General features: G+C 45.5%; 214 protein-coding genes and 4 pseudogenes (2 of these 218 only partly in view). 131 read left to right on the forward strand and 87 right to left on the reverse strand.

Annotated elements, in window-relative coordinates:
- From F0265_RS03765 to F0265_RS03780, 4 genes are all read right to left on the reverse strand, one after another.
- Positions 1–149, reverse strand: the 5' end (the start) of a protein-coding gene (locus F0265_RS03765; RefSeq protein ID WP_171747851.1) for a glutathione S-transferase N-terminal domain-containing protein. It extends 469 nt beyond the left edge of the window; only the first 149 of its 618 coding nucleotides appear in the window; the start codon lies at positions 147–149; its stop codon lies off the left edge, out of view.
- 12 nt (positions 150–161) lie between these two features.
- Positions 162–1,193 carry an NADP-dependent oxidoreductase gene (locus tag F0265_RS03770; protein WP_171747852.1) on the reverse strand — a complete coding sequence of 344 codons (1,032 nt, stop codon included), beginning with the start codon at positions 1,191–1,193 and terminating at the stop codon, positions 162–164.
- 84 nt (positions 1,194–1,277) lie between these two features.
- Entirely contained in the window at positions 1,278–1,862 is a 585-nt protein-coding gene (locus F0265_RS03775) for a TetR/AcrR family transcriptional regulator (protein ID WP_171747853.1), read from the reverse strand.
- Positions 1,863–1,995: 133 nt separating this feature from the next.
- Positions 1,996–3,714: a sensor domain-containing diguanylate cyclase gene (locus F0265_RS03780; RefSeq protein ID WP_171747854.1), complete on the reverse strand. Its 1,719-nt coding sequence runs from the start codon at positions 3,712–3,714 to the stop codon at positions 1,996–1,998.
- A gap of 186 nt (positions 3,715–3,900) precedes the next feature.
- Between F0265_RS03780 and F0265_RS03785 the strand changes: the two genes are divergently transcribed.
- Positions 3,901–4,665 carry a transporter substrate-binding domain-containing protein gene (locus F0265_RS03785; RefSeq protein WP_065742764.1) on the forward strand — a complete coding sequence of 255 codons (765 nt, stop codon included), beginning with the start codon at positions 3,901–3,903 and terminating at the stop codon, positions 4,663–4,665.
- Here the strand turns inward: F0265_RS03785 and F0265_RS03790 are convergent.
- The 3 genes from F0265_RS03790 to F0265_RS03800 are packed head-to-tail and all read right to left on the reverse strand — an operon-like array spanning position 4,658 to position 6,614.
- Positions 4,658–5,098: a GNAT family N-acetyltransferase gene (locus F0265_RS03790; protein ID WP_171748179.1), complete on the reverse strand. Its 441-nt coding sequence runs from the start codon at positions 5,096–5,098 to the stop codon at positions 4,658–4,660. The genes F0265_RS03785 and F0265_RS03790 overlap by 8 nt on opposite strands.
- Positions 5,098–5,418: a N(4)-acetylcytidine aminohydrolase gene (gene yqfB / locus F0265_RS03795; RefSeq protein ID WP_171747855.1), complete on the reverse strand. Its 321-nt coding sequence runs from the start codon at positions 5,416–5,418 to the stop codon at positions 5,098–5,100. Before yqfB ends, F0265_RS03790 begins: the two co-directional genes overlap by 1 nt.
- The gene (locus F0265_RS03800) at positions 5,418–6,614 is read right to left on the reverse strand and encodes a DEAD/DEAH box helicase (RefSeq protein ID WP_065742767.1); all 1,197 of its coding nucleotides are present in this window, start codon (positions 6,612–6,614) and stop codon (positions 5,418–5,420) included. The genes yqfB and F0265_RS03800 overlap by 1 nt, the downstream gene beginning before the upstream one ends.
- 243 nt (positions 6,615–6,857) lie before the next feature.
- Between F0265_RS03800 and F0265_RS03805 the strand changes: the two genes are divergently transcribed.
- The 7 genes from F0265_RS03805 (at position 6,858) to F0265_RS03835 (ending at position 13,220) form a co-directional block, all read left to right on the forward strand.
- A complete protein-coding gene (locus tag F0265_RS03805; protein WP_171747856.1) occupies positions 6,858–7,583 on the forward strand; it encodes an IclR family transcriptional regulator in 726 nt (241 codons plus the stop codon).
- Between the two features lie 76 nt (positions 7,584–7,659).
- On the forward strand, positions 7,660–8,715 hold the full coding sequence (locus F0265_RS03810) for a TRAP transporter substrate-binding protein (protein ID WP_171747857.1): 1,056 nt from the start codon (positions 7,660–7,662) through the stop codon (positions 8,713–8,715).
- 46 nt (positions 8,716–8,761) lie between these two features.
- The gene (locus F0265_RS03815; RefSeq protein ID WP_171747858.1) at positions 8,762–9,235 is read left to right on the forward strand and encodes a TRAP transporter small permease; all 474 of its coding nucleotides are present in this window, start codon (positions 8,762–8,764) and stop codon (positions 9,233–9,235) included.
- Between the two features lie 9 nt (positions 9,236–9,244).
- Positions 9,245–10,513 (forward strand): TRAP transporter large permease, encoded by a 1,269-nt coding sequence (locus F0265_RS03820; RefSeq protein ID WP_171747859.1) that lies wholly within the window; start codon positions 9,245–9,247, stop codon positions 10,511–10,513.
- Between the two features lie 14 nt (positions 10,514–10,527).
- Complete coding sequence (locus F0265_RS03825; RefSeq protein ID WP_171747860.1) at positions 10,528–11,673, forward strand: mandelate racemase/muconate lactonizing enzyme family protein; 1,146 nt, start codon at positions 10,528–10,530, stop codon at positions 11,671–11,673.
- Between the two features lie 22 nt (positions 11,674–11,695).
- Positions 11,696–12,595, forward strand: coding sequence for a 2-dehydro-3-deoxygalactonokinase (locus tag F0265_RS03830; RefSeq protein ID WP_171747861.1), 900 nt, complete (start codon positions 11,696–11,698; stop codon positions 12,593–12,595).
- A complete protein-coding gene (locus F0265_RS03835) occupies positions 12,585–13,220 on the forward strand; it encodes a 2-dehydro-3-deoxy-6-phosphogalactonate aldolase (RefSeq protein ID WP_171747862.1) in 636 nt (211 codons plus the stop codon). The genes F0265_RS03830 and F0265_RS03835 overlap by 11 nt, the downstream gene beginning before the upstream one ends.
- A 37-nt stretch (positions 13,221–13,257) precedes the next feature.
- Here the strand turns inward: F0265_RS03835 and F0265_RS03840 are convergent, their stop codons facing one another.
- Positions 13,258–13,725, reverse strand: coding sequence for an OsmC family protein (locus F0265_RS03840; protein WP_171747863.1), 468 nt, complete (start codon positions 13,723–13,725; stop codon positions 13,258–13,260).
- A gap of 42 nt (positions 13,726–13,767) precedes the next feature.
- A complete protein-coding gene (locus tag F0265_RS03845; RefSeq protein ID WP_171747864.1) occupies positions 13,768–14,796 on the reverse strand; it encodes a LacI family DNA-binding transcriptional regulator in 1,029 nt (342 codons plus the stop codon).
- 249 nt (positions 14,797–15,045) lie between these two features.
- Between F0265_RS03845 and F0265_RS03850 the strand changes: the two genes are divergently transcribed.
- From F0265_RS03850 to F0265_RS03860, 3 genes are read left to right on the forward strand one after another with little or no spacing between them, the layout of a single operon-like run.
- Positions 15,046–15,489 carry a PTS sugar transporter subunit IIA gene (locus F0265_RS03850; protein WP_171747865.1) on the forward strand — a complete coding sequence of 148 codons (444 nt, stop codon included), beginning with the start codon at positions 15,046–15,048 and terminating at the stop codon, positions 15,487–15,489.
- A gap of 34 nt (positions 15,490–15,523) precedes the next feature.
- Positions 15,524–15,811: a PTS sugar transporter subunit IIB gene (locus tag F0265_RS03855; RefSeq protein ID WP_171748180.1), complete on the forward strand. Its 288-nt coding sequence runs from the start codon at positions 15,524–15,526 to the stop codon at positions 15,809–15,811.
- Between the two features lie 9 nt (positions 15,812–15,820).
- Positions 15,821–17,077, forward strand: coding sequence for a PTS ascorbate transporter subunit IIC (locus tag F0265_RS03860; RefSeq protein ID WP_171747866.1), 1,257 nt, complete (start codon positions 15,821–15,823; stop codon positions 17,075–17,077).
- Positions 17,078–17,142: 65 nt separating this feature from the next.
- Here F0265_RS03860 and F0265_RS03865 read toward each other — a convergent pair whose 3' ends face one another.
- A complete protein-coding gene (locus F0265_RS03865; RefSeq protein ID WP_171747867.1) occupies positions 17,143–18,612 on the reverse strand; it encodes a sensor domain-containing diguanylate cyclase in 1,470 nt (489 codons plus the stop codon).
- A gap of 234 nt (positions 18,613–18,846) precedes the next feature.
- Between F0265_RS03865 and F0265_RS03870 the strand changes: the two genes are divergently transcribed.
- Positions 18,847–20,520, forward strand: a complete 1,674-nt coding sequence (locus F0265_RS03870) for an amidohydrolase (protein ID WP_171747868.1) — start codon at positions 18,847–18,849, stop codon at positions 20,518–20,520.
- Between the two features lie 51 nt (positions 20,521–20,571).
- Positions 20,572–20,979: a hypothetical protein gene (locus F0265_RS03875; RefSeq protein WP_257001156.1), complete on the forward strand. Its 408-nt coding sequence runs from the start codon at positions 20,572–20,574 to the stop codon at positions 20,977–20,979.
- Here the strand turns inward: F0265_RS03875 and F0265_RS03880 are convergent.
- A complete protein-coding gene (locus F0265_RS03880) occupies positions 20,976–21,851 on the reverse strand; it encodes a LysR family transcriptional regulator (RefSeq protein WP_171747869.1) in 876 nt (291 codons plus the stop codon). The two genes, F0265_RS03875 and F0265_RS03880, sit on opposite strands and share 4 nt — an antisense overlap.
- A 306-nt stretch (positions 21,852–22,157) precedes the next feature.
- Between F0265_RS03880 and F0265_RS03885 the strand changes: the two genes are divergently transcribed.
- Complete coding sequence (locus tag F0265_RS03885) at positions 22,158–22,811, forward strand: ankyrin repeat domain-containing protein (protein WP_171747870.1); 654 nt, start codon at positions 22,158–22,160, stop codon at positions 22,809–22,811.
- A 45-nt stretch (positions 22,812–22,856) separates the two neighbouring features.
- On the opposite strand, the gene F0265_RS03890 is transcribed toward F0265_RS03885, so the two are convergent.
- The 4 genes from F0265_RS03890 to F0265_RS03905 form a co-directional block, all read right to left on the reverse strand.
- Positions 22,857–23,924, reverse strand: a complete 1,068-nt coding sequence (locus F0265_RS03890) for an endonuclease/exonuclease/phosphatase family protein (RefSeq protein WP_171747871.1) — start codon at positions 23,922–23,924, stop codon at positions 22,857–22,859.
- On the reverse strand, positions 23,921–24,793 hold the full coding sequence (locus tag F0265_RS03895) for a LamG domain-containing protein (protein ID WP_171747872.1): 873 nt from the start codon (positions 24,791–24,793) through the stop codon (positions 23,921–23,923). The genes F0265_RS03890 and F0265_RS03895 overlap by 4 nt, the downstream gene beginning before the upstream one ends.
- Positions 24,794–25,165: 372 nt before the next feature.
- Positions 25,166–25,798: a response regulator gene (locus F0265_RS03900; protein WP_171747873.1), complete on the reverse strand. Its 633-nt coding sequence runs from the start codon at positions 25,796–25,798 to the stop codon at positions 25,166–25,168.
- Positions 25,795–27,189 carry a HAMP domain-containing sensor histidine kinase gene (locus F0265_RS03905; protein ID WP_171747874.1) on the reverse strand — a complete coding sequence of 465 codons (1,395 nt, stop codon included), beginning with the start codon at positions 27,187–27,189 and terminating at the stop codon, positions 25,795–25,797. Before F0265_RS03905 ends, F0265_RS03900 begins: the two co-directional genes overlap by 4 nt.
- 359 nt (positions 27,190–27,548) lie before the next feature.
- Between F0265_RS03905 and pstS the strand changes: the two genes are divergently transcribed.
- The 14 genes from pstS (at position 27,549) to F0265_RS03975 (ending at position 40,241) form a co-directional block, all read left to right on the forward strand.
- The gene (gene pstS / locus F0265_RS03910; RefSeq protein ID WP_171747875.1) at positions 27,549–28,592 is read left to right on the forward strand and encodes a phosphate ABC transporter substrate-binding protein PstS; all 1,044 of its coding nucleotides are present in this window, start codon (positions 27,549–27,551) and stop codon (positions 28,590–28,592) included.
- Between the two features lie 47 nt (positions 28,593–28,639).
- On the forward strand, positions 28,640–29,566 hold the full coding sequence (pstC, locus tag F0265_RS03915; RefSeq protein WP_171747876.1) for a phosphate ABC transporter permease subunit PstC: 927 nt from the start codon (positions 28,640–28,642) through the stop codon (positions 29,564–29,566).
- Positions 29,566–30,402, forward strand: coding sequence for a phosphate ABC transporter permease PstA (pstA, locus tag F0265_RS03920; protein WP_171747877.1), 837 nt, complete (start codon positions 29,566–29,568; stop codon positions 30,400–30,402). The genes pstC and pstA overlap by 1 nt, the downstream gene beginning before the upstream one ends.
- Positions 30,399–31,244 carry a phosphate ABC transporter ATP-binding protein PstB gene (pstB, locus tag F0265_RS03925; protein WP_171747878.1) on the forward strand — a complete coding sequence of 282 codons (846 nt, stop codon included), beginning with the start codon at positions 30,399–30,401 and terminating at the stop codon, positions 31,242–31,244. The genes pstA and pstB overlap by 4 nt, the downstream gene beginning before the upstream one ends.
- A gap of 228 nt (positions 31,245–31,472) precedes the next feature.
- Entirely contained in the window at positions 31,473–32,033 is a 561-nt protein-coding gene (locus F0265_RS03930) for a sugar O-acetyltransferase (RefSeq protein WP_171747879.1), read from the forward strand.
- 305 nt (positions 32,034–32,338) lie between these two features.
- Positions 32,339–32,947: a hypothetical protein gene (locus tag F0265_RS03935; protein WP_171747880.1), complete on the forward strand. Its 609-nt coding sequence runs from the start codon at positions 32,339–32,341 to the stop codon at positions 32,945–32,947.
- Between the two features lie 5 nt (positions 32,948–32,952).
- Entirely contained in the window at positions 32,953–33,939 is a 987-nt protein-coding gene (locus tag F0265_RS03940; RefSeq protein WP_171747881.1) for a DUF262 domain-containing protein, read from the forward strand.
- A 148-nt stretch (positions 33,940–34,087) separates the two neighbouring features.
- Complete coding sequence (locus tag F0265_RS03945) at positions 34,088–34,489, forward strand: hypothetical protein (protein WP_171747882.1); 402 nt, start codon at positions 34,088–34,090, stop codon at positions 34,487–34,489.
- Positions 34,490–34,630: 141 nt separating this feature from the next.
- Positions 34,631–35,668 carry a DUF4917 family protein gene (locus tag F0265_RS03950; protein ID WP_171747883.1) on the forward strand — a complete coding sequence of 346 codons (1,038 nt, stop codon included), beginning with the start codon at positions 34,631–34,633 and terminating at the stop codon, positions 35,666–35,668.
- 71 nt (positions 35,669–35,739) lie between these two features.
- Positions 35,740–36,780, forward strand: a complete 1,041-nt coding sequence (locus F0265_RS03955; RefSeq protein WP_171747884.1) for a nitronate monooxygenase — start codon at positions 35,740–35,742, stop codon at positions 36,778–36,780.
- A gap of 26 nt (positions 36,781–36,806) precedes the next feature.
- Entirely contained in the window at positions 36,807–37,184 is a 378-nt protein-coding gene (locus F0265_RS03960; RefSeq protein WP_171747885.1) for a RidA family protein, read from the forward strand.
- 59 nt (positions 37,185–37,243) lie between these two features.
- Positions 37,244–37,666, forward strand: coding sequence for a hypothetical protein (locus F0265_RS03965; protein WP_171747886.1), 423 nt, complete (start codon positions 37,244–37,246; stop codon positions 37,664–37,666).
- A 26-nt stretch (positions 37,667–37,692) separates the two neighbouring features.
- Entirely contained in the window at positions 37,693–38,307 is a 615-nt protein-coding gene (locus F0265_RS03970) for a LysE family translocator (RefSeq protein ID WP_171747887.1), read from the forward strand.
- Positions 38,308–38,612: 305 nt separating this feature from the next.
- Positions 38,613–40,241 carry an endonuclease gene (locus F0265_RS03975; RefSeq protein ID WP_171747888.1) on the forward strand — a complete coding sequence of 543 codons (1,629 nt, stop codon included), beginning with the start codon at positions 38,613–38,615 and terminating at the stop codon, positions 40,239–40,241.
- 54 nt (positions 40,242–40,295) lie between these two features.
- Here the strand turns inward: F0265_RS03975 and F0265_RS03980 are convergent, their stop codons facing one another.
- From F0265_RS03980 to F0265_RS03990, 3 genes are all read right to left on the reverse strand, one after another.
- Positions 40,296–41,237 carry a hypothetical protein gene (locus F0265_RS03980; protein ID WP_171747889.1) on the reverse strand — a complete coding sequence of 314 codons (942 nt, stop codon included), beginning with the start codon at positions 41,235–41,237 and terminating at the stop codon, positions 40,296–40,298.
- A gap of 336 nt (positions 41,238–41,573) precedes the next feature.
- Positions 41,574–42,323: a transporter substrate-binding domain-containing protein gene (locus F0265_RS03985; protein ID WP_171747890.1), complete on the reverse strand. Its 750-nt coding sequence runs from the start codon at positions 42,321–42,323 to the stop codon at positions 41,574–41,576.
- Between the two features lie 154 nt (positions 42,324–42,477).
- Complete coding sequence (locus F0265_RS03990; protein ID WP_171747891.1) at positions 42,478–44,157, reverse strand: RluA family pseudouridine synthase; 1,680 nt, start codon at positions 44,155–44,157, stop codon at positions 42,478–42,480.
- On the opposite strand from F0265_RS03990, the gene F0265_RS03995 reads away from it, so the two are divergent.
- On the forward strand, positions 44,156–44,320 hold the full coding sequence (locus F0265_RS03995) for a hypothetical protein (protein WP_171747892.1): 165 nt from the start codon (positions 44,156–44,158) through the stop codon (positions 44,318–44,320). The genes F0265_RS03990 and F0265_RS03995 overlap by 2 nt on opposite strands.
- Here F0265_RS03995 and F0265_RS04000 read toward each other — a convergent pair.
- Positions 44,281–44,682, reverse strand: a complete 402-nt coding sequence (locus F0265_RS04000) for a hypothetical protein (RefSeq protein WP_171747893.1) — start codon at positions 44,680–44,682, stop codon at positions 44,281–44,283. The two genes, F0265_RS03995 and F0265_RS04000, sit on opposite strands and share 40 nt — an antisense overlap.
- A gap of 440 nt (positions 44,683–45,122) precedes the next feature.
- Between F0265_RS04000 and F0265_RS04005 the strand changes: the two genes are divergently transcribed.
- The gene (locus F0265_RS04005; RefSeq protein ID WP_171747894.1) at positions 45,123–47,195 is read left to right on the forward strand and encodes a PhoX family phosphatase; all 2,073 of its coding nucleotides are present in this window, start codon (positions 45,123–45,125) and stop codon (positions 47,193–47,195) included.
- 121 nt (positions 47,196–47,316) lie between these two features.
- On the opposite strand, the gene fghA is transcribed toward F0265_RS04005, so the two are convergent.
- Entirely contained in the window at positions 47,317–48,156 is an 840-nt protein-coding gene (fghA, locus tag F0265_RS04010) for an S-formylglutathione hydrolase (RefSeq protein WP_171747895.1), read from the reverse strand.
- Positions 48,157–48,223: 67 nt separating this feature from the next.
- A complete protein-coding gene (locus F0265_RS04015; protein ID WP_171747896.1) occupies positions 48,224–49,372 on the reverse strand; it encodes an S-(hydroxymethyl)glutathione dehydrogenase/class III alcohol dehydrogenase in 1,149 nt (382 codons plus the stop codon).
- 488 nt (positions 49,373–49,860) lie between these two features.
- Here F0265_RS04015 and F0265_RS04020 point away from each other — a divergent pair, with 488 nt between their 5' ends.
- A complete protein-coding gene (locus F0265_RS04020; protein WP_171747897.1) occupies positions 49,861–52,011 on the forward strand; it encodes a metallophosphoesterase in 2,151 nt (716 codons plus the stop codon).
- 157 nt (positions 52,012–52,168) lie between these two features.
- On the forward strand, positions 52,169–53,053 hold the full coding sequence (locus F0265_RS04025; protein ID WP_171747898.1) for a LysR family transcriptional regulator: 885 nt from the start codon (positions 52,169–52,171) through the stop codon (positions 53,051–53,053).
- Here the strand turns inward: F0265_RS04025 and F0265_RS04030 are convergent.
- From F0265_RS04030 to F0265_RS04045, 4 genes are all read right to left on the reverse strand, one after another.
- Positions 53,030–54,859 (reverse strand): MFS transporter, encoded by a 1,830-nt coding sequence (locus F0265_RS04030; RefSeq protein ID WP_171747899.1) that lies wholly within the window; start codon positions 54,857–54,859, stop codon positions 53,030–53,032. The genes F0265_RS04025 and F0265_RS04030 overlap by 24 nt on opposite strands.
- 71 nt (positions 54,860–54,930) lie before the next feature.
- Positions 54,931–56,544 (reverse strand): BCCT family transporter, encoded by a 1,614-nt coding sequence (locus tag F0265_RS04035; RefSeq protein WP_171747900.1) that lies wholly within the window; start codon positions 56,542–56,544, stop codon positions 54,931–54,933.
- An 84-nt stretch (positions 56,545–56,628) separates the two neighbouring features.
- Positions 56,629–57,753: a mandelate racemase/muconate lactonizing enzyme family protein gene (locus F0265_RS04040; protein WP_171747901.1), complete on the reverse strand. Its 1,125-nt coding sequence runs from the start codon at positions 57,751–57,753 to the stop codon at positions 56,629–56,631.
- A 10-nt stretch (positions 57,754–57,763) separates the two neighbouring features.
- Positions 57,764–59,119, reverse strand: a complete 1,356-nt coding sequence (locus F0265_RS04045; protein WP_171747902.1) for an FAD-dependent oxidoreductase — start codon at positions 59,117–59,119, stop codon at positions 57,764–57,766.
- Positions 59,120–59,268: 149 nt separating this feature from the next.
- Here F0265_RS04045 and F0265_RS04050 point away from each other — a divergent pair, with 149 nt between their 5' ends.
- Complete coding sequence (locus tag F0265_RS04050; protein WP_171747903.1) at positions 59,269–59,922, forward strand: GntR family transcriptional regulator; 654 nt, start codon at positions 59,269–59,271, stop codon at positions 59,920–59,922.
- A 168-nt stretch (positions 59,923–60,090) separates the two neighbouring features.
- On the forward strand, positions 60,091–61,203 hold the full coding sequence (locus F0265_RS04055; protein WP_171747904.1) for a DUF481 domain-containing protein: 1,113 nt from the start codon (positions 60,091–60,093) through the stop codon (positions 61,201–61,203).
- A 40-nt stretch (positions 61,204–61,243) separates the two neighbouring features.
- On the opposite strand, the gene F0265_RS04060 is transcribed toward F0265_RS04055, so the two are convergent.
- Positions 61,244–62,014: a siderophore-interacting protein gene (locus tag F0265_RS04060; protein ID WP_171747905.1), complete on the reverse strand. Its 771-nt coding sequence runs from the start codon at positions 62,012–62,014 to the stop codon at positions 61,244–61,246.
- Between the two features lie 96 nt (positions 62,015–62,110).
- The gene (locus F0265_RS04065; protein ID WP_006961294.1) at positions 62,111–62,695 is read right to left on the reverse strand and encodes a LysE family translocator; all 585 of its coding nucleotides are present in this window, start codon (positions 62,693–62,695) and stop codon (positions 62,111–62,113) included.
- A 146-nt stretch (positions 62,696–62,841) separates the two neighbouring features.
- Here F0265_RS04065 and F0265_RS04070 point away from each other — a divergent pair, with 146 nt between their 5' ends.
- The 8 genes from F0265_RS04070 to lhgO all read left to right on the forward strand — a co-directional run bounded on the left by F0265_RS04070 (position 62,842) and on the right by lhgO (position 71,358).
- Positions 62,842–63,282 carry an Lrp/AsnC family transcriptional regulator gene (locus F0265_RS04070; RefSeq protein WP_171747906.1) on the forward strand — a complete coding sequence of 147 codons (441 nt, stop codon included), beginning with the start codon at positions 62,842–62,844 and terminating at the stop codon, positions 63,280–63,282.
- 228 nt (positions 63,283–63,510) lie between these two features.
- The gene (locus tag F0265_RS04075; protein ID WP_171747907.1) at positions 63,511–64,533 is read left to right on the forward strand and encodes a porin; all 1,023 of its coding nucleotides are present in this window, start codon (positions 63,511–63,513) and stop codon (positions 64,531–64,533) included.
- A gap of 276 nt (positions 64,534–64,809) precedes the next feature.
- Positions 64,810–66,438, forward strand: coding sequence for a methyl-accepting chemotaxis protein (locus F0265_RS04080; RefSeq protein WP_171747908.1), 1,629 nt, complete (start codon positions 64,810–64,812; stop codon positions 66,436–66,438).
- Positions 66,439–66,690: 252 nt separating this feature from the next.
- Entirely contained in the window at positions 66,691–68,619 is a 1,929-nt protein-coding gene (gene thrS, locus F0265_RS04085; protein ID WP_152472586.1) for a threonine--tRNA ligase, read from the forward strand.
- Between the two features lie 3 nt (positions 68,620–68,622).
- The gene (infC, locus tag F0265_RS04090; protein WP_071881323.1) at positions 68,623–69,174 is read left to right on the forward strand and encodes a translation initiation factor IF-3; all 552 of its coding nucleotides are present in this window, start codon (positions 68,623–68,625) and stop codon (positions 69,172–69,174) included.
- A 103-nt stretch (positions 69,175–69,277) separates the two neighbouring features.
- A complete protein-coding gene (gene rpmI / locus F0265_RS04095) occupies positions 69,278–69,472 on the forward strand; it encodes a 50S ribosomal protein L35 (RefSeq protein ID WP_019275792.1) in 195 nt (64 codons plus the stop codon).
- 41 nt (positions 69,473–69,513) lie between these two features.
- Complete coding sequence (rplT, locus tag F0265_RS04100) at positions 69,514–69,867, forward strand: 50S ribosomal protein L20 (protein WP_004401084.1); 354 nt, start codon at positions 69,514–69,516, stop codon at positions 69,865–69,867.
- A gap of 285 nt (positions 69,868–70,152) precedes the next feature.
- Positions 70,153–71,358 carry an L-2-hydroxyglutarate oxidase gene (gene lhgO / locus F0265_RS04105; protein WP_171747909.1) on the forward strand — a complete coding sequence of 402 codons (1,206 nt, stop codon included), beginning with the start codon at positions 70,153–70,155 and terminating at the stop codon, positions 71,356–71,358.
- Positions 71,359–71,441: 83 nt separating this feature from the next.
- Here the strand turns inward: lhgO and F0265_RS04110 are convergent, their stop codons facing one another.
- Positions 71,442–71,810 carry a cystatin domain-containing protein gene (locus tag F0265_RS04110; RefSeq protein ID WP_171747910.1) on the reverse strand — a complete coding sequence of 123 codons (369 nt, stop codon included), beginning with the start codon at positions 71,808–71,810 and terminating at the stop codon, positions 71,442–71,444.
- Positions 71,811–72,154: 344 nt separating this feature from the next.
- On the opposite strand from F0265_RS04110, the gene F0265_RS04115 reads away from it, so the two are divergent.
- The 4 genes from F0265_RS04115 (at position 72,155) to F0265_RS04130 (ending at position 75,543) form a co-directional block, all read left to right on the forward strand.
- Complete coding sequence (locus F0265_RS04115) at positions 72,155–72,988, forward strand: DUF6279 family lipoprotein (RefSeq protein ID WP_253809320.1); 834 nt, start codon at positions 72,155–72,157, stop codon at positions 72,986–72,988.
- A gap of 121 nt (positions 72,989–73,109) precedes the next feature.
- Positions 73,110–73,877 (forward strand): sulfite exporter TauE/SafE family protein, encoded by a 768-nt coding sequence (locus F0265_RS04120; protein ID WP_171747911.1) that lies wholly within the window; start codon positions 73,110–73,112, stop codon positions 73,875–73,877.
- Positions 73,878–74,052: 175 nt separating this feature from the next.
- Positions 74,053–75,204, forward strand: coding sequence for an HD domain-containing phosphohydrolase (locus tag F0265_RS04125; protein ID WP_171747912.1), 1,152 nt, complete (start codon positions 74,053–74,055; stop codon positions 75,202–75,204).
- Positions 75,205–75,351: 147 nt separating this feature from the next.
- A complete protein-coding gene (locus tag F0265_RS04130; RefSeq protein ID WP_006961283.1) occupies positions 75,352–75,543 on the forward strand; it encodes a hypothetical protein in 192 nt (63 codons plus the stop codon).
- A 33-nt stretch (positions 75,544–75,576) separates the two neighbouring features.
- Here F0265_RS04130 and F0265_RS04135 read toward each other — a convergent pair whose 3' ends face one another.
- Entirely contained in the window at positions 75,577–77,097 is a 1,521-nt protein-coding gene (locus F0265_RS04135; RefSeq protein ID WP_040121768.1) for an aldehyde dehydrogenase family protein, read from the reverse strand.
- 256 nt (positions 77,098–77,353) lie between these two features.
- Here F0265_RS04135 and F0265_RS04140 point away from each other — a divergent pair, with 256 nt between their 5' ends.
- Positions 77,354–79,117: a sigma-54-dependent Fis family transcriptional regulator gene (locus F0265_RS04140; protein ID WP_171747913.1), complete on the forward strand. Its 1,764-nt coding sequence runs from the start codon at positions 77,354–77,356 to the stop codon at positions 79,115–79,117.
- Here F0265_RS04140 and F0265_RS04145 read toward each other — a convergent pair.
- Positions 79,110–79,514 carry a VOC family protein gene (locus F0265_RS04145; protein ID WP_171747914.1) on the reverse strand — a complete coding sequence of 135 codons (405 nt, stop codon included), beginning with the start codon at positions 79,512–79,514 and terminating at the stop codon, positions 79,110–79,112. The two genes, F0265_RS04140 and F0265_RS04145, sit on opposite strands and share 8 nt — an antisense overlap.
- A 97-nt stretch (positions 79,515–79,611) precedes the next feature.
- Between F0265_RS04145 and F0265_RS04150 the strand changes: the two genes are divergently transcribed.
- Together F0265_RS04150 and F0265_RS04155 are read left to right on the forward strand one after the other, a co-directional pair.
- Entirely contained in the window at positions 79,612–79,911 is a 300-nt protein-coding gene (locus F0265_RS04150) for a putative quinol monooxygenase (RefSeq protein WP_171747915.1), read from the forward strand.
- Between the two features lie 21 nt (positions 79,912–79,932).
- The gene (locus tag F0265_RS04155; RefSeq protein ID WP_171748182.1) at positions 79,933–80,376 is read left to right on the forward strand and encodes a YtoQ family protein; all 444 of its coding nucleotides are present in this window, start codon (positions 79,933–79,935) and stop codon (positions 80,374–80,376) included.
- A gap of 45 nt (positions 80,377–80,421) precedes the next feature.
- Here F0265_RS04155 and F0265_RS04160 read toward each other — a convergent pair whose 3' ends face one another.
- The 5 genes from F0265_RS04160 to F0265_RS04180 all read right to left on the reverse strand — a co-directional run bounded on the left by F0265_RS04160 (position 80,422) and on the right by F0265_RS04180 (position 87,681).
- Positions 80,422–80,559, reverse strand: coding sequence for a hypothetical protein (locus F0265_RS04160; protein ID WP_171747916.1), 138 nt, complete (start codon positions 80,557–80,559; stop codon positions 80,422–80,424).
- A gap of 200 nt (positions 80,560–80,759) precedes the next feature.
- Positions 80,760–82,208: a decarboxylating NADP(+)-dependent phosphogluconate dehydrogenase gene (gnd, locus tag F0265_RS04165; RefSeq protein WP_171747917.1), complete on the reverse strand. Its 1,449-nt coding sequence runs from the start codon at positions 82,206–82,208 to the stop codon at positions 80,760–80,762.
- A gap of 37 nt (positions 82,209–82,245) precedes the next feature.
- Positions 82,246–82,962, reverse strand: a complete 717-nt coding sequence (gene pgl / locus F0265_RS04170; RefSeq protein WP_171747918.1) for a 6-phosphogluconolactonase — start codon at positions 82,960–82,962, stop codon at positions 82,246–82,248.
- Positions 82,959–84,461, reverse strand: coding sequence for a glucose-6-phosphate dehydrogenase (gene zwf / locus F0265_RS04175; protein WP_045985074.1), 1,503 nt, complete (start codon positions 84,459–84,461; stop codon positions 82,959–82,961). The genes pgl and zwf overlap by 4 nt, the downstream gene beginning before the upstream one ends.
- A gap of 343 nt (positions 84,462–84,804) precedes the next feature.
- A complete protein-coding gene (locus tag F0265_RS04180; protein WP_171747919.1) occupies positions 84,805–87,681 on the reverse strand; it encodes an HD domain-containing phosphohydrolase in 2,877 nt (958 codons plus the stop codon).
- A gap of 166 nt (positions 87,682–87,847) precedes the next feature.
- Here F0265_RS04180 and F0265_RS04185 point away from each other — a divergent pair, with 166 nt between their 5' ends.
- From F0265_RS04185 to F0265_RS04195, 3 genes are all read left to right on the forward strand, one after another.
- The gene (locus tag F0265_RS04185) at positions 87,848–88,297 is read left to right on the forward strand and encodes an SRPBCC domain-containing protein (RefSeq protein WP_045985076.1); all 450 of its coding nucleotides are present in this window, start codon (positions 87,848–87,850) and stop codon (positions 88,295–88,297) included.
- Between the two features lie 49 nt (positions 88,298–88,346).
- The gene (locus F0265_RS04190) at positions 88,347–89,090 is read left to right on the forward strand and encodes a phosphatase (RefSeq protein ID WP_171747920.1); all 744 of its coding nucleotides are present in this window, start codon (positions 88,347–88,349) and stop codon (positions 89,088–89,090) included.
- Positions 89,091–89,169: 79 nt separating this feature from the next.
- Entirely contained in the window at positions 89,170–89,553 is a 384-nt protein-coding gene (locus F0265_RS04195) for a cytochrome b562 (RefSeq protein ID WP_043010096.1), read from the forward strand.
- Here the strand turns inward: F0265_RS04195 and F0265_RS04200 are convergent.
- The 4 genes from F0265_RS04200 to uhpT form a co-directional block, all read right to left on the reverse strand.
- Entirely contained in the window at positions 89,550–90,869 is a 1,320-nt protein-coding gene (locus tag F0265_RS04200; RefSeq protein WP_171747921.1) for an MFS transporter, read from the reverse strand. The two genes, F0265_RS04195 and F0265_RS04200, sit on opposite strands and share 4 nt — an antisense overlap.
- 10 nt (positions 90,870–90,879) lie before the next feature.
- A complete protein-coding gene (gene uhpB, locus F0265_RS04205; RefSeq protein ID WP_171747922.1) occupies positions 90,880–92,391 on the reverse strand; it encodes a signal transduction histidine-protein kinase/phosphatase UhpB in 1,512 nt (503 codons plus the stop codon).
- Complete coding sequence (gene uhpA, locus F0265_RS04210) at positions 92,391–93,002, reverse strand: transcriptional regulator UhpA (RefSeq protein WP_171747923.1); 612 nt, start codon at positions 93,000–93,002, stop codon at positions 92,391–92,393. Before uhpA ends, uhpB begins: the two co-directional genes overlap by 1 nt.
- A gap of 148 nt (positions 93,003–93,150) precedes the next feature.
- Complete coding sequence (gene uhpT / locus F0265_RS04215; protein ID WP_171747924.1) at positions 93,151–94,542, reverse strand: hexose-6-phosphate:phosphate antiporter; 1,392 nt, start codon at positions 94,540–94,542, stop codon at positions 93,151–93,153.
- 340 nt (positions 94,543–94,882) lie between these two features.
- On the opposite strand from uhpT, the gene F0265_RS04220 reads away from it, so the two are divergent.
- On the forward strand, positions 94,883–95,236 hold the full coding sequence (locus F0265_RS04220; RefSeq protein ID WP_171747925.1) for a hypothetical protein: 354 nt from the start codon (positions 94,883–94,885) through the stop codon (positions 95,234–95,236).
- A 129-nt stretch (positions 95,237–95,365) separates the two neighbouring features.
- Positions 95,366–96,820, forward strand: coding sequence for a PepSY domain-containing protein (locus F0265_RS04225; protein ID WP_171747926.1), 1,455 nt, complete (start codon positions 95,366–95,368; stop codon positions 96,818–96,820).
- Between the two features lie 52 nt (positions 96,821–96,872).
- On the opposite strand, the gene pyrC is transcribed toward F0265_RS04225, so the two are convergent.
- Entirely contained in the window at positions 96,873–97,901 is a 1,029-nt protein-coding gene (gene pyrC / locus F0265_RS04230; RefSeq protein ID WP_171747927.1) for a dihydroorotase, read from the reverse strand.
- A 495-nt stretch (positions 97,902–98,396) separates the two neighbouring features.
- Here pyrC and F0265_RS04235 point away from each other — a divergent pair, with 495 nt between their 5' ends.
- The gene (locus tag F0265_RS04235) at positions 98,397–100,214 is read left to right on the forward strand and encodes a hybrid-cluster NAD(P)-dependent oxidoreductase (protein WP_171747928.1); all 1,818 of its coding nucleotides are present in this window, start codon (positions 98,397–98,399) and stop codon (positions 100,212–100,214) included.
- A gap of 300 nt (positions 100,215–100,514) precedes the next feature.
- On the opposite strand, the gene F0265_RS04240 is transcribed toward F0265_RS04235, so the two are convergent.
- The 4 genes from F0265_RS04240 to F0265_RS04255 all read right to left on the reverse strand — a co-directional run bounded on the left by F0265_RS04240 (position 100,515) and on the right by F0265_RS04255 (position 104,186).
- Positions 100,515–101,237, reverse strand: coding sequence for a LuxR family transcriptional regulator (locus F0265_RS04240; RefSeq protein WP_171747929.1), 723 nt, complete (start codon positions 101,235–101,237; stop codon positions 100,515–100,517).
- 147 nt (positions 101,238–101,384) lie between these two features.
- Positions 101,385–102,149, reverse strand: a complete 765-nt coding sequence (locus F0265_RS04245) for a DeoR/GlpR family transcriptional regulator (protein WP_006961259.1) — start codon at positions 102,147–102,149, stop codon at positions 101,385–101,387.
- A 135-nt stretch (positions 102,150–102,284) separates the two neighbouring features.
- Positions 102,285–103,196: a GGDEF domain-containing protein gene (locus F0265_RS04250; protein WP_171747930.1), complete on the reverse strand. Its 912-nt coding sequence runs from the start codon at positions 103,194–103,196 to the stop codon at positions 102,285–102,287.
- Between the two features lie 90 nt (positions 103,197–103,286).
- Complete coding sequence (locus tag F0265_RS04255) at positions 103,287–104,186, reverse strand: DMT family transporter (RefSeq protein ID WP_171747931.1); 900 nt, start codon at positions 104,184–104,186, stop codon at positions 103,287–103,289.
- Between the two features lie 99 nt (positions 104,187–104,285).
- Between F0265_RS04255 and F0265_RS04260 the strand changes: the two genes are divergently transcribed.
- A complete protein-coding gene (locus tag F0265_RS04260) occupies positions 104,286–105,074 on the forward strand; it encodes a helix-turn-helix transcriptional regulator (protein ID WP_216607781.1) in 789 nt (262 codons plus the stop codon).
- Here F0265_RS04260 and F0265_RS04265 read toward each other — a convergent pair.
- A complete protein-coding gene (locus F0265_RS04265) occupies positions 105,069–105,989 on the reverse strand; it encodes a M14 family metallocarboxypeptidase (RefSeq protein WP_171747932.1) in 921 nt (306 codons plus the stop codon). The genes F0265_RS04260 and F0265_RS04265 overlap by 6 nt on opposite strands.
- Before the next feature lie 187 nt (positions 105,990–106,176).
- Between F0265_RS04265 and F0265_RS04270 the strand changes: the two genes are divergently transcribed.
- Entirely contained in the window at positions 106,177–107,079 is a 903-nt protein-coding gene (locus F0265_RS04270) for a DUF808 domain-containing protein (RefSeq protein WP_171747933.1), read from the forward strand.
- Between the two features lie 3 nt (positions 107,080–107,082).
- Here F0265_RS04270 and F0265_RS04275 read toward each other — a convergent pair whose 3' ends face one another.
- Positions 107,083–107,739 carry a DsbA family oxidoreductase gene (locus F0265_RS04275; protein ID WP_171747934.1) on the reverse strand — a complete coding sequence of 219 codons (657 nt, stop codon included), beginning with the start codon at positions 107,737–107,739 and terminating at the stop codon, positions 107,083–107,085.
- 208 nt (positions 107,740–107,947) lie between these two features.
- Between F0265_RS04275 and F0265_RS04280 the strand changes: the two genes are divergently transcribed.
- On the forward strand, positions 107,948–109,300 hold the full coding sequence (locus tag F0265_RS04280) for an alpha-amylase family protein (RefSeq protein WP_171747935.1): 1,353 nt from the start codon (positions 107,948–107,950) through the stop codon (positions 109,298–109,300).
- Between the two features lie 32 nt (positions 109,301–109,332).
- Here the strand turns inward: F0265_RS04280 and F0265_RS04285 are convergent, their stop codons facing one another.
- On the reverse strand, positions 109,333–111,201 hold the full coding sequence (locus F0265_RS04285) for a methyl-accepting chemotaxis protein (protein WP_171747936.1): 1,869 nt from the start codon (positions 111,199–111,201) through the stop codon (positions 109,333–109,335).
- A gap of 95 nt (positions 111,202–111,296) precedes the next feature.
- Complete coding sequence (locus tag F0265_RS04290; RefSeq protein ID WP_171747937.1) at positions 111,297–111,899, reverse strand: AraC family transcriptional regulator; 603 nt, start codon at positions 111,897–111,899, stop codon at positions 111,297–111,299.
- Between the two features lie 197 nt (positions 111,900–112,096).
- Between F0265_RS04290 and F0265_RS04295 the strand changes: the two genes are divergently transcribed.
- Positions 112,097–113,197 carry a 1-acyl-sn-glycerol-3-phosphate acyltransferase gene (locus F0265_RS04295; protein WP_006961248.1) on the forward strand — a complete coding sequence of 367 codons (1,101 nt, stop codon included), beginning with the start codon at positions 112,097–112,099 and terminating at the stop codon, positions 113,195–113,197.
- A gap of 41 nt (positions 113,198–113,238) precedes the next feature.
- Here the strand turns inward: F0265_RS04295 and F0265_RS04300 are convergent, their stop codons facing one another.
- Positions 113,239–113,838 (reverse strand): hypothetical protein, encoded by a 600-nt coding sequence (locus F0265_RS04300; RefSeq protein ID WP_171747938.1) that lies wholly within the window; start codon positions 113,836–113,838, stop codon positions 113,239–113,241.
- Positions 113,839–113,952: 114 nt separating this feature from the next.
- Complete coding sequence (locus tag F0265_RS04305) at positions 113,953–114,252, reverse strand: YfcZ/YiiS family protein (RefSeq protein ID WP_171747939.1); 300 nt, start codon at positions 114,250–114,252, stop codon at positions 113,953–113,955.
- 507 nt (positions 114,253–114,759) lie between these two features.
- Between F0265_RS04305 and F0265_RS04310 the strand changes: the two genes are divergently transcribed.
- On the forward strand, positions 114,760–115,221 hold the full coding sequence (locus F0265_RS04310) for a TetR/AcrR family transcriptional regulator (protein WP_171747940.1): 462 nt from the start codon (positions 114,760–114,762) through the stop codon (positions 115,219–115,221).
- 56 nt (positions 115,222–115,277) lie between these two features.
- Here the strand turns inward: F0265_RS04310 and F0265_RS04315 are convergent, their stop codons facing one another.
- Positions 115,278–116,834, reverse strand: a complete 1,557-nt coding sequence (locus tag F0265_RS04315) for a PAS domain-containing methyl-accepting chemotaxis protein (protein WP_171747941.1) — start codon at positions 116,832–116,834, stop codon at positions 115,278–115,280.
- Positions 116,835–117,076: 242 nt separating this feature from the next.
- On the opposite strand from F0265_RS04315, the gene F0265_RS04320 reads away from it, so the two are divergent.
- The 10 genes from F0265_RS04320 (at position 117,077) to F0265_RS04365 (ending at position 128,249) form a co-directional block, all read left to right on the forward strand.
- Positions 117,077–118,000: a protoglobin domain-containing protein gene (locus tag F0265_RS04320; RefSeq protein ID WP_171747942.1), complete on the forward strand. Its 924-nt coding sequence runs from the start codon at positions 117,077–117,079 to the stop codon at positions 117,998–118,000.
- A gap of 12 nt (positions 118,001–118,012) precedes the next feature.
- On the forward strand, positions 118,013–118,366 hold the full coding sequence (locus tag F0265_RS04325) for an STAS domain-containing protein (protein ID WP_019275306.1): 354 nt from the start codon (positions 118,013–118,015) through the stop codon (positions 118,364–118,366).
- Positions 118,367–118,369: 3 nt separating this feature from the next.
- Positions 118,370–118,792 carry an anti-sigma regulatory factor gene (locus tag F0265_RS04330; RefSeq protein ID WP_171747943.1) on the forward strand — a complete coding sequence of 141 codons (423 nt, stop codon included), beginning with the start codon at positions 118,370–118,372 and terminating at the stop codon, positions 118,790–118,792.
- Between the two features lies 1 nt (position 118,793).
- Positions 118,794–119,378, forward strand: coding sequence for a SpoIIE family protein phosphatase (locus F0265_RS04335; RefSeq protein WP_082315225.1), 585 nt, complete (start codon positions 118,794–118,796; stop codon positions 119,376–119,378).
- On the forward strand, positions 119,371–122,544 hold the full coding sequence (locus F0265_RS04340) for a response regulator (protein ID WP_171747944.1): 3,174 nt from the start codon (positions 119,371–119,373) through the stop codon (positions 122,542–122,544). Before F0265_RS04335 ends, F0265_RS04340 begins: the two co-directional genes overlap by 8 nt.
- On the forward strand, positions 122,537–123,667 hold the full coding sequence (locus F0265_RS04345; RefSeq protein WP_171747945.1) for a two-component system response regulator: 1,131 nt from the start codon (positions 122,537–122,539) through the stop codon (positions 123,665–123,667). The genes F0265_RS04340 and F0265_RS04345 overlap by 8 nt, the downstream gene beginning before the upstream one ends.
- A gap of 188 nt (positions 123,668–123,855) precedes the next feature.
- On the forward strand, positions 123,856–124,860 hold the full coding sequence (locus F0265_RS04350) for a response regulator (protein WP_171747946.1): 1,005 nt from the start codon (positions 123,856–123,858) through the stop codon (positions 124,858–124,860).
- The gene (locus tag F0265_RS04355) at positions 124,860–125,303 is read left to right on the forward strand and encodes a PAS domain-containing protein (RefSeq protein ID WP_171747947.1); all 444 of its coding nucleotides are present in this window, start codon (positions 124,860–124,862) and stop codon (positions 125,301–125,303) included. Before F0265_RS04350 ends, F0265_RS04355 begins: the two co-directional genes overlap by 1 nt.
- A gap of 65 nt (positions 125,304–125,368) precedes the next feature.
- Positions 125,369–126,850, forward strand: a complete 1,482-nt coding sequence (locus F0265_RS04360) for an NAD(P)H-hydrate dehydratase (RefSeq protein WP_171747948.1) — start codon at positions 125,369–125,371, stop codon at positions 126,848–126,850.
- Positions 126,851–127,202: 352 nt separating this feature from the next.
- A complete protein-coding gene (locus F0265_RS04365) occupies positions 127,203–128,249 on the forward strand; it encodes a GMP reductase (protein ID WP_171747949.1) in 1,047 nt (348 codons plus the stop codon).
- Between the two features lie 120 nt (positions 128,250–128,369).
- Here F0265_RS04365 and F0265_RS04370 read toward each other — a convergent pair whose 3' ends face one another.
- Complete coding sequence (locus F0265_RS04370; RefSeq protein ID WP_171747950.1) at positions 128,370–129,401, reverse strand: tyrosine-type recombinase/integrase; 1,032 nt, start codon at positions 129,399–129,401, stop codon at positions 128,370–128,372.
- Between the two features lie 199 nt (positions 129,402–129,600).
- Positions 129,601–129,843 (reverse strand): DUF4177 domain-containing protein, encoded by a 243-nt coding sequence (locus F0265_RS04375; RefSeq protein ID WP_171747951.1) that lies wholly within the window; start codon positions 129,841–129,843, stop codon positions 129,601–129,603.
- 632 nt (positions 129,844–130,475) lie between these two features.
- On the opposite strand from F0265_RS04375, the gene F0265_RS04380 reads away from it, so the two are divergent.
- The gene (locus F0265_RS04380) at positions 130,476–131,015 is read left to right on the forward strand and encodes a hypothetical protein (RefSeq protein WP_216607782.1); all 540 of its coding nucleotides are present in this window, start codon (positions 130,476–130,478) and stop codon (positions 131,013–131,015) included.
- Positions 131,016–131,159: 144 nt separating this feature from the next.
- Positions 131,160–131,708 carry a hypothetical protein gene (locus tag F0265_RS04385; RefSeq protein WP_171747952.1) on the forward strand — a complete coding sequence of 183 codons (549 nt, stop codon included), beginning with the start codon at positions 131,160–131,162 and terminating at the stop codon, positions 131,706–131,708.
- A 377-nt stretch (positions 131,709–132,085) separates the two neighbouring features.
- Here the strand turns inward: F0265_RS04385 and F0265_RS04390 are convergent, their stop codons facing one another.
- Positions 132,086–132,436, reverse strand: coding sequence for a hypothetical protein (locus F0265_RS04390; protein WP_171349065.1), 351 nt, complete (start codon positions 132,434–132,436; stop codon positions 132,086–132,088).
- Between the two features lie 236 nt (positions 132,437–132,672).
- On the opposite strand from F0265_RS04390, the gene F0265_RS04395 reads away from it, so the two are divergent.
- The 16 genes and pseudogenes from F0265_RS04395 (at position 132,673) to F0265_RS04470 (ending at position 143,552) form a co-directional block, all read left to right on the forward strand.
- Complete coding sequence (locus tag F0265_RS04395; RefSeq protein ID WP_171747953.1) at positions 132,673–132,891, forward strand: hypothetical protein; 219 nt, start codon at positions 132,673–132,675, stop codon at positions 132,889–132,891.
- 25 nt (positions 132,892–132,916) lie between these two features.
- On the forward strand, positions 132,917–133,168 hold the full coding sequence (locus F0265_RS04400; RefSeq protein WP_171747954.1) for an ogr/Delta-like zinc finger family protein: 252 nt from the start codon (positions 132,917–132,919) through the stop codon (positions 133,166–133,168).
- Between the two features lie 9 nt (positions 133,169–133,177).
- Positions 133,178–133,537 (forward strand): terminase family protein, encoded by a 360-nt coding sequence (locus F0265_RS04405; RefSeq protein ID WP_171747955.1) that lies wholly within the window; start codon positions 133,178–133,180, stop codon positions 133,535–133,537.
- A gap of 170 nt (positions 133,538–133,707) precedes the next feature.
- A complete protein-coding gene (locus tag F0265_RS04410; RefSeq protein WP_171747956.1) occupies positions 133,708–135,024 on the forward strand; it encodes a hypothetical protein in 1,317 nt (438 codons plus the stop codon).
- Positions 135,025–135,464: 440 nt separating this feature from the next.
- A complete protein-coding gene (locus tag F0265_RS04415; RefSeq protein WP_171747957.1) occupies positions 135,465–136,655 on the forward strand; it encodes a DNA circularization N-terminal domain-containing protein in 1,191 nt (396 codons plus the stop codon).
- A complete protein-coding gene (locus F0265_RS04420) occupies positions 136,652–137,590 on the forward strand; it encodes a phage tail protein (protein ID WP_171747958.1) in 939 nt (312 codons plus the stop codon). Before F0265_RS04415 ends, F0265_RS04420 begins: the two co-directional genes overlap by 4 nt.
- A pseudogene (locus F0265_RS04425) lies at positions 137,583–138,176 on the forward strand (phage baseplate assembly protein). Before F0265_RS04420 ends, F0265_RS04425 begins: the two are co-directional and overlap by 8 nt.
- Entirely contained in the window at positions 138,173–138,574 is a 402-nt protein-coding gene (locus tag F0265_RS04430) for a phage GP46 family protein (RefSeq protein ID WP_171747959.1), read from the forward strand. The pseudogene F0265_RS04425 and the gene F0265_RS04430 overlap by 4 nt, the downstream one beginning before the upstream one ends.
- On the forward strand, positions 138,571–139,614 hold the full coding sequence (locus F0265_RS04435; RefSeq protein ID WP_171747960.1) for a baseplate J/gp47 family protein: 1,044 nt from the start codon (positions 138,571–138,573) through the stop codon (positions 139,612–139,614). The genes F0265_RS04430 and F0265_RS04435 overlap by 4 nt, the downstream gene beginning before the upstream one ends.
- On the forward strand, positions 139,596–140,126 hold the full coding sequence (locus F0265_RS04440) for a hypothetical protein (RefSeq protein ID WP_171747961.1): 531 nt from the start codon (positions 139,596–139,598) through the stop codon (positions 140,124–140,126). The genes F0265_RS04435 and F0265_RS04440 overlap by 19 nt, the downstream gene beginning before the upstream one ends.
- Positions 140,123–141,148, forward strand: coding sequence for a hypothetical protein (locus F0265_RS24520; RefSeq protein ID WP_216607783.1), 1,026 nt, complete (start codon positions 140,123–140,125; stop codon positions 141,146–141,148). Before F0265_RS04440 ends, F0265_RS24520 begins: the two co-directional genes overlap by 4 nt.
- Positions 141,090–141,578, forward strand: coding sequence for a hypothetical protein (locus F0265_RS04450; RefSeq protein WP_171747962.1), 489 nt, complete (start codon positions 141,090–141,092; stop codon positions 141,576–141,578). The genes F0265_RS24520 and F0265_RS04450 overlap by 59 nt, the downstream gene beginning before the upstream one ends.
- On the forward strand, positions 141,568–142,092 hold the full coding sequence (locus F0265_RS04455) for a hypothetical protein (protein WP_171747963.1): 525 nt from the start codon (positions 141,568–141,570) through the stop codon (positions 142,090–142,092). The genes F0265_RS04450 and F0265_RS04455 overlap by 11 nt, the downstream gene beginning before the upstream one ends.
- Positions 142,093–142,243: 151 nt before the next feature.
- Positions 142,244–142,486: a hypothetical protein gene (locus tag F0265_RS04460; protein ID WP_171747964.1), complete on the forward strand. Its 243-nt coding sequence runs from the start codon at positions 142,244–142,246 to the stop codon at positions 142,484–142,486.
- Complete coding sequence (locus tag F0265_RS04465) at positions 142,483–143,028, forward strand: lysozyme (RefSeq protein WP_171747965.1); 546 nt, start codon at positions 142,483–142,485, stop codon at positions 143,026–143,028. Before F0265_RS04460 ends, F0265_RS04465 begins: the two co-directional genes overlap by 4 nt.
- 2 nt (positions 143,029–143,030) lie before the next feature.
- On the forward strand, positions 143,031–143,552 hold the full coding sequence (locus F0265_RS04470) for a hypothetical protein (protein ID WP_171747966.1): 522 nt from the start codon (positions 143,031–143,033) through the stop codon (positions 143,550–143,552).
- A gap of 264 nt (positions 143,553–143,816) precedes the next feature.
- On the opposite strand, the gene F0265_RS04475 is transcribed toward F0265_RS04470, so the two are convergent.
- From F0265_RS04475 to F0265_RS04485, 3 genes and pseudogenes are all read right to left on the reverse strand, one after another.
- A complete protein-coding gene (locus tag F0265_RS04475) occupies positions 143,817–144,389 on the reverse strand; it encodes a hypothetical protein (protein WP_171747967.1) in 573 nt (190 codons plus the stop codon).
- A 249-nt stretch (positions 144,390–144,638) separates the two neighbouring features.
- The gene (locus F0265_RS04480; protein WP_171747968.1) at positions 144,639–145,610 is read right to left on the reverse strand and encodes a phage portal protein; all 972 of its coding nucleotides are present in this window, start codon (positions 145,608–145,610) and stop codon (positions 144,639–144,641) included.
- A gap of 21 nt (positions 145,611–145,631) precedes the next feature.
- Positions 145,632–147,392 (reverse strand): annotated as a pseudogene (locus F0265_RS04485) (terminase family protein).
- A gap of 134 nt (positions 147,393–147,526) precedes the next feature.
- Between F0265_RS04485 and F0265_RS04490 the strand changes: the two are divergent.
- The 14 genes and pseudogenes from F0265_RS04490 (at position 147,527) to F0265_RS04555 (ending at position 157,798) form a co-directional block, all read left to right on the forward strand.
- On the forward strand, positions 147,527–148,342 hold the full coding sequence (locus F0265_RS04490) for a GPO family capsid scaffolding protein (protein ID WP_171747969.1): 816 nt from the start codon (positions 147,527–147,529) through the stop codon (positions 148,340–148,342).
- Positions 148,343–148,374: 32 nt separating this feature from the next.
- A complete protein-coding gene (locus F0265_RS04495) occupies positions 148,375–149,412 on the forward strand; it encodes a phage major capsid protein, P2 family (RefSeq protein ID WP_019274348.1) in 1,038 nt (345 codons plus the stop codon).
- Between the two features lie 108 nt (positions 149,413–149,520).
- A pseudogene (locus F0265_RS04500) lies at positions 149,521–149,969 on the forward strand (head completion/stabilization protein).
- Complete coding sequence (locus F0265_RS04505) at positions 149,969–150,433, forward strand: phage tail protein (protein WP_171747970.1); 465 nt, start codon at positions 149,969–149,971, stop codon at positions 150,431–150,433. Before F0265_RS04500 ends, F0265_RS04505 begins: the two are co-directional and overlap by 1 nt.
- Positions 150,430–150,939 (forward strand): phage virion morphogenesis protein, encoded by a 510-nt coding sequence (locus tag F0265_RS04510; protein WP_171747971.1) that lies wholly within the window; start codon positions 150,430–150,432, stop codon positions 150,937–150,939. The genes F0265_RS04505 and F0265_RS04510 overlap by 4 nt, the downstream gene beginning before the upstream one ends.
- Positions 150,939–151,121 (forward strand): DUF2635 domain-containing protein, encoded by a 183-nt coding sequence (locus F0265_RS04515; RefSeq protein WP_171352088.1) that lies wholly within the window; start codon positions 150,939–150,941, stop codon positions 151,119–151,121. The genes F0265_RS04510 and F0265_RS04515 overlap by 1 nt, the downstream gene beginning before the upstream one ends.
- On the forward strand, positions 151,118–152,251 hold the full coding sequence (locus tag F0265_RS04520; RefSeq protein WP_171747972.1) for a phage tail sheath subtilisin-like domain-containing protein: 1,134 nt from the start codon (positions 151,118–151,120) through the stop codon (positions 152,249–152,251). The genes F0265_RS04515 and F0265_RS04520 overlap by 4 nt, the downstream gene beginning before the upstream one ends.
- Before the next feature lie 3 nt (positions 152,252–152,254).
- Positions 152,255–152,620, forward strand: coding sequence for a phage tail tube protein (locus F0265_RS04525; protein ID WP_171747973.1), 366 nt, complete (start codon positions 152,255–152,257; stop codon positions 152,618–152,620).
- A 10-nt stretch (positions 152,621–152,630) separates the two neighbouring features.
- Positions 152,631–153,311: a phage terminase small subunit gene (gene gpM, locus F0265_RS04530; protein WP_171747974.1), complete on the forward strand. Its 681-nt coding sequence runs from the start codon at positions 152,631–152,633 to the stop codon at positions 153,309–153,311.
- Complete coding sequence (locus F0265_RS04535) at positions 153,295–153,582, forward strand: phage tail assembly protein (RefSeq protein WP_021455669.1); 288 nt, start codon at positions 153,295–153,297, stop codon at positions 153,580–153,582. Before gpM ends, F0265_RS04535 begins: the two co-directional genes overlap by 17 nt.
- Before the next feature lie 29 nt (positions 153,583–153,611).
- Entirely contained in the window at positions 153,612–153,725 is a 114-nt protein-coding gene (locus F0265_RS04540; RefSeq protein ID WP_257001224.1) for a GpE family phage tail protein, read from the forward strand.
- Positions 153,726–153,761: 36 nt separating this feature from the next.
- Positions 153,762–155,645 (forward strand): hypothetical protein, encoded by a 1,884-nt coding sequence (locus tag F0265_RS04545; RefSeq protein WP_171747975.1) that lies wholly within the window; start codon positions 153,762–153,764, stop codon positions 155,643–155,645.
- Between the two features lie 122 nt (positions 155,646–155,767).
- Positions 155,768–156,661, forward strand: a complete 894-nt coding sequence (locus F0265_RS04550) for a hypothetical protein (RefSeq protein WP_171747976.1) — start codon at positions 155,768–155,770, stop codon at positions 156,659–156,661.
- A gap of 390 nt (positions 156,662–157,051) precedes the next feature.
- On the forward strand, positions 157,052–157,798 hold the full coding sequence (locus F0265_RS04555; RefSeq protein ID WP_171748184.1) for a KilA-N domain-containing protein: 747 nt from the start codon (positions 157,052–157,054) through the stop codon (positions 157,796–157,798).
- 103 nt (positions 157,799–157,901) lie between these two features.
- Here the strand turns inward: F0265_RS04555 and F0265_RS04560 are convergent, their stop codons facing one another.
- From F0265_RS04560 to F0265_RS04570, 3 genes are all read right to left on the reverse strand, one after another.
- Positions 157,902–158,261, reverse strand: a complete 360-nt coding sequence (locus F0265_RS04560) for a hypothetical protein (protein ID WP_171747977.1) — start codon at positions 158,259–158,261, stop codon at positions 157,902–157,904.
- 134 nt (positions 158,262–158,395) lie between these two features.
- Positions 158,396–158,725: a hypothetical protein gene (locus F0265_RS04565; RefSeq protein WP_171747978.1), complete on the reverse strand. Its 330-nt coding sequence runs from the start codon at positions 158,723–158,725 to the stop codon at positions 158,396–158,398.
- Between the two features lie 55 nt (positions 158,726–158,780).
- Positions 158,781–159,149, reverse strand: coding sequence for a hypothetical protein (locus F0265_RS04570; RefSeq protein ID WP_171747979.1), 369 nt, complete (start codon positions 159,147–159,149; stop codon positions 158,781–158,783).
- A gap of 704 nt (positions 159,150–159,853) precedes the next feature.
- On the opposite strand from F0265_RS04570, the gene F0265_RS04575 reads away from it, so the two are divergent.
- Both F0265_RS04575 and F0265_RS04580 read left to right on the forward strand, forming a co-directional pair.
- The gene (locus F0265_RS04575) at positions 159,854–160,552 is read left to right on the forward strand and encodes a spondin domain-containing protein (RefSeq protein WP_171747980.1); all 699 of its coding nucleotides are present in this window, start codon (positions 159,854–159,856) and stop codon (positions 160,550–160,552) included.
- Between the two features lie 155 nt (positions 160,553–160,707).
- Positions 160,708–160,962, forward strand: a pseudogene (locus tag F0265_RS04580) (IMP dehydrogenase); the annotation flags it as partial.
- A 404-nt stretch (positions 160,963–161,366) separates the two neighbouring features.
- On the opposite strand, the gene F0265_RS04585 reads toward F0265_RS04580, so the two are convergent.
- The 3 genes from F0265_RS04585 to F0265_RS04595 all read right to left on the reverse strand — a co-directional run bounded on the left by F0265_RS04585 (position 161,367) and on the right by F0265_RS04595 (position 165,176).
- Positions 161,367–161,948: a hypothetical protein gene (locus F0265_RS04585; RefSeq protein ID WP_171747981.1), complete on the reverse strand. Its 582-nt coding sequence runs from the start codon at positions 161,946–161,948 to the stop codon at positions 161,367–161,369.
- Positions 161,949–162,539: 591 nt separating this feature from the next.
- Positions 162,540–162,737 carry a hypothetical protein gene (locus tag F0265_RS04590; RefSeq protein WP_171747982.1) on the reverse strand — a complete coding sequence of 66 codons (198 nt, stop codon included), beginning with the start codon at positions 162,735–162,737 and terminating at the stop codon, positions 162,540–162,542.
- A gap of 486 nt (positions 162,738–163,223) precedes the next feature.
- Positions 163,224–165,176 (reverse strand): S8 family serine peptidase, encoded by a 1,953-nt coding sequence (locus tag F0265_RS04595; RefSeq protein ID WP_171747983.1) that lies wholly within the window; start codon positions 165,174–165,176, stop codon positions 163,224–163,226.
- A 349-nt stretch (positions 165,177–165,525) separates the two neighbouring features.
- Here F0265_RS04595 and F0265_RS04600 point away from each other — a divergent pair, with 349 nt between their 5' ends.
- Positions 165,526–166,722: a hypothetical protein gene (locus F0265_RS04600; protein WP_171747984.1), complete on the forward strand. Its 1,197-nt coding sequence runs from the start codon at positions 165,526–165,528 to the stop codon at positions 166,720–166,722.
- Between the two features lie 15 nt (positions 166,723–166,737).
- Here F0265_RS04600 and F0265_RS04605 read toward each other — a convergent pair whose 3' ends face one another.
- The gene (locus tag F0265_RS04605; protein WP_171747985.1) at positions 166,738–167,442 is read right to left on the reverse strand and encodes a transporter substrate-binding domain-containing protein; all 705 of its coding nucleotides are present in this window, start codon (positions 167,440–167,442) and stop codon (positions 166,738–166,740) included.
- A gap of 469 nt (positions 167,443–167,911) precedes the next feature.
- Here F0265_RS04605 and betI point away from each other — a divergent pair, with 469 nt between their 5' ends.
- Genes betI through choV form a run of 6 tightly spaced genes read left to right on the forward strand, consistent with a single transcriptional unit; the run spans position 167,912 to position 174,757 of the window.
- Positions 167,912–168,508 (forward strand): transcriptional regulator BetI, encoded by a 597-nt coding sequence (gene betI, locus F0265_RS04610; RefSeq protein WP_171747986.1) that lies wholly within the window; start codon positions 167,912–167,914, stop codon positions 168,506–168,508.
- A 20-nt stretch (positions 168,509–168,528) separates the two neighbouring features.
- Positions 168,529–169,989 (forward strand): betaine-aldehyde dehydrogenase, encoded by a 1,461-nt coding sequence (betB, locus tag F0265_RS04615; protein WP_171747987.1) that lies wholly within the window; start codon positions 168,529–168,531, stop codon positions 169,987–169,989.
- 19 nt (positions 169,990–170,008) lie between these two features.
- Complete coding sequence (betA, locus tag F0265_RS04620; protein ID WP_171747988.1) at positions 170,009–171,709, forward strand: choline dehydrogenase; 1,701 nt, start codon at positions 170,009–170,011, stop codon at positions 171,707–171,709.
- Between the two features lie 28 nt (positions 171,710–171,737).
- Entirely contained in the window at positions 171,738–172,676 is a 939-nt protein-coding gene (locus tag F0265_RS04625; RefSeq protein ID WP_171747989.1) for a choline ABC transporter substrate-binding protein, read from the forward strand.
- Positions 172,677–172,724: 48 nt separating this feature from the next.
- Positions 172,725–173,567: a choline ABC transporter permease subunit gene (choW, locus tag F0265_RS04630; RefSeq protein ID WP_006961210.1), complete on the forward strand. Its 843-nt coding sequence runs from the start codon at positions 172,725–172,727 to the stop codon at positions 173,565–173,567.
- A 2-nt stretch (positions 173,568–173,569) separates the two neighbouring features.
- On the forward strand, positions 173,570–174,757 hold the full coding sequence (gene choV / locus F0265_RS04635) for a choline ABC transporter ATP-binding protein (protein ID WP_171747990.1): 1,188 nt from the start codon (positions 173,570–173,572) through the stop codon (positions 174,755–174,757).
- Between the two features lie 149 nt (positions 174,758–174,906).
- Here the strand turns inward: choV and F0265_RS04640 are convergent, their stop codons facing one another.
- The 5 genes from F0265_RS04640 to F0265_RS04660 form a co-directional block, all read right to left on the reverse strand.
- Positions 174,907–175,524, reverse strand: a complete 618-nt coding sequence (locus F0265_RS04640) for a triacylglycerol lipase (protein ID WP_171747991.1) — start codon at positions 175,522–175,524, stop codon at positions 174,907–174,909.
- 181 nt (positions 175,525–175,705) lie between these two features.
- Positions 175,706–176,467, reverse strand: a complete 762-nt coding sequence (locus F0265_RS04645) for a hypothetical protein (RefSeq protein WP_171747992.1) — start codon at positions 176,465–176,467, stop codon at positions 175,706–175,708.
- Positions 176,468–176,636: 169 nt separating this feature from the next.
- Complete coding sequence (locus F0265_RS04650) at positions 176,637–177,425, reverse strand: PhzF family phenazine biosynthesis protein (protein ID WP_171747993.1); 789 nt, start codon at positions 177,423–177,425, stop codon at positions 176,637–176,639.
- 207 nt (positions 177,426–177,632) lie between these two features.
- Positions 177,633–178,772, reverse strand: coding sequence for an FMN-dependent L-lactate dehydrogenase LldD (gene lldD, locus F0265_RS04655; RefSeq protein WP_064486423.1), 1,140 nt, complete (start codon positions 178,770–178,772; stop codon positions 177,633–177,635).
- A gap of 141 nt (positions 178,773–178,913) precedes the next feature.
- A complete protein-coding gene (locus F0265_RS04660; protein WP_171747994.1) occupies positions 178,914–180,605 on the reverse strand; it encodes an L-lactate permease in 1,692 nt (563 codons plus the stop codon).
- A 167-nt stretch (positions 180,606–180,772) separates the two neighbouring features.
- Between F0265_RS04660 and F0265_RS04665 the strand changes: the two genes are divergently transcribed.
- Positions 180,773–181,672 carry a LysR family transcriptional regulator gene (locus tag F0265_RS04665; protein WP_171747995.1) on the forward strand — a complete coding sequence of 300 codons (900 nt, stop codon included), beginning with the start codon at positions 180,773–180,775 and terminating at the stop codon, positions 181,670–181,672.
- 65 nt (positions 181,673–181,737) lie between these two features.
- On the opposite strand, the gene F0265_RS04670 is transcribed toward F0265_RS04665, so the two are convergent.
- Together F0265_RS04670 and F0265_RS04675 are read right to left on the reverse strand one after the other, a co-directional pair.
- Positions 181,738–183,360, reverse strand: coding sequence for an ABC transporter ATP-binding protein (locus F0265_RS04670; RefSeq protein ID WP_171747996.1), 1,623 nt, complete (start codon positions 183,358–183,360; stop codon positions 181,738–181,740).
- 14 nt (positions 183,361–183,374) lie between these two features.
- The gene (locus F0265_RS04675) at positions 183,375–183,869 is read right to left on the reverse strand and encodes a hypothetical protein (protein ID WP_019274700.1); all 495 of its coding nucleotides are present in this window, start codon (positions 183,867–183,869) and stop codon (positions 183,375–183,377) included.
- Positions 183,870–184,083: 214 nt separating this feature from the next.
- On the opposite strand from F0265_RS04675, the gene F0265_RS04680 reads away from it, so the two are divergent.
- On the forward strand, positions 184,084–186,444 hold the full coding sequence (locus F0265_RS04680; RefSeq protein WP_006961195.1) for an ATP-binding protein: 2,361 nt from the start codon (positions 184,084–184,086) through the stop codon (positions 186,442–186,444).
- A 37-nt stretch (positions 186,445–186,481) separates the two neighbouring features.
- On the opposite strand, the gene F0265_RS04685 is transcribed toward F0265_RS04680, so the two are convergent.
- Positions 186,482–187,480 carry a 2-hydroxyacid dehydrogenase gene (locus F0265_RS04685; RefSeq protein ID WP_171747997.1) on the reverse strand — a complete coding sequence of 333 codons (999 nt, stop codon included), beginning with the start codon at positions 187,478–187,480 and terminating at the stop codon, positions 186,482–186,484.
- Positions 187,481–187,789: 309 nt separating this feature from the next.
- Between F0265_RS04685 and F0265_RS04690 the strand changes: the two genes are divergently transcribed.
- Entirely contained in the window at positions 187,790–189,427 is a 1,638-nt protein-coding gene (locus tag F0265_RS04690; protein ID WP_171747998.1) for a methyl-accepting chemotaxis protein, read from the forward strand.
- Positions 189,428–189,486: 59 nt separating this feature from the next.
- The gene (locus tag F0265_RS04695) at positions 189,487–190,005 is read left to right on the forward strand and encodes an NUDIX hydrolase (protein WP_006961192.1); all 519 of its coding nucleotides are present in this window, start codon (positions 189,487–189,489) and stop codon (positions 190,003–190,005) included.
- Positions 190,006–190,029: 24 nt separating this feature from the next.
- Here the strand turns inward: F0265_RS04695 and F0265_RS04700 are convergent, their stop codons facing one another.
- Positions 190,030–191,064, reverse strand: coding sequence for a GGDEF domain-containing protein (locus F0265_RS04700; RefSeq protein ID WP_171747999.1), 1,035 nt, complete (start codon positions 191,062–191,064; stop codon positions 190,030–190,032).
- 131 nt (positions 191,065–191,195) lie between these two features.
- Between F0265_RS04700 and F0265_RS04705 the strand changes: the two genes are divergently transcribed.
- The 4 genes from F0265_RS04705 to F0265_RS04720 are packed head-to-tail and all read left to right on the forward strand — an operon-like array spanning position 191,196 to position 196,745.
- Positions 191,196–193,013, forward strand: a complete 1,818-nt coding sequence (locus F0265_RS04705) for an extracellular solute-binding protein (protein WP_171748000.1) — start codon at positions 191,196–191,198, stop codon at positions 193,011–193,013.
- A gap of 11 nt (positions 193,014–193,024) precedes the next feature.
- Positions 193,025–194,113 carry a microcin C ABC transporter permease YejB gene (locus tag F0265_RS04710; protein WP_043010177.1) on the forward strand — a complete coding sequence of 363 codons (1,089 nt, stop codon included), beginning with the start codon at positions 193,025–193,027 and terminating at the stop codon, positions 194,111–194,113.
- Positions 194,113–195,150, forward strand: a complete 1,038-nt coding sequence (locus tag F0265_RS04715) for an ABC transporter permease (RefSeq protein ID WP_039952125.1) — start codon at positions 194,113–194,115, stop codon at positions 195,148–195,150. The genes F0265_RS04710 and F0265_RS04715 overlap by 1 nt, the downstream gene beginning before the upstream one ends.
- 2 nt (positions 195,151–195,152) lie before the next feature.
- Positions 195,153–196,745, forward strand: coding sequence for an ABC transporter ATP-binding protein (locus tag F0265_RS04720; RefSeq protein ID WP_171748001.1), 1,593 nt, complete (start codon positions 195,153–195,155; stop codon positions 196,743–196,745).
- Between the two features lie 47 nt (positions 196,746–196,792).
- Here F0265_RS04720 and F0265_RS04725 read toward each other — a convergent pair whose 3' ends face one another.
- The 3 genes from F0265_RS04725 to F0265_RS04735 form a co-directional block, all read right to left on the reverse strand.
- The gene (locus F0265_RS04725) at positions 196,793–198,085 is read right to left on the reverse strand and encodes an insulinase family protein (protein WP_171748002.1); all 1,293 of its coding nucleotides are present in this window, start codon (positions 198,083–198,085) and stop codon (positions 196,793–196,795) included.
- A 252-nt stretch (positions 198,086–198,337) separates the two neighbouring features.
- Positions 198,338–199,666: a GGDEF domain-containing protein gene (locus F0265_RS04730; RefSeq protein ID WP_253809327.1), complete on the reverse strand. Its 1,329-nt coding sequence runs from the start codon at positions 199,664–199,666 to the stop codon at positions 198,338–198,340.
- A gap of 118 nt (positions 199,667–199,784) precedes the next feature.
- Positions 199,785–201,560: an EAL domain-containing protein gene (locus tag F0265_RS04735; RefSeq protein ID WP_171748003.1), complete on the reverse strand. Its 1,776-nt coding sequence runs from the start codon at positions 201,558–201,560 to the stop codon at positions 199,785–199,787.
- 501 nt (positions 201,561–202,061) lie between these two features.
- On the opposite strand from F0265_RS04735, the gene F0265_RS04740 reads away from it, so the two are divergent.
- Both F0265_RS04740 and F0265_RS04745 read left to right on the forward strand, forming a co-directional pair.
- Positions 202,062–203,705, forward strand: coding sequence for a response regulator (locus F0265_RS04740; RefSeq protein ID WP_171748004.1), 1,644 nt, complete (start codon positions 202,062–202,064; stop codon positions 203,703–203,705).
- A 9-nt stretch (positions 203,706–203,714) separates the two neighbouring features.
- Positions 203,715–204,605, forward strand: a complete 891-nt coding sequence (locus F0265_RS04745) for a LysR family transcriptional regulator (protein ID WP_171748005.1) — start codon at positions 203,715–203,717, stop codon at positions 204,603–204,605.
- Here F0265_RS04745 and F0265_RS04750 read toward each other — a convergent pair.
- Complete coding sequence (locus F0265_RS04750; protein WP_171748006.1) at positions 204,583–205,197, reverse strand: response regulator transcription factor; 615 nt, start codon at positions 205,195–205,197, stop codon at positions 204,583–204,585. The two genes, F0265_RS04745 and F0265_RS04750, sit on opposite strands and share 23 nt — an antisense overlap.
- Positions 205,198–205,344: 147 nt before the next feature.
- Positions 205,345–206,166, reverse strand: a complete 822-nt coding sequence (locus F0265_RS04755; protein WP_171748007.1) for an ABC transporter substrate-binding protein — start codon at positions 206,164–206,166, stop codon at positions 205,345–205,347.
- A gap of 78 nt (positions 206,167–206,244) precedes the next feature.
- Between F0265_RS04755 and F0265_RS04760 the strand changes: the two genes are divergently transcribed.
- From F0265_RS04760 to vctC, 5 genes are all read left to right on the forward strand, one after another.
- Positions 206,245–206,661 carry an RNA-binding S4 domain-containing protein gene (locus F0265_RS04760; RefSeq protein ID WP_171748186.1) on the forward strand — a complete coding sequence of 139 codons (417 nt, stop codon included), beginning with the start codon at positions 206,245–206,247 and terminating at the stop codon, positions 206,659–206,661.
- A gap of 169 nt (positions 206,662–206,830) precedes the next feature.
- On the forward strand, positions 206,831–207,742 hold the full coding sequence (locus F0265_RS04765; protein WP_171748008.1) for a siderophore ABC transporter substrate-binding protein: 912 nt from the start codon (positions 206,831–206,833) through the stop codon (positions 207,740–207,742).
- 70 nt (positions 207,743–207,812) lie between these two features.
- The gene (gene vctD / locus F0265_RS04770) at positions 207,813–208,751 is read left to right on the forward strand and encodes an iron chelate uptake ABC transporter permease subunit VctD (RefSeq protein ID WP_171748009.1); all 939 of its coding nucleotides are present in this window, start codon (positions 207,813–207,815) and stop codon (positions 208,749–208,751) included.
- Positions 208,741–209,691, forward strand: a complete 951-nt coding sequence (gene vctG / locus F0265_RS04775; protein WP_039952118.1) for an iron chelate uptake ABC transporter permease subunit VctG — start codon at positions 208,741–208,743, stop codon at positions 209,689–209,691. Before vctD ends, vctG begins: the two co-directional genes overlap by 11 nt.
- Before the next feature lie 7 nt (positions 209,692–209,698).
- Entirely contained in the window at positions 209,699–210,454 is a 756-nt protein-coding gene (gene vctC, locus F0265_RS04780; RefSeq protein ID WP_171748010.1) for an iron chelate ABC transporter ATP-binding protein VctC, read from the forward strand.
- A gap of 52 nt (positions 210,455–210,506) precedes the next feature.
- Here vctC and F0265_RS04785 read toward each other — a convergent pair whose 3' ends face one another.
- From F0265_RS04785 to F0265_RS04795, 3 genes are all read right to left on the reverse strand, one after another.
- A complete protein-coding gene (locus F0265_RS04785) occupies positions 210,507–212,255 on the reverse strand; it encodes a formate--tetrahydrofolate ligase (protein ID WP_171748011.1) in 1,749 nt (582 codons plus the stop codon).
- Positions 212,256–212,414: 159 nt separating this feature from the next.
- Positions 212,415–212,603, reverse strand: a complete 189-nt coding sequence (locus tag F0265_RS04790) for a hypothetical protein (protein ID WP_171748012.1) — start codon at positions 212,601–212,603, stop codon at positions 212,415–212,417.
- Positions 212,604–212,642: 39 nt separating this feature from the next.
- Positions 212,643–215,000, reverse strand: coding sequence for a fatty acid cis/trans isomerase (locus tag F0265_RS04795; RefSeq protein WP_171748013.1), 2,358 nt, complete (start codon positions 214,998–215,000; stop codon positions 212,643–212,645).
- 152 nt (positions 215,001–215,152) lie between these two features.
- On the opposite strand from F0265_RS04795, the gene amt reads away from it, so the two are divergent.
- On the forward strand, positions 215,153–217,069 hold the full coding sequence (gene amt / locus F0265_RS04800; protein ID WP_345775858.1) for an ammonium transporter: 1,917 nt from the start codon (positions 215,153–215,155) through the stop codon (positions 217,067–217,069).
- Positions 217,070–217,127: 58 nt separating this feature from the next.
- Here amt and F0265_RS04805 read toward each other — a convergent pair whose 3' ends face one another.
- From F0265_RS04805 to F0265_RS04830, 6 genes are all read right to left on the reverse strand, one after another.
- Complete coding sequence (locus tag F0265_RS04805) at positions 217,128–218,027, reverse strand: siderophore ABC transporter substrate-binding protein (RefSeq protein ID WP_171748015.1); 900 nt, start codon at positions 218,025–218,027, stop codon at positions 217,128–217,130.
- A gap of 13 nt (positions 218,028–218,040) precedes the next feature.
- On the reverse strand, positions 218,041–219,957 hold the full coding sequence (locus F0265_RS04810; protein ID WP_171748016.1) for a TonB-dependent receptor: 1,917 nt from the start codon (positions 219,955–219,957) through the stop codon (positions 218,041–218,043).
- Between the two features lie 157 nt (positions 219,958–220,114).
- Positions 220,115–221,449: a sensor histidine kinase gene (locus F0265_RS04815; RefSeq protein WP_171748017.1), complete on the reverse strand. Its 1,335-nt coding sequence runs from the start codon at positions 221,447–221,449 to the stop codon at positions 220,115–220,117.
- A complete protein-coding gene (locus F0265_RS04820; RefSeq protein WP_171748018.1) occupies positions 221,446–222,198 on the reverse strand; it encodes a response regulator transcription factor in 753 nt (250 codons plus the stop codon). The genes F0265_RS04815 and F0265_RS04820 overlap by 4 nt, the downstream gene beginning before the upstream one ends.
- Positions 222,199–222,310: 112 nt before the next feature.
- Positions 222,311–223,924, reverse strand: coding sequence for a VRR-NUC domain-containing protein (locus F0265_RS04825; RefSeq protein WP_171748187.1), 1,614 nt, complete (start codon positions 223,922–223,924; stop codon positions 222,311–222,313).
- A gap of 63 nt (positions 223,925–223,987) precedes the next feature.
- Complete coding sequence (locus F0265_RS04830; RefSeq protein WP_171748019.1) at positions 223,988–225,220, reverse strand: OFA family MFS transporter; 1,233 nt, start codon at positions 225,218–225,220, stop codon at positions 223,988–223,990.
- A gap of 422 nt (positions 225,221–225,642) precedes the next feature.
- Between F0265_RS04830 and F0265_RS04835 the strand changes: the two genes are divergently transcribed.
- From F0265_RS04835 to F0265_RS04850, 4 genes are all read left to right on the forward strand, one after another.
- Positions 225,643–226,182, forward strand: a complete 540-nt coding sequence (locus F0265_RS04835) for a DUF3332 domain-containing protein (RefSeq protein WP_171748020.1) — start codon at positions 225,643–225,645, stop codon at positions 226,180–226,182.
- Between the two features lie 152 nt (positions 226,183–226,334).
- Complete coding sequence (locus F0265_RS04840; RefSeq protein WP_171748021.1) at positions 226,335–228,335, forward strand: methyl-accepting chemotaxis protein; 2,001 nt, start codon at positions 226,335–226,337, stop codon at positions 228,333–228,335.
- Between the two features lie 212 nt (positions 228,336–228,547).
- Positions 228,548–229,909 carry a sensor domain-containing diguanylate cyclase gene (locus tag F0265_RS04845; RefSeq protein ID WP_171748022.1) on the forward strand — a complete coding sequence of 454 codons (1,362 nt, stop codon included), beginning with the start codon at positions 228,548–228,550 and terminating at the stop codon, positions 229,907–229,909.
- A gap of 353 nt (positions 229,910–230,262) precedes the next feature.
- Positions 230,263–230,686 carry the start of a sensor domain-containing diguanylate cyclase gene (locus tag F0265_RS04850; protein ID WP_345775859.1) on the forward strand. 854 nt of this gene lie beyond the right edge of the window, so only the first 424 of its 1,278 coding nucleotides appear in the window; it begins with the start codon at positions 230,263–230,265; the stop codon falls past the right edge of the window.

Raw genomic sequence — 230,686 nt, forward strand, 5'->3', positions numbered from 1 at the left:
AGAGGGTGGATAGATTTAAGCTCTGGTGGCGCGAGAAAGGTCACGCTGTCGCGGTGATAGGGCACGATGTCATAATCGATACCCAGCTCTTCTAACAACCAGATAATACGCTTGGAGCGAGACTGATTAAGATGATGCAGTTTAATCACGTTGACCTCCGATTACAGTGGGCTGTTGGTTTTTACAACCAGCTTGCCAAAGTTCTTACCTTCAAGCAGGCCGATAAATGCTTCTGGTGCCTTGTCAAAACCTTCCACCAAATGCTCGCGATAGTGAATTTTGCCTTCCGCAAGCCACTGGCTCATATCGGTTGCAAACTCTTCATAGCGGTGAGCGTAATCATCAAAGATGATAAAGCCCTGCATTTTGATTCGCTTGATCAGCAGTTGAGCCATCAGCATTGACATTCTGTCAGGGCCTTCAGGAAGAGACGTTGCATTGTATTGAGAAATCAGGCCACACAGTGGAACTCGTGCTCCAGTGTTCAGAAGCGGCATCACAGCGTCAAACACTTTACCGCCAACATTTTCAAAGTAGACGTCGATGCCTTGGTCACACGCTTTGGCTAACTGGTCTGCAAAATCTTCTGCTTTGTGATCGATACATTCATCAAAGCCCAGCTGTTCTTTAGCATAACGACACTTTTCCTCACCACCGGCAACACCAATCACGCGGCAACCTTTGAGTTTACCAATCTGTCCGACCATCGAGCCTACTGCACCTGTTGCGGCTGCAACCACCAAGGTGTCACCAGCTTTGGGTTGGCCGATATCCAGCAAGCCCATGTAAGCGGTGAAACCTGGCATACCCATCACGCCCAGTGCATAGGAAGGGTGAGTTGGGTTCATGCCCATTTTAATCAAGCCTTCACCATCTGAAATACCATAATCTTGCCAACCAGTGAAAGCCAATACCCATTCGCCCACTTGGTAATCTGGATGATTCGAAATTTCAACCTGACACACTGTGCCGCCGACCATGACCTCGTCAATCGCGACAGGGTCAGCATAGGACTTTGCATCGCTCATGCGGCCACGCATGTACGGATCGAGCGACAGATAGACGCTTCGTAGCAGCAATTCACCTTGAGCAGGCGTCGGTTTCTCCGCTTCTTCTAAGCGGAAGTTTTCGGTAACAGGAGCCCCTACAGGGCGTGAAGCAAGAACAATGCGGCGGTTTACGTTGTTAGTCATTGTGTTTCCCATTATTAGACCAGTCGTCTAGTTGTAATTTCAAAAAATTCCCGTTGGTTAATAAGCCAAACGGGAATGTGTAACTTAAGCGCTAAGTAGAGATTGAGTGGTCTCTAAGCTACGTTCAAGATGTGAGTGATCCTGAACCAGTTTGTTTAGAAGGCTTGCGCCAAGCCATTGTTGGTATAGCTGGGTAGCAACTTGCTGCGCATCCAATGCCTTGATTGAACCGTCTTTGATACCGGATTCGATGCACTGAGCAATAGAGTCAATGACTTGTCCCGCACCGCTTGCGAGCGTGATTCGCATCGGCTCAGACAAGTCAGAAACTTCGGCACTGAGCTTAACCACTAAGCAACGGTTGGCATTACAGACACCATTTTCTACTTCTAACCAGCGAGAGAAGTAGCCCATCAAACGTTGGTAGCCAGTGCCTTCATCAGCATTAAAAATCGCATTGATGCGAGCTAGGTAGCTTCTGAAATAATCTTCAATAAGCGCTTCACCAAATTGCTCTTTGGATTTGAAATAGTGGTAGAAAGAGCCTTTTGGCACATCGGCGGTTTTAAGCAGTTCAGATAAACCGACGGCGGTAAAACCCTTGTTCACAACTAGTTCGTAACCCACATTGAGAATATGTTGGCGAGTGTCGTTTGTTTTTTCGTTCATGGAGCGGACTATAGATTAAATTAGACCAGTCGTCTAGTGGTTATTGATCTTTATAAAACATGAACGATCGATGGAGTGGGGAAATAGCGCTTGCTCCTGTGAGAGGAGCAAGCAGAGTAAGTAAGATGAAGCCCTAGAGTTTCAGTGGTAACACATCTCGACTTTCTGAGTGGACGTCAGCGTTTAACTGTTTTAGGTATTCTTTTGATTGAGTATGTACTGCTTGGCTTCGTCCGTTGTCTTTGGCCTGATAAAGGGCAGTATCGGCCGCTTTAATCAGCTCTGTGGTGGAGGTGTTCAAATCTGGGAAAGTAGTGACGCCAATTGAGACACCAAGCTGGCCCAGAGACAAGCCTTTCATGTCTAGGTGCAAATCTCTGACAGAGTCGACAATCTGATTCGCCAGCTCCATTGATTCGCTGATGGAACAATTAGGGCTTATCACCGCCAATTCTTCACCACCAAGACGACAGGCAACATGTTCGTCGCCAATTTCACGTTTCAGCAAGTTTGCCACTTCCTTCAGGACATAATCCCCAGCATCGTGACCAAAGTTGTCGTTAAAGCGCTTAAAGTGGTCAAGGTCGAGCATCAGCAACGACATTGGGTTGCTATCTTGAGAAGCTTTGGCCCACTCTTTCTCGAATACCTCTTCAAAGTAACGACGATTGAAGAGACCTGTTAACGGATCGCGCATCGCTTGTGAGCGGAGTTTTTCTTGAAGGCTCAAGTTAGCTAATGCCAATCCGAGATGCTCTGCAATCGTGAAGGCGAGTTGTTTGGTGTCTTCAGATATTTCTTCAGAGTGCTCATCAAAATAGAGGTGGAACATGCCGACTGTATTACCATGAGCGGTAAGTGGAACACACAATGTAAGCCCTTCAATGGAAGAGGCGGTCATATGAGTGCAAGAGAGATTATGGTGTCTTTCTTTTGATAGATGATACTTACCTTTACGCAGTGCCCAGCAGTCATTGGGTGCGTAGAGTTTATTAGCGGGCCACTCGCCGCCCCAGTCGAGTTTGACTTCGAGTTGATTGCGGGAGTCACGCATGATGGAAACACAACCATTCACATTACCCAGCACTCTTGGAATGATGTCAGCAACGACGACTTGTGCCTCTTTGACGCTGTTACAAGCGGCGAGCATGTTGGCAAGCTGGTGGAGTAGTTCAATTTCCTGAGTACTTTTCTGAATACGGTATTCCTGCTGGTCCCGTTCTTCTTTCACCAATTTGTATATTTTTCGATGACTAACCCAAGTGGAGAGAATCAGTATTGCAAGCGAGGCGGCCATCAAAGCATGCTCAATATCTTTTAAGTCGGAGGACATGGCATACAGCGATGTCATCGGCATTGCTAACCTAAGAACGTAAGTGGAGTCATGGCCATGTTCGTCTTCCGGCAACTCGATTTTCTTAGCGACGTACAACAACTCTTGATCAATCGAGCTACTGTAACGCTTGGATAAGCCGGTTTTTCCAGCAAGCGCCGCTAGTACTTCTGGCCGGGTGCTGTGGTCTCCTAGGGTGGCGATTTCACGATTGGTTAGCTGAGAATCGCCGAGAACCAATCCGCTACTGTGGATGATGGTGAAACGTTGCCCAAAGCTGGACTGAGAGAGATTATCTAGGAAGTAGTCGATCTCCGGCTGGCTCATGTCATAGAGGTCGAGCTGCTTGTCCTTGATCTGATGAGATACGTCATCAATGAGACTAGACATGTAGCTACTGACGATATTGGTTACCCAATTGTCTAGGGTTTTGTCGTAAAAGTAACCGCCGACGACCAGAGAAATTGTCAGGGCTACAATGGGAAAATACTGAACGCGACTGAAAGATGATCGAAGCATAGACAAACCGTGTTAATTGTTATCAAAACCGAATAAATACGTAAAAAGTCAAACGATACTGGTGAGTGATATTAATATTAACGATATGTAAGTGTAGAAGGTCTTTGAGCATATGCAATTGCGTTATTGCTCTATCGTTTCATAAAACTTTTGCATTTAATCATTGGTTTAAGTGAAGGAGACAAGATGAATTGGTTGCGTTTTGGAACAATCATTCTTGCTCTAGTAGCACTAAAACCTTGTGCCGCAAGGCCAATTGACTTAGTGACACTCGAATATCCACCCTATATAGAAATGCACGGAGAGCAGGTCTCAGGGGTGGCGGTGGAACTGGTGAGATACGTGTTTCATCAACTGGAAACACCAGTCAACATCACCGTATTACCTTGGGCGAGAGCCCTAACACTGGTAAAGCGTGGTCGCGCGGATGGCATTTTCACCGCCTTTAAAAACCCTGAGCGGGAAAAATTTGCAGATTTTAGTCAAAATGTGCTCTTCGTCCAAAATATTAGTTTTATGGCACTTAAAGGCAGTAACTACAAACCTGAGGAAGTTTTAGCAGGTGATGTATCCAAAATCGCCTTGTGCGTCGTCAACGGCGTCAGTTACGGAAAACGTATGGACGCGAAAATAGAAGAGGGTGGTTTTCGGCTCATTTTCCAGAGAAACAGCACAGTAGAATGCGCGCATTTGGTGCGAACCAAACGCGCTGATATCTGGGTGAATAATGAATTTGGAGCCCGCAGTATTCTTGTCAGAGAAGGTTTAGATAATGACATTGATATTCTATCGCCCCCCATTGAAGCCACGCCCAGCTACATCGCGTTTTCCAAAGACCGCAGCCACGTTGAACTACTCAAGCGTTTTGACCAAGTGTTGTTCGATATGAAGCAAGACGGGCGTTACGAAGCACTCATCTATGATTACTTTGAGAACATGAGAGTTAAGTAAGAGGCTTTCTGTTCATATAGATAAAGTCATTATCTTCGGACGTGATTTGAAACCCGAAGCGTTGATAAAGCCCACCCACACGACTTCCCTGCAAATAACACAGTTGGATAGGCTTACGCTGCGCGTCGGCGTGTTCAATACAGTGTTGCAGGATTTTACTTCCCATCCCTTGGCCGTGGTAGCAGGCCAGAAGGAAAAAACGGCAAAAGTAAAAGTGTTCCCCTTTGTCCTGCAGCAAAAAGCTGTCAGCAGGTTTACCGTCAACCGTCACTATAGTGGGCTGCTCTTCCTGCCACTCTTCAAGGTGAAGGCGTTGCTGCACTTCTTCATTCCAACCAAACACGGCTTTTATCGCGTCGTATTCTGCGTTCTTTTTGAGGGAGAATAAGAAGTCGAAATCGCCCGGTGTAGCCGGGCGAAAATCAAAGTCGATCATGCATCAACCAGCTCATAAGTAATCAGGAATAGCTCGTCGGTGTTGGGGTAGATTTCACGAATCAGCTGCTTAAGCTTTGGTAGTTCAATCGCTTCTTGCTCAGCGTGAAACTCGTTGATGTCGTTAAAGTGAAGGGGCTCTACCGCTAGAATCTTCACCTCACACACTTTCTCATCTTTCTCCAACGTGAATACTTCAACCTGAGTACCCGGCACGTAATGAGATTCTGATTCATCGCGAATGGTAATGGTCTTTTTACCAGAAGTGATCAGTGGAGTAAGAAACTCAAAAAAGAGAATTTTGCTAGGTGCGCTCATTAGGAATCCTTATTTTGACGCTTGTGCTTAGGCACATAATTGAGAATGGAAATAGGCACAGGTTTGCGCGGCTCAAAACCTTCAACTTCACGGCGTTCAATCAGGTGGCCGAGGCGGCTTTCGATCATGCACAAATTCTTGAAGTTATCTTTTGAGACAAAGGAAATAGCCTCGCCTTGCGCATCCGCACGACCTGTTCGACCAATACGGTGCACGTATTCATCAGCAGGGAACGGCAGGTCATAGTTAATTACGCGGGTAAGGCCTTCAATATCAATACCACGAGCGCCGACACCAGTGGCGATCATGTATTGGATTTTGCCGGCTTTAAAATCTTCGAGCAGCTGAGAACGTACTGCTTGGCTGCGACCGCTGTGGAACGCTTCGGCTTCAATACCGCGCTTTTCCAACTGTTGAGCCAATTTCGCAGCGCCGTGTTTAGTCTCAATGAAGATCAGCGCCTGATCCCAGTTGTTTTCTTTGATCAAGTGGCTTAGCAGTGCTGACTTCTTGTCTTTGTCGACCGTAATTAGCCATTGTTCGATGTTCTTTTTCGACGCTTGATTGGCCGCGATTGAAATCTCGTAAGGGTCGTGTACCGCTGTTTTCGCTAGATCACGAACTTTATTCGACAGAGTGGCGGAGAACAGCAAATGCTGGATATCGGTTGGCAGTCGGTCAAGGATTTTGTTGATGTCGTCAATAAAGCCCATATCGAGCATACGGTCGGCTTCATCCAGCACCAGCATTTCAACTTCCTCAAAATGTACGGCGCGCTTGCCATACATATCGATCAGTCGACCGGGTGTCGCGACCAGAATATCAACACCTTCAATCAGCGCCTGTTTCTGAGCCTGTTCATCCACACCGCCATACATTGCAAGTGAAGTCAGAGCGAGGTGTTGGCTGTAATCTCGAATCTTTTCTTCAACCTGAACAGCCAGCTCACGAGTGGGCGTAAGAATCAAACCACGAATACGCTTCTTACGCTGAGTTTCGCCCTGACTTAATTTTTCGAGCATTGGCAGTACAAAGCTGGCGGTTTTACCCGTACCTGTTTGTGCTGCTGCAATTAAATCTTCGCCACGCAGAACCACGGGAATGGCTTTGGTCTGAATTGTCGTGGGTTTGTCATAACCCAGTTGCTGAATGGCGTCGGTAATTGGTTGGCTTAAGCCGAGCTTAGAGAATGGCATCTGTACACTCTGAATCTGAATAGTGAAGCGGGGTAAACCCTGTGTTTGGCGCAGAGTTTAGCATGAACTGACGTTAAAGGTGAGTGACAACATGGGGTAGCTCGCCTGTCAGGAAAAATCAACAAACCGAACCAAAGTTCCACAATGTGGGATTCGAGTTTCGTTATGTGGAATGTTGATAATAATCACATTATCACTAGTGGGTCGCAGGTATATTTTCCAACATCAACAAGAGGTCGATTTATGAGCAAAGTACAAGGTAACCAAGCATTGGCAAAAGCGTTCGCAGTGATCGATGCGATTGCGGAAGGTCACCGTCAATTGAAAGACATTTGTGATCATCTTGAGCTGCCAAAGTCGACGGTACACCGTATTTTGCAAGGGCTGATTGAGGCAAGGTATGTCCGTGAAGTCAAAGGGATTGGTCTAGTGCTCGGCACTAAGATGATTCAGTTGGGCATTCGGGCGCAGGCAGATATGCCATTGAAAGAAATTGCCAAACCGTATCTGAGAGAACTCGCGCAACTTACTCAGGATACAGTGCATCTCGGCATTAAAGACGAAGATGAGATTTTCTATCTCGATAAGATTCCAGGACAGCGTCACGTTCAAATGCGCTCACAAGTCGGGGATCGACTACCTCTTGCCGCAACGGGAGTGGGTAAAGCGTTGATGATAGATATGCCTAAGACAGAGTGGCAGAGGCTCATTACGACTCAGACGGACTTAGATGTGGATGCAATGATGAAGCGAATGGACGTTTATGCTCAAGGGGATTACAGCTTCGATCTCGAAGATAACGATGATCTGGTTCGCTGTGTCGCTGTCCCGATTCGCAACAAATACAACAATATTATTGCAGCGATATCTGTAACGAGCATCAAAGAATATATGTCAGATTCACGAATGAAGGAATTAATTCCTACTATTACGGAATACTGCAAGAAAATATCCGAACAATTAAATTAGTTATTAATTAAACCCTTACCCTATACGCACAAATAATGTGTGCGTTACAACAGTAGAAAATTAATTAGGTACGACTATGTCTGGAACAGGAAAAATTCTGGCCATTGGTGGGCTCTTTATCGCCTCAATCATTGGTGCCGCTATTGCGACTAACTCTCAAGGAAATCAAATTGCGAGTGGTCAATCATGTGAATCACAAGTGAAAACTCTACGCTTTAGTATGAGTTCTAATAATAAACACCCAATCTATGATGGTGCATCTAAATTCAAAGAAATCGTCGAAAAATATACCGATTTGACGGTCGATATATACCCGTCAGCCCAACTAGGGGATGACCGCGCGGCGATTGAAATGTTGCAATTGGGCACACTGGATGTGTCTATTCCGTCGACGGGACCATTGGCCAACTTCTATCCTGAATACAACGTTTTTGACTTGCCATTTATGATCACCAGTGAAGCGGTTGCCGACAAAGTACTACGCAGTTCATTTGGTGACGACATGCTAAAGAGACTGCAATCAAAAGGGCTTATTGGTCTCGACTTCTGGGAGAACGGGTTCCGTCATTTAACTAACTCTAATCGGGCTGTACACAGTATTGAAGATGTGAAAGGACTGAAAGTCAGAACGATGGAAAGCCCACTTCACCTAGACGCATGGAAAGCGATGGGAGCGACACCAACACCTATGGCCTTTAACGAGCTGTTTACGGCACTTCAGCAAGGTACGGTGGATGGCCAGGAGAACCCATACCCAAACATCGCGCTTAATAACCTGTACGAAGTGCAGAGCAGCATGACAGACACAGGGCACGTCTACACGCCGTTGGCACTTATCTTTAGTGAATCAACGTGGAATAAGCTCAGCAAGCATGATCAGAAAGTGATTCAGCAAGCGGCGATTGAAGCTGGAGACTATGAACGTCAGGTCAACCGCAAGGTCAATTTAGACAGCCTTGCGACCATTGAAGACAACATGGAAGTGATTGAGCTGACGCCGGAAGCACGCAAAGGTTTCCAAGATGCAACCAACTCTGTGGTTGATAAGTATGAGCCTATTATTGGTGCGGATGTCATTGATGCATTCAAGGCAGAAATTAATAAAGCAGAACAAGAGCTAGCGAGCAAATAATGAATTAAGCCCCTCTGAGAATATCCAGTGGGGCGAGGATAAACTCATGCTGAAATGGTTAGATAAATATTTTGAAAATACGGTGGCGTGTATTTTACTCGCCATCATGACCGCAGCAATCTTTTTGCAAGTGGTCACACGTACCCTCGACTTTTCTATTTCTTGGACGGAAGAGCTCGCTCGTTATTGTTTTATTTGGTTGGTTTATATCGGGATTAGCTTTGCTGTCGCTAAGAAAAGCCATATCAAAATCGAAGCGATCAATATGCTTCTAGACGAGAAAGAGAAGAAATACCTATCGTTATTTGCGGACTTGGTGTTCTTTCTGTTTGCTTGCGTCATTTTATTCAAATCCACGCAAATGGTCATCAACCTCTATTCCCTAGGGCAGACTTCTCCGGCGCTAGGGCTACCGATGTGGTTAGTGTATCTGGCGGGGCCAGTCGGTTTTGCGTTGACGGCTTTTCGTTTAATCCAGCAGATGGTTATTACCTCTGACGAACTGAAAGCTATTCGCTAGGGAGCGCATATGTCTATTTTTATTCTGTTTGCGACCTTCGCACTACTGGTCTTTTTCTCTGTGCCTATTGCTATTGCATTAGGTGTTGCCACCTTGCTGACCATCGTCTCTACCGGAACGCTGAGTGTGGACTTCTTAGTCAGTACTTTGATTACGTCGGTCGATTCATTCCCAATCATGGCCGTGCCATTTTTTATTCTGGCAGGCGACATCATGGGCAGTGGCGGAATCTCTCAACGTTTAGTGAACTTCGCGAATTCATTAGTAAAGAACATTACAGGTGGTTTTGCGATTGCTTCTATCATTACGTGTATGTTCTTTGCCGCGATTTCAGGTTCAGGGCCTGCAACCGTTGCCGCTGTCGGTGGAATTATGATCCCAGCGATGATCAAGTATGGCTACGATAAAGCGTTCGCTACGGCTGTAGTAACCGCCGCAGGGGCAATAGGCGTGATGATTCCACCAAGCATTCCTATGGTCATGTATGGTGTTTCAGCCAGTACGTCGATTGGCGATCTCTTTATCGCAGGTATTGTTCCGGGCGTTCTTGTTGCTCTGTGCCTAATGGTTTACGCCTACTACTATGCGAAGAAAAACGGTTATAAGGGCTCGGATGAACCTTTCTCACTAGGAGAAGTCTGGCAGCAGTTTAAGCACGCTCAGTTGGCTTTGCTTATCCCAGTAATCATTCTTGGTGGCATTTATGGCGGAATATTCACGCCAACTGAGGCGAGTGTTGTCGCAGTCGTTTATGGTTTGATTGTCAGCCTGTTTGTCTATAAAGAGATCGGGGTTAAAGATTTACCGCAGATCTTCACTAAATCAGTCATCACGTCGGTCATTGTCTTGATTATTGTCGGTACGGCCACTGCCTTCGGCAAATACCTCGCGCTGGAACAGATACCAAATCAGATTGCTGACGCGATGCTGGCATTCTCGGAAAGCAAAGTGGTGTTTGTGCTATTGATGGTTGCATTGCTACTGGTGGTGGGATGTTTCATGGAAACCGTTGCGGCCATCATTATCCTGACTCCAATTCTTGTTCCAGTGGCCACGCTGTTCGGTTTTGATGCTGTTCATATCGGTATCATCATGGTCGTCACCTTGGCGATTGGTTTCATTACGCCACCGCTCGGTCTTAACCTATTTGTAGGTTCTAGTGTGTCTGGGGTATCAGTCGAGAAGCTTTCGAAAGCCATTATTCCATTTTTCATTGCAATGCTGATCGCCTTGGCCTTTGTGGTATTCATTCCACAGCTGGCATTGGCATTGATTTAAGTAAGGTAAACATTATGAAAATTATTGATGTCGTTCCGCACGCGATTTCGGTTCCACTAGAAACGCCGTTTTATTTTTCTCAGGGCTGGGTACATAACCGCAGTGCGTTGATTGTCGAAGTCATCACCGATGAAGGTGTTTCAGGTTGGGGGGAGGCCTTGTGTCATGGGCTTCAGCCACCTCATATTGCGGCAGCTTTTATTGAGCATGTATTTAAACCGATCTTACTGGGGCGTAATCCGTTTGATGTCGAAGTGTTGTGGGAAGAAATGTACAACACGACACGACCATATGGTCAAGGCGGCTCTGCGGTGAACGCCATCAGTGGTGTTGATATTGCTTTGTGGGATGTCATAGGTAAGTCCCTCAATCAGCCAATACATGCTCTGATTGGCGGCGCGTTTCGAAAAGAAGTGACGCCTTACGCGACGGGCTTTTACCGAGTAGCGGAAGGCAACTACCCACAAGACGCCATTGCTGAAGCGCATCGTTATGTGGAGGCGGGATTCAAAGCGATGAAGCTCAAGATTGGCTTTGGTGTTGAAGAAGATATCGCGTATATGCGTGCGATTCGTCAAGCGGTAGGTGAAGATGTTCGCATCATGGCGGACGCAAATGGCGCATACAACTCAGCAGCTGCACGCAGAATTATCAAAGAGACTGAAGATCTCAACCTGTATTTCCTTGAAGAGCTACTTGCTCCAGAAGATCTTGAAGGCTATCAGCAGATCAAAAGCCTGTCTAAGACCTATATTGCAGCGGGTGAACAGCTATTTGGCAAAATGGGGTATCGACCATGGCTTGAAAGCCGCGCTCTCGACATTATTCAGCCTGATCTATGTTCCTCTGGTGGCATCACCGAATGTAAGAAGATTGCGGCGATGGCACAGGCCAGCCAGACCATGATGATCCCCCATGTTTGGGGCTCAGGAATTGGGATTGCAGCTTCACTGCAGTTTATTGCTTCATTGCCACCTTCGCCTTTATCGCTGAATCCAGCCGAACCCATGTTGGAGTTTGACCAATCTTCTCATCCGTTCCGCAAAGATTTGATTTGCGATGGCATCAAGATGGAAAACGGCAAAGTACAGATCTCGACTCAGCCTGGCATTGGTGTCGACGTCAACCGAGACATCATTAACCAATACAAAGTGAACTGAGCGACGGAGAGCGACAAAAGCAATGAACAATGTAGATTGGCTAATTATTGATTGGGGAACCACAAACTTCCGTGCATTTGCGATGCGGAACGATGGAACTTTGATTGAGAAAATCGAGAAGAATCTCGGACTACTGCAAGTTAAAGACAATCAGTTCGCTGACGAGCTTGCGAGCGTACTGCACGATTGGCTGGGGGAGTACCAGCATTTGCCTGTGATGATGGCGGGCATGGTGGGCTCGGCCCAAGGTTGGGTTGATGTGCCTTATGTCGCTGCTCCCGTGACATTGGAGCAGCTTGCTCAGCAGTGTCATCGGTTTGCTCTGCCATGGGGCGCTAGTGCGACCATTATTCCTGGCGTTTGTACGGAAAATGCTGACGGAGACGTCGATGTAATGCGTGGTGAAGAGGTTCAGCTCTTTGGCCTAAAGCAGATGGTAGATAAAGCGCAGTTCAACGCAGTGTTTCCGGGCACACACAGCAAGCACGTAACCGTCGACAGCGAGCAGGTTAAACAGTTCAAAACCTTTATGACGGGAGAACTGTTTTCAATCCTGTCACAGCACTCCATTTTGGGAAGGGGCCTTCCGGAACAAAATGAGTCTCAACGCGCATTTCTTAAAGGGGTAGTAGAAAGCGGAGGGAGTGATTTCACCGCCAAACTGTTTAAGACCAGAACCCATCGCTTATTCGACAAGTTAGACGCCTCTTCGGTTCTGGATTATTTGTCCGGTTTACTGATTGGGCAAGAGCTCAAAGAGTTGAACACATCTGAAGTCTACCTCGTTGGTGGTCAAGCATTGTGTGATCGTTATCAGCTCGCTTGTAAGACACTGAATATTAAAACGGAATACAAGCATGGCGACGAGGCTTTTCTGGCCGGCATGCTGCAGATAAAAAAGGCAATGAAAAATGAGAAATAATGAGTTTAAACTCGATGATCACCTTCCTTTAGTCGCTATTATTCGTGGTGTCATGCCCGATGATGTCGTACGGGTGACTCAAATCCTGATTGAAGAAGGCTTCTCAATGATTGAGGTGCCGCTCAACAGCCCAGATGCACTCGCGAGTATTCGCACGTTGGTCGAACACTTTGGTGATGGTTATCTGATCGGTGCAGGGACAGTGACGACACCGGAGCAGGCGAAAGCGGTCATTGAAACGGGGGCTAATCTGGTTGTGACGCCTAACTTTAACGAAGAAGTTGTCAGGTTGTCTGCTCAGGCTGGTTGTGTGACGTTTCCCGGTGTTGTGACACCAAGTGAGGCCTTCTCTGCTCTTGCAGCAGGCGCAACAGGGTTAAAGCTGTTCCCCGTTTCGATGTTAGGTTTGGACGGATTCAAAGCACTCAAATCAGTACTTCCATCAGAAACCATCTGCTTGCCAGTTGGGGGGATTAATCCAACGGAGCAGAGTATGAAACCTTACTTAGAGATTGGAGCGAAAGGTTTTGGCTTGGGGGCTTCGCTCTATAAGCCGGGGCTAACGGATGAGCAAATCCGTTCAAATGCGAAAGCATTCGCCGAAACATTCCGTGCGATAATCTGAGGAAAAGGTGAGGTGTGAAAGCCTCACCTTTTTTACGTTAGGTCAAAATCTCCGTCACGATTTCTGTTTTAACGGAGTTGGCGATAAAGCAGTGTTGATGCGCGAGGTGATGCATCTTCTCCAACTGAGCGTAGTCAGGTTGTTTGCTACCGGAAAACACGATGTGTGGCCTGAGGGTTACTTTTGTCACCGAGGTTCGACCTTTTTCATCTTCTTCCATAATGCCAACAGCCTCATCAACATAAGAGTCGATCACGTAGCGGCGCTTAGCGGCGATACCCAAAAACGTCAGCATGTGGCAGCTTGAAATGGCAGCGATAAACGCCTCTTCTGGGTCAACGTTTTCTTCGACTGAATAAGGTAATGGGACCACATGGGGGGAAGAGGAGGCCGGAATACTGACACCGCCGTCAAATTCCCACAGGTGTCCACGACTATATTGATTGTCACTGAACTCTTCATGCTCGGCTCTCTGCCAACGAACGGTTGCGCTGTAATCTGACATGTAATCCTCCCTGATTGTGATGCGATCTTCAGTCGATAGAATTTAGTTGATGGCGGTACTGGCTCGTCGAGTCAGCTTAAAGCCAATGTCGGTGACTTGATCGACAAGCTCGCCCTTGATTTGCTGAAGTAACTTCTCCGCGGCTTTGGCGCCCATGCGCTCATAATCAATTTCTGCACCTGTGAGGCTCGGGTAGGCATGTTCACTCATCGACGAGCCGTCTAAGCAGATAATGGCAATATCAGTGGGTACTTTAAGTACTCGGCGATGGCATTCGAATAGGGCGCCAATGGCAATCTCTTCGTGGCTGCAGACCAACGCATTCAATGTAGAGTCACGCAGCAACAGCTTCGCCAGCCCTTCAGCACCCAGTTGAGAAGAAGGGGCTTCATGAGTGGTCAAGAAGTGATCTGGCGTCAGGTAATGTTCAATCATGGCACTCTGCCAACCGTGCAGTTTGCGCTGTAGAGTCGAGTGCTCACCTCTTGCACCAATGAACCCCACATTCTTAAAACCTTGTTCAATCAGATGCTTGGTGCAGTTTTTACCGATGTCGAAATGGTCCACACCGATATTGTGATATTTAGGGGTCGAGGTCAGCTCGGCAATTTCGAGCACGGGTGTGTTTGCTGCTTCAAGCAGTTGATGCGTTTTTTGACTGTGTTCGGAGCCAAACAGAACGACGCCTGCTGGACGACTTTCAAGAAAGGTAGAAAGCAGTTTTTCTTCCTGATCAATGGAGTAGTCACTGTAGCCAAGTAGCAACTGATAGCCTGCCTTGTTCAATGCCTGTTGGAAACTGGGTAAGAACAGCGCACACGATTTTTCGATCAAAGAAGGCAATATAAGCGCAATTGAGTAGCTTTGCGCAGAAGCCAGTGCCCCAGCGGCTTTGTTAGGAATATAACCTAACTCGTCTACGACTTGTTGAATCTTATCTCTGAGCTTTTCTGAAACAAGTTCGGGTGTTCTCAGTGCACGCGAAACGGTCATCGTCCCTACACCAGCTTTTTTGGCTACATCGGCTATGGTGACTTTTCCAGTGCTTCTTCGTTTTCGCGGTTCGTTCATTGTTGTTTTTATTAACTGTCCATTTTATTCGCGGCGCCATCTTAACACAGCGATGTGATGGAATTGATATTAGCGCAATAGATGTTGATCACAAGCATATGAAACCATTGTGTGATAGTGAAATGGTAGCGCTATCACATTTTATGATAGCGCTATCAGGTAGCGCTATCATTTGAGATCTTGATCTGGTTTTTTTGACATATTCATCGATAGAGTAGCGCCATCAAAACAACAAACCGGAAAGATCCCATGCTAAGTGAATTGATTACCTCTGACGTCGTTCGAGTCCATGAAACCGCTTCAGACTGGAAAGAGGCGATAGAGCAATCATGTGCCGCTTTACTTGAAACAGGCGCGATTGAGCCGAGCTATGTCGAAGCGATTTTCCGCTCTCATCATGAACTTGGGCCTTACTACGTGGTAGGTCCGGGCATGGCGATGCCGCATGCTCGCCCAGAAGATGGTGTGAATCGTTTGTCACTGTCGATTACCGTGGTTCAAAGTGGTGTGAACTTTGACTCTGAAGGTAATGACCCAGTGAAAATGTTGGTGACGCTTGCTGCCACGGACAGCGATAGCCATGTGGGTGCAATCTCAAAATTGGCGGAGCTTTTCATGAACGAAGAACATGTAGAACAGATCTGTAACGCGAAAACACCTCAAGACGTGTTAGACGTCATTAAGAATTATTAACTCCTGAACCCCTCAGAACAAAAGGTAAAGAATGATGAAAATTATGGTTGTATGTGGTCACGGTCTGGGTACCAGTCTGATGATGGAAATGAGCATCAAAGGCATTGTGAAAGAACTTGAAGTAAACGCAACGGTTGACCACATTGATTTAGGCTCTGCAAAAGGCACAGATTGCGACATCTTTATTGGTACTAATGACATCACCGAACAACTGAAGTCTCTTGATGTTGAACAGAAGATTGTCAGCCTAGATAACATGGTCGACAAAGTTGCGATGAAAGGGCGTCTATCACTGGCACTTAACGAGTTGGGCGCACTGTAAGGGGGCGTAATGGAATTCTTCAGTTTCTTAATGAATGATGTCCTGTCAGAGCCTGCGGTTCTGGTTGGCCTCATTGCATTGATTGGCCTGATTGCACAAAAGAAACCTGTTACTGAGTGTATAAAAGGCACAGTTAAAACCATTTTAGGCTTCATTATTCTGGGTGCAGGTGCGGGCCTAGTGGTTACCTCTCTTGGTGACTTTGCCACCATCTTCCAGAAAGCATTTGGGATCACAGGTGTGGTGCCAAACAATGAAGCCATTGTCTCGATTGCGCAGGAAGCTTTTGGTAAAGAAATGGCGATGATCATGTTCTTCGCCATGCTAGTGAACATTCTGATTGCGCGCCTAACGCCTTGGAAGTTTATCTTTCTTACCGGTCATCATACCTTGTTTATGTCGATGATGGTCGCGGCAATTCTTTCCTCTAGCGGTATGAGCGGCGTACCACTTATTGCTCTAGGTTCGCTTGTCGTGGGCTCAGTGATGGTGTTCTTCCCAGCTATCGCTCATCGTTACATGAAGCAGGTGACGGGGTCAGATGATGTTGCTATCGGTCACTTCTCAACCATGTCTTATGTCCTAGCGGGATACATAGGCAGCAAATTTGGTAACAAAGAGCACTCAACCGAAGAAATGAATGTGCCTAAGAGCCTTTTGTTCCTGCGTGATACGCCTGTAGCGATTTCATTTACCATGGGCATCATCTTTATGGTGACCTGTATCTTCGCTGGCGGTGATTTTGTTCGAGAAGTCAGTGGTGGCAAACATTGGTTTATGTTTGCTCTGATGCAGTCGATTACGTTTGCTGGTGGCGTGTACGTGATTCTTCAAGGTGTACGCATGGTGATTGCGGAAATCGTCCCTGCTTTTAAGGGCATTTCAGACAAGCTCGTACCAAATGCGAAGCCTGCTCTGGATTGCCCTGTCGTATTCCCTTATGCACCTAACGCGGTTCTGGTTGGTTTCCTGTCGAGCTTTGCGGCGGGTTTAGTAGGAATGTTCTTGCTGTACGTAATGGGGCTGACGGTCATTATTCCTGGCGTGGTCCCGCACTTCTTCGTAGGTGCTGCTGCGGGTGTATTTGGTAATGCGACAGGTGGTCGTCGCGGCGCAATTCTTGGTGCTTTTGCACAAGGCTTGCTGATTACCTTCCTACCTGTCTTCTTGATGCCAGTGCTTGGCGATTTAGGCTTTGCTAATACCACGTTCAGTGATGCTGACTTCGGGGTAGTAGGTATTCTGCTTGGTCTGATTGTTCGCTAACAAAGCGTCTCTTTCTAGTGTTGAAGCCCGCAATGATCGCGGGCTTCATTTTGTTTGTGCATCGATCAGCTTTGTTCTCCGTTCACGTAGGAATATTGATTCCGCCCGCCACTTTTACTTTGATAAATTTGCTCATCGACGCGATTGATGAAGGTTTCCACATCTTCACTATTTCTTATCACCGCGCCGAGGCTTAACGTGATGGCAATCTGCTTATCTTCAAACAGTAACGGTGTTGAGCGGATAGCATGGGTGATGCTCGATAGTAAGGTTTCTACCTGATCGGCGTCTGTGTGCTCTACCATCATAAAGAATTCATCTCCGCCCAAGCGATAAAAGCGGTCTGCGTCACTGAGCAAAGGGTTGATGAGTGACACGACATGCTGGAGTGCTTTGTCTCCAGCGGAGTGTCCGAAGGTATCATTGATGCCTTTGAATCGGTCAACATCAAAGCCAATCAGCGTGAAAACTTCATTATTAATGACTCTGCGTTTAAGTGTTTCATTAAACGCTCGTCGATTCTCTACGCCAGTTAAACTGTCGTGGTATGCCATGTAGGCGAGCTTCTGGGTTTTTTTCGCGACTATGGCGTTAAGCCTGCGCCTGTCTCTTGTTTGCTTCAAGGCAAGAAAGCTGACTAAGAAAGCGGTGAGATGCCCGAGTATAAATGTCGCGGCCAGCGTAACCATTTGGTTGTAATCGAGTTGGTCTGCAATGGTGACACGAATATCCCAGCTGCGATTGGCCACACTAACGGAATCAACATAAACTTGGCCTTCCGATTCCGACCAGTATTCACTCTCATATACGATAGGTGCGTCGCTGGCGTCAAAGCCTTGATCGACGATTTGATATTCAAATCGTTTGACCGGAAGTCGCGATGCTAAGGTTTTGAAATAACCGTTTAAATCAATCGCGCCAATGACGATACCAGTTAAGTTGGTCGAATCGGATCGGCTGTATACCGGGAAATAGACCAAGGCGCTGTTCTTTTCATCTGCGGGGTCGATATCATTTTGTAGCAAGTGAATTCGGTCAGAAATAAACGCTTTTTGAGTGGTTGTGATGATGTCCAATGCGTGGGCAAAACGTGCATCTTGGGGCTGATAACCGATGAGTTTGGCATTGCTTTCATTATTGGGGAATACTTCGGTGACGACGAACTCTTCTGGCTTAGGTACCGCATTAGGATCGGAACCTTTCTGCGTTCGGGGCATCCACTGCAGCGCCGTGACGTTACCAATATCATCCTTAAGCGAGCTTTGCACGAACAGTGAAAAGTTGTGCCACTGCTCGGAATCCGTGGCGTAGAAGAAGTGAACACTGGCCCCTATGATGCGAATATCTTTGCTAATCAAGTTGATGAGCGCCGCATTCTGATCTCGGGCAAAACCGACGCCCAAGTCATAGATGTTGTCCTTTTGAACACGATAGAGGGAGTAGGTGACAAAATTGACGATCAGCAACACCAAAATCAGCGTGGCAACAGAGTAGCCATACAGGTCAAAAGCTGTGCGCCATTTTCCTTTTTCCATCGTGTTTTACTCTCCGTGTTAAAGCGCCTCATTAAGTGATCACGCTTCCAATAACTATAGATTAGGCCACTGGGCTTGTGTTCTATTAAAGCAACTAGGTTCTGTGCAACCTATGCTATCCCAAAACTCTGATAGTGACTATTTTTCACTAATTCCAATGACTTGTTAGGCTGTGCACAAAGACAGGCCCTATACTGTGAAACGTTAGGGATGAATAACAAGGAACCCAAGCCAATGAAACGCGCTTACACTCTGACACTACTCGCGAGTATAACCATGACAGCCAATACTTACGCGGCGGATTCCGCGGATATGGTGTTAACCAATGCCAGTATCTATGGCTATCAAACCGCTGATTCGATTGCCATTTCGAAAGGTAAAATTCTTTACGTAGGTACAGCCGAAGACATGCAGAGCTTCACTCGCTCATCGACGGAAACCATAGATTTAGACGGTGGCTTTATTGCGCCCGGCTTTATCGACAATCACAACCATGTCTTTGAAGCAGCATCAGAAGCTGGTGGTCAGTGTGAGCTGAGCATGGATGCAGGGCTAGAGGAGCAGATCCCTTATCTGAAAGCGTGTCGTAAAGACGCGCGCCGGGGTGAGTGGGTGATGGGTTACGGTTTCTCGATAGAAGCATTGCTGGCAGAAGACAACAGACGCACACCGTTGGAGGTCATTGATTCAGTCTTTCCTGATCAGCCCGTTATTATTATGGAGCAAACTTCTCACTCAATGTGGGTTAATTCCGCAGCGCTGGAAAAAGCAGGAATCCACAAGAACTCGCCAGAGCCGCAAGGCGGAAAGATTCTCAAAGACGAATACACAGGCGAGCTCAATGGTATCTTGATGGATAATGCCGGCGATATCGTGATGGAGATAGCGTGGAATAGCCTTGAAGAGCAATTCGATCAAAGCTACGAAGGCCTGATGGTTGGTTTGGATGAAGCTCGCTCACACGGTATTACTACCATCGGTGATGGCCGACTTTACTGGAAGCGTGGTTGGTATGAAGTGTGGAAGGAAGCGGAGAAACGGGGTGACCTGACGGCGCGTGTTTCCTTAAGACCTTGGATTTACCCGACGGATTCAATGCAGCCGCAGCTATCGTTTTTGTCTGAGGTGTTAGCAACGGACAAATCTCAGTTACTGCTGGTGGATCAGGTCAAAATGTACAGCGACGGTATTTTAGTTAATGGGACAGCAAAGACGCTTGCGCCTTATCTGGATACCTACATCCCTGATGAACCTTATGGCATCAACTACATTCCACCTGAGGCGATGGAAGAGTGGCTCAAAGCACTGGATAAGATTGGCTATGGCGCCCACATTCATGCGATAGGTGATGGCGCGATTCGTGAGTCACTCAATGCGATTGAAGCAATGCGTCAGCAAGGCGGTGGAAAGGACTACACGCTGACACACGTTGAGTTGGTGAACTCTAAAGACGTAGAACGTTTTGCTAAATTGAATGTGACCGCGGATTTTCAAGTCGGTTCAGATTACGTTGCTTATCATGAGCATCAATGGGCAGAAGCGTTTCTTGGAGCCAAGCGAACGCGTGCTTTGATGAACCTGAAAGCCATCTTCGACACAGGGGCTAACGTCTCCTTAAGCAGTGACTGGAATGTGCACGACATCAACCCGCTGGTGGGCATTGCCAATAGCCTCATCATGGGAAAAACAGGCCTGCCAAGTGTCGAAGATGCGATAGACGCCTATACCATTAATGCGGCAACGAGTTTAGGTCTTGATGATATTACAGGGTCAATAGAAGTGGGCAAGGCGGCGGATTTTGCCATCTTGTCGCGTGACATTACCCAATTGTCTGCCGAGAAAATCAAAAAGACAGATATCTGGATGACGATTTTTAACGGTCAAATCGTCTACGACATCGACGAATAAGTCACAACGCCGCACGTTAAAACGTGCGGCGTTGTATTTTGAGGGATTAGCGTGTTGAAATCACCGATATTTTTAGCCGAAGTTGCTGTCAAACAAGCATTCATTCTCATGTTAGCGGTACCGATGTTATTTGAGCTAACGTTTGATGCGATGCAGGAGATGGATAAAAGCAACCAGTCGTCCATTTTAGCGGTGGTCGGTCTGTTGATGGCGGCGGCGATTGTGGGGGTATTTGAGGCTACGTATCAGAAAACCAACATCCAGCAGCAATCCCATCGTTTGCTGGCACACCTTACTAAGGCGTTGCTTTTTATCGGTATTTCAGAGCTGATGATGTTAGCCGTTGCAACGATTGGCACGACAGAAAACGTCTATGATGACCCACTGCTTTGGGCGTTGGTGCCAATTTATCTTGCGTTATACCTGTACGACTGGTGGGACGCATTAGTCTCCGATTAAACCTGAAACTCGTGGCATTGTTTCAGTGATTCAATGATCTGATGGCCTGTTTTAGAGAGTGCTAATCCCGGTCTCCAGCTCAGTTCTACTCGGCGAGGGATCTCACTTTGTTCAAACTCAGATGTCAATCTAACCAACGTACCATCCTGAATTTGCTGAGTGATGTTAGCGAGCGGAAGAAAAGCAAACCCTTGTCCAGCTTCGAGTAGCTTGATTAACATGGTTAGGTCATAGATTACCGCGTAATCTGGACTGAATCCTTCACCGTCGTCTTCACCTAACTCTCCCCAGATTAGTTCCTTGTGTTCGCTTAATGCATCCACCGATATAGGCTGAGAGGAAGCGAGAGCGAGAGAATGGTGGCAAACCAGACCTTCAAGATAATGGCCCAATTTTATGTATTCCACATCGGCCTGATGCAGCTGATTCGATTCATGCTGGACAACAATATCGGTTTCGCCACTAAGTAAAGCATTTCGTAAACCTGCTTGTTCATCGCGATAGATTTCTACATGGAGGTTAGGTATCAAGAATAGTTGTTGAATGGCATTTAGCAATGGAGCCTCAGGCACGTAGTGCTCTATACCGATGCGAATTGTCGTCGGTTCTCCGGCGCTCAAAGCGGAAGCTTTTTCAGCCAGCTTTTCTAGCTGTGCCAGTGTATGAGTTAGGGATGGAAGCAGTTGTTCACCTTGCTGGCTAAGCGTGCTTTTGTTTCCCGTGCGGTCAAAGAAATTAACGCCAAGGTCAATCTCCAGATCGGAGATCCATTGGCTGACTTGTGACTGCTTTTTGCCGAGCTTTCGCGCTGCTGCGGAAATAGAGCCTGTTTCGATGGCTAGAAGGAGCGCTTTTAGGTGCGTGGTGTTCATCCGTGAATTCCAAGAGAGAAGAGCAACAGGGCTTATTGTAAAAGATACCAAATTTGTTGTGAATGGTTGATTGGGGCTTTGATTATCACCGTGAATATCCCTCTTAATGTCTAGTGTGCGCGATGAGATATTGCTCCCATACAGATGTTTCCCAGCGGCATGCAACATCGACTTTTCTGCTCATACCGCTCAATCTACAAAGCACCAGAATAGCATTCTGATCACTGTTCTATCGCGCTTGTCTAAACTTAGTTAAGGGATCAGCTTCATCAGAAATGAAGGAGCGACGTATCGTAAGGAGAAACGATGAAAACACCATTTGCGTTAGCCGCGTTACTGCTTAGCACGCCAGTGCTATCTGCCGACTGCAGTGACTTTTTTCAAAGCGTTTCCTTTGGCAACATCGCCCGCTTAAATGCTTCAGAGTACCCGCAGCAGTGCGTTAATACGTTGTCTAGCAACGGAAAAACGGCCGTCTATATTGCGACAGAAAATGATGATCCAGCCATGATTGCTTGGCTGGTCAAGCGAGGGGCTGACCTCAAACAACGTTCTCGCTATGACGACATTAACTACACGCCGTTTTTAATGGCAGGCGCTAAAGGCAAAAACAAAGCACTGGTTGAACTGCTAAAGTACGACATCGACTTTGCTTCGACTAACCATTACGGTGGCACAGCTTTGATTCCTGCTGCTGAGAAAGGTTACCTTGAAACCGTTAAAATTTTGCTCGAGGATGGCCGGACAAACATCAATCATGTTAATGACCTCGGCTGGACAGCATTAATGGAAGTGGCAGTACTGGGTAAAGATACGGAAAACTATCAGATGATCGTCAAAGAGCTTTTAAAACATGGTGCCGATGCCAATATCAGAGACAACCAAGGGGAAAGTGTTCTGCAACATGCTGAGAGTCGTGGATTAACTCAGATCGCTGAAATTCTTAAAAAGTCGGGTTAAGTATCCAATGGAAAGCTGGCTGTGAAGCCAGCTTTCTTGTGTCGATTAGTAAATTGAAAATCGAGTCACTACAGCGCCGTGATCGGACGGATGCATCTCACTATGGCCATCATCCAACAGGCAGTAGCTCTCTTCTGCACTCAGATTATCTCCTTTGTACAAGATAAAATCGATTCTCCCTGCGCCTGAATTGCCTTTGAAGAAGGGCGTCCAGGTAATGCATTTATTGTGTAGGATATCTGGGTTTACTTCGCGATAGCTATCAACGTAGTTGTGGTTATCTGCCACTCTCATGGTAGGTAAGTCGATATTACCGCGACCAAAGATATTGGTTTCCGCCGTTGTATCTACATAGGACAAGGTATTAAAGTCACCCCCAACAATGACGGGGATGTCTTGTTCAGAGTCTTTTTCGATTTGGGTCAGAATCTCTTCGAGTGGCTGCGCTCTCGCTAAATCGTCTGTGTCTACTAGCTCTTGATTTGAGTATGAAGGATCTGGGAGTAAATTGACGATGTCGTTGCTTGATGTCAGCCAGATAGAGTAAGTATCCACTTGTTTGCCATTGCCCATATCAACGCGAACGCCACAAATGTGGTTGTTACAGCTGCCTAAGGTTTCCTTAATCGGGTAGCGACTGAAAATCGCGAGGTTATCATTAGCACCGGAGGTTCTGTATTCAAACCCTAGGTGGTTAGCTAATGCCTCCTGATAACCATAAGCTTCCTGCATGAAGATAACATCGGCACCAGAGTGAATGATCTGTTCATAAACGTATTCTTGGCTACGCAGAGGATCCGGCGCTGACCCTGCATGCCAGATGTTGTATGCCATGGTTGTCAGCTCGTTCGGGTTCTGATTCGCCGCTTCTGTGGTGAATTGCCAAACGTCTCCGGTTACTTTATCTGAAGAGGACTCAACATCAACACGCCAGTAGTATTGGGTCTCTGGCAGCAAACTGCGGGTCTGAAGCGCTTTGTCTGTTGTTGTCCATTCATAAAGTACGTTCGAGAAGTCGGCACGGTCGGAAACCAACACTTTGTAAGTCACGTCCTGCTGAGCCTTAAACTCGTCAGGGTGCGACCACTGCAATAGCGTGTCTGTACTGCTCACACCTGTAATTCCTGTGGACGGAACGGGGTTTTGACTGGCAGCGTACGTCTGTCGCCTAAATCGTAGTGATAGAGCGCTTTGGAATATTGCGCTCCCATAGCCTGTGAATAGACACGTATATTATCCATTGCAACGTCAGCAGAAGGAATGTCTTCCAAGTGGCTGTCATAGCCCGGGCTTGCCCCGAACGCGAGGTGCATTGAAGCCAGTGCAATCGGTGCGCCTGTCACTACTCGCTCACCATTGAGGTAAACGCTGGTTGAGTGTTGGTTGCTCGCCATAGTGAGTTGTACCCACTCTCCACGAGGAACCTTAACTCCAGAAAACAACTGGCTTGGTAATTGAGTATCTGGAATTTGCGTACCTTCGTACTTCCGCCATAGCTCTAGCGTGTCGTCTTGTGTATTCAGTAACAAGACAGGCTCTCGACTTCTTGCTTCACCGTGTGAACCGTTCATCAGAGAGAGAACCTCCTGCTCCGGCTGGGTTTCTTCGAGCTTAAACCAAAAGCTAACGGTTCTGTGCTCTGACGCTCTTAGATCGGAAAATCGAAGCGCGTTAAGGCCAGTCAATGATTTCGCTATGGAGCCGTCAAAGGAGGGGACGTCCAGTAGAGAGCCTAGTTCTTCGATAGTAACAGAGTATTTATTACCCACATTCTGTGGGCTCACTTTTGAGCCTGTCGCATCGTTATCGAAATCCATACCAACCGTAAGATTGAAATTGGTTGCCCGTAGGGGAATTTCGAGATCACGAGTTTCTTGTTCAACGATGACTTCTTCATCACAACCGATGAGTACACCGATAAGTGATAGCGTCACAAAAGCGCGTTTAAACCGTAATGAAGCGAAAGGTTTGGGAAGCAGCATAGCCTTGTATCCTCAGGAAAATGTAAATCTGAGAATAGAAATGGAGTATTAACTTTTTGCTTAACGACTATTAACTGAAAATAACGACCGTCATTAGTTTTTATTTTGAGTGCTAACACGAATATCACGGCTATTATTTTACTTGAATAATATAAGGATTATTGATTGATTATAAGGTGAATTATATTAAATATATTCCCTGAGCATTTAGGTTGGTTATTTGTGATAAATAGGAGGGTTTAATATAAATCCTGTTTATTGATTTTATTTAGTAGCAATGAAATAGCGATGTTTTTGAAACAAAAAAATAATATTAGTGGAGAAGAGCATCCTTGCTGCAATCTGAGACTCTGTTCTAAAGCGTATTGTAATTTACTGCAACATCCCTGAGTGAACTTGTAACCCTAGTTGGGAGAGAGAATAAATTTTCCCTTCCTCTTTCACGACCAAACCACTGTTAACCAGTTGCTTGAGGTGGAAGTTAAACTTGGTGTGATCCTCAATACCTACCACACGACATAAATCCATGAATTTGAGTTTGCGATGCACTTTGAGTTGTTTGATGACACTGCGACGTATCGGGTTCGATAATGCACTGAAAATCAAATCGTTATTGCGCTCTTGCTTAGGTGTCTTCGGAGAGCGCTCGGCATGAACACGTTTTAATGTCACCGATAATGTCGGCAAATTAAATGGCTTGGTCAGAAACTCATCCGCACCTTTTTTCATGGCGTCTACCGCGACATCTACTGTGGCAAAAGCAGTGGTAATCACAATGCCGATATTAGGGTGAAGACGGCGCAATGCGGTTAGTGCTTCAACCCCAGTCATGCCGGGCATCACAACGTCAAATAGCGCCAAGTCAAAATGGCTTTCTGAGGCGGTGTCTAAAGCATCTTCTGCGTTATCGAAAGCCGTGACTTCAAAAGCCTCGAGAGTCAGTGCTTCGATTAACACTTCTCTTAGTTCTTGGTCATCTTCGGCGAGTAGGAGTTTCAAGGTCATTCGATATTCCTAGGTAAGCGAATTTCCACAGTGAGGCCGGTGATCTGGTCACTCTTTTTAGAGTTCCTGAGCAGTAGCTCTCCACCATGTTGTAGTATGATTTGGTTACTAATGGCAAGCCCCATCCCAGTCCCTTCTCCTCTCGGTTTCGTAGTAAAGAAAGGGGTTTTAGCTTGTTCTAGCTTTTCCTGAGGCATGCCAGTACCCCAGTCAGAGACGGAAAGTATGGCGACGAGCTTATCTTGATACGTTTCGATATAGAGCTGCTTGTGACTTTGGCTGGCGTCAATTGCGTTACTGATTATATTGGTAATCACTTCTTCCAGTTGCCCAGCATCGCCGGTGACACTCAGTGTTTCATCGAGGCTCAACCCTACTTGAAAGCCTTCCAGTCGATATTGATTCAGCGACAACGCTGACTGAATGACGTTTGCTACACACACACTTTCTCGTTCAATTGGCTTATGGTGAGCGTAGTTCAATACTTCGTGACTGATTTCCGCTGAACGTTCCAAACCTTGACGAATACGCGTGATGTGTCGTTTATAAGTGTCACCTTCAGGCAAACTATTCTCGAGTAAATCACAGCTCATCATTGCGCTACTAAGCGGGGTCTTTATTTCATGGGCAACCGCTGAGGTGAGCTCGCCCAGCTCTTTAAGCTTGGCATCTTGCTGGGTTTGCTGAATCGCGGCTTCGATTTGCTTGTTTTTCTCATCATCAAACACCCGCAAAGCGGACCAAAGTGTGACCAAAATGGCGAGTGCGCAAGCGGTACGCAATATCAGCACCCACAGACCATAATCGACAGTCAGTACTCCAGCACTGAAACCATACAAGATAAGAGCTAGGCCCGTAAGCTTGAAAGGCAGTGAGGCGCCATGGCCTTCTTTTTCCAGTACGTTGGCGTAGCTCATCATGGCAAAACCGGATAAGGCACCGGCGCCTAAGCCGAATACCCAACGTATCTGGTTCGCAGTGTTGTTTAGATAAGCAGCAAATTCATTTTGACCGTAGCGATAAAACAGGCTGAACACGAACAGAGTAACGACCGCAAGCGTGCCCCCTTTGAGTATGCGAGTATGACGCCAGCGGGTAAGGTCGAGCATCTTCCACGCAAAAGCGCCCAAGGCGATGTAAGAAACCCATAGTTTAAACACAATAAAGATGTGTAAATCGCGGGTGAGGGGAAAATCGTACTCATACAGGACTAGGTACAATTCCGACCATTCGTGAAAACCGTGGATTAGGCCGAATAGTGCCAGTGTAGGAAGCGCGGAGGCAATAGCAATACGGCTCTTTTTAAGATTGCGAAACAGGATCGCAAAGAAGATGGCAAAAAAAGCCAACCCGTACAGCAGGTAGATCTTGAAGATGAGCAACATGTCCATTGGTTAATCTTAATTGAGCATGAATCCTTCATCAATGCTTAATCTAAGTATTTTATAAATAGCATTAAGTATATATTTTATTATATTTGGAATTTACCTAAGAATATTCTGTGAAGTTTTCTTATCAGATTATATTTGATTTCTATAATTGTTATTCACGACTAGTCGGTTGACATCGTTTTTTAATAAATCTGTCATATTGTATTTCTAATCTCCGCTTTGTTGATTGGTCAGCATCGATCGACTGTTGAAATTATTTCAATATCTTTAGTTTTACTTGAACACTAAAACTAATACGGGCTAATTAGAATTCATTTTAATTAGCCCTACCTTTTGCTTATTTATATCGGAGATATATTGTGAAATTCATCAAATCAGCTCTAGTGACTTCAGTACTGGCGGCCGCATCCTTTGGCGTAGCTGCCAACACGACGATTAACGGCGCTGGTGCGACATTCCCTCACCCTATCTACGCTAAGTGGGCTGAGCAGTACCAAAAGGAAACGGGCGTTCAGATCAACTATCAGGCGATTGGTTCAGGCGGAGGTATCCGTCAGATCACAGCAAAAACCGTCGATTTTGGCGCGACGGATGCACCTCTGACTATCGAAGAGCTGAACAAAGAAGGAATGATTCAATTTCCAATGGTAATGGGGGCTATCGTTCCTGTTGTTAACATCCCTGGCATCGATGCCGGTGAAGTTAAGCTAACAGGTAAAGTGCTGGCAGACATCTACCTAGGTAACATCAAGAACTGGAATGACCCAGCGATTGCAGCCATCAATAAAGGCGTTGAGCTACCAAGCCAGCCTATCTATGTGGTTCACCGTTCAGACGGTTCAGGCACAACCTTCAACTTTACTGAGTACCTTGACCAAGTTAGCCCTGAGTGGCACGAGCAAATTGGTGTTGGTAAAGACATCACATGGCCAAGTAAAGCGACCACTATCGGCGGCAACGGTAATGCTGGGGTTGCGAACTTCGTAAACCGTACGCGTGGTGCAATTGGTTACGTTGAGTATGCGTTTGCCAAGCAAAACAATCTTGCTTACACCCAGATGCAAGCGCACGACGGTGATTTCCTGATGCCAACGATGGAAAACTTCCAGTCAGCGGCTGCAAACGCGGATTGGGATAATGCGCCGGGTTACCACTTGTTACTCAACAACCAGCCGGGTGCACACTCATGGCCAATGACTGCTGCGACTTTCATCCTAATGCACAAAGATCAGGCTGATGCAGGCAAAGCGAAAGAAATCGTTGAGTTCTTTGAATGGAGCTACACACAAGGTAAAGCTGCGGAAGAACTCGATTACATCCCGATGCCAACCAAGGTTGTGAACATGGTGAACGACACTTGGAAACAAGGTCTGAAATCTGACGGTCAAACGATCATTCGCTAATGAACCTATGCCTCACCAGCTTGGCTGGTGGGGCTGATAAATTTGTTATGACAGCATTAACGTTAAAAAATAAAGTCGATGGCGACTCAATTTTCAGCAAACTGAGCTTTGCCAGCGCTTTATTAATATTTATTACTCTGACGGGGATTGTGCTTTCTCTAATTGAAGGCGGTTGGCCTGCATTTAAAGAATTCGGTCCGGGATTTGTTTTCAGAGATATTTGGGACCCTATCGGGGGTCAATTCGGTGCAGCGTCGGCAATTTACGGCACGCTGGTCACTTCATTCATCGCTATTGTTATCGCAACGCCTATCGCATTAGGCACTGCAATCTTTCTTGCCGAGCTGGCGCCAAAATGGGTAAGCCAACCGGTCAGCAAAGCTGTTGAACTGCTCGCGGCTGTACCAAGTATTATCTACGGTATGTGGGGCTTGTTCGTGTTTGTTCCTTGGTTCTCTGAGGGTTTCCAACTTTGGGCGGGTACGCACCTAGTGGACATTCCGCTGATTGGTCAATGGTTTAATGGGCCTCCGATTGGTATTGGTCTTTTAGCAGCGGGGATCATTCTGTCGTTTATGATCTTACCTATCATGACCTCTTTGACGCGAGACGCATTGAGATCGATTCCGGATGTCCTCCGCGAAGCCGCCTACGGAACGGGTGCAACACCGTTCGAGGTGATTACTAAAGTGCTTATCCCGAAAGTGAAGAATGCCACGGTCAGTGCTGGCATCCTTGGATTGGGCCGAGCGCTGGGTGAGACCATGGCGGTCGCGTTTGTCATTGGTGGTGCGAGCCGTATTGAGTTCTCGTTCTTCATGCCAGCGAGTTCAATCTCATCAACGATTGCTCAGCAGTTTAATGAAGCAACAGACCCGATTCATATTGCCTCATTGATTGGCCTTGGTGTCGTTCTGTTCATCATTACCTTCTTTGTTATGGGCTTTGCTCGTCGTCTTCTGAGGAACTCATAATGAATTTCAGAAAATTCAAGAACCAACTGTTTCTGGCGTTTTGTGCGTTGTCGGCAGCGTTTGGCGTCTTCGTTTTAGCCAGCATTCTTTACACACTCGTTGGAGAAGGTGTTAAAGGCCTAAACATCATGACGTTTACGGAGCTGACTCCGGGGCCAGGTAGTGAGGGTGGGCTAAAAAACGCCATTATTGGTAGCTTGATGCTCACAGGATTAGGCATCCTGATCGCTGCGCCAATTGGCATTCTGGCAGGGACATGGCTGGCAGAAGCGCAACCTGACAACAAGATTGCCGAATCACTGCGCTTTCTCAACGGTATGTTGATGAGTGCACCGTCGATTCTGGTTGGCCTGTTTGTTTACGCGATTATCGTTGTACCGTCAGGTGGTTATTCCGGCTGGGCAGGTGCGATTGCGCTTGCTGTATTGGCATTGCCCGTGATTGTCGCTTCAACAGAAGAAATGCTGAGACTGGTTCCTCCAACGCTGAAAGAAGCGGGCAGTGGTGTCGGTGCACCGAAGTGGCGAGTGATCACTCAATTGAGTTACCGCGCCGCAGCTCCGGGCATTATTACCGCGATACTGCTTTCGGTGGCACGTATCTCTGGTGAAACAGCACCACTGTTGTTTACTGCGCTGAACAGCAGCTTCATGACGACAGACATGGGCAAACCGATGGCCAACCTCCCGGTTACCATCTATCAGTTCGCGATGAGCCCATTTGCCTCGTGGCAAGAACTGGCGTGGGCAGGCGCACTGATCATCACAACATTTATCTTGGTAGTTAATGTATTGGCGACGTCGTTGCCGCAGTTACTGAAAGCGAGAAAAGCATGAACACGGCAACACTCAACACGCTTAACGGATCGTCTATGAATACAATGGTTGATAACTCGGTATCTCTTGAAACAGTGTCGAATCCGACACACCGCATGGATATCCAAAACTTAAATTTCTACTACAACAAGGGCCTAGACGCAGCGTTGAAATCGGTTTCTATGCCGATTTTCAAAAACCGTGTGACGGCGCTGATTGGCCCGTCGGGTTGTGGTAAATCGACGCTACTGCGTACCATGAACCGTATCTACAACTTATACGGCAATCAGTACGTGGAAGGGGAAATCTTGCTCGATGGTAAGAGCATCTTCAAAGACACCGATGTGAATGAACTGCGCTCTAAAGTCGGTATGGTTTTCCAGAAGCCGACGCCATTCCCAATGTCTATTTATGAGAACATGGCGTTTGGCCTGAAGATTCAGGGCTGCTTTTCTAAAGATGAAATCAAACAGCGCGTAGAGAAAGCACTTAAGCGTGCCCACCTTTGGGAAGAAGTGAAGGACAAGCTGGACGCTGATGCGCATGGTTTGTCTGGCGGTCAGCAACAGCGCTTGTGTATCGCACGTACGATTGCGCTAGAACCAGAAGTGATTCTGATGGATGAACCCACCTCCGCTCTCGACCCAATCGCCACTGCTGCGATTGAAACACTCATCACTGAGCTACGTGAGAAGTACACCATTGTTATCGTAACGCACAATATGCAGCAAGCCATGCGTATCTCTGATTACACCGGCTTTATGTATCTGGGTAAGCTGGAGGAATTTGGTAAAACTGATAAGATTTTCCACGCTCCAGACAATGACCGGACGAAACGCTACATCTCAGGTGACTTCGGTTAATCTGTTCTGAAAACGTTGGCAAGATTCAAGCCCGCTTCTATTAAAGCGGGCTTTTTAATGCGTGGAATGAATCCCAAAAACGTTAAGTGAAATGAGCGATATACAACTTGATAACGGCAAAGTATTTCGCCTCACACACATTGTGATCGAACGCTAAAATACGCTTTTCTTCGGCTAGGATTTTACGACGATTTGCTTCATCGTATGGGGAAAATTGAGGGCTTTTACATGAAGACAGAAAAAGAAAAAATGCTCGCGGGCGAACCCTACGATGCATGGGACAAGCAGCTTTATAGTGAACGTATTGAATGCCGCAAAGTGCTGCAAAAGCTCAACAACAGCATTCCTGATACGGATGAGTGGCGCGAAGCGGTAGACACCCTAATTCCAGACTCCGAAGGCGCATACTTAGAGCCGCCATTTCGCTGTGATTATGGCTCCAACATTAAGCTGGGCAAAAACTTCTACGCCAACTTTAACTGCGTGGTGTTAGACGTTGCAGAAGTCTATATCGGTGACAACGTGTTGTTTGCACCTAATGTACAAATCTACACAGCGGGTCACCCATTAGATGTAAAAGGCCGAGTGGAAGAGGGCGTAGAGTTTGGTACACCAATCACGATTGGCGACAACGTATGGCTGGGCGGTGGTGTTATCGTCTGTCCGGGAGTATCCATTGGTGAAAACAGTGTGGTGGGCGCAGGCAGTGTCGTCACAAAAGATATTCCACCTAACGTGGTAGCAGCGGGGAATCCTTGTAAAGTAATAAAGCCAATTGAGCAAAAATAAGTCAGCCTCATGCTGTTTATCGGCGTTTAAATCGCAGATAACCTTCACTTGATGCAGTAGGTCGCGTAAGCGGCCTTTTTCTATTCTTTCGGCCATTCTCTTGCTTCTGTATCTCTCCTCTGAATCTGTTCTCCCTCACAATTTTTAAGTTCAACTTGGTGCGCATGTTATTAGTTGCTTATTTTTGAGATCTTTACACTCATTCACCGTGGTTATGTTTGTTATATTCCTTGTCTTTCATAGGGTTACTAAAGCACTAAATGACTGCGCAATATGTAAACAATAGATGGTAGGGGAGGGAGCTATTGGAACTTAGTGATTTTATAGATGAGTTAGTTAAGCTTGATACTGCAGAGAAGATCTTCGATTTCAGTAGGAAACATGTTCTTCATGGTACTCCATATGTTTTCAAAGATAGAGAAAATGATTTCTATGAGTTCAGAAAAAAAATATCTGACAAGTTTGGTATTTCCTTTCATGAAGTTTACATAACAGGTTCTGGGAAACTCGGGTTTAGCCCATTCAAACGAAAAGTATTTGACTATGACTCAGATATTGATGTGGCGATTATCTCACCAAGCCTATTCGAGAACATCATGTGGGACATATCAAAATACCAGATGCGTTATAGAAAGGCCCGGACGGCAGTGCAAGAACATGAACTTGAGATGTATCATGAATTTCTTGAATACGTCGCTTTAGGCTGGGTCCGGCCCGACAAATTGCCCGTCTCTTTTCAGATGTGGAGTGTCAAATCAGACTGGTTTGAATTTTTTAATACTTTGTCATACGGTCGTTCCGAGGTCGGAAACTACAAAGTTAGTGCTGGCGTATTTAAGAGTTATCAGCATCTTGAGAACTATATTGTGAATGGTCTTATTGACGTACAAAAAAGAGCAAAACTTAGGAAGTAATTATCATGGGACATCAGATTAAACCTTCAGTTACAAACCCGACCATTGCGGACTTGTATGAGAAAATCGAAGATAGCAAGTTAGATATATCTCCTGACTTCCAACGTAAGTTTGTATGGACTCAAGAGCACCAAGAGCAGTTTCTAGATACCATTATTAATGGTTACCCATTCCCTGAAATATATGTTTGTCAGGGGAAAATTGATACTAAGAAGCTTAGAACTTCCCAAAAAGTGATCGATGGGCAGCAGCGTCTTACCACTATTCGTAACTATATTGATGATACATTTGAAAAGCCCTTGACCTTAGTTAAGAGATTTGAAGATTTAACCGAAGACGAGAGAATTAACTTCTTGGAGTATCAAGTTGTCGTACGTGATATTGGTAAAGTCGAAGAAGCGTTAGTGAGAGAGATTTTCAGGCGCATTAATCTTACCAAATTCAAACTTGAAGATATAGAGATTCAGAACGCAATCTATGATGGTAAGTTTATTCAAGTTGCTAAGGAATTATCAAGTGAGATTGAGCTTGGAGAGTTTGGCGTATTTCATGATTCTGAATTTACTAGGATGGCTGATGTACATTTCTTCCTACAAGTAATGTCAACAATCGAGCGAGGTGGCTACTATCATAGGGATAATGAGTTAGAGAAATGTGTAGCGGAATTCAATGAAGAATATATTAACGCTCATAAAACAAAGTCTCTGATTCTCGAAGCTATTAGTGTGGTCAAATCATTGGGGCTTGAACTAGATTCAATTTGGTTTAGGAAATCAAACTTTTTCACTTTAGTTGCGGAGATCTGTTTGGTTGAAAACCTTCCAGCAGACTTTAAGTCTAAGTTGATAGAACTCGAAGGGTATGTAATGGCTAACCGTCATACCAAAGACAATGATTTTGGTGTTTATTATGGGTACATGTACGCAGGAACAAACAACAGGAAGTCTCGAGTTACTCGCTCAGAAATATTTAGAAAATTTGTCTTCGGCTAGAACCTGCTAACAAAGCATTAAGAGTGATTCTCAACGATTGGAATTTTTCATTCCATCGTTGGGTTTCGTGTTTACAGTGGCATGGTAGGCTTTCGTGGCAGCAGTGATCACACCTTAATGCGGCGTTATGCTATGTAATAGGAAAAATATGACTTTCGAGAAGTTTGCAGCAATTGCTGGTTTGATTGCAACGATACCTGTATACAAAGGTTGGGTTATTAGAATTTGGGTTTGGAGCAGAGCTAAGAAAGTTTCATCTTTGGAAAAACGGCTTGCACAAATAGAAAAACTTCACAGTGATGACAAGTATCTTATGATCTACATAGGCCAATCGATTCTTATTGTACTTGCGCTCATTGCTAGTGCCCAGATTTATCAGCTGGTGAATATTGCTTCAGAGGACGCTGATATATCGTCTATTTTCATTAGTTTGATGTCTTTAATAGCATACCTTGTGGCTGTGAGTTGTGGGGGCAAACTAACCAAGGTCAAGACCTACGATAAGTACCGTAAAGAAATAAAAGGCAAAATTGAGCGTTTGCAAGCCTAACAAAGTACTTTAGAGAAACTCTCAAATCGTGGTGTTTAGGATTCTATTTCAGATGTAGTATTTATAGCACAATGGTTTAGGTTAGGTGGTCGCATTGTTTCCCTTTTTAATGAGGCGCTATATTTTTATTGAGAGGTAAGGATGGGTAGTAAGCTAAAAACATATACTGAAGTTAAAGAGTACTTGAGGAAAAAAGAACGAACAGCTCATTTATTGCTGGGCAATGGTTTTAGTATGGCTTATAACCATAAGATTTTCTCTTACAATGCGCTACATCAATTTATTGAGAAACAAGAAGACCCATTAATAACTTCGCTTTTTGACATAGTAAAAACTAAGAACTTTGAGTTGGTGATGCAGCAACTCGATAATTTCTGTGAACTGATAGAAGCATTTGGTTCAGATAAGGACCTGTTAGACAAAGTTGAAACAGCTAGTGAGCGGCTGAAAGAAAGCTTAATTGATGCAGTAGAGTCGTTACATCCTGAGCATGTTTTTAAGTTGCAAGAATCCCAAATAGATAAATGTTCCGAGTTTCTATCATTTTTCACCAATAATGATGGGTCAGTATTCAGCACCAACTATGACTTGTTACTTTATTGGGTCCTAATGCGAAAAGGTGCCAAAAATGCAATAGATGGTTTTGGGCGAGACCGTGAGGATGATGGTGGTTATGACGATGAGCCTGAATACTCGGAGCTTAGATGGGGTAATAATAAAGGCAATCAAAATATTTATTACCTCCATGGAGCATTACCTATCTTTGATCAAGGTGTGCACATTATTAAAGAAGAATACACAGGTACAAAGTACTTGCTTGAGAACATCAAACGCAGGATAGATCATAGCCATTATCCTGTATTTGTAGCTTCGGGCAATGGTGAAGAAAAACTCGAGCATATCCTTCATAACCGTTATTTAACATTCTGCTATGAGTCATTGTGTGAAATTCAGGGATCATTAGTTACCTTCGGATTTAACTTTGGTAAGTATGATTACCATATAATTGATGCGATAAACATCGCAGCAAAACAAGGCAGACGAGCTGGTAACAAACTTTTTAGTGTTTATATTGGTGTATACAGCGATGATGACAGAAAACATATCGAAAGAATCAAGGACAGGTTCAACTGCAAAGTGACTTTATTTGATGCTACAACTGCGAACGTTTGGGCATAAAAATACAACAAAGCATTCAAGAGTAATTTCCAACGCCTGACGTTAAAACTCAAATTCAGCAAAGGATGACGATGAATAGAGATTTTAAAGAACTTTTAGGGACCGAGCTGCCGATCATTCAGGCACCAATGGCTGGGGTACAAGGGAGTGCGCTTGCTATTGCGGTTAGCGAGGCGGGTGGGCTAGGCTCCCTGCCTTGCGGCATGCTGACGACTGAAAATATTGTCAATGAAATCGAGTTTATCAAAGCATCCACGAGCAAACCTTTTAACCTCAACTTCTTCTGTCATGCCCCTAAACCTTACGATGAAGGTCGTCAGGCAATATGGCGAAATGCACTTCAGCCTTACTTTGACGAGCTGGAGTTACAAATAGAGCATTCCGCTGGTGGTAGCCGAGTGCCTTTTAGCCATGATATCGCTGATGCAATTGAACCTTTCTCGCCAGAGTTCATTAGCTTTCATTTTGGGCTCCCCGACAAAGACTTATTACAACGTGTGAAAAGCTGGGGAACCAAAGTTGTCTCATCTGCAACCACAGTAGAAGAAGCGATTTGGCTGGAGTCACATGGTGTGGATGGAATCATCGCTCAAGGGGTAGAAGCTGGAGGGCACAGAGGAATGTTCCTAGCCAGTGATGTCTCCACTCAAATGGGACTAGTGTCACTTGTATCGCAAGTGGTTAATCGTGTGAAGGTGCCCGTTATCGCCGCTGGTGGCATTAGTGACCGCAACGCAGTGCTAGCTTGCATGCAATTAGGTGCTTCGGCGGTACAAGTTGGTACTTCTTACATGCTATGCACAGAAGCTAACACGTCAAAGGTTCATAAACGGGCAATAAAGAGCGATAAGTCTTCGCATACAGCATTAACGAATCTATTTTCTGGTAAACCCGCTAGAGGGATTGTGAACCGCGTTATGGATGAGCTGGGCTGTATGACAGAGTTAGCACCAGAGTTTCCATACGCTTCAATAGAGATGTCTCAATTACGTAGCCGCGCAGAAAAGCAGGGACTTGATGACTTCTCGCCACTATGGTGTGGTCAAAATACTCAAGGATGCAAAGAGATTTCAGCAAAAGAGCTCACGTTGCAGCTGGCCGGAGAATGTTAAATTGACGTCTAACACTTGGTATTTTAATGACCCAAAAACTTAATTATGATTTTCTGCCGCCGATTTCTGGTCCCTATGTCCATGCGGCCAAACACAATAAGACTTTATACATATCAGGACTGACGGCATTTGGCACTGAGTCGCAATCTGGAAGCTTAATTGAGCAAGGCGCTGAAGTCTTAGACCAGATCTCGCGGATACTTGATCACGAGCGATGCACTAAAAGCGATTTAATTAAGCTGACTCTCTTCGTGACTGACATCAGCTTACTCCCTTCAATTCGTGAGCAGCTCTTTACCTTCTATGAAGGGCAGCTACCCGCTTGTTCGCTGGTTGAAGTCTCTAAATTGATTCACCCCGACTTGAAGATAGAGATAGAAGCAACCGTAGCATTGAGCGATTAAGGCTGTGTTTTTAATGCCTGCTTGATTAGCAATGATTACAGACTTAAAAAGGATTTGAAATGAGTAATAAGAGCAATAGAGAAAACTTAGAACTGTACGCACCAGAAAGCTACTGGGCGGCGACACCTGATGAGCTGGGGCAAGTTGTGAATGGATGTGGTACGTCCGGTTGGAAAGGGAAGCTAGTACCGGAAACTTTATATGGGTTGTCGGTATCAGAAAGCTGCAATATCCATGATTGGATGTACCATCATGGCAACGATATTAATGACAAAAATGCAGCAGATAGAGTTTTTCTGAATAATATGATTCGCACTATCGAAGATGAGGGCGGGTTCTGTCTTCTGCGAAAGCTTCGTTTACGTCGTGCAAGGTTGTATTATCGAGCAGTAGAAAACTTTGGTGGCCCGGCATTCTGGGCGAATAAGAATAAACCGGAAGAATTTAAGTTCTCTCGATATGCGCATGTTCCGAGCGTATAGAAGAGATAACTGGAAAGAGATACGACATGGAATTTTGGAAACTACTGCTGTTTATCCCTGCGTGCTTTGCACTCAATATGACACCGGGGCCGAATAACTTATTGTCGATGAACAATGCTCGCTGTTATGGGTTCAAAGCTGCGTTGGTTGCAGGGTTTGGGCGCATTGTCGCCTTCTCGTTTATGATTGCTCTGGCAGCGTCTGGGTTAGCCGTGGTTCTCTACACCTCTGAAGCGTTATTCTTCGTCATCAAGCTGGTGGGTGCGCTGTATCTTCTCTGGATTGCGTTTAACCTGTGGCGCTCTGAAGCCAGCCCAGTCGCAGAGTTGGACAAAACTCGTAGCCACTTTGGGCTCGCGAAGCAGGAGTTTGCACTGGCAGCAGGAAACCCGAAAGCCATTCTTATCTTTACTGCGTTTTTGCCTCAGTTTGTCGATGTAACGGCGAACGTGGATCAGCAATTCTTTACGTTAGGTATTACGTTCTTAGCTCTGGAGCTTGCGGCGATCAGCATCTACGCATTATTTGGTCTGTATCTGAGAAATTGGTTCTCACGACCAGCGATGGCGAAACGATTTAATCGCGCTTGTGCTGCGTTTCTTGCCTTTTCAGGAGCCAATTTACTGATTAGCAGACAATAGCTACTGCCATCTTTACTTTTTATAAACAATAAAACCACCGGCATCACGCTGGTGGTTTTTTATTTTCCTCTTGGGAATTTGAATATTTTAACTCAACTGTTTATATCGCTCGTTTTCCATTCCTATTATTTTTGGTATTAATCTCTCATTTCTCTTTATTGTTAAATCTGTTGAAAGTGGGCGGAATATTAAACTTTCTTGAATTCTTATTAGTGCTATTGCTTAAAATTGCGACACAGGTTTTAGTAATTCAATGGATAAAATTTAATCTATATTTCGGACTTATAAAATAAAAAGGAAACAAGATGAGTTCTCCGTTGAATAAAAGCGTCTTACTGGCGTCTCTATTTCTTACCCCTACGCTTGCTCTGGCTGAAATGACCAATGGTGATTTCGAACAATGGAGCAGTTCCTCTCCAACAGGGTGGAGCACAATCGACAGTGGCATTTCGGTGTCACAGGAAACCAGCATTGTAAAAAGTGGTAGCAATGCGGCAAAAGTGACGGTCAATACTGGTACGCAAAGCAACACGGACTTTCAGCAGTCTGTAAGTGTGGTATCAGGGCAGACGTATAACTTTTCTGTGTCTGTTTATCACACTGAAGGCAATGTTAAAGCACGCCTGTATGTGGATGGATACCAAAATTACAGCGTGCCTAGCCAAACTGGTCAATGGCAGGATATTGCTTATTCGTACACGGCCAGCAGCACCAAGAGCATAAACGTTGGGCTGCGCTTCTATGACGAGTCTGGATTTGATGGTTCCGAAGTCGTTTACATAGATAACTTCCAGCCATCTGATGGCACTGTAACACCGCCTCCGACAACTTGTAGCAATCATGAAGTCACACTCAACCTGACGACCGACAGTTATGGCTCTGAAACAAGCTGGACGCTGAAAAACAGCAGTAATCAGACTTTGTTCTCTGGCTCTGACTACGACAATAACACCAGCTATGACAAGGCGATGTGTGTTGAATCAGGTTCGTATGTGTTTGAAATCGTTGATTCCTATGGTGATGGTATCTGCTGTAGCTCTGGAAATGGGTCTTACGCGCTAACGTCTAACGGTCAAACTCTTGCGTCTGGTGGCGATTTTACCAACTCTTCCCAGCATTCCTTTACGCTTGGTGGTAGCAACCCTGATCCAGAACCACCAGTGCTCGGTGACTACTACAAATCAGCTGAAGGTAAGACAGGCTATACGCTGAAGACTGCGCTGTACAACATCATCAATAACCACAACTCACAAGGCTACTCTGCCGTTTGGGATTTGGTGAAAACCGCTGATATTGATAACTACTATGAGAAGGATGGGACGATTCTCGATATCTACTCAGAGAAGATATCTGGCAGTGATTCGATTAACTTTACTAAAGTGACAGACCAATGCGGACAGTACAGTAAAGAAGGCGATTGTTACAACCGCGAGCACTCTTTCCCTAAGAGTTGGTTTGGTGGAAAAGTGGAGCCAATGAACTCGGATGGGCACCACTTGTATGCGACAGACGGTTACGTGAATGCGAAACGCAGCAACTGGCCATTCGGTGAAGTTGGCAGTGCGACGTACACGTCTTCTAACGGCTCAAAAGTCGGTTCTGCAGCTTCTAGCCTAGGCTACTCCGGTACTGTGTTCGAACCTATTGATGAGTTCAAAGGTGATTTGGCCCGTGCGTACTTCTACATGGCGACACGCTACGAAAACGAGATCGCTAATTGGGAAGGGAACAGCGATAACTCCAACGCTGTGCTCAATGGTACTAATACAACAGTGTTCGAACCTTGGGTTCTGGCTATGTTAAAACGCTGGCATACCAATGACCCTGTCGACCAGAAGGAAATTGATCGCAACAACGCGGTGTACAATTTCCAAGGTAACCGCAACCCGTATGTTGACCACCCAGAGTTCGTCAACATGGTTTGGGGAGACTAACCGAAGTAATCAAAGGCCTAACGTTTGTTAGGCCTTTTGGTTTGTGTGAGAACGCTAGTCCATAAATGCCAACTCAAACATGGTACCGTCCTGAGTGACGTACTCAACTTTCACATTTTCCCCAGATAGATCGGCAGAGTAGAGTTGTGGTTTCCTGTTTTCAGTCCAGTAAAGTTTGCCTGCGTCGAAATCGACTTCAAGATCTTGAACACCGCCATTACTCTCTTCAATTGAAAGGAGTTTTTCGACCTGTCTTGACTCGCCTTTGATGTTTGCGCGATAGATAGCGTGTTCGTTAGCGAAATAAAGGTACTTATCTTTCGGATCCAAATGCATTGCGATGATCTTGTGCCAATCTTCGTAATGGTCGATGCCATCTTCGACGGACAACTCTTGGCGCCTATCGACAGTAGAATGTTCACCTAATGCGAAGCTGATGACTTCCGTTTCTTGGTCAACGCCCAGCGCCATGTACATCCGCTCGTTAGCATTATCGATAGCCAATGCCGTGTTGTTAGCGCAGTAGCCTACGCCACAGTCTTCCATCGTGTCTCCAAATATAAATCGGAAATCTTCGCCCTCAATTGGCGCTCCTGGCGAGTCGGTATAGTCAGGGTAAACTTCAACAACGGTGTCTTGAGTCATACTACTGGTGTAAACTTGACCGGTTTCTTTATCGACGATGACCGGAATATCTCCGGTCATCGGGATCTTGTTTACCATCCGATTTTTTTCTCCGTCCAGAGTGACACGCCACAAGGCTTGAGTACTTGGGGTGCTTGTTGCGAGATAGATAGAATTCTGTGTGACAGCCAAACGGCCACCACCATTAATATCCTCTATCTTAGAGCTCTCTTTGGTGTTCAGATCAAGAACTTGAAGTTCATTGTACGGCTTATCAGCATCATAAGTGACAAAATAAAGGTCTTTCGCTATCGCGCTGTAACTTAAAGTGAGAAGTACTAACGCAGATAAAGTGGGTAGAGTAGGTTTCATTGCAGCCTCCTTTAAAAGTAGTCATCCAAGTTTAGGTGTTAAGTTCTGTACGCGTCGAACATGAAAATAAAACTAGTTGCATATATGTTGTTTTCTAGGTGATTAATAATCATTAAGTGCGGTTGACATTGTTTTTGAAGATTTGAGGCTTGGCTGGTAGGAGTGCTGCTGTTTATCGTGTTTACAATAAGCTTGATACTGAAAGGGAATTGAAGATAGTGCTCGGTGAGCAAATATCTGGGAGTCGAGTTTTTGGGCGGAAAGTAAAGAAAACTAAAAGAGATGGCACTAGCCATCCCTTTTGTCGAAATATCGTTCTTATCTAGTCAATAAGCGCTATTTATATTCGCCTCGGATTGACGCTTCGCGGTAAGCATCCAGTTTGCCTTCGGCTTTGAGTTTCGCCAGCCCTCGGTTGAAGGCATCAACCAACTCTTGTGAACGAGGGGACTTTTTGGAAATGATCACGTAGTAATCCCTTGCAGACAACGTTTTCGCATTAGGCTCGATTTTATCGGTTAGATTGAGTTTGGTGATGGTTTCCATACCCACATCCATATCTTCCAACACGATGTCTAGGCGGCCTGCACTGAGTTTTTTGTAGTTGTTTTCAGCACTAGCGATACGCTGTATGTTGATTTCTCCGGCTTTTTCCATATCTTCGACCCCATAGGCATAACCTGTCACGCCCCCGATTTTGAAGTTCTTAAGGTCTTCTTTGCTGCTCCAGCTTACAGGTTTACTTTTTTGTTGGAACAAGCCCGTACTTAACGTGATGACGGAGTCGGTATAGTGGAAAAACTGCTCTCTGTCAGGGTTTTTACTCCATATCAGTGAGCCATCAAAGTTACCTGCTTTGGATTCTTCGAAGCCACGCTTCCATGGCATATAAGTAAACTCAACTTGATAGCCCTCAGCTTCAAAGGCCTCTCTGACAATTTGAGTGATGAAGCCACCGTTTTTAAGTGATTTGGATTGATACGGCGCCCACTCACCATTGGCGAGTTTAACGGTGTTAGCGTGAGCAAGGCTGGCAAAGAGCAGAGAAACGGTCAGACATAAAAAGGTTTTGATTAAGCTGCGCATTTTTTCTTCCTTAAACATGCAAATAGATTCAATAAAAGAATAGTTGCTGATAAAGATATCACCAAAAAGTTTAAGGGTGTCTGCACTGATAGATCTGAGGTTTATTGTTGCCAGAACAACAAAAAAGCGCCGTTCAATGGCGCTTTTGGAAGGATCAAAATTCGCATTCCGCTTCGAAAGTCATGGGCTGCTTACTGTAAGGATGTTCGATCTCTAATCGCTGTGCGTGTAAGTGCAATCTATCGGCACGTTGGCCATAGAGGCCGTCGCCAACCATAGGCAAATTGAGCCCAAGGTGGTGAGCGCAATGCACTCTGAGCTGATGTGTTCGGCCAGTTGTGGGGTAAAGGTAGAGCTTGGAGCGCCCATTGCGAGATTCAATCAGTTCCCAATAGGTTTCAGCTGGTTTCCCATGCTCGAAGCAGACGAGCTGTCGCGGGCGGTCATCAGGATCGCCACGCATTGGCAAATCTATCTGGCCGCTGGTTTGGTTGACTTCCCCCTCAAGCAGTGCGACGTAGCGCTTTTGCACTGAGCGGGAAATGAACTGCTTCTGAAGACTTTTGTTCGCACGCTTTGTCAGAGCGAAAACCAACAGCCCTGATGTCGCCATGTCCAGCCGATGAATCACGAAGGGGCCTTCTACATCTGGGTAGCGCTGTTGCAAGCGGGTGTACGCTGAGTCCTTGATGGTTTTGCCGGGCACTGACAGTAGCCCTGAAGGTTTGTTGACGACCACCATCGCTTCATCTTCAAATAGGATCTCAAGCTCTTTATCTTCTGCCCAGTTTTCTTCCAGCGGATTATCATCAACGGTCATTCCTTCAAGCATGTGGCCCAAAATAGGGAAGCACTTACTATGGCAGGAAGGGTAGAATTTTCCGTGCTGGCGAACTTCTGATTTCGGCGAAACGCCCCACCAGAACTCCGCTAATGCCAGCGGCTTAAAGCCATGTTTAAAGGCAAAGTGCAGCAGTTTTGGCGCGGCACATTCGCCAGCACCTGCTGGTGGTACAGGAGCACTGGTCGGCTTGAATATCGCATTGAGGGATTTCTCTTCTCCTCTGATATTCAGAAAGCGATAGTTATCAAACAGCTTGTTTTGCAACGTATTAGACAGGGTTTTGCGCTGTTCTTTCAGTGCATTCAAGCTGGTATTTAGCTCATCTAGCTCGTGCTGCAAGACGGCGATCTTTTCATCCCACTCAAGCTTGAGATATTTAAGTACATTTTTTTCAGCAACACTCTGCTTCGCCAGTTCGTCAAGCCTGATTTTTAGCGCTTCTCCTGCCAATGAGGATTCAGCCTGCTTACGTTGAGCTTTGCGTTCAGCACGGCCTGCAATCATTGCGTCGCGTTGTAACTGTTCCTGCTGCTGATACTCAGAGGTTAGCAAGCTTATCTTGTTGGCCAGCTCGGCAATGCGAGGGTTGCTTTTTAGTTGATTAAATTGTTGATTCGCCGCCATGATTTCAGCGGTTTCTGCACGAAAGAAGCTCTCTTCTGCCAGCATATCGAAAACAGGTGGGACAAAACCGGGTAGCAAGTTTTGGTCTGCTATCTTGCCTGAGAATGCTGAAAGGTAACCCACTTCACCCTGAGGGGATTCGACCAGCAATACGCCGAACATTTTGCCTGTACCACTTTGGTTGCTATCAATACCGAAGTCATGCTGCCAGTGCGTTTGTTCGACTAAGTGTTGCTGCAACTCTTGTGCAGCGATCTCGCACAGCGGATGCGGTTGATAGAAAAACGGAAAGGTGAACTTGTCAGGTAAGCTATATCCATCAATCGGGATGTTGAGCGGAGTAAACAAATTTTCAGGTTGATGCATGTCAGCTTGCCGTCGCGACGAAAAAACAGGAGGCGAGATTGTACCTGTTTGGACACCGATTTCCAGTATTGAAGAAGGGGGGAGCTTCAGCCCAACTGAGGCTGAAGCTAAAACACTGAAAGGCTATCGAATGTACTTAATGGTGGTGCTTATCAGCCAGTGATGTGCGGTACCGTCCGTTTTGGTGATCCATAAGTCGTTATCGAACGCTTTTACTCGGCCAACGATGGTGATGTCCAGTTTGTTGTCGACAACACTTTCCACACGGATAAATGGGTCTGAAGAGATGAGGAAAGGTTGCGCTTCTTTTACGGATTCACCCTGCGCGATGAGAAAGTAGTGGTTGAGTTTGCCATCTGCAGGCTCAGTGGAAATGGCTTTGTATCCGACTAATTGAAATCCGTCGCCAATGGGTTGATTGATGATCTCTTGCCCAAGACGAACGTGTGTAGGGATAAAAACGTAAGCAAGGAGCAAGCCCAGAGCAGCGATGAGGGTCAGCAGTGAAAGTTTGACTTTAGACATGGTGTTGTTCGTTATCCAGTTGAGGCGATAGCTTATCACAGGCAATTGCATGCGTGGATAGTAGCTTGAAACTCTGCTGTCTAAGTTGATATCGATTAATTAAAGCGGAGTTAGCATTTGAAATTGGTAAGAGAAGGTAAATTCAACTCTCTCTTCGACTTTACGCCTCTTATTATCAAAATAGCATATTAGTTTTCATGCGATGAATAAATTTTAAATATATTTTTCTGATTCATTTTGTTTGGTTAATTTGTTTTGTTTATGGCTTTTTTTGTCTAAAAAGTAATTAATAAATTAATTATTCATTTTGGTTCCAAAGCTTTCTTGGTTTTTATTTCTTTCTTTTAAATTAAACGAAACTTTAACAATTCAGGCCTATTAATAATTTCCACACAGGGAGCAAATGCTCGAGTAATAGATAGGAAATAAAAGGCAGTGTTATGAGTCGTTGTACAACTACCGATGAGATTTTTAATAAAAGTAAGCAGACACCACTTTCTGAAATTATGTCGAAAGCGTTATCAAGACGAACCATGCTTAAAGGGACTGGCGGGGTAGCAGCCTTTGGCGCTATGAGCTCGATAGGCTTGACTGGTTGTGGTACAGATGAAGCGACAGTAGATGTGTCGGACCGTGTTAACTCACTGGGTTTTGACTCCGTGAGTGCAGAAAGTAAGGATGCGTTTACTGTGCCGGAAGGCCATTTTGCACAGGTATTAGCTCCTTGGGGAACCCGACTGTTTTCTGTCTCTTCACATGGTGACATTATTCACCCCTTTAAACAGGATGGGACGAACAGTCATATTGACCAACTCCACTCCGTTGGCCAAATGCATGATGGTATGCATTATTTCCCGCTGGATGATACTCAAGGTATTTTATGTATGAATCACGAGTTCATAAATAATAAAAATCTTCATGAAGAAAATTATCCAGTCGATGATTTCCAAGGTCGCCGATTCCCTGATTATGTCCGTAAAGAATATTATGCTCATGGTGTTTCGGTTGTTCATATTAAACTTGAGCAAAGTATTTGGCAGGTGGTGATTGACAGCCCTTATAATCGCCGAATTCATTTATCAACCGAAATGGATGTGACAGGCGCCATGGCAGATAGTGGCTTATTAACGACTAAATTTACGGATGAAAATGGCAGACCTAATGTCACACACGGTACTTACAACAACTGTGGTAACGGTTTTACTCCGTGGGGAACCTATCTAACCTGCGAAGAGAACTGGCCGGCGCATTTTAAGATTACTACAGGGCCTGATGCAGTCCAAACTCGTTATGGCACGATTAATGATAAGGCTTTTAACGACTGGGATACGCCTGATGAGGGTGAAGAAGCCTTTACTGGTGAGTTTAAACGCTGGGATATTTCAGCAACTGGACCTACCCCTGAAGAGGACTTTCGCAACTACGATAATGGCTTTGGCTACATTATCGAAATCGACCCGTATTCACCAAATGCGAAACCTGTTAAGCGTTCTTCACTAGGGCGTTTCCGTCATGAAGATTGTACCTATGGAGCAATTGAACCAGGTAAACCAGTTGTATTCTACAGTGGGCATGATGGTAAGTTCGAATACGTTTATAAGTTTGTATCGGACGCGTTGTGGGATGAGAACGACGCGAGCGAAAACTTACCTGTCGACGCAGACCGCATGGCGATTGGGGCCAAATATATGGATCACGGCACACTTTACGTCGCGCGTTTCGATGAGCAGGGGAAAGGTGAGTGGTTGCCATTGACAGAAGACGCCATCGGTTTGGATGGAAATCGTCTTGGAGACACGATTGGTAATAGCGCTGACATCATTCGAAACACGCTTGGCGCAGCAGATGCCATGGGCGCAACGCCGATGGATCGCCCGGAATGGACCGCGGTAGATTACGCCACCGGACTGGTTTATCTCGCTCTGACCAATAATGACAATCGAACACCAGACGATGTAAATGCAGCTAATCCGCGACCTGAAAATGAATTTGGCCATATCATTCGCTGGAAAGAAGGCGCAGTTGTGACGGAGTTTGAGTGGAAGTTTTTTGTTTTCGGCTCGTCCGCCGAAGCGGATGCTTCTAGCATCAATATGTCAGGATTAACGGATGAAAATGAATTCTCGTCCGCTGACGGTATTTGCTTTGACCAGCGCGGTATCTTATGGCTGCAAACCGATTCCAGTAGCAAAGAGGATATTAGTGTGGACAACCAGATTCTTGCTGTTGTTCCTGATGGTCTTGGCCAATCGGTTGATGGGTCGCCAGTACTCAATGTGAGTAACCAAGATCAGCTCAAACGGTTTGCAGTGGTGCCTAAAGGGGCTGAGTCTACGGGTATCACCTTCACACCAGATCATCGCCATATGTTTACCAATGTTCAGCACCCTGAGAACTGGCCACATGAAGCAATGAACGCTTCGGTTGAGACGCCACAAGACGGTCGTACGTGGCGAGCGCGTTCGAGTACTGTGGTTATCTCTCGTTATGATGGTGGAAAGCTAGGTATTTAGACGCATCATCTAGATTCAGGTGCGCTATATCGACAAAGCTAAATTTGGCGATATAGCGATATGAATAGAAAAATCCCCTCAACTGAGAAGGTTGAGGGGATTCTTATTTGGTGACTCATGTTTATTTGAACATATGTTTCGCGTGGAACATCAGGTGTTCATCAATAAAACTAGAGATGAAATAGTAGCTGTGGTCATACCCGGTCTGCATGCGCAGTTCTAAATCTGAACCGTGGGTTTTCGCTGCGGCTATCAGAGTTTCAGGCTTTAGCTGCTCAACAAGAAAGTTATCCGCATCACCTTGATCGACAAGAATTGGTAAAGGTGACTTGGCAAGTTTGAGAAGCTCACTAGAGTCGTATTCTTTCCAGCTTTCAAAGTCGTACCCCAGATAAGCATTGAAGGCTTTCTGACCCCATGGGCATTGCATTGGATTACAGATTGGGCTGAAGGCAGAAATTGACGTGAATTGTTCAGCGTTTTTCAGACCAATGGTTAGCGCGCCATGTCCACCCATGCTGTGGCCAGAAATGGCCTTGACAGCTGAGACTGGAAAGTTAGCTTCGATTACCTTAGGCAGCTCTTGGATAATGTAGTCGTACATACGGTAGTGCGTAGACCACGGCGCCTGCGTCGCATTGAGGTAGAACCCCGCGCCTTTGCCCAGATCATAGCCTTCGTCGTCAGCAACGTCTTCACCACGTGGACTGGTGTCAGGCGCAACGATTGCCATTCCAAGTTCCGCGGCCTTTTTGAAAGCTCCCGCTTTTTGCATGAAGTTTTCGTCGCTACAAGTCAACCCAGATAACCAGTACAACACGGGAACCGGAGACTCTTTGCTTGCATTTGGTGGTAGGAAGATTGCAAAACGCATAGTGCAGTTTAGTGCGGCAGAGTCATGGGTGTACTGCTTGTGCCAACCGCCTGCGACTTTATTCTGACTGATGTTGGATAAACTCATTGATATTCTCTCAGATAAAGTCGCCACATCAGGTGATGTGGCGACTTATTAACGGCTTAATCTAGGATTACTTATCCATATGTAAAACAGTACGGATTGACTCACCTTTGTGCATCAGTTCGAACGCTTCGTTAACGTCAGCTAGGCCCATAGTATGAGTGATGAACTCTTGTAGACCGAATTCGCCAGCCATGTAGCGGTTTACGATCTCTGGAAGCTCAGAGCGGCCTTTAACACCACCGAATGCGCTACCACGCCATACACGACCTGTTACCAGTTGGAATGGACGAGTTGAGATCTCTTGACCTGCACCCGCAACACCGATGATTACCGATTCGCCCCAACCTTTGTGGCAACACTCAAGTGCTTGACGCATTACGTTGACGTTACCGATACATTCGAATGAGTAATCTACGCCACCGTCTGTCATCTCAACGATGACTTCTTGGATTGGTTTGTCGAATTTTTGCGGGTTGATACAGTCAGTTGCACCAAGCTGTTTCGCGAGTTCAAACTTGCTTTCGTTGATGTCGACGCCGATGATTTTGCTTGCACCAGCCATACGTGCACCAATGATTGCAGATAAGCCGATACCGCCTAGACCGAAGATAGCAACCGTGTCGCCTTTTTCTACTTTAGCAGTGTTCAGTACTGCGCCCATACCGGTTGTGACACCACAACCTAGAAGACATACTTCTTCAAGCGGCGCTTCTTTGTTTACTTTCGCCAATGAGATTTCTGGAAGAACCGTGTACTCAGAGAAAGTAGAACAACCCATGTAGTGGAAGATTGTCTCACCGTTGACAGAGAAGCGGCTTGTGCCATCAGGCATTAGGCCTTTACCTTGGGTTTCACGAACTGCCTGACACAGGTTAGTTTTGCCAGATTTACAGAACTTACACTCACCACATTCAGCTGTGTAAAGTGGGATAACGTGGTCGCCAACTTCAACACTTGTTATGCCTTCGCCAACCATTTCAACAATACCGCCACCTTCGTGACCAAGAATTGAAGGGAAGATACCTTCTGGATCGTCACCTGATAGTGTGAATGCGTCAGTGTGACAAACACCTGTGGCTACGATGCGCACTAGCACTTCGCCAGCTTTTGGAAGTTGTACATCAACTTCTTCCATTTTTAGTGGCTCGCCAGCAGCCCAAGCTACCATTGCTTTTGATTTGATAGATGTTTGACCTGGTTTGATATCAAGTGCCATTGGATGTTCCTTTATGTGTAATTGTTTTTGACGTTCTAAGCGTAGACGAGGAACTCTCTTCTCGCTGTTTCGCTTTGTTGGTGGCTATTCTAAATATTTCTTAAAATTTGATAATCCCTCTGATTTGAAAATAATTTTTACGTATATGTAATAATTGTGATGTTCAGGTGTCAGACTAAGCCTTCAAAGCGTTGAAGTGTATGAAGGTGTGTGTACACGTAGAAGAAATAAGCCAAACAGTTGGTTTGAATAGCGACTGCCAATCTTTATTTGGTGTGATGTATCGGGATTTGTATGCTTAATTTCGATGTTTTGTTTCATCGGGTTTGAGTGTTTTTATCTATTTAATTATTTAAAAATCAATATGTTGAACTATGGTCACGAAATGGCGTATTGAATATAAAAGTGTCATTTATCAGTAACTGAATTGTCATTTATTACTCCTACGCTCCTCGCCAATTTTTGTTAATATATTTTGGGAAGAGTAAATGAGAAGAGTGAAGCATGCATTGGTTGCAGGAACAGTGGCAACTGTGCTCACGGGGTGCCCTTTAGACTCATCAGATGATGAATCCAAAGGTCTGGACAATACAGTGGAAGTCGCTTTTATGCCCGATATCCACTTCCATGATGTATACAGTGATTTCCAAGACGGCTCATTCGAGGGGCTTTTCAATGCAAAGAGTGGCGATCATGCCACTATTCGAACCATGCAGTCTCAAATGGAATCGACCCGATTGTTCAACGAAAACTACTTCGCAATGATCGCTGCACTGGATGATATCGTAGATCGAGGTATTAAGTACGTCGCGCTTCCGGGCGATTTTAGTGACGATGGCCAGCCTGTGAATATGCGTGGTTTAGTTCAGATCTTTGACTATTATCGCAGCACTTATGGGTTGGAGTTTTTCGCAGCACCGGGAAACCATGACCCTAGTCGACCATTCACTATTCCAGCAGGAAAATCTGATTATTTGGGGGAAAGAGGGCAAGAGCAACCAATCTACAGTCGTGGTAAGGATGTGTGTGTGGACTACCCTGGAGATACAGCTGTCATTGATACTGGCGATGGCCTTCCTACTATCTGTACGGAAGAAGTTCGTTACTGGGGCTATCGAGAAATCATGGATATCCTAGGCACACACGGCTTTTATCCCCAAGAAAGCTATCACTACTTTGAAACACCTTATACTAGCGATGAGCTAAAAGCGGACTACTCCTATGAGCGTGCGGCTTTTGAATCGACATACGACAAGCGTTTGTTTGAGATTTGTCATCAGGGGACAGGCGGCGAATATAAGCAGGATAGTTACACCAACTGTTCGTACGTACCTGACACCAGTTACTTGGTTGAACCTGTTAAAGGGCTTTGGCTACTGGCTATCGATGCTAACGTTTATCAGCCGAAGCACAATTCGGCCTCAGGTTCCAATGACGGTGACGATTTTGAAGGGTCGAGCAGTGCAGGCTACAACATGATGCTGACCCATAAACAACAGGTCATTGAATGGATAAGTGAAGTAGTTAAAGCCGCGAAAGAGCAAAATAAGACATTGGTATCGTTCAGTCACTTCCCAATGACAGACTTTTACAATGGCGCCTCGGAAGAGATTGAGGACTTGTTTGGAGAAGGTAGCCATCAGCTAGCTCGTGAACCCGACAATGAAACCAGTAAAGCTTTAGCTGCGACAGGCCTGAATATTCATGTTGGCGGCCACATGCATTTCAACGATACGGGCAAGAAGACGTATAACATCAATGGCGTAGAGCATACTCTGTTTAACATTCAGGCTCCTTCATTAGCTGGCTATATCCCAGCATATAAACTCCTCAAGATCCGCCCAGACCAACAGATCGAAGTTGAAACAGTCGTGATTGATGACGTCGAACGCTTTGATGAGTTGTTCGAACACTATGCTATGGAGCATGAGTACTTAACCGATGCTGCTGGCAGTGATGAAGAAGCAAAAGCGAAAATATGGAACAAAGAAATCTTAGATTCTGACAGCTACTACCAACTGGTTGACTGGCATATTAAAGAGTTGACGCGTTTACGATTCTTACCAGATGACTGGCCGCTTGGAATGCGTAACATGATTATGCATATGGACGGTAAAGACATGATGATCATGTCTCAGCTAGAAACAAACTTTACCGTCTGTGCATTGGCGGACGAGTTGGACATTGACGTTGCTAAGTGCCAAATTTCACCTGCGGTAGATTTTGAGCAATTCGAAGAGGATTGGGAAGACGCAACAGCAAAAGCCGAAGTAATAGCTAGCGATGCAGGTCTAAGTCTTGATGATTTTGCTAGCTGGCAAGGTCAGGACTTGGCAATTGACTTCTACCGATTACGTAATGCTGATGAGCTGGCATTCCGTGATATTGAAACTTTGACACTTCAACAGTACGAATTGTTGAGTCGTGAGCTGTCTGAGTTTGCAGGGACGGTAGAGTCGGACATCGGTGATATTGGTGATTACACGGTGGGAGAGGTTTTTCGTTCACGCTTTGGTAGTTTGTTTGCGATCTTGGATAAGTTTGCGACCGGACAGGCGAGTGATCATTTCCTGATTGATATTGAACAGCAATCGCTAACCGATCTGAAGCAGGCGGTAGAAAGAGAAATCATGCAATAGTGCAGAGTTAGTCAGTGGCCAATAAAGTGCAGTGAACCTGCACTTTATCGGTTTACTGCGTTGTGTTAACTGCTGCAAATTCATAAACGTGCGTCTGTTACGGCTAAACTGAATGTGGGACAATGAGCGCGATTCAGTCAGCTAGGAAATCAACAGTATGGCCAATTGGGACGGAGTGAGTGAGTTTGTCGCAGTCGCAGAAACGCAGTCATTTACCGCAGCAGCAAAGAAACTTGATACCTCCGTTGCGCAGATCAGTAGGCGGGTTTCTGCGTTGGAAGAAAGGCTGGCCGTTAAACTGCTTAACCGCACGACGCGGAAAGTGTCGGTCACCGAAGCGGGGCAGGTTTACTACCAACAGTGTAAGCACTTGGTTGAAGGCATAGAGTTGGCGGAGCTGGCTGTGACTCAAATGCAATCTACACCCAAAGGGCTGCTTAAAGTGACGGCTCCGGTGACATATGGTGAAACGCATTTAGCCCCACTATTACTCGACTTTCTAGCGTCTTACCCTCAGGTCGATCTTGACCTTAACCTGACGAACCAAAAAATTGATCTGATTGAAATGGGCGTGGACGTGGCGATTCGATTGGGTCGTTTGCAAGATTCCAGCTTAGTCGCCAAGCGATTATCAAGCCGCCAATTGTACGTTTGCGGTAGCCCTGATTATTTAGCGCGCTATGGCGAACCGCATACTTTATCTGAACTGGAGAATCACCAGTGTTTGGTTGGCTCTATTGATTATTGGCGTTTCAAAGAGAGTAAACGTGAAAAGTCTCTGCGTGTTTCAGGGCGCATTCATTGTAATTCTGGGTACGCATTATTGGATGCCGCAAAGCGCGGATTGGGGCTAGTGCAGCTTCCCGATTATTACGTGAGGGAAGGGTTGGACTCTGGTGAACTGATTGAAGTGCTGTCTGATTATCGGGATGATCGAGAAGGGATTTGGGCTTTGTATCCTCAAAACAGAAACCTGTCACCCAAAGTTCGCCTTTTGATTGATTTTCTGGCTGAAAAGCTAGGTGGGAGTGCTGGAATCTAAGTCAGCATCTTGAATGGATTGCTCAACCATTTCGGCAATTTCCTCCGCCTGTTCTGGGGCGGTTTCAGATACCGCATTAACCCATTCTTCAACCGATTCGGTCAGGTTAGCATCGTCACGGTCAGCGGGTCTCAAATTGCTGCTGTTCTCAACCATATTGGCAACCAACTCCTGACTCACCTCGACTAGCTTGTCGGGGTCATGCTCTGCCAGTGTTTCGATGACCTTGGTTGGGTCTGCTTCCATTGATTCGGTAATGGCGGCGATGATCGACATGGCATTTTCCGGTTCTTTCTCTACTAGCCACTCGACCAGCTCTTCAATTTGGCCGTCGTCTGATTCCGCTAGGCGCTTGGCAATGTCTACAGATAACTCAGGGTTAGTCAGGGTGAGTGCTCTGAACAATACCACGGTATCAATGCTATCAATTTGCGCTGCACGTTCTGCGATCGATACTGTCCACTCAGGTTGCTTGCTGGCTAAGCTACGAATGAAGTTGATTGCGTTTGCTGGTCGCGTTGCGGCCAGCGCTTCAACTTGTTCAAGCGCTTCTTCTACATACAAAGAGGTTTCCTGATATTCGGTACGTGGGTCCAGATCGCCATGAATAGAGGCGGGCGTGTGCATGACAAAGCTTTCTTGCTCTTCTACTGGTAGAGCCTCGCGAACCGACATCCGATAAATGGTGAATACAATAAGACCTAAATCCACCATGATGAGGAAAGTAAACAGCGCACTGTTATCGAGTTGTTCCATCAATATGGAGGCAGTGTAGGGGCCAGCAATCGAGCCGATCGCATAAATACACAGTAGACCTGACAGTACCGGCACAAGCTGCGCTTTCGTGGCTCGGTCAAAGGTTTCGGAAATACTCAAAGGGTAGAGACAGGCAATGAGGCCCATGGTCATTGCGACCAAAATCAGTGGGGTTACCGACCATTGCCACTCAATCGAAACAGGCAGCGCAAAACTGACAATCGCGAGCACAAAACAGCTGCCAAGAATAACTTTACGCCGCTCAAATCGATCAGATAAATACCCCATTGGCAGTTGCAATAAGATCCCACCGGCTGTCGCTGCGCCCATAAAGACGGAAAGCTGGAAGCCAGTGATACCGATGCCGTCTGCGTAGATCGGCAGCATGTTGGCAATGGTTGAATACAAGATGCCGCACACGAAGCAGGTAACAAAGCCCAGCGGAGAAAGAATGTAAATGGACTTGAGGGGTATGGAGTCTGATTGCTCGATTTGTGGCTCGAACTGAGAAATGAAGACCACCGGGGTGACTGAGATACTGAAAAGTACACCACATACAATAAACAGCGTGGTCTCATTTGGCGGTGCAATGGCGAGGCCAAACTGGCCGAGAGTAATCGCGCTGAGAATCACTACCTGATTGACCGCAAGAATTTTCCCGCGGTTGGACTCGGTCGACACACTATTGAACCAAGTGTCTAAGGTGGTCGTCGCACAAGCGATACAAAAACCCATCACAGCCCGCATTATCGCCCACATCCAGACGTCGGAATTCAGCCCCATGATCAGAATAGCACTGGCTCCGAGGCTGCCGCACATAGCGAAAGTCCGCACTAAGCCAATGTTGCGCAGAATGCGTTTTCCTAGGATCGCACCGAGCAAAAATCCGACTGAGTACATTGAGAGGACGAAACCAATCGACTGGATGCTGATCTTCGCTTCCGCAAGCGAAACTGGGAGTAGGATACCGCTCAAGCCATGGCTACTCATCAGCAAGAATGAGCTGATGAAGAGTAGTGCTAGTGGCCGGAGTGTCGCTGCGATAGTCATAACAATTGATTTAAAAGCAAAAAAGAGCCATTTACAAGAAGATTGTAAATGGCTTGTTGTGGTTTGGTTGATTAATTGGTGGCAGGTTGCGCTGGTGGCTGTTTGGTATCCTGCTCAATGGTTTCGCTTGTGGCTGAAAGCTCGTGCATTTGTTGGATTTCCAGTGACGTTAGGTGACCATAGTCTTCTTTCATGTAGCCAAACATCTTGTAGAGCATGAAGCTGGTTAACACTAACAGTGGAAGAGCGAAGATCAATATGGCTGATTGCATGGATGATACGGGCGCGTTAACGATGATAAACACCGCCGGAATAGCCACGATAATCAGACACCAGAAGATCTTAAGTGTTGTCGACGGGTTAACATTCTCATCCAATGTTTTCTGTGTGTTACATGATACGGTGAACACTGATCCATCCATAGTGGTAACAAGCAGCAGGAAGGTCGAGATGATAAACACAACCAGAATCAAAGAAGACAGTGGTAGTGTGCCCAGTGAGTTAACGATAGCCTGGCTTGCCTGACCTTCTGACACCATTTGGCTAATAGCGACTTTTCCATCTAGCTGAGTTTTCATCATGAAGGAACCAACGATTGAGAAAAGCGCCGCGATACCGGCGGTTCCGCCTCCAATCATGCATACCACCACTTCGCGAATTGTGCGGCCTTTAGACACTTTCGTGACGAAGACACACATCAAAGGAATAAAGATCATCCAGTAGGCCCAGAAATACGCGGTCCAAGACTGAGGGAACTTAGACTGCTCAATAGCATCGGTATAAAGACTCATCTTGATAAAGTTTTGTGCCCAAATTGCAACTGATGAGCTGGTATTTTCAAGGATGAACTGAGTAGGACCGAAGACAAGAAGGTAAAGCGCCAGTGCAACCACGAAGTAGGTGCCGTAACCACTGATTTTCTGCATACCTTTTTCAATACCTAAGAATGAACTTAGAGTCAGTAACGCAGCAACGATCACTATCATCGACAGCTTGAGCATCAAAGTATCTTCAACCCCTAGCAGCAAAGAGACCGCCGCAGAAATGATAGGTACGCCTAGCGCAAGAACGATGATTAAGCTGAAGACGATCGCAATTGGATAAAGGATATCGATCGTGCGGCCAATGAACTTCGCAGCTGTCGGGTTTTTGATCATCGACATCACGATGTCACTCAGCTTCAAAGAGCGATTCTTGCGGATGTAGAAAGAATACATGACAGGGATAGCGGTGATGGCGTAAATGGCCCACGCGGTAATGCCCCAGTGATGTAAGCTGTAGGTCACGGCCCATTCCGTAGCTTCTACTGTATCGGGCGTGATGTTAAACGGCGGCGTCTTGATGTAGTAAGACCATTCTAGAAATGCCCAGTAAACGGTACCCGAACCTACACCTGCTAGTGCCATCATCGTAATGTACGCAAAGGTAGAAAACTCCGGTTTTTCGTTACCCATACGGATATGGCCGTACTTAGAGCAGATGAAATAAGCAGCAATAACGACCAATCCGAATGCGTACCAAAGTATCGGTGTACCGAAGTTATAGGCGATCAGAGTGAAGATGTCTCCGGCAATTTTGATCGCAGTATCGGGATCATTGAGGAAGAACCCCGAAACGGTCAGTACGACCAGCAGCGACAACCCAATAGCAGGGCGATCGAGATTTTTATCTAGTAATCCTTTCATATTATTTTGTCCAATCTGTAGGGTATGAGCCCATGACAGGCTCATACAAAATGTTTCACGTCGTGAGGGCTTAGCCCTTTCTAATTATTCGAAAACGTAACTTGCGATAGAGGCTTCTTTGACGGCTTCCCAGTCCATTTCTACGCCCAGACCATTACCTTCTGGTGCATGGACATAGCCCTCGCGGTCGGTACGTATTTGGGTTTTAGAAGCCAGTTCAAAACTTTCGTATGGGTAGAACTGTTCGAAGTACTTGCAGTTGTAGTGGGCTAAAGCCACATGCAGGTTGGCGGCTTGGGTGATGGTGTAACCCATGCTCTGAATTTCCAGCGTTTTGGAATGGCCTTCGGCAATGGCAAAGCATTTATTGAGTGGTGTGATACCGCCACAGACGGTGGCATCCTGACGAACATCAGACCAGAATCCGTTGCTGAGTGCATAAGTCACTTCCTGCAAGGTGAGCAGGCAGTTGCCGTGACTGGAGATCTCTAAATCCGTCTTATCAACCAAGCGTTGATAGGTTTTGTAGTCGTAGTCAGAAACAGGGGCTTCGAGCCACTCCCAGTCATAACTTTCCATCAGCTTCGCCATTTTCATCGCTTCGGCTGGCGTATAGAAAGTCGCAGTATCAAGCATGAAGCGAACGCCAGTATTGCCGTAGCGTTCCTGAATGGCATTAACCAGCGCGACATCCTTTTCAAATACGCAGTAACAATGGAGTTTGATGGCAGTAAAGCCCTGCTCAATGCAATCATCGACGTACGGGAAGTATTGTTCCACAGTGTCGAACATTGGGGTGGAGGCGTAGGATTTGATCTTGTGTCGAGCCCCGCCAAGCATCATATAGAGAGGCATATTGGCTTTCTTTGCTTTGATATCCCAAGCGGCGATATCGATCGGTGATTTTGCTGGCAAACCGCCCCAACTACAGCGTGCCTGAAGCCAGCTGTAGAGCTCTTCCGTCATTAATGGATTTTTGCCAATTAACCCCGGCACGATAGTGCGCATGGCTTCAATAATGCAGCGGTCAAAGTCATTTTCGGTATAACTGATGGTTGCACCGACGCCTTCGGTTCCATCGTTACAGATGATGCGGACAATGTTATTGGTGTAAAGAAGCGGCTCTTGGTTGTCAGCCCAAGGAATAGGCGGCGCATCACGGTCTGCGACAGCGTACAGCTCAACTCGATTAATCACAGTATCTTTCATGGGTGTCTCCTTATAATGCGCTGCCGTTTTCAATCATGACTGCGCGGATTTCCTCGCCTGTTAGGTCTCGGATACGTTTGTTTTCATTAATTGCTTTGACTGCTGCGATGCCCGCAGCATGTCCATATTCAAAGCACTGCGCTGTTACCCTAGCCGATGCGAGAGCTTCGTGTTCCGCGCTTAAACAACGTCCTGCCGCGATGATGTTTTCACCCACTATCGGAACCAAAGCGTTATAAGGCACATCGTAGTAATCATTGATTAGCCAGTGCAGCTTAGGTTTGTCACCGGAATGCAGCTCAATTGGCCAAGGCGTTCGACAAATACTGTCTGCTCTCTTTTTGCAACTAATAACATCATCATTAGTGAGTGTATCAGTTCCGACAATAGATCGGGTTTGACGTATACCAACTTCTACGCCTGTATCGACGACATAAGCGTTTTCACAGCCGGGGACGTATTGGTTGAGGAAGCGCGCATAATCTCTGACTTGACGGCGGCCAAACACTTCAGCTTCAGTAAAGTCTTTAGGATCAATCACATTGAGCATTCGGCCATCTTGTCCAGCAAGACGGGTAGCGTTGACCATCAACTCGCCCGGTCGGGTAGTCGGGAAGATCCAGATTTTGTGGCGGGGAAGGCGATACTCACCTGATTCATTCGCCGCGAGGATGTTTTCCGTTACTTTCGGTGGACAAATGGTGTCGTTTCCGTAGTAACTGAGGTAGGTGTCCATGTTGACGCCAGCAATGCGGAAGAACATGGTTGGATTCTGAATGCGTCCGTTGTCACCAAAGTAATAATCCATGCCTGCACGGGCGATGACGGCCGCATCGCCTGATGCGTCGACGATCATTTTGCTGAGGATAATGCTTTGCCCGGCATTGGATTCGATCACCACGCCTTTGAATGCATCACCATCCATGATCACACCGGATACTGCGGTATGAAATAGAGTCGTAACGCCAGCGTGTTCTAAGAAGTCATCGGCGACTTCGCGCCATACCAGAGGATCATGCGTAACGGTAAAGGTTTTGCCGTAACGTTGTGGTTCAGTAACACCATTGCGATCCTTGAGTGCCTGTCTAAAGCGTTCGGTGAAACCGAACACGACCTGTTCTGGTTGGGCGTTCTCATCATCCGATGCCATGAACATGCCACAGATAGTGCCAGACAATCCGGCAACTGCTGCACCACCACAAAATCCGTACTTCTCAATTAGCCAAGTGTTTTTCCCCATGCTTCCAGCAGTTTCAGCCGCGGCGACACCCGCAGCCCCACCACCAATGACCAGTACATCTACTTCGGCCAGAACGGGTAGATCCGGCAGTTGTTCAAAACGGCGAACAATTTTCCAATCTTTCATGAATACCTCACTAATAGATAACTGATAGTCATCTGATATATCAGTTGTGTGTGGCTAATATATGCTCGATCTTTTTTGTGGTACAATGGCCAAATTCCCTTATCGTGAGATTGCTCACTAAAAGATTTGTCTGAGAAATAGAACGAACAATGGCAATAAACAACACAAATAAGACTGAGGTTGCATATAACCATCTTGAGAGAATGATCATCTTTCGTGAGCTCGAACCGGGCAGTATGGTGAGTGAAAAACAGTTAGCCGAAGAGCTGGATTTAGGTCGCACGCCAGTGCGGGAAGCCTTGCAGAGACTGGCTTACGAGCGAATGGTTGAGATTCATGCTAGGCGAGGAATTCAGATCCCGGTGATTTCCGTCGAAAGTCAGTTGAAGATTTTGGAAGTGAGGCGCGATATCGAAGCTTTGTGTGTTCGCTATGCGGCTTCACGTGCGAGTGTCGAAGAGAAGCAGCAAATGCTGATGCTGGCGGATAAATTAGAGCAGTGTGCGCGGAACAAAGATGATCTCAAGTACGCCACATTACTAAAAGAGATTCACATTCTATTAGTCAAAGCGGCCGCTAATGAGTACCTTCAGTTGGCAATGGCACCTCTACAAGGGTTGTCTCGTCGTTTCTGGTTTGCCTATAAAAATCAGGATTCTGATCTCGTTGAAGCATCATCTCATCATGCATCTGTGCTTCGCGCGGTTAGTCACACTGACGCCGAAGAGGCCGTTGCAGCATCTCATCGACTCAACGATTATCTGACTGATGTCGCATATCGAAGTATTACCGCTCGAAAGTAATCTGAATCCATAGCGAAGTCACATGACTTCGCTTTTTTATATCATCTTGCTTAATTATCATGCCAATTAACATTGACAATCGCCTGTCTCGCTTCTGACATTGAGTGCTTATTGCCTCATTATCTTATGCGCAATGAGATTGGTTCTTACCGGACAGAAAAGGTACAGATGAAACTTAAAGTAACGGCTTTTTGTATTGCCACTGTTGTTGCCCAACCAAATGTCTTTGCGGCCGAAGAAGTGACAGAAGAGCTTAATAGCCAGACTGTTTACATCGATGAAAGTGACGACTGGGTGAAATTGAAATCCGGCGAAGTGCTAAAAGGTGAGCTGACTGGAACCGTTAAAAAGGAATCTAACTCGTACGATCAGGAAATCGAATTCGACAGCGACGACCTGGGCGATCAGGAAATTGAACTTGAAGATGTCTCTGTCCTTGAGACTGCAAGTTATTTCACCATCCGCACGGCGAGCGGTGAGATCCATGACGGCTATTTATCAATCCGAGATAACAAGCTCTATCTGAGAAAAGATGATCAGGAACAGTCATTCCCGGTTAATCAGGTGGTGTCTATTTATCGAGGAGCTGAGAAAGATTCGGACTATTGGAATGCGGACTTATTTCTTGGTTTAGATATCAGCAAAGGCAACACGGATGAGTTTTCAATGCTGGGTGAAGTCGAAGCTGAGCGAAATACGGTAGAATCGCGAACCAAGCTTAATGCACGCCATGAAGTGTCTGAAGCCAACGATGAGAAAACCGCTCAGAAGAGCCAGTTTGATGGATCTTACGACATTTACATCAACAATCGACTGTTCTTCAGGCCGATCAAGTTTTCAGCGCTGAGTGACGAATTTCAGAACTTGGATTATCAGGTAAACGCCTCAATGCAGGTGGGCTACTTCTTTGTCGCCAACTCAGATGCGGAATGGGATGTGTCGATTGGTCCGGGTATGCAGTACAGCGAATTTTCGACGGTGGAAGAGGGTGAAGATTCAAGTGCCAGCAGTACGATTTTGACCTTAGAATCGAACTTCGAATATGAGCTGACCAAAGACATCGATTTTAGCTACACCTATAACCTAGATTGGGCGAGTGATGATGCAGGTGGTATGCGCCATAAAAACGATCTCGGATTTGATATCGACTTAGTCGGCGACTTAGAATTCAGTATCAAAGCCACTTGGGATCACGTCTCGCAAACCAAGGCCGATTCGGATGGTGTTGTACCAGAAAAAGACGACTACAAAATCAATTTTGGTCTGAGTTACGAAATCTAATAAAACGAAAAAGCGAAGCTAGATAGCTTCGCTTTTTTGATTATTGATTCTCGTCGGCGTCTTGTCGCTTGATTACCTTATGGCCGTCTTCTGACACACCTTGTTTCCAGTAACTGCTGATATAGATATTCTCGCGAGCCACTTCCTTTTCATTGCGGAAGTACTGCCTTAGTTTACGCATTGAATCAAATTCACATGCACACCAAACGGAAGCGTTGCCTTCTAACCAAGGCAGGCTTCGTACTTGCTCTTCAAGAGATTGTGATGCAGTGAGCCAGATAACCTTGACGTTTTCTGGAGCCTCAATTGGCTGAACATCCGCTTCTGATTCAACCTGAATAACAGCGTAGCCTTTTGCCTGTTCAGGTAGGCTTCGAACTTTAACACTTAAAGCTGGCAGAGCCGTCATGTCGGCGACCATGAAGAACCAATCCGCTTCCAGATTTAAGGCCGAAATGGAACCTGGCCCAGCAATAGCGATGTTGTCACCAACCTGAGCCTGCATTGCCCAACGTGCTGCGAAACCACACTGTAAATCCTGAGTGATGTGGCGAACAAAATCGACTTCAATAGTACAGGCTACCGGGTCAAAATGGCGAATGGTGTAAGTTCGCATCATAGGACGTTCTTCTTCGCCTAGCTGACTTAAATCTGTACCGCCTTCCGGATTAAACATGAGCTTAATGTAGCCCCCAATGCAATCGGCTGGAAATTCAGCTAACCCTGAGCCATGCAGCGTAATACGTTGCATGTTCGGAGTGATTGCTTGTGTTGACTGGACGGTGAGTGATTTTGCTGATGGCTTCTTCATACTTCTACTCGATAATTATTCTCTTTCGCATTTAGATTAACAGCACTTTCGTCAGCGAGACAGCATCTTTAACATTATTTACATTGAAGCGCCTGATCACAGCATCGGCAAGGTTGAACCGACTAACAATGCCGCCATAAGAACATTAAAACTCCTCACTCTGATATTGCTTGTTAACCAGCGCTGGAGCTCACGCCCAGCAATGATCCAGAAGCTTCCCGAAGGAAAGTTCACCAATAAGAAGGTGCAAGCGATGATCGAGAGCTCAAACCAACCGCCGCCGTTACTGTACAAAGTGACTGAGCTAAGTGCCATTGACCAGCCTTTAGGGTTTACCCACTGGAAACTGGCTGCGCCCAAAAAGGTCATCGGCTTGAAGTCTTCAACGTCTTTCGCTTTACCACTGAGAGCAATTTTAATCGCCAGATAGCCAAGGTAAGTTAGGCTGACATATTTGAGAATTTGGTGAGTCACTGGATAGGCTTCAAAAATACCAGTCAGCCCAATGCCGACCAACATCACCATGAAAGCGAATCCAAAGGCCACTCCCGACATATGAGGTAGCGTTCGTCTGTAACCCACATTCGCTCCTGACGTCATCAGCATAATGTTGTTAGGCCCCGGAGTAAAAGTCGAGACAAAGGCAAAAAGCACCAGAGCGCCAAGTTGTTCTAATTCCATGATGGACTCCTGTTCTTACTTGGAGAAGAAAGATTATTGCGTTGAATGAATTGTCTGACCGGTCGAGTTCTATATTAGGTGGATTGAGGCGCAATTTTGTGTTTTTATTCGAAGGGTAAGCTGAAATTGCACAACATAGAGGCAACATGGATAAGTTTGACGAAAGAATATTGCACGAGCTGAAAATAGACGGAAGGGTCTCCAATGTTGAGCTCGCTGAACGGATTGGTTTATCACCTTCGGCAACATTACGCAGAGTGCAGGAGTTAGAGAAGCAGGGTGTTATTAAAGGCTATCGTGCTGTACTGGATAGCAGCCAGCTGGGTGTTGGATTTGCTGCCTACGTTTCTATTGGTTTGGCGAGTCACAGAAAACAAGCTCAGTTAGAGTTTGAAGAGCACGTCAGATTTGTTGACGAAGTTGTAGAGTGCCATAACATTACGGGCTCAAACGAGTACCTGCTTAGAGTCGAGACTAAAGATCTTCCCAGCTACAAGAAGTTTCACGCCGATGTGCTTGGTGAATGCCGACAGGTGAACTCTATTACCACTATGGTAGTGATGGACACACCTAAAGATGAACGCTAGTAACATCAGTTTTTTCGAGTAATATCACTTACCAATTTCATTAAGTTGTAAAAGTTACCCCATAAAGAGCTAACTCTATGAGTTGGCTCTTTTTGTTGTCATCAATCAGACATTAGTTCGCCACTTAAACGTCATCGCTTGGCCATCAAAGCTTCACGCTGTTTATCTAGCTTAACCGTATCTCATATTTCGAGCATTTTGCTCATGGAAAATATAAAGGTAACTAAGATGAAAAAAGCAGTGTTAGCCTCAGCGGTAATCGCAGTTATGGCGTCAGGTTCTTCTTTGGCGGCAACCGTTTACAGCTCTGATGGTACCGAGTTGAAAGTTGGTGGACGAGTTGAATTTCGTGGTGATTTTATTGGTACTTCTGATGGCGCTGAAATCGAAGGCTCTATGGATGACAGCACACGTGCTCGCATCAACCTTAAAGGTCAAACTCAATTGAGTGAGTCTTTGATTGGTTTTGGTGTTTACGAGGCTGAGCACAAAACAGGTGCTGGTGCTTCTGGCAGTGACAACTCGGACACTGAAATTGAAAACCGTTATATGTACGCAGGCATGAAGGGTAACTTTGGTGAACTGTCATTTGGTCGTCAAGACATGGCGTCAGTTATTGTTTCTGACATGACGGATATTACTGAATTCTCGGGTATTCAGCAGACTATCGGCTCTTCGAGTGACAAAGAAGATAGTGTGATTGCTTACTCTGCTTACCTAGTCGAGGCATTGCAATTAAAAGCGACTTTCCGTGCGAACGATGAAAAAGACAAAGATGGTTACAGCTTGGCAGGTTTCTATTCATTGCCAATGGGGCTTGATCTTGGCCTTTCGTTCTCTGGCGCAGACCTGGGTACAGGTAGCGGTAGCGAATCACAGATCCTAGCGGGTTTGGGTTATACATTTGATGCTTTATACCTAGGTGCAAGTTATTCAACGGGTGATTTGGATGACAAAGCAACAGGTGCTACTAATAAAGAATTCACAGCAATGGAATTTGTAGCTCAGTACCAATTCACGGATCAATTCTCAGCAGCGGCGCTTTACACCAATCAGGAAAATGAAGCGGCAAACGGCACGAAAGCTGATGCGACCGATGGCGTAGAAGTGGTGGGCTACTACAAATTCAATGGTAACTTCCGTACTTACCTTTCTTACTACCTGAATGGTTTGACGGAAGTTAAAGACGCCAACGGCATCGTGACTGCTGGTGAAGATACTCTGCGTTTAGGCGTACGTTACGACTTTTAATTAAGGCGTTTCCATCTAAATCGAAGCCAGGCCTCAGCCTGGCTTTTTTATTGCAGGTAATTTAAATAAACATTAATTAATCTCGGCGTTTTCTTTAACTGGATACATTTGTTTTGTTAATGAAATTTCATTGATTTATATGTCTGTAACTATATGAAATTAAACAAATAATATTGTGGACTTGGTCACATTTTGTCTCTAGAATTGCCGCCTGATTTTATATGGGAATATTCCCCAATCAAGGAAGACGCTAACTAATTGATTGAGATTAATTCAATGCAACAATCATTAAAGAACTTGTCTATTCGCCGTCAGGTTTTATTACCTGTCTTACTAACAACGATTACTCTGCTCGTTGCCCTTTGGATTACAAAGAACAACTTACAAGAAGAGCAGGAAATTACCGCTTCTAACACTGACTCACTGATTTTCTACAAAGATACTTTGGCCAATATCGATGATCAGGTGTATCCGCTGAGAATCAGTGCCGTCTATGCGATTTATGATGCTTCTCGCCGAGATGTTTTCTTGAAAGAGCTGAGAACCGGAATGGCTCAGATTCAAAAAGACCTAGATATGATGGCAGCGCGAAAAACATTTCGTGATGATGTGAATGTTGTACGCCGCGCAATCGAGAATTACGTCAGTTTCTCCAATCGCTCGGTTGAATTGTTTACTCGTCGTGACAATGGCACCGTCAGTGATCAGGAATACCATAATTTCATTAATCAATATCGCAATGCCGGTAATGAAATGGTCAGTGCTATCAACACGTTGTCTCAGAAAGTAAACGAGTTTGCTGGCAAAGCAATGGAAGAGAGCACTCGTAACAACGAGACAGTACAGAACACCGCGATGTATACGGTATTAGCTGTATTGGCGGCTTCTCTTTTTGCTGCTTGGTTACTGTCGGGCATGATTGTAACGCCTATCCAAAAGCTACAATCGGTGATGCGCGAAATTGCTCAAGGCAACTTGAGCGCACGCGCAGATTCTGAAGGTGAAAACGAAGTCGCTCAGCTAAGCAAAGATGTGAATACCACGGCTGAACAACTGCACATGACGGTAGACGAGTTGATGCGTATCAGCGAAGAAGTGGCATCGGCATCTACTGAACTGGCGGCAGTGATGACGCAAGCTGAAGGTAATGCTCAGCAAGAGCTGGTGGAAATTGAACAAGTGGCTTCGGCTGTAAATGAGCTGGCTAGCACAGCGGATAATGTCAGTGATAATGCTCAGCTTGCTGACTCAACTGCACGCGAAGCCGATCAACTGGCCAAATCTGGACTACAAATCTTCCAAGAGAGCAGTGAAGCCAGCGAGCAGATGAGTCATGCACTTAACAATGCGGCTAAAGTTGTACTGACTCTGAAAGAGCAATCAGAGCAAATCAATGATGTGATTGAAGTGATTCGTGGCGTCTCTGAACAGACAAACTTGCTAGCCCTGAACGCAGCGATTGAAGCGGCGCGAGCAGGGGAGTCTGGTCGTGGTTTTGCTGTAGTCGCGGATGAAGTCCGAATGTTGGCTGCTCGTACTCAAGAGTCGACTGGCGAAATTCAGGCGATCATTGAAGAGTTGCAGAAGCAATCCGGCTTAGCGAACGACAGCATGCAGGTGAGCTTGGAAATGTTAGATAAAAACAACCAACTGGCGAAACAAGCTAACGAAGCGTTGGTCGGTATTACCGAGTCAGTGGTTAATATTAATGACACCAATACTCAGGTAGCCACGGCAGCTGAGCAGCAGTCTCAGGTCACTCAGGATATCAACCGAAACGTGGTCAACATGTCTGAGTTGGTTAACCAAAACGTAACGGGCATTAGTCAAAGCGCGAGTGCTAGCTCGGAGCTGTCACAGTTGGCAGAAAAACAGAAAGCGCAGCTTTCGTTCTTCAAACTTTAATTGTCATTGCTTCGAATCCGAAGGGCTGTTGAGCGATCATCAGCCCTTGTTCTTATTTAAGACATTTCTGTGACATGGATTGTTATTTTATTTGATTTGGTTACAATGCTCGTTCGCTCCTGAATTGTGCATTCGTATTTGTGCAGAAAAGGACAAAACTCTCGTCTTTAACCTTTTGTTTTCTCAGTTAAAGACATGATTTTAAATTGCATGTGTTGCTTGGTGTGCAACACCACTGTAAAGGACAGTTAAATGCCTATTATTACTCTTCCTGACGGCAGTCAGCGTCAATTTGACAACCCAGTTTCTACTCTTGAAGTCGCTCAATCTATCGGTCCTGGTCTTGCTAAAGCAACCATCGCAGGTCGTGTAGATGGCAACCGTGTTGATGCATGTGATCTTATCGAACAAGATGCAAGCCTAGAAATCATCACAGTTAAAGATGAAGTAGATGGCCTAGAAATCGTTCGCCACTCATGTGCTCACCTACTTGGTCACGCGATCAAGCAGCTTTTCCCTGAAGCGAAAATGGCGATTGGTCCAACTATCGACAATGGCTTCTACTACGATATCGATCTAGAGCACTCTCTGACGCAAGAAGATCTGGATAAGATCGAAAAGCGCATGAAAGAGCTGGCTAAGACCAAATACCAAGTTATCAAGAAAAAGGTTAGCTGGCAGGAAGCTCGCGATGCATTTGAAGCTCGCGGTGAAACGTACAAGATTGAAATCCTTGACGAAAACGTATCGCGTGACGATCGTCCAGGCTTGTACCATCATGAAGAATATATCGATATGTGTCGTGGTCCTCACGTACCACATATGGGTTTCTGTCAGCACTTCACGCTACTTAACGTAGCTGGTGCTTACTGGCGTGGTAACAGCGACAACAAGATGCTTCAACGTATCTACGGTACTGCATTCCACGACAAAAAAGCGTTGAAAGCGCACCTAACTCGTTTAGAAGAAGCGGCGAAGCGTGACCACCGTAAGATCGGTAAACAGCTAGACCTGTTCCACATGCAGCAAGAAGCACCGGGTATGGTGTTCTGGCACCACAATGGTTGGTCTATTTTCCGTGATCTGGAAGTCTTCATCCGAGCTAAGCTAGATGAATATGGTTACCAAGAAGTAAAAGGCCCATTGATGATGGACCGAGTACTTTGGGAACGTTCTGGTCACTGGGACAAATACGCAGATGCGATGTTCACGACTTCTTCTGAGAATCGTGAATACGCGATCAAGCCAATGAACTGCCCGGGTCACGTTCAGATCTTTAACCAAGGTCTTAAATCATACCGTGATCTACCGCTACGTATGGCGGAATTTGGTTCTTGTCACCGTAACGAACCTTCTGGTGCGCTACACGGCATTATGCGTGTACGTGGCTTCACTCAGGATGATGCACACATCTTCTGTACTGAGAGTCAAATCCAAGAGGAAGTGACTAGCTGTATCAAGATGGTTTACGATACGTATCAAACATTTGGTTTCGATAACATCGTCGTTAAGCTATCGACTCGCCCTGAGAAGCGTGTGGGCTCAGATGAGATCTGGGACCAATCTGAAGAAGCGCTTAAGCAGTCTCTTGAAGCAATGAATATTGAATATGAGCTTCAGGAAGGCGAAGGTGCATTCTACGGCCCTAAAATTGAATTTACACTGCACGACTGTTTAGACCGTGCATGGCAGTGTGGTACGGTTCAGCTAGACTTCAACCTACCAGGCCGTTTAGGTGCGACTTACGTGGATGAAAACAACGAACGTCAAGTTCCTGTAATGATTCACCGTGCTATCCTAGGTTCACTAGAACGATTCATCGGTATTCTGATTGAAGAATACTTCGGTTTCTTCCCGACTTGGCTATCTCCGGAGCAAGCAGTAATTATGAATATTACTGATAAGCAATCGGATTATGCTCAGGAAGTGGCCCAAAAACTACAAAAATGTGGAATTAGAGCTAAAGCAGACTTGAGAAATGAGAAGATTGGCTTTAAAATCCGCGAACACACTTTGAAGCGTGTACCGTATATGCTCGTTTGTGGCGACCAAGAGATGGAAGCTGGAGAGATTGCAGTACGTACTCGTAAAGGTAAGGATCTCGGCAAGTTTAAAGTGGATGACTTTGTTTCATACATCCAAGACGAGATTTCAAGCCGTAAGCTCAATCTGGAGGAATAAACTATTAAAGGCGGAAGACGCGGCCAAGTACCGGCCAAACAAAATGCTCATCGTTTAAACGGTGAAATTCGTGGCGTTCGTGAAGTTCGTTTGACTGGCGCTGATGGCGAATCAGTTGGCGTTGTTTCTATTCAAGAAGCAGTAGCAGCAGCTGAAGAAGCGGGTATGGATCTAGTAGAAATCAGTCCAAACGCTGAGCCACCAGTATGTCGAGTAATGGACTACGGTAAATTCCTCTTTGAGAAGAGCAAATCTGCTAAAGAGCAGAAGAAGAAGCAAAAACAGGTTCAGATTAAGGAAGTAAAATTCCGTCCTGGAACTGATATTGGAGACTATCAGGTAAAACTACGCAACCTGACGCGTTTCCTTGAAGAAGGCAACAAAGTGAAGGTAACAATTCGCTTCCGTGGCCGAGAAATGGCACACCAAGAGATCGGTGTTGACGTTCTAAATCGTCTTAAGGAAGACACTGTTGATTTAGCAGTAGTGGAATCTTTCCCTAAGAAGATCGAAGGTCGTCAGATGATCATGGTTCTTGCCCCTAAAAAGAAGTAATTAACGGCTTACAAGTAATTAAACCCTGCCGTTTTTAAACGGCGGGGTTTTATTCGCCCTGATTACATGTTTATTAAACTACTACAATGCGGAGTTATTCATCATGCCTAAGATGAAAACCAACAAAGGTGCTGCTAAGCGTTTCAAGAAAACTGCTGGTGGTATTAAGTTCAAGCACGCTACTAAACGTCACATCCTGACTAAGCGTACTACTAAGAACAAGCGTCAACTACGTCCAAACGCAATCCTTCCTAAGTGTGAAGTGGCTGCAGTTGTTCGTATGATGCCATACGCTTAATTCTTTTTAGTTTATTTATCGTTTAGTTTAGGAGAAGCATAATGCCTCGCGTAAAACGTGGTGTACAAGCTCGTGCACGTCATAAGAAAGTTCTAAAACAAGCTAAAGGTTACTACGGTGCACGTTCACGTGTTTACCGCGTAGCTTTCCAAGCAGTTACTAAAGCTGGTCAATACGCTTACCGTGACCGTCGCAACAAGAAACGTCAATTCCGTCAACTATGGATTGCACGTATCAACGCGGCATCTCGTCAGAATGGTCTATCTTACAGCCGTTTCATCAACGGTCTTAAGAAAGCATCTATCGAGATCGACCGTAAGATCCTTGCTGACATCGCGGTATTCGACAAAGCTGCATTCGCAGTTCTAGTTGAAAAAGCGAAAGCTGCTCTTTAATTAGAGTTAGTTATTAGGATTAAGAAAAGGGGAGCTTCGGCTCTCCTTTTTTGTTTCTGTCACTCCTACATTTCATTCAAGATGACCAACTCCTTCGGTATTGGCCAAATGCTTCAATCCGTTCAGTACTTTTCTGCTGCCAATATATTGGATAGCAAGTCACAAATCGCACGATTAATCTGGCTTAACTATTAGACATTGCTGTGACTGTGCTCCACCTATGCGCAATTAGACACAATTGAGATTAAGATGCAGTCTTGATATGGGCTGAGAGAAAGGGACGTCGTGCACGATTACATTATTGTTGGTGGAGGCATAGTGGGTGCGTCTACTGCATGGCAGCTAAAACAACAATACCCAGCTAAACGAATACTTCTGTTAGAGAAAGAAGCCGATTTTGCGCAGCATCAGACAGGTCACAATAGCGGTGTGATTCATGCTGGCGTTTACTATCAGCCCGGAAGTCTCAAAGCGGACTTTTGTAAGCGTGGCGTGCAGGCGACCATAGATTTTTGTCAGCGTCACGGTATCGACGTAGAAAACTGCGGGAAGCTCATTGTCGCAACGACAGACGATGAATTAGAGAGAATGCAGGCGCTTTTTGAACGTTGCCAGCAAAACGAAATTGACGTTGAATTACTCGACCAAGCTCAACTGAAATTGGCAGAGCCTAACATTACGGGCTTAGGTGCTATCTACGTTAAGCAGACAAGCATTGTCGATTACAAAAAAGTTGCTCAATGCATGGTTGAAGAATTCACGGCTTCTGGTGGGTTGATTGGGTTGAGAACGAGAGTCGTAGCCGCGCAAGAGCTTGAAGAGGAGATTCAGCTTACGTGCGTCGCTGATGGACAAACAATGCAGCTCAATACCCGACATTTGATCACTTGCAGTGGTTTAATGGCAGACAGAATGACGCGAATGTTGGGGATTAAAACTGATTTTCAAATCATCCCCTATCGGGGCGAATACTATCAGTTACCTGAGAAACACAATCAAATCGTTAATCACCTGATTTACCCTGTGCCTGACCCTGATTTACCGTTTCTTGGAGTACACCTTACTCGAATGATTGATGGCAGTGTGACGGTTGGACCCAATGCGGTGCAAGGCTGGAAGAGAGAAGGGTATTCGAGGTTTAACTTCAGCCTACGTGATACGTTGCAAATGCTGTTGTTTAAAGGCTTCTGGCGTGTCTCAGCGAAGCATTTAAATACTGGGCTAGAAGAGTTCAAAAACTCATGGTGGAAGCCGGGTTATCTCAAGCTCGTCAATAAATATTGCCCTGCAGTGGCATTGGAAGATTTACAACCCTATCCAGCGGGCGTGCGTGCTCAGGCTGTGCTAGAAGACGGTACACTGGTACATGACTTTTTGTTTTCTGAAAGTGTTCGAAGCCTTCATGTTTGCAATGCACCTAGCCCTGCGGCTACCTCAGCCATTCCCATTGGCGAATATATTTGCAAAAAAATAGAAGAGAAGTTTGAGTAAAGCAGTAGTGCTTCAGGTTATCTAATAATCACAAAAGGCGGAGCGGGTAATGGGCTCCGCCTTTTTTGATTTATGTAATGAAGTTATGGGCAAAGCGGCCCAGGTTTAGCTATTCGCTCAATCATATAATCATCCCTAAGGTTGCGATTGACCACGGCATGCCACACTTCGCCATTTTCAAGGGTAAATTCAATGGCGTAATTCATCCCGCTGACCACTTGGGTCCTCACCTTATTGATTTGTTTGACGGGTGATTCGGTGTTCATCTGGCCCAGAATGGTATCCATCGCCCTCATGACTTCAGGTGTTATGCTTGAGGTCGACCATCCACCAGGCAACCCTTTTTCCATGCACATCGGGTTTTTGGCCAGTTCCGGCTCAGGCTGTGATTGTGTAGCACAGCCAGCAAGTGCCAACACAGATATGACTGACGAAGCAAAAATTCTGTTCATTATAATTATGCCTTGATGTTAAGAGTGTAAGCGAAGCTTAGGTCAATCTATTACTTAGAGTGAGTGGCTTCCGTTTAATTAATCATAGAGAGTTAGACGTTCAACACGTTAAATTTAGGTCAGAGTTGGGCATGAGGAAAGGTGTTGCCGCTCTTAAGCGTGGTGAGAGGTAAAGCGTGAAGTCAGGAGAGATGCTTGTCAGAGGTTTCTATGGAATATCAGCTAGCTAAAGCTCATTTAAAAATCTTGGTATTTAATTTGCTGGTAATTTAACCAGCGCACACTCTCTAAAGGTGTGAGAGCTATAATTATAATGTTCTCAGCAGTGTTGGGCAGAGGAATGGATGATGAAAAAATGGGGATTATTAACAGCGCTCTGTTTTGCTTTAACTGGCTGTAGTACCAAATTTGTTTATAACAATATGGATTGGTTGTTGGTTGAGTATCTGGAAGATTTTGTTGAATTGAATGACGAGCAAGAAGAGCTGGTCAGTGAAAAAATTGAAGTGCTCAGCGATTGGCATCGACGGGAAGAGATTCCAAATTACATCCAGCATTTGGATCAGCTCATTGCGCTTGATCCTAAATCGTTTACTGAAGATGACTTAAAGTATCAAGAAGCGCAATTCCAGAGCCATACTCAGAGACTGGTCAGTCAGATAGCGCCAGAAATGTTCGCTTTAGCGAGTGAGCTGTCTGATGACCAAGCGGAAGAGCTAATGGATAATATTCGTGTTCGACATACACGTTATAAAAAGAAATATCAGAAGCTCACTGAAGACAAAATTCGTGAAAACTATGAAGAAAAGATCACTGAGAACTTTGATGACTGGCTAGGCTCTGTGACGCCTGAACAAGAAAGAATGATTCAAGAGTGGACCTCTCAACTCTATGTAACCTCATATGACTGGATAGATCATCAAACCAAAATGCGAGTGGAAATGAATGCTTTGCTTACCAATCGTATGCAAGTCGGATATTTTCAACCTCACTTCCAACAGCTGATGTTTAATCCCGCTAATTTTTATTCGACGGAGTTGGAGCAAAAGATCGGTCACAACAAAGCGGTTGCCGATAAGTATTTGGTTAAAATAATAAACTCAGTGACAGATAAACAGACCGCGTATTACCGCCAAGAGCTGCGTGATTGGAAAAACATCGCACTCGATATTCAGTGATCTAGTTGGCGTAATAAGTCATTTCATCGTATTCCAAAGAGGCAAAAAATTTGCCCCTTTAGTTTACCTGAGGAGAGAACGTCGCTACATTGGGCTAATAATCCTCAACTGAATCAAAAAGATGGAATGGATTCTATTGTTTGTAGCCGGGGTGCTTGGCGGAATTCTTAACAGTGTTGCAGGTGGTGGTAGTTTCATCACGTTTCCTAGCTTACTGTTTGTTGGCGTGCCTCCTGTTGTCGCCAACGCAACCAATACTTTTGCCGCTTGTGCTGGTTACGTCAGCGGCGCTTACGGGTTTCGTCAAGACATCGGTAAACATCCTCAAACCATTTTGTTTACAGTCATCCTGAGCTTAATCGGTGGCGCTTTAGGGGCTTACCTATTGCTGAGCGTTTCTGAATCTCTGTTTCTAGAAGCCATCCCTTGGTTGCTGTTGTTTGCGACAGTATTGTTTTTATTCGGCAACAAAATCAGTGAGTGGTCTGGAAAACTGGTTCGTAGGGGCTCTGTAAACCCCGTTTGGTCGACCATCGTACTCTCCGTGTTTTTGGTTTTGGTCTCCGCATATGGAGGCTTCTTCAACGCTGGGCTAGGGGTCATCGTACTGAGTTACTTGGTTCTTGCTGGGTACAAAGACATTAATCAAATGAATGGCCTTAAGCTTTTGGTGTCATCCTGCGTTTCTCTAACGGCCATCTTAGTGTTTGTTCTGGAGGGTTCAATAGACTGGCCTAGAGGCATTGTCGTGATGCTAGGGACGCTATCTGGAGGTTATGTCGCTGCAAGAGTGTCACGTAATGTGCCTCAGCAATACGTCAAAGGTTTTGTGGCAGTATCGAGCGTTTTGATGACCACATACTTTTTCTACGATGTTTATTGGGCGTGAATGAATCGACAGATCATAGTTAGTCATGTTGTGTCTCATAAATAACCACATAAATTATGATGAAATTCTAAGTTTGCTGATGTGTTGGTAAGCAAGTTGTTAAATATTTGATACGTTTAGTTTCTATACTGAGAAACTGCTTCAAATTATCACAACAACAAAGGTTACTCATTGCATGTTTGATTACACAGCGTTCAACCAGACGGCTGCTCAAAATCAAGACATCATCACCAAGCTGAACGAAATCTATGCTCTGGCAATGAAGTCTTACCCACCGCTCTCCCGTTTTTCCATCGCTTTGATTGGTAACAATACCGTGTCTAATTATTATGTCAGAGACAAGCTGGCAGACATCGGCCGATATGATTATCTCGAACAAGAACTAAGAGAAAATTCGTCGCTTACCAGTATTGCATTTACTGCCAATATCAGAATTGTCGACTGTTTGCGCGATATGCTTCAGACAGAGCGAATCAAGGAGCTGATTAAACTCGGCCATAGTAGCAGCTACACCTTTCCCATTTCTTATCAGGGAAAAACGATTGGCTTCATATTTTTCAATGCTTCTGAAGACGGTTTTTTCAGCCTGAGTGACAGTCAACGAGACTTTGCTTACCTTTCGCAGCTCATTGCAGGTTTGTTTGTCCAATTGTATGAAAACCAGAAGCACTTTCAGTCGGCCTTGGCGGTTGCTCTGAATATGGGGCACGCTCGTGATCCCGAAACGCAAGAGCATCTGACGCGAATGGGAATGTACAGTGAGCTGATTGCCCGTTTACTGTCAGAAACCGTTGCAGAAGTGACACATCCATTTATTCATCGTATCCGTTTATATGCGCCTTTTCATGATATTGGCAAGTACATGATTCCTGATGAGATCCTTTACAGTAATCGTCGATACACACCTCAGGAGCGAGACATAATGAACCGTCACACGGTTTATGGGGAAGGTATTATCGACGATGTAATTTCGTTATCGAGCGTGAACTCCGTCTCGGGTGAAGAAATCGCGTTTATCAAGAATATTGTCCGTCATCACCATGAGCACTTTAATGGAGCAGGGCTGCCTGATGGGTTGCAAGGTGAGTCGATTCCACTCGAGGCTCGGATTGTCACACTGGCGGATGTCTTTGATGCATTGCTCAGTAAAAGAGCCTACAAGCCAGCATGGTCAGTGGAACAGGTGGTGGGATATATCAAAGAAAATGAAGGTGTTATCTTCGATCCACAGTGTGTCAGGGTTTTAGTGTCTAACCTCGATCTGTTTCTCGATATTCGTGCCGCTTATGTTGATCGAGCCGAAGCGGTAGACGCTATGGCTTCATGATCGAAGCGCAATTATGAATCACATTGTTAGATGTTTTGATAAGGATTTAGGTTAATTTTTGTCCGAAAATGCCACAATGACTGTGTAGAAAAAGCGCGCTCTACCTACCTCACTTTTTCCCTTTCTTTTCTCTTGGTAGGAGGAGTTATGGACAGAAAACTAGGTCGTGTGATGTCAGGAAGCAGAATGGTAACATTTATTGCTTTTCTGGCGGCAACCTTTGCCTGGATTTTAAAGATGCCAGCTTTGTTCACCGTTTCAGTGGTAGCGTTGATCGCCAGTGGCATGTTGTATTGGAATGACAAGCGTAAAGAAAGCGACAAACACGAAGAAGCCTGACAGTAAAAGAGCGCCCTAGGGCGCTCTTTATGTTTAGAAGAAACCGAGTGGGTTAACGTCGTAGCTAATAAGTAAGTTTTTGGTGTTCTGGTAGTGATCCAGCATCATCTTATGCGTTTCACGTCCAATACCTGACTTCTTATAGCCACCGAAGGCAGCGTGCGCTGGGTAGGCGTGGTAACAGTTCACCCAAATACGACCCGCTTCGATGTTGCGACCCATGCGGTAGGCTAGATTGGCATCTCGCGTCCAGACACCTGCGCCTAAGCCATATTCGGTATCGTTCGCAATGGCCAGTGCTTCGGCTTCGTCCTTAAACTTAGTAATGGCGATAACTGGGCCAAAGATCTCTTCTTGGAAGACGCGCATCTTATTGTTGCCTTCAAGAAGCGTTGGCTGAATGTAGTAACCCGATTCGATATCGTCTTTTTGCTGAGCGACTTCACCACCGAACACAACTTTCGCGCCTTCTTGGCGGCCTATCTCTAGGTAGCTCAGGATCTTATCAAATTGTTCCTGAGAAGCTTGTGCACCTACCTGAGTGTCTGTATCCAGCGGGTTACCTTGCTGGATGCTCTTTGCACGTTCGGCCACTTTGGCGATGAACTTGTCGTACACGGACTCATGCACCAACACGCGTGAAGGGCAGGTACAGACTTCGCCTTGGTTGAAGAAGGCCAATAGCGTACCTTCGATACACTTCTCTAAGTATTCGTCTTCATGGTCGAAGATGTCCGGGAAATAGATGTTAGGTGACTTACCGCCCAGTTCCACAGTCGAAGGAATTAGGCTATCGGCTGCACATTTAAGAATGTGGTTACCGACTTGAGTCGAGCCTGTGAAAGCGATCTTGGCAATACGGTTACTGGTGGCAAGCGCTTGGCCTGCTTCACTACCAAATCCGTTGACGACGTTTACCACGCCTGCTGGAATCAAATCACCGATCTTTTCCATCAAAAGCAAGATAGAAGTTGGGGTTTGCTCAGCCGGTTTCAAAATCACACAACAACCTGCCGCGAGCGCTGGAGCCAGTTTCCAAGCTGCCATCAGCATAGGGAAGTTCCATGGAATGATCTGGCCGACAACACCAATAGGTTCAGGGAAATGGTAGCTCGCAGTATTCACATCAAGCTCGGCCGCGCTGCCTTCTTGAGCGCGGATACAGCCCGCAAAGTAGCGGAAATGGTCGACTACAAGAGGAAGATCCGCCGCAAGAGTTTCACGCACTGGTTTGCCGTTTTCCCATGTTTCTGCCACGGCAAGCTCTTCAAGGTGCTGCTCAATGCGATCGGCAATCTTGAGGAGAATATTGGAACGCTCTGTTACGCTCGTGGCTGCCCAGCTTGCTCTGACGTTATGAGCCGCATCAAGTGCGAGGTTGATGTCTGCTTCACCTGAACGAGCCACCTTACAGTAAGCTTGCCCATTGACTGGTGAAGTGTTGTCAAAGTATTCGCCAGACACAGGCTTCACCCATTCTCCACCAATGTAGTTGTCGTAATGGGTTTTGAAGTTAACCACTGAATCCTGACTGCCTGGTTGTGCGTAAATCATAGAAATATCCTTATTATTTTCTCGTTCAAGTTATGTTTGAAGCTGTCACCGACGGGTGAACACTTCAGTTACGATTCATCTAACTAACGCAAATCACAGACCAATTGTTAAAAACTTGTTGTGACTTTGTTCTGGCGCTAGAGTGTTCAAGGCTTAGACTGTGTTGTTTTAAACGCATGGAGATGGAATTGGGTGTTAACAAAATGTTCACCTGTTCCAAAATGGCACACCCCAAATGCTCAAGAGTGGAACAGGTATGGAACTACAAACCCATCAACCAGACAGTTGGCTCATGTCCTCATGGCAGAGAAGTACTAATGCGGGCCTCAAACAGGTAAAGAAACCTGAAGACATTAATGTGTCTAATGCGCTGCTTAAAGAGCGACGTTATAAAGCTCAAGGCGTGATTGAGGCTGTGGAGCAGTGCGCTTTGCCTTTGTTTAATCAAGTTCTTTCTCGAACAGATAGCCGGTTGATTTTGACGGATGATGAAGGGGTCATTCTTGCGAGTTGGGGGCAGGAAAGATTCCGAGAAAAGTTGATGTCGATAGCGCTGGATTCAGGCAGTTGCTGGCAGGAAAGGCTGAAAGGGACGAATGCGATTGGGACAGCACTGTTCGAAAAGAAAGCAGTGTCTATTATTGGTGAGCAGCACTTTATCAAACAGCATCGTTTCATTAGTTGCTCGGCGAGCCCGTTATTTAACCATCGTGGTGAGCTGGTTGGCATTCTCGATATAACCAGTGAGCAAAGCAAACATGATGTGACTACGCAGCTGTTGGTCCAGAACATGGTGCAGCTGATTGAAAACTACCTGCTGACGCAAATCCCTGAAGGTGTTTTGCAAATCAACCTTGCGCACAATGAGTCAGTTTTGAAGAGTGGTTGGCAAGGCATAGTGATTGCTGATGAAAATGGTCAGGTGGTGGCACACAATCAGGTCGCCACTCAACTTATCCCTAAGGCAGCACTTGTTGGAGAGCATGTCGAGAGCCTTCTCAAGCAGCCAGAGCAGAGCGCGCAGTTCGTCTTTGAAAAACGAACCTTAGGCCAGAAGCCGGTCCAGAAAAAATGGCTCAGCGTATCAAGTGAGCTTCACTATGGTGATCACCAAGTGGAACAAGCGTGGCAACAGGCAAATAAAGTACTGGGTTGTGATATTAGTTTGTTAATTCTCGGAGAAACGGGAGTTGGTAAAGGCGAATTCGTCAAAGCGCTACACAAACAGAGTGCTCGATGTAAGCAGCCGCTTGTCACCGTCAATTGTGGGGCACTACCTAAAGATTTGATTGAATCTGAGCTATTTGGTCATGCGTCTGGAGCGTTCACCGGGGCGAGTAAGCACGGCTATTCAGGGCGGGTGAGACAGGCGGATAAAGGCATCTTATTTCTGGATGAAATCGGGGAAATGCCGCTTGATGCGCAGTGCCGTTTGCTATCTGTCCTGCAAGACAAAGTGGTTATGCCTGTGGGTTCGGCTCAATCTTATCAAGTGGACATTCAGGTGATTGCCGCAACGCATCAGGATTTAAACCAACTGGTCGCTCAGGGACGCTTTAGGCAGGATCTCTATTATCGATTGAATGGCTTAGTGATTACTTTACCTTCACTGTATCAGCGCGAAGACAAAGCTGCGTTGATTCGGGCAATTCACGCAAAACACCAACAAAACTCTCAGCAAATCTCGGCGTCGTTAATGCAGCTATTGCTCAGTTATCGCTGGCCAGGCAATCTGAGAGAGTTGGATAACCTCCTCAAAGTCACTAGCTTGATTGCTAGCGATGTTGAAGAAATCAGCATTGAGCATGTACCTACTCACTTTGCCCAGCCATTGTTAGAAAACACTCTGGTGGAAAGTGAAGTAGTAGAACAAGATTTGAAATCAACGCTTAATAGCACATTGGTCGACACCTACCATGCGCATAACGGAAATGTCAGCAAGGTGTCCCGAGTGCTGGGAATCAGCCGGAACACCGTTTATCGAAAGCTCAAAGCATTGGGGTTGATCAAAACTAAATGATGGTCTGGTGTGAAATCTCGGGATGATAAAGTGGTTGAATGACGTGACCTTCCGGATCGCGGCAATGGAAGCTTCTCGCACCATCGCTGTGATCATGAGGCGCGTCGAGCAGTGTGACTCCTTTGTCTTGCATGAACTCATACCAATGATGGAGTTCATCTTTACTTCTAACAATAAAACCAAAGTGATCGACGCTGATAGGCGAGCATACCCGTTGTGAGTGGGCGCGACCAAGTGAGAGATTATCGCAGCCGTTAGTCAGGTAAACCAGATTATCACTTGCTCGTCTCAACACTGTCATACCCATGATGTCAGTGTAAAAAGCCTCACACTCTTCGAATTTCTGAACCACTAACGCAATATGTCTCATACCATTAAATGGAGCTGGTCTGTCCATAATTACACTTCCTTGTATTTTATTTTGAGTTAAATTGTATACAATAAAGTGATTGTATTGCAATAATGATGAACATTATCAAGGAAGGTAACTAATTATGTACTGCATAATCGTCTCCAATCGAGTAAAGAAATGTAGGGAAGAAGACTACATCACTATCATGAATGAAAACGCCAAAGCGTCCTGTCAGAATGAGTTGGGTTGTGTACAATTTGACGTAATCAGAGATCTCAACGACCCGCAGCTCTTCCATCTGTACGAGATTTATCAAAGCCAAGAAGCTTTGGCTGTGCACAAACAAACTGAGCATTATCTCGCAAGTCGAGTTCAGTTAGCTGATATAGTGGTTGAACAGTCAGTCATTCGTGCGGATGTCGTAGCAACAAATTCAAAATAACAATCAAAAGGAAACAATGTGATGATTTGGAAAGTCTATCTTAGCGGTGAAATTCATACCGATTGGCGCGAGCGTATTGTGGAAGGTGTTCAGAAGCTGGATCTGAATATTGAGTTCTATTCTGCGAATACCGATCACGACTCCAGCGATGCAGCGGGTGACGTACTCAGAGAGAATGAATCAGGCTTCTGGCGTGACCACCAATCGTCCAAAGTCAACGCCATTCGAACGTCTACTCTTATCAAACAGTGTGATATTGGCGTGGTGCGTTTTGGTGACAAATATCGTCAGTGGAATGCCGCATTTGATGCAGGCATGTTAGCGGCACTTGATAAGCCGTATATTACGCTTCACGATGAGTCTTTGATTCACCCGCTTAAAGAGGTCGATGCTGCGGCAATGGCGTGGGCGGAGTCACCAGAACATGTCGTTGAGCTCCTAAAATACGTTACGAGCCAAAAATAAAAAAAGAGCGCCACAACGGGCGCTCTTTTTACTGAAACCTAGCCTTTACAGTCCGCCCTGTTGCTGCGCCTGTTTTACTAATGCCTGACGTTGAGCTTCCTTATTTTTTACCACTTCACTTTCCTTTTTCGCTTTAGCTTCTTCAATAGAAGGAACAAAGACAAAGTACTTATTAATAGTCATTTCAAGAACCTCAATTTAGATTGTTATAAACCATCCAGGTTAAGCAATTCACCAATGTCGTTGTGAGAATTCACACGACTCCTTGTTGTAGGTTTCAAAAAATAGAGGATGCGAGCTAGGCTAACATCCTCCATAACGTCTTAATTGTAGTAGGAGTTTCGGGTATTACAAAATACCGTACTAAGCCCTTTTAGACAGATTTATACGTCGTAAGTAGTAGACGCTGTATCACCGCCTGTACCAGTCCAGTTCGTGTGGAAGAACTCACCACGTGGACGGTCAGTACGCTCGTAAGTGTGAGCACCGAAGTAGTCACGTTGAGCTTGAAGTAGGTTAGCTGGTAGGCGAGCTGTAGTGTAACCATCTAGGAACGACAGTGCAGAGATAGTACAAGGCATTGGGATACCTGCTTCTAGCGACTTAGCCGCAACTTTACGCCATGCGCTCAGGCTGTTTTGCAGGATGCCTTTGAAGTAGTCATCTGAACCTAGGAATGCAATATCTGGGTTCGCTTCGTACGCATCACGGATGTTACCTAGGAATGCAGAGCGGATGATACAACCACCACGCCACATTAGCGCTACGTTACCGTAGTTTAGGTCCCAACCGTTCTCGTTAGATGCTTCGCGCATTAGCATGAAGCCTTGAGCGTAAGAGATGATCTTAGAAGCTAGAAGAGCTTGGCGAAGTGCATCAACCCACTCTTGCTTGTCACCTTCAACTGGTGTGATTGTCTTACCGAATAGAGATTCAGCTTCAACACGTTGATCTTTCAGTGCAGATAGACAACGAGAGAATACAGACTCAGAGATTAGCGTTAGAGGAATACCTAGGTCTAGCGCGTTGATACCTGTCCATTTACCTGTGCCTTTTTGGCCGGCAGTGTCTAGGATCTTCTCTACTAGTGGCTCACCGTCTTCATCTTTGTAGCCAAGGATGTCCGCTGTGATTTCGACTAGGTAGCTGTCTAGCTCAGTTTTGTTCCAGTCAGCGAATACTGCCTGCATTTCGTCGGCAGACATACCTAGGCCATCTTTCATGAACTGGTACGCTTCTGTGATCAGCTGCATGTCGCCGTATTCGATACCGTTGTGAACCATCTTAACGAAGTGGCCAGCACCGTCGTTACCAACCCAGTCACAACAAGGTTCGCCAGCGTCAGTTTTTGCAGAGATACCTTGGAAGATAGGCTTAACCGCTTCCCAAGCTTCAACTGCGCCACCTGGCATGATTGAAGGACCGAAACGTGCACCTTCTTCACCACCAGATACACCCGTACCGATGAAGTGGATGCCTTTCTCACGAAGCGCTGTAACACGACGGTTTGTGTCTGGGTAGTTAGTGTTACCACCATCAATGATGATGTCGCCTTTGTCTAGCAGAGGTACAAGAGCTTCAATGAACTTGTCAACGACGTCGCCCGCGCGAACCATTAGCATCACTTTACGTGGCGCTTCTAGTTTCTCTACTAGCTCTTCCAGAGAGTAAGCACCAACGATGTTAGTGCCTTTTGCTGGGCCTTCTAGGAATTCGTCTACTTTCGCAGCAGTACGGTTGTGAGCAACCACTTTAAAGCCGTGATCGTTCATGTTCAGGATAAGGTTTTGACCCATTACTGCTAGGCCAATTACACCGATATCACCTTTCATTATTTCTCTCCAATTTCTCTAAAAATGGACGCTCGCATTACGCGATTTTTGCTGCTGCGTCTGAATCTAAGTACCACTCGGTCTCACCAGCTTTAGACTGGATTTTCGCAGCTGGATAAGGCAGCTCGCTTGCCGGAGTAGTATGAATTTCGTTTACGATCTCAACTTTGCCTGCACCAAGTACAAGGTAGCTGATACGCTTAGCGGCTTCTAAAACTTTCGCTGTTTTAGAAACACGAATCTGGCCTGATTCAGGATGAGAAGCCAATACCGATAGGTTCTCGTCTTGATAATCAGTTTGACCTGGGAACAGTGACGCTGTGTGTCCATCTGCACCGACGCCTAGCAGAATCCAATCGAAGACAGGCGTGCCGTTCTCAGTTGGAATCACATCCGCCATCTCTTGTGCGAATCGCTCAGCTTCTGCTTTTGGTTCTGCTTCACCACGGATACGATGGATGTTTTCAGCTGGTAGGTTCACTTTACTAAATAGCAATGCGTTCGCTTCACCGTAGTTACTTTCTGCGTCGTCAGGTGCGACGCAGCGTTCGTCACCCCACCAGAAGTGTAGGTTATTCCACTGGATAGACGTAGCGTATGTATCGGTTGATAGCAGCTTAAACAGCATTTTAGGTGTGCTACCACCCGATAGTGAAATGTGAACAGGTCGACCAAGTTCGCTGAACGCTTTCATGTCGTTCGCTAAGCTTTCTACTACCTGTTCTGCTGTTGGGAAGATCTTATGGTTGATCATAGTTCGCAGTAGTCCGTGTCTGTTAGGTTCTTACATGGGAAACGCCAAGCTCGGTTAGCGCGTTGAAGTAGATCGTCTGCTTCTTTTGGTCCCCATGTGCCACAGGCGTAACCAAATAGCGCTTGTGGGTCTTGTTTGAAATCGAGAATTGGCTGAACGTACTTCCAGCAAGCTTCTACTGCGTCAGTACGAGCAAATAGAGTAGCATCGCCATTCAAAGCATCAAGTAGTAAGCGCTCATACGCGGTTAGCATCTGAGTCTCTTCCAAATCATTGTAAGAGAAGTTCATCTTCACTTCTTTGGCTTTAAAGCCAGCGCCTGGTTCTTTTAGGCCAAAGCTCATCTGAATGCCTTCATCCGGTTGGATACGAATGATGAGTTTGTTTTCAGGCGCGTTTTGACCAAACACTGGATGCGGCGTGTTCTTAAAGTGGATAACCACTTCTGTTACACGTGTTGGCAATCGCTTACCAGTACGCACGTAGAATGGCACACCGTTCCAACGCCAGTTGTTGATGTATGCTTTCAGGCCGATGTAGGTCTCAGTACGTGAATCGTCAGCGACGCCGTTTTCTTCACGGTAGCCCAGAAGGTGCTCGCCACGAACGTCAGACGCAGTGTATTGGCCTAGAACTAGGTCTTTACGTAGTGATTCTTCATCCAGAGGTTTCAAACACTGTAGAACTTTAACCACTTCGTCACGCATAGAATCTGCATTGATTTGCGCTGGTGGCTCCATACCAACCATTGCTAGTACTTGTAGCAGGTGGTTTTGGAACATGTCACGTACCGCACCAGAACCATCGTAATAACCGCCACGTTCTTCAACGCCGAGGAATTCAGCACCGGTGATTTCAACGTATTCGATAAAGTTGCGGTTCCAAAGCGGTTCAAACATCGCATTTGAGAAACGCAAAACCAGTAGATTCTGTACAGTTTCTTTACCAAGGTAATGGTCGATACGGTAGATTTGGTGCTCTTGGAAATGCTCGTGAATTTCTTTATCGAGCTTTTGAGCTGACTCAAGGTCGTAGCCGAATGGTTTTTCGATGATTAGGCGTTTCCAGCCATCGTCTTCGTTACTTAGGCCATGTTCAGCAAGGCTTGCAGGAATAACGCTGTATAGGCTTGGTGGAGTAGCTAAGTAGAATAGTGTGTTACGTTGCTCGAAGTTGTACTGTTCGGACAGTTGGTCAAGACGGGTAACCAGTTTGCTGTAGTCTGCGGTATCAGAGGTATTGATCGCTTGGTAATGCAGGTGATTAATGAATGCATCTAGCGTTGCAGGCTCAGTTTTTTCCATTTCCTGAAGTGAGTGCTTCAGTTTCTCGCGGTAAGACTCGTCGCTGTATTCTGTGCGGCTAACACCCAGAATGGCGAAGTTTTGTGGAAGCTGCTTACTCGCGTAAAGGTGGTATAAAGCAGGGATTAACTTACGATACGTTAAGTCACCCGAAGCACCAAAAATAACGATGCTGCTGTTTTCTGGTATTACCATCATCTTTCCCTTAGAAACGAGGTAGTTATCATGTGCCGTCAATGCTGGCCTCTCGGAGAGCCAACCCTATCAACGGGACTTCAAAATTGATAATCGGTGATGCCTATTACTTTGATAGACAAAACCTTAATCTTCTTGAGCTATAGAGATAAATCTCAATTCGGCAGCGTATTGTCTATGAGTATTTGATACACATCAACCTTTGTGAAGGCAATCGATTAAATATTGACTAGTGAAAATTACAGATCATTGATTATATGGGATTTATTTAGAAATTGGATGAGTAGCTCTGCGTCGAGTTAAAACTCTATTTGTTTACATAATTGAAACGTTTAGCGCGGATTTAGAATAAGGTTTTCAGGTGTGTTTTGACGGTGTGAATATGTTCTTCTCGCTCGACGGGAACGATCTGCTGAGGTGCTAAGAACATCTCTGCGTATTTCTGATCAATTTCGTGCTCCAAAAAGAGCAAGTAAAGCTTAGGATCGATATGGCCTGAAGTGGCCATGTGCGTCATGATGTTGAGTGATTCCTCCAGATTCTTCGCTTTCTTATAAGGTCTGTCACTGGAAGTAAGTGCTTCAAAAACATCTGCAATAGCCATAACTCTAGCTGGGATAGAGAGCTGTTCTTCACCCAATCCTCTTGGATACCCTTTTCCATCCATACGTTCGTGATGTCCGCCCGCGATTTCCGGGATATTTTTCAAATGCTCAGGGTAGGGAAGGCGGCCAAGCATGGTAATGGTCTGAATGATATGGTCATTGATAATAAATCGTTCTTCATCATTTAGAGTGCCGTAGCGAATCGAGAGGTTGTACAGTTCACCGCGATTGTATTTAAGGCTTCCGGGTTGCAGGATAAAATGTTCTTTCCAGACATCCTGCGGGCTCTCTCCCTGTTTCCACGGGATATGATGAGTCTGCTTATCGCTTAACAGTGGTTCCATCACTGGCAAAGCCAACGCCTCACCTGCTCGTTGTTTTTCGACCCAAGATACACCGGCTTGATCATCTAAGGTTCGTTTCCACTGCCTTTTCGCGATGTTGTTGAGCCGCTCAATGGCAGATTCTTCCATTTGCTCACTACCGACATTACATTGAGCGATGAACTGAAATTCCTCATCCAACGTTTTGTGTGTGTCTTTCAGGGTGCGTTTTAATTCGGTCGCACTACCTCCTTGGTAAAGACCTTGCCAATAATCCACTTCGGCTTGAGTTTTGAGCAGTTCGAAGCGCATTCGAATTTCGTGGATTCTGTCGTAGATGGTTTCAAGTTTCGTTGCTTTATCAATAACATATTCTGGTGTGGTGACTTTACCGCAGTCGTGAAGCCAAGCAGCAAGGTGAAGCTCTTCCCACTGTTTTTTACTCATACCAAATTGAGGGAAGTAATTGTCATCGTCCTGAGCGACCTGAGTCAGCATTTTTGTCAGCTCAGGGACACGCTGGCAGTGGCTGCCAGTGTAGGGGGACTTGGTATCAATCGCTGAAGCGATCAGCTCAATGAATGCATTCAACATGTCTTTTTGTTGCTGCATCTGGTCGATATTCTCTTTGGCGATTTCAGCAAAGCTCAACAACTCTTTGAGGAAGGCGTGTTTATCGCTTTGTTCTTTGGTGATCGCTCGTTCGTACCCAAGCAGCAAAATACCAACTAAACGTTTTTCTCGGTTGAGCAGTGGGAAGAAATAGACGTCGGAGTTATAGAAGTACTCCTTATGTCGGTTGAGCGCGTTGTCACTTCGATTGAGGTGCATAATCTCGCCTCGACGCAAATCGGTCTCTAACCAAGCTGTCTCAGTCAGGAATTCATTCAATTCGATCTTAAATGGAATGATGGCGTGGTTCGCCGCAATTTCAAAGGCTTTCTGTTTTTCCGAGTAGGTATAAAGAACAATAGTTTCTGCTTTCGTGACGAGGTAACTTTGGTGGGTGATGGTTTTGGCAAGAACAGAGAAATCCTGATTACTGGCCGTGTCGCGCAGCAAGCGCAGTAAATCATGTAGCGTATGTTCCATCAGTTCAATCGACTCGGTCAGGTTAGCGACCTCTTTGATGACACTTTTAGGGTAACGGGTTTTTTTGAAATCAAAGCGAGCAATATTATCGGTAAGTAACACAAGGTTTTGTAAAGGTGTCGCTAACTTATTCGCCACGACCCACACAACAACAAAGCAAATCGCAAGCATTGCCATCGCGACGGTGATCTGTCGGTCGCGCATCGAAAGTAAATTCGCTAATAGATCATCTTGAGGTGTTGCCTCTGCGAGAAGAAGGCGTACGTGTTCGTTGAGCACTACAGGGGTTAATGTCACTGCCCAGCTTTTACCGTCATTTACAACGGGTTCATAAAGTGTCTGACTGCTATGACGATGGAGTATGGGGGTAAAGAGGCTGCTCTCAAGCTTTTGTTGAATTTGGTCGTTATCGAGAGCCAGATCGATGCCTGTCTGATGCTGTGCCAACACTCGAAATTGATTGTCAAAGAGCATCAGCTTGGTATTGTCAGAAAAGCCAATCTCACCAATTTGTTTGGATAAGGAAGACAATGTGAAATCGGCTGCCACCACTTTTCCACCATCTGCTGAGCGGCGAGACAAGGTCACGCCGTTGGTTTTCAGAAAATAAAAAAAGTAAGGCTCAGTGAGGCGAATATCCCCGTCAGGATCGGCGTTGGTAAACCAGGGCCTGACTCTAGGATCGAATTCGTTGTCATTGGTTTTCTTGTATCCGATACGTTTGTGGTTGCCATCCAAATAATGGAACTCATTTGAACCATCGACCTTGGTGAAGTTGATCATCATGCTGGCTTTTGGTGGAGCCCCAAATCGTTCTCGAGATTTGTTGTCGCGCAGCGGGCGAAGCATCGTAAATTCACCGTGTTCATTTGCATAGAACAAGGCGACTAGCCCCTGGTTTCTTTGAAAAATTAACTCCAATGAAGAGAGAAATCGTTTCGCTTTGAGCGGTGCCGTACGTTCATCGATAACGGCGCTCAGCGCCATAAAATCGAGAGTGGTGAGGATTGGACCGGCACGTACCCTGAACGTCGACTCAAGCTTTCGACTGTTCTCACTGCTCAATTCTTTAGCACTGCCAGTCAGCAATTCCTGAGAGTGACGATAGCTAATCGCAATGAGCACAGTACCGACCAAGGTAGTCAGTACCAAAAACAAGCTCGTTATATGGATACTCAGCGAATAGCGACGTTTCTTCATATCTTGCCCATTAATAAATCACTTAATAAGTATTGGTCAATATGCGAATCATGCAAAAGTTGTCGTTAAGCTTAGGTAGGTTAGAGCGCTAGTTTTCTGATTTACAACGTAATATGACGTTGAATCAACTATAACTAAGAGAGGTTTAGAAAAGGAAAACGACAAGATGTTAATGCTAAATTATCAGATTGAGGTGGCGGCAACGCCAGAAACTATCTGGAAAGTGCTCACAGAAGCTGAATTGTATTCACAATGGGCGAGAGTGTTTTCGCCTCAATCCCAGTTTGAAGGCGAATGGCTAGAGGGAAGCAATGTATCCTTCTTTGATCCAGAGCTAGGAGGTACGCGTGCTATTGTCGACCGCATCGAAAAGCACAAAGTGATTGAATATCATCATATTGCCATCTTCAATCCGGATCATATACAAGACATAGACAGTGATTCTGCCAAGAAGTGGATTGGCAGTAAGGAAAGTTACCAGATCACACCGTTGGAAAATTCGGTGTTACTGAAAGTGACGATAGAAACTCATCCCGACTTCGTCAGCATGTTCAACAGTGGGTGGGAGAAGGCGTTGCCACTAATCAAAGTAATATGTGAGCAACAAGGGAGCTAGGCTGGTAAAATGCTGACCAGACTTTGGGAGATTTAGGTAGCTGACGTTTATGAAGCTTGTTGTTGACACTCACACCCACACTTATGCTAGTGGTCATGCTTATAGCACACTCATTGAAAATGCTAGGCTGGCAAAAGAGCATGGTCTGGAGATATTTTGCACTACTGACCATGCGGAATCGATGCCGGGAGCGCCGCACTACTGGTTTTTTTCTAATCAGCGCGTCCTACCTCGATTTATAGAGGGTGTTGCTGTCATTCGGGGTGTAGAGTCCAATATTCTAAACACTCGGGGTGAAGTGGATATCCATCCTTCAACAGATAAGAATCTAGATTGGGCGATTGCCAGCTTTCACGAACCTGTGTTCCGCCCTTCAAATAAACAGGAGCACACTGAAGCACTCATCAATACTATTCGCGGCGGTCGAGTTGATGCTCTGGGGCATTTAGGGAATCCGAACTTCGACTTTGATTTTGAATCGGTTCTTGCGTGCGCCAAAGAGCATAACGTCGCAATCGAAATTAACAACACCACACTAAAAGGCAACAGCAGGGTGGGGAGTGTTGAACGCTGCCACGAAATCGCTCAGATTGGTAAAGAAGTGGGAGTGTACTTTACCACGGGCAGTGATGCGCATTTCTGCCAGGATGTCGGTAATCTCAGTTTGGTGTCTGAGTTGATGGATAATGTCGGCATCGACAGTTCGCAGGTTATCACGTATTCTGCTCGCCAATTCCTCGATTTCCTCGAACTACGTGGTCGAGCGCCTATCGAGGACTACGTCAATTTATAAGTTGATACAATTTTCATCTCAAGTGTGCTGACTGAATTCAGTACACTTTCCCCTCCTATTCCAAGATAAGAACAATACAATGAGAAAGTTAATTCCAGCTCTTGCACTGATGGTATCAGCACAGGTTTTTGCGTCAGATTTCGACCTGAAAGCAACAATGAAGCAAATGAAAGTTGAATTTAAACACGCTGCTGAAGCAACTGAAATTACCGATATGAAGACAGCGGTGACTAACCTGTCTGAACTGGTAGAGCAGTCAAAGCGTGGCGACTACCCACCAGAAAAGTTTGATATCTACTTTGAAGGTTTCAATAAGCTATCGGGTGCGTTGGATAAAGTAGAAGCGCAATTGGACGCTGGCGATATGGCGTCGGCAAAAGAGTCTTTGCGTCAGGTCGATGAGCTTCGCATTGAATATCACGACAAACGTAACCCAAGTATCTGGAGCAAGCTATTCGGCTAACTTGATGTGTGATTTGGACTGTTGCTGAATTGAGCTTGCAAGAAAGGCAGGAGTAACAGTCCAATAACTGCCGAGCAGATTGAAATTGTGACGAAAAACCCAGTCCAGTGGAAATGCTCCATGATGATAGCCAGCGGATAGCCAGCTAGCGCCGCTCCCATATAAGCAAATAGCCCGACAAAGCCCGTCGCAGCCCCCGCTGAATCTTTGTGCGAACACTCCGCAGCGGCCATACCGATTAGCATTTGTGGTCCAAATACAAAGAATCCAATGGCAAAAAATCCAGCGGCCTGAAAAGCAAAATTCGTCACTGGCATTAGCCACAAAGCGGCCACTGACAAGAAGACTCCCATCGCAAAAATCAGGTTCATTGGGCCACGATTACCACCAAATAATTTGTCTGAGCCCCAACCCGCAACCAGAGAGCCGATAAAGCCACCGATTTCAAACAAGGATAAAGCGGCATTTGCGTTGATCAAGTCGAAACCGTGCTGCTCGGTAAGGTATAGGTTGCCCCAATCATTGACCGCTGTTCGAACGATGTACACCAGCACGTAGCTAAACGCCAGCAACCAAATGTATTTATTGTTCAGGACATAGGTGCGCAGAATTTGGTGAGGTTTCAAACCAAGGCCGTCGTTTTCTTGTGCCAGTTCAAGCTTGTCGTCTTTCCATCGGCCAATGGTGGGTAACCCCATGGTGATCGGTTTATCTCTCAGCCTCCAACAGAGGAACAGCCCGATGATGACACCAATAATCCCTGGAATAACAAAGCCTTCCCGCCAGCTGTAATGCAGTACCATGTAACCGACGACAAGAGGGATTAAGGCTCCTCCAACGTTGTGGGCGGTATTCCAGATAGCCCAGAAGAAACCGCGTTCAGAGCGTGAATACCATGTCGTCAGCAGTTTTGAACAGGAAGGCCAACCCCAGCCCTGAAACCAGGCATTGAGTACCCAAAGCGCGAACAGCGCGTAGAGTGAGCTGGATAAGCCAAACAGAATGTTAATGATGCCTGTTGCAATTAGTCCAAGCCCCATGAAATAGCGAGGATTAGAACGATCTGAAACGATGCCGGAAATAAACTTAGACAAGCCGTAGGTCAGATAAAAGAACGTGCCCATCAAACCTATGTCACTTTTGTCTAAACCTAAGTCTGCGATCAAAGCAGGTGTCGCATAGTTAAATGTCTTGCGGGTGAAGTAAAAGCCAGCATAGCCGAGATACATACCGACCATGATATGCAGCCGCCAGTATTGGTAAGTCGACTTCACCTCGTGGGTGGTGTGATTAGGCTGAGCGATAGAATCGGACATAAACTACACCTCAAATTCCCGGCAGTTCGACATGAATAGCCGTACCGTGTTGCTCTGACTCATACTGACTATAGCTGCGAATATTAAATCGCCCGCCGAGTGCCTGCACTCGCTCTTGCATGCCTATTAAACCAAAGCCTTTTTGGCTGTCCTGCAGTTTGAATCCTATGCCGTTGTCTTGAATCTTGAGTTCGACTTCGTCTCTCAGTTTGATATCAATCTCTAAACGGCTCGCCTGAGCGTACTTCTGTGCATTGTTAAGAGCTTCCTGACATATCCGATACAAGGTCGCACTGGTCGCATCGCTTAACGTAGATACATGCCCGCCTTGCAGTTTGAATGAGACGTTAACGCCTTGCTGCTCAAACTCCATTTCACGAACCAACTGCTGCAGAGCTTCGACCAGATCAAGGTCATCCAGTGCTTTGGGCCTGAGTCTAGTTAACAGCCCTTTGGTGGTGTCATACACATTCAGTGACAGGGATTCGATGGTGGTGGCGCAATTGGCGCTCATCTCCGGGTTTTCGACGCGCTTAATGATGCTGGCTTGGGTACGAATAGCAGTAATATTCTGGCCAATTTCGTCGTGCAGTTCACGTGCGACTTCCTGACGCACTGATTCCTCAGCCTTCACCAGTTGGCGTGACAAGTTTTGGTTGCGGCTTAACTCGTGGCGCAATTTTTGGTTCAAATCTCGTTGGCGCTGGACTGCCATGCCAAGCAATATCCCAGTTAAGGTCTGCGCCGTAATCGACAATAGAAGGTCGGTGACTTCAATTTGTGACACGCCACTGCGTGCTGCAATTAAGGCGATGCTATTAAGCAGTGTGCCAAGCATGGCACCTTGCCAGCCGTAGCGAAAAGCGAGCAGGATGATAGGAATAGCAAGGCAGAAGGGGGCAAAACGACGCAGTTCATCGGGAAGCCCAATTTGCAGCGCGATGCTGACAGAAAAAACGATGACGAACAGAATAATCGGTTTGACGTTGAACTGAATCGGCTGGCTGATCAAATTGGACGTCAATGGCAGCCAAGTGCTTTGAAACAGGTAGTTCCAGACTAGATAACAGGTCGGAACCAGCATGAGCCCACCAGTGACGCTAACCAGCCAAACCAAGCTAGGTGACTCAACGTGACTACTTACAGCAGCAACATTGATCAGCGACGACACAATAATCACAGCAGCCTGAACCAATAATCGCTGAGATTGCACCCCGTAGTTAAATCGCACCGCCATAGCAGTAACTGGCATACTGGCGGCACTGGCTGCTAAAACGGTAAGCCATTGAGGTTGGTCTAATAATAGCGCTAGAGAGATCGTCAGCAGCCATTCGGCCGCATAAATTGCAGGCCAATGTTTCTTGGCTGTGTGCAGGGTAACCCCCAGTCGCAAAGCGAAGGGGAAAAAGAGAATAGCCAACTCAGCGTCATTAACGAAATAATAAGAAATGACCCATAAGCAAAACCAGCTGCACAGGGTAATGAACCAAGCACAGACAGAAGTGATCAGGTAGTTGCGCATCAGAGCGGGATTTCCTGACTGAACAGCTTAGCCAACTCAACGTTGTTTTTGACTGCGAGTTTGTCCATGGCATTGGCGCGATGGACGTGAACCGTCTTATGGCTCAAACCGAGCTGGCTGGCCACTAACTTGACATCCATGCCGGCCGCAAGCAGTTCACAGACTTGTTTCTCACGCTTAGTTAGCTGACTTAATGAAGCGGTCACTTTTTTAGGAGAGGCTAACTTCAAGGCGATTTCTGGGGTTAAGTAGCAGCCTCCAGTGGACGCGGTTCGTACCGCTTGAACCAGCTCTTCGGGGCTACATCGTTTAGTCAAATATCCAAGAGCCCCAGCTTCAAGCGCTTTTTCTACCATCGCGGGAGAGTCATGGACACTCAGCATAACGCAGGCGATGCCGGAGGGTAGCGACTCAAGTAGAGTGAGGCCACTTTCATCGGGCATCGATATATCGGTAATGCACACATTGGCGCCGCTACCGGGCAAGCCTTGTTTTGCATCGGACACAGAGTTGAATTCACCAACAACGTTAATGTCACTTTCCAAGCTTAGAAGCTGGGCGAAACCGGATCGGACGATGACGTGATCATCAACGAGAGCAACATTAATCATGGCAATTATCCAAAGCAAGGCAGAGTGCGGGGTAAGTTACCGTTAAGTTTACCAATAGGCAAATAGCGTTTGGAACTAAAAAAAGCGCTATCTATATCTCTCTGATTCAGGCAGAACAGCGAGTATTAGATAGCGCTAACTGGGGGTATTAGGCGTTTACTTGAGCAAGCTTTTTCTTAGCTTTACGAATCTTCTTCTCTTCAGCAATGGCGACGAACGCAAGTAAGCCGATACAGATAGCCGCAGAAGTATCGAGTGCAGCAAAAGTACCTTGCCAACCCGTCAGGCCAAAAATAGGCGTGCCGTCTGCAATCATACCTAGACCAAGTTTTGCAAAGCTGTCACCGATCAGGTACGCAAATGTGCCTTTCACACCGTCAGCAACACTGATGGCTTTCTTCGGTACAAAGCCAACGGCTGCAACGCCAATCAGCAACTGAGGACCAAAGACAAGGAAGCCTAATACGAACAGTGACGCTAGGTACATGAATTCGCTGGTGGCATGTTGGTAGAACTCGAGTGACACAATAATCAAACCAAGTGATACACAAGCAACCAGCGCGCGGCGACCGTTAGCTAAGTCTGACAAGTAACCCCACATTAATGTGCCGACCAGAGCGCCCACCTCGAACAAGGTGAAACCAGAAATTGCCGCTTCTTTAGATAGACCAAGCTCTTGGTAGGCATAAACCGTTGACCATTGGTCGATACCAATACGAACGATGTAAAGGAAAATGTTGGCGAAACACAGCAGCCAGATCACTTTGTTTTTCAGTACGTATTCAACAAAGATTTCTCGCTTAGACATTTGCTGCTCTTCTGCGGCATTGTCCTCTTCACTGACAGTCTCATCGAACAGCTCTTCCACTTTACCTAAGCCGTAGGCTTCTGGAGAGTCGCTACCAAAACGCATGCCGATAAAACCAACAACCAGAGCAATGATAGATGGGAAGATGAACATACCAATCACGTGGCCATCGAATAGGTAATTCGCGCCAAATAGAGCGACACCTGCTGCGCCCGCACCACCAACGTTGTGCGACATGTTCCACAGGCCAAGGTATGAACCGCGCTTGTTACGTGGTGTCCATTTGGTGATGGTTGAGTAGCTAGAAGGACCGCCTGTACTCTGGAAGAAACCACTTAACGCATAAAACGCAATCATGAGGAATAGGCTGACGCTACCGCCTCCCATGCTCATACTGAAGCCCAGCATGGCAAGACCTGAAAGGATCAACATGAATGGCAGGAACTGCTTAGTGTTTTTACCATCGGCGTAATAAGACACCACAGTCTTACCGATGCCGTAAGTAATCGAGAAGCCAAGGCCGATCATACCTAGTTCAGTCATCGATAGACCGTAAGTGGAGATCATATCGTTCTGAGCGATATTGAAGTTCTTACGGATCAGGTACATGGTCATGTAGCCGATGAATACAACCAAGTAAGATTGCAAGAAGGGTTTAAACCACATTTTTCGGCGAACTTCGACTGGCAGGTCCAGCGTTGGTTTGCGTACTTGTTCTAGAAATTTCAACATAGTGAATCCTTAGAGCCCAGCTTAGCCCTTTGGGCGAAGCAAATAATAAATTCGGTTGATTTAGCTGACAGGCAGTCAGGAGTAAATCGATGGCGCTAAGTGTATTCATCGCGGTGCGTTGTGGCTTGAGAGATGCTCCTAGGTGGATTAGGAAAATTTCCTAGATCGAATTGACTAGTGAGTGTTTCGTGAATAACGTCACATGATTGGCGGGACTCGTTTCGGTTAGTTATTGTTCTTTTTGTAGAAAAGTTATGACTAAGCTTATGTTTTGCAGCACAACTGGCTGAGTTTGTTAACTTCACGTTATATAGTTACAGTTAACAAATCGAGAGTGATCATGTTACGCGCAACGAATTTTAACCGGACGATGTTATTGGCGAGTGCCCTGAGTTGGCTGCTCGTTTCTCTGATGCCGGTCATAAATGCGCATGGCTCAAACGCAGGAGTTTGGGCAACGTTATGTACCATCAATGGTTTCGAGCTGGTTCAGGTCGAAGAAGGTAAGCCAGAAACTCAGCACGGCAAGCCTTGTCCATTCAGTCACTTTTCCTCTTTCCATCAGGATTCACTTCCAACACCACCTTACTTTACACGACAGTCGTATGTGAGTGATGAAGCGTATGCTTTTTTGGCTCTAAGCGTTCGCTATCAGCTTGCACTCCCACGTGCGCCGCCTTTATCTCTCGCTTGATATAAAAATAAAATTATTAAATAAGGCATAGCGCCTCACTGTAAAGTCTACGCTCAGCAAACACCAATGAATGATCAATTCGGGTTGAATCCGAAGGGTTTTGCTGCGCGCAATAAAAAGGAAATTGTAATGTTGGGTAGTCAAACTCAGACTTCACCTAAGGAATCTTCACGCCTATCTTCAGAGAAGGCTCGAACCAAATCACGCTACTTCATGACGTGGCGCTGGCACTTTTATGCAGGCCTTTATGTCATCCCATTTATGCTTATGCTCAGCCTGACAGGGCTTGTCATGCTGTTTGATGATGAAATCGAACAAGCCAGATACCAAGATGAATTGATTGTCATGCCTGAATCTTCAAAAGTTCCTGTGTCTCAGCAACTAGAGAGCGTTCAAGCTAGTTACCCATCTGGGCAGGTTACTCAGTATATCCCTGCCGCTGAAGCAAACTTGGTCAATAAGTTCAGTGTCCGTCTGGAAGATGGCACTTCGGTGTTTGTCACCGTGAATCCCTATAGTGGGCAAGTATTAGGTGAAATAGATCGCAGTGACAGCTGGTATCAGCTTGCGAATGAAATCCACGGAACCTTGTTGATTGGTCAATGGGGTGATTACTTAATCGAAGTCTCTGCTAGCTTGAGTATCTTACTGTTGGTGACGGGTATCTATTTGTGGTTACCAAGGGACAACGCAAGCAAAGCAGGATTTCTGAAAGTGCGCTTTACATCGGGCACACGTATCTTGATGCGCGATCTGCACGCGAACTTGGGTGGTGTGTTGTCCGTTGTGTTACTGTTTTTCGTCATTTCAGGTTTGGCTTGGGCTGGCGTTTGGGGCAGCAAACTGGTTCAGGCATGGAATACGTTTCCCACTTACTACACTTGGGGCGATAAGCCAGAGTCACAGCTGACTCACGCTGATCTCAATCACGGCAGTGAGGAAGAAATGCCATGGAACTTAGAACAGGCTCCGGTACCTGAATCTACGGGGCATGTTCATGGCAGCGAAGATCATGCTCATCATGAACATAGTTCGTATGATATCAGTCAGAGTATCGGCATAGATTCGATAGTCGAGCAAGCACAACGCCTTGGTTTTACTCAGTTTAATCTTTTTTTACCTCAGTCTGAAACGGGCGTATATACATTAGCAGCGAATTCTATGGCGGGTGACATTAGCGACCCGAGAAAAGATAAAACCACTCACATAGACCAGTACACAAGTAAAGTGTTGGTTGATGTGACTTGGGAGGACTACAGTCCGTTTGCTAAATTTATGGCAGCAGGCGTGTCTTTACACCAAGGGGATGTCAGCGTGGTTAACAAGATACTCAATGTTGTATTTTGTGTGGCGTTCATCGCTATTTCTATCACTGGCGTTGTGATGTGGTGGATCAGAAGGCCAGCAGGCAAAACTCGAGTCGGCATTCCGCCTCGCTTTGAAAGTGACGGCACCTGGAAGGTAGGCGCAGTTACACTCGCGATGGTTGCGGTCTTTTTCCCACTAGCGGCGGTGACTATCGTGCTCTTTGGTGTGATTGACTGGTACGTCTTCCGTCAGAAAATGGAAGCGTCAGCAGCCTAGTACGACAACAAAAAAGGCCACCTATTGGTGGCCTGATTCATCTATGGTTCTGTTATTTTACTGACCAGTCGATGGTCTCACCAGCGCGAATAGGTACGACAATGTCCTGACCAAATGGCATTGACTCTGACACTGCCCATTCTTCTTTAGTGAGCGTCACGGTATCTGAGTTACGAGGTAGACCATAGAAGTCTGGGCCATTGTGACTCGCGAATGCTTCAAGGTTCTCTAGCTTACCCTCAAGCTCAAACACTTCTGCATAAAGCTCTAACGCTGCGTGAGCGGTATATGAACCTGCACAGCCACACGCTGCTTCCTTCATACCTTTTGCATGCGGAGCGGAATCTGTACCTAGGAAAAACTTCTTGCTACCGCTGGTAGCCGCTTCAATCAGCGCTTTTTGGTGGGTGTTGCGCTTAAGAATCGGCAGGCAGTAGAAGTGAGGTTTAATTCCACCAACCAACATGTGGTTGCGGTTATACAGCAGGTGGTGAGCTGTGATGGTTGCTGCAACATTATCATTGGCATTTTTAACGAAAGTTGCCGCATCCGCCGTTGTGATGTGTTCAAGTACGATCTTCAATTCTGGGAAATCATTGACGATGGGAGCTAAAACCGTATCTAGGAACTCTTTCTCACGGTCAAAAATATCGACATCGTGAGTTGTCACTTCACCGTGAACCAGAAGCAACATGCCGACTTCCTGCATTGCTTCAAGCACATGGTAGATGTTTTTAGCAGAAGTCACACCAGAGTCAGAGTTGGTTGTTGCGCCAGCAGGGTAGAGTTTGGCTGCCACCACTTTACCAGAAGCTTTTGCTTTGCGAATTTCATCGGGTGAAGTGTTATCCGTGAGATACAACGCCATCAAGGGCTCAAATTGTTCGCTTGGCTTTTCTGCCATGATGCGCTCACGATAAGCGAGTGCCATTTCAGTGTCGGTAACTGGTGGGACTGTGTTTGGCATGATTAGCGCTCGACCATTGTAGCGGCTGATGTCGCGGACGGTATCCGTTAGAACATCACCATCGCGTAAGTGAACATGCCAGTCGTCAGGACGAGTGATCGTAAGTGTTGTCATTATTGCTCCCACCATAATAATAAGTTGTCTGATTGGAGCCTAAGCATCAACGAAAAACTGTGAAGGCAAACGCTTACGCTTAGGCGACAGGATGATAGTGCAAAGTGCCTTTTAATGCATCTGTTTTTTGCTTTGGAAGCGCATTGAATGAAAGAAAAGGGCTAATCCGTTAACCCTGAAATATCGGACTCTCATATTCCGTTATACAACACAACAATGTTTGGAGTACCGCATCTGGGATAATGCGGTAGAGCCATACTAGCGAGGTGCTACATTAGAACAAGTTAATTTAATGGATTCTTACATAAGGGAGTGGAGTGTTAACAGTTTTCAAGACAAAGACATATTTCGATACGCTTTATGGGGTGGTTTCGAGTTCATTATCGGAATCACAAAGTGTGAAGTGAATTTTCTGATTGGAACTGACATCTTGATGAAACATCTCGTTAGAGAGTCGGGTATAATCGCAGCAAATAACAAAGCTCAGGATTAGCAATGTCAGCTCCAACTCTTTCTCAGATCAACGTTTTCCCAGTTAAATCCTTAGGCGGTATCAGCCAATCTTCTGCTTGGGTAGAAAAGCAAGGCCTGATGTTTGACCGTCGCTTTATGCTTGCTTTGTCCGATGGTTCCATGGTGACAGCACGTAAGTACCCGCATATGGTTAAGGTTCAGTCGAGCTTGACGCCAGACGGTTTAATTTTTGTTGCAGAAGGCAAACCGCCGCTTCGCTTAAAGTACTCAGATTTCAAAATGCAGGAAGCCCCTGCTCAGGTATGGAAAGATAACTTCACCGCGTATACCACAACGGACGATGCAGACGACTGGTTCAGCGATGTATTGCAACAGAGGGTAGAGTTGCTGTTTTCAGGCGAACAATCGAACCGAGTGCGAGAGAAAGTCGGCCACAACGTCAGCTTTGCCGATGGTTACCCAATGCTCGTGATTGGTCAGGGCTCTTTGGATGAGCTAAACCGCCGCAGCCCTGAACACCACTCTATGGACCAATTCCGTGCCAACCTGATTGTTTCTACGACTGAGGCGTTTGAGGAAGATAGCTGGAAGCGAATCCGTATTGGAGAAGTGGAGTTTGAAGCGGTGAAAGCGTGTGAACGCTGCATTCTGACAACGGTTGATGTCGATAAAGGCGAATTCAGACCAAGCAAAGAGCCACTCAACACACTATCTCAGTTTCGCGCGAACGAGCGAGGTGGCGTTTTCTTCGGTCAAAACCTAGTCGCTAAGAACGAAGGTATGGTTCGTCAGGGAGACGTTGTTGAAATCCTTGAATACAAAGAGAAAGAATTCTATCCAGACAACACTCCAGAACAGTTGGTGATGACGTGTGTGGAACGTGAAGAGATTGCTCGTGACTTTGTGACGTTTTGGTTAGAACCAGAACACGGCACGGCTCCCGTGTACCAACCCGGCCAGCATTTACCGATTTCAGTGGACATCGATGGTGAAAAAGTCGCGCGTCGTTATACGCTTTCTTCGAGCCCTTCAAGGCCGGGGAGGTTGGCTATTTCCGTCAAACGCATTGATGGTGGGCGAGTATCTAACTGGCTCAACGACAACCTGAAAGTTGGTGATACGTTAGCTTGTGAAAACCCTGATGGCAGTTTCCATCTTGGAGATAAACACGACCAACCCATTTTGCTCTTGTCTGCGGGAAGTGGTGTGACGCCAATGCTGTCAATGCTGAGATACTTATCTGATCACGATCAAGCGGATGATGTGATCTTTTATCACCAGTGCCGCAGTGTAGAAGATATCCCGTGCAAAGAAGAGTTAGATAGCTACAAACGTAAACACCCTGGCTTGAGAGTGTTGATTTCGTTGTCCCAGCCACCTGTCGACTGGTTTGGTTTAAAAGGGCGCTTAACCACCGCACACCTAAAGCAGATTGAAAATCTTGAACAGCGTCAGGTGTTCGTATGTGGCCCTGATGGCTTTATGCAGAAAGCTAAGAATCTTCTGTTGAAAAAAGGGCTGCCAGAAGAGTGTTACCACCAAGAAGCATTTGGTGTTTCGCAAACCAGCACGCAACCTTTTAAAGAAGTACAGATCAGCGTTAACGGCCAACTCTTTGTCGGCAGTAACCAGAAGCCACTGCTGGAACAGGCTGAGGATGCGGGTATTCCTATTGCACACAGCTGCCGAGCTGGCTTATGTGGTGCATGTAAGGTGACGGTTGAATCAGGAAAAGTTCACCAACCAGATGTACCGGGATTGCAAGATCACGAAATGAACATGGGTGTTGCTCTGGCTTGTTGCTGTGTCCCTGAGACTGATATCGAAGTGGTGAATTAAACACATCTCAGGATGAGCCATCTGAAAGGTAAAAGCCCCAGACCAAAGGTCTGGGGCTTTTTTTAGTGTGAATACTTTGTTTAATTTGTATTTAGGACGTATTCATCAGTCTGAGCCAACTGACGTGTCGTAACTCAGTCGCATAATGATATTAAAAACAATAGGATAGTGTAACTGTCCGATCGGACAGGTTTTGTATTAATTTTGATACAATTTGGTAGGTTAAAGTAGAAAATATGAGCATAACTAATCAAATTGGCTTTGATTATTTGTTTTGAAATTGAGAAATTCTATTTTCTGTTACGGGTACGGTTTAATATGCCCACCTAATAGCGCTCGTGTCACTGCTTGGCAGCGATTGGTTGCGCCGAGCTTCTTACAGGCATTACTGAGGTGGAATTTTACGGTTCTTTCGGTACAGTCGACGATATCGGCTATCTCAGATGCGCTCTTCCCATCGGCAGCCCACGTTAGGCATTGAATCTCTCGGTTGGTCAGCATGGCCTGCGAATGCTCGGCCTGCGACGCATGAGATAAGTGCGATAGGTTTTGCACAATAAGGGGAATAATCAGTTGAGCAAACAGTAACACGTCGGTATGGGTGGGGTGAGCAATGACATCGGATGTTGCGAAACTGAGCATACCCACTTCGCCATTTAGCCCATGGATTGGAATGCTGATCCCTTGCTCAATCCCCTGGATATGGGATAACGAAAAAAGCTCCTGACTATGGATATCTATCTGCTTGGAAGATTCCCAGACACTGGGCATACAATTTGATGCGCCAAACTTGCAAATAGGATCGACGTACATCAGCCCTAAATTACATGACTCTTCTCGGCAATCATCTGGAAAGTTGTCTACGACGATAAAACGACCATTTTTAATATGCGGGTCAAACGATACACCAAGTACAAAATACTCGCTGTTAACTATACGGTTCAACTGCTCAAGCAATTTTCGCATTGATTCAATAGAATCAATAGTTTGGTAGTCATCTATCAGACGTAAAATTTCTTTCATTGAGTGCCATAAAACGCGACTTTTTATTACTTATAACAAATTACAATCGGGTTATGTAATATTTTTCTCACGTTAAAAGTGAGACTGAAGGATTTTTGAACATATTGATAAGCCGAAATAGAAAAAGGCGCCAAATAGCGCCTTTTCTTATTTTACCACCTGAAGAACGGTGTCATTTTCTTTTGCGTAAGACTCAATTTCTTTCGGTGGCTTCCTATCAGTAATAATGAGATCGACGTCAGCGATAGTACCGAGTTTTACCATGGCATTGCGACCAAACTTACTGTGGTCAACACCAAGGAAGACGGAGCGGCTGTTTTCTATGATGGCGCGTTTAACACGCACTTCATGATAGTCAAAATCAAGCAGTGAGCCGTCGTAATCGATCCCTGAAATACCTAGGATGCCAAAGTCGAGGCGGAATTGAGAAATAAAATCGAGCGTCGCTTCACCAGTGACACCACCGTCTTTGCCACGAACCTCTCCACCAGCCAAGATCACTTTGAAGTCTGGCTTCGACATCAAAATAGTCGCGACATTAATGTTGTTGGTTACGATACGGAGATTCTGATGCTTGCCGAGCAGTGCTCTTGCGACCGCTTCTGGGGATGTACCGATATCAATGAACAAAGTCGCACCATCTGGAATGTGCTTGACTAGCTCCAGTGCGATCTGGCCTTTTTCCTTTTGATAGGAAATCTGACGAGTCTGATATGACGAGTTCTCGGCACTCGATGTGATAGTCGCTCCGCCGTGGTTGCGGCGAATCTTGTTGTCATCAGCGAGCTCGTTGAGGTCACGACGAATCGTCTGCGGGCTCACGTTAAATCGCTCGACCAACTCATCAGTACTGACAAAACCTTGAGTTTGCACCAGTTCAATGATTTCCTGATGACGCTTAATGGCTTTCACTAACAATGTCCTTGTCTGTTGGAATAGAGTGATTTTACGGTTTGCAGAGGGCAAAGCAATGATTTGTGAGCGAAACTGGCTGGTTAACGTTCGTTTTAAGAAAATGTTCACATAAACGAGCATTAATCAAGGGGATTAAAGTTTGGCACTGCGATTACGTCCTTTGTTCTTTGACACATAAAGTGCTTTATCGGCGCGACGGTATAAGTCAAAAAAGTCCTTGTCTGCATCCGTTAATTCGGTCACACCACAACTGATACTGAAATTGTTGTTGTCAGTAAAGAAGGGAAAAGAATAAAAGTCACAACGTAAGCGCTCGGCGATTTTGAGTGCTTGAGCAGCGTTGGTTTGATGCAACACGATGAGGAATTCTTCCCCGCCGATTCGCCCGCAGGAGTCCGTTGAACGTATATGAGAGCGAGCAATATCTGCCAACTGTACAATGACCTCGTCACCATGGTCATGGCCGAAAGTATCGTTGATATGCTTGAAGTGGTCGATGTCAATCACGATGCAAGAAAGAGGTAGGTCGTGGGTTTGGGCATGAGCAAATTCTTCAGAGAACTGATGCCACAACTTTCGGCGGTTGTACAACTTAGTTAGGTCATCGGTATTGGCCAGCTCAGCCAACTTTTCCCGCATTTCGACAATGTCAGTAATGTCGGTCGAAACGCCAATCAGGCCAATAACTTCGCGAGTTACAGAGCTGATAATCGGTTTTTTTATCGCTCTGTAAACTCTTAGTTCGCCATCAGGAATGGCTCGGGCGTGTTCTTCATTAATCACTGTCTCGCCAGTTTCGAACACAGAATGATCGCTATGGAGAATATCTTTAAGGAGATCGGGCTGAAAGTAGTCGTAGTCTGTCTTGCCTTTTAGTGATTCAAGATCGGTTTTAAAAAGTTCTAGGGTGAGCTGATTCGCGTAGAGGTACTCGCCTTTACGATTCTTGACGAATACATAAGAGCCGATTTCATTCAGTACTTCCTCATGCAGTGCAAACTTCCTATCTTGATATATATCTTCAATATGCTCCAATTCGATCATAAGACCTCCCTGTCGTGTGAGGTCTAGCCGTATCCTGACGTGTTATTGATATTGTTTAATATAAACATATACTCTTTTGCCGGACTCCACCTATACCTGCTTAACATTTTGCAGACTTTCGCCCGTTCTTCGTACACGTTTTATTTGTGACAGTATGACTCCCGAGATCACCATGATGCCGCCCATGACGTGGTAGCTCTCAATATTCTCTCCCAGTAAGGTCGCTGCAAGAGCCACGGCAACCACAGGAAGCAAATTCATAAACATCGCACTCGAGTCTGCACCTATTGCATCAATCGCTTTGACCCACATCCAAGGCGCGAGGAGAGAGCCTGCGAGGGAGGCATAAGCAATCAGAGAAACAGAACCTGGCGTTGGGGCTAAATGCTCACTCGATAGCCAAAGCGGAGTCAGTATGAGTACAGCGAACAGCCCTTGCATATAGATGAGTGTCCAGTTAGATAAAGGCATTCTCCAACGTTTTATAAGGACGCAATATGTAGCGTAGCAAATGGCTGCCAACACCATCAGGGCGTCGCCTTCAGTAACACTTTGGTGGAGGAAGAAAACCATATCTCCTTGCCCTAGCATAAAGGAGAGACCTGCCAGAGAGATAATGCCACCGACAATACTGAGCGGCGAGATACTTTTGCCAAGCAAGGGCACACTCATAAATACACTTAGGAGTGGAACCAGTGAAGTGATTAACGCCATGTTAGAAGCCGTGGTCGTTACCCCAGCGTAATAACCCAGAGATTGATTTAATACCATGCCAAGCAATGCGAGAAAGGCAAGTTTGCTCAAATATGGTTTGATGATAGTCCACTGCTTGATGACTTGAGGTAGACAGAAAGGAGTGAGTACCAACATGGCAAAAAACCAGCGAAAGAAGCTCATCGCACTGGGTTCAATTACCGAAGCAGCCATTTTATTGATGATGGCATTGCCTCCCCAGATGAAGACAGTAAAAAGTGGAAGTAAGTAGATCATGTGATCTCTATCTCAAAGTGAACAGTGGAAGTGAGTTTGACAGGTCTGTATGATTGTAGATATCTCTTAAAAGACATCGAGCGCGACAGGAAGACAAATTTGAGAAAATCGGTCAAACATCTTCACCCCTCCTTATCAATCGATAAGGCACCATCAGATGTATTTATGAATTTTGAAGCATTCCTGTCGAACACGGAAACCAGAATGCATAGCCATCCATGGGGCCAAGTTCAGCTTATTAGTGGCGGTATTCTGGAAATGGAGGCGGAAGGCACTCGATTTCTTGCGCCGCCGCATCTCGCTATCTGGGTGCCCGCAGGTGTCATGCACACCAGTTACAATCGTAAGCCACTGTCGTATTGTTCACTGAACGTAGCACAAGAGCTGACCACACACTTTCCCGACTGTACCAGTTTGATCAAAATTACGCCTATCGTGTCCTCAATCATTGATGACTTTCGTCAGCGAGGGATAAATGTGGCGCAAACAGAGCAAGATAAACGCTTAGTGCAGGTTTTACTGGATCAACTGGCGACACGAGATACTCAGCATCATTTTCTGCCATCTTCAGATAATAAATACCTAGCAAGAATATTGGCTGAAGTGGAAGAAAACCCGATTGATAACACCAGTCTGTCAGAGTGGGCTGAGAAGGTGCATACCACAGAGCGTACCTTGGCAAGGCACTGTCAGTCTGAGTTAGGGATGAGCTTTACTGAGTGGAGGCTGAGAGTACGCTATTTATACTCAATGGATTTGCTCAGAAAGGGTCATTCGGTGAAAGAAGTCGCTTTGACGCTAGGCTACAACCAAGCCAGTCCGTTTATCGCGATGTTTAAGAAATACTCCGGGCAGACCCCGGAGCAGTATAAGAGTAAGCTGTTATAGCTTTTTGATGACGAAATCCAATCCGCCTACGATAGCTGCAACCTGAGCGTCGTTGCACTCTTCATGGGTCACTTTGGGGCTATCAGGGTAGACTTCGGTGGTGGTGCCGTAAGTGCAGTTAGTGACACCGCCACATAGGCCAAGTTTGACCATCGGGTAGTTGATGACGCCATCCTGTACGACGGCTGAGCCAATGATTTCGCCCTTGTCGTCAGCGGGAGCAATATGAGTCACTTTTCTAACCGACTCAATCACTGCCGCCTGAAACTCAGGTTGAGGGTTTTCCGTATCACCTACCGTGTAGAAGCCATCGGGAATCATACCTTCGATATACTCAATACCATCACGGGCAGCCAGAGCAGGCCTGAATTCAGTTTCGTCGGTGTCGGTCGTTTCATGCAAATCAATGTGAACCAAGACGTCTTGTCCTATTGATGCCACAAGCTTTCTTAGATTAGCAGATTCTTCTGCCGGGCTGTTTTCATAGAAAGAGCGGTTCGGGTCAATCGCTAACGGGTTCCAGCGATTGATTGTCTCGTAACCCCATGGGCTGACACACGGTGCGACGATGATGTTGAAGTGCTCAGCGTATTTTTCCATCTGAGTGTCAGCAAATTTGAGTGCACCATGCACACCACTGGTCTCATACCCATGAACGCCACCTGTCACCAGAACAACGGGTTTTGCGCTGTCCCAGTTCTTACTTTTAATGCAAAAAAGTGGGTAGCGGTTTGGGTCGTAGGAGAGCGCGCCATACTGTTCGATATCGAACCTTTCTTGTAGGGCTTGAATCTTTGGAACCACTTCTTGTTGGTATTCACGTTTGATGGTGGTTTGTTCGCGCCAAGCCAGTCGCTCGGCGTCTTGCCATTTTTGACCAGGTGTTCCGATAGGGTAAGAGTAAGAACTGTGCATTACTTTGCCTATGTTTGTTATGGGATGTGGGCGACAGCATAAAACGCCCATTTTGGGGAAGCAATCAATATAAGTTCAACCAATAACCAGAGTGTTGTTATTGACGCATTACTGACGAGAATTCGGTTTAAGTTCGATGTAGTCAATGTTACATTTGGTTACATGTCTTAGTTCTAAGAGAAAATAAATGGCGGGTGCGAGTCTGTTAACCCTGTTAGATGACATCGCTACGGTGTTAGATGATGTTGCTTTGATGTCCAAAGTGGCGGCAAAGAAAACCGCTGGTGTGCTGGGTGACGATTTAGCGCTTAATGCGCAGCAAGTGTCTGGTGTTGCCGCGGAGCGCGAAATTCCTATCGTTTGGAGTGTTGCTAAAGGCTCTTTTCGCAACAAGTTAATTTTGGTCCCTGCGGCATTATTAATGAGCTCACTAGCACCATGGCTGATCATGCCTTTGCTTTTACTCGGTGGATTATTCCTGTGTTTTGAAGGCGCTGAAAAGCTGGTGGAGAAGTTGTTTCACTCCAGTGAAGAAACGGAAGCCGAAGAGGAGATACCGACTGGCTCCATCGAGGATTATGAGCAGAGGAAAGTGGCAGGTGCGATTCGCACTGACTTTATCTTATCCGCTGAAATTATTGTGATTGCACTCGGTACCGTTCAAGGTCACTCAATGTTGACGCAAATTATTGTCGTTAGCCTGATTGCGGTCTTAATGACAATCGGTGTTTATGGCTTAGTTGCTGCCATTGTTAAGCTGGATGACCTCGGATTTTATCTCAATCGCATTTCTAAAGGGCAGGGTATCAGGGCGTCAATCGGTAAAGGTTTAATTGTGTTCGCACCAAAGTTAATGAAGTTTCTCGCGGTCGTTGGTACTGCGGCCATGTTTTTAGTTGGCGGTGGTATCGTGGTACACAATGTGCCAGCGATTCACCATTGGATTGAGCCGGTATTACTAAACCTACCCAACCTGACGTTAGCGAAAGCCTTGTTCCCATCAATACTGAATGGCCTAATTGGTGTTGTCGCAGGCGTACTGATTGTCTTGGTATGGGGTGTTATTGGTAAAATTCGCCAACACAGCTAGATTTCAGTCGACATCACTCTTTTGCTGAGTTATTTCTTTTAGTGCTTCAACCAGAATATCACTGCTCTGAGCGCCTGAAATCAGGTGCTTGCGGTCAATAATGATGGCAGGCACCGCATTGATTCCAGCTTCGAGCCACTGTTGCTCCGTTGAGGCGACCGTCTCCTCCCAACTGCTGTCATCCAGAACGGCCTGACAGGTTTCTCGCTCCAGTCCGAATGATTCCGCTATATCAAGTAACACGTTCGCGTCACTGACGTCTTTACCATCGGTAAAATACGCGTGGAACATGGCGATTTCGAGATCAAGCTGCAAATCCTGCGATTGCGACCACAACAGAAGTTGGTGGGCTTTACGAGTGTTGTAGATGCGCATTTCATCGGTGAAATTAAATTCAAACCCGAGTTCTTCACCTAGTGAGGCAATAGTTTGACGTGCCGATATGCTTGCTTCTAGCGACGTACCGTATTTCTCTGCTAAGTGTTCACGCAGGTTCTGGCCTTCTGGCTTCATTGCGGGGTTTAACTCGAATGGATGCCAATGTATCTCAGCCTCAATGCTGTCTGATAGCGCCATTAGTGCTTGCTCTAGCCGTTTGTATCCTATGATACACCACGGGCAAACTACATCTGACACTATGTCTATGCGGACACTTTTCATGATTGACGCCTTTTTCTAGTTTCATATCTCATTATAGCGAGTGAGGATAATTAAATTTATAAATAGTTCAAATTCTACGCCTTAGAACTACTACACCCATTCCGCTTTCTAGGGGTGAAGAAAAAAAGTCGCGGGTCATTATAATTGTTTCAACTCTTCATCTGTGAATGGACAGATGATTATGGAAATTGAATTTAAGGAACATGACATGACCGCTTTTAAGACAGCCAACGTCATTCTTCATGCCTTCGACTGGCCGTATGCATTAGTTGCTCAACGCGCTGATGAGATCGTTGCGGCGGGTTATAAATCTGTGCTGGTTTCTCCTCCGATGAAGTCTTTAAAACAAGCACAAGGTACAAAGTGGTGGCAGCGTTATCAGCCACAAGATTATCGCGTAATTGATAACCAACTGGGCAACACACAAGACTTTACAAGTATGGTCGACGCGCTGAATCAGCGCTCTATCTATGTGTATGCGGATGTAGTGTTTAACCACATGGCGAACGAATCCCATCAGCGATTGGATCTGCAATATCCGGCTAAAGAAGTTCTGGAGTCCTACCAAAGCGATTCCGATTACTACGAAGAGATAAAACTATTCGGCGATCTCAGCAAACCTCTATTTATTGAAGATGATTTTGTTGAAGCGTTCGGTATTGAAGATTGGCAGGACAAGTGGCAGGTGCAAAATGGCCGCATAACCGGAGGGCCAACGGATCCGGGTTTGCCAACTCTGCGAGTGCATGAGCACGTCGTTAAACAGCAGCAACATTATCTTAAGGCGCTGAAAGCGCTTGGTGTGAAAGGTTTTCGAATCGATGCGGCCAAGCACATGACTCTAGAACATTTGCAGCAGGTCTGGAGCAAAGATATCTCTGAAGGTATTCATATCTTTGGTGAAATCATCACGGACGGTGGAGCCACCAAGCCTGAGTATGACATTTTTCTCGAACCGTTTTTGGCTGAAACACGTTTGGGGGCGTATGATTTTCCGTTATTCCAGACCATGTTTGATGCATTTGAAGCGAAGGGAAGTCTTAAAAGCTTGGTCAACCCTTATTGTTTCGGCCAAGCGCTTTCAGAGAATCGAGCCATTACCTTCGCTATTACTCATGACATACCTAACAACGATGTGTTTGCTAACTTAGTGATGCCAGACAGAACAGAATGGCTGGCGTACAGCTATATCTTGGGCAGAGATGGTGGTGTCCCATTGGTTTATACCGATCTTGATACCAGCGGTTTGAAAGGAACGGATGGGAAACCGCGTTGGATAGACGCTTGGAATGATGAGCGAATGATTGCCCGGATTCGCTTTTATAATTTAATGCATGGCAAAACGATGCAGGTGATTGAAGCATCGGAAGATTTACTTGCATTTGCGCGAGGAGAGGAAGGCGTCGTGGTGATCAACAAATCTAAACGCCCTCAGAAAGTACAAATAGCAGCAAGTGGTGAATGGTTAGATTTGCTTTCCGGTGAGAAATATCAAGCTCAGAAGGGGACGTTAAACGTTACAGTGTCCGGAGAAGAAAGTTTGATGCTGGTGGCTGAATGAAAAAGCCCTCCCAATTAGGAGGGCAAGAGCGTTTACACTTTAAACTTGTTGAGAATGGCATCCTGTTCGCGAATGTTCTCGGTTTGAGCCTGCATGGCAATGTTGGCGTTCTCAGCTGCATCGGCCACCTGAACAGACAGGTCTTTGATTTTAACTGTATTGTTGTTTATTTCCTCAGCAACTAAGCTTTGCTCCTCTGCGGCTGAAGCGATTTGAATGTTCATATCGCTAATGCTCTGAATTGCATCGCGAATGCTGTTTAGGGCAGTGTTGGCTTCTTCTGCACGAAGTACAGCACCGCTCGCAGTCTCCTTACTCATATTCATCGCATTTGCCACCGCTGTTGCACCAGATTGTAGTTGCTCAATCATATTGCGGATTTCTGTGGTGGATTCTTGAGTTCTCTGAGCCAGCGTTCGAACTTCATCAGCAACTACCGCGAAGCCTCGGCCAGACTCACCAGCACGTGCCGCCTCAATGGCTGCGTTAAGTGCCAATAGGTTGGTTTGGTCGGCGATGTCATTGATTACTTTCAAGATGGTTTCGATGTTGTCTGTCGCCGATTCCAGAGTTTTCACTTCTTCTACTGCTTCATCAATGCGCTGCGACAGCTCAGTAATTGAAGTCGTCGTGTCGCCTACTACACGTGTACCCACTTCTGTGGCTTCGTCAGCATCTTTTGCAGCAGAGGCGGCGCCCTGAGCGTTATTGGCTACGTCGCCTGAGGTGGTTGCCATCTCATGCATCGCGGTTGCAAGCTGTTCAAGCTCTCTCAACTGATCTTGCATCGCAGCAGCAGATTCTTGTAGACCCATGGAAGTCATTTCAGAACCGCGCAAGATCTCTTCACCAATGGCTTTTGACTGAATGATTTGCTGTTGAAGTGTGCTAGTGAAAGTATTGAAGTTTTCTGCGAGTGAAGAAAACTCTTGGTCTGTACTCGTATCTAGGCGTTGAGTCAGGTCTCCTTCGCCTGATGCAACGTCTTGAATCGCCGCGTTTAGTGTACCAAGTGGACGCATTAGCGCGGTCATTAATACAAGAAGAATTACGATACTAATGGCTAACGCAACGACGGTGTAAATAATCGAACTGTTACGTAAGTCGGCTAAGGATTGGTAGGCAATCTCTTCATCGAGAACGACACCTATATACCAGTCTTCACCTGGTACTTTTGAGAAATCTAGTGTGTAGTCTTTGCCATCAATCGAGACCTGCTGCGGGTCATCCTGAATACCAGCGTCACCTAAGAAATCTTTCATCGGTTTGCCGTTTAAATCGGTTTGCGGGTGGGCGATAGTTGTGCCGTCACCTGCAACAATAAATACGTACCCTGCATTGAAGAGCTGCACCTTGTTTACGACATCGGCTAATCCTGCAAGGCTGACATCGTAGAAGATTGCTCCGATGAACCTACCGTTGTCGTTCACAGGGGTCGCAATGGACACCAGAATTTCGCCAGTCGCAGAATCGGCATAAGGGGCAGTGATAATGAGTTTGCCTGCGTTTTTGGCGTCAATGTACCAAGGACGGGCTCGGGGATCCCAGCTGGTGCCAGGGTTCCACGAAGGGTCATTGTTTATATTAGAGCCATCCTTTTCGAATCCCAAACCGACCAAAAGGAATGTGTCCTTCACAATCGGGCGAGTGATGACGGTAGAAATAGCTTCAGGGGATAGATTGGCTTCCAGCATGCTGGTCGCGTAATTGGCGATGGCTTTTCGGCCATTAATCTCAGCGGCGGTGGTGTCTCGGACGCCATCGACGATTTCTGTCACACTTGATGTAACCTGAGATTTAATTTCGGATTGAACGGTGTAGTACTGCTGTAGGGTGAGCAACGTTACTGTGGCCAGTAAGAGGAGAGAGGATGCTGCCACAATTTTATGGCTGAATTTCATATTCGCCTTCCTATTTTATCTACAAATATAGAGGATATTTATAGATTTATAGTTACGAAATCGACAATCAGCCAGTAACTTAGTTAAGTTTTCTGCTATTTACCCAGAATTGCTTGCTCAATTTGTGAGTACATCGCCTCATTGTTGTCAAACAGGTCGGCAATGATCTGCTCTCGCTTCTTACCGGACTTCATTCGCTTATAAGCTTCACGAACCGTCAAAACGAGTTGTTGCTCTGCCAACAGTTTGCTGTCGGTGTTCGGTGCCCATTGGTCAATTAATTGGGTTAACTTGCTCTCTTTTAACTGCGGCTTTAAGGTGGACAGCTCGGCTTGCAATACAGTTAGAATGTCTCTTTGAGCTTCGTGAGTTTCCTCCATCACCTTCAGTCTATTTAACAAAGCGTTAGTTAACTCATTAAGGGTGACAAAACCACCTTGTTTTGGCAGTGACGTTGTGACACGACAAGAGACTTCCACTTGCTGAATTTGAGTTTGAGGGAAAAAGGTCAATGCACACAAAACATCAAACGGAATCCAAACTGTCTGGCCCGCTTCAATCGCATACTCAGATTTTCCGAGTTTCATCAGTGCTAAACCTTGTTCAACTTTGAGCAACATGTGCTTGATACTCTTCTTGCGGGGAGTCATGGTTAGATGCTGAAAGTCACTCTTGTTATGCGAGATTGCGTAGTGCATGAAATTGCTCATATTCTTGTATGCTCAAGGGGCGCTAAGGTTAACGTTTCTTGCAGAAAAAGCCAACTTAACTCCGACTTTCTACAAAAACGGTGATTTTATTCTGGTCTGACCTTTTTGATTATGAGAGAAGTATAGCTGTTAATCCCCCCATCTCCGCGTAGAATAGGCCAGCTTTTTATCAGATGTAATAAGAAATGACTTCTAAAAACGACCCTTTTGTTGAAATTCGTCCATACAATGACGAAGAAATTCCAGCGGCGATTGACCGCCTGATTAACGATGAAGAATTCATCAGCGCGATTCTACAACATCGATTTGCAAACCATGCAGGTTGGTTTAAAGCGTTGATGTCACCCATCGTTAAAGTCTACCTCAAGATGAAGTGGTCTAAACTGAACTCCGTTGAAGCGATTCAGATGGAAGTAAAGAAGTACCTTGAGCAGACATTGAATTCAACAACTAAGGGCGTAACGTACTCAGGTTTGGATAAGCTGGATAAGCAGACGTCTTACTTATTTGTCTCCAACCACCGTGATATCGCCATGGATCCAGCATTGGTTAACTACGGTCTACACCAGAGTGATCATAAAACCGTACGTATTGCTATTGGTGACAACCTACTGAAAAAGCCGTGTGCAACTGAGCTGATGAAGCTGAACAAGAGCTTTATTGTTAAGCGCTCTGCAAAAGGCCCTCGTGAAATGATGAAGGCGCTAGGTACTTTGTCAGGCTACATCAAACATTCGTTGGATACGGGGAACTCAATCTGGATAGCTCAGAAGGAAGGTCGTGCGAAAGATGGTAATGACTTTACCGATCCGGCGATTCTAAAGATGTTCCACGTTGAAGGTCGTAAGCAGAAGTTAGAGTTCGCAGAGTACATCAAGTCGCTAAGAATTGTCCCTGTTGCGATCTCTTATGAAAATGACCCTTGTGATATTGCTAAAGCGCGTGAGCTTTTTGAGAAGGCCACAAGTGGCACGTATGAAAAAGGCGAATTTGAAGATATCGAAAGCATCATTCAGGGTATCGTGGGTGACAAAGGTCGTATCCATGTTGCATTTGGTGATGTGATTGGTGACGAGTTCGAATCACCAGAAGCTCTGGCAGAAGAAATTGATCGCCAGATACACGATAACTATAAACTGTTCCCAATTAATGAATTGGCGGCAGGTGATGAGCAAGTCGAACAGCAGGTTAAAGACGTTTTGGCTGGCAAACTGAACCAGCTTCCGGAAGGCGCTCAGTCTTATTTGGTCGCAAGTTACGCCAATCCGGTTAAAAACCAAAGTTAAGAAACTAGAAAGGACGCGATGAGCGTCCTTTTTACTATTGGTTAAGGTGCCACTGCACCACCAAGGTCGAGCTGAGAAGGCCACTTGGTTATTCGGTTTCCACCTAAGAATATGTTGCCTTTGACTGTCATCTTATCTGGAAACTCAGTGATTTTTGACCCACCAATATAGAGATTTCCCTCTACTGTTAACCCCTCCGGTAACGACTCTAGTGGTGTTCTAATCACACTTAAGTCACCTTTCACCTTAAAGCGGGGAGGGAGTTTGGTTAAGGGGGTGTCGGTTAAATTGACGTATCCGCCGACTTTGATGCCTGCTGGCCAATGAACAATTTGCGACGCAAGTAAGTTGGCATATCCCTTAATATTGACGCCTTTTGCTATCTTTTTGAGCTGACTGTTAGAAGCATCTAGGCTGCCTTGAATATCCACGCCTTGAGGAATCTCTTTAATGCTGGTCTTAGCAATATTGAGGTTACCTTTTACAACTAAACCCGATGGCAGCTCTTTATAAGGTTTGTTTCGTAGATCCAGATTTCCATAATTATCCAGATGATTGAGAATACGATAGTGATCAATCGGCTCACTGAGCGCAGGTGCAGACAGCAACACTAAGAGAGAAGGCAGAAGCCAGTGCTTCATAAGACAATCCAGACAATGATTTGCCCTAAGTATTAATGAGGAGTTTGGTTTGGGTCAATACAGATATGGTGGAGCGAACAAAAAAGCGGACTGAATGTCCGCTTTTTTAATAGCTTAGCGCGCTAGAGAGCGAGTCTTTAGTTCAAAAATCAGTTTTTCCGCACTGACTTCGAATTTGAATCGGGCCGTTAGCTCGGTAGCATCTTCTTCAATAGCAGACATCTCATACTGCACGCCTTCGCAGACCTGCTCTGCCAATTCAACGTACTTATTCAGTTCCGCTTCGAGAAGAGCTTTACCTTGGGCAAAAATCGTCACTTCTGCGACGTCATCCCCTTCTTTGATAATAAAGCCCATTTCGCCAGCGCAACCACATGCTTCACATACGTCAGCTTGTTCTCGTTCTGTGCTCATTACGACAATCCTCTTACAAAAATTATGGATATTTTATCGAGTTATTTGAAGGTGATCCATAAAAATACATCGGCTCCAAAAATGAGCCCTGAACAAGATGCTATGTTATAAGAGCGTTAAACAAATGGATGAGAATTGATAAACCTGTCAAATAATGTGACGTTAGTCATGTTGTTGCGAAATATCATGTCATTATCGAGTCAGGATGGTGTGCAGTTAGTTGTAAGCAAGTCCGATTTGTATGATTATCGTGAGCCAAATTATATAAATGAAAGATAATGCTTATTGCTTTTATAAATCGTGCTGATGTTGTGATTTATGAAAAGTTATCTTACACGACATTGTGTGCTCCATCTAAGACGCCGTTCGTATTATATGGTACGATGGTTTCATTAGGTTCCCGTATGGGATCCTCTGAGGCCAAAGCAGGTGTCATGTAAGATATCTAATAGGCATCATTATTGACTCGTTTGAGTTAGATGGATTTACAGAGAGAAGAGCCTGAACATGCCAAAGCGTAGTAAAGAAGATACTGAAATCACGATTCAGAAGATTATGGACGCAGTAGTGGATCAACTTTTGCGTCTGGGTTACGACAAGATGTCTTATACAACCCTAAGTCAACAGACAGGTGTATCGCGAACAGGTATCAGCCACCACTTTCCAAAAAAGACAGATTTCACGGCAGCGTTAGATGGTCGAATCTTCAAGATGTTTGTAGAGCATCTGAATTTTGACAACAGTCTGCAAGATTTCTCAGACAGCTGGGTGAAAGCGTTAGACAACGCAGAGTTCCTAGCGATTCTACGTCTGCTATTCCACCATATTGTAACTTCTCAAAGCACACATGAGTTTGCAATGAACGGAATTGAGCGTCTTTACAAAACGACTGAAGCGCAATACGGTGCAGACAGTGCCAAAGAGCTAGAATGGCTAATTGGTAAATCACTGGTTTGTATGGCGAAATAAACGAATATATCGCTACAGTATTGAAAAAGCCTTCCGGTTGGAAGGCTTTTTTGCGTTTAGAGTTTGCGGAATTGATTAACCAGCTTGCCTTGGGAGTCCAGATTATTGACTAACCCTTCACATTCGTCACGTGTGTCGCTCGCCAGTATGTTGGTGGCGGAGCATACCTCACTGATAGACTGAACACTGGAGTTCATGTCTTCGGTTACTCTGGCCATTTCTTCAATGGCTGTCGCAATTTGATTATTCCTATCGGAGATGTCTGTGACCTGTCCAAACAGCGCGTCCAGTTTATCGCCGGATGTACTTGCGCAATCAACACAAATGTCAGACAGCTTGTTCCCTTCCTCCATAGCTTGAACCGCTTTTTCAGTACTGGTCTGGATAAGGTTGATGATGTTTTGAATTTCTTCTGTAGATTCATGGCTTCGCTGAGCCAGCGTTCGAACCTCATCAGCCACCACCGCAAAGCCTCGCCCTTGATCACCGGCCCGCGCCGCTTCAATGGCAGCATTCAATGCCAGTAGATTAGTTTGTTCTGCGACGCCCTGAATGACCACCAGCACTTCACCAATGGTTCGGCCATGTTCTGACAATTGTTGAACAACGTCGGAGGCAACGCCTAATTGCTGAGAAAGCTCATTCATCGATGAAACCGTTTGTTCAACCGAGGACTTCCCTTCCACCACGGCAGCGTTAGCTCGCTCAGTCGCATCGGAAGCGCTTTGAGCATTTTGTGCGATCTCATTCGCAGTCGAGTGCATTTCATTGATTGCAGCGGCGACTTGTTCGGTTTCAGAGGTTTGGCCTACAAGGTTCTCTGCTGTGGTTTCGCAGTTATTGGCCGAAGACTGAGCGGCGGTTGCGATTTGCTCATTGGAATCCTGAATCCGGCCGACAACGGCATTGATCTCCGATTGGCGCATTTTCAGTGCTAGGGAAATCTCGGAAATATCATCGATCCTCTGATTGTAAACCAACTCCATCAATGGGTTATCGAACACTTTACGTGCTTCTTCGGATAGCACCTCTAGGCGCCGGGTGAGAAGGAAGCCAGACAGGGTGGCGAGTAAAAAGAATACCCAAACCGCAGCGCCGGGTGCGAAAGAACCAATGATTGACGAAACAATCGCAGAGCCTAAAAAGGCGCCACCTAGACGCTGCCATAAGCGAGTGCGTGGTAATTTAAGCTGAAAGGGTGTTGTCCCTGCTTTTAACTGAGCGTAAATCTTTTCAGCATTTTTAACATGTTGACGATTAGGGCTGAGTCGTACTGACTGATACTCAACAATTTTGCCATTTTCCTTGATGGGAGAGGCGAACGCATCAACCCAGTAATGATCGCCATTTTTGCATCGGTTCTTAACCAGCCCCATCCAGGATTTTCCCGACTTGAGAAATTCCCACATATCCTTAAATGCCTCAGGAGGCATGTCCGGATGGCGAACGATATTGTGTGGTTGTCCAACAAGTTCATCCAAGGTATATCCAGCAACATCGCAGAATTCTTTACTGGCATAAGTGATATGGCTACTGGTCTTGGTGACGGACAATAAATTGTATTCCGGCGGGTACGTGACTTCTCTTTGGGTCACAGGTTCATTTACGCGCATCGAGTTAACCTCGCATCGACAAGATAATGAAAATGGCTCGTTACTTCTCAATCAGTATAAGTACAATTTTTAAAACTTGAGAGAATTACTCAAGTATTTATTGATTGAATTGTTATTAAATTCCACTCTTATTCAACTTGTAGCTCACAAATTGAATTTATTGACTACCCTAATACTAATAGGTTGGGTTAGTTGTTTTGGCTCATTCTCGGACATAAGTACTAAAACGCAAGGAGGCGGGAATGTCGCTTAGTTCTTCGGCAGGAAGCTATACCAGCGCACAAAGCTTGCTCAAACTCCATGACCTCAATGAGGCCGATCTGGCGCTGATTCGAAAATTTGGCAGCATGATGGTGCCAAAACTGGACGATTATGTACGTCATTTCTATGACTGGCTTGATAAGCAGCCTGAATACATACAGTTTTTTGGCGATGAGAAAAAGCTCAAACGTGTGCAGGATTCACAAGTGCATTATTGGACCGCATTTTTCGAAGCCAAAGTGGATGATATCTACGTCAAACAGCGCAGGGATGTGGGTGAAGTGCATGCGAGAGTTGGATTGCCACTACCGACGTATTTCGCTGGCATGAACATCTCCATGGTGATTTTCACTAAGCGCATGTACGACGGTAGCTTATACAGCGATGAGTACAGCTCATTAGTCACCGCTTTCACTAAGTTACTTCACCTTGATACCACGATTGTGGTTGATACCTATTCTCGGTTAATCAACAAACGCATCGCGGAACAAAGTGAAGCACTTCTGGCGATGTCGACGCCTGTGACCATGATATGGCGAGATATTCTGATGCTGCCTATCGTCGGTATTATTGATTCCAAACGGGCCCAGGACATCATGACGGCGGTGCTCAATAAAATATCCGAACACAGAGCCAAGATATTCATCATGGATATTTCAGGTGTCGCGGTCGTTGATACAGCGGTAGCGAATCATTTCATTAAAATCACCAAAGCAACCAAGTTAATGGGGTGTGATTGCCTTGTTTCAGGTGTATCGCCTTCGATTGCGCAAACCATGGTTCAACTGGGTATTAATGTCGGCGAAGTCAAAACGAATGCCACTTTGCGTGATGCACTTGAAAATGCGTTCAAAATAGTGGGCCTCAACGTCGAAGGTCTGAAGAAGTTCTCAGACGAACAATAAGCGGGTTTCATTATGCATAAGTCGATTTCGATAAACCGATTGAAGCACGCGCTGATTGCCACCATTCAAGTGGACCTGAGTAAAACGGTTTTGGATGAATTTCGACAGGAGCTGCTCGATACGATCGTGAAGTCCAGCACGGTGAAAGGTGTGTTGATTGATCTGTCTGGTGTAAAAACGCTCGACAGACAGGACATGGATTCGCTGATGGACATCGTGAGTGCCGTTGAAGTAATGGGACGTCTCTGCCTGTTTGTTGGAATACGGCCGGGGATTGCGATGGCGTTGGTCAACATTTCGTATCAAACGGAGCTATTGCACTGTGTCAACAATATTGATGATGGTTTGGCAGCATTGGAGCGCTAGGAAATGACGGCTTTTAACATAGTGGAAGACATTATCGAAACCTATGAGGTGCGTACAGAATCCGATGTCATGAGTTCTGTGATTGCTGTCTATACGCTGGCAAAACAGTTTGGCTTTAGCACGCCTTCTGTTAGTGAACTTTCCACCGTCGTTTCTGAACTAGGGACTAACATTATTAGATATGCGCAGTCTGGCGTGATATCCGTTTGGAAGTTGGAAGGTGAGGATGAACTGGGCATCAAGGTGGTTGCACAAGATAATGGCCCCGGGATTGAGGATATCAATAAAGCGCTTGAAGAAAACTACTCGACTGGCCGATCGTTAGGCCTTGGCCTTCCGGGCGTGAAGAGAATGGTGGATGAGTTTGACATTGAAACTGGCGCTGGGAAAGGAACCCGAATTCAGGTAGTGAAATGGAGAGAGTAGGATGGGATTTGCTTACAGCTCTCGAACGGTACCGTATTTCGGGGAATTAGAAACTGGAGATGGCTTTTTTATACAGGAGTTCAGCGATGACTTACTTGTCGTCATCATTGATGCTCTTGGACACGGAAGCAAAGCGGCGAAGTTGGCACGCGATATAGAAGGCTTTCTCGAAGGGCATGGATGTGAAGACGTGGAATGGCTTATTACTGAGATCCACAGATCGTTTCTTGGTTCGATAGGAGCAGCAATCACGATTGTATTCTTTGATGCTGGCAGTAAGTCTGCTTATGGTGTCGGAATTGGCAATACGCTGGTTCGCCAGATAGCTAATGAAAAGCGTTCATTTCCTGCCCAACCAGGTATAGTCGGTGAGTTGTTACCGACACTTCACCCATTCCAATTTGCTTTTGCTGACGGTGACGTATTCATGTTCACGACCGACGGCATCAAAGAAAATATCAATTTTGAACTGTTGTCCAATGCGAACAACGAAACCGTCGAGTATCTGTCGTCCAAGTTCATCGAAACATTCAGCAAGCCTTATGATGATGCGACGGCAATTGCTGTGAGGTACACCGATGAATAGTCCGCATGCTTTCCGTTTCACGAATGATGACGAGTCTCGCATCGCATTGCGGAGAAAATTGGTCTCTGTGCTCGATATCATGGGCTACGACAGGCATTACCGTGATCAAGTGGTGTTTCTGTGTGGGGAAATACTATTCCAGTTGTTTTCGGTGTTGGATTCTATTGAACTCAAAGTAAAAATACACGACAACGGTATACAAACCTTGTGGTCATCGGCAGAGGGGGGTGAGTGTCTACCGCGTGTTTCGATTCCTCTGCTGGCTATTTCTCAGTCGAAAGATGAGCTCGTCTGGACGCTGAATGCCAACAAATCTCTCAGCGAAAGTGATTTTCTCAATATTAAAAATGTTCTGTCCGAGAAAACGCGTGATGACCTCATGCATGAATTACAAATGAAGAACCGAGAGCTGGCGATTCACCAAGAAGGGCTAGAAGAGGAGATCGAACGTCGAACTCGAGATTTGCAAGCCAGCGAAGCGCTATCCCGCACTATCATTGAAGGGGCTCCTTCTAGCGTAGTGATTGTGGACGCGTTTAAAAGGATAGTCTTGTGGAATAAAACGGCAATAGAAACATACGGTTATAGTGTTGAAGAGGCGACAGGTCAGAACTTATTTGAACTTTTAAAAGCGGAACTTCCATTGGCGTTATCGGAGCTACTCTCTCAAGACATTACGATTGATGATCAAGACAAGATCAGCGGCGCGTTTTTCGAGGTGCAGACGTATACCCGCGACGAGAAACCGATTCCAATCGACCTTGGAATGACGATGTTTCTCTTCGATGATGAGTGCCGGATTGCGATGTTCCTTCGAGACGTCACATCAAGAAAACAAGTTGAGGATGAACTCAACAAAGCTCGTTCGAAGGCAGAAGAAGCGGTAGAGATTAAGTCCATGTTTCTTGCCAATATGAGCCATGAAATTCGCACACCGATGAACGCCATCATTGGCATGTCTCATCTGGCGTTAAAGACCGATCTAACGCCTAAGCAGCACGACTACATCTCTAAGATCCACAACTCAGCTTCTCTATTGCTGGGTATCATCAACGACATTCTTGATTTCAGCAAAATTGAGGCAGGTAAACTCTCCATTGAAGAGATCGAATTTTACCTTGATGACGTTCTGCATAATGTTTCCATGGTGACGGGACAAAAGGCGTTCGAAAAGGGGCTGGAGCTGCTGTTTGATATCCCAAGGGACGTGCCTAAAACCTTATATGGCGATCCATTAAGGCTTGGACAAATCATTATCAACCTAGTGAACAATGCAGTGAAGTTTACTGAGCAGGGCGAAATCTCGGTCTCAGTCAAAGTGCTTCGCACGCTGGACGACAAAATTGAGTTAGGGTTTGCGGTTAAAGATACTGGCATTGGGATGAGTGAAGAACAGTCGAGCAAGCTGTTTAATGCGTTTACTCAAGCGGATGGCAGTACAACGCGAAAATATGGTGGTACTGGGCTGGGTTTATCGATCTGCCGCCGCTTAGTCGAACTGATGGGCGGCGAGATTTCGGTAGACAGCGAACTCAATGTGGGTAGTGCGTTCCGCTTCAACATCGTGGTCGGTGCGGTGATGGAAAGCGGTTACACCCCGATCGTTGTGCCGGACTTACTCAATCATGTCCATGCGTTGGTTGTTGATGACAATGAACACGCGCTGTTAATCATGGAAGACTTGCTCGATATCTTCTTGTGCAAGCCGACGTTTGTCAGTAGTGGTGAGCGGGCATTGGAAGAGCTTAAGAGAGCGTCTGATGCAGGGCAGCCATACGATCTCGTCTTTATGGACTGGAAGATGCCCACCATGAGTGGCATTGAAGCAAGCCAACAAATTCGCCAGCAAGTCATCAGCGAGCATCAGCCAAAAATCGTTATCGTGACAGCTTACGATAAAGACGATATCTCGAGCGAAGTAGAAGAGCTGGATATCGCAGGATTTCTCTCAAAACCGGTTGGTCAGTCATACTTGTTTGACTTGATTATGGATTTGTTTGGGCCGACCAACAATAACTCAACGCCCGGCGTGCAATCGCGTAGACACCGAAGAGACAAGGAACTAGAAGGGCTTCGAGTGTTGCTAGTTGAAGACAACGAGATCAATCAACAAATCGCAGTTGAGCTGATGGAAGAGAAAGGTATTGTGGTTACCGTCGCAAATAATGGTGCTGAAGCGATAGAGACTCTGGAAACAAAGATCGGCACGCCAGAGATGTTTGAAATCATCTTTATGGATCTGCAAATGCCCGTGATGGATGGTTATGAAGCCAGCAAACGCATACGTGGTGATGCGCGCTATGATGACATTCCACTGATTGCGATGACTGCCCACGCCATGGTTGAAGAGCGAGAACGCTGTTTGAGTATCGGCATGAACGATCATGTCTCTAAACCCATTGACCCAGAGCACCTATTCTCGACTATCAAGCGATGTTGCCAGAGTGGTGTTACGCAGAACCATACTCAAGTCAGTAGTGACAATTCAGGCCGTACTGGGGAAGCCCTAGTTGAAGAAAGTGCCAAATCGGTGGCTGAAAGCCTCCAAGAGGTGGATTCGCTTGATACCAAAAATGGGCTACTTCGGGTTGCTAGCAACGAAGCACTCTATCATCGGTTGCTCTCACAATTGGTCGACAAAGAGTACGATTATGATAATCGACTTGATGTCGCTTTAGACAAAGGAGACTTTGAGTACGCAAAACTGATCACCCACACGCTTAAAGGTACTGCGGCCAATCTTGGGGCCATTCGCTTGTCCGACATCGCGTCAAGGTTAGAACAAGAGTTAGGTTTTGGCGAACGGACAGAATCACTGGAGCAGCTAAAGAGAGAAATATCGGAATATCTCAAGCCGTTTTTCAACGCTATTTGCAATGCGCTCAATCGCCCACAGCCAACGAATACCAAGGACAAGCTCGACAACGACAGTGTCAAAGTGATTCATCAATTGGACTTACTGCTACAGGAGCTTGATGCTCGTGCTATCGATTACCTTGACGAGCATTATTTGTACCTCAATACTTTACTAGGGTCGGAAGAGTTCGACACTTGTTGCAAGTGCATTCACGATTGTGACTTCTTGTCTGCCAGTGTCGCCCTGAGAAAAGCAGCCAGCATTTATCCGTTGGACATGGATAAAGTGTTTGGGGGAGACCATGGATGACCACCTAACCAGCGTCTTAGTTGTTGATGATAATGCTGAGAACCGAGTGTTACTCAGTGGCTTATTGAAACCTCACCATCGCGTATTGGTAGCGACAGGTGGTGTTCAGGCGATCAATATTTGCAAGCAGAAGAAACCTGATATTGTTCTGCTCGATGTCATGATGCCTGAAATGGACGGCTATGAAGTCTGTGAACGATTAACTGCGGACCCAGAAACCCATGATATTCCAGTGATTTTTCTGACGGCCAAGTCGCAAATAGAAGATGAACAACGTGGCTTTGCTGCTGGAGCTGTTGACTATATTCTCAAGCCCATCAGCCCGCCGATTCTTATCTCTCGCATCAACACTCATTTAAGGTTGCGTGGGGCAATGGATGCACTGGCTGAGCAAAATGAAGAGCTGGAAGCACGAGTCAGGAAGCGTACTCGTGAGCTGGAAATGCTTCAAGATGCGACGATTGGCGCGATGGCATCTTTGGCAGAAACGCGTGATAACGAAACAGGAAATCATATTCGCCGCACACAACACTACGTTAGAGCGTTGGCGGAAGAGTTGGTGCGAACTGGTCACTATACGGAGTCTTTGACGCCAGAAGCGATAGACTTGTTGTACAAGTCAGCGCCACTTCATGATATTGGTAAAGTAGGTATTCCTGACAGCGTATTGCTCAAGCCAGCTCGATTGACCGACGAAGAATTTGATTTAATGAAGTACCACACGACGCTAGGACGTGCGGTATTAATGACAGTTGAAGACTCCATCGACTTTAAATGTGACTTTTTAACCATCGCTAAAGAAATCGCCTATAGCCATCAGGAAAAATGGGATGGCAGTGGTTACCCAGAAGGCATTTCGGGTTTAAACATTCCGCTTAGTGCGAGGCTGATGGCGTTGGCGGACGTATACGATGCATTGATTTCTGAACGGGTCTATAAGCCTGCATTCCCTCATGATAAGGCGGTGGAAATTATTGCTGAAGGCTCTGGGACTCATTTTGAGCCGGTGATTGTCGATGTGTTTCTTAGCATAGAAAGTACCTTCAAAGAGATTGCTTCTAAGTACAAGGATGAAGGTTTTGATGAAGATTCTTTTCAGTTGAAAGCTAGTGGAGAAGAATAATTTCAGGCTTTATTGGGTGTTGTTTTGTTTAATTTGTTGGTAATAGGTTCAGCGTCTTTTGGCAGCATTAGCGTGTCTGCTCGGAGTTCTCAAAACAGATACGTTTAATCTCTTTAGATTCATGCCTGATGAGCTAACTATCTGTTACACTGAAACTATTAGTAACACGAATAGCAGTAGGTATATGCATGTCTTTTCCTGTCCTTATTTGTGACGACTCCGCGCTAGCTCGAAAGCAAATGGCGCGTTCATTACCTGCTTCATTGAATGCAGATATTACTTTTGCGGTTCACGGGTTGGATGCCTTAGAGCAGTTAGAGCAAAATGATTTCAAGTTAATGTTCCTTGATTTAACCATGCCCGAATTGGATGGTTTTGGGACACTCGAAGAAATAGGCACGCGTGGCATTGATATCCAAGTCGTTGTGGTGTCTGGCGATATCCAGCCCAAAGCGAAAGAGCGAGTGATGGCGCTTGGTGCGAAAGCGTTTATCCAGAAGCCGATTGATAAAGATGCTTTGAATGCGGTGCTGAAGGAATTGGTTGAAAAACCAAGCCAGCCGCAAATAGTGACGCCAGTTACTGTCGATTTACCCATTCTTCGCCGACGCGATATTTATATGGAAGTGGCGAACGTTTCTATTGGTCGTGCCGCCGATGCACTGGCTCGCCACTTCGACGTATTTGTTCATCTGCCCTTACCGAACGTCAATATCTTTGAAGTGAGTGAGCTGCACATGGCACTGCGTGACTTGGCGGAAAATGACCAAGTCTCAGGGGTGTGTCAGGGGTTTAGTGGTGAAGGTATTGCTGGTGAAGCCTTAGTGCTGCTAAGTGACTCGAGTGTTTGCGACCTTAAAAAACTCATGAAAGTTCCGGCAGACAGTGAGGAGCTGGAAGAGTTGGAGCTCCTAATGGATGTTTCAAATATTCTTGTCGGTTCATTTTTGAATGGTTTAGGTAAGCAAGCAGAGGTGCGTTTTTTCCAAAGCTCTCCTGTGCTTTTAGGCCAACATATCTCAATTGACTCCGTGATTCAGTCCACAACGGGTTCGTTTAAAAAGACCATGACGTTTGAGGTCAGTTACAACATTGACGGCACCTCAATACGATGCGACTTATTGTTTATGTTTGTTGATGAGTCACTTCCTTTGCTCGACAACAAGTTGTCTTACTTGATGGAGGACTTTTAATGTTAAATCTTCCTGCAGAATTTGAGCAATTCCACTGGATGGTGGATATGGTACAGAACGTCGACTTGGGATTGATTGTTGTAGACCGCGAATACAAGGTTCAGGTCTGGAATGGCTTTATGACTCACCATAGTGGTGTTCAGGCCCACGATGCGATAGAAAAATCGCTGTTTGAACTGTTTCCGGAGATACCAGAAGACTGGTTTAAACTGAAGACCAAACCTGTGTATGACTTAGGTTGTCGAAGCTTCATTACTTGGCAGCAGCGCCCCTATCTATTTAAATGTAGAAACGTACGACCTGTGACTCAGCAGGCGGAATTCATGTACCAAAACATTACACTTAATCCGATGAGAACGCCGACGGGTGAAATTCGTTCATTGTTTTTATCGATTCAGGATGCAACTGCGGAAGCCTTGGTATCACTCAATCAGCACAAATAGTTTGACGCAATCTTCAGCAATAAAGCCAGAAATTATCTGGCTTTATTTTTATCTTAGGAGAACCAATGTCTTCACCAATCTCCCTCTATTCGGCAGAACAAGTCAAACAAGGTGAGGTCGCAGCGGCGAGAGCCAAATCGATCTCCATGTATGAACTGATGACTTGTGCTGGTCAGGCGGTATTTGATGTCATGATGAAACAATATCCGGAGTGCCGAAAGGTGTTAATTGTATGCGGTGGTGGGAATAATGGTGGTGATGGCTATGTTGTCGGTAAACTCGCATTGGAAGCCGGACTACAGGTGACGCTTTGGCGAGCCGTTGAGGAAGCAAAATTAAAAGGTGACGCCTTAACGGCTTATCAAGATTATTGTGCTGCTGGTGGCGATACTAATGAACCGGAGTTATCGTCCGAGCTCGATTATGACTGTATTGTCGATGCACTTTTCGGAACTGGGTTGAGTGGTTCCGTCAGACCGGATGGTGTCGACCTCATTAACAGGTTAAATCGGGGTAACGCACCAACTGTAGCCGTTGATCTACCCTCTGGTTTATCAAGTAATAGTGGTCAGATATTGGGGGCGTGCATAAAAGCTGATCACACGGTGTCATTCATTGGGCTTAAACAAGGATTGTTTACTGGACAAGCTCGCGATTATACCGGAGTCATTCACTTCAACGGGTTAGATGTAGAAGATATCTTCGAACAGCAAAATACGCCTTCTGCTCTGCTTCTTAACAATTTGTCCGACTGTGAACCCTTTCTTCCGCGTTTAAAAGCCTCACATAAAGGCACACATGGTAAAGCCGTAATCATTGGCGGTAATAGAGGAATGGGCGGCGCAGCTTTGCTTTCCGCCCAAGCTTGCTTGAGGAGTGGTTCCGGTCTCACTGCATTGCTCACACATCCAGAAAATACGCTGGCGTCTCTAGTCGTGTGCCCAGAAGTGATTGCGTCGTCATGGGAAGAGGGTTTAGTGAATGAGCAAAGGCTAGAACGCTGGAGCGATTGCATCGCTATTGGTCCCGGCCTTGGTACTGATGCTAGCGCGCAGAAGATGTTTCATTCGGTATCTCAACAACAACTCCCTAAGGTATATGACGCTGACGGACTGAATATACTTGCTAATCATGTCCACAAAGACGCACAGCGAATTTTAACGCCTCATCCGAGGGAAGCTGCGAGGCTACTTAACTGTTCAGTCAGTGAAATTGAGTCTGAACGATTCCTCGCAGTAAAAAGGCTACAGCAAAAGTTCGGAGGTGTAGTGGTGTTAAAAGGAGCAGGATCGCTAATCTACGATGGTCAACAAACGTATGTTTGCAACGCTGGAAATCCGGGCATGGCGAGCGGCGGAATGGGGGATGTGCTTACTGGTGTCATCCTTGGCTTGTTAGCTCAAGGTGAAAGTTTAACCAGTTCGGCAGTGAAAGGGGTCATGGTTCATAGTCTGGCAGCCGACATGGATGTCGAAAAAAACGGCGAACGTGGACTTTGTGCAAGTGATTTGTTGCCTCATATTCGTCATTTGGTTAATGGAAAATAGAGAACACGCAGCCTTTAAGGTACTTTTTACAAAAATTAACGACGTTAACGGTTTCGGTAAACGATTGCTTTCTGGTTTTGATTAGTTGAACTGTTGCGGTTAAGTCTTTGTTTGCTAAGGATTGTTTGAGGTTTGATGTATACGAGGGGAAATTAGGTTTGCAAGATTTCAAAATGGTATCACAAAAAAAATGCAATTATCAGTCTTGCGAGAAATAAATCACGACCTATAATGCTGAAAACCGGAGCGTCTGCCAACGCTCCGGTTTTTTTGTGTCCGAAACTCAGTAAAGCGTCTGCCAACGTTTACCGAAAACGCACGACACGTAAATTTGCTTACAGGAAAATTTATCATGCGTATCGAACAAGAACTTAAGTTAGGCTTTAAAGATGTACTATTTCGCCCGAAGCGTTCTACTCTTAAAAGTCGTTCTCAAGTTGAATTAACCCGCGAGTTTACATTTAAGCATAGCGGTCGTCAATGGTCTGGTACCCCAGTGATTGCAGCAAACATGGATTCTGTAGGTAGTTTCGCAATGGCGAAAGCGCTAGCTGAACATGGTGTAATGACGGCTATCCACAAACATTACACAGTCGAGCAGTGGGCTGAATTCGTAAAATCAGCAGACAAGAACACGCTAAACAATGTGTTTGTTTCTACGGGCACTTCAGAAGCTGACTTCCAAAAAACAAAGGACATCATGGATCTGAGTGATGACCTTATCTTCATCTGTATTGATATCGCCAACGGTTATTCAGAGCACTTAGTCGAGTACGTAGAAAAAGTACGTGCTGCATTCCCTGATAAAGTGATTTCTGCAGGTAACGTTGTGACTGGTGACATGTGTGAAGAGCTTATCCTAGCTGGTGCAGACATCGTTAAAGTAGGTATCGGCCCGGGCTCTGTATGTACTACCCGCGTTAAGACTGGTGTTGGTTATCCGCAGCTTTCTGCAATCATTGAATGTGGCGACGCTGCGCACGGCTTAGGCGGTATGATTATCGGTGACGGTGGCTGTTCATGTGCTGGCGATGTTGCAAAAGCATTTGGTGGCGGTGCAGATTTCGTGATGCTTGGCGGTATGCTAGCAGGTCACGAAGAGTCAGGCGGCGAAGTTATCGAACAAGATGGCGAGACATTCATGAAGTTCTACGGCATGTCTTCTCAGTCTGCAATGGACAAGCACTCAGGTGGTGTTGCAAAGTACCGCGCAGCTGAAGGAAAAACCGTACTATTGCCATTCCGTGGCAGTGTTCACGGTACTATCTCAGACATCCTTGGTGGTGTACGTTCAACTTGTACATACGTAGGCGCAGCAAAGCTTAAAGAGCTAACTAAGCGTACTACCTTCATCCGTGTACAAGAGCAAGAGAACAACGTTTTCGGTAAAGAGAAGTAACCCTATACTTCGGAAAATTCGAACTATTAAGAGCCGCTTTTTGCGGCTCTTTTTTTGCCTGAAAATTGTAAAGTGGCGACAAAGTGGCGACAGCCAGCGAAAAATTTTTTGTGGCGACAACTACAAGTGAGTGAGTGGGTTATGAGTAATCGCTTCTGATAGGTGATCGGGGGCGAAGTGAGCGTAGCGCATGGTCATACTAATATCTGCATGGCCAAGGATGTCTCGCAGTACCAGAATATTACCGCCGTTCATCATAAAGTGACTGGCGAATGAATGGCGAAGAACGTGCGAAGCTTGGCCAGAGGGCAGGGTAATACCGAGTTTGTTCTTAAGGATGTAGCAAAAGGGTGTGTAGCACTCTTCGAATAACTTACCTGAGGTTGGTTTATAGATCTCATGAAAAAGCTCTTCAGAGATGGGTACAGAGCGATTCTTCTTAGTTTTAGTGTTGGTATAGGTGACTTTGTATTTGCTGAGCTGAGAGCCTTTCAGTTGCGCAGCCTCATTCCAACGCGCACCAGTGGCAAGGCAAAGCTTAACTATCTTGAGCATATCCTCTCTAGTGTGCAGAGCGACTAATTCCAATAGAAGGGAAATTTGCTCTTTATGTAAGAAAGCCATGCTGCGCTCGTGATCTTTAAAAGGCTTAACATCCTCAATTGGATTTGGGAGCTTCCATTCTCCCAGTTCTTTCAGCTTACTGAAAACAGCTTTAAAGCGAGCTAGCTCAGAATTAAGCGTAGCGATGCTCGGCGCACCTTTTTGCCATCGTTCATCCACAAAGCTAATTTGCCCATGCATGCGCTGACTGCGAAAGTCTGAATACAACCTAGCGTTTAGAAGGCTAGCTAGTGGGTTACCCATAGCATCACACATCTTTTGTAGTTTGCTACAAACAACAGCTCCGTTAGCGAGCGTTGCGCCATAGCGCGTATACCAAATGTCTATAAGTTCAGATAACCTTCTGTGATCGGGTTTGTCTCCCGCCCACGGTTTGTCTTCAATCTCTCGCATAACAAAGCGTTCGTAGGCTGAAGCCTCACCTTTTGTCGCGAATCGCTTTCTTACTCGCTTTCCAGAGCGGCCATTTGGGTAGCACTCACATAGCCATGGTTTTTTTGAGCCATCTTTTAGGTTTCGAATAGACATAGGTAAAATACACCAATACTGTATTTTTATACAGGTTAATGGGTGGTGCTATTGGAGGCAATGTTTGAATGTTGAAAAACGAACATGTGGGAAGTGTAGCGCTTAAGGTCGGACGTTGGTTGCAAGGATGCTGGAAGCGAAATCGCAAACTGCGCTAGGGTGTTAAGCGCAGTCAAAGCGTATTGAGAACCAGACCAATCTAGACCTCCATTCTGAAGGTAATAACATAGTAAATGTTGGTCTCAGCCTTTTGACCTCTCAAGGCAGCAAAACATCCAGGCTGGAGTTCTACACCAATCCTGTCGATGCGGTGGAACTCCCATCCATCCTCGGCGTACTCGTTGACAACATTCTCTAAGTAAACAGCCGCTTCGCTTCCTGTGTGATTTTTCATGTCTACAGAAATGTTGGGTAGAACTTGCACCATTTTATATTTGAACATATAGAAATTCTTATGTGGTAGAACTCATTAGAAGCCTTTTTAGGATGTTTAATGTGTTCTACCACAATGGGATTTCTCATCTAGGATATCACCTAATTAATCAATTAGTTATTTAACTAATGCCACATTGTATAAGGAAGAGTGTGATTTTTGAGGAAGGGGGGAAGTCTTTGACTTGTGGAAAGCCTACTCCTTGAAGCCTGAAGTGTGTCCCTTTAAGCTTATAAAATTCATTTGCTCAAACAATCCATGAGCAAGAAAAAGCGGTCTATTTTAAGACCGCTTGTGTACTAGATTGCGATTTTTCCGAACCAAGGGAAGCGAGCATGGTATTCAATGAAGTTCTTCAATAAAATATCATTCTCGACGACATCATTAGAAATTTGATAGCCTAAGCAGCTTTTTATTGCGTGTAGGTCACCTTGTGGCAACAATCGCTCTAACTCGACCCGTTCCCTAACTGATAGTGAGGGAAGAGATATGTCGAATATACTATCTCGATCATAATAAAAGTCCCAGTTTACTATGGTGCCAATGAGAGCCAAGGGTTAATTAAAGGAAATCGGTATGCAATTGCTAAATGCTCGAGAGCTCCTGCTTGGGAAACGTTAGCAAGTTTTGAAGCCGACAACATGACTGCAATCATAAAAGAGTTGGGGTACAAGCTTAAGCAATGGAAGAAGCCGATTAAAAGACAAGTGCGGAAACTTCAGGCGGCCAAAGCTCAAACCATTAAAGCTAAGTCGATTGCTATTAAACAAAACAAACCTGAGGAGTACCAGAACCGCTTATACAATCGAATCATACGATTAGAAAAGCAAGCCGAGAAGCTTCACCAAGTAATTCAAGAGCGGGGAGTGCATGCCAGTTCAAACAATAGATTCTGCATTACATTCGAAGGTAAGGATGCGAGACAAAAGGTAGATAAGTTTATGCTCTGGGCTGCTGGTGCTCGAGGGTGGCCGATGGAGTGTAGAGATATTGAAATGGACGACATTAAGTCTACTGCTGATACTCTGTATTTTGTGCAGCATCAGCAGTTTATTGAGAAACAGTGTTACTGGAAGAGTGTACTTTTATCCTCAATTCCAATACGTGAAGCTGATGAGAGAGAACGGGATTACTGGCTAAATGTGACTGCAGAGTACTTAGGTGAGATTCAATCAGTTTAGAGGTTATTAGAAAGAAATCCTTGCTTAATTTAGGTTAGCTACTAAGTTAATTTGGTATGCATTTGTTGTATATGATGTGTGCGTTTAATTGGTTAGGTTTATAGGTTCTTAGCAAGTGCCTCGTAAAACAAAAGGAATATTAAAATGTCACATACTATTCATTTAGCTAATAGTTCAAATCAACCGATACAATGTATCGTTATGCCAAATACAGATTGGGTTCTAGCTGATGTTCTAACTTCTGCTGCCATGATGGCTTTTAGTGGTGCAGGAATAATTAAAACTTCCAGCGACCTCATTCGCATATACAAAACCGCTGCCATGGGAAGTTGGAGTATTGATTTTGCCAAGGGCATCGCGAAGTTTTTTGAAGAAAACGCTATGGTTGTAAATCCGGGTGAAGTTGAAAGTGTTTACTCTACATCTATGGCTAATCCATTCGATTATTTAAACCCCAGTAAAGTTGGCAGTCTTTTCCATGGTGTATCAAACATGACACTTCTTCTTAGAACGGCCGATGGAAAATATACCTGTACATTCAATACTAACGACGATCTTTCTTGGATTGTTGAGAATGAATCTGAAGGTTACGTAGCTGTTCGAGCTAAGTACGGTCATTTGTGGGTTAGTGATCCTAGTGAAGGCAAGTACGAGTTTGAAAGAGTTAAAGTTAACGAAGAAGCAGCAGCATAGGACTTCGTGTTTGACATTCAATTGAGGCGGCGTTTTGCCGCCTTTTTCGACCTTGGAGCACTGAAAATAACAGTAACTCGGCGCTAATTGAGCAACTCAGGCGCATGACAGGATGGAGTTCACAAGGCGTAAAATGTCTTATTAGACCTCTGCAGCTCGGTGCGAAAGTACCGATAGACAAATACGTGTCCGTTCAACTGAGAAATGGGCGGTTATTATCCATTTAGTGGCGGGGATTAATGGCTTTTGCTGGAGTGAATATCGTACCGATGGGATAACTAAATGATTTTGATCGTACGACTAGCAGGTTGATATTTAGCAACTAAGAGAAATTGGTAACAAGAGTGCGTCCACCCCTGCCACCAAAGACTAGAATCTTAGTTTTGAACACCGATGTACTGAGCAACAGGGAACGTATTGACAGTACCTACAAGCTTGCTTGTGTAACAAACGTCTCGACTTACAGCAACATAAAGTCTTTTATTTGTGTCCATGGCATTAAGTAGTACAGGAATAGCATTGGCAGTGTCCTGAGAAGGAAGAATCGCATAACCTTCTGTAGAACTACATTTTGCTGGGTTAGTAGCTTCTCTGTTCACTTTAAAGAATACAATACCTTCTGCATAACCAGAAAATACTCCTTGTACGTACTCATCAACACCTTGAGGGTCTGCAAAAGCAGCGGGTGCAAGAGCGGTAGATAGCAACAACGCAGTTAGCTTTTTCATTATAATTTCCTTCTAATACAAAAACTTGAGTTAATAATTGCATTAGCAATTTATATATAATGGTTATTCATATCAATGATCACATGGATATATGTGACAATTATCTCGTCATGTGTAACTGGCACCTTTCTGTCAATGCTATGAACTCCTTATACAGTGACATAGACATCAAAACGCAGGTAGAGACCTGTATAAACATACAGTATATTTTAGATGTCATTGGTAAGGATATTGATATGTCTAATAATAAACAGCTTTTCCAGCAAGCACTGGAGCTAATTCTCGACGGGGTCGCATTGAGTACGAACGGTGAAAACCGCGCCCAGGCAGGTGCTTACTTAATGGGATTAGTTGTTGCTGACAATCAAGGCGAGCTTGATAGCGAGAAAGTAGAAGCGATTAAGGCCATTATTGAAATGGCTGATGAAGTCGAAAGCCCGCAATTCAGGCTTTAAGCGCAATTACTGAAAAGGAGTTGCCATGTTAATCACATGTCCAAAATGTGAAAGCAAAGCCCGGATAGCTACCTCCCGGGCGATGAGTAAAGAAACTCGAGAAGCGTATTGTCAGTGCCTTAATCTAAACTGCGGTACCGTCTTTGTAACCTACACCTCAGTACATCGAATCATTGAGCCTAGCGGCGATAAACCTGATCCAGAACTACAGCCTGAGTTGTGCAAGGGAGATTTGGACCAGATGGATATTTTTCAGATAGAGCCTCAAAGCAATTAAGGAGGGATAATGATGAACAAAGAATCAATTGAACTCTACTTCAGCGGACAAGCGCTTGGTGATGCAATGCTCACTCAAGAGAACCAGATCTTTTTGTCAGCATCATCCAAAGATAGCGAGAAGATCCAGAATCATATTGCTAACTTGGCGAGTTCATTAGGTTTGAACTTATCTGGCAACCCATTTGTTCTGCCAAATGGCGCAACGCTGACGTTCTTGCAAACCGATAGTAAAGTTGCGGGTGGTCACTCAGGCAATGCCTATGTGATAAATTGCTTTGATGAGGATAATTTCTCTTATATTAGTAACCTCGTATCATCTTGGACAATGCTGAAAAAGCATAAGGCAGCGTTTGTATCTATCGAATAAATAACATTGAAAATCTATGGGCGACATGAGTTTTTAACAAGAAGATACAATAGTGCTGGGCCTACCAGCCCTAATTTCGCCAGTTCCCCCTATTTATCTATAGGTCTAACCGATTTTATTTACCATGTTTAATTTAATATGAAATTTTAGGTTTAAGACAGGGTGTCAAAATGTATAAATATGGAAAAAAACTCATATTAAACGAAAGTGAAAGTTTAATTTCTCATCGTGACCTTATCTGTGCATTGGAATTGGTTTCTTCACATGTTCCTGTGCCAGAATTACTTAATGAAAGTATAGAGAAATATAAAAAAGTTAAAGCTTACTTTAATCAAGATAAATTTAGTGACGATGAGATAAAGAAAGATAAGTATAAGAAGCTTCTTCATAAAAATAAGGTTGACCTGAGAGGATGTAAGGATGATGAAAAGTGCAAAGGTTTTATAGAAGAAATAAAGATGGTATTACCTGAGCCGATTTGCAAAATATCTGGATATCAGCTTTGTTGTGAAGCTCACCAATGTCATATTGGTATTGCCCCTTCTAAACGATGGCATGGGGAATTATTGCCGTCCGATTATGAGTCTTTGGGTCGTGAAATTAGAAATTTGGAGCAAAAGCTATATGTTAAAGGCTGGCCTTATTCTGCACTTATCACCATTATTTACGGTATGGCTAGGCGTGGCCATGAATACAATATTCAATCAAACAGAAATTTATGGGACGACCTAGAAGAGCGTGAAAAAAATTTGATCGTGCGCACTTATGGAGGACTATTTATTGCCGAAACAACTAGGGATATAAAAAACTGGATTTATTTGAGCTTACTGTGCAATTTTGGCAAGGGTGGCATTATTTATGGCAATAATAAAGAAATCAAACTGAGCACAATCGTTTGGGGCAAAGAGAATCTGGAGGATAGAAAGTCCAGTTATGAGGATGTTAAAGCTCAAAAATCCAAGCTCAAACTCTATACTCATAGAGAAAATGTCAAATTACGCAATGGCATGGATGGAGAAACGGCTGGTTGGGCAAGTCTCGGTGGTAAAAATCCTTTAACCGCGGCAGGCGGCAACGATAAAAGTTTGGTAAATAAACCTGGTAGTATCAATACTGCAAAAGTATATGACTTATTGCTTAATTTTATATCTAATCGCCACAACGATATCTATAGGGTGGAAAGAATAAATGGCATAAAAGAGGTTTTTTACATCAGTCAACACTCGGCCATAAAAAAGAATGTTATTTCCTTGATTACATTCTTTGAAGATTTATTCAAAATAAAAGTGAATAAGGAAGATAAGGTAATCAACAAGGCAATTGAGCGCGTTAATGCTTTTCCAGCTCTTGATGACCCAAGGCTTGAAGTAGATAGAGCGTTTAAACAACTTGAAGATCTTAATAAAATTGAAGAGCTTGAAGAGCTTGAAGAACTTAATAAAATTGAAGAACTTGAAGAGTATAAAAATCTTAATAAGGTTGATTAACCACTCTAATGAGAACACCTCTCCAAAAAGGTTCGTAAATTCTTTTTGATTGGCAAAGATCGATGATTGACGTCTGTGCTCTTAAAAGCTCCATGTAGAAAAGAAAATTGTAATGCTCTGAAGTGAATAAACTTGTGTAAACAACTCAAATTATTTGCTCTCAACCCAAACCACAATCAAAAGTTCACTTAGTGCACAAAAACGATCTCCGACGATCTCTAGATCGCCCATCTAAAACAGCCCTCGGTGTAGATACATCGGGGGTTGTGCTTTACTAACCCTAGCGAAACGCGATCACTTTTAGGATCGCAAAATTACAGTGCGGAATTTTAGCGCGGGGGGAGGGGTGAGTCCGAACAAGGGCTGGAAGCCCACTTTCACCAGCTAAATAATCTCTGCTCTTTAAACTCCAAACTTCTTCTTCGATTGGTAGGCTATTGATGTGGGAACGACAACACGAGCACGCTAGATGGAATGGGCTGAAGCTCAACATCCTGTCTACCTCTTTTGATGGTGGTAAGCGTCTACAAGTGAGTGAAATCCCCTACGCTGAACTACCGCACATCAAAGTCATGGGCACCAAAGCCCGAACATTTACTATCGAATCTATATTCGTAGGTGCAAGATCACTAGCTGACGCCAATGCATTCATTGAAAGCCTGGAGCTGCAACCAAAAGGAGAACTCGAGCATCCCTGGTTAGGAGAGTTGGTGCTAGTGTTCGAGGAACATTCCCTCAGTATTAACACCAAGAAAGGTTTAGTGACGCTGAGTCTGAAGTTTGTCCGTGCCGGTACTTCGCCTTCCATCACTGCACCGACAACAGTACGCACCAAAGCACAAGCTGACATCGTAGAAAGCCTGTCTAAGCAATCATTTGTTGAAGAAGTGAAAGTGCTGGATGTTTCTCAAATCAACGAAGTACAAAACAACGCAACCAGTGCGCTCAATGTGTTGGTTGATATTACTAATCGCCTAAACCTAGCCGATGATTCGCTGCAAGATATTAACCTAGCGATAAATGAAGCCTTCTCTGCCGTGAGCAGTTTGAGCACTAACCCTGCTGAGTTCGCTGACCTGTTTTCTAGCGCTGTGGATACGGTGTCTGAAGGTGTTCAATCAGAGCCAGCTTCTGAGAGTGAAGCCGTCGATAACTCACGCAGTGCTCAAGCTTTGATGCTTGGCGAAGTAAAAACCGATAGCCCAGCCAACCACCACAACGTACAGATGGTGACGGGCGCGGTGAAGATGAGTAAAGACGTGACTGACCTAGAAGCCAATGACAGCTTTGAGATCACCCTAGCCCAAAAGCAACCAGAGATTATTCAAAGTGATCTCTCAACTCTAATTGTCAGCGTTGATGACCGCATCAAGGAAACCACTCAAGTTTCAACGCAAGAAAGCATAGAGCTCTATGACGCACTCACATCACTAAAAAGCAATGTGCAGACTCAGCACGACAAAGTAGCAGAGGGAACCAAAGCACACAGAACAGTGCAATCACCTCACTTTAAGTCGGCGCTGACCATAGCCCATGACGAGTACACCAATGAGAACGTCATTACCAAAATGAATGCACTTCAGCACCCTTTATTTATCCGTGGTGATATCGCGGTGAGGGATGCACGATGAATCAACTCACGATGTACATTGACGGAAAGCCGCATACTTTCTACCAAGCCAATTTGAACTACTCAACAGAGCAATTGGCCCACACATTCAACTGCTCGATTGAACCCATAAACATTGATCGCCCGTTGTCGGTAGAGTTCTTCCTAAATGACCAATCCATCTTAATCGGTCAGATAGATGAAGCAGAGAGCGAGACAGGCGCAAGCGCTTTAACTATGCCAATCGTGGGACGTTCCAAGAGCGCCAACATGATTGACTCGCGTATCACTATGGATGCGCTTTACAACCTCAATGTTGAAGAACTGCTTAGAAAACTGGCAAAGCCATTTGGTTTAGGGGTAAAGAGCCTCGTTAAAGGCATGCCGAAGATTGAAGAGTTTCAGATTAATGCCGAGTCTCCGGTTGAAAATGTTGCTCAGCTCATCCGTGAGCAAGGGTACATGCTCATTGAGCGAAATGGTGTATTGACTATAGAGAACACGGCGCATGCAACGATTAACAATATTGGCCTTGAAACAGGCAACAACATAGACAGCTTAAAGATAAGACGCGCCTTCAATAAGCAGTTTCATACCATTGATGTGCAGGGTCAATGGGATGATGCCAGTGCCCAGATTACCACCCCAAACATTGATAGCTCGCGCACGATGGTCATTACCTGTGACCAGCTTCAAAGCAGTGCGGCGTGTTTATCTCGCGCCAAATATGAACGTGACTTAGCGATAGCAGAAAGCTTGACCGCTTCAACGTCAGTCGCCGATATCTTTCCTCAGCTTGCGATTGATGGATTAAACCGAGTGATTCGAGTGATCGATAAAGAGCAGAGTTTCAGTGAAATGTTGGTGATTAAATCACTTGGCCTATCGGTGTCCGAAAGCTCCGCGAGCACTTCCGTTGAGTTGGTCAGACCGTTTAAGGAGCAAAGCCATGTCTAGTACTCAGCGCCAGCATAATGGCTCGCATCAAGAACGTGATCGGTACAGGCACGGTGACAGGCGCAACTACAGGCATGTTGCAAATCAGAACGGCAACAGGCCGCACCAATGACCGAATTAAACGCGTCCACAATTACGGCTTTATGAGCCACCACTACCAGAGGCCAAAGCTTACAACCTGTTTATCGGTGGTGTGACCGCGCGTGGTATTACCGTCAATGTTGAAGATGAGCGCTACCAAATCGACTTAAAGCCCGGTGAGGTCGCCATGCTCGATGACAAGGGCAACTTAATCCATCAAACCGAGGAAGGCATTAAGGTCTACGCCACCAAAGGTAAGGTCGATGTCCTAGCTGCGAATGAAGTCTCTATTAAGGCGCCACAGGTAAACGTTATTGCTGACAAAACCACGTTTTCTAATGATGTCGATATAGGCGGCAATCTGAGTGTGGCGAAGAATGCAGAAGTTGCAGGCTCTGTCGGTGGCAAGTCTGGTACGTTCGGCGGCGTTAAAGTCGAGAAGCACGACCACGACTATGAAGACGACAGTGCAATCAAAACGACACGGGAGCCCAACAAAGCATGAGCCATTTTAAATTGAACGCGCTTACCGAGTCAGTAGATTCCAAAGAAGGCATGACCCATGCGGTACTGCAAAGCGTCTACAACTACGCCGAGTCAACCAAGAATGACCGCGCTCGAATGGACAACAATGAGCGCGGCGGTACTTGGAGTAATGAACTTATAGAGATTGTCGGCTCTCGGGATTGGACACTCAAACGAGCCAAATTAACCGACGAAACCTTAAGGCTTGCTAAACGTTTTTATGAAGAAGCCCTCGCCTGGTTAATTCAACAAGGTCACGCCAAAACCATTGAAGTCACTGTTTGGAGAGAGAAACCAAACAAAATGGGCCGTAATGTCATGATAACCCTAACTGACGGCTCCACATTTGATGTTCCACTATCGAAGGTAGATAAATGAGTACACAAGTGAGTCTTGAGAGCTTAATCGCTCGTGCTGAAGCCAACCTGACGGCAGCAACAGGACAAAGCAATCCAGCCACCAAAGCGATAGCCTCTGCCATTGCTGGCATCAGCTATGGACAATATGGCTACCAAGATTTGCTTTTCAGACAACTGCACCCTGAAACCTGCTCTGAAGCGTGGCTATACCTGCATGCTAATCGCCACAATACACCACGCCTACTACCAACCTTTGCAAAAGGTACGGCGCAGTTTACTGAGCTAGGTGGAACCGTGGTTATCGCGAAAGGCACTCGCCTAATCTACGGTGATAAAGAGTACGAAACCACTAAAGAGCAGTACAGCAACGTGCCTGTAGACGTCATTGCACTTGAATCAGGGACAGCAAGCAATTTACCAAACGGCGCCAAACTCGCCCTAACCGAAGGGCTAAGCGGTATCGACCCTAATAATATCTTATCGCTTGGTATTGAAGGTGGTGCAGATATCGAAGAGCTAGAGCACTGGCGAGCGCGAGTAATCGTGGCATTCGAGAAGAACGAGCTGATCGGCAAGTCAGAAGACTACGAAGTCTGGGCAGTGTCGGCTCACTCTGATGTTGATTTTGCATGGGCACTCGATAACACGCCTGAGCGCGGTATGGTAGAGGTCTACATTGGCGCACGTGAGAACGACCCAACGCTAAGCGGTGAAGTGGTCACCCTTGTACAAGAGACCTTTGAAGCTAATCGACTCGCGGGTTGCCATCCGTTTGCTCACCTCCCAGAAAAAGCCCCACTCGCTATAGAGATTCAAGGCATTGAAGACCTAGCGATTCGTGATGATGTGGTCACTGCCCTTGAAAACTTTGTCAAAGGGAAAATGGGTAAGATAACCCCTGATACCAAAAAACCTGAATCCATCACCAACACTGAAATTGTGTTAGTCATTTCAACCGTGACCAACAACTTTATTGTCAAAGCCCCGGTGGGTGAAGTTGCTATCGACAATAACCAGATTCATGTACTAGGAGGCGTCACATGGACACCTCCGACTTAATCATTGAATACAGCGAAGGGGATTTTGCTGACGCTTACCGTGGGTTACTGCCTCAAGGCGAATACTGGCAAGACACCGAGAACGCAGAGCTGACCCATACCATTAACGGTATAGCGAAAGACTTTAAGAAAACCCATGACGATATTGAATTATCGCTATTAACTGAGTTTGAAGAGCAAGGGTTTGGTTGGAAGATTCGCGATTATCAAAGCCTGCTTGGAACAATGGGCTCAAATGGTTTGGTGTATGACGATGTGAAAAGGCCCAATCTGATTTTGATTGACCTCTTCAGCTATGACAATGGTGCAGCCATCAATGCATTTGAAAATGTCCGATTACCTCATACCGAGTTTCACTGGCTTTACCCACTGGAAGCCGAAACCCAATTTGAACAGGCCACCGCCTTAACGATAAAGCCAGAGTTGAGCTCACAGTTAGAAATAGACGCTGAAACTCAAATCTTGTGCCGCACTGCCATTACTTGGCAACTTGAAATAGGAGATACCGAATGAGCACACTGCAAGCTATTCCGACTCAGCACGGGATAGGCATATTAAACAGTGAGCTGAAAAATACTGTAACCAAGTATCGGCTCATTGGCGCGTTAACCCATGACGCACCAAGTGAATCACTGTATTCATTTTTTGAGAACACCATTGAAACCAGCTACTACGATGACAATGGCGTTTTAACCTTTATCTTGAACCTTCCCATTGAGCAGCACTTTGATGAGTACCTACATCAAATCCATGTGCTTGATAACAACAACCAATCTGTGATCGAGTGCTCGACACCAAAAGTCGCCCTACCGAAGGGCATTGGCGGCATGGTAACACTCAAAGCAGCGATTTCGGGTGAAGCTGGAGAAGTTATTTTCAAACACAGTGAGTTTGTCACTGAGACGGAATTAACTGAGCTTTTCTTACCTAAATACTTGCCCAAAATTGGAGGGACCATTACTCAACCAATAGCTTTAAACTATGAAAGTATATCAATGGCAGTATTTGATATACGCAATCTAAAGCCAGATGCCTACTGGAACTACATTAATATGGCTTGTGGTGTTAACTCAGGTGGCGGCGATATTGGTTCAGTGCATCTTGGTTACTGTACTCAACCTGCGGACGGTGCGCCTGCACATAGTTTTCATATGCGTATTCGTGGTGATAAGACTCAAATGTCATGGAATTATGGCTATGTAAAAGCTCACGTGCCGCTTTATGACGAATCGGGGGAACTGGTTGCCAATCGCAAACAAATGGCACAGTTGCCGCTTTATCCTGAAATTCTGACCGATCATAAGAAATTCGCCATTTCACTATCAGGTACGACATTGACGGTCGCGAATAATCAAGTGATTCGAATGAGAGGGTGGAGCGATGTCAATACGTCAAATTTGACGCGCAATTTTACTGTAGATTTGAGCCTGACTTACCACCTCCGTTTTAGCGTCGAAAAAGGTTTGCATCTCTGGTATGTCGGACACACTGACTACAATCCCGACGGTTTATCTGAAGTTCGATTCCACTTATGATGATGCCTTGATTGCCAAGATTGAAAACGGGACGATTACTCCGCTTATCAATACGTCAGAAACATTTCATCTAACCTACGATGGCATGCCGAATTCGGCAGATTCTCAAGCCTCTGGTAACGATTGGGTAGGGGCATTTGAATTGCCATTAAACTGGTCACGCACGCCTGTTTCTGACTCAATTGAGCAGAAAGGGCATTTGTCAGTTTCTGACTCTCATGCTTGGAACGACTCCATGGTGGTGACGGTGTTAGCGATGAGGGAAGACGCGGTGCTTTGCCCAGTTTCGTTTGATAAAAGTTATAGACTGAACCGCTATGAATGCCGTTTTCCTGTGGCGCATGGCAATGGTAGAAACACCACGGGCTATGACGAACCGACTCCACATTTACAAACATTCGAAAAAATAGTGAGGGTTTATGGCTACTAAATTAATGGTGCGGAACGACTTGGTACTAGGTAAGCATAACGGTGATTTTGGTATCATGATCCCCGATGAATTTAAAGGAGTGGATATTCATTTACTCCGATTGATGGATGGTAAGCTCATCAATGCCAGTGAGAACAAGCAATGGTTTATTGACGAATCCAGTTGTAAACACATTGTCGATATCGGCAATTGCCAGCCTTTAGAGTGCAGCATTAATGATCAGTTACTCAAAGAGGGCAATGCTTGGGTGGTCGCGGATATCTTGTTTTGGGATAAGAAAGAGGCGCGCAAGCTGCGCGATGAGCTGCGTAATCACGTAGATAAATACACCACGCCCACAGCAACGATTGACGATATTCCAGTAACGTCCGAACAACAAAGTGAAGCGATAGCCAAAAGCCATGAGCTTGCTGCATGGCCTTCGCAAGACAATTGGCCTTATATATCGTTGCCAGAGTTGCCAAACTGGATGCCAACCCCACAACAAAGCATTGTTTGGACTTTCGCCAACTAACCACCAAACCCAGCCTAGATGCTGGGTTTGTTCTTTCCGCCTTCCCAAACTTCTATATCTCCGCACTAGAAATACCATCAGTACCCTTTAAATCTCAGCGCCATACACTGGTTTTGTGGGGCACTAATCATTAGTTACGAGAGAAAAATCAATGAATCAAACAGAGGTAAAAGCGTTAGTGGTTTCTTTGCTAGATATTACCGGGCTAAAGAAAACTCTAACGTCTGTTAGTGCAACCCTAATCAGTTTCGGTGTGAACGATATTGCCCAGCTTATCGCAATCTCAGTAGGCATCGTTTCGGGCGTCATGGCTATTCGCCACTATGCCGTTGCCACCAAACTCAACCAAGCCAAGCTAGAAAAACTGAACTCGCAAGAGGACGGTGCACTATGAGCCTAAAAATCAAAGCAATACAGGCGGTAGTGTGCTCTGTCACTACAGTTCTTGCCATTGTATTTACTATCGATTCAGAGCTAAGCGTTAGTGAAAACGGTTTACGCCATATCGCTAACGAGGAAGGTTGCCGCCTTAAGTCCTACCAATGTAGTGCGAACGTTTGGACGGTCGGTCTAGGTCATACCAAAGGCGTGACTAAGGATACGCATATTACCGAAAAGCAAGCCGCTGAAAGCTTTGTTGAAAGCGTATCTGCCGCTGAACGTGTAGTTAACAAGCGTATCATCCAAGCACCAAACCAAGGCGAGTACGACATGATGGTGAGCTTTGTTTATAACCTTGGTGCAGGTAACTTCGCTCGCTCTACGTTGCTGAAAAAATTTAACCGGGGTGATCGCACTGGTGCTTGTAATGAGTATCCGCAGTGGGTGTTTGTGAATGGTAAAGATTGCCGACTAGAAAGAAGCAATTGTGCCGGTATTCCTAAACGTCGAAGGAAAGAGCAAGACGTTTGTTTAAACGGTTGGCAAGGAGAGTAACCATGTTAAGTCATTATCTAACCCTGTTTAAAGCAGCTGCTTTTGCTGCCGTTCTTGGTAGTGTCGCTTACTTCTCATATGACTACGGCGTAACGACTACAGAAGCTAAGGTCCTAACAGCGCAAAATGCCCTATGGGACAAAGTAGAACAAAAACAAGAGGAAGCTTATTTTTTGGCTGTGGAATTGGCCGAGCAAAAACAAGCTATGGAAATACGGTACCGGACTATCGAAAAAGAGGTAATCAAGTATGTTCAAAAGAATAGTGACAAGCAGTGTGTTGTTAATGATGCTGATTGGTTACGCATCCGAGCCGACGCAGTGCGAGCACATAATCGAGCAATCGGTATTCAGCAGCCCTCCACCGTCTCTGATGGTGCCACCAAAACCGCTACAAGTTACGAGAGAGACGCTGAAGTCTTAGCGGAAGATGTCGCGAACATTCAAACCTGTGCTGAAAACGCTCAGCAACTGCTATCGCTACAAATATGGATAACAGCACAACTCAGACCCTCGCTGCAGTAGAGAGGAATCTGTCTACGCTGCATGTTACGAATGAGCGATAAACTAGAAAAGCGTAGCTATAAAACCATTCACAAGATCCGCTCTGTAAAATCCCAGCTCTCAATCCTGCAAGACTAAAGCGCTCACTTAGAAGCTCTCTAATAAACTAGGCTCCATTTGGAGCCTAGTTTCTTTCAAGATCTTGTCGATGGGCTTATATCGCCACGTGTTGACATATTGTTTTAATGCTAGAAATAAAAACAAATCGGCTTTTTATCCGCCATACTATTGCTCTGAAGATAGCTTAGTGAACTGATAAAACTCAAGTGCATAGTTTTTATCACCGGGCTGGTCATAGTTAAAGTAAGCACTAGTTCCTCTGACAAACTCAAAATAGTGATGAAATGAGTTGTAGTCATAAATGGCTTGCTCTCCGAAAAAAGCTAAAGCTGTATCCTGATCACATAACTTTTGGCTGACACAAACCATCAAACTCTCATAGAAATCAACAACGAGCCAAATGCTCATTTCAGTAGGCTTATGAGATTCCTTTAATAGCTTAGTAACTATGAATTGGGCGATAGCACGGTCACTTTTTTCTAGGTCCGCTTCTTCTTCAGCCACCTGATATCCTGTAGAATTGACATCCCAAAATCGAGCTATCGTCCTCTGAGCTTTGTGCATTTCTCCAGAATTATAAATATGCACATACTTTAACGTTTCTTGAACTCTATTTTTTTTTTGGTTTTCCACATATTGTAAGATTGCCCAAAACCCACCGATACCAATAGCAAGAATGGTTAACCATGACGTCAACATGTCAGATATATGTTTTTTTTCTTCAAAAGACAGAGACATAGTATTTTCCCTAATCAGTTTTTAGTGGGCAATTATATTTGCATCCAATGCCCCCTCTTCTAGGAACACATTCTGGGCATAGCCGCTTGATATCTTCATAGATCACTACTGGTTTACTTGTGTCTGCCTTAGCAGTTAGGCTCATTAAAACTGCTATTAGAACTATGACTTTCATGATTCTCCCTCTCAATTACATATAAAACAAGTAGGATAAAGGGTAGTTTGGATATATTGATTTTGCACTAAACTCTAAGATGATATTTCTAGGCTCTTGTACTCCTTCACATTAATCACCTCACTGCCCACAAACTCATTCAACTCCTGCAGCGCATCAATCATCGGCAGCAATTCATTCTTATGAAATAGCCAGTCAACCTTGTTGAGATCGAGAGAGGTAATACTTTCTCGGCGAACGCTCATCAGCTCGATAGGGACACGGTGGAGAGCCAGCACATCATTCATAGTTTGGTTCTTCACCTCCTTAAACGAATCCTTTGCTTCTACTTGGCCAATTGGCTTAAGCTCCGGCGCCTTAGTGTCTTTGCCTCGCGCATTCACAAACATATTCTTAAACGCCATGCCTTCTTTGGCCTGAAGCTTGGTTTTAATTTCGTCTTCCTGCTTTTTCGTCATGCTAGGTTCATTCATATACAGCAGGTAACCCGCGTGTTGGCCGTTGCGGTAATACTGGCGGCGGAATAAAGTGGCATCGTCATTTAGCCAGATGGAGGTGAGCCCGCTTACGTGACCGGGTAACCCATAGATCTCCTGAGCAACGTCATATTCAGAGAGATGAAAGATTTGCCCCTCCTTAAATTCAACTCTGCCATCATCCTCGTAAGTTTTTGGTTTATAGGTATAACCCAAGTCCTCGCGGCGACGTATATACAGAGCGGGAATGTGTTTAACCTGAACGACAGGACCTTTGCCCGCGTGTGAGCGAACAATTTGGAAATAGCCGTTGCCAAAGGTGAGATAGTCTTGGATAAACCGCTTAAGGTCGCGACGGGATAATACTGATGAAACGTTCACAGCAAAGGCGAGGGTATTGCGCTTAAACTCAATCGCGCTCGAGTGCATCGGGTTAACGCGCAGCGCTTTGGCTAAGGTGTCGAATGGAATAGGTGGCTGATATAACCCATCAACCAAAGCCGTTTCAAGGTAACTTAGGATGTCGCTGTTCATCACGCTGACAGGGTTAGAAAATTCAATCTCAATCACTTTGTTTCTCCGCTCTTTGGCTTAGAAAATTTCAACGGTGGTATCGTCGTCATTGTTAATATCAATTGGCTCCCAGCACATCACGTGCATTGAAGCCCAGGCAAGGTCAGCATGCGACCCTATCTTGCTGCGGTTAGAGACAAACGTAACCTGGTTACTGATATTGGTGGTCTGCTGGCGAATCATCAGGAAAGAATGCACCAGGTCATCCCATTCGGCGTCAAACTGCAGTCGACCATCGCCGATAATCTCTCGCGCTTTGTAGGCCATCATCCGCTTTACCTCTGGTGAGTAGTTCAGTTCGAGCAAAGACGGATAGAACTTTCTAACCAACTCAGCCACGGCAGAACCTACACCGCTGGTATCGATGGCGAGGTGCACTACATTGTATTTTTCGGTGATCCCGCGAATGGCTTCAGCTTGCTGCTCATAGCTTGAACCTTTGAGTCTTAAGCGCTCGATGAAGCGGAAAACGCCGCCCTTCATTTTTGGCTTAAGTGAGACCACTAAACCCGCATCATCGGATCCTTCTCCTTGACCACCACCTCTTGGGTCATAGCCGACTAACACTTCCGCGTCACCGACGGGGCGTGGCTTGTTGTGGTCAACTTCCTTCCATAGAGAGGAATCCGCTTTGCAGGCGAGAAGGGCTTTTAGTGAAAAGAACGAAGCACTGTCATCCAAGAATTTACATCGCAGTAGATTGTCGAAGATTTCCTTAACTGGATATTTACGCTTTAGCTACTCCATGTTGAAGAAGGTCGCGCCTTTCTTCATCGCGTCATCAACGGTGATCATCTGCCTGAAGATAAAATCAGGACCTAACGCCCCATCTTTCAGCGCGGTGTGGCTGATATCAATACGGTGCTCTTTCTTAGCTTCCCATTTCGGATAAGCTTCATGAGCCATCGTGGAAGGCGTCGAAATGTAAGTGGTACGAAACTTCGCTTGTATCGACATGCCGCCCGCGTAGTCATCCAACTCAGCGAAGCGGGGTATCCAAAACACCTCATCCCAATACATGTGGCCGTTGAAACCCTGAGAGGTGGAAACGTTGGTCGACATAAAGCCCAGCTTGGCGCCATTACTTAATTCAATATCATCTTTGCCTTTGAGGTCGACTTCACCAATCTCGAGAGCAAACTTGCGGATGTAGTTTTTAAAGATGTACGCCTGCTTTTTCGATGCAGAGATAAAGACTTGGTTATCACCATTAAGCACCGCGTCTTCAAACGCTTCATACGCGAAGTAGAAGGTGAGGCCAATCTGGCGCGACTTCAGATAGAAACGCGTTTCGTTGATGTCATCATCGAGCTTGTGAGCGTGTATCTCTTTCTGGTACTCAAAGAAAGTACGCTCGCGGTATTCATCAAGCATCTCTTTGGTGATCTGCGAAACGTCATTCTTAACTTTGTTAGGTTTGCGACCTCTAGGGCTTTTGCCTTCGACGGATGTGCCTGGTCTACTTCGCTTATTCTCCGCTTCAACGCGTTTGTAGTGCTGATCGAGTAGCATCTTCAGCTCGCGTTCCTGACACTCAAGCTTTTGGTCAACCCACATCAGATACGTGATCCTCTGACGCAGCATGAGCTCTACGGGCAAATCATCCCGCATTTCCTTCCAGCCAAATTTTGATATCCATTGCTGAACCGTTCGGGTGGCAACACCGATTTTATCCGCGATTTCTGCCGGCTTTCGCTGGCGTAAGAACAGACCAAACGCTTGAGTTTGCGCTGGTGTGTATAGCGGCTGGTTCAGATTGGTTACTGCATTCGTCTCCATGCCAGCATAGTGCTACAGTGCCCGCCATTACTCAGCTTGCGAGAGTTCTATATCGGGTATCTAGAATCAGGATGAATACAAAAAGAGGAAGGCTTTCGTTAGATTGAAATCATCGAATTCAGGAGAGTTTAGACATGTTTCAGTCAGAGCCGATTTGTATTTTGCAGGCAGGGACAACCGTTGATGGTCGCGTTATTGAACAGAAAATCATTGATGAAATCGCAGAGACCTACAACCCAGAGGTGTACACCGCACGCATTAATGAAGAGCACTATGACTGGAGCTACAAATTTGGTTCGGTGTTGTCGGTAGAGAAGCGTGAAGACAAGTTGTTTGCTGTTATTAAACCTAACTCCCATTTGCTACGCATGACGGAACAAGGCCAGTTACTTCATACATCCTGTGAGTTCATTGAGAAGTTTTCTAACACTGAGAAAGCCTATTTAACCGGACTGGCTCTGACCGATAAACCCGCATCACTGGGTACAACTCAAATCCATCTCTCTAGCAAGGACGATGGCAAGGTTCACGTACTTTCAAAGTTTACCATCGAACCCCAAGCGCTTTCGCAAGAAGAACCAGAAAGTGATGCCTCCTTATTCCAGAAATTCAAAAGCTGGCTCAGCGGTGAAAAGTCTCCTGAGCAGTTCTCGCAACAAGAGGAAGAAAGCGAAATGAGTAAAGAAACTGAAGAGCTGCTCAAACAAAGCATCGAGCAGAACAAGGTACTCAGTACCAACTTAGGCCTGTTGGTCGAAAGCCTCTCCACACAGAAAAAGCCAGAGGTTGATCAAGAGGAGCCTGAAAGCAATCAGATCGATGAACTCAAAGGTCAGGTGGAGCAGTTGTCGACTCAGATGTCGGAGATGACGACAACGCTTAGCCAAATCACTGACGAAACACCGCGCAAGCTAGCAGGTCAGGACAGCGAAGAAGAGCGGTACCTATAACGCCAGTCTGACGAAGAGAAACAGGTAAAATTATGCAGAAACAAACGCAAATCAAGCTCAATGCTTACGTGAAGAAAGTCGCTGAGCAAAATGAAGTGGATGACGCGACCCAGAAGTTTAACGTCACGCCGAACGGCACTCAAAAAATCATTGGCCAGATGCGAGAGAGCAACTGGTTCCTGAAGAAGATCAACATCATTCCGGTGAAGAACCAGAAAGGCGAATCCATCGGTCTGGGCGTAACGGGCATGATTGCCAGTCGCACCGATACTTCTGGTGAAGGACGCCGTGTACCGAAAGACTACTCAGGCATGGGCGCGATGCCTTATATGTGTGAGCAGACTAATTTCGATACCGCTATTCGTTACGACAAACTTGATGCCTGGGCGCACGACAAGCGCTTCAACTCAATCATCTCAGCTCATACGCGTGAGCAAATTGACGCTAACAAAATCACCATTGGTTGGTACGGTGAACGCGTAGAAAAGAACACAAATGCGAGCTCGAATCCAAACGGCGAAGACGTCAACAAAGGTTGGTTTCAGGCGATGCGTGACCACAACGCCGAGCGCTACATCACCGAAATTGTGCCGAATTCCGGTGAGATCCGAATCGGTGAAGGTGGTGACTTCATTAATCTCGATTTAGCGGTGCTCAACACCAAGAACCTGCTTCACGATGCGTGCGAAAACGATTCAAACCTGATTGCGATTATCGGCTCTGACTTGTTGGCTTACGACAAAGCGAAGTTCTACGAAGCGCATGGCAATACTCCAAGCGAGAAGAGCAAGATTCAGGAAGTACAGGTCATCGGGACTTACGGCGGTCTGCCTGCGGTGAAGGTTCCGGGTTTCCCATCAACCGGCATTATGGTGACCAGCTACGACAACCTGTCTATCTACATTCAGGAAGGTTCGATTCGTCGCTCAATGGGTAAGAAGAACGACGAGAAAGACCAGATCGAAAACTTCGAGTCGATGAACATGGCTTACGTCATTGAAGAAATCGGCAAAGCAGCCGCGATGGAATTCAAGAACGTCAAACTGAAGATTGGCGAAAACTGGGTATAGCCCTTAAACGACCACCCCCTCAATGCGGGCTCTAACACTCAATCTGTGAAGCCTTGGCAGAAGCAGAGTTCAGTGTTTGTCTGCCCGCATTTCTCTCGAGGAACCATGATGGAATTTGTCGGTGATAAAAGCGAAACCTACGACTCAGAGCTGCCAGCCACGGCAAAGTATCCGACGTTGAAGCTGGCAGAGTTTCAGTCTCTGTTTCATTTCATGAGCAATGAAACAGAGGCAGGCATTCTGCATCAAGCGAGCGTGTCGCGTATCAAAGTACATAAAGAGTTGGAGTGCATTATGGCGCTTTACGATGACCTAAACGCACTTTCTAAGGATCAGTTTGAAGATGAAGAAGCAGGCGCAACGCTCTACAAGCAGGCGGTATTTGCTTTAACAGCCGGTGAGTTGATCGGCATTCAGTTAAGTGGAGATGCCACAGCGGAAGCAGCGCAGCGACAAAAGCGTTAACAGACAAGAAACAGCATTGCGAAGTCCAACATCGCCAGGCTATCGACCTGCTCATTAACGGTCACGAAACCTACTGTTTTGAGGTGGTGTGATGAAAGCCCTGCATAGCCTCACGGAGTTGTTTAAAAGCCACGTTATTGATTCAACGAGCTTAGATATCTGGGTAGAAGATGGTGCTCTGTTTTGTGGTCAAGGACCACTAGTCGACGGTTATGAGCTGGAATATACAGCCATTGTTTTTGTTCAGAACGCGAGATTAAAACCGCACATGTTATTTATGCATTTGGTGAACTGGCTCAACAATCATGATCCGGAACGAACAGAGAAAGGCTTACCAGCACCGACGTTTGCGACTCAGGTACTCGATGGTGGCAAATGTGACATCAAGATAAAAATCGACCTGAGAGAAAGCTACTCACTGGCAGAGAGTGAGCAAGGAAACTGGAAGCAGCAAGGGACCCTATATGAGTGTATCAGCGAGTTTGAGGCGGCTGTGCAGGCGGATGAACTGAATGAGCTGGTTTACTTCGTTGGCCATACCAAAGACTTGCCATGAAGACCCTAGAAAGCCCAGAACAGCTGACCCAGTTGGTAGATGTTTTAGTTATGAAAGCGTCTGAAAAGCATGACTTAAACCGCCGGATGGCAAATCGAGCTCGGCAGTTTTTCAGGCAGCAAATCAGAGCGCAGCGAGACATTAACAACAACCCATATCAAAGCCGAAGGCCAAAGACTCAGCTTGATGATGGAGCCAACAACAAAGATATGCTGTTGGGTTTTGCTCAGGCACTACGAACACGAGCCAGTGACAAAGGGTTTGAGGTTGGACTAAAGGGCACTGCGGGTGTCATTGGCCGTGAGCACAATGAAGGTGCTCAGCTCTCTTTCACCACAAGGGTAAACGGCTTCTTCGATTCGAAGGTGGGCCAGTGGCAGGGCGGGGTGCTCACTAAACGAAGTTATCACATGCCCAAACGTACGTTTATCGGCTGGACGCCACAGCTCGAAAAAGAGTTGTTGGCGATGGCTGCAGAACACTTTGCACTAGAGGATGCAACCTAATGCGAACATTTAAGGTTAAGCCGAGCAGCAAAGGCTTACTGGTTCGAGATCCTGAAACCAGACAACCGCTGAAAGCTGCGGGAGAAGTGAAACCGCGCAATACCTACTGGTTACGCCGAATTAAGGATAAATCCGTTGTTGAGGTTAAGACGAAACAACAAAAACAGGAGACTGAAGAATGAGTATCAGCTTCTCAGAAGTGCCGAGCAATGCTCGTATTCCGGGCATGTATGTCGAGATTGATAACAGCCTGGCTAACAGTGCTGAAGACCAGCAACTTTGCCTAGTGATTGGTAATGCCGCCGATGGTGCCGCGGTAGGGGCGAACACGGTAAAGCTTTGCATGGATGATGCAAAAGCCGCTGAGCACTTTGGCAACTCAGATATCGTTAAGATGGTGAAGTTCTTCCGCAAGCAGGATGAAACCATGCCCGTGTATGCAGTGAGTGTGGCCAGTAATGACACCATGTCTGCGCTGGCAGCGCTGGGCGATAAGCAGTATCACCACATCATTTGTTCATTGAATGACGAGACCACTATTCGTGACTTGGGCGAGTTCTTGGAAAAGCGCTACGACGCGCTCAATCAAATCCCTGGTCTGGCGTATCTACCAAAGAAAGGCACACACTCGGAGCTGGTGACCTTTGGTTCGAAAAGCAATTGTCCTCTGATCAGCTTTATGTCAATTGATAGCTTGGGTGATTCATCGAATCAGGTGTTGTCGGATGCAGAAGCTGTTGCTGCTTGGGCAGGGCAAATTGCCCCTTCATTGGCCAATGACCCATGCCGACCACTGCAAACCCTCAAGTTGAGTGGTGTGTATTCAACGGCAGAAACAGAATTCGACTGGGCAGAGCGTAACTTACTGCTTCATGAAGGAATGGGGACTTACACGGTCACGCCGAGCAAAGAAGTGCAGATTGAGCGCCCCGTTACTGCGTATACCGAGAATGCGTCAGGTATCGCCGACAACAGTTACCTCGACATCATGACACCGGCGACCGCAATGTATTTCCGCCAGAAGCAGCGTTCACGCATCCTGAGTAAATACGCGCGCCACAAAGTCGCAAAGGACGGTACCAAGTTTGCGCCCGGTCAGGTCATTGTTACGCCAAGCATGTTCAAAAGTGAATTGCTCGCATTATATCGGGAGCTGGAATATCAGGGCATCGTGCAAGATTTTGATGGCTACAAAAAGTCTTTGATTGTCGAGCTCGACCAGACCAACAAACAACGCATCAACTATCAGGATTCACCGCAGTTCGTGAATGGACTGATCATCGTTGCAGGTAAGATTCAATTCAGGAAGTAAGCCATGGGAACAACAATTACTAGCCGCGCGGTACTTAATGCCGGTTCATTGGGGCGCTTACCAATCAAAGAAGGCGCGGAAATCAACTTCGGTAATCTCAAGCGTGAACCAGTTATGGGTGACGATGGTGTGCTTGGCCACAGCGAGTCTTATGAAGAGGCGCCATCCATTAAGTGCGTCATCGCCCACGCCAGCAATACAGATGAAGATACCATTAAAAAGTTCGTCGATGAAAACATCACGCTCGAGACGAACAGTGGCAAAACCTACACCTTAACCGATGCGTGGGTGGGCGACCCGCTCACGTTGGCCGTGAAGGAAGGGCAGCTGGAAGTCATGTTCTATGGCTACGAGCTGATCCCACAATAAGGAGCGAGCCATGTATTCAATACTCATGAAGCGTCAGGCGCTTACCAACAAGCCTAAAGTCGTGCCAGTAGAACAATCGAATCGACCATCGGCGTTGAGTAAGCCCTGGGAAGAAATCCAATTGATGCTCAAACAAGATTTGTCTTACGTTCGAACCTTAGCGGGCTCAAAGGAGAAGGCCCCATTCAAAGAGTCTTTAATCGAGAAGTACCGCTCAATCGTCGAAACCCTGCTCGAAACACATCAGGGCAATTACGCCAATCTTGATGTCTTGTGGTGGTTCTTCATGTGGCATGTCGATTTGGGACTACTGGAAACCATTCACGAAGATTTCCGCAATGCCATTGGTGCTGGGCTGGAAACACCACACAACTGGAAAATGAACGGCCAGACTGCCTATTGCGGCTATGTATTCAATTACTCGCTGGAAGCTCACAAAGATAACAAAGAGTATGAACGTAGTTACTTGCTCAATGCTGTGCAAGATTTGCAATCTGGTGAGCTCGCGACCAATGCACCACTGAAAGTGAAAATGTATCGCTTGGTCGGTGACTGGCATTACGAAGAAGGCGAACGCGAACTGGCGTACCAACTCTATGAACAGGTGATGAAGCTAGACCCAGACAAAGGCGGCTGCAAAACCAAACTCAAAGAACTGAAGGAAGAACTGGGCTATGGCGACACCAATTAAACACAGCAGTGAAGTGAAAAAGGTCAAGTTGGCAGTACCGCATGAGAAAGATGGCGAGATGATTGAAGAACTTGAAATCACCAAACCTCACTCGGGCAACTTGCGGGGCTTAAACCTCATCAAAGTGTGTGAGATGGATTTCGAAACAGGACAGATTCTGGTGCCAAGAATCACATGCTTGAATGAGCGAGATATGCTCAACTTAGCGCCAGAGAACTGGGCGCCAGTACTGACTGAAATCGCCTCTTTTTTCGTCAACACGAAACAGTAATCGAACACGTTGAAGACTACTACGCAGACATAGCAGTAGTGCTGGGCTGGCAGCCAAGCGAATTGGATAGGCTTAGCTACGAAGACTTATTGCTGTTTCGAGAAAAAGCCAGAGTAAGACACGAACGGAAAGAGAGCGAATAAGCTCTCTTTTTTGTATCACCATTAAGGGATATCACCATGAAAATGAATCTGTCAGTTGTGATGGGGATTAAAGACAAGATATCCGCACCGCTCAAGGGTATCTCTAGCGAATCTGATCACTACGCAAAGGTCATCAAGAAGGTACAAAAGGCGCAGGCAGATGACACCGCTGCGCTAGGTATGATCACATCATTCAAAAGCTCGCAGAAAGCGATAAGTAAGAACGCCCTCGCGATTGCTGCAGCCACTAATGAAAAGCTCACCGAACTCAAAGCTAAAGCGGCATCGACGACGCGCCCAAGTGCTGCACTGACAGAGAAGATCAGCAAACAGCAGGATAAGTTAGATAAGCTCAACGCAGAGCAAACGAGCTACAAGAACAACCTGGTTCGGCTAGGTAAACAGCTTAGCCAGACAGGCGTGAAAATGTATGACTTGGAAGGCGAAAGCGATCGGTTAAATCGAAGTTACAAGAAGCACGGCCAAGAGATTGCGCGCCTTAGCAAGAAGTACTCGATCTTACAGGGTGCAATGAAGCCCATTCAAAAGCTCAATGGTGCAATACGTTTACCAAATGTTGCCTCTGCCACGGTAGGGAAGGGTGCCGCTTTATTGGGTGGCGTCAGCTTGGCTGGATTGGTCTCAGAGGTAAACAGTACTGCAGACGAGATGGACAAACTGGCGAAAGTTGCCGGTAACCTGAACCTGCCAATTGAAGAGCTGCAAGCCATGCAATCCCTAGCCAATCATGCAGGCGTTGAAAGCGATGCGCTGTCTGGCTCTATGCTCAGGTTTACTAAACGCTTAGGTGTATTGCAGGAGACAGGAACGGGAGCACTGGGTTCATTCCTTAAGAAAAGCGGTAACTCACTCCATAAAGACTTACAGGGAGCAGAAGATACCCAGCAAGCCTACGAAATGCTGCTTGATGCATTTTCAAAGCTAGAGTCACCCCAAGAGCAGATGGCATTTGCCGATGCCGCGTTCGGGCAGGACGGACGCAAAATGTTAATCATGCTCCGCGAAGGTACACAGGGGCTAACTGCTGCACGTAAAGAGCTTAACGCTCTTGGCGGAGGTGCAAGCGCTAAAGACGCTGCAAAGGCAGAAGCATACAACGATGCACTGCAGAAAATTCAGGAAAGTGTTCGTTCAATGAAGTTTGCTGCACTCGCGCCAGTGATGGAGAAAGTCACCAAAGTCTTTACCCGCTTCTCAGACAAGTTTAAGAACGCGCAGTGGCGCACCGAGTTTATTGAAAAGCTCATTCAAACCGTCGACGGCCTGTATCGAGGTTTTGCTTTCTTAGGTAAAGGGCTTATCTGGGTAACGCAAAATTTCAAAGGCATTGTGGCGGCACTCGCCATCTTTAAAGTTGCGATGATTGGCCTAAACGCCGTGATCATGGCTAACCCGATTGGGATGATTGTGGCAGCGGTTGGCGCAGCGATTATCGCTATAACTTACTTAGTCGATAAGTTTGTTGGCTTAGATAAGGTCATCAAGTGGGTAGGGGAAAAGGTGGGCTGGTTATGGGAGAAGTTCAAAGCCCTTATCAACAAACTCCCAGATTCCCTCATTCCAGATGGTTGGAAAATTGAAACCGAACAGGCAGGTAAACAGGTCGACAGCAAGCTCGATGGTATTAAAGACAAAAACGCCAAACTCGGTATTACCACTGAAGAAACAACAAACCGCCGTGAAACAACCAGCTCACAATACCATGCTTATCAGTCAGGAAATCTGACGACGCCAAAGCAATATCAAGCCTACCAACCACTCACTAGCCAGACCTTAAAAAGCAAATCCGAAGTAGAACTCCGAATTAGGTCAGACAAGCCAGTTACTGTGGATAAAGCTAAGAGTGAAAAGGGTACCGAGCTGAATTTGGATTTGGGTAGTTTGGGGTGGAGTTATTAGACATCGAGATTGTCTTACAAATGAGACGGAGGTCGTACTCAGGAATAAACCTCCATAAATCGATGTTATTTGTTAATAGGGTGTGACAGATTAATGCTCATGTGTATCTATAAGGAAGAGATATGAGACCTTTTTACATCGGAGCAATAGCAGTACTGGTTACAGGTTGCACCAATTATGGACTTGTTCAACAAGACATTATTCAGGCAAATGACCATCAACATGATATTGCAGAATTAAAGCAGTTTTATGGGTGTAGGGAAAATGACTATTTGCACTATCAGCCGGGCAAAAATTATTCTAAGAGTGCTGTCGTTTATGCCAAAAAAGCCTATCCATTTGCGATGATGTCCTCCAACGTTAACAACAACGGCGAAGGGAGATTTGTTATCCCCAATTGGGAGTTTGTTGAAGGTGCTGACAACCAGTTCACGGGCTTTGAAGCTGAAGTATATAAACGAAAAAGTGATGGCGTGATTGCGATTGCATTTAAAGGGACGGGTGGTATTTCCGATGTAATCTTCGGAGACACACTAGGTTTTCATTACGCTCAAGCCGATTGGTATACATCCTACATAGACCGTGAGAATCCAAGCGCAACGTCGTTTATTCTTACTGGGCATTCTTTGGGAGCAGGGAATGCATTATACGTAGGGAAGTTCGAGCCTACTGATAAAGATAACATCAATGAGATTTACACATTTAGTCATCCCACTTGGTGGATGAGGTATGTATGGCCACCAGAACTTCTTGCATGGTTTTACAACCCTAAGAAGTTGTTGAACGGGCAGACTCATGAGCGCAAAGTTTTTGCCTTAACAGAAGATAACGATGTCTTAGATGTTTTCCGAAAAGACACTCAAGAAGTTGACTTCAATAAAAAAGGAAAACTTGATGAACATGCGATTTATCCTCTCGCCATTGGTCTTACATATGTAGCTGCCGCTAATGATGATAAGGCTGCTGAAGAGGCCCTAAAAGGCATTGGGTGTATTGAGGCAGACCAAAAGACTTAAGTGTGACTGACTCTTATCACCCAACGAATGGTTATAACGATATAACTCCGATTACGATGAGGTGATACATTGACACCTCATCAAATCCTGCGATAACCTATCTATGCACTGGCAAAATCCAGTGCCGGGCGTAGGAACCCGCTTTATTTACTCTCGGTGCATAGACGCCAGCTTTTTGCTGGTTTTTTTTTATGTGCAGCTTTGGCACACCTAAACATGGTGGCTTTGCTTATCTATTAGGCAAAATGCAACTGAATTATGGTGGGCTGGGCAGGGCAGCTTCGGCTGGCCGTGTTCCGAGAGAGCGGTATTCCTACCCCTGTTCAGTTCACCACCCAAAGCGTAGGAACTCTGAGTGGTGATTTAACCAAATTGCTCTCGGAGGCCATCATGGCTAATCTAACCATTCTATCTAAAGACATCCGCTTAATTGATGACTTGTACTCGTTAAATGACTTACACAAAGCGAGTGGCGGCCTAAATCGTCATCGACCCAGTATCTTTATCAAGAACCAGCAAACTCAAGAACTGGTTAATGAAATAGAGCAAAGCAGGAATTCCTGCTTTGGTGAAAACTCCCGAAGTGCGAATTCGCACTTTGCCGTAAATACCAAACGAGGCGGTTGTAATTCCGGAACTTGGGTATGCAAAGAGTTAGTCTATTCATATGCGATGTGGATTAGCCCTAAGTTCCACCTCAACGTGATTCGAGCATTCGATAGCATGAGTACGAATCATGCACCGCAATTTCCATCTTCAATGCCACCATCCGACTTATCACTGAACGATCTCATCTACGAACTCGCCAAAGCTAAAAACGTTACCACAAAGAACATCCACATCCATTACAACTCTGTCTTCAGTACGAATGCTTGGTCACAAGAACAAGGCTTCGAGCACGAGTTAGCAAAAAGAATACTAAAGCAGGACTTAGCCAACGAACTACGCACTCAGTCACCTCAACTACAGCGACTTAAGCAACAAGCCAAAGAACATGGCCTAGCGCTAGTAGATGAGAAAGAATACCAAGGGTTTCAAGGCCGGATGCAGATGCAACAGCAGCAGGTTGAGAAGCTAGTCGATGATTTGATGGCGCTAAGTCGAAACCACAACTCTTTGATGAGTCAGGTGATGTGAGGGTGTGCCCCATAGTGCTATCAAAGTATAAGGTATGTAATCCGTTCTAAAGAAAAACGCCGAGCTTAGGCTCGGCGTTTTTGATTTGAAGTCAAAAAGTTATCTATTTAATGGACAAAGCCGTAACTTGGCATACAGATTCATTTGGACCCCATGGGATACTTGTATCATCAACTTCGATACTGATGTTTTTTCCTGTGGTCCATGCCATCAATAGAATAGATAGTAAATGTATGTCTTCTTTTAGTAGGTCTGCAGCATCCTGACGACATGTTGTATCCCCCCAAGCACCTGGATTGACGTAAATTCGTGTTGAATTTTCACTATTTGGGCTAACAGGGCGTTTGGTTGAAATCGGATGGAGTTGAGTTACCGTCACTTCACGAGTCGCGTGTTTGGCGTAAACCACGATTGGAGCAACCATTAGCAGCAATACTAATAGTGTTTTTAGTTTGGATATCATTTTTTTAATCTCTCGCACTAATATATCTAGCCTCGCCGCTTTGACCGCTTCCAGTAACACCAATACGAACACTCTTCCGCGTGGAATACGATGTTAATGCAGTAGACAGCATTGCTTTAAGGCTAGGTTTGTCTTTAGAACCCACCAATCCAAGTTGACTCAAGGAAAACATAGATAATTTGTGGGCGGTCGGTACAACCGGAAAGTCGTACTCTTACTCTTTGGTTACTGGCTTTAGCGGTTAACAATGTAGACAGCATCATTGATTTGGTCTCTCTGTCTAGTGAAGGGTCAACTATATACGCCCCGTTATACGAGCAACCTTCTGGGTTAACCATATTTGCGAAATTTACTTCCACTGCAGTATTGGGGCCAACTGCGACACCAATAGGAACTTGCGCTGGTGTGTCAAAAGCAAACGCGTTGAGTGATGTTAAGACTGATAAAAAAATTAGTTTTCTCATAATAGAAAGCATGAATCTGATCCTATGATTTGTTTTTAGTTAAAAGTTGAATAGGTTATTTTCTGTAGCAAGTCAGCTTTTCGATATCTCCGCTTTCTAACACAAGTTTACTGTTGTCGAGTGAGAGTACTTTAGACTTACCTCTCTGACCTTTTTTCGGCATAAATAGAGGATAAAAAACTATGATTGAGGCTGTATATTCATTGGTCGGTTTAAAACTGATTTCTTCGTAAACCTCATACAAGTTATCTTTGTTCAATTCCCATCTCGCGGTTCCTGAGGTATCAAAGGAAAGAACATCGCCAGTATCTTCCTTGTAACCATCTTCAATAGTTCCACACTTCCAGCTCTTTGCTAGTAGGCCATTGAATTCGGATGTGTCAAAAGGTTCCTGAACATGCGAGCTACATGCCGTTAAGAACAAAGCACTAGATCCGAATAAGCATTTTTAAGTTCATTTAACACACCAACGGTTCATAGCGTTGTACTTGAGAGCTGTAACTAGATGACTTCTTGGTTACAGCCACAGATTAAAGGCGAGATTTGCTGTGGAGAGATTCTAACGCATTGTTGTATTGTATAAAAATACTGATAACTATTATTTTTGTGATTAAATCTGGTTCGTATCACAAGTCTTAACAAATGGGTAAGGCTGAGCGGCTAAAAAATGGCGACACTCATTGAAAAACTACGTTAAATAGGGTTCTTTATCGTCATTTTCAACTGTCTTTATATGCATGAAACCTTTTTAAAGTGTTTGATATTTAATGATTGTTATATTTTTCTTTGAAGTTCTGCGCGAAGTTTGAATTAGGAATAGGGGGCAAAGGTGAAGATAAGCCGTGATTTGAATCCAGCGGCTCCGAGTTCATCGGCAGTGGTTTCTACCTAGAGTATCGAGACCTAAATGAGCTATGGGAGAAGGTTCGTAAAGTGTTGGCCAAGTATCAGGCGAGTAGCCCGTTCTAACTTAGAAAAAGAGCTTCAGCCCAACGAAAGTTAGCTAGCCCTCCCAATAGAATTTAAGCCTAGCGATATTTATGTTAATTAAATGTTTTCATTGTGTGAAATATATCCTCAACAAAGACGGTCTACAAAAGAACGTACCGAAATGTATGGAGATTGGATATGCAATGGAACAAATTTACCTCAAAAACGGTTTTGATATTTCTATTTGGTCTTAGTCTTGTTGCCTGTGGAGATGAATCTAACTCAAATTCTAATACATCAGCATCATATGTATTAACGTTCACGAGCAATTGGAGCTCTGTAACCTTCCCAACAAATTATCCGAGCAACGCCCATTTTTCTCCCTTAATTGGCATGACGCATAACTCTGCTGCGAGTTTGTTTAAAAGTGGGACTCTAGCCACCACTGGCCTAGAAGAAGTGGCTGAAACAGGAGGAACTAACTCAATTAAGTCAGAAATAGGAGACATTCAAAATTTAGGCAACAGCCAGTCGCTGATTGAAGGCAATGGATTGCCTACTGGGCAGACACAGGTGCAAGTGCAGTTTAGCGTGGACACGGATTTTCCACTAGTTAGTGTTATTACAATGGTGGCTCCGAGTCCAGATTGGTTTGTGGGTGTAGATAGCTTGAATTTGTACCAAAATGGAGCGTGGGTGGACGATTTGACAGTTGAACTAAAAGTATATGATTCTGGTACTGATGATGGTGTGACTTTTACGTCAGCGAATGTTGATAGTTCTCCAAAGACCAATGTTAGTCTCCTAACATCTAATGCTGCCGATACTGATTTCCTAAATGGTGTTCATAGAAGTACTAGTGTACACATAGGGACGTTTACTTTTAAACGTCAGTAATCTTGAATTTAAAGTCGAAAAGTGGCGGCAAAAATGGCGACAATCATTGAAAAACTACGTCAAATAGGGTTCTTTATCGCCATTTTTAACTGTTTTTATATACATGTGTAGTCATTTAAGTTGTTGAAATATATGGGGTATGTAGTTTTCCTTCGAAGTTCTACGGCATGTCTTCTCAGTCGGCGATGGACAAGCACTCAGACGGTGTTGCGAAGTACCGCGCAGCTGAAGGAAAAACCGTACTATTGCCATTCCGTGGCAGTGTTCACGGCACTATCTCAGACATCCTTGGTGGTGTTCGTTCAACGTGCACATACGTAGGTGCAGCAAAGCTTAAAGAGCTAACTAAGCGTACGACTTTCATCCGAGTACAAGAGCAAGAGAACAACGTTTTCGGTAAAGAGAAGTAATCCTACATTTCGGAAAATTCGAAATGTTAAGAGCCGCATTTTGCGGATCTTTTTTTCTTGAAGATCAGTAAATTACTTCAGAGCATCAAATTTCTTCACAAACAGCGATAAGCAGTGGGCTTTTACGACCCTAATTGGATGTACATCCAAGCAGAATCAGTGCGGGTGCATAGTCGAGAAGCTGGCATTGTGTGGCTTGTTATATATGAATTTGCTAAGGAGTATAAGTGGATTGAATCCAGCGGTTCGAGTTCATCGATAGTGGTTTCTACCTAGAGTATTGAGGCCTAAATGAACTACGGGAAACCGTCAGAATAGTGATATCAAAATATCAGGCGAATAACGCTTTCTAAAGAAAAACGCCGAGCTTAGGCTCGGCGAGAAAGGATGAGTTGTAAGTTAGCCTACTGGCAGTATATTTGTACTACTGAGTAGTTTTCAACCTCTACTTTTTTGTATTCTTTTTGAGCGTCTTTCACAATCTCAAATAATTTTACACTGCAAGTCTCATCACCATTAGGTAGCTCTACAAAATTGAAAAGAGCTTCATAGTTATGATTTTCTATTGGTTCGAAGCTAATGATTCTTCTACACCAAGCGTATAGAGCACCCCCGGAGTCTGTTACACCAGGTGAAATACCAGATATTCCAACGCTACTAAACTGGAAAGAAAACTTGTGGTTCGCGGGTATATATACTTCGTTCTGATGAGAATCACCGAGTTCCTCATCATATCCTGGCATGTCCAGCCTACTTAAGCTTCGGATTAAGTTCGCTTTGGTACCTAAAATTGCCATATGGCCATCTTGTAAGTAGGTTGTGGAAACACACTCAGAATTTAACGGAACACCAACAAAGTTGTTGTTACTAGGAACTGATGCTAAACGCAATTTTGCACTAGGTCCTTCAGTCATTGGTTGCAAGAATTTGTTGGAAGCACAACCTGACAATAGTAATACGCCTAACAACAATACAGCTTTTTTCACTTACTAACTCCATGTTAAAGTGACAATGAAACTTAGATAACATTATTAGTTTCTATTAAATGAGGCCTTAATATTGCTATTATTAATTTGTTTTTTGAATGTCTTTGTTGGTTTGACTATATGTATTTATTGTGGAGGGAGGCAGGACTTATCACCTCGTACTAGTGGAGTGTAGCCTCGGCGTTTTGGGGCTGTATTTAAAGTGCACGTTATCTGATTAATCTGTATCACAGCTCTTGCAGACCAGTAATTATGCAAACTGATTGCTGGTTATCCACAACATACCTTTTACCTTTGCTGACAGTGCATAAGCGTACCGTGCTTTGTTAAACTCAGTCCCGTCCAAGTTTATTTGACCTCTTAAGTGGTCACAATGTTTCGTAAACTGTGGAGACGATATATAGGCGACTCCATTGTTTAGATATAAAGTCCACTCGCTTAATATTTCCGTTGGCCAGTAGCGTTTAGCGAACGCTGAATTGCTACTTAGAAGAGTCAAAGCAATTGTTGCTGTCAGAGTTGTTTTCATTTATTCGCCTGTTTTACTTTGTTATTACGCAGAGTTTTTCTGTGCTTTTATCGCTATGTTTTCTACTTGTATAAGCGCACACCGCTTATTTTAGGTGCCCCCCTAACACAGCCAGCAATGTGTAAGCCTACTGGTTTTCCTGCCATAAACGCGGCTAATAATGTCGCCACTTTCGCATCAGCACCTACATCACTTACTAGGTCGACCCTGTAAAAGCTTTTGGAGCCACAACCTTCGGGGTCGATGCCTGTCGTAGCCATAGTTATGTCAACATGCGTAGGCCATGGGGCAATATATTTTATTTGTGAAACTGGAACTTCTGCCGCGATAGAACTAAAGGAAAGTAACATTGCAAGAGTTATTAATACGACTTTCATAACTTTTGATTTATTCCATAAGTAGATAAGTGCGCAAAACATTAATACATCATGGGTGTAAATGATAGATGCCTTTGCAATAAAGTTAATAAATGAGCATATATTGAGATAAGAAGGTATGTTTCGGTAGATAAGTGCGTTGAACAGTTTAGTGCAGTTCCGACTCAAAAATGGCGACGCACAATGAAAAGCGTCGACATGTCTTTCGTGTAAGGAGTAGGTATGTGTTCCTGCAGTAAATTAAAGCACCAAACATCTCATATAATCCCATACTGCTGATGTTTCCAATTAACTTTTAAGTACAGTACTTAACCAAAAATACCGAGCTTTACGCTCGGTGTTTTGTCTATTAGAAATAGAGTACGATACCTAGTCACACGAACGGACAGGTATCAACTTTGTATTTGATGCTAATGACATGGTGTAGGGAGTGAATGTTCCATTTTCGCTAGCTTCAATTTGAATGCAGAGATCTGTTCGGCGCTTCGTTTGGACTTGTAACACATTGTGAATCCCTTCGCTGTGGTCGGACTGTATCTCATATCTGCTGTTGTCCTTATATAGAGTCATATCGACGGAGAGTAACTTACTGGCATCATCGAAATTTTTGTGTTCCCAGACCAGAGTTGCCTTAAAGTTCTTGTCATTGTTGACTACTCGATATGATTTCGATCTGGACCACGGGCGCAGCTCAAATTGTTTGGTGTTCTCGTATTCGCTATATGCCTGAGTCAAATCCATATAACCCCAGCCGCGAGAAGGGCACCAGTTGCCATTAGAATCACAGTACTGAGGAAGATCTTCAGATAACACATCGCGCGAACTGTTATCTGCACTGTTGATCAGCACGGCTTTTACCAAAGGAGAGAATTTTTGGTATTGGTGGTTGTTTAACTCTTCTAGTGCTTGTCTTACAAGTACCGTGGCACCAGCAACGTGCGGAGACGCGAGACTCGTCCCGGTCGCAAGTCGTGTGATTGTATCTTCGTCATAATCTTTATATTCGCTCTCTACAAAGCGGTCTTTGAACGGCCCTTCATAAGTGTATGCGTTGGGATCTGGCGCGGCGGTTCGAGTGTCATGGCCGGGAGCAGCGATATCTGGCTTACGTCGACCATCAGTAGTTGGCCCGCGACTGCTTGTTGCACGTATTGAGTGCTGGCTTCTATCAGTGGTCTTTTCAGTTGGGCCATCTACTAGAGTGGTGTCTACATTGGCTACTGTTAAGCCGTTATAGTTATCTCCGGGTTTACTGATGGAATAAGGTTGTGGCTCTTCAGCACTACTACCATCGGGGTACTTTGAACCATCATTACCGGCAGATTTTGAAAGTAGAAAATCATTTTCGTAACTGACCGCATCGAAGTATCTTGCCCAGAAAGACCACGTTTGCCATTGGTTTAGTGAGCTTTGTTCTACAGGAGTGAGTATCCGTCCATTACCAAAGCTGTAATTAAGTGATACAGCATCGTAGTTTGCCAAGTAGGATAAACTCGACATGGTCAGATTAGCGGATTTTAGCTCCCTAAGTATTTGTGCGAACTCACCATCCCCACCTGGCAAGAGGGTATCTGAGGCTGAACCCGCATAGCCACTAATAACATCAGCGTCTTTGGCGATACCGTCATGAGGGCTGATTGAGGAGTTCCCAGCCATTGCGCCAGCAACAGCGGTGCCGTGTGTGCTTCTTAGGTGTCGACTCCCTGCCGTTTTTAGCCATTCTCTTTTCATTGGCCAGTTATAATCGTCTCCGTTATTCCCTTCACTGCCCATTACCAACACATTTTTATCAACAAATGCAGGGTGCTCAATATCGGTGCCGCTGTCGAGCACAGCCGCAGTGTAACCGGTACCCGTAATTCCGTGCTCCCAGAAGCTATTGATATAGGCATCGCCGGGCTGTGTTTCTGAGCGGGACAATAGGATTGACTCAACATTAATATCGAGTTCTTCCTCACCAACCTTTATCGGTTCAATAAGACCTAGGCTAGCATTTTGTTTTTGAAAGCTTTCAACGTAAGAGAAATCAGAAGGAAACGGACCAACTAAAAATGTGTAGCCCGCCGCTTGGTAGCGGGTATAGAGAAGCGCATGGTCAGTATAATCTTTAAAGCCTTTCAAATTACTAAGGATAGTGGCTTGATGGTTCAATTTGGATTCAACGTTTTGAATGTCGCTTTCAATTGTACCATCTTTGAAAACGAATCCAGTGACGACCCAAGATTTGGGTGCCAAGGTCTCACCTTGTGCGGTTTCCGCATGAGTTGGCGCAACATAGCCTGCGACCAACATAGCCGTGAACAACGCAGTGTGCTTTATCATTTTATTTCCTTTTACAACAATTGTTTTTAGGTATGGGGTTCGATATTAAATGCTGCCAAGTTTTCTATCGGTCTGCGCTGAAGTTTTGACAGAGTGATGTCAAAAAGGGAGGAGGTGTGAGTCTATACCCAAAATACGGAGTGTTAATCATTAACTTTATAATTTTATTAAATTTTCTAGGGTTAGGAGTTGAGCTAATAGATCTAATTCCAGCTGTAAGTAGCACGAATAATTCACCCAATTATTGAATCCATCTCTCATCATTGATTTAAGACTGAAATCATTTGGCAGTTGTTAAGGTCTACTCGTATATTGGTAAATTGATATGCCAGAGTGGAGTAATAAACACATGTATGAATTTTTAGTGCGGGATTTCGATAGCGAAGGTGGATACATTAAAAAAACGACTCTGGACGGTAGGCTTCCACGCAGTCGAGAGGAATCTTATGTACCGTGGGGAGTGACGTTAGACTCTAAAGTTGTTTATGCCAAAACAGGTGAACACACCGGCTTCAACGCGGGTAAGGGAAAATTCCGATTAAAACCTTATGACACGAATATCAGTCAGGCACGCCGTGCAGAGGCACAGTCGGTGCTTGGTGTAATGGCACTGAGCGTTGCAGAGTATACAGAAGAAGCGGTGAATAAGGTTTCAACTGGTGTTAAGCAGTATCTTCAGGCTCATAAACGTAACGATTCTGAAGGTGTCACTGAAATGGTCAAAGCGCAGATTGGTCATTATTTCTTTACAGGTGGAAGAATGGGGTTCGGCCGAATCAGTGAGGAAAGAGCCAAAGATATTTCCGCCTCGGTCATTTGGGAAAAACTGATCCTAGCACTAGATAGTGGAACGCTGGAGCAGAAGCTCGCGATTCATGATGCGGTTGGGCGAAAAATTTTGCCAAAGCTCAAAGGGCCTGAAGAAGTCAAATACGCTGTGTTAGCTAACAAAGTCCGAGAAGCTTGGTTTGATGACAGCCGCTATCGTGGCCGTCGTAAAAAATCTGGATCAGCAGCACCAGCAAGTACGGTAGGGGGGATTGTACCTGCGTCGAGTCAGGATATCGTTGGAACAGTTACTCAGAGCCGCAACCGAGGTGTCGATATGTTTGAGCGAGACCCTAACAGAGAGGCCCATGCCACCGCAGATAGTTTCTATGATGATGTTGATGTTCGTAACCTCTTGTTTGGGGCAGGTATTTCGGGAACGACAGGTACATTGCTTCAAGCTGCGTGTGCGTTTGGTGGTTTGCACACTTGGAATGCTGAACTGTGCAAACAGTACATGCTGGCGATTGTCGGGTATCTAATTGGTGGCGGAATGCATAGCTTTCACGAGTCTATGGCCATCGCCCAAAAAGCCGGGATTGTAAACTACAACCCCGGGTCATATGTCGAAGTGCTACCGACCTCATTTCTACAGAGCGTAAAAGGGAAAGCTTGGATCGCTAGGTATTATGATGTCTCTGTACTAGGTGCGATTCATTGGCGCTATAACTCCGGACGACTGCCATCTCACATTCAGAGAAGTTTAGTGTTGGATTAAGCCGTGAGTGCAGAATTAGCGTCTCGCTTGTGTGCAGGGGTTTGCCACCAGCCTCTCAGAGAGGGTGGCGTTGATTTTATCTATGTGTTTTTTAATGGCGCTATTTTGTTTGCTTGTTGCAACATGTAAAGGAATACAGCTGAAATGAGTCGTGCTGATATGGAAAAGGTCGCGGCTTATCTTGGCCTTTTCTAACGTGTAGGACAGCACGTTCTTGTCGACCAATATAGCGTCAACGCGTTGCTTCATCAGTTTTTCCAGCCCTTCTTCTGCACTGCTGACTTCATACTTTTTGAAATTGGTAAGCTGTTCAAAATCATCACTGTATCGGTAGCCTCGTTGAACACCGATGGTGAGCCCAGTTAAGCTCTCGTGATCACTATACTGTATTGGGCTTTCACGCTGACTCAGCACCACTATTTCATTCCAGTAGTAAGGCTGGCTGAAATAAAGAAAGCGCTCTCTTTCTCCTGTTCTCCAAGCGCCCAAAATGACATCGTTCTCCATTGTTCGCACGCTCTTCAAAGCTCGATTCCAAGGCTGCAGCTTAATGTCGAGTTGAAACCCCGATTGTTCAAAGATATCAATCAAAATCAGTTGCGCCTTTCCCGTGTTTGGCGCTTCTTCAAAGTAAGGTGGCCATACGTCTTGGGTCCCCTTTACGGTGATTGAGGAACCCAGTGCAAGAAATGGAACAAAAGCCAGTAAAAACAACCTCATGCCTTTTTCAGCCCCATGTAATGAGTGAACTGTTCTTAAAATAGTCAATAAAGTGCTGATTGACTAGTTTCAAGTTGATGCTTATTTCGTCAGTTTTATTTTTACAGAACGAAAGAATTCTTATCTTTAGTGTTCTAAATAATAAATTGAAGAGCAGCCAAAGTTATCGCATTAGGTGAGTGATTCTTGTGCGATCATATACCGCCTTGTACTTAAGCGCCTAAGTGACTCGTTTGGTTCTATCTTATTGATATTTTGGGTCTTAATGTTGGTTTCTTCAGCTTGTCGGATGTATTTCCTGCTTTGCGTATTGATTGATTTTGTCTGAATTGATTGATCGAATTATTAATCAAAATTCTCTAAAATTTAGGTTTAATGTATCGGTTTTGTGAAAAATAGTTTGAGTACTAACTAATTTTCAGGCATTTTATATTTAATTGAACGTTCAATTAAAAAAGGAAATGCGGTAATGCCTAAGGTAGGGATGCCAGACATCAGGAAGCCTCAACTGGTTCAAGCCACCATGACAGTGATTGATAAAGTCGGCTTGCACGCTGCGAGTATTTCACTGATTAGCAAAGAAGCAGGCGTATCGACGGGCATTGTTAATCACTACTTTGGCGGAAAGCAGGGTTTACTTCATGAAACCATGAGAGAGGTACTTCGCCAGCTTTCTACTACCGTGACAGAGCGTTTGAGTAAGCTACCAAAACATGCCCATCAACAGCGTATTAACGCCATCATTGATGGCAACTTTGTTGGCTATCAAGCTGAAAACAAAGTGGCCAAAACATGGTTAGCATTCTGGTCCTATTCTGTTCACGAGCCTGAGCTCAAACGCCTTCAACGTGTCAATGAAAAGCGACTTCTCTCTCACTTAAAAATTGAGCTGAAAGCGCTGTTTGAAAAAGATCAGGCAGAAATCATTGCTCATGGTATCGCTGCCTTGATCGATGGGATCTGGCTCCGCGGGACAATGAATCCAGATGGCATAGATGCCGATAAAGCCAGATTGATCATCAACGATTATCTGGACAAGCAACTTACTTTCTATTCTCAAAAATAACGAAAAGTCAGAACTATCAAATGGATATGAAATCACTATACATCGATGGCGGCGCATGTAACGCAACATCAGGTGAAAGCTTTACAACTTACAACCCTGCCAATGGCGAGCCGCTGGCTACTATTGGCCAGGCGAGCCCTCAAGACTTAGAGCGCGCGATCGAATCAGCCAAGCAAGGCTTTAAAGTTTGGTCTGCAATGACTCCAATGGAGCGCAGCCGTATTCTTCTTAAAGCCGTTGCAATCTTGCGTGAGCGCAATGATGAGTTAGCTGCCTTGGAAGTGGCTGATACAGGTAAGCCGCTTCAGGAAGCGATTGAAGTGGATATTGTTACAGGCGCCGATGTCATCGAATACTTTGCGGGTCTGGTGCCTGGAATGCAGGGTGAGCAGCAACCGCTGAGTGAGAATCAGTTTTTCTATACACGTCGTGAGCCACTCGGCATTTGTGCTGGCATTGGTGCATGGAATTACCCAATCCAGATTGCAATGTGGAAATCGGCGCCAGCTTTGGCGGCAGGTAATGCAATGATCTTTAAACCGTCGGAAGAAACACCGCTGACTGCTTTAAAACTAGCGGAAATTTTCTCTGAAGCAGGTCTACCAGATGGCGTGTTTAACGTTTTGCAGGGAGACCACCGTGTCGGACAAATGCTAACGGCACACCCAGAGATTGCAAAAGTCTCATTCACGGGCGAATCGGGCACAGGCAAACTTGTTATGGCGGATAGTGCCAAGACACTAAAACAAGTCACGATGGAGCTCGGCGGCAAATCGCCAATGGTGATCTTTGATGATGCCAAGCTAGACAATGCGGTTTCTGCTGCGATGGTTGCAAACTTCTATACCCAAGGCGAAGTGTGCACCCATGGCACACGTGTTTACGTTCATGAAGCGATTTACGATGCGTTTGTTAGTCAGTTAAAAGAGCGAACTGAAAAGCTCATTGTGGGTAACCCAATGGATATGGACACCCAAATCGGTGCCCTGATCTCCAAAGAGCATCTGGGCAAAGTCTTAGGGGCTATTGAAGAAGCGAAACAAAGCGGCGCAACGCTTCTGACGGGCGGCTATCAAGTCGAAGAAAATGGGTTGGAGAATGGCAATTTTGTTATTCCGACGGTATTCACCGATTGCACCGATGACATGCCACACGTTCAAAATGAAATTTTTGGCCCCGTTATGTCTGTTCTGAAATTCTCAGAAGAATCGGATGTGATTGAGCGAGCTAACGATACCTCTTATGGCTTAGCTGCCGGTGTATTTACACAAGACCTGTCTCGCGCGCACCGAGTGATTCACCAATTGCAAGCGGGTATTTGCTGGGTTAACACTTGGGGTGACTCTCCAGCTGAAATGCCGGTAGGTGGCTATAAGCATTCCGGTATCGGCCGTGAAAATGGACCGGAAACGCTTCGCCATTACACTCAGACAAAGAGTGTCCTAATTGAACTTGGCGATTACGCCAGCCCTTACGCTTAAGCAGCAACGGAGATAGAAAATGGAGCAACGCTACGATTATATCATCGTTGGTGCGGGTTCGGCTGGTTGTGTACTGGCTGACCGGTTGTCTGAAAGTGGCGAGCATCAAGTCCTTTTGCTCGAAGCTGGCGGGACGGATAAGAGCATTTTCATCCAAATGCCGACCGCACTGTCTTACCCGATGAATACAGAAAAGTACGCGTGGCAATTTGAGACCATCGCTGAAGAGGGCTTGGATGGGCGCAAATTACATTGTCCTCGAGGTAAAGTGCTGGGTGGCAGCTCTTCAATCAACGGAATGGTTTATGTCCGTGGTCATGCCTGTGATTTTGACGAGTGGGAAGAACAAGGAGCAAAAGGTTGGAACTACAAGTCTTGTTTACCTTATTTCCGCCGTGCTGAATCATGGAACGGTGGTGAAGATGATTATCGTGGAGGAAACGGTCCGGTCGGAACCTGTAATGGTAACGACATGAAACTTAATCCACTGTATCAAGCCTTTATTGAAGCGGGTAAAGAAGCGGGTTATCCGGAAACTGCAGATTACAACGGTTATCAGCAGGAAGGTTTTGGCCCTATGCACATGACGGTGGATAAAGGCGTCCGTGCTTCCACTTCTAACGCCTACTTAAGACGCGCACTGAAACGTTCTAATCTGACACTAATTAAAGGTGTTGTTGCCCACAAGGTGTTACTGGATGGCAAAAAAGCGATTGGCGTAGAGTTCGAACGCTCTGGAAAAATCGTCAAGAGTTATGCCAATAAAGAAGTGGTATCGAGTGCAGGCTCAATCGGGTCAGTTCAACTGTTGCAATTGTCAGGCATTGGACCTGAATCAGTACTCAAAAATGCTGGTGTTGAAGTAAAACATGATTTGCCGGGGGTAGGTGAGAACCTTCAAGATCACCTTGAGGTGTACTTCCAGTACCACTGTGAAAAACCAATTACGCTCAACAGTAAACTAGGTCTCGTAAGCAAAGGGATGATCGGTGCAGAGTGGATCCTGACCCGTAAAGGTTTAGGCGCAACGAACCACTTTGAGTCATGCGCATTTATCCGTTCTCGCAAAGGGCTGAAGTGGCCGAACATTCAATATCACTTCCTGCCAGCGGCGATGCGCTACGATGGTCAGGCGGCGTTTGATGGTCATGGTTTTCAGGTTCATGTCGGTCCGAACAAACCACAGAGCCGCGGAAGTGTCGCTATTATCTCAACTAATCCAAGTGACAAACCAAAAATCGAGTTTAACTACATTTCAACGGAGCAAGACCGTCAGGACTGGCGTGACTGTATTCGTCTGACCCGTGAAATCCTTTCTCAACCAGCCATGGACGCCTATCGCGGTAGCGAAATTCAGCCGGGTGAAACCATCGTAACTGATGAAGCGATTGATGAGTGGGTGAAACAAAACGTGGAGAGTGCCTACCACCCATCATGCAGTTGCAAGATGGGGGCAGAAGATGACCCGATGTCAGTATTGGATGAGCAATGTCGAGTCCGTGGCATCGAAGGATTGCGAGTTGTGGACTCTTCTATCTTCCCAACGATTCCAAATGGCAACCTCAATGCACCGACCATCATGGTCGCGGAACGTGCTGCTGATTTGATATTGGGTAAGCCTCTGATTGAAGGGAAAGAATTACCAGTATGGATTGCTCCGGACTGGGAAGAAAAACAGAGAACCAAGACACCGAAAAGAGACGTGTCGTCTATCTCGTAAAGTCAGTAAATATTACAAGGAAATTATTATGTCTATGATGACAAAAACGCTGTCGACTATCGCTCTTAGCACGATGGCAACAGCGGCATATGCCAACCAGTGTGAAACCGTTCGATTTGCAGATGTAGGCTGGACTGATATTACCGCTACAACAGCAGTCACTAGCGAACTGCTTAAAGGTATGGGTTACAAAACGAAAACAGATTTACTGTCTGTACCCGTCACTTACTCGTCAATGGCAAACGGTGATATCGATATCTTCCTTGGCAACTGGATGCCAACCATGGAGGGAGATATCGCTAAATACCGTGAAGCCGGAACAGTAGAAACAGTTCGAGCAAACCTTGAAGGCGCGAAATACACGTTAGCCGTACCTAAATATGTTTATGATGCGGGCGTAAAAAGCTTCGCTGACATAGCAAAAAATGCCGACAAATTTAAAGATCGAATTTACGGCATTGAGCCTGGCAATGATGGAAACCGCCTGATTCAGTCAATGATTGATAGTGATGCGTTTGGCCTTAAAGATTTCAGCCTCGTTGAGTCTAGTGAGGCGGGTATGGTTTCGCAGGTATCACGAGCGGCTCGTCGCAACCAGTGGATTGTTTATCTCGGCTGGGCACCACACCCAATGAACAGCAATGTCGATATGGAATACCTAGACGGTGGTGATGACTTCTTCGGCCCGAACTACGGTGGCGCGAATGTATACACCAACGTACGTTCTAACTATCTAAATGAATGTCAAAACGTGGGTCAGCTGCTTCAGAATCTAGAATTTAGCCTAGAGATGGAGAATGAGTTGATGGAAGCGATCCTCAACCAAAACGTCAAACCATCAAAGGCGGCTCTTAAGTGGCTGCAAGCGAACCCAGAGCAAGTGAAATCTTGGCTTAAAGGTGTAAAGACTCTCTCTGGTAGTGATGCAGCAGAAGCTGTAATCAACTACGTCAAATCAAATGCATAAAGTGACTAGGTGGGCGTTTTCGCCCACCTAACAACGTAAGGTTTTATTGTGAATTTTATTACCAACAACAAAATCCCTGTGGGTGAATGGATGGAAACGGGCGTCGACTGGCTGACAATGAATGCAGCAGGTTTTTTCGATTCTGTTTCTTATTTTCTTGAAACCATCATTCTTTTTGTTGTCGATATTTTTAAGTGGATGCCACCGGCGTTGCCTATTCTTCTTACCGCGGCTATTGCTTGGTACCTACATCGCAGCATTCCTCTCGTGCTGTTTATCATCGGTGCACTTCTGACGATTCTGAACCTTGGCTACTGGCAAGAAATGCTGGAAACCTTTGTCTTAGTATTTGCTGCGACAACGATTTCCGTATTAATTGGCGTTCCAGTTGGCGTAATGGCGGCGCATCGACCGTGGCTATATACCTTATTGCGGCCAATATTGGACTTGATGCAAACCGTTCCTACTTTTGTATACCTGATACCAACTTTGGTGTTGTTCGGTTTGGGCATCGTTCCTGGGCTAATTTCGACCATCATCTTTGCGATCGCTGCGCCTATCCGCCTGACTTATCTGGGTATTACCAAAGTGCCGGAAGAGTTGATCGAAGCAGGGCAGGCATTTGGTGCCAGCAAAATGAAACTGTTATTCAAAGTGGAACTACCTGCGGCGCTACCAAGCATTATGGCGGGTATCACCCAATGTATTATGTTGTCGCTTTCCATGGTGGTGATTGCCGCTCTAGTCGGGGCAGATGGTCTGGGTAAACCAGTTGTTCGCGCTTTGAACACTGTGAATATTTCTCAGGGTTTTGAAGCTGGTCTCGCTATTGTGCTGGTTGCGATCATCCTAGATCGCTTGTGTAAATCTCCAAATCAGAAGGAAGTGTAATCATGGATGCGATTAAGATTCAAAACCTTGATGTTGTATTTGGTGATCAGCCACAGAAGGCCTTATCTCTACTGGATGAAGGAAAAGCACGTCAGGAAATTATCGATCAAACAGGGCAGGTTGTGGGTGTCGATAACGTCACCATGAGCGTTAAAGAAGGCGAAATCTGTGTGTTAATGGGTTTATCTGGTTCAGGTAAATCAAGCCTACTTAGGGCAGTGAATGGTTTGAACTCTATCAGCCGCGGCTCGTTGCAAATCAAGGATGGCGATAATCAAGTCGAGCTCTCTTCTTGCAATGACGAAACGCTAAGACACCTGCGCACTCATAGAGTATCTATGGTATTCCAGAAGTTTGCCTTAATGCCATGGCTGACCGTGCTCGACAACGTTGCATTTGGTCTTGAAATGCAAGGTATGCCGAAAGCTGAACGACGAGCGAAAGCACGTGAGCAGCTGGAAATGGTCGAGCTTTCAGACTGGGAGCACAAGTATCCGCATGAGTTATCTGGTGGTATGCAGCAGCGTGTTGGCTTAGCAAGAGCGTTCGCGATGGACACCGATATTCTCTTAATGGACGAGCCATTTTCTGCGCTTGATCCATTGATTCGCGCCCAATTACAAGATGAGCTTATCCAGCTGCAGAAAAAGCTTAATAAGACGATTCTGTTTGTCAGCCATGATCTCGACGAAGCACTTAAAATTGGCAACAACATTGCCATCATGGAATCGGGAAAACTGATTCAACACGGCAAGCCAGAGCAAATCGTGCTATCTCCAGAAAACGACTATGTTAAAGATTTTGTCTCTCACACGAACCCGCTTAATGTGCTAAAAGGTCGCTCTCTGATGCAACCCGCAAGTGAGTTAGAGCAGGAAGACGCGAGATGGCAGATCTGTCCGATGCAGAAAGTCTGGGTTGAAGAACGTAACAACCAACTGCATCTAGACAACAAAGCCGATCTTAAACTGGTTGATTGGCGTGATGATGAGATAAAACTGAGCGATATCGATAAAGAATCTGTGGTAATCGCTAGCCCAGACATCGGTATGCGCGAGGCGATCAAACTGAAACAGCGGAGTGGTCAGCCAATTCTGTTAGTTGAGAATGGTGAGCTAATTGGTGTGCTAGACGACAGCGATTTTTACGCAGGTTTGTTGGGAAAGCACCATAAGCCACAAGCAGCGTAAATGTGCAGTAGAGAAGAGTAGGTAAACAACCTACAAATCACGGTTGATAGACTTACCGCTCTTCTCTTTGCTAGCTGTGCCTTCCAGCGAGCATTTGAACGAACAAATAATGGCTAAGCTATCTGAGCGTAGCCATTGGGGGCCCCACCTCAGTGGCTGAACAGACCCGTTCGAATAAACTGGTCAATTTGTTTTGGCACGAAAGAGGTGTAGATCATGCTCGTGTGAGCACTGTGAACTTCAATATGGTCGGTCATGCCGTCTATCGTGGTCTCTTCAACTGTCACCGTTCCATCCGATAGTGTCTGATTGCCCATCATTAACAAGGCTCTGGCCCCTACAGCCATAGTTCCGGCAATGCTGCCAAGCTTTTGTGGGAAGCGCCAGACGTCATCGTGTTCTTCCAGTCCAAAGTCCGCTGCGTTACCCAAGACAGCCCCCATCCCTAAATCTTGAATACGGCTAACAATCGATGCTCCCCGTAGGGGGGAGCCGACGGCAACAACGTGTGAAATCTGTTTTTCGTCTGGTCGTCGAGACGCGAGGTAATGTTTGATTATCAGGCCACCAAGGCTATGGCCGACCAAAACGTTAGGCTCGGTGTGAGAGAGTGCTGAGTCTATTGTGCTGAAAACTTTATGCTCATCAATAGACACACTGTTGTAGCTAATGGTTTGAGTGTTATAGCCATAAGAGCGCAACTTTTGGCTAAGTGGCTGCATCGCGATTCCGTGCATGTACAGACCATGAAGAATGATTATTTTCATCGGATTCCTCATTACAAAATCTATGTTTTATTTTGCCAACTCTGCTCAATGTAAGCCAGTGACAGATTGGATATTTGATGCTCAGCAGACAATAATCGCGCAGTGAGTTAGAGAGAGTACTCAGTGATAAGCCGCTAAATCGACAATGTGGTGTTTAGCGGCAAATGATTAGATCGCCTGATTAAGTGCGAGTGAAACGGAAAGTCTGTAGTTTGGTTTGATGGCCATCGATGAATGCGTAGCTGTCGATAGTCCAGATATTGTTTCCAGCGAAGCCAAGCTCAACGTGGATGTCTGCCGAGTTTACCCCTTCGTAAATAACATCACTCACATTGGTCGGATAGAAGTTGTAACGGTTTGCTTGCGGTTGAAATTCTCCCGCAAAATTGACTGCGACGGATTTTGCGTTATTAACTAGGTTTAACTGATAGCCTGCTTCCGGAGTGAAAGAGAATTCCGCAGTAAAGTTGATGCCTTGATCATTAACTAAAGTCACATCGGCCTGAGTGGTTCTTGCCAGTTTGCCCTCTGCATTAATTGGATCTACACCAGAAAGTTCCTGATGATGGTTTTGGATGTTTACATTCCAGTTTCCAACAAAGTTATCCAACTGTTCCCAATTTTGTGTTTGGCTGCTGTCGTTATTCCCGTTGGCTATATTAGCAATGGCTTGATCCCTGCTTTCTGAACGTATCCCTTCGCGGTTGTTTTGAATGTCGGCTGATGCACCAGTAACGCCACCGGCGACCCCTCCGGCCACCGCGCCTTTCATTGCGAGTTCAGCATCACCCGTTAAGGCTCCAAGCGTTAAGCCAAGAAGCGCACCGCCAGCAGCACCTTGTTTTGTGAGCGCATTGGGATCATCTTCGCCTGGGGTGACACAACCAGCTAAAAGAGGTAGAGAAATTGCCGCAGCCAGTGAGGTCTTCAAAAATGTATTCATAATACCTGCCCTAAAAAACATCGTTCAAAATGACCAAGACAGACTATCTATGAAATGTCAGAAAACGGTTATGAACAGTGTTCTATTATGTGTCGAGATGTTTCTTTTACAGGCGGGAAGTGAGCTTTAGTAGGGTAGACAATAGGTGCCTACCCTGAAAGTACTTGGATTAAATATAGATTTTGCTTTTCGAGTAAAGGACGGCGTCACCGGACACAATTACAGAGTCGTCTTGTACATGGCAATAGAGCGTGCCACCTCTTTTTGAGGCTTGGTAGGCCACGAGATTGGGTTTGCCAAGTTGCTCAGCCCAGTAGGGAGCTAGTCCGGCATGAATGGAACCCGTGACAGGGTCTTCACAATCACCAACATCTGGCCAAAAGTAGCGAGAGACAAAATCATATTGTTGGCTTTCGGCTGAAACCACTAAGTCATAAGGTGCCAGCTTTTCTAAATATTCACGACGAACCTGAACCTCAATGATATCTTGCTCATTCTCATAGAAAGCGAAATAGGCCTGTGGGCTTTTTAGTACGTGGCTTGGCTGAATGGAAAGTGCTTCCATTACTTCCGGCAGTACTTCAGATTCGATTGGTTTCCGATTTGGGAATGTCATTAATATTCGCCCAGACAGGTCTTTTTCAACTTCTAGTGAGCCTACATGTCGTGTTTCAAACTCGATTTTTCCATTCAGAGCGAAAAATTGATAAAGCACATAGGAGGTGGCGAGTGTCGCGTGGCCACAAAAGTCGACCTCCGTGACGGGAGAAAACCAGCGAATCTCATATCGGTTAGCACCAGTGGGTTTAACAAAAGCGGTTTCAGAAAGATTATTTTCTGCCGCAATGTTTTGCATTATTTCATCGCTGAGCCAATCAGCTAGAGGAACTACTGCCGCGGAATTCCCTTTAAAGCGTTGAGTTGTAAATGCATCGCAGGTGAACATCTCCAGTTCCATACTTCTCTCCAATCATTTTTGTGTATGTGTTTTGAAACTATATTCCCATGGTCGATCTTTTGTAATGGTTTACACACCGTGAGTGGGAGTGCCTTCGCAAAGGATAATACTTTTGTTACATGCTGTTAATAGGAACTGGGATGGGCGCAAGAATTAGGAAGGGAGAAAGTTAGGCAGCACAGTATGATGAATGTACTGCCCAAGTTGTTATTTGAAGTTTACCAGAGATTCTCTAGTCAGTTCTTGAATGTTTTTCGCGCCAGTAAGTGTCATGGCAACGCGCATTTCTTTTTCGTACAGATCGAGAAGGTTTTCTACGCCTGCCTGTCCCTGTGCTGCAAGTGCATAGATGTAAGAGCGGCCTAGCATGGCACAATCTGCACCCAAGGCGAGCATTCGGACTACATCCAGACCAGTGCGAATACCAGAATCAACAAAGATCTTCAGATCCCCTTTTACAGCATCAGCAATGCTTGGTAGTGCTTTAGCAGATGACATAACTCCATCTAACTGGCGACCGCCGTGGTTGGAAACCACAATGCCATCAGCGCCAAATTTAACTGCATCTTTTGCGTCCTGCTCGTCGAGAATTCCTTTGATGACCATTGGGCCATCCCAGAAGTCACGAATCCACTCGAGGTCTTTCCACGAGATAGAAGGGTCAAAGTTTTCACCTAACCAGCCAATATAGTCTTCGAGCTTCGTTGGCTCACCGCGGTAGGTTGAAATGTTGCCTAGGTCGTGCGGTTTACCAAACAGACCGACATCGAATGCCCAAGAAGGGTGACGCATCGCTTGAAAGACTCGGCGCATTGCGGCATTTGGCCCGCTCATACCAGAATGCATGTCACGATAGCGAGCCCCCGGCACTGGCATATCAACCGTAAAGACGAGCGTTGTGACTCCAGCTGCTTTCGCGCGTTCAAGTACGTTTTTCATGAACCCGCGGTCTTTCAAAACGTAGAGCTGAAACCACATGGGTCTTGCGAGCTCTGGTGTGACTTCTTCAATAGGGCAGACGGACACGGTCGACATCGTAAATGGGATGCCTTTGTTTTCCGCTGCAATAGCGGCCTGTACTTCACCACGTCTCGCGTACATACCAGTTAGACCAACTGGAGATAGAGCAATAGGTAGAGCGAATTTTTCACCAAAGATTTCGGTTTCCAGGTTCAGATCAGACATGTTTTTGAGAACACGTTGTTTGAGGGCAATATCCGCGAGATCTTCGGTATTGCGTCTTAACGTGTGCTCTCCATAAGAACCACCATCAATATAGTGGAATAAGAACGGCGGAAGTTTAGATTTAGCCGCTTTGCGGTAGTCTGTTGAAGCTGAGATGATCATAAATTCAGTCCTACATTTACATATTGGGGGCCTAGATAAGGCTGGAACGACATCTTTATTAGATTAAAAAGGCGTTAATACCCGCAGTTATTCGACACTAGTGTCCAGTCTTGTCAGGGACAGGTATTAACGCGAAAAGGTTTACTTCATTAGAGCATCGGTAATTTGGATACCATAAATGGCAACCAGACCAATAACGCCAGTCACTACAAGATAGTAGAACGTTGGGATAACGGTCTTGCGCAGCGTCGCACCTTCACGACCCAGAAGGCCGACGGTTGCTGAAGCCGCTACAACGTTATGAATCGCAATCATGTTACCTGCTGCAGCACCGACGGCTTGAAGAGCGACGACGACTGCACTTGAAATAGACAACGTCTGGGCAACTTCAAATTGGAACTGACTAAACATCATGTTAGAGACGGTGTTTGAGCCTGCGATGAATGCACCCAAAGCACCAACTGTTGCACTGAGTGCTGGGAATGCTTCACCCACCAAACCTGCAGCGAAGTTTGCGGTAGTAACAGGCATACTTGCTAAATCAGCACCGTTGATTCCAGAGTTGATAAAGATACGTACCATTGGGATCGTGAACACTAGTACGAAGCCCGCCCCAATCAATGTTTTGCTCGATTCACCAAACGCTTTCGTCAATGGGGCTGCACTGCGTGCTTGAAGTAGCACGGCAATCAAAGCGACAAACACTAAGATGCCACCAGGCAGATATAAAGGTTGGATCGCAGTACTGATGCCAGCTTCGCCAAGAATGTTGCCAAACGACAAACTCACACTACGTAGCATGGCTTTGAACTCAGCGCTGACACGACTCGCTACTAGGACGACAGCTAGAAGCACGTATGGCAGCCAAGCCATAACCATGCTCATTGGCTTGTCTTTAGAATCCGCCAGATCAATCTTAAGAGAGCCTAACCATTCTGCAGGCCATTTCTTCTCGTCTTCAAAATCCCACGTTGATCTAGGAACAAGGAAGCCACGCTTAGCAGCTGAAACCACGATCGCTAAGCCAACCAGACCACCGATAAGTGATGGGAATTCTGCGCCCAAGAACACACCTGTTAATGCGTACGGAATAGTAAAAGCAAGGCCTGCAAAAACGGCAAATGGAAGAATGTCTAGGCCTTCTGTCCAGCTTCTGTTCTTGCCAAAGAAGCGCGTTAGCATCATCGCCATCAGTACAGGAATCAGAGTACCCACAGAAGCGTGGATCAGCGCAACGCTGGACGTTATCTGCTGAAGGTATGCGTCCCAGTTTGAGCCGTTAGCCACAAGCGCTTCGGTAATGTTGTGTGTGTCTAGACCTTTGTTCACGCCGACAATGATCGGAGTGCCCACGGCACCGAAAGACACGGGTGTAGACTGAATCATCATGCCCATTAGAACGGCAGCAAGAGCAGGGAAGCCAATCGCGACCAGAAGCGGAGCAGCAATGGCCGCTGGGGTGCCAAAACCAGAGGCGCCTTCAATGAAAGAGCCAAAGCACCAAGCGATGATGATCGCCTGAACTCGACGGTCTGGCGAGATATTGGTAAATCCATTGCGGATGGTTGATATCGCGCCGGTATGCTTCAGTGTGTTGAGCAGGAAAATGGCGCCGAACACAATCCATAGAACAGAGACAGTGATGCCTAATCCTTGGAAAATAGAGGCAAGAACTCGGGTAGTAGACATATCCCAGAAGAATAGGGCAATAACAACTGTCAATCCGAAAGCGACAGGCATTGCGCGTTTAGCTGGCCAGTTGAGACCGACTAATAATATAGCCGCAACAACTATCGGCGAAAAGGCCACTAAGGCCAGTAAAGTTTCACTCATTGGTACATCCTCGTACAGGCTTTTACTTTTACAAATCAGGATTCTCAAGAATCTCTTAGATTTTATAATTGTGATATTTGTGTTAATTCGAGGTGAATTTACCCCTTTCTTTTTTATTGATATAGGGAAATAATGAAAATAATTAATTCCAAAAATGACATAATGGTATGCGTGCGGACGATATAATCTTGTTTTCTCAGGTCGTAGAACTGGGTAGTTTTAGTAAGGTGGCAGAGATAAATAACCTTACAAATTCGGTAGTTAGCAAAAGGATTGCTCGATTAGAAGAAGAAATTGGTGTTCAACTATTATATCGAACTACGCGTAAATTGACGCTAACGGAGGCTGGCAAGGCGCTGACCCACGGCGCGAAAAATGTGAAGCAAGCCGCTCAGGAAGCAATGGATGCGGTATCAGGATTTGGTGAGAATATCAGCGGTCACATCAAAATGTCGGTCCCTTCAATCTCTGGCGATCTAATTTTGGCTGATGCAGTAGCGGAGTTTTGCAATTTACACCCGGGTTTAACGGTCGATATGTCCCTTGATAATCGCTTCGTTGACTTAGTAGAGGGTGGTTATGATTTAGTGATTCGCACAGGGTATCTTGAAGATTCCAGCCTCATTGCTCGCCATATTCTTGATTCTCAATGGGTGGTCTGCGCATCACCTTCTTACATTGCACGTAATGGAAAACCGATTCAGCCTGAAGATCTTGTCACACACAACTGCCTACAATACGCCTATCAAACCACTGGTGCTTCAGAGTGGGAGTTTAAGTCAAAATCGGGCAACTATATTGTGAAGGTATCTGGGTCTTTCTCGACCGACAATGCGACGGCATTGAGGAAAGCGGCGTTGGGAGGGCATGGGATTGCGTATGTACCGCGATGCTTGGTTTATCACGATATTCGCAATGGTCAGCTGGTGGATCTGTTTCCTGAGTTGGTCGGTAAGCGGCTGGGAATTTACGCGGTGTACCCGTTTACTCGTCAACCACCCAATAAGGTTAAGCTGCTGATTGAGCACATTCGGGCTCGTTATCTGGCTATTTCACACTATTTCTAAAAAGAAAAGCCGATGCATCCATGCATCGGCTTTGATTGGCGGCCAAACCAATGTATTTCTATTTACTACGCTGCGACGATCTCTTCGTCTAAATCGAAAGACGCATCAATAAGCATCTTAGTGTAGTCGTTCTTCGGGGAGTGGAAGATTTCATCGGCCGTGCCTTCCTCCATCACTTCGCCTTTCTGCATCACTAGTACGCGATCAGAAAGTGCTTTCACTACGCTCAAGTCATGACTGATGAACAGGAAGCCGATGTTGTGCTTTTTCTGAATATCTTTAAGCAGGTCGATAACGGTCAACTGTACAGAGCGGTCGAGTGCAGACGTAGGTTCATCCAGAAGAATAAATGAAGGTTCTAGAATCAAAGCGCGAGCAATTGCGATACGCTGACGCTGACCACCAGAGAACTCATGTGGGTAGCGGTTGATCGAGTGAGGGTCCAGTCTCACTTCTTCCAATGCTTTACGAGCGCGCTGCATACGTTCAGCACGGCCCATCTGAGGCTGATGCACTGTTAGACCTTCAGTAATGATGTCACCGACGGTCATACGCGGGGATAGAGAACCATAAGGGTCTTGGAAAACCATCTGAATGTCTTTCTTAAGCCCAAAGCGTTCTTTCTCGCTTAGTGCTTTAACGTCCTGACCTTTAAACTCAATGCCACCCGTACAAGGCAGTAGGCCGATAAGTGCACGGCCGAGCGTCGATTTTCCTGAACCAGACTCACCGACAATACCTAAGGTCTCGCCTTGTTTAAGCTCAAGGGAAATGCCTTTAACCGCTTCAAAGTACTCATTTTTACTCTGAATAAAATGAGACTTTATCAGGAACTTGACGCGAATATCATCGGCTTTAAGTAATGGCGGAGCGCCATCTTCTACCGGATCTTTACTGCCTTTCGGAATCGAGTTGATCAGCATTTTTGTGTAATCATGCTGCGGGTTGTTAAACAGCGCCTGACACTGGCCCTCCTCAACCACATCGCCTTTACACATAACGATGACGCGATCAGCAAGGTGTTTTACGACTCCTAAGTCGTGCGTAATGAACAGAATAGCCATGCCCATTTTAGCCTGAATCTCTTTGATCAGATTCAGTACTTCTGCTTGTACTGTTACATCAAGCGCTGTAGTCGGCTCATCAGCGATAAGAATGTCAGGTTCGTTGATCAGCGCCATCGCAATCATAATACGTTGTAGCTGACCACCTGAGAATTCGTGTGGGTACTTAGTGTACGCTTGCTCCGGGTTTGGGAGATGAACCAGATTAAACAGCTCGAGTACTTTTTGTTTAGCCTGAGAACGGGATACTGGGCGATGACACATGATGGCTTCCGCCACTTGAATACCCACTCGCATAAATGGATTGAGAGAAGTCATTGGTTCCTGAAAAATCATACCAATGCGGTCGCCGCGAATGGACTGCATATCTTTTTCAGGTTTATCGACCAGTTGCTCACCCTCAAAGATGATGCTGGATTGGGAGTGAACAATGGCATTATTTGGTAGTAACTGCATCAGGGCATTGGTCGAAACGGATTTACCACTACCGGATTCTCCTACGATAGCGAGCGTTTCACCCTGAAAGAGTTCGAAGTTAACATCCTTTACCGCGTCTACAATACCGTCGTTAGTTGTAAAGCTGACCGAAAGGTTTTTAACCTCTAGAATTGGCATCTGTGACATTTGCATTCCTTGTTTTAATTTATTTGATGCGAGCTTTCCGTTGCATTGCCATAGCTCTTCAATGCTGAGAAGTGGTGATGAGCTTTTTGAACTTGTTCAAACTCTAACATCCACTGAGCATTACGTTGAGCACTACAAAACGCGCCCATATGGCGCAAAAGATCCTCACAGTTTTTATCAAGAACGTGGTGGGTAGCCTGAACCAATTCTGCAGATTCAATCGACATAAACTGAAGCAAAGCATAGCTTTGGTTGAGCAAGTCGAAGGCACTTTGATGCTGACCCATCTTGTTGAGGATCTCTGATTGAGAGACAGCAGCATCACGTAAGCCAGTTAATAAACAGCTGAATTGGCAAGGTTTGGTTTGGTCATCACTTAGTGCGCTTTGGATATGCGTCGGTAAATGATGCAGAACTTGATCGTACAAGTAGTGTGCCTCTGGCCAGTGACCTTGTTCTAATAACTGTTCAGCTTTTAGGTAATGTGTCCAGCACTGTTGTAGATCCATGTTCAATTACTCCACCAAAATCGTAACAAGGCATATTTAAATGCAATTCATTAGCCATTGCAAATAATTATCATTTAAATGATATTTGACAGCATAATTGGTGGATATTTAGGCAGTTGAACTCGAATAATGCCTAAGTCACTAAAATATAACCAAAACTGGCCTACACTAGGTCGTTATAGAGTTGATGGAAAATAACAATAAGGAAAGAAAGATGGCAATTCAACGGCTAGAAATGAGCCAGCTGTATCATGCTGCGGAGCTGGAAATGCTACCGAGTAAGTCTACAAAAGAGCTGGCACCCATTGACGAAATCGTCGGTCAAGAACGTGCTCAAAAGGCAGTAGAGTTCGCTATGTCCATTAAGGAGAAGGGCTACAACATCTATGCTATTGGCCAAAATGGCCTTGGTAAGCGAACAATGATTTTGCGTTACCTCAATCGCCACCAGCACGATGCGAAAGCACTTTATGACTGGTGTTATGTCGCAAATTTTGAAGATATCAGGACGCCCAAAGTACTGGCACTCCCATGTGGTATCGGCAGTCAACTTAAACAAGACATCGAGAAATTGATGTCAAAACTGGTCAACGCCATTCCTCTGGCATTCGACAATGAGCTCTACTACAGCAGAGCCGATAAGCTTAAAAACCAACTGGCGCAAAAGCAGGAAGCAGAGTTAGCCGTCATCACTAAAGAAGCAAAAACCAAAGGCATCAGTCTCACGATTACTACTCAGGGTGACTACCAGTTTGTCGCGATGAATGGTGAGGAGATGCACACTGAAGAGTCTTTTGAGGAGCTGACTAAGAAAGAGCAAGAGTATTTTGGCTCTACCATTGATGAACTTGAAATCAAGTTGAGAGATATGGTTCGTCAGTTGACGGAGTGGGAAGAAGCGTACAGTGAAAAAATTAAGAAACTGAACGACGATGTAACATTGGATGTCATCACTCACTTTATCAAACAGCTGAAAAAGGACTACTCCGGCTACGCAGAAATCAAAGCTTATCTAACAGAACTTCAGCAAGATATTGTTGAAAACGCTGACATCTTTTTAGAGCAAAGTGCAGAGCAAGGAGAGGTTGCTACAGCATCCTTAGATAAGAAACTTCCACGTCGTTACAAGGTTAACGTTCTAGTAAGCCGTAAAGATGATGAGTTTCCTATTGTCGTTGAAGAGAACCCGAACTATCACAGCTTGTTCGGTTACATTGAAACAGCCACTTTCAAAGGTACCGTTTTTACGGACTTCTCACTGATTCGCCCAGGTAGTCTGCATAAAGCCAATGGCGGCGTACTATTGATGGATGCTCAAAAAGTACTGGAACAACCTTATGTTTGGGATGGATTGAAGCGTGCACTGCGAGCTCGCAAACTAAGCTTTACCTCGCTGGAGAAAGAGGTCACGTTAACAGGTGCGGTTTCGCTAGACCCTGAAGCCATCCCATTGGACGTTAAGATTATCCTGTTTGGGGATTACCGAACCTATCAACTTCTTCAACATTACGATCCGGAGTTTAGCGAACTGTTCCGCGTAACGGCTGACTTCGAAGATGAAATGACCCGTAGCCCGCAGTCCGAACTGCAATATGCGCGTTTTATTTCCAGTGTCGTCAACGATAACAATATGCTCCATTGTGATAAGAAGGCCATCGCTCGGATTATCGAGCATAGCTCTCGATTGTCAGGCGATCAGACCAAGCTTTCATTGCACTCAGCTAACATTGCTAACCTGATCCGAGAGTCAAACTACGTTGCTCGTCAGGCTAACTCGAACATGATTCGTTCTAGCCATGTTGAAGAGGCGCTAGCCAATCAGGAGATGCGAGTCAGTCGTCTCAAAGACAGTGTGATGGAAGGTTTCATCAACGGAACTACCCTGATTCAAACTGAAGGAGAAGCCATCGGTCAGGTCAACGCGCTATCTGTTTTGAGCACCAGTGAGTACATGTTTGGTGCCCCAAACCGTATTACAGCGACAACTTGTTATGGTGGCGGTGAAGTGATCGACATTGAGCGTAGTGTTGATTTAGGTGGCAGCATTCACTCAAAAGGTGTGATGATCTTAACCGCTTACCTCTCTTCAGTATTTGGTAAAACGGCCAAAGTGCCTTTAACTACGACAATCACGTTTGAGCAGTCCTACGGTGGTGTCGATGGTGATAGCGCAAGTATGGCGGAGTTTTGTGCGGTAGTGTCGGCCTTTTCTAAACAAGCTAACCGTCAAGATATTGCAATTACAGGCTCGATGAACCAGTTTGGTGAAGCACAGCCTATCGGTGGTGTTAACGAGAAAATTGAAGGCTTCTTCGATGTGTGTACGATTAAAGGTCGCAGTGAAAATCAAGGCGTGATCATACCAAGAGCCAACATGCACAACCTCATGCTACGCCCTGATGTTGTGAAGGCGGTTGAACGAGGCGAGTTTCAAATCTGGGCGATTGACCATGTGACTGAAGCTATCGAATTATTCATGGGTAAACCTGCGGGTGAGCCAAGTGATGAGGGCAGTTACCCAATTGATACGGTATTTGGGATTGCTCAAGCCAAGCTCAATGCATTAAGGAAATAACCAAAAAAGGGCTTTCATATGAAAGCCCTTTTTAATTTTATAGCTCTACCAGTTCATTACCAGAGGTTTGGCTTTTCCCAAAGGCATCAATATTGCCTAGGGTAGTGTCCGCTATGTTGCCGAGCGCTTCATCAGTCAGGAAAGCTTGGTGACCAGTGAAGAGAACATTGTGACATGCAGACAAGCGACGGAATACATCATCGACAATGACGTCATTAGACTTATCTCGGAAAAAGAGCTCTTTCTCATTCTCATAGACATCCAGCCCAAGAGCGCCGATTCGCCCTGTTTTTAAGGCTTCAATGGCAGCGGCAGCATCCAACAATCCGCCACGGCTTGTGTTGATGAGCATGACGCCATCTTTCATCTTACTGAAGGCTTTTTTATCTAGGAGGTGGTAGTTTTCTTCAGACATCGGACAGTGCAGCGTGATGATGTCACTTTTTTTGAATAATTCTTCTTTTGAGCAGTAGCTTGCTCCCAGCTCGATGGCCAGAGGGTTCTCAAATGGGTCAAAGCAAAGGATGTTCATGCCTAGACCTTTGAGGATGCGCATAGTGGCGATGCCGATCTTACCTGTGCCGATAACACCCACGGTCTTACCGTGAAAGTTAAAGCCAACTAAACCATCTAAGGAGAAGTTTGCATCTCGGGTACGCTGATAAGCTTTATGGAAACGGCGGTTCAGGCTCATCATTAAGCCAACAGTATGCTCTGCGACAGATTCTGGTGAGTAAGCGGGAACACGAACCACCTGAAGACCAAGGCGCTTTGCTGCATCTAAATCAACGCGATCAAAACCAGCACAACGCATTGCAATCAGTTTTACACCTTGCTCTGCAAGTGCTTCTAACACGGGCGCAGATAAGTCGTCATTTACAAACGCGCAAACCACCTGGCAGTCATGGGCCATTTTGGCGGTCTTTTTGGTTAACTGGAATTCATGGAAATGCAGTTCAAATCCATACTGTTTGTTTACTTTAGCGAAGGATGCTTCGTCATAAGACTTAGCACTGAACACAGCGACATCTAACATAATAGACCTCTCTCAAAATATTACGGGAGGAAATAGAACGGCTTCTATTGAACCGTGATTCAAGAAAAAATTAAACCACAAATTTGCTATGGAAAATTAAACACTTATATTCCTCAGCCGTTTACAGTGACTTTTTTATTATTAATAAAGTGGCTCGCAAAAATCGCTCAATTTTCATCTCAAGATCACTTTTTAACTGCTAAAGTGGTATTTATAAATTAAATAGCTCTTAGCTTATTAATCATCGACTTAGGTGGAGGTGAGGCTAAGGGCTGAAGGAATTTTGTTCTCTGGCTAGGAAATATGGATATGATTAAACAAAAGCTTTCTGAAGTGTCCATAGCAGCACGAGCGTGGTCTATATTAGGCTTGTTTGCTATTGGTTTATTTGCGAATACTCTCCTCAACATTGCCCAGTCCCGCGAGCACATGCGCGAAAACTATGAGCGAGGTGTGTCAACTCTGGTGGAGTCTGCTTCAGGTGTTGCGAAGCACTATTACCAGCTCTATCAATCGGGTCAAATCTCAGAAAGCGAAGCTCAAGGTCGAGCGCTACAAACCATTTCCGCCATGCGATTTGATGGTGACAACTACATCTTTGTCGGTGATTCTGATGGCGTGCAGTTAGCCAGCGGTGTGCTCTCTTTGCTTGGCAAAAATATCCTTGGGTTAAAAGACAGCGAAGGTAAATTCTTCGTTCAGGAGCTCTATCAGGTTGCCAGAAATGGCGGTGGTTTCGTCGACTACAGCTGGAAGAATCCGGATAGCGAGAAAATGGACCCTAAAACCAGCTATGCGCTAATGTTTCAGCCATGGGGTTGGATGATTGGCTCTGGCATGAATATGGTCGCTCTTCAGACTGACATGTATCGTTCTGAAGTCGCATCTGCGAGTTACGCGATTGGTATTCTTGCTGTCCTTTCTATCACGATTGGCTTCTTCATCAAGACGATCACATCTCCTATCAAGCGCACCGTCAGTGCTATGCAGACCCTCTCTAAAGGAGAAGGTGATCTGACCCAGAGGCTACCTGAAGAAGGCAGTAAAGAGCTGGTATTGCTGGCTCGCTATTTCAACCAGTTTGTTGCTTCCGTGCAGGGAATCATGCTCAGCATCAGTGATGCGGGTAGCCAAGTGTCTAGTGCGGCCAATCAGTTGTCTAACTCCGTCCATCACATCGACGATAGTCTTAATCAGCAGCAAAGCGATGTGGACATGCTTGCGACGGCAATGACTGAAATGCTCGCGACGGTTGAAGAGGTCGCAGCTCGCACTGTAGAAGCGAATGATGCCAGTCGCTTAGCGGCTGAAGAAGCCAATCGCAGCCACATCATCATTGATAAAAACGTTCAAGAAGCTAACGAGCTTGCAGCGCAAATTCAATCTGCCAGTCAGGTCGTTCAAAAACTCGCCTCAGATGCTCGTAACGTTGACACAGTTCTTGAAGTGATTCGTGGCGTTGCCGAGCAAACGAACTTACTCGCTCTTAATGCGGCAATCGAAGCTGCTAGGGCAGGTGAACAAGGCCGCGGCTTTGCAGTGGTGGCCGATGAAGTAAGAAGCCTTTCTCTGCGTACGCACGAGTCTACTTTAGAGATTCAGAACATTGTTGAGAAACTACAGGTCGGCGCTGAAAACGTGGTGAAAGTCATGGACCAAGGCACCGCTAAAGCCACCAATGCATCAGAGCTCTCAAGTCAGGCTGGTGAGGCTCTGAACAAGATTAACAAAGAAGTGCACACCATTGAGGAAATGAATCAGCACATCGCCACGGCAGCAGAAGAGCAAACCGTGACGGTGAATGATATTAACCGCAATGTCGTGAGCCTGAGTGACATGGCATCTACGGTGTCTGGAGAGTCGACTCAGATGGCTAGCTCTAGTAAGGAACTTGGGCGAGTCTCTGATGACTTAATGGCAATGATTAATCGCTTCAAACTGGCTTAGCTTGAGGCATCAGGGTGATATGGTAGAATCGCGACAAATTTTTTAATCGTGAACATTGAATGCGACATCTGAAAACTGCTATTCACCCTGATATCAGCCACCTCGATGACAAAACTGTCTTCCAACGTAATGCTGCAAGAGCCATTGTTATTGATGGTGAAGACATCCTTTTGCTGTATACCGAGCGGTACCATGATTACACCATCCCAGGTGGTGGTATTGATGATGGCGAGGACATTATCGCAGGTATGGTACGAGAGCTTCAGGAAGAAACTGGTGCGCAAAACATTCACAATATCAAGCCATATGGTATCTACGAAGAGTTTCGCCCTTGGTACAAAGACGATGCTGATGTGATGCACATGCACTCTTATTGCTACACCTGTAAAGTGGATCGTGAATTAGGTGAAACCGCGTACGAAGATTATGAAATCAAAAACGGTATGAAGGCCGTATGGATGAACATCCATCAAGCGATTGCTCACAACGAAAAGACCATTGCAGAGAGCCCGAAGAAAGGCATGAGTATCGAGCGTGAGACGTTTTTGCTACATATGATTGCTAAAGAAATGCTCTAAATCAAAGCCCGTATCTTGCGGGCTTTATCCTTTTATCAATTGGATCAAATTATCTTTGCTATCAAAATGGACGCTGTATTCATGGCGAAGGTTAATGAGTGAGCGCGCTCTTGCCAATTCCATATGTTCATGAGCTAGACCCAACAACTCGTCACCCTCCATATCACTGTCTGGAGAATAACTCGCTCCGCCAATTTGCAACGTAATAGGTAATTCTGACGAGTTGTCTACGGAGGCAATGAGGCGTTCGCAGATTGCTTTCCCATCTCTGTTTGTGCTGTCTTCCAAGACAAAATGAAAGTTGCCGCACGTCCCCCTGGCAATCAAATCAGATTGACGAATGAGCTCTTGTGCAATGAATGCGAAGCTTTGTAGTAACGTATCGCCAGCTTCATAGCCCAAACGGCGGTTTATCGCCCCCAATCCTTCTAAATGCACGTCTAACACCAGCACGCTGGTTTTGTGTCGCTTACAACGAGCCAGCATTTTTTCTAGTTCATTAGGAAAGGTGTTGTGATTGTACAGATCGGTTAGCGGATCTTTTACTTCCATTAATGAGGCGTAGCGACGAGAGTCTTCCATCGATTTGGTGTGCAAAAATTGGAGTAAGATAGACAAATCCAACTGCAAGCGAAGCTCAAGTGAACGAGAACTCTCTAAGGAGCGGCAGCGGCTAGCCAGATTATCGATGATACATCGATGTAATACATGGCTCACAATGGAGTAGTACTCATGCACCTCTTCATATTTGGCAATGCCAAGAATGTGTTGTGCGAGCCCTTCAATATACCCCTCTTCTAAATCTTGAGTCAGCAGCGTATCGAGATAAGCATCTAAGGACTGGTGAATATGGAAGTGGCCAAGTATTTGGCTAACCACGTCAGAGTGTTCAAAATGCTGAAGGAGTTGAGTGTAGACCGCCGTTTTAATCTCTTCTCGGCTTTCTTTGGTGAGTGAACTTTGCCATGCCTGACTATCGCCATATGACAAGGAAAGCGCGTCCAAGCGCTGGTGTAGTTCAAACGGTCCAAACTTAAACAGGTCACTAATCTGTGGCATAGCGCATCCTTGACGTGAACTCTTCGATAGGTTTTTAGCGAACACCTATACTTATTCAAGTAATTGAATTATTAATGTTAATTAATAGTATAGTAATGAAAGAATAGCGAATTCAGCTGAGGAAACAGGGAATGACCAAAATGCGCAACGTCCTTTTAGGTGCCGTGATCGCGAGCATTAGCTCGTTCGGTTACGCCAAAGTTATCGAAACGACCAGTTTGGTCGGTTTTGGTGAGGCTAAATACCCAAACAACTTTACTCATTTTGATTACGTAAACCCAGATGCCCCAAAGTTTGGCAAAATTACTTATGGTCGGGTCGGGACGTACGATAACTTTAACCGATTTGCCTCCAGAGGTGTCGCCGCTGCTGCAACAGGGGAGTTGTATGACACGCTCATGTTTTCTCCCAGTGATGAAATCGATGCTTACTACCCTCTGATCGCAGAGAGAGTGAGATATTCGGACGACTATACCTGGCTTGAAATGGACATTAATCCTAAGGCACGTTTTCACGATGGTGAGCCAATAACTGCGCACGATGTGGCTTTCACGTTCGATAAATTCATGACGGAAGGTGTACCGCAGTATCGCGTTTACTACAAAGATATTAAGTCGGTAACGGCCAAGGACGATCTGACGGTCCGCATTGAAATGGCAACACCTAATCGCGAAAAGATGTTCAGCTTTGCTCAATCTACCCGTGTGTTGCCGGAACACTTTTGGAAAGACAAGAAATTTTCAGAACCTCTTTCTACGCCTCCAGTTGGCAGCTCAGCGTATAAAATTGCCGATTATAAATCTGGCCAGAGCGTGACTTATTCATTGGTTGATGACTATTGGGCGAAAGATCTACCGGTAAACGTCGGTCGTAATAATTTCAAGGAAGTGCAATACGACTACTACCGGGATGACACTGTAATGTTGGAAGCTTTCAAAGCAGGTGAATTTGATTTTCGTTTGGAAACCTCGGCGAAGTTCTGGGCAAATTCGTACACGGGTGTGAACTTTGATAAAGGTTACATCACCAAACAGGAAATCCCTCATCAAAAACCAGAAAACACACAAGCTTTTGTATTCAATACGCAAAGTGATGTATTTAAAGATGCCAGAGTCCGTGAGGCGCTGACCTATGCGATGGACTTTGAGTGGATGAACAAGAATATGTTCTACGGTCAGTACACTCGAACACGTAGTTACTTCCAGAATACCGACTATGAAGCGAAGGGCGTACCGAGCGCTCAGGAGTTGAAGGTTTTAGAGCCGTTTAAAGACGAGATTCCACCTCGTGTGTTTACAGAAGAGTTTCAGCCTCCGGTTACCGATGGTTCGGGGCGTATTCGTGCCCAGATGCGTACAGCGTTTAAGCTGCTAAAAGAAGCAGGTTGGGAGCTGAAAAACAAAGTACTAACCAATACCAAAACAGGTGAACCGTTTAGCTTTGAGCTATTGATCTATAGCCCGACTGCGGAGCGTATTGCGATTCCAGTACAGAAAAATATGAAGCGTATGGGCATCGATATGAAGATCCGCTCAGTTGATACCACACAGTACATTAAGCGACTTCGTGATCGCGACTTTGACATGGTCTCTTCAGCCTACTCTGCGAACCCATATCCAAGCCCGAACTTAATGATTGTCTGGAACTCCAACTACATTGACTCGACCTACAACACGGCGGGTGTTATTGATCCAGTCGTTGATAGTCTAACGATGGAAATCTCCAAGAAACAGCAAGACCCAGATGCATTGCTTTCTTTAGGGCGTGCTCTCGATCGCGTGTTGCAGTGGAACTTTTACATCATTCCACAATGGCACGTGAGTGAATATCGTGTAGCGATGTGGGACAAATTTGAGCGTCCGGAAAATATGCCTAGATATGACTTAGGTATTGATACTTGGTGGATATCAAAGGATAAAGCCGCCAAGTTGCCTGAAAAACGACGTTAACAGAGGGATAGATGGCAGCCTATATATTTCGTCGCTTACTCTTGGTGATCCCCACGCTGTGGGCGATCATCACCATCAATTTCTTCATTATTCAGGTAGCACCGGGAGGGCCGGTTGAGCAGGCTATTGCGCAGCTAGAAGGGCATAGCTCTGGCATTATGGAACGTTTTGCTGGGGGCGGCAGTGAAGTTGACCTCGATGTAGGAAGTGATGCTAACTCGACTGGCTATAAAGGCTCGCGAGGCTTGGACCCAGAAGTGGTTGAAGAGATAAAAAAGCAGTTTGGTTTTGATAAGCCTCTGCATGTGCGTTACTTCGAAATGCTCAAAAACTACGCTACATTCAACTTTGGTGAAAGCCTGTTCAAAGGCGGTAATGTGATTGATTTGATTATCGAGCGCTTACCCGTCTCTATTTCATTGGGTTTGTGGAGCACGCTGATCATTTACTTGATTTCTATTCCTTTGGGCATCATGAAGGCTATCCACCATGGCTCCCGATTTGATGTTTGGTCAAGCGCTGTAGTGATTGTTGGGTATGCGATCCCCGGTTTCCTGTTCGCCATCATCTTGATTATCTTATTTGCGAGTGGCAATTACTTTAGTTGGTTTCCGCTTCGGGGGCTGGTATCCAGCAACTTTGAGCAGCTCGTTTGGTATGAGCAAATCATCGATTATTTCTGGCATCTGACATTACCGATACTGGCAATGGTTATCGGTGGGTTTGCAACACTGAGTATGCTGACGAAGAACTCTTTTCTCGATGAGATCAATAAACAATACGTTGTAACGGCACGAGCGAAAGGTCTGGATGAAAGAAGTATTCTTTACAAACACGTGTTTCGCAATGCGATGTTGATCATCATTGCTGGTTTCCCTGCGGCGTTCATCAGCATCTTTTTCACCGGCTCCATGCTGATTGAAGTAATGTTCTCACTCGAAGGGATTGGCTTACTCGGGTTTGAGTCAACCATACAGCGAGACTATCCAGTCGTATTTAGTTCCCTTTACATTATGACCTTGCTTGGCCTAATTCTGAGCATAATTTCTGATTTAACATACACCTGGGTTGACCCAAGAATTGATTTTGAGGCGCGTTAATGCTGACGAAAAGAAGACGTAATCCGTTAAATGAAGCGCGCTGGCTTAGGTTTCGAGCAAACAAACGTGGTTACTGGTCACTGTGGATTTTCATGACGCTGTTCGTGTTTAGCTTGTTTGCAGAACTGATAGCCAACGATAAGCCATTGCTAGTGGAGTACGAAGGTGCGTGGTATTACCCGATCACGACTCAATATGCGGAAACTGAGTTTGGTGGGGAATTTGAGACCGAAGCGGATTACACCGATCCGTATGTCATTGAGCTGATTGAAGAGAAAGGATACATCATCTGGCCTTTGATTCGTTTTAGCTACGACACGATCAATTACAACATCTCTGGTTCGGTGCCCTCTGCGCCCGACAACGTTAACCTACTTGGTACCGATGACAAAGGACGGGATGTGCTGGCACGAATCATCTATGGTTTCAGGATCTCTGTTCTGTTTGGTTTTGTACTGACCATTATTTCCAGCGTGATTGGAGTGATTGTTGGGGCTTCACAAGGCTACTACGGTGGCTGGCTTGATTTGTTAGGCCAGCGCTTTATCGAAGTCTGGTCAGGAATGCCGACGCTTTTCTTGTTGATTATTCTGTCCAGTTTCGTCGAACCCAATTTCTGGTGGCTACTCGGTATTATGGTTTTGTTTAGCTGGATGAGCTTAGTTGGGGTCGTCAGGGCAGAGTTTCTGCGTTGCCGTAACTTTGATTATGTGAGAGCAGCGCAGGCAATGGGCGTGAATGACAGCCGTATCATGAGACGCCACATGCTACCCAATGCGATGGTCGCCTCTTTGACCATGATGCCTTTCATTCTTTCCGGCTCGGTAACCACACTGACTTCTCTTGATTTTCTGGGCTTTGGATTACCGGCTGGTTCGCCTTCATTAGGTGAATTATTGGCGCAAGGGAAAGCTAATTTACAAGCTCCATGGCTAGGCTTCTCTGCCTTTTTTGTATTGTCGGTAATGCTGACTCTGCTAGTGTTTGTTGGCGAAGCCGTTCGCGACGCTTTTGACCCTCATCATCAGGGGAGATAACTATGACCAAACCAGTATTAACAATAGGCGGTCTATCAGTAGGGTTTGGCCGTGGAAAAGATGTCGAACAAGTGACTAATCAGGTTTCATTGTCTATCAACAAAGGCGAAACGCTTGCACTGGTTGGAGAGAGTGGCTCAGGCAAGTCTGTCACCGCAAATTCAGTGTTGAAGCTACTTCCTAAGGGCTCATCCCATTATTTGCAAGGTAGTATCAATTTTGATGGTATCGATATGCTGAGCTGCTCGGAGAGGCAACTACGGGGTATTCGCGGTGGCCGGATCGGAATGATCTTTCAAGAGCCGATGGTGTCTCTTAACCCTTTACACAAAGTTGGAAAGCAACTGGTTGAAACGCTGTCCATTCATCGCGGTGTGCGACAGAAAAAAGCGGAGACCTTAGCGATTGAGTGGCTAGGTAAAGTGGGTATCCGTAATCCGGATGTGAAGATTAATGCGTACCCCCATGAGTTGTCGGGCGGCGAAAGGCAGCGAGTGATGATAGCCATGGCCTTGATTAACGAGCCTGAGCTTCTAATTGCTGATGAGCCAACAACAGCACTGGATGTGTCCGTGCAGGCGCAAATTTTGGATCTCTTGAAAGACCTTCAGCAAGAACTGGGCATGGCAATGCTGTTTATCACCCATGATCTCAGTATTGTGCGTCGAATCGCGGATAGAGTTGCGGTGATGCAAAATGGAGAATTAGTCGAAGAGGCGGATTGTCGTTCTCTCTTCTCCGAGCCTAAGCACCCATACACGCAGAAACTCATTAACTCTGATCCTAGAGGCTTGCCAGTCGAAACTCCGGTTGATTCTAGCAGCCTCTTGTCAGTCGATAATCTTAGAGTCTGGTTTCCTATAACGGGAGGCTTATTTAAGCGTGTTGTCTCTCATATTAAAGCTGTTACGGATATGAAATTTGACCTAAAGCGAGGGCACTCGATAGGGCTGGTGGGCGAAAGCGGCTCCGGTAAGTCAACAACGGGTATGGCCATCTTACGCCTTGTGCACTCCGAGGGTTCAATCTTTTACCAGCAGCAGGAGCTGCAAGGCTTAGATCGAAAGCGCATGCTGCCGTATCGAAGTAAAATGCAGGTGGTGTTTCAAGACCCATTTTCTGCACTTAACCCGCGGATGTCTGTCGCACAGGTAATTGGAGAAGGGCTACGTGTTCATCACGAATACGACGATGCCACTGTAGATAAGATGATCTGCGAGGTTATGGAGGAAGTGGATCTCGATCCTGAAACTCGCCACCGTTATCCAAATGAATTCTCTGGCGGGCAGCGTCAACGTATTGCGATAGCCAGAGCGTTGATTCTTAAGCCTGAGTTTATTCTACTTGATGAGCCCACATCATCTCTGGATCGCACAGTTCAGGCTCAAGTCTTGGATTTGCTGAAATCGCTACAGGAAAAGTATCAGCTGACATATTTGTTTATCAGCCATGACTTGAATGTCGTCAAATCGTTATGTCACTACACCATTGTCATGAAGCAAGGCGGGATTGTTGAGCAGGGCGAGACGGCTTTGTTATTTAAGCAACCAGAACAGTCCTATACCAAAGAGTTGGTCGAGCTTTCGAGTTTTTAGACGCTGAGAAACACAAAGGCTGCAAACTGCAGCCTTTGATTTTTTGTTTAGATATTTTTTAGTCTGTGAGCCCAGATCTTTTCAAACTCTTTGCTAATGTCGATTTCACTTAAATGTGCCACGTGAAAATCGATAAGTTCGAGCTCAAAGGATGGTGTGGTGTAGACCGAGCCATTATCAATCGCGTTGACCATGCGATCCGCCATAGCGGCTGGCCCAGCCTGCCTAAATGCAGCTAATTCTGCTTGTTTGTTCAATCGAATCTCACTAACGGCCGCTTCATATTCAGAATGTGTAAAGCCTACCGCTAACGCTGTTTTGACTTCTTGATCAACAATCTGTTTTATAGCTTGCTGTTCACCATCAGGAATCTTTGAAACCAACACTTGAGATAAGAGTTTCTGGTTAAACAAGATTTCATTCTTAACAGAAACGGTTGCCGAAGAGTGGGCATTAACCAATGCAGACTCAATACGATGCTCTAGGATCTGATTGGCAATAGTGGCGAGCAATACGTCTTTTCGCATCAATTTGCTATCGACATCGTCCGACACAGGCGATAGCGCACTGAGTGAAACACTATGTTCCCCTTGAATACCTGAAATTCCTTTGTTACGCATACTTAGAGTAGGCAGCTGAGTTTTAGTCGGAGGTGTTGGGTTATGCCATTGAGAAAACGCCTTCTGCACCTTATTGTGCAGCGTACGAGCTTTGAAGTTCCCTACGATAACAAAAGTCATGTTTGTTGGTACATAATACTGGGAAAAGTAGTGCTCTAGATCTTCCGACTGCACTTGGCTGGCTGATGCTTCGTTTACTGACGAAGTACCTTTACCCAGCTCTAAAGCGTCACGCTGCTTCTGGCTGACGACAGTGGGGTAATCGGTCAGATTTGGTGACTGATTCCAAGCTTGCTGCACAAAGGTCTGCTGCGAGAAGCTTGCCTCGATGAACTCCAATGCACCTTCTAATGACTGTTGATTGTTGCCTGTTGTGCTTAGACTGTAGACGGTTTGCTGGTAATCCGTCGTTGCTGACCACTTTGAATCGCCAATTATTTGATTCGCGACAACACGAGAGACCGGAAGATGCGAAGGCTCCTGAGCAACACCAGCTCCAACTCTAAGGCGCAGCTCTAATGCTTGTTGCTTGTTAGGCGTAGCAACTAAAACCAAGCGCATGCCATTTTCTAGAACCGAAGCCTCAATATTACGAGGCATCGTAATATCGGTATGTTCGAACCAAAGGGGAGAGGTTGGTTTTGCGATAACAGGCAAGGCAGTGATAGCAGTAAAAACAGCTGTCAACGTTATTGTTAAAGCGCGGTTATAGATAGACACAGCAAACTCCTGAAGAAAATCTTAAGTGTTTCCCTGTTCATCAATCGACCTGTCTGAGACAACTTAGCGGCGAAATTGAGCGAAAATCGTATCCATGATTGAGAAAGGATGGCCTTTCCTCGCATCGCTGGTTTGTTACAACCAGAGTTGAACGTATTCATTTATAAAATGTGGCGGGATTTTGTACAACTTAACTTGATTAGTCAAACTGTATTCGATTTTGAGTAGACTATGTCTCGTTCTTGAAACAGGTTAGCAGTCTGTTTGTTGGCAATAGATTACGTTACGTCCATTCTCTTTTGCTTTGTAAAGAAGCACATCAGCTTGTTTTAAGGATTGAGATAAAGTGCCAACCACCAGATGTAAGCCGCCCGATATCGTTACGTTCGGAGCTTGGGTGAATTGTGATACATCGGTACGGACTCTGTCCATCACTAGCTTGGCATCTTGAAGTGACGTTGTGTTGATTAGCACGACAAACTCCTCTCCACCGATACGAAAAGCGTAATCGGCAACGCGAATACGAGATTTAATGATGGCAGCAACACGTTTGATGACTTGGTCGCCTACATCGTGACCGTACTTGTCATTCACGGCTTTGAAATGATCAATGTCGAATATGCCAATAAAGTAGCCTTTACTGGCTAAGCTTTGTTGCTCTACTTTCTGCAGATAGTGGCGGTTATGTAAACCAGAAAGTTGGTCGGTGTAGGTGATTTTATTTAACTCACGGCGCTCTTGCCTGAGTTTATAAAGATAGTAGGATGCCCCAATGCTGATGCACAAAAGTGCCAAGATCAGATAAAGATATTTTGGAATAAACTCGTCTCTAGGAACCACTTTTAGAAGGAAATAAGGCTTACCACTGAAAAAACCGATGTCTCTATAAACAAAATAATTGTCGCCTTGTTCGAGTATGCCTTCCGAACGCTGACTGCGATTCAAATCATTCCAGATTTTCGAGTAAACATCGGGCAAATACTGATAACTGCTGATAGCGGGATGTGAGCTTGAATAAATAAAACCATCGTCATCCATCAGCAATATATTGTCGCGACTTGTGTTATTAAATTCACTCATATCCACGTCCAAGACAAGGTAGCCAAGGTGTTGGAATCCTTGATACACAGGCGCGATCTCAGTAAACAAGCCTAAGTCGGGTTGATAGAGTATTTGGTGCGCTTCCTGGTTCAGGCTACTGGCGTAAAAAGAGTTATAAGAATCAATGAGATTCTTGTATCGATAATGACGAGAAGGGGTTTTGCTGACTATCTCAATACTGGTAATCAAGTTCTGATTTTCCAGTAAATGCTGAGTAAGATCATTAAACAGGTCGGGATGCGTGAAGTACTGCTGAGCAATATGGGTTTTGCTGAGAGCGGTATAACTGCTGATTTGCTGTTTACGCAAATTCAGTGTCTCGTCAATGGCTTTTAGCTGGAACGAGATGTCTTTCTTTTTGGCGTCTTTGATGAAGCTTAGAGGCGTGTTAACAATGAAAACAGCAACAAGCATGAGTGCCAAACAACGCAGTTCTATATTGGCGGACGAGCTGAGAGGCCTGCTGTAATGTAAAAACATTTCCTATGTTTATCTTGCTTATATAGTCATCAAGAACTCAAATGTTATGGAGCATTGTCACAAAAGTCTATTAAGACGGATGAAACTTTTGTGACAACACACCACTAAGCGAGCTGAATCAAACGAGTGTGTACTGACTGGCACTGGCGATAGAGAGCGGTTTAGAGAACCAGTAGCCTTGAAGGAAAGACGCGCCCATGTCTGTGAAACGTTTTTGCATTTCAGCACTTTCAATGCCTTCAACAACAATATCCACGTTATGAGCTTGGCAAAGACGGGTGATGAAAGAAAGGTATTCCAAGGTTGCTGGGTTGTCCAAACAGCGCCACGCCATCGACTTGTCCACCTTAATTTGGTTAAGGGGTAAATCAAAAAAGCTGTTTAATGAACTGTAACCAGAACCGAAGTCGTCCAGAGAAAGCAGAAAACCATAGTCACTTAGGCGACTTAACTGGGAAATGGCGCTTTTGTTGCCATCGAGAATAATGGTTTCGGTTAACTCCAATACGATGTTTTTAGTATCAATGCCAAGATGGTCCGCTAACCGCTTTAGTCGGTCAGGAAATTGATGATTCAGCAACTGAAGCACGGAAACATTAACGTTCACCCTGATATTCGTGCCATGAGTCTCTAGGTATCGTTTTATGAACTGACAAGCCTTTGAGAAAACCAAATAGCCGAGTTCAACGATCAATCCCTTTTTCTCGGCCACTTCAATGAATTCGTCAGGATAGATCTCGCCGATTTCATCACTACGCCAGCGTACCAGTGCTTCGAAACTGGCGACTCGATTTTTCTTGGCACAGATGATTGGCTGGAACTTAACGGTCAAGGTCTCATTGTGGATCGCGTTGGCTAACTCGCGTTCGATGTAAAAATGTCGATCAACTTTGCTTTTGGTTTCGTTGCAGTAGACACCGACTCTGTTGTGCCGTTTTTCTCCAGCGAATTGACAGGTGCGCGCTGCGACTTTAATCACTTCCTCGGCGGCAAGGCCAATATCGAAACTAGGGAAGATGCCAATACTGATATCCGTTCCATACATGTAGCCATTTGCCTGCACAGATTCTTGATAAGTTTGGGATATACGCTCGCCAAGCGTCATCAATTCGTCGGCTGAATACTGGCCTCTGACGAGAATGGCAAAGTCATCAGAGCGCACACGGTAGATATCAATAAAGTCGTCGGTGAATGAGTTTAACGCTGTGATAAGGTGCGACATCACGTCACGTAAGATATGAGGTCCGTACGCGCTTAGATAGGAGCGAATGTCACCAATCTGAATGTAGATCAGAGAGTGCTGACCGGGAAGTTGGTCGACTAAGCCATCGATATCAATAATCAGTTTCTGGCCATTCGACAAACCAGAAGCGTTATCTCTAAATGCGGCTTGCTGGACATAGGTTTCCATCAACTTGCGATCGGATATATCACGATGGCACCCAATCATGAAGCGGGTTCCGTTGATGGTTTTTGTGACTGCCGTTCCTTCAATCCAGACGTATTGGCCTGTTTTGTTTTTTACCCTGTACTGGGTAGAGATTTTTTGGTCGTCTTTTTCGATGTGCGCATCCACTTCACCTTTGAGCATCGCTTTATCCAGAGGGTGGACCAAAGATAGCCATGCATCCAGATGACATTGACCAGAGGCAATATCGTAGTTTTCATAAAATGTGGGGTTATAAAAGAAGATGCGATCATCGTCTGTCATATAGAAAATCCCATCGTTAAACACATCAAACATGTGCTTAAAATGGTTATCCATAAGCTCATCTAGCTCGGCACCACTCAGTGCGATGGAGCTATTTCCCTGTGATTCTTCACCTGCATAGCGACTTTTCGAGACCGACGAAGCGTTCGATTGCGGCGGTATATTCTTGATTATCTGTGACATTTAATTCGACGTACCTAATCCAACACGCGGTAAGCCTTCCATGAGCTTTATTTTTTGAATTTATAAATATCTTCCGTGTAACGTATATTTGTAACATGAAATATTTATTAAGCTCCAGCAGTGAACCAAGTATGAGACAGTAAATGTGAGCTTTTATTGACGTGTGTTCATATTTTGAACTGAAATATCCTTTTTGCTCTCACTAGATGAGAGAAATGAGATCTTCCTCGTTAATGTGGTGAATAAAAATCCACAAAAATATTTTTATTGTGAATTCTTTGAGGTGGTTGGTGACTCGTTTTATGAGTGGTGACAGTTTGCTCAGTTTTTGTGCGCAATGTCGCGCAACCTATTTTGGTGTTAAATGTCATTTTCTTATATATTTATCAACGTTTTAATATCGACTAATTTTGACAAAACTCTGATAAATCTGACGTTTTAATCAGCTTTCTCTTTCTATACCCTAGCGGCCAATTTATCCAAAATAGCGCAGTTGGAATAATGCTCGGCCAAATTCAAAATGTCAGTCAGGCGGGTGTGCTGATCGCAGACGATTCTCCTTTGGTGGTTGCTAACCTGAAGATTTTGCTAAGAGAGTCTGGCTTCAGTGACCGTTTAATATTTACGGCCAAAGATATTCGTTCGGTATACAAAAACCTGCGAGAGATTTCTATTGATCTGTTCATTTGCGATTATAAATTCGGTAAGGAACTGAATGGAAAACAGATCTTAGAAGAGTGCCGCCATTACGGCCTTATTCGCCCACAATGCGCTGTGGTTATGTTAACCAGTGAAACGACCGGTGAGGTTGTTCGTTCAATACTGGAAGCGGAACCGGATGAGTACGTCCTTAAGCCGTATTCGCTGTATGAGTTTAAAAAGCGGGTGTTGCGCGTCTATAAACGTAAACAAACGCTATCCTCGCTACTAAAACAACTTAAGAATGCAAGCTACCAAGAGGTGGCGGAGTCATTCATAGTGGCGCTGGAATCCTACCCAGAGTACACGGCCCATATACTGCGTCTTCAAGGCGAAACGTATTTAGACAGGCGATTCCTTGAGCAAGCGATAGATCATTACGAATTATGTTCGACCCAACGCAGCAGCCATTGGGCCATTGTCGGTAAGGCATCGGCTTTACTCCAAATGGGTAAAGCGAAGCAAGCGCATTCATTGCTAGAGCGTTGGATTGAAGAATCGGACAAAGTCCCGTCAAGTGTCTCTGACATGTTAGCGCTAACTAGTTTCGTGCATAGGAATAACGCGAGTGCTAAGAATGCACTGACTGATGCTATTAAATTCTCGAAAGGCAGTGCTCCGCGCTTGCTTGCCTATATTCGAGTCTGCGAGATGGAAGAAAACTATGATGGCGCTTTGAGTGGATTTGCACTTTATCGCCATCAAATTGCCAACACCCATCGCAATACGGTCGCGAATGCTATTCATTTTATGCGACTGAAACTGGTCGCGGCATCTGCTCAAGGCAAGTCTATTTCCATGGCCGCGCACAAAGAGTTACACAATCTGATGAAAGCTGATTTAGCAGAAAGTGAGATACTGGCACTAACGCTTGTGGACGTTCATATCGAATTGCATGACGAAAACTATAAAATTGCGCGTATCAAGCTGGCCAATTTGTTAAAGAACTATCAACAACTGCCTTTGTCCCAATTGCACTACCTCTTGTACCTTCTTTTTGTAACGGACAATTATCACTGGTTTGATCAAGTGGCTGGCTTTGCTCGTTCCCACGCTGACTACAGCAAAATATCACTGTCGGCCTGTTCAATGCAGATGCAATTAGAGCGTCAGATAGAACAGGGAATGAGGCGAAAATCTGCGTTAGTTAGATTACTAGCCCAAGTGGACGAGTACGCGCTTCATTCGGTTGAAAAGGCGGTTGCGCTTGGCTTAGAAGTGTTGAAATCTCGTCAGCAGTGCGCGTTGGTGGCAAACAAAATGCTATTTCTTCTCAATCGTGAAATTCCCAAAGCCATCAATCCAGCTGAAATCAGAAAGGCCATATTCGATTGTGAGGCGGCGATTACTTGCACATCCAGTCTTAGAAAAACCGAACGAATAGAAGCCCAGAAAAGCCTAAACTCGGTCAAACTCAAGTTTAACCGTGCATTAACTGCTGTATAGAGTTGACGAATGAGACCACCACTTGATCTTAACTTGTTGAAAGTTCTGGTACTGATTGACAAGCATCGCCACTTAAAACCGGTTGCCAAAGAGTTAGGCAAAACGGAAAGTGCAGTAAGTAAATATCTGGCTAAGCTGCGAGAGCAGTTAGATGACCCACTTTTTGTGCGCGGTACACATGAATTTGAGCCAACAGAGTATACGGTTGCTTTAATGCCCAAAGTGACTGCGGGGCTGAGAGTCATCGAAGATGCCATTGTAGGTGACACGTTTGACCCACTGACTTACGACAAAGAAATCTCCGTGGCGATCCCAAACTTGGCGCAATATCTGGTTGGCAAGTCACTCCTAGTCGATCTTATGAAAACCTTTCCCAACGCTAAAATCACCCTGACCAGCTGGTCTGATACGTCCGCAGAACAAATCATGGATAATCAGCTAGATATCGGTGTCCAGTATTTCAATCCAGAGATGAGTAAGGCGATATATCAGCATCAGTTAGGCCGATACAAAGGAGGGATTGTCACGACTGAAGAGCATGCCTCTCTCTCATTAGAGGAAAAATTGGCGATGCCCTTCGTTTTTATGCAGATGAAAGGGTGGCAGGAGAAAAAGACGGTAATCAAAATGGCGCTCGAAGAGAGTGGAGTCTACGTCAACAAGATCGCTACGGTAGACAATGTCCTGTGCTTGTTTGAGCTGATGAAAGAGCTCAATTGCGCGACGTTATTGCCTGCAATTAAGCACCTCAATCGCCCTGGGTTTACTATGTGTGTATTGCCAGATGAACTGCAAATGACGCAACCACCTGCCATTGTGGCTTACTATAAGCTCTCTAACCAAGGTAACCCGCTTCACGAACTGCTCATCAGCAAGCTCAAATATTACCTTTTTGACTGAGGAGTTGATGCTCTTTCATCTGTATTAGATCAAACATGGTATCTACTTCATATTTGCTCAATATGCGTGATTTGTATGTGCTGATCGTTTTTGCGCTAAGAGACAACAATTCTGAAATTCGTTTGTTGCTATAGCCTTGAAGCAAATAGTTGAGCACAGTTGTTTCACGGCTTGAAAGGCAGACCGAGGGCTTACTGGGAGCACTGTATTTGAATGCTGAACCGCCTTGGCTGATTGCCAAAATGGCTTCTTTAATGACTTTTGAAGATTCCAACTTGGACAGATACCCATCTGCTCCTAACTTAAAAGCAGCTTGTGAAAACATGGTGTGCTTACTGCCGGAGAAAAACAAAACCTTGCCGCTATAGCCATGAGCTTTTATGCGTTTGATGAACTCAAAGCCGTCTGAAGCTTCCAAGTTTATTTCTAGGATAATTAAATTAATCTCGTGATCGCGGATTAATGCTAGAGCGGAAGTGGTGGAGCCCGATTGAAAGACTTGTGCATGCTCGATGACGCTGATGACGAGATGTTCAATGGAATCTCGCATTAAAGGTTGGCTATCGATAACGAGAACTTTAGAGGATGGCATGATGATAAACTTCTTGGTAGCAGGGTGTCGTTATTGGGACACACATATCATTGTTTCAAGTGGGGACAATGTAAGTCAAATTAGAAGGAAAGAGTGGAAAACCGGACTTTCCAAAATGGAAAGTCGTAGATTTAGCAAGAGAGTGGGTTACATACCGTTGTCGAAATAATCTTTAATGATGCTATCGATCTCACCTCGTTGCTGTAGTTTCATTAAGGTTTTATTGAAGTTCTGGACGAAGTCTTCCTTAAAGGGGTATTTATCTGGCTCACGATTAGTGAATCCTAGGTAGCCTTTTTCTGCGCTGACTACTGCTCCTAAGGTCAACTTCCAATCTTTAGGTAGCAAACCCTCTTTGGTCATTCTTTTCATTTCCCACAAAATAGATAGTCGGTCGTTCATGTAACAATCTATTTTCTTTTCATGAAGGTTAAGTAGGTTTGGACGGTTTCCTTTGGCTTCGAGCAACGTGATTTTTCCAACCTTTACCGCGTCCCAGAACTGAGTTCCCCCAAGAGCAAATGCTTCGTTGACGCCGACAGTCAATCCTAGGTAATCACCTGGCCAATTGTTAAGAGAGCGCTCTTTGACACTGTCGGGGTGGCAGAAGACCACAACCTCTTCATCCAATATAGGTTTAGAGTATGGGGAAATATAAACGCGTTTATCTGGATAGTAATACGGCGGGTACAAAGCCAAGCCTTGGCCAACCTTGAGCATTTTTAGACCACGTTTCCATGGGATCGGAACGAGTTTGACGTCATAGCCCGGCATCTCTTCAAAAACTCGACGAAGAATGTCGCTGTAGATACCTTTTGCGACCCCGTTTTCACCGTAACTGTAGGGTGGGTAAGAGTCGTCACCATACACCAGAACTTTGACTGGCGGATGATATGCCATTGCCTGCGATGAGAATAGAAGCAGGATAAGTGTCCATTTGAGCAAAGTCAGTACCTTTAAAGTGCCCATTCTATGATTAACTTTAGTTTATTTATTAAAGGATAGGGATTAGACTCAGCTTTTTTACACATGCATTTGAAGCAAAACATGACAGACGACTACGAAAACGAGCAAGAGATTGAGATTGAAGCAATCGGGATAGAGGTTTCAACACAGCCAATTGAGCTTTACAAGGTATTCAAAATTGCCAACCTAGTCGGCGGAGGCGGCGAAGCGAAACACCTGATCGCAGAAGGCTACGTTGCTGTTAATGGTGAGCTGGAAACGCGTAAGCGCCGTAAGATGTACGATGGCGATTTCTTTGAATTCAATCAGGAATATTACGTCGTGATTTGCGATGCGCCAGTCACTGAACCGGAAGAGACGCCCGTGATGCAGCCTGAACCAAAGCCGGAAAAGAAAAACAAACCGAAGAAGCAAAATAAGGCAAAGAAAGACGCAGGGCAGAAGAAAAAGGAAAGCAAAAAGAACGAGATTGGACGCTCTAACATCGACTTTCTATAACAGTAAATCCTCACAGCACACTTTATCTAGGGTGCGCTCAATCAATTTAAGTATCAGAAATTAATTACTTTTTCCTTTCTATAACAAATGTAAAAAACGTAAAGCATTGATGACATCTCTACATATGTAAATGATAATGGATTTCATTTGTAAATATGGAGTCAGAATAATGAGATTGTCTGCAGCCGCGTTAACAGCAGGTTTATTGGCGTTTAACGTCAACGCTGAGATGGTAGAGATTGAGCACGCGCAAGGTGTGACTAAGTTAGAAACAAACCCAGAACGCGTTGTCGTTATTGGTTTGGGCGCGTTGGATACGGTTAAAGCTTTTAATGTCAAACCTGTTGCCGTTTCTACAGTCAGTATGTTCCCAGACTACTTAGCGGAATACCGCAGCTACGATTTTGTCTCCGCTGGCAGTCTTCACGAGCCTGATTTTGAAACCATCTACACGCAAAAGCCAGATTTGATCATCATTGGTACCCGCGCAGCGGCGAAATACCAAGAGCTGTCAGAAATTGCACCGACCATTGTTTATGCTTCAGATGCGAACAAAGGCTATTGGGAAAGCACCAAGGAGCAATGGCGTAATCTAGCACAAGTATTTGAGAAACAAGATTTTGTCGAGAAGAAAATTGAGCAGCTAGACAGTGAGTTCAAAGCGATTCAGGCATCTAATCAGCAAAATGAATTGGACGCACTTACTGTGATGAGCGCGGGCGGAAACATAACCACGTTCGGCGCTCAGTCTCGATTCTCCGCTATCTATAAAGATTTTGGTTTTAAGGAGTCCGTGGAAGGAATCAAAGAAAGCCGCCACGGCGATTTGGTTTCCTATGAATTCATTCGTGAAACAAACCCGTCCGCGTTGCTTGTGATAGATAAAGATATTCTGATCAATAAAGGCAAAGGCAGCACCGTAAAACGTGATTTTGAAAATGACTTGGTTAAAGCAACGCATGCTTACCAGAACAAAAAAATGGCTTACCTAGACATCAATGCATGGTATCTGTCGATTTCAGGGATGCGTGCAACGGAACAGATGATTGAAGATGTGAAGACGGCGTCTGGTTTGAACTGATTGTCTGAACATGATTACGCGACCTCAAGCTGAATTGGCTTGAGGTTTTTTGCGTTGTAAGGGTTTTACATTGAAAAAGTTGTTATTTGTTCTGTTGTTACTGAGCACAGCGTCGATTTTTGTGGGTGTTGGAAAGCTAAATGTTGCCTCTCTGGTAGCCGGCGATACAGCAAGCTGGCATTTGCTGTTTGCGAGTCGGATTCCACGCTTGGTGGCGGTATTGCTGGCGGGTGCTGGGCTGAGTATCGCTGGTTTGATTATGCAGCAGATCAGTCAAAATCGATTTGCTTCACCTTCCACGTCAGGGACGATTGAGTGTGCCATGCTCGGTTACGTACTGAGCTTAGTATTATTTGGTAATGGTCAGCAGCTGTGGCTTATCTTCTCGGTGTCCATGCTAGGGACGTTGCTGTTTGTGCAGTTCATCAATCGTATTCAGTTTAAGAACGCAGTATTTGTTCCACTGATTGGGATTATTTTCGGCAACGTTGTCGATTCGCTCGCGACATTTGTTGCGTATAAGTACGATGCGCTACAAAACCTGTCTAGTTGGACAGTCGCTAATTTTGCGAATTTGTTGCAGGGCGATTATGAGCTGCTTTATATCGCCATTCCCTTTGCCATCTTCAGTTACCTGTATGCAGCGAGAATTTCCGCTGTCGGTTTAGGTAAGGATTTTGCCGTCAACTTGGGGCTGAACTACCAGCAAGTGCTAATTATTGGTGTGCTGTTAGTCTCTGTTATGTCTGCTTCCGTTGTGATGATTGTAGGGATGCTGCCGTTCCTTGGGCTGATTGTCCCTAATCTGGTCAGTCGGTTTTATGGAGATAATCTTCGCCGCAATATTCCACTTACCGCGATTCTCGGTGCCCTGATTGTCCTTTGCTGTGATTTGGCAAGTCGATTGATCATCTTCCCATACGAGATTCCAATCTCGACCATTATCAGCATTTTAGGTGGTAGCGTATTTATTTTCTTCATCTTAAAGGGGCAGAATAATGCAGGATAGGGTGAAGATCATTGGACTGGCCGTCATCGTGTTGTTGTTTGGTTTTCTGTTCATTGGCATTGGCTTAAATGCTGATAATTACCAGTACTTCCTTTCACGGCGAGTTCCCAAAGTGCTTGCCATGATTGTGGCAGGCATCGCGATAGGTCAGTCGTCACTGGCTTTTCAGACCATTACTCATAACCGCATTCTGACACCGAGTATCATGGGCTTTGATTCTCTGTACATGTTTACTCAAGTGCTGGTGGTTGTGATGTTTGGCGGGCTGAGCAGTATCGCGATGAACGCCTACTTTAACTTCAGTGTCTCTGTTGTCGTTATGCTGGCGTTCTCACTGCTGCTATTCAGCTTTTACTTTAGAGGCGAGCGACAAAACTTGATGGTGTTATTGCTGCTGGGCGTGATACTCGGTCAGTTGTTTGGCAGCATCTCCTCGTTTTTCATTATGTTGATGGACCCGAGTGATTTTGCTTCTGTCCAAGCGAATATGTTTGCCAGCTTCAATAACGTCAGCGTTGAGCTTGTTTACTTATGTACGCCACTATTGCTATTGATCAGCGCGTTGCTGTATCGCCTGAATCGTTTGCTGGATGTGTTTTGGTTGGATAAAGACAACGCCACCAGCTTAGGGGTTGACGTAAAACGTGTCACGCTTTGGGTGTTGGTACTGTCAGCGGCGCTTATTGCCATTTCGACGGCACTGATTGGGCCAATTATGTTTTTCGGGCTTCTGGTGACCAACTTGACTCGTGAGTTTTTTAAGAGTTACCAGCACCGAGTATTGTTGGTCGGAGTATCACTGCTTTCAGTGGCGGCCTTACTAAGTGGTCAGTGGCTGGTAGAAAAGGTGTTTGGCTTCTCTACCACGCTAAGTGTTGTCATCAACTTTGTTGGCGGAATTTATTTTTTGACTATGTTACTGCGTAACCGAGTCGTCTAGAGGCTTTATGATTAAATTACAGAATCTAACCAAGTTGTTTGGTCAATCCAAAGTGGTTGATGACGCGAGTGCGGAATTCGAGAAGGGCAAAGTAACCTCTATCATTGGCCCCAACGGCGCCGGTAAGAGTACTCTGCTATCCATGGCGAGCCGGTTGATTGATAAAGACGGTGGGCAAGTGTTCATTGATTGCCGCTCTTTGTCTGAATGGGACACAAAAGAGTTGGCAAAGAGATTGGCAGTACTTCGCCAAGCAAACAACATCACTATGCGTTTTACAGTAAGAGAAATGGTGTCTTTTGGGCGTTTTCCATACTCACAAGGTAAATTGACCGATGAAGACCAACAAGTGATCGATAAGTCCATATCCTATCTGGATTTATCCGATATCCAGAACAAGTACCTCGACGAGTTGAGTGGAGGTCAGCGCCAACTGGCATTCATTGCAATGGTGATGGCGCAAGATACGGATTACGTGTTCTTAGACGAACCTTTGAATAATCTGGACATCAAGCATTCATTGCAAATTATGCGTAACGTGGGCCGGTTGGCTCATGAAATGAATAAAGCCGTGGTCGTGGTAATTCACGATATCAACTTCGCGGCCTGCTATTCAGACCGAATCATCGCGCTCAAAAAAGGTAGGGTAGTCGCTCAGGGCCCAGTGAGTGAAGTGATTCAATCAGACATACTGGAGAGTATTTACGAAACACCATTCAACATTATTGAAGTGAATGGCAAGCGGATGTGTACGTATTATTAAGTGATTTGGCGCTATCGCATGTAAACCATGCGATAGCGCGCAATGAACTGTGTTAACTCAGACCAATGATGTTTCCATCATCATCCAAATCGAGGTTCATAAATGCTGGCTTTTCCGGTAAGCCCGGCATTGTCATGACATTGCCACAAAGGGCGTAAATGAACCCAGCTCCGGCACAAAGTTTCAGTTCTCGGACAGGAACATCAAAATGCGTAGGCGCGCCTTTAACAGAGCTGTCTGTGGAGATTGAAAGAGGCGTTTTAGCCAGACAGACGGCAAGATGATCGAAACCCTGCTGTTTGAATTCCGCTAGCTGCTGCTTAGCTTTCCCACTCAATGTGATACTCGCTGCACCATAACCCGACTCAGCGACAGCCATCAGCTTCTCTTCTGTTGTCTGTTCAAAGCGGTAGAGAGGGCTAAACTGAGAACCTTGCTGACATTGCTTAACCACTTTTTGTGCGAGTTCAACGGCACCTTCGCCACCTTGTGCGAAACCTTCGCTGATGGCAACTTCAACGTTGTTGGGTAGATTTCGGATCATCTCAGCCAGTTGCTGGAGCTCTTGTTCACTATCTTGTGGGAATCGGTTGATGGCAACCACAGCTGGGATACCGTATTTATTCACATTGTTAATGTGCCATCTAAGGTTTTCGAACCCGGCAACTAAGGCGGAGTCATCTTGCTCAAACAATGATTCAGGCAGAGCCTGGCCCGGTTTAAAGTTGTAAAGCCCTGAGTTGGCTTTTAAACCTCGTAATGTCGCCACAACCACGGCGCAGTCAGGCGCTTTGCCGGACACTTGCGCTTTGATATTACAGGCTTTTTCAAATCCCATGTCTGAACCGAATCCGCCTTCTGTGACGGTGTAGTCGCACAGTTTAGTCGCGATGTTATCCGCAATGATGGAAGAATTTCCGTGCGCGATGTTCGCAAAAGGGCCGGCGTGAACCAGAGTAGGAACACCTTCAAGTGTTTGCATCAGTGTCGGCTCAATAGCGTCTTTCATGCATACCGCCATGGCTCCGGCGACTTCGAGGTCTTCTGTTGTGACAGGTTTGCCTTCAATATTGTAAGCCAACACAATGCGTCCTATTCGTTGACGCAAATCTTTTAAATCACTTGATAAGGCCAGTACCGCCATAAGTTCAGACGCCGCGGATATATCAAAGCCATCTTCTCGCTCAATACCGTTGATCTGTTTCCCGTCTTCATTTCGTCCGATGGTAACCATACGCAGGGCACGATCATTGTGGTCCATCACACGTTTCCAGACTACGCGTTCTGGGTCGATGTGTAGCGCTTTTAAACCGGAGCGTTGTTCAAAGTCTTGGTAGCCGTTCCGCTGTTCGTGATAGATTCTCGCGTCGATAGCGGCAGCAGCAAGGTTATGAGCCGCGGTTACGGCGTGAATATCACCGGTTAGATGCAAATTAAGCTCTTCCATTGGCGCAACTTGAGAATAACCACCTCCAGCAGCTCCGCCTTTAACACCGAAAACGGGCCCCATGGAAGGCTGGCGAATACAGGCCATAACCGATTGATTGATTTTGGCTAAGCCTTGCGCCAATCCAATTGTTGTCACGGTTTTGCCTTCGCCCAGAGGCGTTGGAGTGATTGCTGTAACTAGGACCAGTTTTCCGGTTTTATTGTCGTCGAGCCTGTTTAATGCGTTGAGTGATACTTTGGCTTTGTGTTTTCTCTGACTCAGGTATTCCGTTGGGAGTAACCCCGCGTTTTCGGCGATCCGGTCAATAGGGTGCAAAGTTTGAGAACGGCAGATTTCAATGTCCGATAGCATAAAACCCTCCATTGATAAGATTTTGAAGAGAGGTAAACGCCTTTAAGCGCTAGATGTGCAGGTAAACACCAGGTGTTGGCTGCTAAATAGTGGAAAGGATTATACGTGTTACTGTGGTTGGAACGCAAAAGAAAGCCCCGCAAAGCGGGGCGTTCATCGTTAATACCAATCGTCTTCGGGGATTATTTTGCCCTCTGGTGCGTAGGGATCATCATCGAAAGGGTGCTCGGCCTTACCGCGCAGGCTTTCGAGTTGATGCTCAAGCATTTGGACAGTGTCGTAATCACCCTCTGAGCAAGCAACGTAGATTTGTTGCTCGATAGCGCGAATACTATCTCTAATACTCATGCCCACCTCCCGCGTTAGCAAACGCTCGGTTGAACAGTTCTACCTATTCTCAAAACGATTATAGTCAAGCAGACCGAATTCGACAGGCTGATTTTCCTTGTGCCAAGCGTGTACTCTGTCACTGAAAGGCCAGAATTTCTCTGAGCTTCGGCGGATTGCGAATCGATCCAATAACTTAACGTAATCCTCCTCTGAACGGATATTTTTCATCATGTCGACGAGTTGAGAAATATCATTTTCATGCAGGGACAAATACGCCGCGGGGTAACTTCCGATCACTCCGCGAACTAACGTTAAATCGTCGTTTTTGTAGTCGCGATTGCCTTCTTCATCAAACAGGCTCGATATATTCGTGTGAGCATTGTTGTGCAGTAAGGTGAACAGCTGCTCTTGGCCTGATTCCGACTCAATCAATAGCATGACAATCTGAGGAATGTATAACAGACCTTTTCCTTTAATATCATCCAGTGTTCTTAAGCGCGTCTCGTTGGAAGTACTAAACCCAGTTTGTTCTATAGCATAACGGTTGCTTAGAACGGGACTAAGCTGGGTTTTCAAAATGTCATAAAGCTCTTGCTTAGGGTTGTCTGTCTGATAAGGAACCTGAGTAGGTTGATCGAACGGCTTAATATTACGTTGTAAAAAGTCGCTAAGCTGAGGGCTTTGATTTTGGTACCAGCTGGATTGCTCTACGTGTCGGATATCTCTTGGCAGAAGGGCGACGAAATTACTCTCTCCTTCAAGCCTTAAAAAGTCCATAAACATTCTCGTCATCAGTTGATGACCAAAGTTTCCGTAGACATCAAAACCAGCGACGAGTAGGTAGTGGATACGCTCAATCAGAGCATAATCGAGAACCCAAGCTGTCTTCGGTGGTTTGCCCACTAAACCTTGGACAACGGAAGCGCTATCAAAGTGGCGAAATACGGTCAAAGCTGCATTTGAATTGGCGCCATTACCCGTCCAGATCACATCCGTAGTTAAGTGTTTTCCATCTTTGAACCAGTTGTTGATGAAGTCGGACTTCGCTGTCAGGTATCGCGCTTGCTGACGGGAGTAAGATACCCAGTTTGCGACAGGCAAAGTGTTGCTTTCCAACTCGCCGGGGAGCTTTAAGTTGTCAGCTTGTGAGTGATAAAACTCGTTAACTTCTGGAATGTCCGATTTATCGGGATCAAGGAAGAAGACCCAAAAGCGATCATTGATGACATTCAATGCTAATTGTCCACGACATACCGGGCCTTTGATAAAGGCGTTGATGGTGTTTTGTGCGTTGTCCAACATGAATTTGAAGCGTGATTTGACTGGCAACTCAATGAACGCCGTCATTGGGTTGGCGGCGACTTCAGGCTCGTACCCGGGTAATTGGGCGACGTCATAACCGGTGTCGATAAACCACGCTTTCCAGTTGTTTATGCGCTGTGAGTTCAGAGCGAACGGCATGTGGGTTTTGTCGACGATAGTTGCTTGCTCGGGAACAAGGCGATAATAAACACGATTTACGTCTGGGTCATCATAGGGTCTGCGAGTTGCAATGCGTTGAACAGGTTGGCCCGGTGGTGTAGCAGAACGAACTAAGGTGAAGAATCGTGGCGTGGTTTCGTTTAGCTCCGAGAAATACAGGTGCGACAAGAATAAGTGTTCGTAGATGTAGCGAGCGGTAAGCTGTGCTTTGCGAGAACCTTTGTTGAGAAATTGCTCGTACTCTTCTACCAGCGCTTGCTGTTCAAGTGTCAGTGGAATCGGCGCATTCATAATGGCGCCATCTTGTAGCCAACTCATTAGAGTCGAATATTCGTTAGATGAGAGATTTGGCATCCCATAAGGCATGCCCCAAGTGGGGTAATCTTGGGCGTAGCTGTCGTACTCTTCAATGGTCGGGCACACCTGCGAACGATCGATAGAGAAATCGAACCCCTCTAGCTGAGTCTGATTCGGTAATGGGTGTGATTCTTTTTGCATCAGCATTTTTGCGACAAGGCCAGCTTCAATGTTCGCCGTGGGTGTTTGGTCACGCTCATTCAGTACTGGATGGAAGCCCATTGAACGCCATTGCTCTGTGGTCTGGGCATCTTCAAATAATCGGCTAGGGGTTGCTGCGGTTAACCGTGTGCCTTGGTAAACCAGCTCTTTACTCGCACCTCGGTCAATCCCGGCAACGGAAGACATTTTTAGTTGGCAAGGCGCGTCGTAGCAGGCGTGGCAGACGACGCAGCGATTATCAATGATGGGTTTTACTTCATTGAGAAAGAAGTCACTGGGCTCGGTGGTAAGAGATGCTTGTCGGTCTCTGACCTGAGCGTCACCAAATAACTGCTCATAATTAAGGCCAGCGAAGGTTGTACACCCTGCAAAGATAGTGACTAAAGAGAGAATGAAAAAGGTACGTAAATTCATTTGGATAATAACTGTATTGCCAAGGTTTGATAATTGCAGCAGAAGGATACTGAATTGGCAAATAAAACACCATTCAAAATATGAGAAATAGCTGAAAAGTGGAGAAAACACGGCTACTTAACTATGCTCCAGATAAACCGATTGCATAAAAAGTGGCGACTTTGGATATTATAGTTACGGATAACGACACCATCGCTATTACGTGGATCTTGCTTTGTACTGCATTAGTTCTGCTCATGCAACCAGGCTTCACTTGTTTTGAAAGTGGGCTGGTCAGGAACAAGAATAATATTAATGTTGCGCTTAAGAACGTGGCTGATTTTTGTGTCAGTGGCGTCTGCTTTTGGTTGGTCGGTTTTGCGTTTATGTATGGCGATAGCTGGAAGGGGTTAATTGGTTTAGATCTATTTGTTATTGGCCACCAGCATCCGCCAATAGTATTAGCTTTCTTTCTGTTTCAGATGATGTTTTGCGGGACAGCCGCGACCATAATGTCAGGCGCAGTCGCAGAGCGTATGCGTTTCTCAGGCTATCTAATTTGCTCCTTCATTACCGCGACACTGCTTTTTCCAATCATTGGTCACTGGGTTTGGAACGGAACGCATCTATCAGTTGGCGACACGGGCTGGTTAGCCAAGATGGGGTTCATTGATTTCGCTGGAGCAACGGTCGTGCATTCCGTTGGTGGCTGGGTCGCTCTAATTGCCATTATGATTGTCGGCCCACGGCTAGGGCGATTTTCTGATGAAGGCAAGACTCGGGAAATGTACAGCCAAAACTTACCGCTTTCGGCGTTAGGGACGTTTCTGTTGTTTATTGGGTGGTTTGGCTTCAATGGCGGCAGCATTATTGACCCATCCTCCGACTTGGCCAAAATCTTTTCTAATACGGCATTGTCGGCCTGTGCTGGTGGATTCAGCGCATTAATGCTGTCGTGGAATATCCACTCTATGCGTGGCATTCGCTACCTTCTCAATGGGTTGCTTTCCGGATTGGTAGCTATTTCCGCCAGTGCTAATGTCGTGGATCTAGGTGGCGCTGTGATCATTGGCGCCATTAGTGGCTGTATCAGTGTCGTTTTGGTGTCGGTGCTAGAAAAATCCAAGCTTGATGATGTGGTATCCGCGGTTCCGGTTCATCTAGGCGGGGGGATTTGGGGAACATTGGCGGTCGCTTTGTTAGCCCCAACGGAATTCTTGGCCTCTGGTAGTCGTCTGGAGCAGTTTTACATTCAAATGAGTGGAGTTGTTGCCACAGCAGCTTGGGTGGTTGGTCTAGGTTACCCTTTACTGACGATTATTAATCATTTCTATCCGCTACGGGTCTCAGCGCAAACGGAAACCATCGGTCTTAACTTCGGTGAGCATGGTATGAAAGACGAGTTGGTTGATTTGATGGACCAATTCGATCGGATCGTCAAAGCACGAGATATGGAATCCCACCTTAAAGTCGACCACGGCTCCGATTATTCCAATCTGTCAATGACATACAACTATCTGTTGGACAGTACCAATCGTCATTTCAGAGAGAAGGAAAAGGAGCTATTGAGGATGGCAAGTTTGGATCCACTTACCGGCATCCCTAATCGCAGAGTGTATGAACAGGCGATGGAAAATACGATCAGGAAAAGCCTTGAAGATAATGAAGACTTCGCTTTGCTGATTTTAGATCTCGATTACTTCAAACAATACAATGACCACTATGGTCATCAGTTAGGGGATTATTGTCTGCAAAATGTGTGTCAGGCATTGAGCAGTATTACACGCCGTCAGCAGGATATATTTGCTCGAATAGGTGGTGAGGAATTTGCGTTCATATTACGCAATACCAATCCGCGTGATGCACGTCGAGTCGCGGAGTCGTTACGCAAAGAAGTCGAGAAGTTAGAGATACCCCATGTCCATTCAGAGTGTGATTTTGTGACGGTCAGTATTGGAGGGGCGGTGTGGGATATGCGAATTAACTTGCCACATACGGCGTTGTTTGATGAAGCGGATAAGGCCTTATTCAAAGCCAAAGAGCAGGGGAGGAATCAAGTGGTGTTCTTTTCTGATCATTCAGACTGGTAAGGGGCAAATAAGAGGCGCATCACAGCACCTCTTATCATTTCTAATGAAAGAAGCAAAGCTACTTAACCGCTTGACTCATATCATCAATCATCATTTGAGTTGCTTGAATGCCACTGGCAGAAATATACCAAGCCTGAGGGTTCAAAAAATGAATCCGGTTGTTTTTCGCCGCCTGAGTTTGCGACATTAAAGGATTATCGAGTTTCTTAAACGCTTCACCAGAATCCCTTCCGATGGCTTGATCTCTGTCCAGTATCAGCAAGTGCTCTGGGTCTGACTGGGCAATATACTCATAACTGATTAGGTCGCCATGAACCTTATTCGCATTATTTGAATCAGCAGGTTCGAAGCCAAACAGAGTAAATATGGCTCCGTAGCGAGAATCTTGTCCAAACGTCGTGAGCTTGCCGCCGTTTGTCATCACCACTAGGGCTTTTGGCTTAGTGATTTTCGTCTGTTGCCTTATCTGATCGATTTGTACCTGAGCCTGATTGATCTTGCGTTCAATATGCTCCTCACGTTCAAAGACTTTTCCCATCATTCTCCAAGCAGCCTGAGTGGTTTGCCAATAACGTCGGGCATCTGCCATAAAAACGATGGTAGGGGCAATTTTGCTCAGTTCAGGGTAGGACTCAGAGCTGCGATTACTGGCTATGATTAAGTCCGGTTTGAGAGCAAATATCGTTTCAAAATCAGGCTCGAAGAGTGAACCTGCCGCAACATAGCTATCATCCTGATATTTGATCAGATAGTGTGGCATCGGTGATTTTACGACGGCCACAGGCTCAATGCCTAAATTGTCGAGTACGTCTAGCGTATCCATCCCAAGAACAATAACTCGTGCAGGTTTGGATTCTAGCGTGGTCTCACCCAGCGGATGCGTCACTGTTATCATCCCGGCATGAACCAAGCTCGCTGCTAACATAAGGCAGAGCGCAAGCCATGATTTAATCAGCATTGTCTTTCCTTAGTTAAAATGCGTAGCTAACGTTCATTCGAATATCGCGCCCCGGGCTAGCATAGCCTTGAGCGACGCTACTGCCGATGTAAGCCATGTATGAACCATGGTCAAAATAGTATTTATCGAACACGTTTTTCACAGAAAGCGTGAGCGTCAGATCTTGCTCCGCCAGTGGTAACCATTGAGCATAAACATCATGGACACCATACCCCGGCTTTTCTGGGTAGGCGCTTGAATCTGCTACGTCCGTCAAACGTTCCACAAAGCGCGCATTCCAGCCAAACTCAAGCTCGTCATTGGCTACATAGTTAACATCTAAGACCCAAGTGTCGCCAATTGACGTTCCTAGCGTAGAGTCACCATCACTGAGTGGTACGCCATTAAGCTCAGGATTAGACTGGTTGTAGCTCAATCGGGCGGATACTTGCTCCAATGTATAGCCAACGTAGGCGCTAAAACCTGTTGTTGTTAAATCTCCGACATTGGTGTAGACGTTATTGCTGGTTGTAACCACATCTTCGATTTTGCTATCGAAGAAGGTGAAGCCCGCAGTGAGGTTGTTTTTGCGATAGCTGGCACCGATTTCCTTGTTTTTTGCACGTTCTGGACCACGATCCGCGGCATTGTTGCGATAGTCGATGACAAACAGTTCCTTGATCTGCTGGCCGCGAAACGCTTCAGCATAGCCCGCAAACAGTTCAAGACCATCAAGCAATTGGTAAGTTAATGAAATGTTGGGGCTGAAACCGCTGGAGTCGAATTCCTGATTAATATTGTCGGTTAGTTCATACCAGTCGTAACGGGCACCAGCAGAAAGTAAAATCGCATCATTAATGTTCCAGTCATCCTGCACGAACAGCCCGTAAACTGTGCCTTTCTCTTCGTGGTTTTGCTGGCCTGAATAGTTAGTTTCGAACTCAGATTTGTCGCGTTTGTAATCTGCACCCGTAATCAGAGTATGCTGAGCTAGGCGAGCAGTGTTGAACACTTTTCCGCCTATGGTGTTGATAGTGCCATCGCTGGTGTTCCATTGCGGGTGATCTTTCTGAGCAATGCGATTAGCAGTGCTGTAAAGGGTGGTATCTATGTTGAGCAGGTCGCTGTATCGGAAATTGTGATTAGCAGTAAAGGTGTGACGATCCGCTTCTTGCTCCAGTGGAACATTCTTCACACTTGGTTGAAAGTGAGGTCGATTCAGTCGAGTATCATCATCGTTACGATAGTCGTAGCTCAGAGACAGATAGTGCTGCTCGTTAAGTTGGCCTGAAAGTTTAAGAAGCGCAACCTGTTGCTCAATGGCCGTGTACTCTTGCTCGGTACCGCGACCATCTTCAATGTTGTCTCCGTCAACGTAGCCAAATGAAGCCAGCAATCCTAGTTGTTCGGTGACTTCACCATACAAGCTGGTTGAAACCTTATAGCCGTTGTTGTTGGTGTAGTAGCCCGCTTTTGCCTGTGCACCAAATTGGTCTCCATGTTGCAAAAGGTCATGCGCGTCTTTGGTTTTAAACTGTATCGCACCGCCTAAAGCGCCCGGACCGTTAGTGGCTCGCCCCGCACCTGCTGAAACATCAACTTGCTTAAGAAGCTCCGGTTCAACGGAAAGTCTGCCTTGATGGTGGAAAAGATTGCCCGACTGCTCAGCTCCGTCGATAGAAATGTTCAGCATAGTATCTTCTAATCCACGGACATAGATCTTTTGAGTGATGCCTGCCGAGCCACCTACAGTGACTTCGGCATCTTTACGAAATACATCATTGAGATCTTGAGCCTGCTGTTTGGATAAGTCTTCAGCGGTGATGATGGTATCAACCCCTTGAAGTGGGCTACCAATGACTTCAACGATTTCTGCGGTTTCTTGATTAGCGAAAACCAACCCTGAAGCTAGGGCGAGGGCAATTGGGCTTAACTTGAATACGGTATGCATTTGACCGTAACCTCCACTGTTAATGAGAATTATTATCGAGTGGATTTTGTCGTCTCGTATAGGGTGAGTAAATGACTTTTACAACTGTTACATCTTGAGTTGATATATAGAGAAAACAAAAGGCAACGGAATGTACGTCGCCTCCTGTTTGAGATATTTAAGTAGGCAGGTTGATCACCATATCAAGCCCTCTTTCTCTGCGATTCTTTGCACTTATTGAACCGTTTACGGCTTGTATGTGTCTTTTGGCCAACGCAAGACCAACGCCAAACCCTTTACGTGAACCAACCTGATTATCAGCTTTAAAGAAGGGCTGGAATATTCGTTTAGTTAAAGAAGCATCTATACCCGGCCCAGAATCGGATATGGTCAGCGTGACATTGTCTTCATCAAATGAGGCTTTAATAGTGAGGGTTTCTCCCTGCGGCGTATATCTCAGCCCGTTTCGGACGATGTTCTCTATTGCTTGAGATAGGGCCCTTTGATTAGAGTGGGAGAGCGGAAGCTGCGAAGGGAGATCTATGGCAATCTGACGATCGGGATACTCAAATTGTGCGTCTTCAACGATGGCTTCTACTAGCTCAGTCAGATCAAAGGCTTCGTCTCTTAAATCTGGCCGTTCGTTCTCTAGCCATGCGAGTGTCAGCGTATCTTCTGCCATGACTCGGATAGCCTGAACTTCAGATCGAATTCGACTGACCATTTTTTCAGTATCTATCTGCTTTTCGACGCAATCCGTCGCCATTTCGACTCTAGCAAGCGGTGTTCGAATTTCATGAGACATATCTGCGATCAGATTGCGATTATGGTTAATCACACTGGCTGTGCGCTCGGCCATCATGTCAAACGTTCGAGCAATCTGGCTTAACTCGTCATTACCCAGTGTCATGTGATGTGAGACTCGAGCGCTATAGTTACCTTGGCTAAATTCTTTGGCTGCACGGTGAAAGTGCTGCAATGGTGTCATGACGTAGCGATAAAGGTAGATAGTTAACGCCAAAAGGGCTAAGAACGGAATGACGACTCGGAACGTCCAGAATGCGTGCGACATGTAGGTTCCGGGTCGCATACGAGCAGGCAATTTAACCAAGAAGTGATAATCAGAAGGAGTAAGAGCGACTTCCATTATCGGGTTCTCAGGGAAATAAAGGTGAATCTTCCACTCGACGTTTCTACCTATGCCATAACCATCCCAAAATCGTTTATTGAGAGGGTTACCGCTGACAACGGAGACATTGGAACGCACCACCGTTGCCCACGTTTCCTCTCGCAACGCTAGCTGATTTACCCAATGATTCATTTCATCGTATTTCCCTTGCTCGAGCAACGACTGAACATGCTCACCCCAGCCGAGAATTTCTTGCTGATGGTTTTTATCGATGTAACTCATCTTTTCATTGGAGAGTAGAGCGGCGCTATGGAGTAGGGAGAAAAAGATCACTCCTCCCAATGAGAGTACGACAAACAGTCGCCAGAAAAGTAACTTTTTCATCGTAGTAAATAACCTTTGCCGTGAACGGTCTGAATGCGTTCAGAGCTCATACCCAAAGCGACTAAGCTTTTTCTCACTCGACTTAAATGCATGTCTAAGCTTCTGTCGTATGAGCTAAAGTCGCGTTCTAGTACAACCTGATACAAAAACGGTTTGCTTTGCACTGCGCCGTGGTTGGCTACAAGTGTCCAGAGCAATTTAAACTGAATTGGTGTGAGGGTGATGGGAGCGGACTCGTTGACGGTTACAGCCAGTTCGTTCTTATCAAGCTTGAGTTCTTTATAATCTTGATAACGGTTAGAGCTCGATGCTTGATTGTGACCAGTTCGGCGCAAAATCGCTTCAATACGTAAACTCACCTCAGTAAAGTTACATGGTTTGCTGATGTAGTCATCCGCGCCATAACGCAGCCCACGTATGCGGTGTTCTTCTGCGCCGTATGCGGTCAGCATGATGACCGGTGTATTTGAATGAGAGCGGATAAAGTTTAACAAACCAAAGCCGTCGACCTCTGGCAGGTTAATGTCAAGAATGATTAGGTCAAAGTTGGATTGCTTTAGGCAATTCAATGCTTCGGCGCCACAATCCAGATTGGTAACTTGGTATCGACTGTCTTGAAGAAGAGAGGTGAGTTGCTGATTCAGATGTTTATCGTCTTCAACCAGTAGTATTGATGGCTCATTGCCTGACAGTATTTGGCCATAAGATTTATGATCGTTAAATGATAACCTTCCTCCACCTTCAAACATGGAACACACCTCTTTTATTGATAATAATTGTTATTATCAATAAAAGAGGTTGAACTTTCAATGCCAATAAATGGATGAGTTTATTGGTTTGGGTGTTATCAATCATAATTATTTATGAGTTGGTTACATAGCAAACCGAAAACGGCACTTTCAGTTTGATGAACTCATAGAACCAGCGCCACTGGTTATCCTGCAAACGGTCTCTGGGGCCTTTAACTTCAACCCATTCGAAGCGGTCGTCTTTAAAGAGAATCAGATCAGGCATACCACTTCGGAATAATTTCAGGTCTTGTAACATGACCTTAAACAACTGGCAAAGCAACTCGGGGGAGATGCTGTGTAGCGCACGGTCCAACAGTTCTGGAGTGAAAGCATTCCAGACAACAAATGGGTTATTGAGTCCTACTTTGTCGAGATAAGTTTGCTTCAGATGCTGGCTATCGTTTTCTTCTAGTCGAGTGAAAACATCATCTATCATTGACTGACGTTTAGAAGCAAAGTCGTGATGATAAAGGTCCAAAGGTCGATATTGATAGCGGTTGATAAAAGCGCCTTCTACAGGGCTGAAAATGACGTCCCAAAATGCTAAGCCAAACAATCCATTCAGCAGGGTATTTTCTGAGTAATAGACGTCATAACCTTGTTGTTCAAAATAATCTTTGACCACCAATTCGACGCGTTGCTGTGACAAATCAAGAGTAAGGTGGTGTTCCTCTATATTAGGCTTCTTTACCCTAGGAACTTTCAAACCTTTGAGGCGCTGCAAGCGTTGTTGCAGCTTCACGCCTACTTCTTGTTCCGACGTATCGTAAGGGGAATTTAATATTGAAGTGACAATGTCACTCATGACATTTATATCGCCTTGTTTGTCATACATGCGAGCTCGGCGCTCTCGTGAAGGTGGTAATACTGTTTGTTCGAACCAGAAAGTCGAGAGCTCGAACTCTTGCAACCGTTCTAAGTCACGCGCCATGTCATTGATTAGGTGTTGGCGTTTACGCTCTATATAGTCGTGGTCAATGGGGTGAGTAAGCTGCTCAAGGTGGAGTAGTATAGTATCTACGCATTGTCGATCGGCGTCATGATAACTTTGCTGTAATAACGATAAAGAAAGCAGCTGATCTAGCTCATCACGTGAAGAAAAGAAACGGCACTTTTGGCTAAGTTGATAGTTCTCAAATTGATGCAAGCCAAGATCGTCTAATACAAACTGGCTTAAATCCTGATGAGTATTAGCAAAGAAGAGTGTGAGCAAAACATCGATCACTTGTGGTGATTCAAGTTTAACGATGGTGAAGGGCAAAGCGTCGTATCGTAAGAACGGGGCGTCTTCTAGCTGATCAACAATCGTGTCCTTTTTTGCCTGTCTATTGGTAACTCTAAAGAGATTAACCATTTCCGGTTTTGTCAGAAGCTTGGCGGCTAAATCTGGGTTGGAGATTTCGGGGTTGAGTGAGATGAAGCTCAGCGCATTGAGTTCATCTAATGCAGCATCTTTTTCAGGGATCTCTTCATACTTCAGCTTATCGCTTCGAAACCATTCCCCTTTGCGAGAAAGCAATCTCACTAACAAGCACTTTGCCGGATTAGGTAACTGAGAGAAGTGTTGCAGCCACTGGTGCTCCAATTCAGACAACAGATCCGGATACATTTCTTGAGCGTGACGTGTCAGTTTCAAGAAGTTGCTCAGGTAGTAATCTGAGGGTAAGACGACAGGTTCAGACATGGTAAGTAGATACAAAAAAGGCTTAACCACAAGGTTAAGCCTTTCGAAGAGGTTTTCAAAGCATTAAGCGTTTTTAAGCTGAGCGACTTTTGCTTCGCTAATTGGTTTGGTAATGAAGGCAAGAACGATACACACCGCCATCATTACTGCTGAAATAGTGTAAGCAAGACTGTAGCCTTCACCGTTCGTCATTGAGAATCCAACAACCGCTGCACCAATTGCACCACCAATACCCCATGACGTATAGAGAACGCCGTAGTTAGTGCCGTAGTTCTTCAAGCCGTAGAACTCTGCTGTTAGAGTCGGGAATACAGCAAGCAAAGTACCGTAACCAATCGCTGCGATAGCCGTACCGATTATCAGTGTAAATTCGGTTTTAAATGTAGCAAACAGAACCATGTTGATGCCTTGCAGAACAAAGGCTAATAGTAGTGTACGTACGCCGCCAATCTTATCCGCCAGCATACCTGCCGCCACACGGCCACCAGAGTTGAATATCGCTAGGATAGACGCTAGGTAAACCGCATTAGGTAGGTTAGCCTGAACGCTAGCAATGGTAGTGATGTTACCAATGATCATAAGACCAACCGACGCTGCAAAGGCGTACATGATCCACAGTGAATAGAACTGAGGTGTTTTAAGCATTGATTTCCACGTCAGATCTTCTGTTTTCTTAGCGGCTTTCGGTGCTTGACCTGCTTTTACTGTCGGTTCAGCAGGAGTGTAACCCGCTGGTGGGTTGTTAATAGTTGCAGCAAGAGGCACGGCAATAGCCAATACACCGGCACCAAGAAGCATAAAGCTGGTTTGGATACCCATGCTGTCAATCAGAGCGGAAGTCACAGGTGCAAGGTAAATAGCGGCTAAGCCAAAACCAGCTGCGATAAGACCGTTGACCATGCCTTTCTTAGAGGAATGGAACCACTTCATTGCAGAAGGAGAAAGACAAGCGTAACCAAAACCGATGCCGGCACCTGTAATGACACCGAACGTAATGTTCAGCATTAGCGGTGTGGTTGCGAAGCCAGACGCAATCATGCCTAAGCCAGTCAGCGTTGTACCTAGGATCAGAATTTTACGTGGGCCCATACGATCCTGAAGGATACCAGCAACAAGAAGGCAAACAGAGAAAGTGATTGTTGCGATTGCGTATGGTGAAGAGGCTTCAGCTGCACTCCAGCCAGATTCAGTAACAAGTGCTTTGTTAAATACGCTCCAAGCATACAGGATGCCAAGACAAAGGTTGATACAGAATCCCGCCAGCAGGATACGTGTAGCTTTATCAATCTTGCTCATTTTTCTTCTCAATTTTACCTCTGATTAAAGAGGTCAGGTTAACAGTCTATTTCTTCAAATTAAGTTTGCGTTTATCAACACAAAGCGTAATGGGCGCGAATTATAACCAATCTATATGTGATTGGAATCTCTTTTTAGGGGTATTTTAAAATTAATTGTGTTTGTTAATTTGATGTTTTTATTGTTGTTTTTATGTGTCTTGTTTTGGGGTGTAAGAAAATAAGCAAAGTCTGATATTGACACGCTGCAAAGCTGGAAGTTGCTGATGTGGTAAACCGAGGATTCTGCTCATTTTACTGATTTGTTAGGTTTTGCTTAAAAAATGACTTAGTCAGTATTTCGTCAATTCAAAATTTTGACTCTAGGCAAGGATATAGAGCGCGAGTAGCATGCGCGTCGTCCTAATTTAAGTGGTGGAAAAAATGAGAAAAAATACATTAAAACTCGCTGTAATTGCTGGCCTTGGCCTGACCTCTTTAACTGGTTGCATGGGGCAGATGGCGACCACAGGAATGGTGACCAAATTCAACCTGGAAACAGTCGATAACCGCTACGCGCGCGAAGGAATGTTTGTCTTATTATCTCCTGTCTACGGTATTGCCGGTATTGCGGACTTGTTTATCTTCAATGCAGTCGAGTTCTGGACGGGGACAAACCCAATTACAGGTAAGTCTCCAGCTGTTGTCGATACGCCAACAAAGAACTACATCAAGGTCAACGACAAGCTAGACAGCTCTCTAAAAGATGTACCATTGAGCAGCAACACTAAGATTGAAAGTGCAACCATGGAACAGATCGACGAAGCGACTCTGCAAATGGAGATCACTTATCTCGATGGCACTACGCAGATCTTAAGTGGTAAGAAAGAGCAAAACGATGTGGCTTTCTACTTGGATGACCAATACATCACCACGGTATCAAATCAAGAGCTGACGGATTACATTGCATCTGCAAATATCTAAGTAACTTGGTTAAATTGAGTTGTGCCCCCAACTTGTTTGGGGGCTGATTAATTGAGCTATCAATCAAAAGTTTATAAAAGTGGTTAACTTATATTTAACAATAAAAAGCAAAACGCTATAGTTAGGAGGTTATTTAAACAGGAGTTATTAGGATGAAACTCACGATATCAGGGAAGTTACAGCTGAGTTTTCTGTCGCTTGCAGTACTTTTTATCGTTGCCGCTCTATTTATATTCCGCAGTGTCAACACTGTAGAAGAGCATACAAAATCTCTATTAGAGTCCGATCTGCCTACCGTAGATACGGGTCGTTCATTACAACAGTCGCTCCAGGCGACCGTTTCTACCCTCAGAGCTTATATGCTTTTAGGTGGTGATGAAGCTATTGGTGCCGCGCAATTGGAACAGCTGAATAGCGTCATCACTTCGACCGATGAAGCGTTACCTAAATTAGAAAGCCTATTGGATGAATCTTCTTACCAACAAGTCTTAGGCCAATGGGAATCCGTCAAAGGGTTGGTTAACGAGATCTCTGAAACCAGTCACTCAGATGAGAATCTTCCTGCCCACTCGTTGTTTATCAATGAAGCTGCCCCAATTGCAGAGGTAGCGTTGGATCAGCTTCAGGGGCTCATTAATGATGAAGCGGGCAATAAAGAAGGGGGTGAGAGAAAGCGCTTATTCCGCCTATATGCAGACAGTTACACCTCTCTTGCCAATGCACTCTCTTCAATGCGTGACTTTCTTCTGTATGGCAAAGAGGAGCACCTCAGCAAGTATCAGGACTTTCTAAAATCTCACGGTAAGTACGTTGCTGAGATCGATTCCAAAGTCAGCCTGATGAGCGATAGCGATCAAGGCTTATGGGATCTGTTTAAAGAAATGCAGCAGCTTTATTTCCCACTTGCCGATCAGGTCGTTGCACTAAGGACCGCGAGTAGTTGGAATCTGGTAAACGAGAAAATGGCTAAGGAGCTGGTACCTGCGGTCGATACGCTCAATACCAGTTTGGAAAACCTGATCCGTAAACAGCAGCAGCAAGCAGACATCAGTGGTCAGGGAATCTTTAGCTCGCTGAGCGGTGTGGTATCTTTACTTGTTGTTTCTTCGATTATTTTCCTATTGGCGTCTTTCACCATTTCAACCTATATGGGTAGAAACATTGGCCGACGTATCAAAGTGGTGTCAAAACGTGCCCAATTAATTGCCGCAGGCGATGTGTCTCAGCCAGCACTTAGCGTAGAAGGTAGCGACGAGCTAGCCAGCTTGACCAACTCAATCAACAAGATGAATGTCGCACTGCTGGATATTGTGCGTGGCGTCAGCTCGAAAGCACGTACTGTTGGAGACAGCATGACATCACTTCTCGATGCAAATAACAACACATCGAATAAAGTCGATAGTCAAATGTCGACGATGACGCTTGTTGGTCAGCAGCTTTCTGAGGTTAGCCTGTCTGCCGATGAAACCGCTAACCAAGCCAAGTTGTCTGCCAGCAATCTTGCTGAATCGAAGAGCCAAATCGAAATCGGCTCTCAAGCTCTTGAGCAGAACATGCAGACTGTCACCTCTCTACATAACACGATTGAAAGTGCGAGCCAGCAGGTTACTGAATTGAGTAAGGAGAGTGAAGCGATTGGCCGCGTTACGGAAGTGATTGAAGGTTTAGCTGAACAAACCAACCTGCTTGCACTTAATGCAGCGATTGAAGCCGCAAGAGCAGGAGAATATGGTCGTGGTTTTGCTGTTGTTGCTGATGAAGTACGTCTTCTCGCGACAAGAACCACTGAGTCCACTACAGAGATCAACAACATTGTTCATGCGATACAATCTTCAACGGCAGCTGTCGTATCTGAAATCGACAAGAGCAAAGTGTTAGCGGAAGAAGGGGCGACCCATACTAAGCAGGCACATGGAACACTCAGTGCCACAACAGATCAAATTGAGAGCCTAGACTCTCAAATGAAAGATCTACTCCACTCAGCAGAGAGCCAATCTCTGGCAACTCAGGAAATACACAGTTTAATGTCCGATGTCACTAGCCGAGTAGAAGAGGTTGCCGATATATCCAGTTCGTCATCGCAGATCTCTGAGCAGGTTCGTCTTCAGGTTGAAGAATTGAACGAAGAGATGAGGCACTTCAGAACAGAATAGGCATCTATAAAACTGACCCTAATGACAAAAGACTAAATATATGCGATCTGCTTCAAATATAATTTTATAAAATAAGCAGATGTGAGACAGGTATTCTATACATAATCTCAATGCAATAAAGTGTATAGCAATAGAGCTCAAGCAACTTCCGTTGTTTGAGCTCGTTTTATTCTTTGAGGTTAGTTGTGTTACGTGTGTTTGCAACAATGTGTATGTTGCTCTTCTTGACGAGTGTTGCCAGTGCTTCCGATAAACAGACCCTGATTGTCACTAACTCTAAAGCGTGGAAACCTTTCTCTTACATCAATGAAGAGGGAGAGCCTGCGGGAATTCTGGTGGACTATTGGAATGAATATGGCCTCAAAAACAACCAGAACATCGAATTCCTGTTGCTTGACTGGAACGACTCTTTAGAGGCTGTTCGTTCAGGAAAAGCGGATGTGCATTCCGGCTTGCTTTGGTCTGAAACGCGTGAAGCTTTCCTAGACTATAACGCGCCTATTATGTCTATTGATACACAGCTTTACATCAGCAGCCGGCTGATGGGCTCTGATGTGGGTCTATTTCTACGTGGGGAACATGACCACCTTGTTGGTGTTGTGAAAGGCGCTTACGAAGAAGAATTTACTCGCCTCCATTTCCCCAACCTAAACATCGTTTCTTTTCGTAATAATGAACATATGATTGACGCGGCTTTTGCAGGCGAAATTGACGCGTTTGTAGCAGATTTGCAAGTCGCAAACTTTTACCTTCATACCACTAAGGGACTGAATAAGTTTATTGGAGTAAGGCATCTCTACTCAGGAAACTTGCGGCCTGCGGTTTCTGAAGGCAGTTTTGCGCTTCAAAATCATTTGTCTCAAGGTCTTAAACTGATCAGCAATGAAGACAAACAAAGAATTCTCAGTCGTTGGATGTACATCAACACTGTTTACCCCGACTACCTGTTGCCACTGGCCATATTGATGATGCTACTGGCTGGCGTTGCTTATATCTTTATCCTACGTTTCTCTGTTAACGCGAAAACTCGGGAGTTGGCGAACGCGAACAAGGAGCTGAGAGTCCTCTCTGAGACAGACCCATTAACGGGGCTAAGCAATCGTCGTCACTTTGTCGAAGAGTTCCAGCAAAGGCTCGTAGCACCAGAATCGATTGCCGTTATGATTTTTGATATAGACGACTTCAAGGTGATTAACGACAACTTTGGCCACGAAGTTGGGGATACGGTTATTCGTCAGGTGGCGGAGGCAGTAAGAACCGTGATTAAGAAAGATCATTTGTTTGGGCGTATTGGCGGTGAAGAGTTTGCGCTCGTTGTTAGTGGGCATTCGTTGGGACAGGTGACAACGATAGCTCATAAGGTTTGCCACTCAGTCAGGAGCGTTGTCATTGAAGACAAGGCAATCACAGTCAGCTTGGGCTGCGCTTATTATCCCTTAACGTCATTCAACATTACTTTATCGGATGCTGATCACTTAATGTATCAAGCGAAATCTCTCGGCAAGGATAGGGCAGTCATTCAACAAATTGCACCTGATGAACGCAGAGAACAAAAAGCAGCCAACTATGAATAAACTTGAACATGACGTCATCGCAGAAATCTGAAAAACTCTCCATTTCAAACTAATGCGGCGTATTCTGCCGCCAATATGATTTATCCCGTAGAAAATTCGGTCTACGCTCAGGAGGGATTCAAACCATTACGAGGTTGCGATAGAAGAATCGAACTCATTACTTTCGATCGTTTTTAGTCTATTACTTATATTGGGTAATTTATAAATAAGCGATGTACGCAATGAGAAGCCAATGGATTGCACTCAGAAGGACGCCAATCGTAAAGTGGCGTCTGTTTACTTTTGTGCTGCTGCTTACGACATTTTTTTTAAGCCCCCCACTCATTGCTGATACAGAGAAAGAACCCCTGAGGGTGGCTAATTCTAAAGCGTGGAAACCCTTTTCATACATTAACAGCGACGGTCAGCCTGATGGTATTTTGATCGATCTATGGCATGAATACGGCAAGAGAAATCACGTGGAGATTGAATTTGTTCTGCTGGATTGGAATGACTCCTTAGAAGCGGTAAAAAACAACCAAGCTGACGTGCATGCTGGCCTGCTATGGTCTGAACCGCGTGAGGAGTTTCTGGATTTTGGTGACGCTCTTATTAATATCGAAACTCAGCTCTATTATAGTCAGGCATTGGTTGGCTCTGGTATCGATGAGCTCCTTGAAGGGAAAGTTGAGCGGTACGTTGGTGTGGTTAAAGGTGGTTATGAAGAATACTACGCTCGCAAGGAGTTTCCGAAAGCGAATCTGAAAGTGTACTCTAACAATCAGCTACTCATTAATG

The organism is Vibrio sp. RE88 (genome assembly GCF_013113835.1).
Lineage (GTDB): Bacteria > Pseudomonadota > Gammaproteobacteria > Enterobacterales > Vibrionaceae > Vibrio.

Excerpts from the sequence above, each read along its gene's own strand:
- F0265_RS03770 (WP_171747852.1), bottom strand. The coding sequence starts at position 1,193 with ATGACTAACAACGTAAACCGCCGCATTGTTCTTGCTTCACGCCCTGTA.
- F0265_RS03775 (WP_171747853.1), bottom strand. The coding sequence starts at position 1,862 with ATGAACGAAAAAACAAACGACACTCGCCAACATATTCTCAATGTGGGT.
- F0265_RS03780 (WP_171747854.1), bottom strand. The coding sequence starts at position 3,714 with ATGCTTCGATCATCTTTCAGTCGCGTTCAGTATTTTCCCATTGTAGCC.
- F0265_RS03785 (WP_065742764.1), top strand. The coding sequence starts at position 3,901 with ATGAATTGGTTGCGTTTTGGAACAATCATTCTTGCTCTAGTAGCACTA.
- yqfB (WP_171747855.1), bottom strand. The coding sequence starts at position 5,418 with ATGAGCGCACCTAGCAAAATTCTCTTTTTTGAGTTTCTTACTCCACTG.
- F0265_RS03800 (WP_065742767.1), bottom strand. The coding sequence starts at position 6,614 with ATGCCATTCTCTAAGCTCGGCTTAAGCCAACCAATTACCGACGCCATT.
- F0265_RS03805 (WP_171747856.1), top strand. The coding sequence starts at position 6,858 with ATGAGCAAAGTACAAGGTAACCAAGCATTGGCAAAAGCGTTCGCAGTG.
- F0265_RS03810 (WP_171747857.1), top strand. The coding sequence starts at position 7,660 with ATGTCTGGAACAGGAAAAATTCTGGCCATTGGTGGGCTCTTTATCGCC.
- F0265_RS03815 (WP_171747858.1), top strand. The coding sequence starts at position 8,762 with ATGCTGAAATGGTTAGATAAATATTTTGAAAATACGGTGGCGTGTATT.
- F0265_RS03820 (WP_171747859.1), top strand. The coding sequence starts at position 9,245 with ATGTCTATTTTTATTCTGTTTGCGACCTTCGCACTACTGGTCTTTTTC.
- F0265_RS03825 (WP_171747860.1), top strand. The coding sequence starts at position 10,528 with ATGAAAATTATTGATGTCGTTCCGCACGCGATTTCGGTTCCACTAGAA.
- F0265_RS03830 (WP_171747861.1), top strand. The coding sequence starts at position 11,696 with ATGAACAATGTAGATTGGCTAATTATTGATTGGGGAACCACAAACTTC.
- F0265_RS03835 (WP_171747862.1), top strand. The coding sequence starts at position 12,585 with ATGAGAAATAATGAGTTTAAACTCGATGATCACCTTCCTTTAGTCGCT.
- F0265_RS03840 (WP_171747863.1), bottom strand. The coding sequence starts at position 13,725 with ATGTCAGATTACAGCGCAACCGTTCGTTGGCAGAGAGCCGAGCATGAA.
- F0265_RS03845 (WP_171747864.1), bottom strand. The coding sequence starts at position 14,796 with ATGAACGAACCGCGAAAACGAAGAAGCACTGGAAAAGTCACCATAGCC.
- F0265_RS03850 (WP_171747865.1), top strand. The coding sequence starts at position 15,046 with ATGCTAAGTGAATTGATTACCTCTGACGTCGTTCGAGTCCATGAAACC.
- F0265_RS03855 (WP_171748180.1), top strand. The coding sequence starts at position 15,524 with ATGAAAATTATGGTTGTATGTGGTCACGGTCTGGGTACCAGTCTGATG.
- F0265_RS03860 (WP_171747866.1), top strand. The coding sequence starts at position 15,821 with ATGGAATTCTTCAGTTTCTTAATGAATGATGTCCTGTCAGAGCCTGCG.
- F0265_RS03865 (WP_171747867.1), bottom strand. The coding sequence starts at position 18,612 with ATGGAAAAAGGAAAATGGCGCACAGCTTTTGACCTGTATGGCTACTCT.
- F0265_RS03870 (WP_171747868.1), top strand. The coding sequence starts at position 18,847 with ATGAAACGCGCTTACACTCTGACACTACTCGCGAGTATAACCATGACA.
- F0265_RS03880 (WP_171747869.1), bottom strand. The coding sequence starts at position 21,851 with ATGAACACCACGCACCTAAAAGCGCTCCTTCTAGCCATCGAAACAGGC.
- F0265_RS03885 (WP_171747870.1), top strand. The coding sequence starts at position 22,158 with ATGAAAACACCATTTGCGTTAGCCGCGTTACTGCTTAGCACGCCAGTG.
- F0265_RS03895 (WP_171747872.1), bottom strand. The coding sequence starts at position 24,793 with ATGCTGCTTCCCAAACCTTTCGCTTCATTACGGTTTAAACGCGCTTTT.
- F0265_RS03900 (WP_171747873.1), bottom strand. The coding sequence starts at position 25,798 with ATGACCTTGAAACTCCTACTCGCCGAAGATGACCAAGAACTAAGAGAA.
- F0265_RS03905 (WP_171747874.1), bottom strand. The coding sequence starts at position 27,189 with ATGGACATGTTGCTCATCTTCAAGATCTACCTGCTGTACGGGTTGGCT.
- pstC (WP_171747876.1), top strand. The coding sequence starts at position 28,640 with ATGACAGCATTAACGTTAAAAAATAAAGTCGATGGCGACTCAATTTTC.
- pstA (WP_171747877.1), top strand. The coding sequence starts at position 29,566 with ATGAATTTCAGAAAATTCAAGAACCAACTGTTTCTGGCGTTTTGTGCG.
- pstB (WP_171747878.1), top strand. The coding sequence starts at position 30,399 with ATGAACACGGCAACACTCAACACGCTTAACGGATCGTCTATGAATACA.
- F0265_RS03930 (WP_171747879.1), top strand. The coding sequence starts at position 31,473 with ATGAAGACAGAAAAAGAAAAAATGCTCGCGGGCGAACCCTACGATGCA.
- F0265_RS03940 (WP_171747881.1), top strand. The coding sequence starts at position 32,953 with ATGGGACATCAGATTAAACCTTCAGTTACAAACCCGACCATTGCGGAC.
- F0265_RS03945 (WP_171747882.1), top strand. The coding sequence starts at position 34,088 with ATGACTTTCGAGAAGTTTGCAGCAATTGCTGGTTTGATTGCAACGATA.
- F0265_RS03950 (WP_171747883.1), top strand. The coding sequence starts at position 34,631 with ATGGGTAGTAAGCTAAAAACATATACTGAAGTTAAAGAGTACTTGAGG.
- F0265_RS03955 (WP_171747884.1), top strand. The coding sequence starts at position 35,740 with ATGAATAGAGATTTTAAAGAACTTTTAGGGACCGAGCTGCCGATCATT.
- F0265_RS03960 (WP_171747885.1), top strand. The coding sequence starts at position 36,807 with ATGACCCAAAAACTTAATTATGATTTTCTGCCGCCGATTTCTGGTCCC.
- F0265_RS03965 (WP_171747886.1), top strand. The coding sequence starts at position 37,244 with ATGAGTAATAAGAGCAATAGAGAAAACTTAGAACTGTACGCACCAGAA.
- F0265_RS03970 (WP_171747887.1), top strand. The coding sequence starts at position 37,693 with ATGGAATTTTGGAAACTACTGCTGTTTATCCCTGCGTGCTTTGCACTC.
- F0265_RS03975 (WP_171747888.1), top strand. The coding sequence starts at position 38,613 with ATGAGTTCTCCGTTGAATAAAAGCGTCTTACTGGCGTCTCTATTTCTT.
- F0265_RS03980 (WP_171747889.1), bottom strand. The coding sequence starts at position 41,237 with ATGAAACCTACTCTACCCACTTTATCTGCGTTAGTACTTCTCACTTTA.
- F0265_RS03985 (WP_171747890.1), bottom strand. The coding sequence starts at position 42,323 with ATGCGCAGCTTAATCAAAACCTTTTTATGTCTGACCGTTTCTCTGCTC.
- F0265_RS03995 (WP_171747892.1), top strand. The coding sequence starts at position 44,156 with ATGTCAGCTTGCCGTCGCGACGAAAAAACAGGAGGCGAGATTGTACCT.
- F0265_RS03990 (WP_171747891.1), bottom strand. The coding sequence starts at position 44,157 with ATGCATCAACCTGAAAATTTGTTTACTCCGCTCAACATCCCGATTGAT.
- F0265_RS04000 (WP_171747893.1), bottom strand. The coding sequence starts at position 44,682 with ATGTCTAAAGTCAAACTTTCACTGCTGACCCTCATCGCTGCTCTGGGC.
- F0265_RS04005 (WP_171747894.1), top strand. The coding sequence starts at position 45,123 with ATGAGTCGTTGTACAACTACCGATGAGATTTTTAATAAAAGTAAGCAG.
- fghA (WP_171747895.1), bottom strand. The coding sequence starts at position 48,156 with ATGAGTTTATCCAACATCAGTCAGAATAAAGTCGCAGGCGGTTGGCAC.
- F0265_RS04015 (WP_171747896.1), bottom strand. The coding sequence starts at position 49,372 with ATGGCACTTGATATCAAACCAGGTCAAACATCTATCAAATCAAAAGCA.
- F0265_RS04020 (WP_171747897.1), top strand. The coding sequence starts at position 49,861 with ATGAGAAGAGTGAAGCATGCATTGGTTGCAGGAACAGTGGCAACTGTG.
- F0265_RS04025 (WP_171747898.1), top strand. The coding sequence starts at position 52,169 with ATGGCCAATTGGGACGGAGTGAGTGAGTTTGTCGCAGTCGCAGAAACG.
- F0265_RS04030 (WP_171747899.1), bottom strand. The coding sequence starts at position 54,859 with ATGACTATCGCAGCGACACTCCGGCCACTAGCACTACTCTTCATCAGC.
- F0265_RS04035 (WP_171747900.1), bottom strand. The coding sequence starts at position 56,544 with ATGAAAGGATTACTAGATAAAAATCTCGATCGCCCTGCTATTGGGTTG.
- F0265_RS04040 (WP_171747901.1), bottom strand. The coding sequence starts at position 57,753 with ATGAAAGATACTGTGATTAATCGAGTTGAGCTGTACGCTGTCGCAGAC.
- F0265_RS04045 (WP_171747902.1), bottom strand. The coding sequence starts at position 59,119 with ATGAAAGATTGGAAAATTGTTCGCCGTTTTGAACAACTGCCGGATCTA.
- F0265_RS04050 (WP_171747903.1), top strand. The coding sequence starts at position 59,269 with ATGGCAATAAACAACACAAATAAGACTGAGGTTGCATATAACCATCTT.
- F0265_RS04055 (WP_171747904.1), top strand. The coding sequence starts at position 60,091 with ATGAAACTTAAAGTAACGGCTTTTTGTATTGCCACTGTTGTTGCCCAA.
- F0265_RS04060 (WP_171747905.1), bottom strand. The coding sequence starts at position 62,014 with ATGAAGAAGCCATCAGCAAAATCACTCACCGTCCAGTCAACACAAGCA.
- F0265_RS04065 (WP_006961294.1), bottom strand. The coding sequence starts at position 62,695 with ATGGAATTAGAACAACTTGGCGCTCTGGTGCTTTTTGCCTTTGTCTCG.
- F0265_RS04070 (WP_171747906.1), top strand. The coding sequence starts at position 62,842 with ATGGATAAGTTTGACGAAAGAATATTGCACGAGCTGAAAATAGACGGA.
- F0265_RS04075 (WP_171747907.1), top strand. The coding sequence starts at position 63,511 with ATGAAAAAAGCAGTGTTAGCCTCAGCGGTAATCGCAGTTATGGCGTCA.
- F0265_RS04080 (WP_171747908.1), top strand. The coding sequence starts at position 64,810 with ATGCAACAATCATTAAAGAACTTGTCTATTCGCCGTCAGGTTTTATTA.
- thrS (WP_152472586.1), top strand. The coding sequence starts at position 66,691 with ATGCCTATTATTACTCTTCCTGACGGCAGTCAGCGTCAATTTGACAAC.
- rpmI (WP_019275792.1), top strand. The coding sequence starts at position 69,278 with ATGCCTAAGATGAAAACCAACAAAGGTGCTGCTAAGCGTTTCAAGAAA.
- rplT (WP_004401084.1), top strand. The coding sequence starts at position 69,514 with ATGCCTCGCGTAAAACGTGGTGTACAAGCTCGTGCACGTCATAAGAAA.
- F0265_RS04110 (WP_171747910.1), bottom strand. The coding sequence starts at position 71,810 with ATGAACAGAATTTTTGCTTCGTCAGTCATATCTGTGTTGGCACTTGCT.
- F0265_RS04115 (WP_253809320.1), top strand. The coding sequence starts at position 72,155 with ATGATGAAAAAATGGGGATTATTAACAGCGCTCTGTTTTGCTTTAACT.
- F0265_RS04120 (WP_171747911.1), top strand. The coding sequence starts at position 73,110 with ATGGAATGGATTCTATTGTTTGTAGCCGGGGTGCTTGGCGGAATTCTT.
- F0265_RS04125 (WP_171747912.1), top strand. The coding sequence starts at position 74,053 with ATGTTTGATTACACAGCGTTCAACCAGACGGCTGCTCAAAATCAAGAC.
- F0265_RS04130 (WP_006961283.1), top strand. The coding sequence starts at position 75,352 with ATGGACAGAAAACTAGGTCGTGTGATGTCAGGAAGCAGAATGGTAACA.
- F0265_RS04135 (WP_040121768.1), bottom strand. The coding sequence starts at position 77,097 with ATGATTTACGCACAACCAGGCAGTCAGGATTCAGTGGTTAACTTCAAA.
- F0265_RS04140 (WP_171747913.1), top strand. The coding sequence starts at position 77,354 with ATGGAACTACAAACCCATCAACCAGACAGTTGGCTCATGTCCTCATGG.
- F0265_RS04145 (WP_171747914.1), bottom strand. The coding sequence starts at position 79,514 with ATGGACAGACCAGCTCCATTTAATGGTATGAGACATATTGCGTTAGTG.
- F0265_RS04150 (WP_171747915.1), top strand. The coding sequence starts at position 79,612 with ATGTACTGCATAATCGTCTCCAATCGAGTAAAGAAATGTAGGGAAGAA.
- F0265_RS04155 (WP_171748182.1), top strand. The coding sequence starts at position 79,933 with ATGATTTGGAAAGTCTATCTTAGCGGTGAAATTCATACCGATTGGCGC.
- F0265_RS04160 (WP_171747916.1), bottom strand. The coding sequence starts at position 80,559 with ATGACTATTAATAAGTACTTTGTCTTTGTTCCTTCTATTGAAGAAGCT.
- gnd (WP_171747917.1), bottom strand. The coding sequence starts at position 82,208 with ATGAAAGGTGATATCGGTGTAATTGGCCTAGCAGTAATGGGTCAAAAC.
- pgl (WP_171747918.1), bottom strand. The coding sequence starts at position 82,962 with ATGATCAACCATAAGATCTTCCCAACAGCAGAACAGGTAGTAGAAAGC.
- zwf (WP_045985074.1), bottom strand. The coding sequence starts at position 84,461 with ATGGTAATACCAGAAAACAGCAGCATCGTTATTTTTGGTGCTTCGGGT.
- F0265_RS04180 (WP_171747919.1), bottom strand. The coding sequence starts at position 87,681 with ATGAAGAAACGTCGCTATTCGCTGAGTATCCATATAACGAGCTTGTTT.
- F0265_RS04185 (WP_045985076.1), top strand. The coding sequence starts at position 87,848 with ATGTTAATGCTAAATTATCAGATTGAGGTGGCGGCAACGCCAGAAACT.
- F0265_RS04190 (WP_171747920.1), top strand. The coding sequence starts at position 88,347 with ATGAAGCTTGTTGTTGACACTCACACCCACACTTATGCTAGTGGTCAT.
- F0265_RS04195 (WP_043010096.1), top strand. The coding sequence starts at position 89,170 with ATGAGAAAGTTAATTCCAGCTCTTGCACTGATGGTATCAGCACAGGTT.
- F0265_RS04200 (WP_171747921.1), bottom strand. The coding sequence starts at position 90,869 with ATGTCCGATTCTATCGCTCAGCCTAATCACACCACCCACGAGGTGAAG.
- uhpB (WP_171747922.1), bottom strand. The coding sequence starts at position 92,391 with ATGCGCAACTACCTGATCACTTCTGTCTGTGCTTGGTTCATTACCCTG.
- uhpA (WP_171747923.1), bottom strand. The coding sequence starts at position 93,002 with ATGATTAATGTTGCTCTCGTTGATGATCACGTCATCGTCCGATCCGGT.
- uhpT (WP_171747924.1), bottom strand. The coding sequence starts at position 94,542 with ATGTTGAAATTTCTAGAACAAGTACGCAAACCAACGCTGGACCTGCCA.
- F0265_RS04220 (WP_171747925.1), top strand. The coding sequence starts at position 94,883 with ATGTTACGCGCAACGAATTTTAACCGGACGATGTTATTGGCGAGTGCC.
- F0265_RS04225 (WP_171747926.1), top strand. The coding sequence starts at position 95,366 with ATGTTGGGTAGTCAAACTCAGACTTCACCTAAGGAATCTTCACGCCTA.
- pyrC (WP_171747927.1), bottom strand. The coding sequence starts at position 97,901 with ATGACAACACTTACGATCACTCGTCCTGACGACTGGCATGTTCACTTA.
- F0265_RS04235 (WP_171747928.1), top strand. The coding sequence starts at position 98,397 with ATGTCAGCTCCAACTCTTTCTCAGATCAACGTTTTCCCAGTTAAATCC.
- F0265_RS04240 (WP_171747929.1), bottom strand. The coding sequence starts at position 101,237 with ATGAAAGAAATTTTACGTCTGATAGATGACTACCAAACTATTGATTCT.
- F0265_RS04250 (WP_171747930.1), bottom strand. The coding sequence starts at position 103,196 with ATGATCGAATTGGAGCATATTGAAGATATATATCAAGATAGGAAGTTT.
- F0265_RS04255 (WP_171747931.1), bottom strand. The coding sequence starts at position 104,186 with ATGATCTACTTACTTCCACTTTTTACTGTCTTCATCTGGGGAGGCAAT.
- F0265_RS04265 (WP_171747932.1), bottom strand. The coding sequence starts at position 105,989 with ATGCACAGTTCTTACTCTTACCCTATCGGAACACCTGGTCAAAAATGG.
- F0265_RS04270 (WP_171747933.1), top strand. The coding sequence starts at position 106,177 with ATGGCGGGTGCGAGTCTGTTAACCCTGTTAGATGACATCGCTACGGTG.
- F0265_RS04275 (WP_171747934.1), bottom strand. The coding sequence starts at position 107,739 with ATGAAAAGTGTCCGCATAGACATAGTGTCAGATGTAGTTTGCCCGTGG.
- F0265_RS04280 (WP_171747935.1), top strand. The coding sequence starts at position 107,948 with ATGACCGCTTTTAAGACAGCCAACGTCATTCTTCATGCCTTCGACTGG.
- F0265_RS04285 (WP_171747936.1), bottom strand. The coding sequence starts at position 111,201 with ATGAAATTCAGCCATAAAATTGTGGCAGCATCCTCTCTCCTCTTACTG.
- F0265_RS04290 (WP_171747937.1), bottom strand. The coding sequence starts at position 111,899 with ATGCACTACGCAATCTCGCATAACAAGAGTGACTTTCAGCATCTAACC.
- F0265_RS04295 (WP_006961248.1), top strand. The coding sequence starts at position 112,097 with ATGACTTCTAAAAACGACCCTTTTGTTGAAATTCGTCCATACAATGAC.
- F0265_RS04300 (WP_171747938.1), bottom strand. The coding sequence starts at position 113,838 with ATGAAGCACTGGCTTCTGCCTTCTCTCTTAGTGTTGCTGTCTGCACCT.
- F0265_RS04305 (WP_171747939.1), bottom strand. The coding sequence starts at position 114,252 with ATGAGCACAGAACGAGAACAAGCTGACGTATGTGAAGCATGTGGTTGC.
- F0265_RS04310 (WP_171747940.1), top strand. The coding sequence starts at position 114,760 with ATGCCAAAGCGTAGTAAAGAAGATACTGAAATCACGATTCAGAAGATT.
- F0265_RS04315 (WP_171747941.1), bottom strand. The coding sequence starts at position 116,834 with ATGCGCGTAAATGAACCTGTGACCCAAAGAGAAGTCACGTACCCGCCG.
- F0265_RS04320 (WP_171747942.1), top strand. The coding sequence starts at position 117,077 with ATGTCGCTTAGTTCTTCGGCAGGAAGCTATACCAGCGCACAAAGCTTG.
- F0265_RS04325 (WP_019275306.1), top strand. The coding sequence starts at position 118,013 with ATGCATAAGTCGATTTCGATAAACCGATTGAAGCACGCGCTGATTGCC.
- F0265_RS04330 (WP_171747943.1), top strand. The coding sequence starts at position 118,370 with ATGACGGCTTTTAACATAGTGGAAGACATTATCGAAACCTATGAGGTG.
- F0265_RS04335 (WP_082315225.1), top strand. The coding sequence starts at position 118,794 with ATGGGATTTGCTTACAGCTCTCGAACGGTACCGTATTTCGGGGAATTA.
- F0265_RS04340 (WP_171747944.1), top strand. The coding sequence starts at position 119,371 with ATGAATAGTCCGCATGCTTTCCGTTTCACGAATGATGACGAGTCTCGC.
- F0265_RS04345 (WP_171747945.1), top strand. The coding sequence starts at position 122,537 with ATGGATGACCACCTAACCAGCGTCTTAGTTGTTGATGATAATGCTGAG.
- F0265_RS04350 (WP_171747946.1), top strand. The coding sequence starts at position 123,856 with ATGTCTTTTCCTGTCCTTATTTGTGACGACTCCGCGCTAGCTCGAAAG.
- F0265_RS04355 (WP_171747947.1), top strand. The coding sequence starts at position 124,860 with ATGTTAAATCTTCCTGCAGAATTTGAGCAATTCCACTGGATGGTGGAT.
- F0265_RS04360 (WP_171747948.1), top strand. The coding sequence starts at position 125,369 with ATGTCTTCACCAATCTCCCTCTATTCGGCAGAACAAGTCAAACAAGGT.
- F0265_RS04365 (WP_171747949.1), top strand. The coding sequence starts at position 127,203 with ATGCGTATCGAACAAGAACTTAAGTTAGGCTTTAAAGATGTACTATTT.
- F0265_RS04370 (WP_171747950.1), bottom strand. The coding sequence starts at position 129,401 with ATGTCTATTCGAAACCTAAAAGATGGCTCAAAAAAACCATGGCTATGT.
- F0265_RS04375 (WP_171747951.1), bottom strand. The coding sequence starts at position 129,843 with ATGTTCAAATATAAAATGGTGCAAGTTCTACCCAACATTTCTGTAGAC.
- F0265_RS04380 (WP_216607782.1), top strand. The coding sequence starts at position 130,476 with ATGACTGCAATCATAAAAGAGTTGGGGTACAAGCTTAAGCAATGGAAG.
- F0265_RS04385 (WP_171747952.1), top strand. The coding sequence starts at position 131,160 with ATGTCACATACTATTCATTTAGCTAATAGTTCAAATCAACCGATACAA.
- F0265_RS04390 (WP_171349065.1), bottom strand. The coding sequence starts at position 132,436 with ATGAAAAAGCTAACTGCGTTGTTGCTATCTACCGCTCTTGCACCCGCT.
- F0265_RS04395 (WP_171747953.1), top strand. The coding sequence starts at position 132,673 with ATGTCTAATAATAAACAGCTTTTCCAGCAAGCACTGGAGCTAATTCTC.
- F0265_RS04400 (WP_171747954.1), top strand. The coding sequence starts at position 132,917 with ATGTTAATCACATGTCCAAAATGTGAAAGCAAAGCCCGGATAGCTACC.
- F0265_RS04405 (WP_171747955.1), top strand. The coding sequence starts at position 133,178 with ATGATGAACAAAGAATCAATTGAACTCTACTTCAGCGGACAAGCGCTT.
- F0265_RS04410 (WP_171747956.1), top strand. The coding sequence starts at position 133,708 with ATGTATAAATATGGAAAAAAACTCATATTAAACGAAAGTGAAAGTTTA.
- F0265_RS04415 (WP_171747957.1), top strand. The coding sequence starts at position 135,465 with ATGTGGGAACGACAACACGAGCACGCTAGATGGAATGGGCTGAAGCTC.
- F0265_RS04420 (WP_171747958.1), top strand. The coding sequence starts at position 136,652 with ATGAATCAACTCACGATGTACATTGACGGAAAGCCGCATACTTTCTAC.
- F0265_RS04430 (WP_171747959.1), top strand. The coding sequence starts at position 138,173 with ATGAGCCATTTTAAATTGAACGCGCTTACCGAGTCAGTAGATTCCAAA.
- F0265_RS04435 (WP_171747960.1), top strand. The coding sequence starts at position 138,571 with ATGAGTACACAAGTGAGTCTTGAGAGCTTAATCGCTCGTGCTGAAGCC.
- F0265_RS04440 (WP_171747961.1), top strand. The coding sequence starts at position 139,596 with ATGGACACCTCCGACTTAATCATTGAATACAGCGAAGGGGATTTTGCT.
- F0265_RS24520 (WP_216607783.1), top strand. The coding sequence starts at position 140,123 with ATGAGCACACTGCAAGCTATTCCGACTCAGCACGGGATAGGCATATTA.
- F0265_RS04450 (WP_171747962.1), top strand. The coding sequence starts at position 141,090 with ATGTCGGACACACTGACTACAATCCCGACGGTTTATCTGAAGTTCGAT.
- F0265_RS04455 (WP_171747963.1), top strand. The coding sequence starts at position 141,568 with ATGGCTACTAAATTAATGGTGCGGAACGACTTGGTACTAGGTAAGCAT.
- F0265_RS04460 (WP_171747964.1), top strand. The coding sequence starts at position 142,244 with ATGAATCAAACAGAGGTAAAAGCGTTAGTGGTTTCTTTGCTAGATATT.
- F0265_RS04465 (WP_171747965.1), top strand. The coding sequence starts at position 142,483 with ATGAGCCTAAAAATCAAAGCAATACAGGCGGTAGTGTGCTCTGTCACT.
- F0265_RS04470 (WP_171747966.1), top strand. The coding sequence starts at position 143,031 with ATGTTAAGTCATTATCTAACCCTGTTTAAAGCAGCTGCTTTTGCTGCC.
- F0265_RS04475 (WP_171747967.1), bottom strand. The coding sequence starts at position 144,389 with ATGTCTCTGTCTTTTGAAGAAAAAAAACATATATCTGACATGTTGACG.
- F0265_RS04490 (WP_171747969.1), top strand. The coding sequence starts at position 147,527 with ATGTTTCAGTCAGAGCCGATTTGTATTTTGCAGGCAGGGACAACCGTT.
- F0265_RS04495 (WP_019274348.1), top strand. The coding sequence starts at position 148,375 with ATGCAGAAACAAACGCAAATCAAGCTCAATGCTTACGTGAAGAAAGTC.
- F0265_RS04505 (WP_171747970.1), top strand. The coding sequence starts at position 149,969 with ATGAAAGCCCTGCATAGCCTCACGGAGTTGTTTAAAAGCCACGTTATT.
- F0265_RS04510 (WP_171747971.1), top strand. The coding sequence starts at position 150,430 with ATGAAGACCCTAGAAAGCCCAGAACAGCTGACCCAGTTGGTAGATGTT.
- F0265_RS04515 (WP_171352088.1), top strand. The coding sequence starts at position 150,939 with ATGCGAACATTTAAGGTTAAGCCGAGCAGCAAAGGCTTACTGGTTCGA.
- F0265_RS04520 (WP_171747972.1), top strand. The coding sequence starts at position 151,118 with ATGAGTATCAGCTTCTCAGAAGTGCCGAGCAATGCTCGTATTCCGGGC.
- F0265_RS04525 (WP_171747973.1), top strand. The coding sequence starts at position 152,255 with ATGGGAACAACAATTACTAGCCGCGCGGTACTTAATGCCGGTTCATTG.
- gpM (WP_171747974.1), top strand. The coding sequence starts at position 152,631 with ATGTATTCAATACTCATGAAGCGTCAGGCGCTTACCAACAAGCCTAAA.
- F0265_RS04535 (WP_021455669.1), top strand. The coding sequence starts at position 153,295 with ATGGCGACACCAATTAAACACAGCAGTGAAGTGAAAAAGGTCAAGTTG.
- F0265_RS04545 (WP_171747975.1), top strand. The coding sequence starts at position 153,762 with ATGAAAATGAATCTGTCAGTTGTGATGGGGATTAAAGACAAGATATCC.
- F0265_RS04550 (WP_171747976.1), top strand. The coding sequence starts at position 155,768 with ATGAGACCTTTTTACATCGGAGCAATAGCAGTACTGGTTACAGGTTGC.
- F0265_RS04555 (WP_171748184.1), top strand. The coding sequence starts at position 157,052 with ATGGCTAATCTAACCATTCTATCTAAAGACATCCGCTTAATTGATGAC.
- F0265_RS04560 (WP_171747977.1), bottom strand. The coding sequence starts at position 158,261 with ATGATATCCAAACTAAAAACACTATTAGTATTGCTGCTAATGGTTGCT.
- F0265_RS04565 (WP_171747978.1), bottom strand. The coding sequence starts at position 158,725 with ATGAGAAAACTAATTTTTTTATCAGTCTTAACATCACTCAACGCGTTT.
- F0265_RS04575 (WP_171747980.1), top strand. The coding sequence starts at position 159,854 with ATGCAATGGAACAAATTTACCTCAAAAACGGTTTTGATATTTCTATTT.
- F0265_RS04590 (WP_171747982.1), bottom strand. The coding sequence starts at position 162,737 with ATGGCTACGACAGGCATCGACCCCGAAGGTTGTGGCTCCAAAAGCTTT.
- F0265_RS04595 (WP_171747983.1), bottom strand. The coding sequence starts at position 165,176 with ATGATAAAGCACACTGCGTTGTTCACGGCTATGTTGGTCGCAGGCTAT.
- F0265_RS04600 (WP_171747984.1), top strand. The coding sequence starts at position 165,526 with ATGTATGAATTTTTAGTGCGGGATTTCGATAGCGAAGGTGGATACATT.
- F0265_RS04605 (WP_171747985.1), bottom strand. The coding sequence starts at position 167,442 with ATGAGGTTGTTTTTACTGGCTTTTGTTCCATTTCTTGCACTGGGTTCC.
- betI (WP_171747986.1), top strand. The coding sequence starts at position 167,912 with ATGCCTAAGGTAGGGATGCCAGACATCAGGAAGCCTCAACTGGTTCAA.
- betB (WP_171747987.1), top strand. The coding sequence starts at position 168,529 with ATGGATATGAAATCACTATACATCGATGGCGGCGCATGTAACGCAACA.
- betA (WP_171747988.1), top strand. The coding sequence starts at position 170,009 with ATGGAGCAACGCTACGATTATATCATCGTTGGTGCGGGTTCGGCTGGT.
- F0265_RS04625 (WP_171747989.1), top strand. The coding sequence starts at position 171,738 with ATGTCTATGATGACAAAAACGCTGTCGACTATCGCTCTTAGCACGATG.
- choV (WP_171747990.1), top strand. The coding sequence starts at position 173,570 with ATGGATGCGATTAAGATTCAAAACCTTGATGTTGTATTTGGTGATCAG.
- F0265_RS04640 (WP_171747991.1), bottom strand. The coding sequence starts at position 175,524 with ATGAAAATAATCATTCTTCATGGTCTGTACATGCACGGAATCGCGATG.
- F0265_RS04645 (WP_171747992.1), bottom strand. The coding sequence starts at position 176,467 with ATGAATACATTTTTGAAGACCTCACTGGCTGCGGCAATTTCTCTACCT.
- F0265_RS04650 (WP_171747993.1), bottom strand. The coding sequence starts at position 177,425 with ATGGAACTGGAGATGTTCACCTGCGATGCATTTACAACTCAACGCTTT.
- lldD (WP_064486423.1), bottom strand. The coding sequence starts at position 178,772 with ATGATCATCTCAGCTTCAACAGACTACCGCAAAGCGGCTAAATCTAAA.
- F0265_RS04660 (WP_171747994.1), bottom strand. The coding sequence starts at position 180,605 with ATGAGTGAAACTTTACTGGCCTTAGTGGCCTTTTCGCCGATAGTTGTT.
- F0265_RS04665 (WP_171747995.1), top strand. The coding sequence starts at position 180,773 with ATGCGTGCGGACGATATAATCTTGTTTTCTCAGGTCGTAGAACTGGGT.
- F0265_RS04670 (WP_171747996.1), bottom strand. The coding sequence starts at position 183,360 with ATGTCACAGATGCCAATTCTAGAGGTTAAAAACCTTTCGGTCAGCTTT.
- F0265_RS04675 (WP_019274700.1), bottom strand. The coding sequence starts at position 183,869 with ATGGATCTACAACAGTGCTGGACACATTACCTAAAAGCTGAACAGTTA.
- F0265_RS04680 (WP_006961195.1), top strand. The coding sequence starts at position 184,084 with ATGGCAATTCAACGGCTAGAAATGAGCCAGCTGTATCATGCTGCGGAG.
- F0265_RS04685 (WP_171747997.1), bottom strand. The coding sequence starts at position 187,480 with ATGTTAGATGTCGCTGTGTTCAGTGCTAAGTCTTATGACGAAGCATCC.
- F0265_RS04690 (WP_171747998.1), top strand. The coding sequence starts at position 187,790 with ATGATTAAACAAAAGCTTTCTGAAGTGTCCATAGCAGCACGAGCGTGG.
- F0265_RS04695 (WP_006961192.1), top strand. The coding sequence starts at position 189,487 with ATGCGACATCTGAAAACTGCTATTCACCCTGATATCAGCCACCTCGAT.
- F0265_RS04700 (WP_171747999.1), bottom strand. The coding sequence starts at position 191,064 with ATGCCACAGATTAGTGACCTGTTTAAGTTTGGACCGTTTGAACTACAC.
- F0265_RS04705 (WP_171748000.1), top strand. The coding sequence starts at position 191,196 with ATGACCAAAATGCGCAACGTCCTTTTAGGTGCCGTGATCGCGAGCATT.
- F0265_RS04710 (WP_043010177.1), top strand. The coding sequence starts at position 193,025 with ATGGCAGCCTATATATTTCGTCGCTTACTCTTGGTGATCCCCACGCTG.
- F0265_RS04715 (WP_039952125.1), top strand. The coding sequence starts at position 194,113 with ATGCTGACGAAAAGAAGACGTAATCCGTTAAATGAAGCGCGCTGGCTT.
- F0265_RS04720 (WP_171748001.1), top strand. The coding sequence starts at position 195,153 with ATGACCAAACCAGTATTAACAATAGGCGGTCTATCAGTAGGGTTTGGC.
- F0265_RS04730 (WP_253809327.1), bottom strand. The coding sequence starts at position 199,666 with ATGTTTTTACATTACAGCAGGCCTCTCAGCTCGTCCGCCAATATAGAA.
- F0265_RS04735 (WP_171748003.1), bottom strand. The coding sequence starts at position 201,560 with ATGTCACAGATAATCAAGAATATACCGCCGCAATCGAACGCTTCGTCG.
- F0265_RS04740 (WP_171748004.1), top strand. The coding sequence starts at position 202,062 with ATGCTCGGCCAAATTCAAAATGTCAGTCAGGCGGGTGTGCTGATCGCA.
- F0265_RS04745 (WP_171748005.1), top strand. The coding sequence starts at position 203,715 with ATGAGACCACCACTTGATCTTAACTTGTTGAAAGTTCTGGTACTGATT.
- F0265_RS04750 (WP_171748006.1), bottom strand. The coding sequence starts at position 205,197 with ATGCCATCCTCTAAAGTTCTCGTTATCGATAGCCAACCTTTAATGCGA.
- F0265_RS04755 (WP_171748007.1), bottom strand. The coding sequence starts at position 206,166 with ATGGGCACTTTAAAGGTACTGACTTTGCTCAAATGGACACTTATCCTG.
- F0265_RS04760 (WP_171748186.1), top strand. The coding sequence starts at position 206,245 with ATGACAGACGACTACGAAAACGAGCAAGAGATTGAGATTGAAGCAATC.
- F0265_RS04765 (WP_171748008.1), top strand. The coding sequence starts at position 206,831 with ATGAGATTGTCTGCAGCCGCGTTAACAGCAGGTTTATTGGCGTTTAAC.
- vctG (WP_039952118.1), top strand. The coding sequence starts at position 208,741 with ATGCAGGATAGGGTGAAGATCATTGGACTGGCCGTCATCGTGTTGTTG.
- vctC (WP_171748010.1), top strand. The coding sequence starts at position 209,699 with ATGATTAAATTACAGAATCTAACCAAGTTGTTTGGTCAATCCAAAGTG.
- F0265_RS04785 (WP_171748011.1), bottom strand. The coding sequence starts at position 212,255 with ATGCTATCGGACATTGAAATCTGCCGTTCTCAAACTTTGCACCCTATT.
- F0265_RS04790 (WP_171748012.1), bottom strand. The coding sequence starts at position 212,603 with ATGAGTATTAGAGATAGTATTCGCGCTATCGAGCAACAAATCTACGTT.
- F0265_RS04795 (WP_171748013.1), bottom strand. The coding sequence starts at position 215,000 with ATGAATTTACGTACCTTTTTCATTCTCTCTTTAGTCACTATCTTTGCA.
- F0265_RS04805 (WP_171748015.1), bottom strand. The coding sequence starts at position 218,027 with ATGCTGATTAAATCATGGCTTGCGCTCTGCCTTATGTTAGCAGCGAGC.
- F0265_RS04810 (WP_171748016.1), bottom strand. The coding sequence starts at position 219,957 with ATGCATACCGTATTCAAGTTAAGCCCAATTGCCCTCGCCCTAGCTTCA.
- F0265_RS04815 (WP_171748017.1), bottom strand. The coding sequence starts at position 221,449 with ATGAAAAAGTTACTTTTCTGGCGACTGTTTGTCGTACTCTCATTGGGA.
- F0265_RS04820 (WP_171748018.1), bottom strand. The coding sequence starts at position 222,198 with ATGTTTGAAGGTGGAGGAAGGTTATCATTTAACGATCATAAATCTTAT.
- F0265_RS04825 (WP_171748187.1), bottom strand. The coding sequence starts at position 223,924 with ATGTCTGAACCTGTCGTCTTACCCTCAGATTACTACCTGAGCAACTTC.
- F0265_RS04830 (WP_171748019.1), bottom strand. The coding sequence starts at position 225,220 with ATGAGCAAGATTGATAAAGCTACACGTATCCTGCTGGCGGGATTCTGT.
- F0265_RS04835 (WP_171748020.1), top strand. The coding sequence starts at position 225,643 with ATGAGAAAAAATACATTAAAACTCGCTGTAATTGCTGGCCTTGGCCTG.
- F0265_RS04840 (WP_171748021.1), top strand. The coding sequence starts at position 226,335 with ATGAAACTCACGATATCAGGGAAGTTACAGCTGAGTTTTCTGTCGCTT.
- F0265_RS04845 (WP_171748022.1), top strand. The coding sequence starts at position 228,548 with ATGTTGCTCTTCTTGACGAGTGTTGCCAGTGCTTCCGATAAACAGACC.